This window comes from Ornithinimicrobium flavum (genome assembly GCF_004526345.1).
Taxonomy (GTDB): domain Bacteria; phylum Actinomycetota; class Actinomycetes; order Actinomycetales; family Dermatophilaceae; genus Ornithinicoccus; species Ornithinicoccus flavus.
Map to the genome: position 1 here is coordinate 1536543 of NZ_CP038213.1, position 222228 is coordinate 1758770.

Below are 222228 nucleotides of genomic sequence, written 5' to 3' on the forward strand. Positions count from 1 at the left end.
CCCTCCACGGCACCTGGCTGACCCCGGACCGGGGACGACCCCTGCTCGTCGTCGGCCCGTCCCTGGGCACCGGCGTCGCGGCGCTCTGGGACCGGTGCGCCCGCACCCTGGCCGCCGCGGCCGACGTGGACGTCCTGGGCTGGGACCTGCCGGGCCACGGTGACGGCCCGCCGCATGACGCAGAGTTCACGGTGGAGGACCTGGCCGGCGCGGTCGTCAACCTCGTCGAGACCGCCCGGCCGGGGGCCGCCTTCCGGTATGCCGGGGTGAGCGTCGGCGGGGTCGTCGGGCTCGCGCTCGCGCAGGGCGAGGCTCTCGCGGCGCGGGGACACGACCCGGCCCGCGTGCGGGGGAGCGCGGTCATCTGCTCGGCCGCCAGGCCGGGCACGCCGCAGGCCTGGCAGGAGCGGGCCGACCTGGTCCGCCGTGAGGGGATGTCGGTCATGGTCGAGGGGTCGAGACAGCGGTGGTTCGCACCGCGCTTCGTGGAGCGGGAGCCGGAGGCGGCGGGCGCTCTCCTGGACACGCTCGAGCACGCCGACCCGGCCTCCTACGCCCGGGTGTGCGAGGCCCTCGGCCAGGCCGACCTGCGCGCGAGGCTCGGGTCGATCGCCATACCCGTGCTCGTCCTCGGCGGCCGGCACGACCCCGTCTTCCCGCCCGAGCAGCAGCAGGAGCTGGCCGCGGCCGTGCCGGGCGCCCGCCTGGTCATCGTCCAGGACGCCGCCCACCTGGCCCCCGCCGAGGCGCCCGAGGAGGTGGCCTCGCTGCTGGCCGGGTGGGTGGGCGACGGCACTGATGAGGCATCTCCACAGCGGTAGTACGGGAGTACGGGTGATCCAGTACAGTCGTCCGTATGAAGACGACGATCGACATCCCTGACGCGCTGGCTGCGGAGGCGAAAGATGCTGCCCGGCGGTCGGGCGCGACCCTCCGGGAGCTCGTCCTGTCAGGCCTGAGGGCGGAGGTGGCCCGACGCCAGCGCACGGGTGTGGTCGACTTCCACTTCCCGACGGTGGCCGGAGACGGGCTCAGCGCGGACGTGGCGCCGGAGGAGGCTGTGGCGAGGTCCTACGAGTTGCCCTCGTGATCGCGGTCGACACCAACCTTCTCGTCTACGCGCACCGTGAGGACACTCCCCACCACGCCAGGGCCTCCGAGGTCCTGAGTGCCCTGGCTGTCGGCCGGGCCATCTGGGCCATCCCGTGGCCGTGCCTGCACGAGTTCCTCGCGGTGGTCACCCATCCACGGATCTACCGCCCCCCGACCTCTACCGCGGTCGCGCTGCAGGCCGTCGACGCCCTCGTCGCTCTCCCCACCGTTCATCTCCTCTCCGAGACGTCGGACCACCACGCCATCCTGACGAGGCTGGTGAGTGTGCCCGCCGTGGTCGGCCCGAAGGTCCACGACGCCCGGGTCGCCGCGATCTGTCTGGGTCACGGGGTGGACACGCTCTGGTCCGCGGACCGGGACTTCTCGTGGTTTCCCGACCTTCGTGTCGTCAACCCCCTGACGCGGTAGGGCATCGAGGGAGTGGCCGCAGACCTGGACCTCCACGGGCCGCGTTCCATGGTGTCCAGCGGCCGGGGGATCACAATCTCCTCGTGCACCCTCGGTTCACCTCGGGTCATGAGGCGCCCGGGTCGCGGAACACGCGGGCCAGCGACCGGGCGGCCAGCACGAAGGCGAAGAGGAAGAGCGTCCCGCCGAGCAGCGGGTTGAGGTCGATCGTCGGTGTGAGGGCGGGGCCGCCCCCGGCGACCAGCAGGATGACGCCGCTGAGCGTCAGCACCGAGGCCAGGACGGTGATGACGAGGTGGTTGACCACGCTGGTGATGTAGGAGCGGTCGGAGGGGTCGGCCAGCCAGCGGACCCGCAGCTGCGCCTCACCGCTCTGGACGGCGGCTGCGATCGCGTCGACCCGGCGGGGGAGCCGCTGCAGGACCGGTAGCGCGTGGACCAGGTGCTCCTCGAGGGCGGCGCGCACCTCGGGCGGGCTGAGCCGGCGCCCCAGGTAGTCCTCACCGGCCGACCGGGACGCGGTCACGAGGTCCAGATCGGGGTCCAGGGCGCGCAGGGTCCCCTCGAGGGCGCCGAGTGCCCGGAAGGCGGCCGCGATCTGGGGCGGGACGGTGAAGCCGTGCCGCACGACGAGCACGAAGAGGTCGCCGAAGACGCTGGAGGTGGGCCCGGCGCTGCCGCTCTGCACCCGGGAGATAACCGCGCCGACCTCGCGCTCCAGGGCCCGGTCGTCCAGGCCGGCCGGGGCGTCGATGACGTCGCAGAGGGCGTCGACCGCACCCAGGGAGTCGCCGCGGTCCACCGCGAAGAGCAGCCGTCCGACGGCGTCACGTGCGGTGCGGTCGAGCCGTCCGACCGACCCGTAGTCGAGCAGGGCCAGCCGTGCGGCTGCCGGGTCACGGCCGGGCGATTTCCCGGCGGAGGTCTCGCCCCCGCCCCCGCCGCGCTCGACGAGCACGTTGCCCGCGTGCAGGTCGGCGTGGAAGACGCCCGTCTGCAGCACCTGGTTGAGCACGCTCGCCAGCAGCGCCCGGGCGAGCCGCTCTCGCGTCGACGGGTCCAGGCCGGACGTCGCGTCCGGGCGGGAGAGGGGGACACCGGCGGCGCGCTCCATCACCAGCACCCGGGCCGTGGTGAGCGAGGGGTAGGTGGCGGGCACGCGCACGGCAGGCGGGCCGCCGTCCTGCTCCGCCGCGGCCTTCACCCCCGCCGCCACCGCCTCGGCGTTCGCCGCCTCGACGCGGTAGTCCAGCTCCTCGCGCAGGCTCTCCGCGAAGCCCTCCGCCAGCGAGCGGATCCCCAGGGCCCGCCCCCACGGGGTGGTGCGCTCCAGCCACGCCGACATCCGCAGGACGATGTCGAGATCCGCGCGCACCTGGGCGTCGGCCCCGGGTCGCTGGACCTTGACGACGACGGGTGATCCGTCAGCCAGCCGGGCGCGGTGGACCTGCCCCACGGAGGCGGCCGCGAGGGGCGCCTCGTCGAGCTCGGCGAAGGCCTCGCGCCAGTCCTCGCCCAGCTCCGCGCGCAGCACCTGCTCGATCCTCGCCCACGGCTCCGGCGGGGAGTCCGCCTGCAACCGGCCGAGCTCGGCCGCGAGCTCCAAACCCACGACGTCGGGGCGGGTGCCCAGCATCTGGCCCAGCTTGACGAAGGTGACCCCTCCGTCGGCGAAGGCCCGGCGCAGCTGCCGGCCCAGGAAGGCCCGGTCCTGGTGCTCGGGCAGGCGCGACCCCGCGCGCAGAAAGCTGCCCAGCCCGTGCCGGACGGCGACCGCGACGATCTGGCCGTACCTCCTGCTGCGGCGCCGCCGGGCGGGCAGGTCGCGCAGGAACGCGACCGGCGACGGGAGGCTTCCCGTCGGGGCGACAGCCTCAAGCAGGACCAGGCCACCCACACCCAGGGCGACACCCCACGCCACCAGCAGCAGGAGCACCAGGCCGACGACCGTGATGTCGGGTGACTGCTCCAGCTGGTCGGTGCCGGTGGGCAGGCCCAGCCGCTCGCTGGTGAGCTCCAGGAAGCCGCTCATCCCGCCGGTGACGACGATCGCCACCACGAGCGTCCGGAGCCAGCCGACGGGGACCCCCAGGAGCCGGCGGGTGAGCACGAAGAGCAGGGCGGTGTTGACGACGAAGCCGATGGCCGTGAGGACGGGCGTCACTGGTCTCCCTCTCGTTCTGCTTCACCGATCCTAGAGCCGGCGCCAGGTGACCAGGCCAGGTGTCGAGCAGTCGGATGAGACGTCAGCGCCCCGGCGCCAGGACGAGGAACCCGACCAGCCGCGTGGCCTCCGCGAGACGTTCGTCATACGTCACCACGCCCTGGAGGTCGTCCTCGAGCATGAGCGCGGCGGCCAGGTGCAGGGCGTCGAGGGAGCGTAGCCCGGGTGGGTCCAGGCGGGCCGCCTCCTCGAAGACGCCGGTGTCCATCCGCAACACCGTGAGCGTGTCCATCACCTGCCGCGCCAACGGCGCCTGATCCGGCCTCACCCGGCGTACGGCTCGGAAGAGCTCGGTCCGGGCGAGATCGGAGGTCACCAACGCGTCCGACCGTGCCTCGATCCATCGGCGGAGCTCGTCTGACCCCGGCTCAGGTGCGACCAGTTTCACCAGGGCGGACGTGTCCAGGTAGTAGCCCATCAGTAGCGCTGGTCCTCGCGGTCCTGGCCAAGAGCCTCTGACAGTGCGGTGCTCGGTGCGCCCTGGGGCCGGGGGAGGTCGGCCAGGGGGAGTCGGGGTGGTCGGGCTCGCCCGGCGATGACGAGAGCGGACGTGCGGCTGACACCGAGGGGGACCAGTCGTGCGACCGGACGGCCGTGATCGGTGACCACCAATGCCTCACCGGCTGCGGCCCGGGCCACCGCCGCCGAGGCGTTCTGCTTCAGCTCACGAATGCCGATCGTGCGTTCTGCCATGCCCACCTCCAGTGAATGTGCTACAGCGTAGCACTTTGGACGTGCGCGTCGTCACGGCTGGGTCACGGCCTGAAGCGCGGTCCGTGGGTGCAGGGCGTTACCGTCGCGCCATGCAGAGCGGAGGAGCATGGCAGGACCGCCCCGTCGTGCGCTGGGGCGTCCTCGCTGCCGAGTCACTCTTCTGCACTGTCGGTGTCGTCCTCACCTTCACCGGCCGCCCGGTGAGCGGCACGCTGATCGTCGTGGGTGCCATCCTCCTCACGGCTCTCCACGTCGGATATCGACAAGTGACCAGCGATGAGCGAGAAGACATCGAGGGAGCCACGCTGATCCACCTGACCCGAGTAAGGCCGGTCGTGGACGAGCGAGCCGAGGTCTTTCTCGATCCTCAGCGATGCAAGATCTGGTCGCGCGCGCTGTGTGGGTCCTGGCCCTTCCTACGCCGTGCCGCCTACGGCTTCCGGGGCACGCCGACCAAGGGTGATCAGGGGTTCAACGTCGGGCGGGACGTGCGGTGGGCCATCCACTTCACGCCACCCCCGGGGGCCAGAATGCTGGTTCGCGGTCAAGCGGTGGCCCTGCTGGACGGTTACCGAGGTCCCGCGGTCGTCGAGCAGCTTCAGCCGTCCACCGACGGGCGCCGCAAACGACGAGGCCCACGAGTCGACGAGGACCACTCTCACGCCGTGACGCGATCTCCGCCGACGCTCCTGGACCGGTCGTCCCGCGGTCAGTGACCCCGGAACGCCTCCCCCAGCCACCAGGACGCCTCGCCCCGGGTGACCTTGGCGTGGACAAGCATCGGACCGGTCCCGCCGCCGGCCACCCAGTCGCGCACCGGGCCGAGGTCATCGACCGCGGTGACGGTGACCGCCTGCATCCCGTAGCCGCGCCCGATCGCCGCGATGTCGGTCGCGGGGAACTGCACGGTGGCCAGGTCGTGGCCGTCCGGTCCGAAGTGGTGCACCTCGGCGCCGTACGCCTCGTCGTCGTAGACCACCACCAGCATGGGCAGGCCGAGGCGCGCCACCGTCTCCAGCTCGGCCGCGCCCATCAGCGCACCCCCGTCACCGAGCGCCGCCACCGGCAGCCGGTCCGGCCGCGCGAGGGCTGCGCCGATCGCGGTGGCCAGGCCCAGCCCGACCGACTGGAAGGCCTGTGTGAAGCAGAATCCTTCCTCGTCCGGGACCGACAGGAACATGCTGGGGTAGCCCATGAAGTTGCCCGAGTCGACCGCCACCACGCGCTCGGCGGGCAGTACGTCGTCGAGCGCGATCGTCAGGGTGCGCGGGTCGATCCGCCCGTCTCCGGTCCGGTCGTCGAAGGGCACGTCGCGCCACCGCAGCTGCGTGGCAAGGCGCTCGCGCACCTCGGACGCCCGGTATGCCGTGCGTCTCACCCCGAGCGCCTCAGCCACCGCCTCGGCCGTGCGCGCCACGTCGCCGACCACGCCGAAGGTCAGGTCACGGTGGGCACCGATCGCCTCCGGGGTGTCGTCGACCTGCACCACGGTCGCGCCGTCGGCGATGAGGCGCCCGTGGCGCATCGTCCACATGTTGAGGGCGCACCCCCAGCCGACGATGAGGTCGGCGTCACCGACCAGCTCGGCCGTCAACGGCGAGGAGAACCCTCCCGAGACGTCGAGCTGCCAGGGGTCGTCGGCGAAGAGACCCTTGGCGACGGCCGATGTCGCCAGCAGGGCCCCCGCCTTGTCAGCCAGTGCCCGCAGCGCGTCACGCGCCCCGGCCGACCGGCCGCCGCGCCCGGCGACGAAGACCGGCCGCTGCGCCGTGGCCAGCGCGGCCGCCAGCCGCCGCACATCCTCCGCCGACGGCGCGACCGGCTCCGGCGCTGACGGCAGGCCGACCCCGTCGAGCGCGCCGTCCGGCGCCTCCTGGCCCTGCACCGGCAGCGGCAGGTTGAGCACCACCGTCCGGCGGCCGTGCGCCGCCTCGGCCACCGCGGCCACGGTCTGAGCGACCGCCTCCTGCGCCGAGGTCACGCGGTGCGGCACCGCGCCGACCGCCCGTGCGATCGCCTCCTGGTCGACGAAGAAGTTGGACCGCCGCTCCGTCACCTCGGCCGCGACCACCACCAGCGGGGTGCGCGACTTGGCCGCCTCGGCGATGCCGGTCATCGCGTTGGTGAAGCCGCACCCCTGGTGGACGGTGAGCGCCGCAGGCCGGCCCGAGACGCGGGCATACCCGTCGGACGCGGTGGCACCACCGCCCTCGTGGCGCGTCGCGACATACCGTGCCCCGGCGGCGACCATCGCGTTGGTGACGTGGAAGTTGCCGGAGCCGACCACCCCGAAGACGTGGTCGACCCCGCAGGCGACCAGGGCCCGCCCGACCGCCTCTGAGACGAGCATGGGACGGGCCCGTCCTAGTGCTCGACGAGGGCGAGCACGCGCACGGGCGAGCCCGAGCCGTCCACGATCTTCAGCGGCGAGGCCATGACCATCGCGCCGGTCGGCGGCAGCTTGTCGAGGTTCTGCAGCTGGGCCAGGCCGTACTTGCCGGCGCCGAGGAGCAGCGCGTGGCAGGGGAACGGCGGGTCGAAGGAGTGCGCGGCGCCCGCGTCGGTCCCCACCGTCTCCACGCCGATGCCGACGAGGTCGGTCTCCTCGGCGACCCAGCGGGCGCAGTCGACCGACATGCCCGGGCTGGTCGGGCCGGTCTCGGTGTTGTTGATCATGTCCTGCTGCGTGGTGCGGCTCGACCAGCCGGTGCGGCAGAGCAACCAGCCGCCGGCCGGCAGCGGGCCGTGCTCGGCGACCCAGGCCTCGACGTGCTCGCGCTCGATGAGGAAGTCGGGGTCGGCCTCGACCCGGTCGACGACGTCGAGGACCGCGGCCGGGCGCAGGAACACCCCGACGGGCACGCTGGAGATGTCGTCCAGGTCCTGGCCGGTCACCCAGTGCTTCGGGGCGTCGAAGTGGGTGCCGGTGTGCTCGCCGGTGCGGAAGTTGTTCCAGTACCACGCCGGGCCGCGGTCGTCGTAGCGGCTGATCTCCTCGAGCTGGAAGGGCCAGGTCTGGCCGAACTGCGGCGGCAGCTCCAGGATCGGGGTGTCGGAGGACAACGGCGCGGTGAGGTCGACGACCTCGACGCTGCCCTCCCTCAGGGCGTCGGCGAGCTGGGCGAGGACGGACATGGGCACCTCCGGCGCGGGGCTGATGAGCGGGTGTGCACACCCTAGGCCGGTCGTGCGTCGGCGGTGGGACCTAGGCTCGATCCATGAGGCACGTGCGGCTTGTCTACCCCCACCAGCTGCACGCCGCCCAGCTGCAGGTCGACCGCGGCACGAGGCTCGTGGTCGTGGAGGACGACCTGCTCTACCGCCAGCTGCCCTTCCACGCCCACAAGCTCGTCCTGCACCGCGCCTCGGTCTCGCGCTTCGTGGACCGGGCGCGCGAGGCGGGGCTCGACGTCGACGTCGTGGAGTCGAGCGCCGACCGTTCCTCGGGGGCGGGGCTCGTGGAGCTGGTGGAGCGGCTGCGGCCCGAGCGGGTCACCGTGCTCGACGTCGCCGACGACTGGCTCGGTCGGCAGTGCCGCGACCAGCTGCGCGAGGGCGGGTACGAGCTGCGGCGCGAGGACGTGCTCGACACCCCGGCCTTCCTCACGACCCGGGCCCAGGTCTCGGAGCAGCTGGGTGGAGGGCCGACCCGGATGCAGCACTTCTACGCCTGGCAGCGACGCCGGCTCGACGTCCTCATGGACGGGGAGCAGCCGGTCGGCGGCCGCTGGTCCTTCGACACCGAGAACCGTCGCCGCCTGCCGAAGGACCACCCCGTCCCGGACCCGTCGCTGGGGCCGGTGCGACGGCATACCCGCGTCGCGGAGGCGGTCGAGTGGGTGGCCGAGCACTTCCCCGACGCCCCCGGCGACCCGTCCACCTTCGCCTGGCCCACCTCGCCGCGGGAGGCCGACGCGGCGCTGAGGCGCTTCCTCGACGAGCGGTTCGCCCAGTTCGGGCCCTACGAGGACGCGATCAGCGCCGAGCACCCGGTGCTCTTCCACTCCGCGCTCAGCCCGGCCATCAACTGCGGGCTCCTCGACCCCGACCAGGTCCTGGCGCGGGCGCTGGAGGCCGCCGACGACCAGGACGTCGACCTGCCCAGCCTCGAGGGTTTCGTGCGCCAGCTCATCGGGTGGCGGGAGTACATGCGCGGCACCTACCGCCTCTACGGCCGGCGCATGCGCAGCAGCAACGTGCTGGGCCACGGGCGCCCCATGCCGCAGGGCTGGTGGGACGGCACCACCGGGCTCGAGCCGGTCGACCTGGTCATCCGGCGCGTGCTGGAGCGGGGCTGGGCGCACCACATCGAGCGGCTCATGGTGCTGGGCAACGCGCTCTGCCTGCTGCGCGTCGACCCCGAGGAGGTGTGGCGCTGGTTCATGGTGATGTTCGTCGACGCCTACGACTGGGTGATGGTGCCGAACGTCTACGCGATGAGCCAGTTCGCCGCCGGGGAGGCCATCACGACCAAGCCCTACGTCTCGGGCAGCAACTACCTGCGCAAGATGTCCGACCTGCCGCCTGGGGACTGGCGTCAGGCGTGGGACGGTCTCTACTGGAGCTTCGTCGAGGACCACCGGGAGGCCTTCGAGGCCAACCCGCGCTCCTCCTTCGCGGTGCGGAGCCTCGACGGGATGGACGAGGCCAAGATCGCGGCGCACCGGGAGGCCGCCGCCCCCTGGCTCGGGCGCTGAGGGGTATGCCGTGCCGCCCGGCACGGACGACCGGCACCTGAGTCCCCGGCGGCTCCCGGTTGACGCCGGGGCCGGCTCCTGGGAAGCATGCGGGTCATGTACCTCATCGTCGTGAAGTTCCCCGTCCGGCCCGAGTCCGCCGACCGGTGGATGGACATCGTGGCCGACTACACCGCCGCCTGCCGCGCGGAGGAGGGCAATCTCTTCTTCGAGTGGTCGCGCAGCGTGGAGGACCCGTACGAGTTCGTCCTCGTCGAGGCCTTCACCGACGAGGGCGCCGCCGCCCACGTGCAGAGCCCCCACTTCCAGCAGGGCATCGACGCGATGCGCCCCCACATCACCCGCACCCCCCGGATCGTCTCCCGGCAGGTCGACGGCGACGGCTGGGACGAGATGGGCGAGCTGAAGGTGGAGTGAGCCCCGACCCCAGCACCGCGGGCGCCCCGATCCGGTCGCTGCCCACCTCCGTCACCGGTTTCGTGGGCGCCGCCAACACCGGGCCGTTCGGCACCCCTGTCGTGGTGACGAGTGCCGCCGAGTACCACGCCACCTTCGGCCCCAGCCTCGACGCAGACCGCCCGCTCGGTCACGCGGTGGACCTCTTCTTCGCGAACGGGGGCGCGCACGCCGTGGTGGTGCGGGCCGCCGGGTCGGCCCCGGAGGAGCTGGTGCCGGCGCAGGGTCCTGGCGGCGTCCACGCCTTGGACGGCAGGGGGGTCACGGTGCTCGCGGTGCCGGGGCTGACCGCGGCCCACCCCGACCAGGTGCGGGTCGCGTTGTCCTGGTGCGCCTCATACCGGGCCGTCCTGCTCCTCGACCTGCCGCCCGGTCCGTGGACCCCGGCGACCGAGGCGGCGATCGCCCAGGTGGGGGACCACCGAGAGCGGGCGGCGACGTACCACCCCTGGGTCGTCGTGGGCGGCGCGAGCGTCCCGCCGTCGGGAGCGGTCGCCGGCGTCATCGCCCGCACCGACGCGGCGCGGGGGGTGTGGAAGGCGCCGGCGGGCGTGGAGGTGCGGGGGATCGAGAGCCTCGCCGAGGCGGTGGATGCCCGGGAGGGTGACCGGCTCACCCAGCTCGGCGTCAACCCGTTGCGCGAGTTCTCCGGGCGGGGGCGGCAGGTATGGGGTGCCCGCACCCTGGCCGCGGCGCAGACGAACGACCCGGCCAGGCGCTACCTCAACGTGAGACGGCTCACCGACCATGTCCTGGCCTCGCTGGAGGCTGGGCTGCTCTTCGTGCACGACGAGCCGAGCGAGCCGGGGCTGTGGATGCGGGTCCGGCAGCTGGCCGAGGACTTCCTGCACGGGCTGTGGCGGCAGGGGGCGTTGCGGGGGGCCAAGCCGGAGGAGGCGTTCGGCGTCCGGTGCGGGCCGGGGGAGACGATGACGAACGCTGACCTGCAGGCTGAGGTGGTCGTGCTCCAGGTGTTCTTCGCGTCGATGCGGCCGGCGGAGTTCGACGTCCACACCCTGCGGCTGGAGGCGGCTATGCCGTCGGGTGGGTCGGCCCCGACGCCGCAGGTCGTGGTCGCGGGAGAGGTTGCGTTCGCCGCGGAGGGTGCGGTCACCGGGGAGGTCGACGAGCTCGCTGTGGACCTCGACCGGGTGGTCTCGCGCTACATCGGCGAGACGGAGAAGAACCTGGCCCGGCTCTTCGACCGGGCCGAGCGGTCGGGGGAGGTGCTGGTGTTCGACGAGGCGGACGCGCTCTTCGGCAAGCGGACGGAGGTGCGGGACGCGCACGACAAGTACGCGAACGATGAGGTCAGCCGCCTCGTGCAGAAGATGGCGCGGGAGCGTGGGGTACCGGTGCGGTGCGTCGGAGGCGGCCCGGTCCTCCCCGGTGACCGTGGGTCGAGGGGTGCTTGCGGGGCTTGGTGACAGGTCGATCCAGCGAGCCACCTGGCCCTTGTCGCGGCAAACTCTGGCAACACCGCGGCCATGTGGTTGACGCGGGGCCGGCGAGCTGATCACGACGACGACGCTCGGCGCACGGGCGGGCTTCATCCTGCTGTGGCTCGTCTTCTTCTCCACCCTGGTCAAGGTGGCCGTGCAGGTTGAGATGGCCCGCTACGCCATCGTGACCGGCGAGGGCGGGATGGAGGGCTATGCCAAGGTGCCCCCGCGGATCGGGGGCCAGGGCTGGCCCTTCTGGGCCTGGGCGGTCATGGCGATCGCCAAGCTCAGCTAGACCGGAGGGTTGATCGGGGGGATGGCGGCTGTGCTGTCCATCCTCATGCCGGTCCTGGGTGAGCCGCTCAGCGTCGGGTCCCTCACCCTGTGGGCGATCGTCGTCACCCTGGTCGCGATCGTGACCCTCTACTCGAACAACTACGGACTCATCGCGGATCCCCGGCTGCGCGGCGGCCGGTTCGCCTCCGTGGCCCTGTGGGTGAGCGCCATCGCGATCATGGCGCTCGGGGTCTACTCGATCGTCCAGGTCTTCAGCGACTGAGCCTCGCCGGGCCGACCGGGGGCGACCTCAGGCGACAGGGAGGCTCGGGCGTCGCAGGCCCGGCACAGGCGCAGGGCGTCCACCGGCAGGGTCTGTCGGTGGCCGCTGTCAGGCTCTGTCCTGCAGGGCCCGACCACGACGACGACGTCGCGGCGGTGACGTGAAGGAGCAGGGATGAAGAGCATGGGGAAGGTGGGCGCGCTCGCGAGCAGCGCGCTCGCACTGGTGATGGTGACCGGCTGCGGTGGGTCGGACGCGCCGGAGGCGGCCGCGCCGGCCACCGTGACGGTGACGGCGGACGACAGTGGTCTCGCCGCGCAGGTGCAGCGGGCCGAGGCGGCTGAGGCCGACGCCACCGAGCAGGCGGAGAAGGCGACGCAGGCCGAGCAGCGTGCTGCTGAGGCCGAGTCGGAGCTCGAGGCCGTCAAGACTGAGCTCGCGGCCGTGGAGGAGGAGCTGGCGGCGGCGCAGGAGGCGCTGGCGGTCTCCGAGGCTCAGGCGGCCGAGGAGATCGCGGCCGCACCGGATGAGGAGCCGGCGCAGGACGACGCCGGCGAGGACGCGACGGACGGCGGGTCGAGCGGGGCGATGACCCTGGCCCAGGAGAACGCCGTGCGCTCCGCGCGGTCCTACCTGGACTTCACCGCCTTCTCGCGCAGCGGCCTGATCGACCAGCTGGAGTTCGAGGGCTACTCGACGCAGGACGCCACCGTGGCCGTCGACAGCCTGGACGTCGACTACAACGAGCAGGCGGCCAAGGCGGCGCAGAGCTATCTGGACTTCACCGGGTTCTCGCGCACGGGCCTCATCGACCAGCTGGTCTTCGAGGGGTACACGCTGGAGCAGGCGACCTACGGGGTCGACCAGGTCGGTCTCTGACGGGCCTCGTCGGCAGGTCGTGGGCGTGCTTCCGAGGGTCAGGCGGTCCTGAGCGCCGACTCGATCGCCTCGATGACCGTCGGGTCCGTCGGCTCCGTGCGGGGGCGGAAGCGGGCGAGGGGCGTGCCGTCGGCGTCGACCACCCACTTCTCGAAGTTCCACTGCACGTCTCCGGCCTCACCGTCGGCGTCGGGCACCTGGGTCAGCTCGGCGAAGACGGGGTGACGGCCCTCGCCGTTGACGTCGACCTTGTCCATCATCGGGAAGCTCACGCCGTAGGTGGCCGAGCAGAACTGGGCGATCTCCTCGTTGGTGCCCGGCTCCTGCCCGCCGAACTGGTTGCAGGGGAAGCCGACCACGGTCAGGCCGCGCTCGGCATACTCCTCCTGCAACTGCTCCAGCCCGGCGTACTGAGGGGTGAGCCCGCAGCGGGAGGCGACGTTGGCGATGAGCAGGACCCGACCGACGTGCTCGCCGAGCGTCGTCGGGCGACCGTCGAGGGTGGTCAGAGGGATGTCATGGAGAGTCACCCGCTCACTTTAGGCACGTGACCGGGCGGCACGCGGCGGCATACAGTCACCTCATGAGCGCCCCCCAGCCCGCGGCCCGCATCATCCTCCTCACGCCGGCCGGGATGGACGACGTCACGTGGCTCGCCTCGGACGTATACCGCGAGCACGTGCAGGTGGTCTACGTCTCGGACGACGTGCCGAACACCGGGCCGGTCGAGACGCTCGCCGAGGACCTCGGGGTGCCCTGCCGCAGCGGTCACGGGCTGCTCTCCGACGGGTCGGACGCGCTGGCGGGCATCGCGGACCGGCACCGGGGCGAGACGGTGGTCGTCGTGCGCGGCGGGTCGGCCGCGGAGCCGCTGCTGATGCAGGTCGACGGAGACGGCTCGAGCGTGCGGCCGCTGCTGGACGAGGACGGCTGAGTCAGGCCGTCTGGCGCGTCCACGGCGCGCCCGGTGGGGGTGTGTCGGTGGTGTCTCGTACATTTGTCCTATGGGGGAGAGATGGGACGGGGAGGTGGCGCGGCTGACCGCGGCGCAAGTCGCTTCGGGCCGGTTCGCTGAGGCGCTGGGCTCGCGGTTGCCGGGGGAGCGGGTGGTGGGGTGCCTGCGGCAGGCGGGCCGGGAGGCGACGATCGCCGACCTGGCGGCGCGGGAGGTTGCGCTGGTGCAGGACACCGAGCTGCGCTCGGGTCTGGAGGCTGTGGCCACGGTGGCGTCGGCGTTGGAGCGGGCGCGGGTGCGGTTGGCGTGCGAGGCCGCGGCGCGGGGGTTGCACACGGCTGAGGGCATGACCCTGGCCGACTGGTTGAGCTTGCGCTGCCCCGACCTGGGCCGGCCGGTGCTGCACGACCTGGTGCGGGTGGCGCAGGCGGGGCAGGATGGTGTGCACGCGCCGCTGCTGGAGGGGGTGCTGACGGGGGGTATGCCGTTGGCGCGGGCAGCCACGCTGCACCGGGCGCTGGCCCGGGTCCGCACCGCGTTGTCCCCGACCGACTACGTATCCGCGGTGGAGCTGCTGACCGACGCGGGGTGCAACCCGGTCTTCGATGACCGGGACATCAGGAAGGTCGTGGACCAGCTGGTGCGGGTGTGCCTTCCGGAGAAGCACCACGAGGAGCGGGCACGGGCGCAGCGGCAGCTGCGGGACGTGCACGAGTCGTCGTTGGCGGACGGGTCGGTGAAGCGGATCATCTGGACCTTCGGGGACGACGCGGACTACGAGGCGGTGCGGGCGGTCCTGACCTCTCCGCTGGCCGCACCCGCGACCCAGGAAGAGGTCGAAGCCACCGGTGAGCAGGACCGGCGCACGCCGGGCCAGCGCCGGTATGACGCGTTGCTGACGGTGGTCCGTCGTGGGGTGGCCGGGTCGCAGGGTCAGCCGACGACGGCGAAGGCGACGTTGTTGGTGACGATGGACCTGGAGACGTTGCAGCGGTCGCTGGCGGAGTCCGGTGGGGTGCTGCCGGGGTGCGGGGCCACCGTCGAGGGCGGGACGGTGTCCGCGGAGGCGATCCGGAGGCTGGCCTGCGAGGCTGATCTGATCCCGGTGGTGCTGGGCGGGCCGAGCGAGATCGTGGACCAGGGGCGGCGCAAGCGGTTAGTGACCCCTGGGCAGCGGGTGAGGTTGGCGGTGCGGGACGGTGGGTGCACGATCCCGGGGTGCACTGTGCCCGCGACGTGGTGCGACGCGCACCACATCGTGCCCTGGGCCAACGGTGGCCGCTCGGACCTGGACAACTACGCGTTGTTGTGCGAGCGGCACCACACCTGGGTGCACGAGCGCAACCTCACCGCGGTCGTCACCGCCCACGGTGTCCTCTGGTTCCTGCGATGACCCCGCCCCGCACCCGGCCCACCACGGGCCGGGCCACCGGCATGCCCGCGAGCAGCGTCGATGCCTCTGCGCGGGCCGGCGTTGTTAGAGCGGCCAGTTCCCCATCCGGAGGTGTGCCGCACGTCACAGGGACATTCCTTCGCCGGGGTCTGTCGCGCGGGAGGACACTGGAGTCAGGACCTCAGGTCCGGGGTCCTACCGCACGATGAGGTGCGTCATGACGACCACATCCACCACCCGCCGTCCGGTCGACCACGCCGGCCACGACGTGCGCAACGCCTGGCTGAGCGTGCTCCTGCTCCCGATCGCCTTCGTCCTGGCCTTCCTCATCGGGGAGGGCCTCATCGGCGTCCTCGGTTATCCCGTCGGCGACACGGCCGGCACCCCGCCGTTGTGGGCCATCCTCGTGGCGACCATCCCGGCGCTGCTGGTCTTCTGCGTGCCCGCCTTCGTCTCGACCTGGTTCGCACGTCGAGCTGCCTCCCACGGCGACCGCCGCGGGTGGGTCCCGGCGATCCTGCTGGCTGTCGTCGCGCTGGGCTTCATCGCGACGAACCTGCTCGCCGGACTGGCCCAGTCTCAGATCGCGTGAAGGCTTGCTGCAGCCTGTTCCGCGGCCGACCCGCATCACCGTCGCGGTCGACAACCGCCTGTCCTGGCAGACGATCCCGCCGGGCTGGGTCGAGCAGACGGAGGCCGGCGCACGGCAGCGCTCCTTCCACGACTTCTTCAACTACGCCGGCCTGCACCGCCCCGTGCTGCTCTGCTCCACACCGGCGGTGCACGTCAGCGACGTCACCGTCCGCACCGACCTGTCCGGGTCCACCGGCACGGTCGGGTATGCCGTCACGGTCGCGGGCGGCGAGGCGCAGGTCCGCGTCGAGCTGAGGGACGCCGAGGGTCGCGTCGTCGCGTCCGGCGCGGGGAGCGAGGGTCTGCCCGCTCGACGTCGTGGACGCGTGCGAGGCGGCCGTCGGGGCGCACCGGTGGAACGTCGCTGACTTCCAGACGGGGCCCGCGTTCACCCGCGCCGACGGCAACAAGAAGGGCCTCTTCACCCGCGAGCGCCGCCCCAAGGCCGTCGCCCACCTGCTCCGGCAGCGGTGGCGAGCCCTCGACCGTCCGCTCGACGGCTGACGGGTGCCGGGACGTGGAGGAGGGCGGGCGCGTCGGCACCCGCCCTCCTCACGTGGTCGCGTCCCTGGGTCCGTCAATAGAGCATCTGCGGCACGAACAGGATGATCTGCGGGAAGATCGAGAACAGTGCGATCGCCACACCCAGCACCCCGACGTACGGCGCGGAACCCAGGAGGATCTCCTTGAGGGGCACCTGCGGCACGATCCCCTTCAGGACGTAGAGGTTGAGACCCACCGGCGGCGTGATGAGCCCCATCTCCATGTTGATCGTCATGATGATGCCGAACCAGATGGGGTCGAACCCCAGGCCCAGGATGAGCGGCAGCAGGATCGGGGTGGTCATGACAATGATCGACACGGGCGGCAGGAAGAAGCCCATGACGAGCAGGATGATGTTGATCAGCAGCAGCACGACCCACCGGTTGAGGTCGGCGTCGGTCACCGCGGCCGCGAGGTCCTGAGGCACCCTCAGGTAGCTGAGGACCGTCGCGATGACCGCCGAGAAGGCCGTGATCAGCAGGATCATGGTGCTCTGGTTGGTCGACTCGAGCAGGACGTCGAGCAGCTGGCGTCCTGTCAGACCCCGGTAGATCAGGGCCACCAGGACGAAGACGAGCAGGACACCGATGGCGGCCGCCTCGCTCGGGGTCGCGATCCCGCGGTAGAGCACGATGAGGATCATGCCGATGAGCACCGCGAAGGGCAGGGTCTTGGCCAGGCTCCCGAAGCGGTCGGCCCAGGTGTATCTCCTGCTCTCCGGGGCTGCGTGCTTCATGCCGCCCCAGCCGAGGTCCTTGCGGGGCTTGCGGTCCTCCATCGTCTGGGCGATGTAGACCCAGATGCAGAACATCACCGCGATGATGATGCCGGGCACGACGCCGGCAGCGAAGAGCTGGCCGATCGACTGCTCGGCGGCGATGCCGTAGAGGATCAGCGTCACGCTGGGCGGGATGAGGATGCCCAGCGTGCCGCCGGCGGCGACCGCACCCGTGGCGATCCGTGCCGAGTAGCCCCGGGCCGCCATCTCGGGGACGGCCACACGGCCGATCGCCGCGGACGTCGCCGGGGAGGACCCGGTGAGCGCCGCGAAGAGCGTGGACGCGGCCACCGAGCTCATCGCCAGCCCGCCCCTGATGCGGGACAGCCACGCCTCACCGGCCTCGAAGAGCTGCTTGCTGGCCTGGGACCCGCCGAAGAGGTTGCCCATGAGGACGAACAGCGGGATGGCCAGCAGGCCGAAGTCGTTGACCGAGTCGAAGACCATCTTGCCGAAGAGGTCGAACTGGCTGGGGCCGAGGAAGAGCAGGATCGAGGCGAGGGCCGTGATGGCCAGCGCGAAGGCGATCGGCATACCGGTCATGAACAGGACCATGGCGATGAGGCCGATGATCCCGCCCTGCACGAGGGAGTTCAGGTCGCTCATGTCGTGGGCCTCCGGTCGTCGTCGGGGTCGAGGGGCTCGGACCGGTGTGCGAGCCGGTCGGGGTGCAGCTCCTCGTCGAGCTCGATCTCCGACTGCACCTGCGCGAGCTCGCTCGTGCCGCGCATGAGCGAGACCTCCGACAGCGGGATCCGCCCGGCCAGGCCCATGAACCCCTCGGCGATCATCGCGAGGTACTGCAGCGCCACCGCCAGCATCCCCGCCGGCAGGATCGCGTAGGCGATCCACAGCGGGAAGCGGAAGGCGGTGGGGGAGCGGTGGTCGTAGAGGTAGGCCTCGTGCCAGGTCTGGTAGGACGTCCACATCACCACGAGGACGACCGCCAGGCAGGCGAGGGCCGTGATGATGCGCACCACGAGCTGCGGGCGCGTCGGCACCCGGTCGATCAGCAGGTCGACGCCGACGTGGGCGTGATGGCGCAGTCCGTAGGCGGCGCCGACGAAGGTGACGAACATCAGGAGGTAGACGGTCGTCTCGGTCTGCCAGACCGTGGGTTGGCGCAGGAAGTAGCGGACGAACACCGCGTGGGCGGTGACGAAGGTGGCGACGACCAGGGCCAGCGCCGACAGGTAGCCGGTCAGCTCCGAGAGCCACCCCACCGCCCGGACGACGAGCGGCGCCCGTCGCCCGGGGGTGGCTGTGCGCTCGGCCGTGGTCATCGTCCCTCGCGCAGCTTCAGCGCCAGGTCGAGCAGCTCCTGACCGCCCTCGACGTCCTGGGCGTAGGCGTCCCACTGCTCCTCGGCGAGCGGCATCCACGCCTCGTAGTCCTCGTCGCTCATCGTGACGACCTCCACGCCCGCGTCCTGGAAGATCTTCTCGACCCTGGCGTCGTCGGCGCGGGAGGCCTCGTAGGCGTACTCCTGCAGGTCCTCACCGACCTGGACGACGGCCTCCTGCTGCTCGGCGCACAGCTTGTCGAAGGACTCCTGGGAGATGATGAGCGGCTCGTACATGAACCAGAAGGTGTGCGTCGTCGGCGAGGTGTAGGAGTCGACCTGCTCCTGGAGGTTGTAGGACGCGAAGGAGCCCGTGGAGGTGACGGCGGCGTCGAGGACCCCGGTCTGCATGGCCGTGTAGATCTCCGAGCTCGGCAGCGAGGTGATGCCCGCCCCGGCCGACTCGAGCATCCGCTCGACATAGGTCCCGGCGGCCCGCATGGTCATGCCGCCCTGGACGTCGTCGGGGCGCAGGACGGGCTCGCCCTTGACGCCGATGGCGCCGGCGTTCCACACGTTCGTGAGCAGGACGACCCCGTTGTCCTTCATCGACTGCTCGACAGCCTCACCGATCTCGCCCTCGTCCCAGGCCTGGGTCTCGTCGTGGTTGCGGACCAGGCCGGGCATGAGGGTGATCGACCACTCCGGCACCCGCCCGGAGGCGTAGTCGAGGGGGAAGACCGACATGTCGATCGAGCCGGTCATCATGGCGTCGTACTGCTCGGTCGCCTTGGACAGGGTGCTGTTGGGGTAGACCGTGGCCGTGACCTGGCCGTCGGTGGCGCTGTCGATCTCGTCGGCGAAGCGCTGGGCGATGATCGAGCGGAAGTCACCGTCCTCGTCGTCCTCGCTGGTCGGCTCGGGCCACTGGTGGGACAGGCGCAGCTCCACGTCGGAGCACTCGGCGGCTGCCGCGCCCGCCCCGCCGGCCGTGGCGCCGCCGCTCGCGTCGGCGGCGTCGTCGTCCGCGGTGTTGCCGGAGCCGGGGGCGCCGCAGGCGCTCAGGCCGAGCGCGAGGGCGAGGGTGAGGGGCAGGAGGGTGGTGCGGCGGGTTGTCATCAGAGGTGCTCCTTCGCAGGTGATGGATAGCTGTTCAGAGGTATGTGGTGGGTCTCGGCCCGCAGTGCCCGGGCCGCAGGTGGTGGTCGGCGTGTCAGCGGATCCTCCGGTATCTGTCGTGGCGGGTCGCCATCCGCTCCGAGGTGGGGACGGGCAGCAGCTCGCCGAGGTGGGCACCGACGGCGCCGACCACGCGGCGGCTGAACGCCGCCGGCTCCTGGGAGGCGTCAGGTCGCTCGGCGACGATCTCGTCCACCGCGCCGAGGGTGAGCAGGTCGACGGCACGGATCCGGTGCGCCTCGGCCATGTCCGGCGCCCGCTCGGCGGTGCGGTGGACGATCGCGCTGGCGCCCTCCGGCGGGAGCGGGGCGATCCACCCGTGCTCGGCGCACACCGTCCGGTCCGCCGGCATGAGCGCCAGGGCGCCACCACCGGTGCCCTCGCCCAGGATGACGGACACCACGGGCACCTCGACGCTCGCCAGGGCCGCGAGGCACCGGGCGATCTCGCCGGCCATCCCGCCGTTCTCCGACTCGGTCGACAGGTCCGCACCCGGGGTGTCGATGACCGTGAGGAGCGGGAGGCCGAGCTCCTCGGCGAGCTGGAATCCCCGCTGGGCCACCCGCAGCGCGCGGGGACCGAAGTAGGCCTCGCGCTGGGCCTTGCGGTCTTGACCGACCAGCACGCAGGAGAAGCCGGGGAAGCGGGCCAGCCCCATGATGACGGTGAGGTCCGACTCGCCCGAGCCGGTCCCGCGCAGGGGGATGAAGATCTCGGCACCGTGGTGCAGGAGCTCGCGGAGCCCGGGCCGGTCGCGACGCCGGGTGGCCTGCACCGACGTCCAGGCAGCACGGGCGGAGAGCCCGGCGAGGTCGGGCGGGGAGCCGTGCTCACCGTCGGGAGCCTGGTCACCGGTGAGCACGCGGAGGGCGTCGATCGCGACGGGGCGCAGACCGGCGAGGGGGACGACACCGTCGATCACGCCGCGGCGGGCGAGGTTCTCGGCGACCTGGACACCCTCGGGGAACGGCTCCCCGTGGATGATCTCCCGCACCCGGGGCCCGAGGAAGCCGATGAGAGCTCCGGGCTCGGCGATCGTCAGGTGGCCCAGCGACCCCCACGAGGCAAGGACCCCGCCCGTGGTGGGATCTCGCAGGTAGACCAGGTAGGGGAGCCTCGCCCGACGGTGGGCGGCCACGGCCTGGCCGATCTTGACCATCTGCAGGAAGGCCGGTGTGCCCTCCTGCATCCGCGTGCCGCCCGAGGACGGGGACGCCAGCATCGGCAGCCCCTCGGCCGTGGCCCGCTCGAAGGCACGGGTGAGTCGCTCGCTTGCCGCCCCGCCCATCGACCCGGCCAGGAAGGAGAAGTCACCGGCGGCCACCGCCACCCGGCGGCCGTCCAGCCTCCCCTCACCGGTGAGGACCGCCTCGTCCACCCCGCTGCGCTCCCGCGCCCGCGCCAGCTGCGCGGCATACTCCGCGTCGGGGTCCGGCTGCTCCGGCTCGACGTCCCACGAGAGGAAGCTGCCCTCGTCGAGGACCTCCGTGAGGACCTCACGCGCACCGAGCCGAGGCATGTCAGCCCTCCAACCAGGAGCGGACGGCGGCTCCGTGCTCGTCGAGCAGCGGCGGGCTGGCGTGCCCGGGGGGTGGTCTCGGACCCGTCCGGGCTGAAGAAGCGCAGCGGCGGCCCGGGCAGCTCGACCGACCCGAGTGTCGGGTGATCGACCTCCACGACAAGACCCTGGGACCGGGTCTGGTCCCACTCGTAGACCTCCTGCAGGGTGCGCACCCTGCCCGCGGGCACCCCGGCCGTCGCGAGCCGGGCCAGCAGCTCCTCCCCGGGGATCGTCGCGAAGGCCTGCTCGAGCACCTCGATCACCCGGGGCCGGTGGGCGACGCGCTCACCGTTGGTCCGCATCCCCTCCGCCTCGGGGTCCAGGCCGAACTCCTCGCACAACCGGCGCCACAGGCTCTCGTTGCCGCAGGCCACCTGGACGGCGCCGTCCGCGCAGTGGAACAGCCCGTAGGGCGCGATCGAGGGGTGGTGGTTGCCCTGCGCCTGCGGGATCTCGCCGGCCACGGTCCAGCGCGTGCCCTGGAAGGCGTGCACCCCGACGATCGAGGCCAGCAGCGAGGTGCGCACGACCTGCCCCCGCCCGGTGCGCTCGCGCTGCAGGAGGGCGGCGAGCACGCCGTAGGCGCCGTACATCCCGGAGAGGAGATCGCCGATCGGCACCCCCACCCGTTGCGGGTCGTCCGGGCCCGATCCGGTCAGGGACATGAGCCCCGCCTCGCCCTGGGCGATCTGGTCGTAGCCGGCGCGGCCGCCCTCGGGTCCGTCGTGGCCGAAGCCGGAGATCGACAGCACGACCAGGCGCGGGTTGAGCTCGGCCAGGTGGTCGGGCGGGAAACCGAGCCGGTCCAGGGTGCCGGGACGGAAGTTCTCCATGAGGACGTCGGCGCGGCGGACCAGCTCGGTGAGGACGGCCCGGCCGTCGTCGGACTTGAGGTCGAGGGCGATGGACTCCTTGTTGCGGTTGCAGGACAGGAAGTAGGTCGCAACGTCGGCGCCGTCCGATCCGGGAACGAACGGCGGTCCCCAGGAGCGGGTCTCGTCACCGCCACCGGGGGTCTCCACCTTGATCACCCGTGCACCCAGGTCGGCCATCATCATGGAAGCGTGGGGTCCCGCGAGGGCCCGGGTGAGGTCGACGACGACCGTCCCGGACAGGGGACCGTGGGTGCCGCCGGTGGTGTCCGCAGGGGGCGAGGCGGCCTCAGACTGTGTCACAGATCACTCTTTCCTCGTGGCTCAGTGGCCTAGCCAATAGCCCACTGAGGGGGGTTGTCAATAGGATCGGGCCATGACGTCGTCCATCGGGCCCCCTGTCCCGGAGCGATCCGTGCCCTCCCCGGCACCCGGGCGCCTGCGTCGCCCGAGGTTGTACGAGCAGATCGTCGAGCAGCTGCTGGGACACATCCAGGACGCCGGGCTGGGCCCTGGCGACAGGCTGCCGCCGGAGCGCGAGCTCGCCCAGTCGCTGGGGGTGAGCCGGGCGTCGCTGGCCCAGGCGCTCGTCGCGCTCGAGGTCGTGGGGCAGGTCACGGTGCGTCACGGGGAGGGCGTGGTGGTCACCGGTGACGTGGCCCCGGAGCGTGCTCTGCTGGACGCCCTGCGGGACCACCGCGACACGCTCCCTGCCGTCATCGACGCCAGGTCGGCGCTGGAGACCAAGCTCGCCCAGCTGGCGGCGGAGCGCCGCACCGAGGAGGACCTGGCGGCCATCGATGCCGCGGTGGACCTCATGGAGCGGCAGCTCACGGCCGGCGAGCGCGGGCTGGAGGGTGACCGGGCCTTCCACGAGGCGGTCACCGCCGCGGCGCACTCCCCGGTCCTGGCGCGGCTCATGACCGAGATCAGCGCTCTCATCCTGGAGACGAGGATCGAGTCGCTGTCGCAGCCCGGTCGCCCGCAGAACTCGTTGGCCATGCACCGGGAGATCACCGAGGCCATCCGCAGGCAGGACCCGGTCGCAGCGGCGACCGCCATGTCCCACCACATCACCGTCGTGTCCGACGTCGCGCTCCTGCGAGACCAGGACGAGGAGGCCGTGTCATGAGCGACCGTGTCGAGCAGAAGCTCGCCCACCTGGACCAGGAGACCGACCGGCTCCTGCGGACCTGCCGCGGGTTGGCGGCGGCCGACGCCCACCGGGACACGCTGTGCGAGGGCTGGGACGCGGCGCACCTGCTCAGCCACGTGGCGCGGAACGCCGAGGCCCTGAGCAACCTGGTCCTGTGGGCCCAGGACGGCGTCGAGCGGGAGGCCTACACCTCGCCGGAGCAGCGCGAGGCCGACATCGAGGCCGGGGCGGCCCTGCCGTGGGACCGGATCGTCGAGGACGTCGAGGTCACCGCCGCGCGTTTCCGGGAGCTGGCGCAGTCGCTGACCGGCCCCGCGGGCGATGCCGAGGTGAGGACCCGGACGGGCAACGTCGTGCGGGGCCACCAGGTGATCTCGATGCGCATCAACGAGGTGGTCCTCCACCACGTCGACCTGGCCGCCGGTCACGACGTCGACGACAGCGACCCCGGGTGGCTGGGCCGCACCCTCCGGCAGGGTGCGCAGCGGTGGGACGCCCTGCCTGACGCGCCCTCCCTCACCCTGGTCCCCGAGGGGTTGGACCCCGTCCCGATCGGGGGCGGCGGGCCGGTGGTCGCCGGGACGCCGGGGGAGCTGCTCCTGTGGCTGGCCCGCGGTCGGGACACCGGGCTGCGGACCGAGGTGGAGCTGCCCACCCCGCCGCCGTGGGCCTAGAGGCCCGGGCGGCGGGGCTCAGGCGGGCAGGACGTAGCCCCACATGAGGGCGAAGTGCAGGGCGGCGGCCAGCATGACCAGCAGGTGCCACAGCTCGTGGAAGCCGAAGACCCCCGGCCACGGGTTGGGACGCTCGAGCACGTAGACGACGAAGCCGACGCTGTAGACCAGGCCGCCGCCGGCCAGCAGCGCCAGCCCGCCCAGGGGGAGCGGCTGGTCGGACAGGACCAGGGCGACGGGCAGCCACCCCAGGGCGATGAAGAGGGTGTTGGTGACGTACTTCGGCAGCTGCCGCCAGACCGAGCGCAGCACGATGCCCAGCGCCGCGATACCCCACACGGTGCCGAGCACGGCCCAGCCGAAGGGGTTGCGGTACAGGACGAGCACCATCGGCGTCACCGTGCCGGCGATGAGGAAGAAGACCGAGGTGTAGTCCAGGGTGCGCAGCACGTCGTTGACCCGCTCGCCGCGGTCGAGGCCGTGGTGCAGGGTGCTGGCGACGAAGAGGGTGATGAGGGAGGCGCCGTAGATGGAGAAGGCCACGATCCGCCACGGGTCGCCCTGGGTCGAGGCCTGCGTGACGAGCAGGGCGGTGCCGAGCACGGCCAGGACGGACCCGGCCAGATGGGAGACGGTGTTGACGCGCTCGTCCGTGACGTGGATGCTGCCGTCCCGGCTCAGTGCTGGTCCCTGCGGCGTCCGGCCGTGCTGCGTCTGCTCACCCACCCGACAAGTCTCGCATCCAACCGGCGCGGCTCAGCGCCCCCGGTCCGCCGCGCGACACGCGTTTGTCGACAATCCATGTCATCATCGCCGATATGGCACTCAACGGCGCAGGCACCCTGACCGAGCAGGTCTACGTCGGCATCCGGCGCGACATCGTGGGGGGTCGGCACCAGCCGGGCGCCCCGCTGCGCCTGGCCCCGCTGGCCAAGCAGTTCGAGGTGAGCACCGCCGTCGTGCGCGAGGCCCTCATCCGGCTGGCGGAGCGGCACCTGCTCGTGCTCGCCCCCAACCAGGGCTTCCGGGTCGTCGACATCTCCCGTCAGGACCTGCTCGACCTCACCGAGATGCGCGTCCTGCTCGAGGGGCTGGCGCTGCGCGGTTCCGTGGAGAAGGGCGACATGGACTGGGAGGCCCGGGTGGTGTCCACCCACCACGTCCTCGCCCGCACGCCTTTCATGCGTGAGGACGGCGCCGGCTCCACCGACGAGTGGGCCACGGCCCACAACGCCTTCCACGACGCCCTCGGCGCCGGGTGCGGCAACCGCCGCCTCATCGACATGACCCACATGCTGCGGGACAGCTCTGAGCTCTACCGCCAGCTGTCGGCCAAGGCCCCGACCGAGCAGTCCCGCGACGTGGCGGGGGAGCACCGCCGGCTCATGGAGCTCGCCGTCGCGCGCGAGGCCGACGAGGCCGTCGCGGCGCTGACCGACCATCTGCAGCGGACCAGCGACGTCCTGCTCGAGCACGTCCTCGTGGACTGACCCCCTACCTCGACCGACCCCCTACCTCGACCGACCCCCTACCTCGACCGACCCCCTACCTCGACCGACCCCCTACCTCGACCGACCCCCTACCTCGACCGACCCCCTACCTCGACCGACCCCATACCTCGCCCGGAGCCGCCGACCACCCCCGGTCGGCGGCTCCGTCGCGTCCCCGACAACCGTGTGCCTCATCTCACAGAGACAAGATTGTCGAAAATCTCTTGACGTGATGATGATCCTCGCCTAGCGTCCTTCCCATCGGGTCGGCACGGCCGCCGCCGGGTCCCCGCGCTCGAAGGAGAGTCCTCATGACCGAGAAGTCGGTGTACGCCACGAACCCCAAGCAGCGTCCGATCACGGCCCCCAAGCTGCACCACGCCACCTTCATGACCCTCGAGATCGACCCGATGGTCGGTGGTACGAGCTGGTCTGCGGGATGCAGCCGGTCTACTACGCCGAGCACGCCGCCTGGCTGACCAACGACGAGGCCAACCACCGCATCGCGCTGCTGCGCCTGCCCGGCACCAAGGTGCCGGTCGACAAGCCGCACACCGCCGGCCTGCACCACACCGCGTTCGAGTACGGCTCCCTCGACCAGTGGCTGGACAACTACGTCCGGCTGCGGGACCTGGGCATCACCCCCACGTCAACCTCCACCACGGCATGACGATGTCGATGTACTACGTCGACCCTGACGGCAACGGCGTGGAGATCCAGGTCGACGTCTGGGGCGACTGGCTGGTGTCCAAGGAGTGGATGTGGGCCTCCCAGGAGTTCGCCGCCGACCAGATCGGCCCGCAGTTCGACCCGGAGAAGCTGGTCGAGGCGCGTCGCTCGGGCATGTCGGTGGACGAGATCCAGAAGCGCACCTACGCCCGGGAGTTCCCGCCCGCGCAGGAGGCGGACGTCCGCTTCCCCGACGTCTGGACCTCCCGCGTCGAGGACCAGCCCGAGCTGGCCGACGGCGTGCCGGACGTCGCCCAGGGCACCCTGCCCACCCACTGACCCGCCCCGCACCCCCTACCCCTGCAGCAAGGAAGAGGACGACGATGAGACTCGCCAACCGCAACGGACGGGCGGTGCTCCTGCACGACGGGAAGGCCCTGGACGTGGAGAGCGCCTCCGGCGGCCGCTTCGGCCCCGACCCGATGAGCCCCTGGGCCGACTGGGCGGCGTTCACGGCCTGGGCCCAGGAGGCCGACCCGACCGCGGGGCAGGAGTATGACGAGTCCGAGCTGGGTGCGCCGGTGCCGGCGCCGCGGCAGATCTTCGCGATCGGGCTCAACTACAAGGACCACGCCGACGAGGCCGGCCTGGACTACCCCGACAACCTCGTGGTCTTCACCAAGTTCCAGTCCTCCCTCGCCGGCCCCACCGCCGAGGTGCCCGTGCCCGGCGACACCGTGGACTGGGAGGCCGAGCTGGTCGTCGTCGTGGGCCGGGAGATCCACGACGTCGACGAGGAAGAGGCCCTGGCGGCCGTCGCCGGCTACGCCGTGGGTCAGGACTTCAGCGAGCGCACCGTGCAGCGTCGGCCCCCGGCCCCGCAGTTCAGCCTCGGCAAGTCGTTCCCGGCGTTCGGCCCCTTCGGCCCGGCGGTCGTCACCCCGGACGAGCTCTCCGACCCCGGCGACCTGCGGATCACCTGCGTCATCGAGGGACCGACCGCCGCGGCGCAGACCGACGGCGGCGACACGTGGACGGCCCAGGACGGGACGACCAAGGACATGATCTTCTCCTCGGCGCGCATCCTGTCCGACCTGTCGCGGGTCGTGACCCTCTACCCCGGCGACGTCGTCTTCACCGGCACCCCGGCCGGCGTCGGCATGCCCCAGGGCATCGCCCTGCAGCGCGGAGACGTCGTCACGACGACCATCGAGGGCCTCGGGTCGCTGCGCAACCGATGGTCTGAGCCCACCCCACCTCCAGCCCCAGCAGATCAAGGGAGATCGCATGCACCAGACCGTCGAGGTCGACGTCGTTCTCGTCGGGTACGGCCCGGTCGGGCAGTACCTCAGCCTCCAGCTCGCCCGCCAGGGGTGGAGCGTGGCCGCCGTCGAGCGGTGGCCCAGCTTCTACCCCCTCCCGCGCGCCGTCCACCTCGACGACGAGGTCGCCCGTCTGCTCCAGCGGGCCGGGATCCGGCCCGACACCAACCCGGTCATCGACCCCTACGACGACTTCTACACCTGGCGCAACGCCGACATGGAGGACCTGCTCCGCCTCGACTGGCGGGGCAAGGGACGCTGCGGCTGGAACACCGCCAACTTCTTCCACCAGCCCGACCTGGAGCGCGAGCTGCACTCCCTGGTGCAGGCGGAGGAGAAGGTCCAGGTCTTCCACGGCTGGGAGGTCGTCGGGACGGCGGAGGACGAGTCGGGGGTGACCCTCACCGCCCGGCGGATGCAGGAGTCGGTGACGTCCGATCCCGAGGACACCCGGACCTTCCGCGGCCGGTACGTCGTGGGTGCGGACGGGGCGAACAGCTTCGTCCGCAGGCAGATGGGTGTGGAGGTGCACGACCTGGGCTTCGAGTTCGACTGGCTCATCGTCGACCTCGTGCCGGACGAGCCGATGACCTTCGACCCCCCGGCGTGGCAGTGGTGCAACCCGACCAACCCGACGACCGTGGTGCCGGGCGGTCCCGGGCGGCGCCGGTGGGAGTTCATGCGGATGCCCGAGGAGACCATCGAGCAGATGAACACCCCGGAGTATGCCTGGGGCCGCGTCGCCGAGTGGGGTCTGACCCCGGAGAACGCGAGGCTGGAGAAGCACGCCGTCTACACCTTCCGGGCCCAGTGGGCGGACTCCTGGCGCCAGGGCCGGCTGATCCTGGCCGGCGACGCGGCCCACCTCATGCCGCCCTTCGCCGGGCAGGGTATGTGCGCCGGGCTGCGTGACGGCGCCAACCTCGGCTGGCGGCTGGACCGGGTGCTCTCCGGAGCCTCGCCCGACGCGCTGCTGGACAGCTACGGCCCCGAGCGCACCAGCCACGTCCGCTACTTCATCAACTTCTCGATGGGCCTGGGCCACGTCATCTGCATCTCGGACCCGGAGGTCGCCGCCGGTCGGGACGCCGGCATGAAGGCCGCGCTCGAGGACCCCAGCCTGGCGCCGCCGCCGGAGGCGCCGCCGCACCTGGAGGGTGGGGTCCTCGGCTTCCACCCGGCGGCGGGCTACATCACGCCGCAGGGACGGGTGTCCCACGTCGCGACGACCGGCCTCTTCGACGACGTCGTGGGCTACGGCTGGACGGTGCTGAGCACCCGCCCTGAGGTCGTGCACGCCGTCAGCCCCGACATGCGGCAGTGGCTGGAGGAGAACGGCGTGACGGTGCGCACGGTGGGCGGTGAGGGCCTGGACCTGCAGGACCTCGACGGCACCTACCGCGACTGGTTCGCCGAGCTGGAGACCGAGGTCGCGGTCATCCGCCCCGACTTCTACCTCTACGACGCCGTCCCGCTCGCCGGGCTCGACCAGACCCTCCAGCGGCTGCGCGAGCAGCTCGCCGGCGGTGCCGTGGCCACGCCCGCCGCGACCCCGACGGAGGGTGAGGTCGCTGCGGCCGACGCCGTCGCCGAGGTCGCCGGGTGACACCGGCCCCTCCTGCCGGTCCGGACGTCCGGGTGGGCGTGCACGACGCGCTGTGCGCCTACCTGGACGCGGTGGACGCCGGGACCTCGACCGGCTCGAGGCGCTGATGGAGCACGCCACGGTGGTCCTGCCCACCGCCAGGCTCACGGGCGGCAGGGCCGTCCGCGAGGCCTACGCGCCGCTGCTGCGGCAGCCCGGGCCGGACGGCCGTCGGCACACCAAGCACCACCTCACCAACGTGGTGGTGAGCGGCCCCGACGCCGACGGCCTCGTCACCCTCGAGGCCTACTACCTCGTCCTGGAGGCGGGGGAGGACGGGCCGCGGACGACCAAGAGCGGCCGTTTCCGCGACCTGCTCGAGCCGGGGGAGAGCGGCTCCTGGCGGATCCGCGAGCACCACGGCCTGCCCGACCTCTGAGTCAGCCCCGGTCGGAGGACGCGGACGGTGCGGGCACCGCTGAGGTGCCCGCACCGCAGACCCGCCCCAGCGGTCAGAACCCACCGAGCTCGCGGATCATGCCGCCCATCTGCTCCTGCAGCTGCGGGCTGCCGGCGCGGCCGAGGAGGTCGAGCGCACCCTCGAGGACCAGGCCCTCGTAGGGGGAGCCGACCTTCTCCAGCGGGTTCTCCCGGCCGTCCGCCCACGGCCACGGACCCGGCCAGGGCCAGGGCCACGGCCCGGGGGGCCAGGGCCACGGGCGCGGCCACGGCCACGGCGGGCAGATGTCGATGAAGTCCGCCACCGCGACGAGCGCCTCGGTGCGGGCCGTGCGGCTGAGCTTGTCGGCGGGCGCCGCGCGCATCGCCTCCGACGCGACCGTCGCCAGCCTGGCGACCACGTCCGCAGAGGCGACCTGGGCCACCTGGTTGACGATCGTGGTCGCGACGAGCGCGTCCAGCTCCTTGACGAAGCGCGCCCTGATCAGCAGCTGCCACGGCACCTTGTCGGCACCGGGGAAGTCATCCTGCGTCCACATGTCCTGCCCCTTCCTGGCGCCCGGCCCCGTGCCGGGTCTCCAGTGGTAGGAGGTGTGGAGAGCGCAGGAGATGTCATCCCTGCGGCGGATATCTGGACGTGTCGCAGCGCAGGGCGTCCCGAGGTGGGCGGCCCGGGGGGCGCCCGAGGTCAGTCGCCGAAGCGCTCGCGCAGCGTCACCAGCTCGACCGCGTGCTCGTCCAGCGCCCGGTCCTCCTCGCTCACCGGCTCCCAGCGCGGCACCGTCACGGCCTGGCGCTCGTCGTCGAGGACGACGAAGACGGTGCGGCAGAAGGTGGTCAGCTGAAGGTCGCCGGTGGCGGGGTCGCCCGAGCGGACGTGGACGCCGACGTGCACCGCGTGCGGGCCGGTGTGCAGCAGCCGCGCCTCGACCTCGACGAGGTCGCCGATCCGCAGCGGCTGGTAGAAGCGGACACCGCCGGTGAAGATGGCGACGTTGCGGGGGTCGTGGGTCCACCGGGTCACCAGCACGTGCGCGGCCTCGTCGATCCAGCGCATGACGATGCCGCCGTGGACCTTGCCGCCCCAGTTGACGTCGGTCGGCGCGGCCAGGAAGCGGAGCACCTCGCGCGGGGCGGTCCCGGCGTCACTGTAGGTCTGGCGCTCCATCGCCGCCTGCACCTGTGCGCGCAGCTCCTTGCGCCGCTCGCCCCACTCGGCGAGGAGCTGCTCCTCCATGGAGCGGGGCTCCAGGGTGGGGACGGGCGTGGGACGCCCGTCGCCGTCGACCGCGACGAAGATCATGAGGCACCGCGTCGCCGGCTCGAGCCCGCCCGTCGTCGGAGGTCCCGAGCTGACCTGGACGGTCACGTGCATGCTGGAACGGCCGGTGAGGATGACCCGCGCCCTCGCCTCCACCAGGTCGCCGACCTCGACGGGCCGGGTGAAGCGGACGTTGCCGACGTACGCGGTCACCGTGTACCCCCCGCTCCACCGGGCGGCCGCGGCGTACCCCGCCTTGTCGATCCACTCCAGCACCCGCCCGGCGCTCACGCTGCCGGACTGGCCGGCGTCGGTGGGCGCGGCGAGGAAGCGCATCGTGATCTCGGGGTCGGGCACGAGGTCAGGGTATGCCCGGGCCGGAGGGCCGTGGGCGACACGCACGGGGGACGACACGCCCCGGAGAGAGGTCGCCGTACCGTGGGCAGATGCAGATGGCGACGACCCCGGGCGGGGTCTCGCGCCCCGGGCCGGACCGCCAGCGTGACGTGAGACGCGACGGCGGCGGGTGGCTCGCCCTGCCTGCCTTCCTCCTGGCCTCCATGGTCTACCTCGAGGTCCTCCTGAGGGCGCGGACCGGGGCGCACCTCCTGTCCGTCGGCCTGCTCCACGCCGTCCTGTTCTCGGCCGTCGCCGCGCTCCTGCTCACCCTGGTGGCGGGGCTGCTGGCCGGTCGCGCCCGGGACGTCGTGGTGGGCCTGGTGCTGACCCTCCTCACCCTGCTCTTCGCGACCCAGCTCATCTACTACGACACCTTCCAGACCTTCTACACCGTCTTCTCCGCGACGAACGCGGGGCAGGTGACGGAGTTCGCCGGGGTGATCGTCGACAAGGTGGCCGAGAACGCCGCCTGGTTGCTCCTGGCCGCCGTCCCCCTTCTCGCCTTCCTCCTCTCCCGGATCCGGGTCGGTCCTCGACCACGGCACAGCTGGCCCCGGCGAGGCGTCATCGTCGGTCTGCTGGCCGTCGTGCTCGTGGCCGCGCTGACGGGGATCCGGCTCGGGGACCGGGAGCGCAACAGCGCCTACGACATGTACTACCGGGCCCAGCACCCGGTGACCTCGGTCGAGCGGCTGGGGCTGGTCACGACCATGCGGGTCGATCTGCAGCGCAACCTCCTCGGGATCGGGGCGACGGACACGCTCCCGCCGCCACCCCCGGTCGCCGCGCCGGTGCCGCATACCCCGGGGTCGCCTCCCCCCGACCGCGCGGGTCGGGACGAGGCGGCCGTCACGACCGCGGTGCCCGAGGCGGCCGCCCCGCCCGACCTCGGGGTCAACGCCCTCGACATCGACTTCGAGGAGCTGGCTGCCGCCGATGTCGACGACGACGAGCTCCGCGCCCTGCACCAGTACTTCGGCTCCCGCCCGCCGTCGGCCAGGAATGAGCACACCGGGATGTTCGAGGGCTACAACCTCGTGCTCATCACGGCCGAGGCCTACTCCCACCTGGCGGTCGACCCCGAGCTGACGCCCACGTTGCACAAGCTCACGCAGGAGGGCTTCCGGTTCCCCGACGCCTACACCCCTATCTGGGGCGTGAGCACCTCGGACGGGGAGTATGTCGCCACCACCGGTCTGATCCCCAAGCCCGGGGTGTGGAGCATGTACCAGTCCGGCGACAACGCGATGCCCTTCGCGCTGGGCAACCAGCTGCGCCGCCTCGGCTACGCCACCTTCGCCTACCACAACCACACCTGGGACTACTACCGACGCGACGTCTCCCACCCCAACCTCGGCTACGACTACAAGGGGGTCGGCAACGGCCTGGACATCGCGACGACCTGGCCGGGGTCGGACGTGGAGATGATCGAGGTCACGATGCCGGAGGTGCTCGCGGAGGAGCCCTTCCACGCCTACTACATGACCGTGAGCGGGCACCTGCAGTACAACTTCGGCGGCAACTTCATCGCAGCCAAGAACCGCGAGCTCGTCGAGGACCTGCCCTACACCGACGCGGGCAAGGCCTACCTGGCCACCCAGATCGAGCTCGACCGGGCGCTGGAGCTGCTGCTCGAGCAGCTGGAGGAGGCCGGGGTGGCCGAGCGCACCCTCATCGTCGTCAGCTCCGACCACTACCCCTACGGCCTGACCCAGGAGGAGATCGAGGACCTCGCCGGCTCCGACGTCGACGGGGTCGAGCTCTACCGCAACAGCATCCTCATGTACGCCCCGGGTATGGAGCCCGAGACCGTCGACGAACCCGTGTCGAGCCTGGACATCCTGCCGACGGTCTCCAACCTGCTGGGGCTGGAGTTCGACTCCCGGCTGCTCATGGGACGGGACGTCTTCTCCGACGCCGAGCCGCTGGTCATCTTCAGCGACCGCAGCTTCCTCACCGACCTCGGGCACTACGACAGCATCACCCGGGAGTTCACCCCCGTCGAGGGCGTCGACGTGCCGGAGGGGTACGTGCAGGCGATCGCCGACGAGGTCGACCGGCGGTTCTCCTCCTCGGCGCTGGTGCTCGACCGTGACTACTACTCGATCGTGGCCGACCGGTGAGCTGGCCGCTGCGGGTGCCGGAGCTGAGGCACGGATCGTGACCCCTTGTGGTCGTCAGCACGACCACAACCGGTCACGGTGTGGCCGGGGGAGCGACGCTCAGGGGATGAGCCGCCCCTTGAGCAGGGAGCGGAAGTAGATCACGGGCTCGACGTAGCGGTCGAAGGCCCACAGCCAGCGGCGGGGCACGGTGAGGTCGGTCAGGCCGGTCGTCTGCTGCTGGGCACCGGTGCGGTCGAACTCGGCGAGGAAGAGGCGTCGCCGGTCGACCGTGATCGGGATGATCGTGTAGCCGTCGTACTCCCGCAACGGGTCCCCGAGCCGGTGCGCCCGGATGTTGTCGGCGAGGATCTCGACCTGCCGGCGCAGCGCGCCGCCCGAGGGCCGGGTGCGCAGGGCGGCGACGTCGCCGAGGCTCCATACCCTCGGGGCGGTGCGGGAGGCCATCGTCGCGGGGTCGACGTCCACCTGGCCGACGCCGTCCTCGGCCGCCAGCGGGGCCAGCCAGGAGGGGCCCCGGTAGTGCGGGACGACGAAGGCGTGGTCCACCCCGTCGACGAGGACGCCCCGACCGGCGCCGCCGAGGGTGACGGTGCGCGCCGCGTGGTCGACCTCGGCCACGGTCGAGCCGTGGTGGACGGTGACACCGGCCTCCGCCAGGGGGAGCTCCAGGCGGCGGTCGGCGAAGGGGAGGTCCAGCACCGAGGCGTACGGCGTCACGAGGTGCACGTCGATCTGGCCGAGCACGCCCTGCTCGCGCCAGTGGTCGAGGGCCAGGAAGAGCGGCTTGAGCGCCGTCCCACCGCAGGGGGAGGGCTCGGGCGGGACGGTGAAGACCACCCGGCCGTGCGTCATACCCCGGATCGCCGTCCACGTCCGCTCGGCCTGCGTCTTCAGGTGCGCGGTGCTCGACCAGCCGGCGGCCATCGCCGCCGCCAGGCCGGGTACGGCGTCCAGGTCCTCCTCGAGGCCGGTCGCCAGCACGAGGTCGCCGTAGCCGACCCGCTCCCCGGACTCCAGCTCCAGCTCCCGCTCGGCGGGGTGGACGGCGACGGCGGTCGTCGGGAGCCAGGTGCACCCGTCGGGCACCACCGAGTCGGCGGGGCGGGTGAGCTCGCTCATCGACGCCTGACCGCCGGCGACGTAGTTGAGCATCGGCCGGTAGCGGTGCGGGCGGTCGGGGGTGACGATCGCGACGTCCCGGGCTCCGATCCGCCGCAGCCGTGCGGCCAGGGAGATGCCGGCGTTGCCTCCGCCGACGATGACGACGTCGTGCCAGGCCATGGGTGCTCCTTCATCGACGGGGTCGTGCAGGGGTCTGACCCGACCCTAGTTGCGAGGCGGCGGGCCCGCCCGGTGGACGGGGTGAGCGGGGAGGCGGGCCGCTCGGTTAGCCTGACGCGCACCCATACGACGGACGGGGCGCAGCGGCCCCGGCCAGGACGGCAGGAGAGCGACGTGCGCATCGGCATCCTCACCGGCGGCGGTGACGTCCCCGGACTCAACCCGTGCATCAAGGCCGTGGTCAACCGCGTCCACGAACAGGGTCACCAGGTCACCGGCATCCGGCGGGGTGGGGCGGTCTGCTGAGCACGGACCTCGACGATCCGGCGTCGGTGGCCGAGAACCTCGTCGACCTCGACCCCGTGGGCGTCCGCACCGTCGACCGGACCGGCGGCACCTTCCTGCACAGCTCGCGCACCAACCCCGGGAAGGTGAAGGGCGGCGACGTCCCCGACTTCCTGGCCGGCTCGGTCAAGGGCGACGGGCCGCACGACCTGACGCCGCACGTCCTGCGGGTGATCGAGGCCGCCGGCATCGACGTGCTCATCCCCATCGGGGGCGACGACACGCTGTCCTACGGGCTGCGGATGCACCAGGAGGGCGTGCCGACGATCGCCATCCCCAAGACGATGGACAACGACGTCAACGGCACCGACTACTGCATCGGCTTCTCCACCGCGGTGACCCGGGGCGTGCAGTTCATCCACAACCTGCGCACCTCCACCGGGTCCCACGAGCGGATCGCCGTGGTCGAGCTGTTCGGACGCTACTCCGGGGAGACCTCGCTGATCACGGCCTACCTGGCCGGGGTGGACCGGGCGCTGATCCCGGAGGTGCCCTTCGACATCGACCGGGTCTGCGAGCTGCTGCTGGCCGACAAGGCCGCCAACCCCTCCAACTACGCGATGGTGACGATCTCGGAGGGGGCGACCGTCCGCGGCGGGGACATGATGCTCTCCGGCGAGGCCGACGCCTACGGCCACCGCAAGCTCGGCGGCATCGGGCAGGTCACCGGCGAGCTCATCAAGGAACGGACGGGCGAGGGCATCGTCTACCAGCAGGTCGGCTACCTCATGCGCTCGGGCAGCCCCGACTCCCTCGACCTCATGGTCGCCACCAACTACGCCGTCATGGCCGCCGACCTGGCCCTCGACGGGTCGACCGGCCGGATGGTGGCGCTGCGCAACGGCAGCTACAGCAGCGTGCCGATCTCCGTGACCGGCGAGGGGGTCAAGCGGGTCGACGTTGGCGAGCTCTACGACGCGGAGCGCTACCGGCCGATGGTGCGCCACGTGCGCGGCAAGCCGATGTTCCTCTACTGACCCCGGGGCTCACCGCCCACCCCGCGGGTATGGTGCAGCGTGCGGCCGGTGGCGCCCCCCCTGCTTGCCCCGGCCGCGGCGCCCGAGACACTGACCCCATGACCTCCGGCACCGACCTGGCCCGCGCCGTCCTCCTCGACGGCTTCCAGCGCATCGAGGAGGGCGTGCGGAATGTCCTCGAGGGGCTGCACGCCGATGACCTGGTGTGGCGGCCCGGACCGGGGGCCAACCCGGTCGGGTGGCTGCTGTGGCACCTGAGCCGCCAGCAGGACGCCCAGCTCGCCGCGATCGCGGGGGAGGAGGAGGTCTGGCTGGCCGGCGGGTGGCGGGAGCGCTTCGACCTGCCGTACGGGCCGGACGCGCACGGCTACGGCCAGGCCGTCGATGAGGTCGGCCGATTCACGATCGAGGACCCGTCCCTGCTCACCGGGTATGCCGCAGCCGTGCGCGACCTCACCGCCCGCCTGCTCGCGAGCCTGGGCGAGGAGGACTACGCGCGGGTCGTTGACGACAGCTGGGACCCGCCGGTCACCGCGGCGGTCCGGATCTACTCCGTGCTCGAGGACGCGGCCAAGCACCTCGGGCAGGCGGAGTACGTCAAGGGCCTGCTCCTGGCCGGACGGGATGCGCCGTCGCGACGCTCCCCGTGACGACCGGGCGGCGGGTCGGGGGTCACGCGCCGGTCCCGGGTCCCTGGGCCGCGTGAGCCGCTGCGTGCAGCGCCCGCACCTCGTCCGCCAGCTGGGGGACGGGCCCCGCGACATGCGCCGACGGGACGACGGTCGAGATCGGCAGCGGCGCGACCGGATCGCGCGGCACGTCGAGGTCGGCCAGCCATGCCCCGAGCTGCTCGGTGGAGGTGGCGTGGACGATCCGGCCCAGACCGACCCTGGCATGGGCGGCGGCGCACATGGGGCAGTGCTCGCCGGAGGTGTAGACCGTGGCGGACCTGCGCTCCTCCGGTGCCAGGTGCGCCGCGGCCCACCGGGCGATGGCGAGCTCCGGGTGCTGCGTGCGGTCGCCACCGCCGACGCGGTTGCGGTCCTCGTGCAGGACCCGCCCGTCCGCGGCGACGAGGAGGGAGCCGAAGGGTTCGTCCCCGGCCCGCCACCGCCTCGGCCGCCAGCTCCACGCACCGGCGCAGGTGTCGCAGGTCGACCTCGGTCACCCCAGCTTCCGCGGTCCCCCCGGCCAGGTAGGGCGCGAGGTTGCCCAGGACGAACTCCCATCCCTGCCGGTAGCCCTCCGCACCCGTCCCGTCGGCGACGTCGTGGGTCACCACGACGAGGGTGGCGGCACCCTCGGCCGTCAGCGCGACCAGACCCGCTCGCGGGGCGGGTCCGCGACCTCCCCCTCCCAGGTCCACGTCATCGCGAGTCGGTGGCCGGGATCCACCTGCGTGAAGATCCCGTGCACCCCGACCCCGGCACCGGGACTGCAGGCGCGGTAGAAGCCGCCAGGGCGAGCGTCCACCTCATACCTGCTGTCGGGCCAGTGCGGCCACCACCACCGGGCCCAGGCCTCGGCCCGCGTCCAGGCGCGCCAGAGCGCGTCCGGAGGGGCGGCGACGGTCGTCGTCACCACGAGGGGAGCGTGCACCGGGGGGGACGCTACCGCAGGCCAGCGCTCCGCGCGGCCGTGCGGGACACTGGGAGGGTGAGTGCACCACTGGCCCCGCCGGAGGGGCAGACCGACCAGCTGCTGCCCGGGTCGATCGAGCAGCACCTGGTGACCGAGGTGCCGATGTGCACCCCCACCACGACCGCGGGGGAGCTGTGGCGGGCGATGCTCGGCCGGTCCTACGCGTCGGCGGCCGACGTGGCGGTCTGCGAGGTGCTGCCCGACGGCACGCAGCGCCTGGTGGGGCTCGTGCCGCTGGCCACCGTCCTGGCCGCCGAGCCCGCGACGGCCGTCAGGAACCTCATGGACGACGACCCGCCGGTGGTCTCCCCCGGGTTGAGCCAGGAGAAGGGCGCCTGGAAGGCGGCCCGGCACGGGGAGTCGAGCCTGGCGGTGGTGGACGAGGAGGGACGGCTGCGCGGGCTCGTGCCACCCTCGCGGCTGCTGGCCGTGCTGCTCACCGAGCACGACGAGGACCTCGCCCGCCTCGGCGGCTTCCTGAGCTCGACGGCCTCGGCCCGCCACGCCCTGGACGAGCCGCTGGGGGCCCGGCTGTGGCACCGGCTGCCGTGGCTGCTCATCGGGCTCCTCGGCTCGGCGCTGGCGGCGCTGCTGGTCCGTGGCTTCGAGACCGACCTGGAGGCGGACGTCCGGCTGGCGTTCTTCATCCCCGGGATCGTCTACATGGCCGACGCCGTCGGCACGCAGACCGAGGCCCTGGTCATCCGGGGGCTGTCGGTGGGCGTACCCGTCCGCCGGGTGGTGCGGCTGGAGTCCCTCACCGGTGTCGTCGTCGGTCTGGCGCTGGGGCTCGTCGCCCTGCCCGCGGTGGGGCTGGCGATGGGGTCCTGGCCGTTGGCCCTCACGGTCGCGCTCGCGCTGCTCGCGGCCTGCACGGTGGCCACGGGGGTGGCGATGGCCCTGCCGTGGGCGATGTCGGCCCTCGGGCGGGACCCGGCCTTCGGGTCAGGACCCCTGGCCACGGTCCTGCAGGACCTGCTCTCGCTGGTGCTGTACTTCGCGATCGCCTCGGCCGTGATGCTCTGAGGCTGACTTCTCGAAGGCTAGGGTCGGGAGCAGGGACGGAAGGACGACCATGAGCGAGCAGCTGGTCCAGATCCAGGGGCTGCGCAAGCGGTTCGGCCGGGTCCAGGCCCTCGACGGGCTGGACCTCGAGGTGGGTCGGGGGGAGGTGCACGGCTTCCTCGGGCCCAACGGGTCCGGCAAGTCGACCACCCTCCGCGTGCTGCTGGGGCTGGTGCGGGCCGACAGCGGCACGGTCCGGCTCTTCGGCGGCGACCCGTGGGCCGACGCGGTGCGCCTGCACCGTCACCTGGCCTACGTGCCGGGGGAGGTGACGCTCTGGCCCGGGCTCTCCGGCGGCCAGTGCATCGACATCCTGGCCCGGGCCCACGGGCACATCGACGAGCGCCGTCGCGCCCAGCTCGTCGAGCGCTTCGACCTGGACCCGACGCGTCGCTCCCGCGACTAGTCCAAGGGCAACCGCCAGAAGGTGTCGCTGGTCGCGGCCCTCGCGGCGGACGTGGAGCTGCTCGTGCTCGACGAGCCGACGGCGGGCCTGGACCGCCTCATGGAGGAGGTCTTCCAGCAGGTGGTGCACGAGCGGCGGGCCGAGGGCACGACGGTCCTGCTGTCCAGCCACCTGATGGCCGAGGTCGAGGCACTGGCCGACCGGGTCTCGATCATCCGCGCGGGCCGGACCGTGACGAGCGGGACGCTCACCGAGCTGAGGCGGCATACCCACAGCGCCGTGCGCGCCGTCACCCTCCGTGCCCCCGCGCTCGAGCGTCTCACCGGGGTGCAGGACGTGCGGACGGCGACCGACGCGGAGGGGCGCACCGAGGTGCACGCGAGTGCCGAGCCCGACGCGGTCGGTGCGCTCGTGGGTGCGCTGCACGAGGCCGGCCCACACCCTGACGGTGACGCCGCCCAGCCTGGACGACCACTTCCTGCAGGCCTACGCCGCCCCGGAGGAGGACCGGCCATGACCGCCGGTCGTCCTCCGGCCCTCGTCGCGGACGTCGAGGGGGCCGGGACGATGACCCTCATCGCCCTGCGCACCGGGTGGAAGCCCCTGACCTCCTGGATCGTCGGTCTGGTGGGGGTGATGGTGCTCACCGGGTCCTCCATCGGGGCGCTCTACGACACGCCGGAGAAGGTCCGCGGGTATGCCGAGTCCCTCGGCGGGGACGCCATGGCGATGCTCAACGGGCGGGTCGCGGGGCTGGACACGCTCGGCGGGGTCTTCGCCAACGAGTTCGGCTTCGTCCTGTCCTTCGCCCTGCCGCTCATGGCGGTGGCGCTCACCGCCCGGGGGACACGCCGCGAGGAGGAGGCAGGTCGGGTGGACCTGCTCCTGGCGTCCCGCATCGGGCGGCGGGGCCCGCTGCTGGCCGCGGTGCTCGTCGCCACGGCCGCGGTGCTGGTCACCGGGCTGGCCTGCGGCGCGGCGATGGCGGTCTTCGGCGCGGACCCGGCCGGGTCGGTGCTCTACGGTCTCGGCATCGCCTCGCTGGGCTTCGTCTTCGTGGGTCTGACCGCGGTGGCCGCCCAGGTGGTCGAGCACAGCCGCGCGGTGTGGGGGATCGGCCTGGGCCTGGCGGTCCTCGCCTACCTCGTGCGCGGGATCGGGGCGCTGGAGCAGAACGCGCTCGTCTGGCTGTCGCCGCACGGATGGGTCGACGAGGTGCGCGCCTTCGGCGACGCCCGGGCCTGGCCGCTGCTGCTGGCGCTGGGGGCGGGCGTGGGTCTGGTCGTCGTGGCCTTCGCGCTCCTGGACCGTCGCGACGTCGGCAGCGCCCTGGTGGAGCCGCGCCGCTCCGTCGACCGGGCCTCCCGGGCGTTGCAGACCCCCCTGGGCCTGGCCGTGCGTCAGCACCGTGGGGCCGTCATCGGCTGGGCCGCGGTGGGCGGGGTGCTCATGGGGGTCTACGGGTCGCTGACCCAGGAGGTCATCGACGTCATCACCGAGAACCGCGCGCTCGCAGGCCTGATCGGGGCGGACGTGGACGCCGCGGCGGAGGTGATCCTGAGGACGGTGATGTCCACCTTCCTGCTGATGCTGGGGATGCTGGTCGCGGCGTTCGTCGTCGCCGGGGTGGGTTCGTTGCGCAAGGAGGAGGAGACCGGTCGGCTGGAGGTCGGGCTGTCCTCGCAGCGCTCCCGCTCCTCCTGGCTCGGGGTGCACCTGCTCGTCCTGCTCGCCGGCGCGCTGCTCGTGGGGGTGGCGGGGGCCGCGGCGCTCGGGGCGACCACCGCCGCCGCGCTCGGCGAGCCGGCCTGGGTGGGCGACGTGCTGCGGGGCGCGGGAGCGCAGGTGGCGCCCGTGCTGTTCTTCGCGGGCGTCTCGGTGGCGCTCCTGGGGTGGCGGCCCCGCTGGCACGCGGCGGCCTGGGGGGTGCTCGCCGTCGCGGCTGTCCTGGCCTACCTCGGGCCGGGCCTCGACCTGCCCGAGCTGCTCCTGGACGCCTCGCCCTTCCTGGCGGTGGGCCGGGACGTGGTGGGGCAGGGGGCCTCGGTGACGGGCGTGGCCGTGCTCGTCGTGCTCGGCGTGGTGCTGGCCGTCGGCGGTTTCGTCGGCTTCCGCCGGCGGGACGTGCCGGTCGGGTAGCTCGCGGACCGTCAGGAGGACCGTCCCGCAGCCACCTGCTCGGGCGCACGACCAGGGTGCGTGGCGCACCACCCAGGGCGGGCGACAGCTCCGGGCTCGACCACACCCGCTCCCGGAGGAAGGTCTCGAAGGGGGCCGACCAGTGGGTCCACAACCCGAGCTCGAGCGTGCTCTTCATCACGGCAGGGGACATGTCAGGGCACTACGTCATCCGGGACGTCACCGGTCACGGTGTCCCCGGCCTGGTCCAGGCCGCCGACGTTCCGGAGGACTACGACTCCTATCCCGTCGTCCTGCAGTGGGAGCGGGGCCTGAAGACGGGCCACGAGACCGAGACCTGCCTGGTCGTGTCGCGCTTCGCGCCGATGGACTTCACGGTCATCGGACCCGTGACGCTGACGAGTTTCTCCGGCTGAGCCTGACGGACGCTGGGCGCGGCCCGCCGACGGCGGGAAGCGGGATGAGTCACGAGGTGGCGACGTCCGCGGGCGCAGGCCGGCCCGCGGCGTCCTCCTCCCATGCGTCGTAGAGCGCCGCCTTCTGCTCCTCCGACAGGTCGAAGGCCTCGACGAAGAGAGCCAACGTGCTGGCGGAGACGAGGTGGCCGCTCAGGGCCCGGGAGACCCGGTCCTTGAGGCTGCGGGGCAGCGTGCGCCGGCTCTCGGCGACGTCTCCCCGGTCCCAGAGGGTGAGAGCCAGCACCCAGGCGACACCGGCCTGGTTCGGCAGCTGGGCCCCGGAGCGCTGGGCGTGGCGCTGCCAGCGCCGCCGGCACGTCAGGTCACCCAGCAGGAGCGCGCGGAGGGTGGCCGCCGTCCGCGGCCAGGCGACGTCGGAGGAGGCGACGTCGAGGGAGGCGACGGGCGCGGCGTCGCGACCGGGCCCGGACGGCGGGCTCGGGTGCCTGATCGTCATCGATCCTCCGTGACAGGGGTCAGGGCGCCCGCCCCCCTGCGGCGGGCACCTGACGACCATTGCACCTGTCCGGGGCCGGGGACTCCAAGCGGGTGCGGCAACCCCGTACGACTCCGTACGACGCAGGCCTGTGACCTGCGGCTGCGACGCACGGGAGACAGAGAGGTGGTGGAGTGTCGGACGCGATCCGTACGCTCAGGGACACCGGCGGAGGAGGAGATGGACCGTGGCCGACCAGCCCCCGGACAGCGTCGAGTCGTTCGCGCGAGCCCTCACCGAGGTCCGGCGGGAGGCAGGGCGCTCGATCCGGCAGGTCCACCGGCTCACCGGGATCCCCACCGCGACCCTGGGGGGTTACTTCGCCGGCCGTCACCTCCCGCCCGCCAACCGGCCGGAGGTCCTGACCCGGGTGCTCGAGGCCTGCGGAGTGCCCCCCTCCCAGCACGACGCGTGGCGTGACCGGTTGCTCGCGCTCTACGAGCAGCGGCGTCAGGTCGAGGTGACCCGCACGCCATACCCCGGTCTGCGGGCCTTCGAGCCCGGTGACGCCGACCTGTTCTTCGGGCGCGAGGAGCTGCTGGACCGCCTGCTGCGGCTGATGGAAGAGGCGGCCGGCGGCGGCTCCCCGGTCGTCGTGGTGGTCGGGCCCTCCGGCTCCGGCAAGTCCTCGCTGCTCCGCGCCGGGCTGCAGCCCGCCCTGCGGGACGTCGACTGCGCGGTGTGCCGTCCGGCCGAGGTCGGGCGGGTGCTGGTGGAGCTCGAGGAGCGCGAACCCGGGGTGGCTCCCACGGCCGTCCGGCAGGTGCTCGTGGTGGACCAGCTCGAGGAGCTGTGGACCCACACCGACCCGCGGGCGAGGGCCGAGGAGGTGCTCGACCGGCTGCAGGGGTGGGCCGCCGGCGCCGACGGGCGTGTCCTCGTCCTGGGCCTGCGTGCGGACTTCTACGGCGAGGCGATGCTGCGCCCCGGCCTGGCCGAGGCCCTGCGGGCGCGGCAGCTCCTCGTCGAGCCGCTGGACCACGCAGGCCTGAGATCCGCCATCGAGGGGCCGGCCCGCCAGGTGGGCCTCACCCTCGAGCCGGGGCTGGTCGACGTCATCCTCGCCGACGCCCGGCAGGAGACGGTGGGCTCGGTGCTGCCGCACCTCGCCCACGTCCTCGACACCATGTGGAGCACTAGCGACCGCAAGGCGCTGACGGTGGAGGACTACCGCCGGGCGGGCGGCTTCGAGGGGGCCATCCGGCAGTCGGCCGAGCAGGCCCTGGCCGGGCTGCCCCCCGAGCAGCAGGAGGTGGCCATGGGGCTGCTGCTGCGGATGGTCGCGACCGCTCCCGCCCAGGGGTGGACACGCCGCCTCGCGCCCCTGGACGAGCTGGCGCACCTCGACCCCCACGCGCCGTCCGTCCTCGACCACCTCGTGGCGCACCGGCTCGTGACCGTCCGCACCGACGACGCGACGCTCAGCCACGAGTCCCTGGTCGGGGCCTGGCCGCGGCTCACCGACGCGGTCGAGTCCCGACGGGGTGACCTGGCCCGGCGCGAGACGCTGGAGCGTGCCGCCCGCGACTGGGACACCCACGGCCGGGGGGAGGACCACCTCCTGCGCGGCTCGCGGCTCACCGCCGTCGCGGAGTGGGGCGTCGGCGCGCGCGGTCGGCTGACCCCCCTCCAGCAGGACTTCCTGGCGGCCAGCCACCGGCTCGAGGAGCGGCTCGAGGCCGAGCGACGGGCCCGCCAGCGCCGTCGCACCGCCGTGGTCGCCGTGATGACCGTGCTCCTCGTGGCCGCCCTGGTCGCCAGCGGTGTGGCCGTGCGGTCCTCGGCCGAGGCCCGCACCCAGCGCGACCAGGCGCAGTCCCGGCAGATGGCGGTGGCCGCCGCCGGGGAGCGTGAGTCCAACCCCGCCCTCTCCCAGCAGCTCGCCGTGGCCGCCCTGCGCGCCGGATCCACCCGTGAGGCCAGGTCGGCGGTGCTCGACGCCACCACCAGCCCGGTGATCCGCCCCCGGACGCACGAGGAGGTGGCCATGGAGCGGGTCGCCTACCTCCCCGACGGGGAGCACCTGGTCCTCACGGGGCCCCAGGGCGGGGTCGTGGTGGCGGCCACCACCCGCGACACCCCCTGGGAGGTGCTCGCCACAGTGCCCCTCGACGAGGGTGGCCGCGCGCCCACGGTGAGCCGGCTCGTGGCGCACCCCGACCGGCCCTGGGCGGTGACGGCCGGCTACTCCCTGGCCGAGGGGATCGACCCCCAGCCGCTGCTGGCGCTGCTGGACCTCACCGATCCGGGCGACCCGGCCGTGACCCCGCTGCCGGTGCCCGGCGTCCCGGCCGCCCTCAGCTTCGCCGACGACGGGCGGATGCTCGTCGTCGCGTTGCAGAGCGGGGAGCTGCTGCGCTACGCCGTCACGCAGGACGGGGTGGAGGGCCCCCTCGGTGAGCCCCTCGACGCGGGCGGGCTCGTGGAGGTGCTGGACACCGACGCCGACGGGCGGCTGCTCGCGGCGGCGCTGTCGGTCGGGACCGTGCGCACCTGGCACGTGGACGCGGGCACGCTGCGGCCGGCGGGGGAGCACGAGACGGGCCGCGGGCTCTTCGCGCTGGACGTGGCCGCTGACGGGTCGGCCCTCGCGGCCGTCGGGCGGTCCGGGCTCCTGCACTGGATCACGGTCGAGGGGGACGAGCTGGCCGAGGAGGGTGCCTACTACGCGTCCGACACCAACCTCTTCGACGTCCGCATCGACGAGGAGGAGGGGGTGGTGGCGACCGCCGGGTTCGAGGGGCCGGTCACGGTGTGGAGCCTGGGCGAGGAGGGGCCGCAGACGGAGTCACCGAGCCTGGTGCTGCCCGTCCCCCGACCCGTCATCGACCTCGACGTCGCCGGGGGCCGGTGGGTCTTCGGGACGCTGGGCGGCACGGCCTACACCTGGGACGAGCGTTCCTCCGCGCTGCCGCGCCTGCCCGGCAACGTCTTCGTCGTCGGCGCCTCGGCCCGGGGCGAGCGCTACCTCACTTCCGGGGGACCGCCGGACGGCGTCCTGACAGTCTGGGACGCGCGCGACCCGCACGCCCCCGTGGAGCTGCACACCCTGCGCGCGAGCGGCGAGGACGTCTCCACCGGGGCCGGGGCCATCAGCCCGGACGGGCGGCTCGTGGCGATGGGGACCGCCGGCGGCCGGGTCCTCACCTGGCGGGTCGACGGTCCGCAGGCGGAGTTGCTCGTCGAGGAGAAGGTCTCCGACGTGGCCCTCCCGCTCGTGGTCCTGGACCCGCAGGGATCCTCCGTCCTGGGGTTCGACCGGGACGGCGTGGTGAGCCGCATCGGACTCGAGGGGCCCACCCGTGGTCAGGAGCTCGACCGCACGCGGCTGGGCGGGTCCACCCTCACCGGGGCGGTCCGCCCCGACGGCCTGCTCGCCACGGGGGACGACAACGAGGGGGTGCGCCTCGCCTGGGTCGACGACCTGGATGCGCCGTTGTCCCAGCTCGAGGTGAGCCCCTCCGTGAACGTCTACGGCGTCGACTTCTCCCCGGACGGCGAGCTGCTGGCCGTCTCCGCCTCGGACAACCGGATCTACCTCTACGACGTGAGCGACCCGGCGTCGCCGGCACCGGTCGGTGACCCGCTCGCGGGTCCGACGTCGATCACCAACTCGGTGCGCTTCGCGCCGGACGGGAAGCGGCTCGCGGTGGCCGTGATCGGCGGCGAGGCGTGGATCTACACCCTGCGCGACGGACGCTGGGTGGCCACGGAGGTGCTGCGGGCCGGCCTCGCCAACCTGCAGGACGTCGTCTGGTCCGCCGACGGGTCGGTCCTGCTCGGCGGCGGGCTGTCCGGTCGCACCCGCCTGTGGCTGACGGACGTGGAGGAGGCGACGCGGTGGCTCTGCGACAACGTGGGCACCGACATCACGCCGCAGGAGTGGGCCGGCCTGCTGCCCGGAATCGACTACGCCCCGCCGTGCGCCGACGGCGCAGGGTCAGGTGCAGGCTGAGGGCGGCGTAGTAGAGCAGGTAGCCGAGCGAGAGGGCGACGAGCCACGGGCTGGGGGAGGGGTACTGCGCCAGGATCACCGCGTAGAGCACGAGCCAGGCGGTGGTGAGGGTCATTGTGAGGCCCCACGCGGTCTCGGTGCGCGAGGGGTAGACGTAGGTGACGGGCACGAAGACGAGCACCGCCAGCACGAGCAGGACCGTGGTCACCACGGTGGTCCCGGCGCCCAGCACGACGAGGTAGAAGGCGGCGACGTTCCAGTAGCTGGGGAAGCCGAGGAAGAAGTGGTCGTCGGTCTTGGCGTCGGCGCGGCTGAACTGCACGCAAGAGGCGAGCAGGGGCACCGCCGCCACGACCCCTCCCAGCCACCCGTCCGGCAGCAGGCCCGCGCTCCAGAGCAGGACCATCGGGGCGAACGCGTAGGTGAGGTAGTCGACGATGTTGTCCAGGAGCGCCCCGTCGAAGCCCGGCAGGACCTCCTTGACCCGCACGGCACGCGCCAGGAAGCCGTCCGTGCCGTCGATCACCATGGCGACCAGGAAGAGCCAGAGGACCGCGACGACCTCGCCCGCGTAGGACAGGTGCACCATGAGCAGGGCCAGCACCGACCCCAGGGCCGTGTAGGCGTGGACCCCCGCGGCGGCCAGTCGTCGCGTGGTGCCGGGGGCCGCAGGGGTCATGGCGCGTAACCCTAGCCGTCGGGACGGCGTAGGCTCGTCGCCGAACCGGTGCGCCGCGTGCGCGCCCGCCCCACACCGCATACCCCCTGATCCCGAGGAGACCCATGAGCCATCCGCACCCCGAGCTGGGCGCACCGCCCTCACTGCCCCGCAACGGCCTGAGGGTGGTGGCGCTCGGAGGCCTGGGCGAGGTGGGCCGCAACATGGCCGTGCTCGAGCACCGCGGCAAGTTGCTCGTCATCGACTGCGGCGTGCTCTTCCCCGAGGAGCACCAGCCCGGTGTCGACGTCATCCTGCCGGACTTCTCCTACCTGTCCGGCCGGATGCAGGACATCGTGGCGGTCGTGCTGACCCACGGCCACGAAGACCACATCGGCGGCGTCCCCTACCTGCTCAAGGAGCGCCCCGACATCCCGGTGGTCGGCTCGCAGCTCACGCTGGCCTTCATCACGGCCAAGCTCAAGGAGCACCGGATCAAGCCGAAGACGACACTCGTGGCCGAGGGTGACCGGCTCGACCTCGGCCCCTTCAACTGCGAGTTCGTCGCCGTCAACCACTCCATCCCGGACGGTCTGGCCGTCTTCGTCCGGACCGCCGCCGGGTCGGTGCTGCACACCGGTGACTTCAAGATGGACCAGTTCCCGCTGGACGACCGCATCACCGACCTGCGGGCCTTCGCCCGCTTCGGCGAGGAGGGCGTCGACCTGTTCATGGTCGACAGCACCAACGCCGAGGTGCCCGGCTTCACGACCGCGGAGAAGGACCTGGCCCCGGCGATCGAGACCGTCTTCCGCACGGCACCCGGGCGCATCGTCGTGTCCAGCTTCGCCAGCCACGTGCACCGCATCCAGCAGGTGCTGGACGCCGCCGTCGAGCACAAGCGCAAGGTCGCCTTCGTGGGCCGGTCGATGGTCCGCAACATGAAGATCGCCCAGGACCTCGGCTACCTCAAGGTGCCGCGGGGCCTGGTCGTGGACGCGCGCGAGCTCGACTCGCTGCCCCCCACCAAGGTCACCCTGGTCTGCACCGGCTCCCAGGGTGAGCCGATGGCCGCCCTGTCCCGGATGGCCAACCGTGACCACCAGATCCGGATCGGCGAGGGCGACACCGTGCTGCTGGCCAGCTCGCTCATCCCCGGCAACGAGAACGCCGTGTCGCGCATCATCAACGGCCTGACCCGCTGGGGCGCCAAGATCGTGCACCAGGGCAACGCCAAAGTCCACGTCTCGGGCCACGCCAGCGCCGGCGAGCTCGTCTACTGCTACAACATCATCCAGCCGCGCAACGTCATGCCCGTCCACGGCGAGTGGCGCCACCTGCGCGCCAACGCCGACCTGGCCATCGCCACCGGGATCCACCCGGACAACGTGGTGGTCGTCGACGACGGCATGGTGGTCGACCTGGTCGACGGGCGCGTCAAGGTCAGCGGCAAGGTGCGCGCGGGGTACGTCTACGTCTCCGCCGGCAGCGTCGGCGACGTGACCGAGGAGGAGCTGCGCGACCGGCTCACGCTGAGCCAGCAGGGCACCGTGACGGTGGTCGCCCTCGTCGACGCGGAGACGGGCAAGCTGGCCGAGCCGCCGGACTTCCTGGCCCGCGGCCTGGGCACCGACCCGACGATGTTCGACGCGGCGGTGCCGGCGATCGAGAAGGCCCTGGCGGACGCCGCGTCCCAGGGGATCGGCGACTACCGCGAGCTCGAGCAGCGCATCGGGCGGGCCGTCTCCCAGTGGGCGGGGCGCAAGCACCGGCGCAACCCCCTGGTCATCCCGGTCGTCATCGAGGCGTAGGGGCCCCGGCGGCCCTGACCGCACCCCCCTGCGGGACTACACTGTGTAGTACCCAGGGAGAAGGTCTCGTCATGGCGCTCCGGCCCCCCGTCCGCACCACCCGTCCTCCCCGCGCGACCCGCCCGTCGCGGCCGCCCGGGGCCGGGCCGGCGCGGCTGGGCCTGCTGGCGGCGGTCGGCACCGGCGTGCTGACCGTCGTCACCTTCGGGCTGGCGCTCACGGCCCTGCCGGACCGGGTGCCCTATCCCTTCACCGACCCGGTCATCGCCCGGCAGTGGCCGGGGGACTACCTGTGGATGTACCCCGCGATGGTCCTCCTGGTCGTCCTGGTCGCGCTCGTGGCGGCCCTGACCGAGGTCGCGCCCCCCGAGCGCCGGGTCCACGGCCGGCTGGCGTTCGCGCTGACCACGCTGGCCGCCGGGGTGCTCCTGGTCGACTACTACCTCCAGGTCACCGTCCTGCCGCTCAGCCTGGAGAAGGGCCAGCTCGACGGGTGGTCGATGCTCACGCAGTACAACCCCAACGGGGTCTTCCTCGCGCTGGAGGAGCTCGGCTACCTGCTCCTGTCGCTGGCGCTGCTCTGCCTGGTCCCCGTCCTGGCGGGTGCCTCCCGGGTCGAGCGTGCCCTGCGGGTGCTCCTCCTGGCCAGCACCGGTGCCGTCGTGCTGGCCCTCGTCGCGGTGTCGCTGCGTCTGGGCACCGACCGGGGCGACACCTTCGAGATCGCCATCATCTCGATCGTCTGGGTGACCCTTCTCGTGGCGAGCCCCCTGCTGGCCGTGCTCTTCCGGCGCCGGGCCCGCCTTCCGGGGCCGGAGGGAGCGCCCCGGGACGAGGACCCGCTCACCGTGCGCGGGCGGGACCGGCTGACTACCGTGGCCGGATGAGCGAACATCACGCAGAAGGGTCGGCCGCCGAGGTCGACGCCGCCCGCCAGGAGGCCGCCGAGCACGTCGTCGAGCGGGTAGAGAGCTGGGACGAGGGCGCCCGTCCCGAGACCGTCAAGGACGACCTGCGCGAGGGTATGTCGCAGGCCGGCGTCGAGGTCGACGACGCCAACCTCGACCGCATGGCCGGCGAGATCCACGACCGGGGGAGCACCGAGACCCCCGAGGTGGGCTGAGGCTCAGGCCCCGGCCGCCCCGGCCGCTGCCGTGGCCGGCGTGAACTCGACCGGCCCGACGACGCCCTCACGCTCGACGATGGCCCGCAGGATGCGGGCTGCGACGGCGTCCGGGTCGAGGCCGGTCCGCATCGCCGGGGCCCGGCCGGCCAGCGCACGACCGGCCAGGCCGGTCTCGGTGTGCGGCGGTCGGAGGTCGAGGACGTCGACCCCGTCGCGGCGCAGCTCACGGGCCAGCGACCCCGAGGCGGCGGCCAGGCCGGCCTTGCTCGCGCCGTAGGCGGCCATGCCGGGGAAGGCCTGCTCGGCCACCACCCCGGTGATCTGCGCGAGGAAGCCGGAGGAGGCCTGCAGCAGCGGGACCGTGCGCCGCAGCAGCCATAGCGGTCCGAGCAGGTTGGTCAGCATCAGCTGCTCGGCGACCTCGTCCGGCAGCTCGGCCAGCGGCCCGAAGGCCACCACGCCGGCCGCATTGACCAGGCCGTCCAGGCGTCCGTCGTAGTGCTCCTCGACGGTGGCGACGAGCCGGTCGCCCAGCGTCTCGTCGGTGAGGTCGCCCACGACGACCGAGCCGCCCCGGGCCAGGGGCCACAGGCGCTCCTGGTCCCGGCCGACGACGGTGACGACGGCGCCGGCGGCGTGCAGCTGCCCCACGAGTCGAGAGCCGAGCGCACCGGTCGCACCGACGACGGCCACGTGGGCGCCGGTCAGGTCGCGGGGTCCTGGCCGCCGGGCCGCGCGCCCGCCCGTCACGGGAGGTACCTCGGGAGGGGCTGCGGCCGCTGCCGGGAGAACTCCCCGCCCTCGCGCCCGCCGTACGGCCGGCCGTGGTCGGCGTACTCCTCGCGGACGTAGACGAAGGACCGGCCGCCGACCGAGACGGTCTGGCCGGTGCGCAGCGGGACCGGGCGGTCGACCGGCCTGCCGCCCACGGTGGTGGTGGCGTCAGGGACGGGCACCACCTGGTACTCGTCCCTGGCCGGGTCGCGCTCCACACGGAGCTCGCCGGGCTGCAGGCCCGGGAGCCGCAGGTCGTCGGTGGGGGCGCCGCCCACCGACGTCGCACCGCGACGCAGGTGCAGGACCTGGCGCTCGCCCCCCTGCTCCGGGGGCGTGAGGTAGTAGACCAGCCGGGGGTCGCCGCCGCCCAGCGGGTCGTGGGTGGTGCGAACCCGACGTCGGCGCGGAGGGGTGAGCGTGGGGGTGAGCGGCCAGGGCGTGGCCGGGGGGAGCAGCCCGGACAGGGCCGGTGCACCCCCGTCGCCGCGGGCCCGGAGCATCCGCAGCACCCCGCGCCGGTCGTGCACGGTGATGTGGGGGGAGCCGGTGAGGGTGCGCTCGCCGAGCCGCTGACGGACCCGGCCGAGGGAGAACAGCCGACCCCGCTCCGTCGCCACGACCACCGTCAGGCCCTCGTCCGCGAGGAGCTGGGCGACGTCCCGCACCGGGTCCGCGGCCTGCCGGACACCGAGCCCGACCGGCAACCGGTCCAGGCCGTCGAGGACGAGCGTGAGCGTCGAGCCGGTGCCGGTGAGGTGGGCGGCCAGGCGTCGGCCCGGGTCGTCGTCGGCGACGCCGGTGCCGACCTCCAGGCGGAGGTCGGCGTCCAGGTGCAGGGTCGCGGTCATGACGCTCAGGCCCGGGGCTCGGCGGGGTGCTGCTCGTCCTCGGTCGTGATGCGCAGGGTGCCGTTGAGCATCCAGGTCGCCCGTGGCGCGTCGGCCCCGGTGTCCCGGGGCACCTCGACCGCGAGGTCGACGAAGCTGTAGTTGATGGCCGCGCCCTGGCCGGTGAGGTAGGACCACATCTCCTTGGCCAGGTCGGTCCAGGTGGCGTCCCGGCCCTGGGTGTCCTGCAGGGTGCCGTGGGTGGTGGGGGCGAGCTGGTCGGTCATGATCTCTCCTGTGCTGGGTGGACAACGTTTGTCCAAGGTCTGTCCAGACTAGGGCCAGACGCGTCCGGGCGCAAGGGATGAGCCGTGCCCGGAGGTGGGTGCCCGGTGGGCACGGGTCGCCCAGCCGGGCGCCGGTCCATCTACGCTCTCCGGTATGCCGTCAGCCGGGTCGCCCTCCCCGCCCGGCCTGGGTGCACCGCGGCGCCGGGCGCACGCCCTGGAGCTCGTCCTCGACGAGGCCGGCGACCTCGACGTGCGGCAGCGGTGGGCCCGTCTCGAGGACGCCGGTGTGCCCTCCCTCGCGCGGCACGCAGGGGTGACCCACCGCCCGCACGTGACGCTGCTGAGCGGGCCGCGGCCGTCCGGGGAGGTGCTGGACATGGCCGGGGAGGGCGTCGCGCAGCGGCTGCCGGTCTCGCTGGACGTGGCCGGCCTGGGGCTCCTCGGGGCACCAGGGCGCTCGACCCTGGCGGAGCTGGTGGGCGCACCGGGCTGGCTGCGCGCCGCGCAGGAGGAGCTGCTGGGCCTGTGGCCGGGCGCCGACCCGCGCCCCTGGGTGCCGCACCTCACGCTCGCCCGGCGCCTGCCGCCCGCGTCTGTCGCCGTGGCGCTGGAGGCGCTGGAGGCGCTGGAGGCGCTGCACGACTCCACCCCGCCCGGCCCCACCCAACGCCGGCTGGTGGGTCTGCGCTGGTGGGACCCGGACCAGGGGCTGGTCGTCCCCCTCGGGCCGGCGCCCGGCGCTCAGTCGGCCAGCAGCCAGTAGAGGTCGGTGCGCAGCGTCGCGGGGTCGGTCGTGGGTGTCGGCTCCGTGACGTAGACCTCCCACAGGTCGGGCCCGGGGGTGTGCCCCTGCGCGCCGATCCACTCCCCGAGACGCCCCCAGGCGGCACCCAGGTCGTCATAGGGCCCCAGGTGCGTGGCGAAGGCGGCCCGTCCGGCCGGGAGCTCGGCGGCGAGGACCTCCCCCTCACCCGCCACCGGTGCGGGGACGGTGAAGCCCACCTCCAGGGTCAGGGTGTCCGACGGTGGGCTGAGGTAGTGACCGAAGGCCTCCGCGGGCTGGACGCCCTGGCGGGCCAGGACCTCGGCGACGAGGGTGAAGGACCGGTCGTAGAAGGTCCGGACCTGGTCCATCGGCACGGTGCCCCGGACGACCGCGCTGGGTCGTGCCTGGCAGCTGATGATCTCGGGCGTCTCCATACCCCTCGAGTCTGGCACGGGGAGGGGATGAGCACACCCCCGCGGCCGGGCCTAGGTTGGGGGCATGAGGCACGCCGTGAGCATCCCGCCCTTCACCGACGCGGGTCGGGTGGTCGACTGGGCCCGCGAGGCGGAGGCGACGCTGGGACGGGGTCTTCCTGTGGGACCACGTCCAATGGCGCCCCGGGGCGGCCCCCCACGACCCCTGGGTGCTGCTCGGGGCCGTCGCGCAGGTCACGCGCTCGGTCCGGCTGGGCACGCTGGTCACCCCGCTGTCCCGGCGCCGGCCGCACGTCGTCGCCAAGCAGCTGACCACCCTGGACCACCTGAGCGGGGGGCGGGCGGTCCTGGGCGTCGGCCTGGGCGAGCCCGTCGACCGGGACTTCGCCGACCTGGGGGAGGAGACCGACCGCAGGGTGCGCGCCTCGATGCTCGACGAGGCGCTGACCGTGATCGACGGGCTCCTGCGGGGCCCCGTCGACGTCCGCGGCGAGCACTACTCCGTCCGGGCCGACGTCCGGCCCCGACCGGTCCAGCGGCCCCGACCTCCGATCTGGGTGGCTGGTGTGGTGCCGAACCGCCGGCCCCTGGCCCGGGCCCGCCGGTGGGACGGTGTCGTGCCGATCGGGCAGGAGGCCGAGCTCACGCCGCAGGAGCTCGCCGACCACCTCGCGATCGACGGCGGGTCCGCCCCGGAGGGCTGGGACGTGGTGGTCCACACCCGGCCCGGCGTCCCGGCCGCGGAGTATGCCGACGCCGGTGCCACGTGGTCGGTCCGCTCGACCTTCCCGGTCCGGGCGGGCTGGGAGGACGAGATCGACGACCTGGTCCGCCGGGGACCGGGCTGACCGTTCCAGCGCGAGCCGCGGGCCGGGGCGGCCTACCGTGTCCCCATGAGCCAGACGCACCGCGACGACGACCACGGCAGCCACGACGACCACGACGACCAGGGCGCCGCGCTGTCCGAGGGCGGGTCCGGAGCCCTCAACGCCGACACCTCCCAGGGCGGTGCCGACAGCGTGCCCGACACCCCCGACGTCAACACCGCCGTCAGCGACGCCGTCGACATCAACGAGCCCGGCCAGGAGGGAGCGTCGGCGAGCGACGACTCCCAGCCCGACTGACCCGGCGTCACCCCCGCCGCCCCGGCGTGGCCGGGAGCGGCTCCTCGAGCAGCTCCGCCAGGCGCATCGCGTCGTGCGGGGCGTTGACCTTGACGTCGTTGTCGAAGTAGACGTAGACGTCGGCCTCCTGCCGCCAGCGCCGGATGCGGTCGGCCCAGTCGCGCAGGGCCGCCTCGCCGTACCCGCTCACATAGAGCTCGGTGTCGCCGTGGAGGCGGACGTAGGCGACCGGGCTGGTGATCGCGTCGTAGTACGGCCACAGGCCGGCCGCGTCGGCGATGACGATCCCCACGCCGTGGTGGCGCAGCAGCGCCAGCAGCTCGGGGTTGTCGGCGAACGTGGGGTGGCGCACCTCCAGCACGTGGTGCAGCGGGCGGTCGGGCTCGACGACGTCGAGGTATGCAGGCTCCCGCAGCCGGTCGTCGTGGCCGGCGGCCACCGCGGCGGCCTGCCCGTGGGTGCGGGGGAGCCGGGGCAGGAAGTCCTCGAGCTGGGCGCGGTCGTAGCGGTGGCGGGGGGCCAGCTGCCACAGGACGGGGCCGAGCTTGGGGCCCAGGGCGAGCACCCCTGAGGCGAGGAAGTTCGCGAGCGCCACCTCGACGTTGCGCAGCTTGAGCATGTGGGTGATGAAGCGGGTGCCCTTGACGGAGAAGACGAAGTCGTCCGGGGTCGCGGCCGACCACGCCCGGTAGCTGCTGGGGCGCTGCAGCGAGTAGAACGAGCCGTTGATCTCGACCGAGTCCAGGCGCTGGGCGGCATACTCCAGCTCCTGGCGCTGGGGGAGCCCCGGCGGGTAGAACACACCGCGCCACGGGGCGTAGCGCCAGCCGGAGATCCCGACGCGCACGGGACGGGGGTCGGTCATGCGACCAGTCACGCACAGCCGGGCGGGCGCTGCCACGCGAACGGACGGTGGCGGGGGGACGGAGGGCACGCGGACGGAGAGGGGTTGGTCGTCGCCGCATGACGGGAGGGGAGGGTGCGGGTCAGACTGGGGCGATGGCGCCCACCCTGATCCTGCTGCGGCACGGCAAGTCCGACTGGTCCCGGCACGTCCCGGACCGGGCACGGCCGCTCACCGACCGCGGCCGTCGGCAGGCGGCGGAGGCGGGCGTCTGGCTGGCGGCCCACGCGGGGCCGATCGACCTGGCCCTTGTGTCACCGGCCCGTCGCGCCTGCGACACCTGGGCGCTGGCCCGGGCCGAGCTCGACCCGGCCCCGCCGACCCGGACCGAGGAGGCGGTCTACACCTTCGACGGGGAGGAGCTGCTCGCGGTGGTCCGCGGCCTGGGGGAGGAGCGGTGCGTCGTGCTGGTCGGCCACAACCCCGCGTGCGAGCAGCTGCTGACCAGTCTCACCGGTGAGCTGCGGAAGATGAGGACCTCGACGCTGGCGGTGGTGGAGCTGGACAGCTGGGACTCCTCCGGCCGGCTCGTCGCCCACGGTCGCCCCCCGGGCTGACCGAACCATCCCTCAAAGCTCGATGACGAGCTTGCCGTCGTTCGCGCCCGAGTAGAGCATGGCGATCGACCCGGGGGCGGCCTCGATCCCGGTCAGCGTGTGCTCCCGGTGCACGAGGTCACCGGACCGGATGAGGTCCGCGAGCGCGGCGACGGCGTCCGGGAGGGCGTCGAGGTGGTCGAAGGCGAGGAACCCCTCGATCCGGGCCCGCTGGGTGAGGATGACGCGCTCCATCCGCGGCCCCTGCGGCCAGGGGTCCCACGAGCTGTAGGCGGCAGTGCCGCACACCATCATCGAGGCGAAGGGGTTGAGGCGTGCGACGACGGCGTCGGTGATCGGCCCCGAAGTGTTGTCGAAGTAGTGGTCGACCCCGTCCGGGGTGGCGGCGGCCAGGTCCGCCAGGAAGGTCGACGACCGGTAGTCGACCCCGGCGTCGAAGCCGAACTCCTCCACGCAGCGGGCGGCCTTCTCCGGACCGCCCGCGATCCCGACGGTGCGGCACCCCATCGAGGCCGCGAGCTGGCCGGCCACCGAGCCCACCGCACCGGCGGCGCTCGACACGACCACGGTCGACCCCGGGCGCGGACGCAGCACGGAGGTCACCCCCGCCCAGGCCGTCAGGCCCGTGAGTCCCAGCACGCCGACCGACAGCGAGCGCGGCAGGTCGGTCTCGGTGACGCGGCGCCAGATCGCGTCCGCCCCGACGACGGCCAGCTCCTGCCAGCCCAGCATCCCCATGACGACGTCGCCCTCGGCATACCCGGGGTGCCGGGACTCGACCACGTCGCCGACGGAGAACGAGCGCATGACCTCCCCCAGGCCGACCGGCCGGGAGTAGTTGGCGGCCGCGTTGACCCAGCCCCGCATCGCCGGGTCGACCGACACGTGCGTGACGCGGACCCGGACCTGGCCGTCCTGCAGCGGAGGGCTCGTGGCCTCCTGGACGGTGAAGTGCTCCGGGCCGGGGATGCCGGCGGGGCGGGTGCTCAGGACGACTTCACGGTGGGCCATGGGGGGGACCGTACCCCGGGACCGCACCGCACGCCCGTCCCTAGGATGGGTCCACACCCGCCCCAGGAGACCCCCGATGAGCACCCTGCCCCACCTCACCCGCGTCGAGGCGGTCCGGCTGTCCGCCCCCACCCGTGCCGAGCGGGGCCGCGCCCGCGGCCGCCGGCTCGCCGGCCGCATCACGGCCACGGCGCGGGGGTATGCCGACCTGTTCGCCGGCCTCGGCATCCCCGCCGTCGACCAGCGCGAGGCTGCCGCCGCGTCCCTGGAGGCCGTCCGGTCCTGGCACCCGCCGCTGTCCGAGGAGCTGGCCGGGATCGCCGCCGGCGCCGACCTCGACCTGGTGGACCTGGGCCGGGTCCTGGCCCGCACCGAGATCCTCACCCTGGCGCCGGAGGCGATCAGCGAGTGCTCGACGATCGCCCACCAGCGGCCGGGGGCCACCGTCTCGGTGCAGACGTGGGACTGGTACGCCCGGTTCACCGGCAGCTGGCACCTGCAGCGGGTGGACCCGTTGCCGGGGGAGCTGGCCCACGCCGGCCTCACCGAGTGCGGGATGCCGGGCAAGATCGGGCTCAACGCGGCCGGCGTCGCCGTCCACCTCAACATCCTGCGCAACGACGCGGACGACGCCGGCGGGGTCCCGGTGCACGCCGTGCTGGCGCGGGTGCTGGCCGAGGCCACCTCGCTCGACGAGGCGGTCGCGATGATCGACCAGGCGCCCACGTCGTCCTCCTCGGTCATCACCGTCACCACCGCCGACCGGGTGGTCATGGTCGAGATCGCGCCCGGCGGCACCAGCGTCCTGGGGACGGAGGGGGGCTGGCTGCTGCACACGAACCACTTCCTGGCGCTGGACCGGCAGGACGGCGCGCGGCTCACCCACGCGGCGTCCACCACGCACGCCCGGATGGCCGCCATCGAGGCGAGCACCGCGGGGGCGGCCGCGCCGCGTGGGGCGGCGGACCTCATACCCCTGCTCTGCTCGCCGCTGGAGGACCGCACCGTCGCCCTCCTGCCCGACGAGACCCGCCCCGAGGCCGAGCGCAACGCGACGCTCGCGACGATCCTCATGGACCCGGCGCGCCGCACCATCCGGCTCAGCCCGGGCGTGCCGCAGCACGCGGACGAGATGTCCGTCACCTACCGCGTCCGGGAGGAGGCGTGAGCGACCTGACGTGGCTGACCACCCGGGAGCTCGCCGACCTCCTGGCCCGCGGCGAGGTGAGCTCGGTCGAGGCCGTCACCGCCCACCTGGCCCGGATCGAGCAGGTCAACCCGGTCGTCAACGCGATCGTCACCCTCGACCCGGAGCGCGCCCTCGCCGAGGCCCGCGCCGCCGACGCCCGGCACGTGGCCGCCCGGCGGTCGGGGGAGGAGCTGCCGCCGCTGCACGGCGTCCCCATGACGCACAAGGACACGCACGACACGGCCGGGATGCGCACGACCATGGGCAGCCCGATCCACGCCGACCGGGTGCCGGCCGCCGACGACCTGGTGGTCGCACGCCTGAGGGCCGCGGGCGTCATCACGACCGGGAAGTCGAACGTGCCCGAGTTCGCGGCCGGCGCGCACACCTTCAACCCCGTCTTCGGCACGACCGTGAACCCCTACGACCCGACGAGGTCGGCGGCCGGGTCCTCCGGCGGCGTCGGCGGGCCGCTGCCGACGCTCATCAGCAGCGCCACGTCCCCGACCGTGCGCCCCAGAAGCGGCAGCCAGCATCCCGCACGTCGGGATGCGCCCCAGCAACGGCCGCATCCCGCACGTCCCGCCGGGCGACGCCTGGGCCTGGCTGGCGCAGAAGGGCTTCATGGGGCGCACGGTCGGGGACGTGGCGCTGCTGATGAGCGTCGGCAGCGGCCCGCACCCGGACGGTCCCTGCTCGATCCCGGAGCCGGGCAGCGTCTTCGACCTGCCCGAGCTGCGGCTGGGCGCCGAGGTCGAGCCGGACCTGCGCGGGCTGCGGGTCGGTCTCAGCCCGGACCTCGACGGCCTGCTCGAGGTCGAGCCCGCGGTGCGGGACGTGGTGCTCGCCACGGCCGAGGTCCTCGCCGACCTCAGGGCCGCGGTGGACGACTCCGCCCCCGACCTGCGCGAGGCCGACCGGGTCTTCGCGGTGCAACGGGCGCACGACTTCGTCGCGACCTTCGGGGAGCTGGTGCGAGCCGAGACGGCCCGGCCGGACGGCGGCCGGGTCAAGGACACCGTGGTGTGGAACACCCGGCTCGGCTGGGACCTCACGGTCGAGGACCTCATCGCCAAGGACCTGGCCCGGGGACGGCTGTGGCGGTCCACGCGCCGGTGGTTCGAGAGCCACGACGTGCTGGTGCTGCCCACCTCGCAGGTGCTGCCCTTCGACGCCGGGCTGGAGTTCCCCACCTCGATCAACGGCCGGCCGATGGAGACCTACCTGGACTGGATGCGCGCCGTCTGCGTCATCTCCGCCACCGGCTGCCCGGCCATCTCGGTGCCGGCCGGCTTCTCGCCGGACGGCCTGCCGGTGGGGATCCAGATCGTGGCCGCCCCGGGGCGGGACGTCGCGCTGCTGCGCGTCGCCGCCGCCTTCGAGGCGGCCACGAGGTATGCCGACCGCCACCCCGACCTGTAGGTCGGCCGGCGCCCGTCAGCCGACCGGCGTCGACTCGCGACGCCGGCTGTCCCGCCGCTCGGCGAGCACGCTGGTCACCGCGGTGACGGTGAGCACGACGACGATGAAGACCAGGGAGAAGAGCGTCGGGATGCTGGGCACCTCGACCCAGACCGTGTGCGCCCAGTGCAGGACCAGCTTGACGGCGATGAACGCCAGGATCAGGGCCAGGCCGTAACCGAGGTAGCGGAGCGTGCCCAGCGCACCCTCGAGCACGAAGTAGAGCGCACGCAGCCCCAGGAGGGCGAAGGCGTTGGTCACGAAGACCAGGTAGGGGTCACCGGTGATGCCGTAGACCGCCGGCACCGAGTCGACGGCGAAGACGATGTCGGTGCCCAGGATCGCCAGCACCACGAGCCCCAGGGGGGTGAGCGCCCGTCGGCCCTGCTCCCGGACCGTGAGCCGCGTGCCCTGGTAGCTGTCGGTCACCGGCCACAGCTTCCGTGCCAGCCGGACGGCCTTCAGCTCCTGCACGTCCACGGTGTGCTCGTCGGAGCGCGCGTCCCGGTAGACGCCCCACGCCGTGAGCAGCAGGATCGCGCCGAAGACGAGGAAGACGACGGAGAAGCGGGAGATCAGGACAGCGCCCACGGCGATGAAGATGGTGCGCAGGACCAGCGCGCCGACGATGCCGATGAGGAGCACGCGCTGCTGCAGGACCCGGGGGACGGCGAAGGCCGACAGGATGAGGATGAAGATGAAGAGGTTGTCGACCGAGAGGGACTTCTCGACGAGGTACCCCGTGTAGTACTGCAGCCCGATCTCCCCGCCGTGGGCACGCCATACCCACACGCCGAAGGCCAGGGGGAGGGCGATGTAGAACGCCGACCAGCCCAGCGCCTCCTTCATCGAGACGGCGTGCGGCCGCCGGGTGAGCAGGAAGTCCAGGGCCAGCAGGGCCAGCACGCCGGCGACGGTGAGCACCCACAGGCGTGTGTCGGCGATCGTGGTGAGCACGTCCACCGGCTGGGCGGCGCTCAGGGGCAGGGGCAGGGTGGGCAACAGCAGTCCTCGCATCCGTGCGAACGGTGCGAGGTCTCCTTCACCCCGTGCGGGGCGCGTCCCGGGCGTGACATCTGGTCACGCGCACTGACCGGCGACGACTTGGCGAAGTACTCCCCTCGTGCGGTCGAGGGTACGTAGCCGATGGTGGACACGTCAAGTGGTGGGATCGTCCTCGGGGTGCGGGGGGATGTCGTCGGCGACCACGGCGCCCCGACGACCCGGCGGGCGCTCGGCGCCGACCGTGGAGTCGCGGGCCGTCTGACGCTCGCTCTCGGCGTTGAAGGCCGCGCCGAGGACGAGCAGCAGCACCGTGACCCAGAGCCAGAACATGCTGATCGCCACCCCCGCGAGAGAGCCGTAGGTCCGCTCGTAGGTGCCGAGGTTCTGCACGTAGAGGAAGAGCCCGGCCGAGGCCGCCAGCCACAGGGCGGTGGCGACGGTGGCGCCGCCGCTGACCCACCGCCACCGGGCCCGGCCCCGCCGGGCCGGGGCGAAGCGGTAGAGCACCGCCAGGCCCAGCGCCATGAGGGCGGCGAGCCCGACCCACACCAGCGCCAGCACCGGCAGCCGAACCCACGGCGGGGCGTCGGTGAGCAGGCGGGAGAGCAGGGCGCTGCCGGTGATGACCGCCCCGAGGACGAGCGCGCCGCCCAGCACGAAGGAGAGGGCGAGCAGGCTGCGACGCACGAGACCGCGGGTCTCCTCCTCGCGGTAGGCGACGTTGAGGGCGTCGACGAGGAAGTTCGTGGCCGCCATCGCGGTCCCGAGGGCCACGGCGAGGGCGAGCACCCCGCGGAGCGTGAGCAGCTGGGTGGAGGCCGCGGTGATCGAGACCAGCTGGTCGGAGAGGATCTGGCCCAGCGCAGGGGGCATCAGCTCCGCGAGCCCGGTGAGGTGGTCCAGGGCCTGGGCCGGGGTGTTGACCGCGCCGTAGACCGACAGCGCGGTGAGCAGCACCGGCGCGATCGACAGGACCGCGAAGAAGGCGACGGCCGCGCTGTAGAGCGGGAACCTGTCGGGGCCCACGCGCCCCAGGACACGCCGCAGGATCCGCATCCAGCCGCGGCCGGGGATCTGGCTGGGGTCGGTGGAGGTCGCCCCGTAGTCCGTCTGGGTGGGGGCGTCACCGTCCGACCGGGTCATGCCCCAGTCTCACCCGGCCCGGGGACCACCGCACGCCCGGTTCAGACCCGGGGCGCATACTGAGGGGGTGATGACATCTCGATCCGGAGCTCCGCGGCGGCACCTCGCCAACAGTCCCTTCGCACCGAAGGTCGAGCCGGAGGTCGAGAACTTCGAGCTGGACGACCGCGTCTCGCACCAGACCTACGGCCTGGGTCGGGTCGTGGGCCGGGAGCGCGAGGCCGTCACCGTCGACTTCGGAAACTGCACCAAGCGCATCGTCACCCCCTACAAGGGCCTCGAGGTCCTGTAGGGCGCCCGGCCCGGCCGTCCGCGGGGGTCGGACGGCGTCGCTTCCCTCAGCGGAAGGTGACGTGCCCCGGCGCCAGGTGCCCGTGCTCGTTGAACGCGAGCAGACGGGTGCCCTGCCGGCCGACGACGACGGTGGTGAGGGACGCGTTGACGGCCACGGCGTTCCACCGTAACCACGCCCCGGGGTCCACCTCGGGAAAACCCGGATGCTGCAGGTTGGCGCAGGCGACGGCCAGCGGCCCCGCGGAGCTGACGACGACGACGCTCCGGCCGCGGCCGGCCTCCTGCGCGGCGGCGGACAGCCCGTCGGTCACGCGGGCGGTGAAGGCGCCGAACGACTCGGCGACGGTCCCGGCGGGCTCGTGCGGATCGTCGGCCATCCACCGGTGCAGGGCACGCTCGTAGGCGGCCTGGAAAGCGCGCGGGTCCTGCTGCCCCGGGTCCTCGCCGAAGGCGGTCATCACCCCGAGGTGGTCGATCTCGTCCCAGGCCCCGCAGGTGCGGACGGGCACCGTCGACCAGTCTGCGGCCTCGACCAGGGCGTGCGTGGTCTGCGCGTGGCGGCGCATCCGTCCCTGCAGCACGACGTCCGGGTGGAGACCGCGGGCCGCCAGCGCCGCTCCGGCGAGCCGGGCCTGCTCGGCCCCGTGCGGGGAGAGGTGGTCGTAGTCCGCCGCGCCGAACGAGGCCTGCCCGTGCCGGACGAGGATCACCCGGCCCACGTCAGCCCTCACCCGCCGGGACGGCCTGGGCCATGCCGTGGGCCAGCACGACATACCGCTCGGCCACCGCCTCGGCCGGCAGCGGACCCCCGGAGCGGAACCACTGGGCGACCCCGGTGCACAGGGTCACGATCGCGCGGCTCGTCTCCAGGGGCCACGGCGTCCGGAACGTCCCCGCGCCGGTGCCGTCCTGCAGGATGGCGTCGAAGACGCGCTGCTGGCGGTCCCGGCGGCCGATGTGGGCGGCGAGGTGCTCGGGGGACAGGCTGCGGATCTCGCTCCAGGCGAGGAAGGCCTGGTCCTGGCGACGGGCGTGGTAGAGCACGAGGCACTCCACCTGGGCGGCCAGCCGGTCCCGCGGGTCCGGGCCCGCGGCGGCCGCGGCCGCCCGGCTGCGCCACCACAGATCCTCCATGGCGTGCTCCATGACGGCGACGAGCAGGTCCTGCTTGGAGCGGTGGTGGTGGTAGACCCCGGGGACCGAGAGGCCCGCGCGGGCGGCGATCTCGCGCACCGACGTCCCGTGGTAGCCCTGGGCCGCGAAGCAGTCGAGGGTGGCGCGCAGGATGGGCGGCAGGTCGTCGGCGCCGTAGGCCCGCCAGTCGTCCACGCCCTCACGTCCGGAGGGCCCGCCGGTGCGGGTCCCGCCGTCACGCCTGGCGTCCTCGCCGGGGTGGGTGTCGCCGTCGGGGTGGGTGTCGCCGTCGGGTCCCACGATCGCCTCCTCCGTGCCAGGGTGAGAGGGCCGCTTGACACCGGGCCCGTCGCGGGGAAGTCTAGCCCCACCGACCGAGCGATCGCTCGGTCGCGGTGACGACGAGGGAGCGTGAGGCGATGCGGCCCTGGGAGGCGCACTACCCGCCCGGTCTCACCACGCGCGCGCCCCGGCTGCCGGCGGACCTGACCACGGCCTGGCGCGCACGGGTCGAGCGCGACCCGGACGGGCTGGCGCTCCTCCACCACGGGAGCCGGGTCACCGCTGCCGAGCTCGACGAGCGGGCCGAGGCCTTCGCCGCCCTCCTGACCAGCCGCGGCATCGGCGCCGGGGACCGGGTCGGGATCGTCCTGCAGAACGTCCCCACCGCGGTCGTCGTGCTCCTGGGCGCCTGGCGGGTCGGTGCGGTGGTGCCGCTGCTCAACCCCATGTACCACGGCGCCGAGCTGCGCACCCTGCTGCAGACCTGCGGCGCCCGCGCCCTCGTCGTCGACCCCGACCTGCTCGCGACGGTGCGCGCCGCCGCGGAGGGCACCGCCGTCGAGGTCGTCTGGGCCGACGGCGACCCCGAGCTCACCGCCCGCCGGGGCGAGCGGGTGGACGCGGTGCCCCGGACCGCCGAGGACGTCGCGCTGCTGACCTTCACCTCCGGCACCACCGGTGCGCCGAAGGCGGCGATGAACACCCACGGCAACGTGCTCACCGTCGCCGCGTGCGTCCGGGACTGGATGGGCCTCACCCCGCGGGACCGCGTGCTGTGCGTCGCGCCCGTCTTCCACATCACCGGCGCCGTCATCACCCTGGTGTCGCCGCTGCTGGCCGGCGCGGCCGTCGTCCTCGTCGGGCGCGCCACCCCCGAGAAGGTCCTGCGGGCCTTCCGCGAGGACGGCGTGACCACCACGACCGGGTCGATCACGGTCTTCAACGGGCTCGCCCGCCTGGAGGGCATCGGCCCCGACGACTTCCCCACGGTCCGCCACCTCTACTCCGGCGGGGCCCCGGTACCCCCGTCGACGGTCGAGCGTTTCCGGCGCGAGCTGGGGGTCTACATCCACAACATCTACGGCATGACCGAGACGACGTCCGCGTGCATCGGGGTCCCGCCGGGGGTCGAGGCACCGGTCCACGGGCCGACCGGGTCGCTGGCCATCGGTCTGCCCTTCCCCGGGCTGGACGTGCGCGTCGTCGATCCGCACGGGGAGGCCGTGCCCGCCGGGGAGCCGGGGGAGCTGGAGCTGCGCGGACCGCACGTGGTGCCCGGCTACTGGGCGGACGAGGAGGCCACGGCGGCCACCTTCCCCGGCGGGGCGCTACGCACCGGTGACGGCGCGGTCCTGGACGAGCAGGGCTGGGTCTACATCGTCGACCGGCTCAAGGACCAGATCAACACCTCGGGCTACAAGGTGTGGCCGCGGGAGGTCGAGGAGGTCCTCCTGCGCCACCCGGCCGTCCACGAGGCCGCGGTCGTCGGGACGCCGGACGACTACCGCGGGGAGGCGGTGACCGCGTTCGTCACCCGCGTGGCGGGGGCGACGGTGACCCCGGACGAGCTGCGCGAGCACGCCCGCGGCGAGCTGGCGGCATACAAGGTGCCCCGCCGCATCGAGCTGCTCGACGAGCTCCCCAAGACACCCACGGGCAAGATCCGCCGCCGCGACCTGCGCGACGGCCGCAACGAGGAGGAACCCCAGGTATGACGCAGCAACCGCTTTCCGGCCAGGTCGCCCTGGTCACCGGCGCCAGTCGGGGGATCGGGCTCGCGGTCGCCGCCCGCCTGGTCGAGCTCGGGGCCCGGGTGGTGGTCACGGCGCGCGGTCAGGAGACCCTGGACGCCGCGGTGGCGAGCCTGGGCGAGGCCGCGCTCGGCGTGGCCGGCAAGGCCGACGACCCGCAGCACCGCGCGCAGGTGCTCGACACGATCGCCGGCACGCACGGCCGGCTCGACATCCTGGTCAACAACGCTGGGATCAACCCCGCCTACGGCCCGCTGGAGGAGATCGACCTCGGCGTGGCCCGCAAGATCCTCGAGGTGAACGTCCTGGGCAGCCTGGCCTGGACGCAGGGCGTCCTCGGGCACGAGGGCCTGGGCTTCCGGCAGCACCGGGGCCGCATCGTCAACGTCTCCTCGGTGTCGGCGAGCGTCCCCAGCCCCGGGATCGGCTTCTACGGGGTCTCCAAGGCCGCCGTGCACCACCTCACCCGCACCTGGGCCGTCGAGCTCGGCCCGGAGATCCGGGTCAACGCGGTCTCCCCGGCGGTGATCAGGACCGACTTCTCCCGGGCCCTCTACGAGGGTCGGGAGGAGGAGGTCGCCGCCGGCTACCCGCTCGGGCGGCTGGGGGAGACGAGGGACGTCGCGGACGTCGTGGCCTTCCTCGTCGGCGAGGAGTCGCGCTGGATGACCGGGCAGGTCCTGGACGTCGACGGCGGCCTGCTCGTGGGCGGGGGCCACGCGTGAGCACCCGTCCCGACACCCTGTCGCCCGAGCTGGCCGACCTGGTCGCCCGCACCCGGGCGTTCGTCCGGGAGGTCGTCCTCCCCGCGAGCCACGCCCCGGGGAGACCCTGCTCCCCGAGGTCCGCCGCGAGCTGTCGCGGCAGGCGAAGCAGGCCGGGGTCTTCGCCCCCGTCTCCAGCGCGGCCTACGGCGGCCTGGGCCTGCCGCTGCGCGACTGGTCACCGGTCCTGCAGGAGGCCGGCTACAGCCCGATCGGTCCGGCCGTCCTCAACTGCATGGCCCCCGACGAGGGCAACATGCACATGCTGTCCCTCATCGCCACCGAGGAGCAGAAGGAGACCTTCCTCGCCCCGCTGGTGCGGGGGGGGAGCGCTCCAGCTTCGCGATGACCGAGCCCCACCCGGGCGCCGGGTCCGACCCCTCCGCGCTCGCGACCACCGCCCGGCGGGAGGGGCAGGAGTGGGTGATCGAGGGCCGCAAGCGCTTCATCAGCGGGGCCAACGAGGCAGGGATCGCCATCATCATGGCCCGCACCGAGGAGACGGTCGACGCGGACGGGCGGACCCGGCCCGCGGGGGCCACGATGTTCCTCACCCGCACCGACGTGCCCGGGTGGCGCGTGGGGGCTCAGATCCGCACCTCCGAGAAGGTCATCTCCGGCGGTCATCCCTACGTGCACCTCGAGGGCCTCCGGGTGCCGGACTCGGCGGTGCTGGGCGAGGTCGGGGAGGGCTTCCGTTACGCCCAGGTCCGCCTCGGCCCGGCACGGCTGACGCACTGCATGCGCTGGCTGGGGCTGGCCCGCCGCGCGCTCGACACCGCCCTGGACCGGGTCGGGCGCCGGGAGCTCTTCGGCTCGCCGATGAGCGAGCTCGGGCTGGCCCAGGGCCTGATCGCGGACTCGGTCATCGACATCGAGACCTCCGACGCGATCATCACCCGCACCGCCGCGCTGCTGGGAGAGCGACGAGCGGGCCGGCCAGGCGATGAGCTCGGTCGCGAAGGTGCACTGCGCCGAGGCGATCTACCGGGTCGTGGACCGCAGCATGCAGCTGTGCGGCGGCGACGGGATGAGCGAGGAGCTGCCGCTGGCGCAGTTCCTCATGGAGGTCCGGCCCTTCCGGGTCTACGACGGCTCCAGCGAGACCCACCGGTGGGCCATCTCCCGCCGGGCCTCCCGGGCCCGACGCCGGGAGGTCGAGGCGGGGGCCGCCCCGCTGGACCGGGTCACCCCCGAGGAGAACGATGGCTGAGTCCCGTCCCGACGGTGTCGACGTCGTCGCCACCCGCGAGCAGGCCGTCGGTATGGCGATGCCCCCGCTGCTGGTGCTGGACGCCGTGGGCGAGTGGCTGGACGGGCAGGGGATCGGCCCCGTCGGCGGGGCCTTGTCCTGGGAGCGGATCGGCGACGGGCAGTCCAACATCACCTACCTCGTCCGGCGGGGCGACGGCCCGGACGCCACGCGCTTCGTCGTGCGGCGCGGGCCGCGCCCGCCGCTGCCCCCCTCGGCCCACGACATGGTGCGGGAGTCCCGGGTGCAGCGGGTGCTCGGCGAGCGGGGTGTCCGCGTCCCCCGCATCCTCGGCGTCTGCGAGGACGAGTCCGTGCTCGGGGTCCCCTTCTACGTGATGGAGCACCTGGACGGCGTGGTCGTCACCGACACCGATCCACCGGCGTTGAGCTCGGCGCAGGCCCGGGGTCGCGCCAGCGAGGCGGTGGTCGACACCCTCGTGGCCCTGCACGCGGTCGACGTGGCCGACCCAGCGGTGGCCGCCCTGGGCCGCCCCGAGGGCTACCTAGCCCGGCAGGTCCGGCGGTTCGCCGGGCTGTGGCCGGAGGTCTCCACCCGGGAGCTTGACGACTTCCCGGTCGTCACGACGTGGCTGGCCGACCACGTCCCGGAGCAGGCCGGGTCCGCGGTCGTCCACGGGGACTACCGGCTCGGCAACCTCATGCTGGATGCGAGCGCCCCGGGCCGCGTGCTGGCCGTCCTCGACTGGGAGATGGCCACCCTCGGCGACCCGCTCGCCGACCTCGGCTACCTCACGGCGACCTGGAGCGACCCTGCCTGGGAGCCCACGGTCATGGACCACTCGTCGGTCACCCGGAGAGAGGGCTGGTGGAGCCGTGCCGACCTCGCCGAGGCCTACGCCCGCCGCACCGGGCAGGACCTCTCGGCGCTGGGGTGGTACCAGGCCCTGGCGATGTGGAAGTCCGCCGTCTTCTGCGAGGCCATGTACACCCGGTGGCTGCGCGGCGAGCGGGCCGGCGACACCACCTTCGCCCCCTTCCTCGAGGAGGGGGTGCCCGGCCTGCTGGCGCGCGCCCGCAGCCACGCGGGCCTGGGGGCGTGACCGGGCCCGGAACGACTTCCGCCCCGGATCCGGGTCCAGGTGCGGGCGGAGGGTCGGCGGCAGGCCCGACGACCGAGACCGTGCGACGGCGTCTGACGGCGCAGCTGCCCAGGCTGGCGGCCTCGACGCGTGCCGAGATCTTCACCCGCCTGCGCTCCTACCGGGAGGTGGACGAGGTCGCGGTGGAGGAGTCGGTGGGCCGCGCCGGTGCGCGAGGTCATCGCCGGCTCCCGCATCCTGTGGGAGGTGGGGGACGCCTTCACCAGCCGGGCCGTGACGGCCTACCAGGCCCTGCAGGTCGAGGCGGCGCTCGCCGACGCCAGCCGGCGGGCTGCGGTGGTGCGAGACCTGCTGCGCGGACGCCTGCCCGAGGACCCGGCCGCCTACGGGCTGGACCCGGAGCGGGAGTATGCCGTCGTCCGCTGCCGCGTGCCGTCCGGTGCGAGCGGGGAGCAGCTCCGCTCGCACCTGGAGCGCACCGGGGGCGGGGAGGCTGCCGGCGCGCTCGTGGTGCTGGACGACAACGAGTGCCTCGTGGCGTCCCTGGGCTGGCGCATCGCGGCCGTCCACCGGGGGGACGTCCTGGAGGCCTACCGCGCGCGGTTCCTCGACCCGGTCCGGGAGCAGGGGGCCTTCGGGGACGACATCATGGTGGCCCTGCGGGCCTGGCTCCGGCACGGTCGCAGCATCCCGCGGGCGGCGCCGGCGCCCTGCCGGTCCACGTCAACACCCTGCGCTACCGACTGGCGCGCTACACCGACCTCACGGGTTGCGACCCGGACGACCTGGTCGGTGTGCTCTGGGCGGTGGAGCTCGCCGACGTCACCCTCCCCGACGACCGGCTGTTGTAGATCCCTCCAAGATCTGGGGGGGGAGGATGGCGCCCGCTCCGTGGACCCCGTCACCAGCCGGACCTACGGTGGTCCTGGGTCGCCGACGCGACCGTCAGGCCAGGCGAAGGAGGACCGATGCAGACCTGCATCACGGGCACCGGGATGACCCGGTTCGGACGGCACGAGGAGGCGGACGTCGTCGACCTGGCGGTCGAGGCGGCCCAGGAGGCGATGACCGACGCGGGCGTGGGTCCGGAGGACATCGACTGCCTCTACCTGGGCAACTTCCTGGGGCAGTCCCTCCTGCACCAGGGGGTGCTCGCGTCCATCGTCGCCCAGCGGCTGGGCCTGCCTCCCGTGCCGGTCGCCACGGTCGAGGGGGCGTGCGCGTCCGCGGGCATCGCCCTGCGCAGCGCCTCCCTGGCGGTCCGGGCGGGTGAGGCGCGGGTCGCCCTGGCGCTGGGGGCCGAGCACCTCACGGGGGTGCCGGTGGCCGAGACCACCGGGGGCCTGGCGGAGGCGATGGTGCAGGGGACCGACGGTGCCAGCGGCCTCACCTTCCCCGGGCTCTTCGCGCTCGCCGCCGACGCCTACCTCGACACCTTCGGCTACGCACGCGACGACCTCGCGGCCGTGCCCGTCATGAACAGGGCGCACGGCGTGCACAACCCGCTGGCCATGTTCGGAAAGGCCGTCGACGCGCAGACCGTGCTGTCCTCCCGCCTCATCGCCGACCCGTTGCGGCTCTTCGACTGCTCGCCGATCTCCGACGGGGCGGCGGCCGCCGTCGTCGCGGCGGGCCCGACCGGGGGGTCGCAGCCGCCCGTCGTCATCCGCGCCGCGGCCCAGGCCTACGGGCCGCCGTCGATCGCCCAGATCCCGGACCTCACGACCTTCAGCGCCACCCGGGCCGCGGCCCGCCGGGCCTTCGAGGTCGCCGGTCTCACCCCGGGGGACGTCGACGTGGTGGAGCTGCACGACTGCTTCTTCGGTGGCCCAGGTCATCGACGCCGAGGACCTCGGGCTGACCGAGGCCGGCAAGGCGCTGCGCGAGATGGGGGAGGGCCGGTACACCCACGGGGGCGCCGGTCCGTTGCTGAACCCCTCCGGGGGCCTGCTCTCCCGCGGGCACCCCGTCGGAGCCACGGGGCTCGCGCAGGTGCACGAGATCGTGCAGCAGCTGCGCGGGCGATCCACCAACCAGGCACCCGACGCCCGGATCGGGCTGGCGCACAACCTCGGCGGTGCCGGCGCCACCGCCACCGTCACGATCCTGGAGGCCACCTCGTGAGCACCTCGAGCTGGACGGTCGCCGCCGCCACCGTGATCCGGGTGCCGGGGCCGGGGACGCCACCGCATACCGTGGTCGTCGTCGTGCAGGAGACCGCCGCGGACGGCACGACGAGCCGCAGCGTGGGGCGGCTGACCGGCGCCGGTGAGGGGGAGGGCGCCACCGCGCCGCGGATCGGCACGCCCGTGCGTCCCGCCGACGAGCAGCCGGGCCCGGCCCCGCTGTGGGTGGTGGCGTAGGTGAACATCGCGCACCTGCTGCACAGCACCGCAGCCTCCGCGGGCGACCTCGTGGCGACGCGCTACAGCACGACGGAGCAGACGTATGCCGAGCTCGCCGCCCGGGTGCGCTCCCTCGCCGCGGCGTTCCGCTCCCTCGGGCTGGCGCCGGGTGACCGGGTGGGGTTCCTGATGTGGAACCGGCCGGAGGTGGTCGAGACTTTCTTCGCGTGCTGGCACGCGGGTCTGGTCGTCGTGCCGCTCAACCCGCGGCTCACCACCGATGAGGTTGTCCACCACCTGACTGACCCCGAGGCCTCCGCCCTCGTCCACGGTCCCGAGTTCGCCGAGGTCGCCGGTGCTGCCTCGGGGCAGGTGCCGAGCCTGCGCCACGTGGTGGCCGTCGACGCCGCGCCGCACCACGGTGATGACCCTCTCCCGTCGGGGGACGGCACCTCCTCCCCGCCTCGCCACGTCACCCCCTCGCCGGACAGGGGCCGCACGTCGTCTCCGGATCCGGTCCGCCACGCCTACGACGAGCTGATCGGCGCTCACCCCGACGACTCCACGCCCGTCGCCGACGTGACCGCGGACGAGCTGGCCTGGCTCTTTTACACCTCCGGCACCACGGGTCGTCCGAAGGGGGCGATGATCACCCACGGCATCCTGGGTTTCGTCGCGCTCGGGTGGGTCGCGGACATCATGCCGCTGCGTCGCACCGACGTGACGCTGCACGCGGCACCCCTCACGCACGGCGCCGGGTTCCACATGCTGGCCGCCACCTCCCACGCCTGCACCCAGGTGATGACCCCGGAGCCGAGCCTGGACGCGGCGGCCACCCTCGACCTCATCGAGAGGGAGGGCGTGACGAACACCTGGATGGTCCCGACCCAGGTGAGCCGGCTGGTCCGCGAGCAGCAGGTGCGCCCCCGCGACCTGTCCCGGCTGCACTCGCTGCTTTACGGGGGCGCGCCCTACCACCAGGAGGCGCTGCGGGAGGCGGTCGAGCTGCTCGGCAGCAGGCTCGTACAGCTCTACGGCCAGGGGGAGACCCCGATGACGGCCACCTACCTGCCGCACGAGGACCACCACCCCGACACCGACCCGTCCCTGCTGGCCTCGGCCGGCATCGTCCGCACCGGGATGCGCGTCCGGGTCGTGGACGAGCACGACCAGGAGTGCCCCGACGGGACGGCGGGCGAGATCTGCGTCCAGGGGCCGGCGGTCGTGCCCGGCTACTGGCGGCGGCCGGAGGAGACCGCCCACGCGCTGCGCGGAGGGTGGTTGCACACCGGGGACGTCGGCTTCTTCTCCCAGGGCTACCTGCACGTCACGGACCGGATGAAGGACCTCATCATCAGCGGCGGGTCCAACGTCTACGCCAAGGAGGTCGAGGACGTCATCCTCACCCACCCCGCCGTCCGTGAGGTGGCGGTCGTCGGCCTGCCCGACCCGGACTGGGGCGAGCGCGTGACCGCCGTCGTCGTGCCCCACGACCTTGTCTCCTTCGACCCGCAGGAGCTGCGCGACTTCTGCGGGGCCCGGATGGCCGCATACAAGAAGCCCAAGGAGGTCGTCGTGCTGCCCGAGCTCCCGCTCAGCACCTATGGCAAGGTGCTCAAGCGTGAGCTGCGCCGGCAGCTCGCGACGGAGAGGACGACGACATGACGATGGACAGGATCGCCCTGGTCGGGGCCGGATCGATCGGGATCATCACCGGGGCCCTTATCACGCAGCAGGGGCGCGACGTCACGCTCTTCGACGCCAATGAGCCCAACGTGCGGGCGCTGCAGGAGCACGGGGCCCGGATCACCGGCACCCTCGAGGAGGTCGTGCCGGTCACGGCCAAGCTGCCCGGCGAGGCCGAGGGCAGGTTCGACCTCGTCATCCTCATCACCAAGCAGGTCTTCACCGAGCCCGCTTTGGAGCCCTTCTTGCCCCTGCTCGCCGACGACGGGGTCGTCCTGACGCTCCAGAACGGAACCCCCGAGGACAAGGTCGCCGAGATCGTGGGGCGGGAGCGCACCCTGGCCGGCAACATCATGTTCGCCGCGATCTGGCAGGAGCCGGGGGTGTCCATGCTGGCCCACTCGCTCGACTACGTCCGCTCCCACGCCTTCGACGTCGGGGAGCTGGACGGGAGCAGCACCGACCGCGTGCGTGAGGTGGCCGAGATCCTCTCGGCCGTCGGTCACTGCACGGTGTCGGACAACATCACCGGCACCAAGTGGTCCAAGCTGCTCACCAACGCCACCTTCAGCGGGCTGTCGGCGGCGCTTGGCGTCACCTTCGGGGAGGTGATCGACGACCCGGTCTCCCTGCGGGCCGCGGTGCACCTCATGGACGAGACGGTGCGGGCCGGGCAGGCGCACGGGATCGCCGTGGCGGACTGGGAGGGGTGGCCGGTCGAGCAACTGCGCAGCGACGGCGGCGTGACGGTGGAGGAACGGATGGCCAAGTTCGTCGACTACGTCGGCACCATGCGGGCCGGCACCGCCAGCATGCTGCAGGACATGCAGAAGGGGGTCCCCTGCGAGAAGGACTACATCCCCGGCCGGGTCATCGAGGTCGCCGAGCAGCACGGGGTGGCGACGCCCTACACCGGCTCGTCTACCGGTTGATCGCCCAGGCGGAGGATGCGGGGGTGCTCCCCGACCGCGAGGCCGGCCGCGCGGCGCTCGCTCAGCTGATGCATGAGCGGGGCGAGGGCTGACGGGGCTGATGCAGGAGCGGGGCCGGAGGGCCCTGGGAGCTTCGCTGCAGGTCAGCGGGCTTGTCGGTGGTCGCTCGTACATTTGTTCCCATGAAGCAGGGGGCCTGGGGCGGGGACGTGAAGCGGATGACTGCCGCGGACGTGCTCGCCGGTGCCCCTCTGCCGGCCGACAAGATGCCCGGGGAGGTGCTGTCGACGGGGCTGCGGATGGCGTCCCGGGGGATGGCCTTCGCCGAGCTCGCCAGCACCGATGCGGTGCGCCTGCAGGACCTCGAGGTGGAGGACTCCCTGGAGAGAGTCGGTCGGCTGGCCAGGCGGTCGCGAGGGAGCGGCTGCGACTGGCCTGCGAGGTGGCGGAGCGGGGCCTGCACCTGCAGACGGGCCACCGCCTCACCGACTGGATGGCGCTGCGGTGCCCGGACCTGACCGGGTCTGCACTGCACGACACCTGCCGGCTGGCCACCGCGAGCACCGAGGACGTGCACGCACCGCTGGTGGCCGCCGTGCTTTCGGCGGGATGCTGCTGGAGCGCGCGGCCCGGATCCACCGCGCCCTGACGCGGGTGCGCGGGGTGCTCGGGCCGGAGGATTACGACGGGGCGGTGGGTCTCCTGGCCCAGGCGGGGTGTCAGCCCCTGTTCGACGACACCGACATCGGGAAGATCATCGACAAGCTCCTCCGGGAGGTGCTCCCGGAGAAGGAGCGGGACGAGCGGGAGAAGAGACGGCACGAGGCCCGCAACCTCTACGAGTCGTCCCTCGCCGGTGGGGACCTGCGAAGGCTCATCCTCACCCTCGGGTCCGACGAGGACTACGAGACGGTGCGGGCCATCCTCATGTCCCCGCTGTCGCGGCCGGCGACCGGCGCGAGCAGGAGGCGACGGGTGAGGTCGACCGTCGCACGCCCGGGCAGCGGCGCTACGACGCGTTCCTGACGGTGCTGCGGCGCGGGGTGGCGGGCACGAAGGGGCAGCCCACCACCTCGAAGGCGACCGTCGTGGTCTCGATCGACCTGGAGGTGCTCCAGCGCCTGCTGAGCGGCGGGGCCGGTGGGGACCTTCCCGGCTGCGGAGCCACCCTGGACGGGGCGTCCGTGACCGCAGCGACCATCCGCCGCATGGCGTGCGACGCGGACATCATCCCCGTCGTGCTCGGGACCGACGGGGAGATCGTCGACCAGGGACGGGCCAAGCGGTTGGTCACGCCTGGGCAGAGGGTCCGACTGGCCCTGCGTGACCAGACCTGCACCATCCCTGGGTGCACCGTGCCGGCCACGTGGTGCGACGCGCACCACGTGGTGCCGTGGTCCCGCGGGGGCCGCTCCGACCTGTCGAACTACGCCCTCCTCTGTCCACGGCACCACACCTGGGTGCACGAGCGGGAGCTGACAGCGACGGTCACGGACCGTGGCGTCACCTGGCATCTGAGATGACCCTGCCCGCACCCGGCCCGACTCGGGCCGGGTCACAGGCATGCCGCGCTGCGCCCCACTAGCATGGGATCTCCGCACGCCCGCCCCCGCGCAGGCTGACTGCTCGTCTGCACCCCTGCAACTACGCACCTCCGCGCCACCGCCGCACGCAACGCCGCGGACGCGCCCCCCGGTGTCGTTCGCTCTCCGACCCCCGACCCTGAAAGGCCCCTCGTGGACAACGTCTGGCCGATCCTCATCATGATCGCCGTGGCGGTCCCCGTCTTCCTGCTGCTGCGGTGGATCGCGACCAAACGGGCCGTCGAGAAGGCGCGGCGCCGGCGTGATCGTGAGCGCGGGGGAAGCGATCTGCCGTGACCGCGTGCGGAACGGGCCGACCTTGAGAACGGACCGTCAGACGGCCGGCGTCGATGGCGACCCGGGCCCGGTGGGTTTCCTGGGTCTCGGGCATATGGGCCTGCCGATGGCCCATGCCCTGGCGGACGCGGGCTTCACGGTCACGGCTTGGAACCGCACCCCGGCCAGGGCGGAGGAGCTGGCGGCGGTGGCAGCGGAAGTCCGGTCGGCGGCGACACCCCGGGAGGTGGCCCACGCGGCGGCGACCGTGGTCACGATGCTGCCCGACCTCCCGCAGGTGCGCGAGCAGCTGGACGGTCCGGACGGGCTCCGGGCGGGATGGGCCCGTCGGGACGCGGGCGTCGACCCGCTCCTCGTCGTCATGGGCACGGTGAGCCCGGTGTCCCTGGTCGAGCTCGCCGAGGAGCTGGCCGACGACGGCATCCACGTCGTCGACGCACCGGTGAGCGGCGGCCCGATCGGTGCGCGGGAGCGCCGGCTGTCGATCATGGTGGGTGGGGAGGAGACCGACGTCGCGAGGCTCCGGCCGGTGCTCGCGGCGATGGGCACGACGATCCGGCACATGGGGGCGTTGGGGACCGGGCAGCTGACCAAGGCCTGCAACCAGGCGGTCGTCGGAGGCACCCTCGCCGCGCTGGGCGAGGCGGTCCGCCTGGCCCGGGCGGGGGCTGGACCTGGCGACCGTCCTCGAGGTCCTCGGAGGTGGCCTGGCCGGGTCGGAGGCGTTGCGGCAGAAGGGGGAGCGCTACCTCACCGGGGACTTCGACGGAGGCGGGGCGAGCCGGAACCAGCTCAAGGACCAGCAGATCGTCCTGGAGACGGGTGAGCATCACGGCGTGCGGCTCCCGGTGTCGGCCGTGGTCCGGGACCTCTACGCACGGCTGGTGGACCAGGATGGTGGCGACCTCGACCACTCGGCCGTCGTGCGCGTCGAGTAGGGGTCGGACCCGGTCGCGTCGACCAGGGATGGGACGTCGACCAGAGGTCCTCGGTCCCGTGCCTACTCAGCGGCGTCGGGGAGATCCTCCGGTGACCGGCGGAGATGCTGGGCACCAGGAGGGGGACCGCATACGCCAGCAGGTAGGCCGACGTGACCCACAGGACCTCGTTGACGTCGGCCCCGAAGGCGGACATCAGGGAGGGCGTGGCGACGGAGACGATGGTCGAGTCGACGAGGATCATGAAGAAGCCGATGACCAGGGCCCACAGGGCCGGCCAGGGGCTGACGGCCTGCGTGCCCGTGGTCCGGTCAAGTACGTCGCTCACCGAACGATCATCCACCTCGGTCCCCGGTCGTGCGGTATCGCCCGGTCCGGGCGCGCGGGCGATAGGTTCGGGGGTATGCAGCGCACGCTCTTCCAGGAGGACCACGACACCTTCCGCGCGTCGGTGCGGGAGTTCGTCGACCGCACCCTGGCCCCCAGGGGCGCGCAGATGCGCGCCGAGGGCCGGATGCCGCGCGAGGTATGGAGGGAGGCCGGCGCCCAGGGGCTGCTGGGTCTGTGCATCCCCGAGGAGCACGGCGGAGCGGGGGTCGAGGACTACCGCTTCAACACGGTCGTCCAGGAGGAGATCGCAGCCTTCAGCGCGGGCGTCTGCTCCAACCTGCTCCTGCACGCGGACATCGTCGCCCCATACCTCGTCAACCTCGGGACCCCGGAGCAGCAGGCGCGGTGGCTCCCCGGCGTGGCCTCGGGCGAGACGATCCTGGCGATCGGGATGACCGAGCCGTCCGGGGGGTCCGACCTCGCGGCCCTGCGCACCACCGCCGTCCGGGACGACACCACGGGGGAGTGGGTCCTCAACGGCGGCAAGACCTTCATCACCAACGGCGGGGCCTGCGACCTGGCCGTGGTCGCGGCGCGCACCAACCCCGGCCGTGGGGCTCGCGGGATCTCCCTGTTCCTCGTGCCGGCGGGAACCCCGGGGTTCACGAAGGGGGAGCAGCTGGACAAGGTGGGCCAGCACGACGCGGACACCGCCGAGCTCTTCCTCTCCGACGTCCGGCTGCCCGCCGACGCGTTGCTGGGGGAGGAGGGTTACGGCTTCATCGCCATGATGGAGCACCTGCCGCAGGAGCGTCTCGGCACCGCGATCGCCGCGGTCGCCAACACTCGCGCCGTCCTAGAGGAGACCGTCGTCTACGCCCGCGAGCGGGAGGCCTTCGGGCAGGCGATCGGGTCGATGCAGCACAACAAGTTCCGGATCGCCGAGCTGGTCACCGACCTGGAGGTCACCCAGGCCTTCGTGGACCAGTGCATCACCGCCCACGTCGGGCAGGAGCTGACCGCGGTCGACGCGGCGAAGGCCAAGTGGTGGGCGACCGACATGCAGGGCCGGGTGCTCGACGCCTGCGTGCAGCTGCACGGGGGCTACGGCTTCATGAACGAGTACCGCGTCGCGCGGGCCTGGGCCGACGCCCGCGTCCACCGCATCTGGGCCGGTTCCAACGAGATCATGAAGGAGCTCATCGGCCGGGACCTGGGCCTGTAGAGGAGAGCGATGTGACGACGAGCAGCCGGATCCGCACGTTCACCTCCGAGGGGCTGAGCTTCGAGGTGCTCGACGAGGGCCCGCTCGACGGCCCGGTCGTCGTCCTCCTGCACGGCTTCCCCCAGGACGCCACCGCCTGGGCTGAGGTCGCCGCGATCCTGTCCGACGCGGGGGTGCGCACGCTCGCCCCCCACCAGCGCGGGTACTCCCCGGGCGCCCGGCCGGACCGCGTCGCCGCCTACGGGATGCACCACCTCGTCGGGGACGTCATCGCCCTGCTCGACGCGGCGCGGGTGGATCGCGCGGTCGTGGTCGGGCACGACTGGGGGGCGGCCGTCGCCTGGTCGGTCGCCCAGCGGCACCCCGAGCGGGTGCTGGGTCTGGTGGCCCTGTCGGTCCCGCACCCCGGAGCGCTGGCGTGGGCGATGCGTCACGACGTGGACCAGCTGCGGCGCAGCTGGTACATGCTCGCCTTCCAGGCGCCGTGGACGCCCGAGCTGATGCTGGCCCGGATGATGCGGGCCGGGACCCTGCGACGCCTGGGCCTGCCGGCCGAGCACGAGCGCCGGTATGCCGCGCGCCTGGGTCGGGCGGTCGACGCACGTGGGCCGCTGAACTGGTACCGCGCGGCGATGCGCTCGCAGCTGCCCGTGGTCAGCGGCTTCGGGGTCGACGAGCTGCGGGGCGGCGGGTGGCACGTCCTGGAGGGTCCGGGGCAGGGGAGGGGAGGTGCGGCGATGAGCGCCGACCCGGTGCGGGTGCCCACGACGTTCGTGTGGGGCCGTCGTGACCCCTTCCTGGGACGCCCGGGGGCCGAACGGACCGGGCGCCTCGTCGAGGCGGACTACCGGTTCGTCGAGGTCGACGCGGGGCACTGGCTGCCGGAGAAGCAGGCGCGGGTGGTCGCCGACGAGATCCTGGCCCGGGTGGGCGAGGTGCCCGGCTGAGGGGCCTACCCTGGGGTCTTACGTCCCCGTCCACCTTCAACGACTGATGTGGTGATCCTGTGGCGCTGAGCGTCCTCGACCTCTTCTCGATCGGCATCGGGCCGTCCTCCTCCCACACGGTGGGACCGATGCGGGCCGCCGGGCGGTTCGTCGCCGGGCTGGTCCGTGAGGGGATGCTGGACCGGACCGACCGGGTCCTGGTCAACCTCTACGGGTCCCTGGGCGCCACGGGCCGGGGACATCACTCCGACCAGGCGGTCCTGCTGGGGCTGGAGGGGGAGGACCCCGAGACCGTCGACACCGCGACCGTGCCGCAGCGGGTGGAACGCATCCGCACCGAGGGTCGCCTGCTGCTCGGCGGGGTGCGGTCGATCGTCTTCGGGGCGGACGACCTGGTGCTGCACCTGCGCAAGTCGCTCCCGGCCCACCCGAACGGGATGACGTTCGAGGCAGTGGACGCAGCGGGTCAGCGGCTGCGGCTGCGCACCTACTACAGCGTCGGCGGTGGCTTCGTCGTGGACCCGGACGAGGCCGCGGCCGACGAGCTTACGCCCGACCACACCGCCCTGCCGCTGCACTTCACGACCGGTGCCGAGCTGCTCGAGCTGTGCCGCTGGGAGGGGCTGTCGATCTCCGAGGTGGTCATCCGCAACGAGGCGTCGTTTCGCCCCTGGGAGGAGACGCGCGCCGGGCTGCTGCGGGTGTGGGAAGCGATGCAGGAGTGCGTGCGCAACGGGATGGAGCGCGACGGTGTGCTGCCCGGTGGCCTGAGGGTGCCGCGTCGTGCCCCCGGGCTGCGCCGCCGGCTGCAGCAGGCCCGAGCGGGTGCGGACCCGCTGCACCCGATCGACTGGGTCAACCTGTGGGCCCTCGCCGTCAACGAGGAGAACGCCTCCGGCGGGCGGGTCGTCACCGCCCCGACCAACGGCGCGGCCGGGATCATCCCCGCGGTGCTGCACCACTACGTGACGCACGTCCCCGGGGCCGACGAGGAGGGCGTGCTGCGCTTCCTGCTCGCCGCCGGGGCGGTCGGCATCATCATCAAGGAGAACGCCTCGATCTCCGGCGCGGAGGTCGGCTGCCAGGGCGAGGTGGGATCGGCCTGCGCGATGGCCGCCGCCGGGCTCGCCGAGGCCATGGGACTGACCCCCGAGCAGGTGGAGAACGCCGCGGAGATCGGGCTGGAGCACAACCTGGGCCTCACCTGCGACCCGGTCGGCGGTCTGGTGCAGATCCCCTGCATCGAGCGCAACGCCGTCGCCGCGGCCAAGGCGGTCACGGCGGCCCGGCTGGCCGGCCATGGCGACGGCATCCACGCGGTGCCGCTCGACACGGTCATCGAGACGATGCGCCAGACGGGCGCCGACATGAAGAAGAAGTACAAGGAGACCTCGCGCGGCGGACTGGCGGTCAACGTCATCGAGTGCTGAGACGGGCGGGTCCCCACCGGCACCGACCGTGCATCGCGCACCGGGCTCCTCAGGGCTCGGTCGGCGGAGCGCTGTCCTCGTCCTCCCAGACCTGGGTGAGCACCTCGCTGCCCAGGGCCGTGGCGAAGGAACGGATCTCCGCCTCCGAGCGGTCCTGCCAGACGTTGGCGACACCGGGGCGGCGCACGAGGCGAGCGCCCGGGGGTGGGGGCTCGAGGAAGCCGTCGCGGAGCAGGACGACGCGGGATCCCTTGCGCAGACCGGCGTAGGCGCTGATTGTGATGCGGGACAGGTCGGGGTCCGGCACGAGGCGGAGGGTGAGGACGCCGCGCTCGACCCAGTCCGAGAACTCGTCCATGCCCGCAGCGCCCAGCACGAGCGCGCAGCCTCGGGTGCGCGGCCACTCCATCGGGTCGAACCCGCCGGTGCCGTCGAGGGGGCCGGCCCGGTGGCCGAGGGTGGTCGGCCAGTCGGCCCCCGGGTCGGGGAAGTCGTCCACCACGAGCAGACTGGGCATCCGCACTCCCAGCGCAGCGTCGAGCTGCTCCGGGGCGTCCGGGCCCCCGAGGACCCGCAGGTCGAGCACCCGCAGCCGCGCGTCCACCCAGGCGTCGTGCGTGTCGGTCTCCAGCAGCGCGCCGGGAGGCAGCCCCAGTCCTCCGGCGCCCACCGCCAGCCACAGCTCGTCGCGGGTGCGCCTGCGGGACGCGAGCACGGTGGGATACCCCTCACCCGCCGCCCACGCCGCCAGCCGGGCCAGCACCTGCAGGCGCACCTCCGACGGGCCCCGGATCATGGTGGCGCGAGCCATCGGGACCCCGTCGGTGAGCGCGTCGAGCACGGGCCAGCCCGTCCCGATCCGGGGCTCCCGGCGCAGGGTGCGGGAGCGCAGCTCGCCGATGCTCGGTCGGGGCTCCACCTCCGGCTCCACGGGCTCCCCTGCACCGCAGCCACCCCCACCACCGCTTCCGCCGCCGCCACGACCGCCGCCAACCCCACGACCACTGCCATCGCCCTTGCCCACCATCCTCCGCAGTCTGGCACCCGTCACCCACAGACCTCCCGAGGCCATCAGCTGCACCGGCTCGCCGTGACCGAACGGTGGCTCCCCGGCCCGGGCTGAGGGACGCCGGCTCCCGACCGGCCTACAGTGCGGGGTATGCCGTCCCCGAGACCTCAAGGCACCGCCCTGGGCTGGGGTATCGCCGTCGGGCTCGGGGTGCTGGCGGCGACCGCTACGCTGCTGGCCAACCTGCTCCTCGTGCGGGAGTTCGCCGACGCGCCACGCCCGGACGACCTCCTCTTCGAGCTCCTGCCCTACGTGTCGCCGGCCCGGTGGCTGACCGTGGTGGCGCTGGTCGGCGGCTTCGGGGTCTTCCTCGTGGACCTGGTCCGCCACGACGGCCTGCGGAGCAGCAGGCTGCCCGCCGCCGGTGCGGTCTTCGCCCTCATGTACCTGGCGCGGGCCGTGCTCACCGTGCTGACGCCGCTGGCGCCGGCGCACGGGGACGGGGCCTTCGTCATGGAACCGCAGCAGTACGGCATGTTCCCCTCCGGTCACGTCGGGGCCATGACGCTGCTGCTGCTCCTGAGCCCGCCGGAGCGGCCCTGGGTGCGGCGCGCCCAGGCGGTCCTGCTGGTCCTCATGGTCCTGGGACTGCTGCTCGCCCGCGGCCACTACTCCATCGACATCGTCGGGGGGATGCTGCTGTCCTACGTCACCGTGTCCGCCTGGCGTTCCTGGACGGTGCTGCGACCGTTGTCCCGGCGCACCGGGTCATGATCCGGGTCCCCGGGGTCGGCCGGTCGTAGGCTGTCGCCACCCGGGGCATGACCCGGGTGGACACTCCGGGGTGAGGCGGCAAGGAGGCCGGATGTACTGGACCGGACGCAGGCTGGCCCGTGGTCGTCGGGACGGTCGGCTGGTGCAGGACCTCCCTGCGCTGCGCTCGGTCATGCCGGCCCTGATGCGGACCCGTCTCGAGGGCACGATCTACTACGCCCAGCATCTGGACGTCGAGCACCTCATGGACTGGCTGGACCGGATCAACGGGGGCCGGCCGGAGGCGGAGCGGATCCGGTTCTTCCACGTCTTCCTCACCGCCTTCGCCCGTCTCTACCGGGTGCGGCCGGAGCTCAACCGGTTCGTCAGCGGCGGGCGCACCTACGAGCACCACGACATCACCTTCTCCTTCACCGTCAAGCAGGCCCTGACCGACGAGGCGCAGGAGGTGCAGAGCAGCATCGTCTTCTCAGGGACCGAGACGGTCGACGAGGTGCGGGGGATCGTCGAGCGCGAGCTGGGGCGCGCCCGGAACAGCGACGACAGCGCCAGCGACCACCTGGTCGCCACGCTCGGCCGGCTCCCCGCGCCCGTGCTCGCCGGGGTGGCCAGGGTCGTCTGGGCGCTGGACGGCGTCAACCTCCTGCCGCGCTTCCTGCAGGAGGCCATCCCCGTCTACGCGAGCGCCTACCTGGTCAACCTGGGGTCGCTCGGCGCCGAGGCTCCCTTCCATCACCTCTACCAGCACGGCACGACCAGCGTCTTCTGTGCGGTCGGCACCATCCGACCGCAACCCGTGGTCGACGACTCCGGCGAGATCACGGTCCGCCGCCGTGTCGACGTCGTCTACACGGTGGACGAGCGGGTGACCGACGGCTTCTACCTGGTGCGCTCCTCCGAGGTCCTGCAGCAGATGATGGACGACCCGCAGGCGCTCCTCAGACGGCCCCCCGAGGGGCCCGAGCAGGTATGAGGCGGCTCAGCCAGCCAGGGCCCGGGCCCGGGTCAGCACGCCCCGCAGCTCCTCGGCGGCGAGGACCACGTCCGGCGGCAGCACCCGGCCGGCCAGCTCGGGTCCCGCGGCAGCGCCGGCGCGCCCGCCGAGCACCAGCGTGGTCTCGGCGGCGATGAGGTCCAGGGGCACCGCGGACGCACGCATCCGGCGGGGGTCGTCACCGGAGACCACGACCAGCTCCGGACGGCTGACCCGCACGGCGCGCAACAGGTCGTGCAGGGGGGTGTTGGCGCCGAAGAAGCGGATCTGCCACCCCTGGTCCCACAGCAGCAGCCCCAGGGCCAGCAGCGGCAGGTCGTGCAGCTCGCGCGGAGGGCAGGCGAGCCAGGCCTGGGGGCCGCTGGTCGCCGGGGGCCGACGCAGCGAGTCGAGGTAGGAGCGGACCATCTGGGTGGCGAGGTGCTCCTGGGCGACGGTTACCTCGCCGCACTCCCAGCCGGCGCCGATCTCCCGCATGACGGGCAGCACGAGGTCACCGACGAGCGAGGAGAGCCCCGCGTGCTCCCGATGCTGCTCCAGCAGCTGCCAGGCCCGGGCCTCGTCGAAGTCGAGCAGGGCCCGGAAGAGCCTGGTCCGGGCGAGGGGCGGGGCGTGCATCTCCCGATCCTGCCACGTCCGGCCCCAGGACCTAGGACGCCAGCGCGCGGTCCAACCCCTGCGTGAGGCGCTCGACGGTGCCGTCCACGTCGCCGAGCTTGTCCAGGCCGAACAGGCCCAGGCGGAAGGTGCGCCAGTCCTCCGGCTCGCCGCACATGAGCGGCACCCCGCCGGCGACCTGGAGCCCCGCCTCGACGAACTTCGCCCCGGAGGCCAGACCCGGGTCGTCGGTGTGCACGACGACGACCGTGGGTGCGGCATACCCCGGCGCGGAGACCGAGGTGAAGCCGCGCTCGGCCAGCAATGCGCGCACCTTGTCGCCGAGCGCGAACTGCGCCTCGCGCAGCTGCGGCAGCCCCCGCCCCGTCGCCTCGAGCATGACCTCGAGGTTGCCCGCGAGCGTGTCGGTCGGCATCGTCGTGTGGTAGGCGTGCTTGCCGGCGACGTAGCCCTCGGTGATGCCCATCCACTTCTTGAGGTCCATGGAGAAGCTGGTGGTCGTGCTGTCCTGGACCGCGGCGCGGGCCCGGTCGTCGAGCAGCACGTAGGCCGCACCGGGGCTGCCGCTCCACCCCTTCTGCGGGGCCGTGATGAGCACGTCGACACCGAGGTCGCGCATGTCCACCCAGACGGCCCCGGAGGCGATGCAGTCCAGGACGAAGAGGCCACCGACCTCCCTGGTGGCCGCGGCGACCTGCCGCAGGTAGTCGTCGGGCAGGAGGATCCCCGCGGCGGTCTCCACGTGGGCGGCGAGGACGACCTCGGGCCGCTGCTCGGCGATGGCGGCGACGACCTCCTCGACGGGGGCGGGTGCCCAGGGGGAGGGGTGCTCGTCGTTCGTAGGGCGGGCGGTGAGCACCGTGACGTCATCGGTGATCGCCCCGGTCTCGAAGATCTGGGACCACCGGTAGGAGAAGAAGCCATTGCGCACGACCAGGGCCCGCCTGCCGGTGACCAGCTGCCGGGCCACGGACTCCATACCGAAGGTCCCGCCGCCGGGCACGACCGCGAGGGTGTCGGCGGCGTAGGTGGTGGTGAGCACCTCGTGCAGCTGCTGCATCACGCCGACGAAGCGCCGTGACATGTGGTTCAGCGACAGGTCGGTGAAGACGACGGAGTACTCGAGCAGTCCGTCCGGGTCGACGTCGGGCCGGGGGAGAGTCATGGGCCCACCGTAGCCTCCGGTCTGCGACGATGGCGTATGGCGATCCCCACCGCAGAGCTCCACGTCCACCTCGAGGGCACGCTCGAGCCCGGGCTGATCTACACCCTGGCCGAGCGCAACGGGGTCCGGCTGCCCTACGCCGACCTCGAGGACCTCCGCTCCCGCTACGACTTCACCGGGCTGCAGCACTTCCTGGACCTCTACTACGCCAACATGGCGGTGCTGCGGACCGAGCAGGACTTCGCCGACCTCACCCGCGCCTACCTCGCGCGGGCCGCACGCGGCGGCGTGCGCCACGCCGAGGTCTTCCTCGACCTGCAGGCGCACACCGGTCGGGGGGTGCCGGCCCCGGTGGTGCTGGGCGGGGTGAGCGAGGCGCTGTCGGCGGGGCAGGAGGAGTATGGCGTCACCACCGGGCTGATCCTCACCTTCCTGCGGCACCTGCCGGGGGAGCAGGCCACGGCAGCGCTGCGCGAGGCCCTGGCCACGGGGGTGCCGCTGCTGGGGGTGGGCCTGTGCTCGGCCGAGACCGGGTCCGCCGCGCCCTTCCGGGAGGCCTTCGAGCTGGCCGCGGCGCACGGGCTGCACCGGGTCGCCCACGCCGGGGAGGAGGGACCGGCCGCCAACGTCACCGAGGTGCTCGACGTGCTCGGGGTGGAGCGGGTCGACCACGGGATCCGCGCGCTCGAGGACGACGCGGTCGTGGAGCGTCTCGCGGCCGAGGGGATCCCGCTGACGATGTGCCCGCTGTCCAACGTGCGCCTGCAGGTGATCGACTCGCTGGAGCGCTACCCGGTGCGCGAGCTGCTGTCGCGCGGAGTGGTGGTGACGGTCAACAGCGACGACCCCGCCTACTTCGGCGGGTACGTCGACGACGTCTACCGCGAGCTCACGTCCGCCCTCGGGCTGAGCACCGAGGAGGTCGCCACCCTGGCGCGCAACAGCGTCCGGGCCGCGTTCGTGGGGGACGCCCGGCCGCGAGCTGGAGGCGGAGGTCGAGGCCTGGCTGCGGGGCGAGGCCCGGTGAGCGGTCCGCAGCGGGATGGGTCGCCGGAGCAGCCGTCGGACCGGACACAGGACCGGCTGCAGGAACGGACGCAGGAGAGCGACGACGAGCGCTGGCTGGTCGTCGACGGGCGACGCTGGCGTCGTCAGGACCCGGCCCTCCCGGCCGAGGTGGCGCGCCGGCTGCTGTCGCACCTGGGTCGGGGCCGTTCGGCGGTGAGGGCGCACAAGGCCGCGGGTCAGGATCCGGCGCCCGCCCGGCGCCGGGTGGACCTGGCCAAGCACGGGCTGGGGGAGCGCGGCACACCGTGGTGGGAGCAGACCGGGGCGCAGCGACGCGCCCGGTGGGAGGACGCGCTCGCCCGGCTGGATCAGCTGGACGGTCCGGACGCCGACGCCGACGCCGACGCCGACGCCGACGCCGACGCCGACGCTGACGAAGCCGAGCGCTAGGACGCCCGGCTGCCCCGGCGCCACCAGCCACCGCCGTAGAGCGCCCACACCACCAGCAGCGGCTGGAAGAAGAGCCGCACCAGCCGCTTGCGGTCGGTGTCCAGCCCGAAGGCGTCGGTCCCCTCGACGTACTGCGCGACGTTCCCGGGGAAGATGACGACGAAAAAGGCAGCCAGCAGACCGCCGAGAAGCCTCTTGTGCCGCGGGAGGGCGATGAAGGAGGCCCCCAGCGCGATCTCCACGACCCCTGAGCCCACGACCGTCAGGTCCTCGTCCAGCGGGAACCACTCGGGCACCTGCGCCTGGAACTCCTCGCGCTGACTGGTGAGGTGCAGCACCCCCGCTCCGACCATGGCTGTTCCGAGAGCAAGACGGGCGAGCGTGCGCAGCGCGGACATGGGCCGAGTCTAGGAGGGGGGCTGCGCTACCCTGCCACCGCGGGCTGCGGGAACCGTCGACAGGACGCGCACCCGGGGTGATGGCGGTCGGACGAAGAAGGGTGGGGCCATGGAGAGCGAGCGGGAGGTCCACCTCGACCCCCGGCTCCCCGACCGGCTGCTGCCGATGGTGCGGCAGCGGCTGATGGTGACCTTGCGCCCCTCCGAGATCGTGCTGGGCATGTTCTCGGTCGCCCGGTTCCGCCGGGCGGTCTCCGTGCTGGTGGTGACCGACCTGCGACTGCTCACGCTGGGGGAGTCGGCTGAGGGTATGACGATCGTCGACGAGCTGCTGCGGGCGGACGTGACGGACGTCAGGATCGAACGCAAGAGGGCGTTCAGCACCGGTGAGGTCACCGCGACGACGAGCGGGGGAGCCGTGGGACTGGGCATGCTCAACTACGACGACTCGACCTTCCTCCGGCTGGAGGAGGTGCTCGCCGCGCGGGCCGACGGCACGGCCCCGCCGATCCCGGTGCCGGGGTCGGCGACGGCGTCGGGCGCGGAGGTCGTCGACGAGCCCCGCACGGTCCTCGGCATGCCACGCCCACCGTCCGGTCACCCGCTCGTGGTGCACCTCACCGCGCTGGCCGACCTGCACGGGCGGGGCGCCCTCACCGACGAGGAGTTCGCCCTGGCCAAGGCGCGGCTGCTGGCCGACCCCGAGGGCCCGCACTCCTGACCCACGCCCCCGAATGCCTCCGGCGTCACAGACCCCAGCGCGACGGGCCCCGGCGCCACGGTCCACGGCACCGACGAGGTCAGAGGAGCAGGACGTTCCACACGCCGAGGGCGAGCACCAGGACCAGGTCGACCGCGAGCACGGAGCGGGTCACGCGATGCAGCGACAGGGGCGGGTCCGCCCCGGCGCCCGCCCCGACCCCCGCAACACCCCCGGTACCGGCGGGCACGCTGCGCACGGCCAGGAGCACCCTGGCCGGGGAGGCCATGGTCAGCAGTCCGGCCGCGGCGTTCTGGACCCCGACGAACGCCACCACGGACACGCCCAGACCCTCGGCCACCGCCCCCTGGGCCGCGGCGAACATGGCGTTCGCGCCCGCACCGGACCCGGTGAGGAAGCCGCCGAAGGCGCCCACGGCAGGCCCGAGGAACAGGCCCAGCGACCCGGTGGCCTCGACGGCCCGGCCCAGCGGCTCGGTCAGGCCCCCCAGGACCATGAGGACCCCGAGCAGGAGGAAGGCCGCGGTCGGCAGGGCCGTCTGCCGGCCCAGGTGCGCGACCTCGTGGACCAGCCCCCGCGCCGCCGCCCCGTCGACGTCGAGCCGGCGCACGGCCACCACCCCGGCGACGACGAGCCAGACGGCGGGGGAGGCGAGGACGGCCCCGGCCCCGGAGAGGTCGAGGACGGAGACCGCCACCGTGCTCAGCAGGATCCCGACCAGCAGCACGGTGTAGGGCACGAGGGCTCGACGGACCTCGCGCGGCAGGGTCACCGTGGTGCCGTGGGCGCGGCGCCAGGCGAGGTGGGCCAGGACCGCCAGCAACCCGCCGAGGGCGCCGGAGGGCGCCATACCGACCAGGACGCTGGAGCCGAGGATGCCCGCGCCCAGGACGAGCCCGGAGGCGACGCCCGCAAGGACCGCCCCGGGGGTTCGGCCACCGGGGACCATCAGCACCGCGGCGACGCCCACCCCGACGGTCACCACCAGGTTGGGCCACGCGGTCGCGAGCCCCATCGCGTCCGCGCTCTCCCCGACGAGCCGGCCGGCCACGATGGTCCCGGGGCCCAACGCCCCCCACGGGACGGCGCACAGCCCCAGCAGCCCGAGCACCGCGGACCGGTGCGCGCTGAAGCCGGCGGCGGCCAGCAGGGGGACGCCGACCAGGACCCCGACCCCGAAGCCGGTGACCGACTCCGCGAACGGCGTGACCCCGTGCACGACCAGCAGGGCCGTGGCGACGGGGCCTCCGGTGAGCCGGCCCAGCCATCCCGCCAGGACGTCCTGGGCGCCGGAGACCCCCAGCACCCGGGCCAGGGCGATCCCCGCCACGATGATGACGAGGACCTCGACCGCGGTGGGCAGCCACGCGACCAGCCCGGGCAGCACCTCCTCGGCGCGCTCGTCGAGGACCGTGAGGACGAGCAGGCCGGCGAGGACGATCCCCGCCGTCGCCGCCCGCAGCGCCGGCACCCGGAGCGCGAGCAGGACGGAGACGACGAGGAGGGGAAGGGCGGCCAGCGCCGCCTCGGCCGCCCAGGTCACGAGCCGGTATGCGGTGGGAAGGCTCCGCGCATCGGCGCCGCGGCGCGGCGCACGGCCTGCTCCGGTGTCTCGCCCGGCCGCAGGTAGCTCTCACCCTCGGCAGCCACGCCGGGGCCACCCGCGTCTCGCCGTCGTGCGGCCTCCGCGGCGGCCAGGTCCTCCAGGGTGTCGTACCGGCCGTCGAGAAGGCCCAGCGCCAGCGCCTCCTCGCACGCGACGACATGACGGCCGTCGACGAGCCGTTCCGCCTCGTCGGCACCCACCAGCTGGTGCAGCCGCCAGCGGGTGAGGTCGTCCAGGGTCATCCCGTGGGTGCCGAAGGGGAAGACGAGCGACGGGGCGCCGATCGCGACCCGGCGGTCGCAGGCGAGCATGATCTCCACCCCGCCGCCCGCGCGCCACCCTCCACGACGGCCACGACCTCCCGACCGGTGGTGTGCAGCGACAGAAGGCACTCCACCACCCCGGAGACGAAGTCGTCAGCATGCTCCGGCGACTCCCGAGCCCAGCGCAGCGCTCCCAGGTCGGCCCCGGAGCAGAAGTAGCCGCCCGCTCCGACCACGTAGAGCGGCTCGCCCTCGGACGGCGCACCAGCCCCGGGCGGCGATGCACCCGCACGGCCCCGCTCGTCGGCCGACCGCAGGAGCGAGCCGAGCGCGCGCCACATCGGCAGGGTCAGCGCGTTGCGGCGCTCGGGGCGGTCCAGGACGATCGTCTCGCCCAGGGACGTCTGCTCGATGCGCACCACGCGGACATCCTGCCCCACGCATCAGGCCTCGCCCGGGGAGGGCCGGCGTCGGCTCAGGGCGTCGGACGGCCGGACGGGGTGCCTGGGACGGCGACGGGGATCGCGTGCACGCCCCCGTCGACCCGCAGCACGAGCACCTGACCGTCGCCACCCCCGGCCCCCGTGGTCGGGGCGGGGAGGGCCTCCAGCGCCGCGACGACCTCGGCGGCGGACGGGCCGGCGGACCCGTCCAGCGGTGCCCACTGCTGCAGCTCGCTCCCCGTCCGACCGCCCACGGCGGCCAGCTCGGAGCGGGACAGCGCACCGACGAGCAGGACACGGCGGCGCGCGGGCGAGGTGGCGGGGTGGACCGTGATCTGCTCGGACTCCTCGCGGTCGGCCCGGAAGATCGTCCAGTGGTAGGCCGACAGCAGCGAGGTGGTGAGCAGGATCCCCAGCGGGAAGCGGATGCGGCGCAGCGTCTCCACGCCCGCCTCGCCCGCCAGCACGTCGGTCAGCACGAGGTAGACCAGCACGAGGAGCGAGACCACGGCGGCGATCCCCATGACGCCGAAGAGCACGAGCAGGTAGGTGCGGCGGGTCACCGACCGCAGCTCACCGGCCGGGTCGGCTCCCCGGGCGCCCTGCGCGAGCCGCCAGTGCCACAGCCACAGCGGGATCCCCACCGCCAGCAGCACCAGGGCAGCCAGCAGGGTGTTGACCGCGCTGCCCTCGACGACCAGGTCACCACCCGCGGCGATCGCCTCGACGACCGTGACGAGCACCATGACCAGGCCGCCGGCGGCGGCGAGCAGGCCGACGGCGGACATGAGGTACTCGTAGACGCGCCGGACCTCGGTGCGTTCGCCCGCACGCCCGGCCTCCAGGACGGCCTGGTGGTACCACCAGACCACCAGCCCCGCGACGGCCGCGCCGAAGGTGGCGGGGGCGGCGGCGAAGTGCTCGGTCGCCTCGCTCGTGCGGGGGTCGCCCACCAGCCAGACGAGCACCTGGTGCAGCACGACGCTGAGCGAGGTCACCGCCAGCAGCAGGCCACCGCCGACGCCCGCGAGCAGGACCAGCGTCAGCCACCCGGTCGTGCGCGGCCCCCGGACGAGGTCGAGGAGCCAGTGGACGGTCCAGGCCGCCGCCCCCACGAGCAGCAGGGCGCCGGCGCGCAGCAGGGGATCGGCGTCGCTGCCGACGATCGACTCGCCCTGCAGCCCGGTCAGCAGCCGGAAGGAGGCCCCGACCAGCGCGGCCAGCCCGTAGGTGGCCACCGCCAGGCCGACGAGGGCGGACAGCAGGTCCCGCAGCCGCAGATGCTCCCGCGGCGTGCCCTGGCGGCCCCACCACAGGTGCCCGCCCCACACCACCGTCCAGACGACGGCCAGGGCGACGGGGCTCCCGGTGAGCTCCCGGACGCCCGTCAGCGCCCAGAGGGTCTGGGTCCAGCCCACGACGGCGGTGACCAGCGCGACGAGGCCGGCCAGGGTCAGGTAGGCCGCCCAGCCCAGCGAGGCGAGCTCGCGCCGGTCGGCGGCCGCCCGCCGCCACGTCCACCACGCCAGACCGAGCCACAGCGGCAGGGCGATGAGGGTGAAGGTGAGCTGGAGCGCGAGGGTGCTCTCGTCCCGCGCCACGACGTCCCCGCCGACGAGACGGTCCAGGCCGCGGCCGAGCAGGCCGGTGACCCCCGAGGCCGCGGCGACCAGCAGGCCGAGCAGCAGGAGGTACTGGAAGAAGCGGCGCACCGACTGGCCGGAGCTGCCGGGCGCGGCGTGCGGGTCGGCCTCGTGACGGCGGCGGACGAGCACGACCACGCCCACGACCGCTGCGACAAGGGCCAGCGGGAGGAGCAGGCCGACGATCATGGACGCCACCCCTCGCCGCAGCCGTACATGGGCCAGGGTGCTCCGGTGATGGCCCAGTCGACGGAGCCGTCGGACCGGGCCAGGCGGAAGGTCTCCTCCTGGGTCCACTCACCCTGGAAGGGACCGTCACCGCCGCGGACGAAGTCGAGGCGGACCGTGGCACGGTCGCCGTCGGTCCTGCTGTCCCGCAGCACGACCCGGTTGGCAGGCTCGGCGAAGGCCTGCTCCAGGTCCTCGACGGTGCACCCGGAGTCGGCGGCGAGGTGGGCGGCGGCCGCGTCCACGTCACCGTCGTACACGGCCGCGACGTAGTCCTGCACCACCGCCTCGGGGGAGCCCGGCGGCAGGTCGGCCCGGTCGCGGGTCGCCGAGACGACCCCGGCCACGACGGCCAGCAGCACGAGGACGCCCACCACGACGGCCAGCACCTTCCCGGCCCGACTGTTCATACCGCCATCGTCCCACCTCAGCGGGCGTGCGTGGGGGAGATCACGGGGGTGACGTGCGTCATCCCCGCGGGTGCTCAGCGGCGGCCGCGACCCCCGCCGGAGGAGGTGGAGAAGGCGACGACCGACCCGCCGGAGCTGGCTGCCGCGCGCCGACCGCCGGAGCGCGACTGCCCCTGGCCCCCGGCCTGACCACGGCGGTCCGCACCGGCCTGGGACCGGCCCCGACCCTGCCCGCCAGCGCCCTGACGACCGGTGCGCTGGCCCGACCCCCCGCGCGAGGAGGAGGGGGCGCCGGAGGACTGGCCCCGGCCGCGCCCCCCACCGCCGCCGGAGCCGCCGCGGCCCGGACGGGACGAGCCCTGGGGCGGGACCTCGACGGCATACCCGCCCGGCACGAGCGTGCGCTCACCGGGAGCCAGGTCGCTCAGCAGCGGGTGACGACGGTCGACGCGCGTGGTGACCGGCTTGATGCCGGCCGCGCGGGTCAGGGACCGGACGTCGCGGACCTGGTCGTCGGTCATGAGCGTGACCACGGTGCCCTCGTTGCCGGCGCGCGCGGTGCGGCCGGAGCGGTGCAGGTAGGCCTTGTGCTCGACCGGCGGGTCGGCGTGGACGACCAGGGCGACGTCATCGACGTGGATGCCGCGGGCGGCGATGTCGGTCGCGACCAGGGTGGGGGCCTGGCCGGAGGAGAAGGCGTCCAGGTTGCGGACGCGGGCGTTCTGGCTGAGGTTGCCGTGCAGGTCCACCGCGGGGACGCCGGCCGCGTTGAGCTGCTTGGCCAGCTTCTTGGCGCCGTGCTTGGTACGGGTGAACATGATGACCTTGCCGGGGGCGGCCCCCAGGTCGGTGAGCACGTGCACGCGCTCGGCGGCGTCGACGTGCAGCACGTGGTGGGTCATCGCGGAGACCGGCGACTGGGCGGAGTCGGCATGGTGGGTCACCGGGGCGTCCAGGTAGCGCTTGACGAGCACGTCGATGGCGCCGTCGAGGGTGGCCGAGAAGAGCATGCGCTGACCGCGACGGGGGGTGCGGTCCAGGAGGCGCTTGACGGCGGGCAGGAAGCCCAGGTCGGACATGTGGTCCGCCTCGTCGAGCACGGTGACCTGGATGTGGCCCAGGTCGACGTGGCCCTGACCGATGAGGTCCTCGAGGCGGCCCGGCGTGGCGACGAGGACGTCGACGCCGGCCTGCAGGGCGCGGACCTGAGGGTTCTGGCCGACGCCGCCGAAGATGGTGAGGGTGGACAGGCCGGCCACCTGGGCCAGCGGGGCCAGCGACTCCTCGATCTGACGGGCCAGCTCCCGGGTGGGGGCCAGCACGAGGGCCCGGGGGGCACGGCCCCGGCGCGCGGTGGCGGCCCGGTCGGCCATGAGGCGCGTCGTGAGCGGCAGCAGGAAGGCGTAGGTCTTGCCGGAGCCGGTGCGGCCGCGGCCCAGGACGTCCCGGCCCGCGAGCGAGTCGGGGAGGGTGGCGGCCTGGATGGGGGTGGGGCTGGTGATCCCGCGCTCGTTCAGCGCCGAGAGCAGGGAAGCGGGCACGCCGAGGTCGGCGAAGCTGGAGGTCACAGAGAGAGTCTTTCGAGACGTATGCGGCGTCTCACCCGGCGCGCAGGCCCGGGGGCGGCGCGACCTTAGCCGGCCCGTTGGGGGCCGGCATGATCAAGCGCCCCGAGGTGAGACGGTGCGAGGGCGCTGGGACCATCGTACCTGCTCAGGGTCTCGTGGGCCTATTCGGACGCGCCGGGTCCGACCGCGGCGACGGGTGCGGCGGCCGGCACGCCCGACCCGTCCCGCTTGTCACCGGTCTCGGGCAGCTCGACCGGGACCCCGCTGCTCGCGGCGGCCCGCGGGGGTGCCGCGCCGGCCCACCCGAGCATCAGGGCGCCCTCGCCCCGCAGGAAGCGGTGGCACCGGACACCACCGGTCGCGCGACCCTTGGCGGGGTAGGCCCACAGGTCGGTGACCTTGACCGATCCCGGCTCCGAGCCGGGCAGGGCCCCGGCCGGCCCGGCGACCGTGACGACGGCGTTCTCGACGGCGGGGTCGACGGCGGTGAAGGACACGACGCTCGCCCCGGGCGAGAGCTTCATCCCGGCGACGCCACCGCCCGACCGCCCCTGGGGGCGGACGACCGCGGCGGGGAAGTGCAGCAGCTGGGCGTCGGAGGAGATGAGGACCAGCGACTCCTCCCCGGTGCCCAGCTCGACCGCACCGACGACGGTGTCCCCGTCCTTGAGCCCGACCACCTCGAACACCTCCCGGTTGGACGGGTAGTCGGGGTTGACCCGCTTGACCACCCCCTGGGCCGTGCCCAGCGCCAGCCCCGCGCCGTCGCCGGTGAGGGTGCACAGGGTCAGCGCCTTCTCCCCCGGCGGTAGGTCGAGGTAGGCCGACAGGGGGGCGCCGCCGGAGAGGTCGGGGGAGTCGGCGGTGGGCGGAAGGGTGGGCAGCTCGACGACCGAGAGGCGGTGCACCCGCCCCGCGCTGGTGACCACGCCCACGTGCCCGCGGGCGGTGGTGAGGACGCTGGACAGGAGCACGTCGTGCTTCTTGCGGCGCCCACCGGTGCCGAGCTCCTCGCCGCTCGTCGTGCGGGCCAGCAGCCCGGTGGAGGAGAGCAGCACCCGGCACGGGTCGTCCGCCACCTCGAGGTCGGCGCCCGCGGCCGACCGGCCGGCGGCCAGGGTGGCGGCGGACGACATACCCTGCGCCCCGGAGGACTCGAGCAGGACGGTGCGGCGCTGGGTGCCGTGCTCCCGAGCGACCTCGGCCAGCTCGTCGGAGACCACGGTGAGGAGCAGCTGCCGGTCGGCGAGGATCGCCTGCAGCCGCTCGATCTCACGCTGCAGCTCGTCGCGCTCGGTCTCCAGCTCGAGGCGGGAGAACTTCGTGAGCCGGCGCAGCTGCAGGTCCAGGATGTGGTTGGCCTGGATCTCGGAGAGGTCGAAGACCTGCATCAGGCGGGTGCGGGCGGTGGCGACGTCCTCGGCGGCGCGGATGAGCTGGATGACCTCGTCGATGTCGAGGATCGCGACGAGCAGGCCCTCGACCAGGTGGAGGCGGTCCTGCTTCCTGCCCAGCCGGTGCTCGGTGCGCCGGCGCACGACGTCGGTGCGGAAGTCGACGTAGACCTGGAGCAGCTCGCGCAGGCCCAGCGTGCGGGGCTGCCCCTCGACCAGGGCCACGTTGTTGATGCCGAAGGACTCCTCCATCGGGGTCAGCCGGTAGAGCTCCTCGAGCACCGCCTCGGGGTTGAAGCCGGTCTTGATCTCGATGACCAGCTGCATGCCCTTGGTGCGGTCGGTCAGGTCGATGATGTCGGAGATGCCCTGCAGCTTCTTGGACTGCACCAGCTGCTTGACCTTCTCGATCACCTTCTCCGGGCCGACGAGGTAGGGCAGCTCGGTGACGACGATGCCCTTCTTGCGGGCCGTGACGTTCTCGATCCGTGCGCTGGCGCGGGTGCGGAAGGAGCCGCGTCCGGACTCGTAGGCCTCCCGGATGCCGTCGAGCCCCACGATCCGCCCACCCAGTGGCAGGTCGGGGCCGGGCACGAAGCGCATGAGGGCGTCCAGGTCGGCCTCGGGGTGGGCGATGAGGTGCCGGGCGGCACCGACGACCTCCACGAGGTTGTGCGGCGGCATGTTGGTCGCCATCCCGACCGCGATGCCGGTCGCCCCGTTGACGAGCAGGTTGGGGTAGGCGGCCGGTAGCACCTCGGGCTGGAGGAGCTGGTCGTCGTAGTTGGGGACGAAGTCGACGGTGCTCTCGTCCAGGCTCGCCGTCATGAGCAACGCGGCCGAGGCCATCCGGGCCTCGGTGTAGCGGCTGGCGGCGGGGCCGTCGTCGAGGGAGCCGAAGTTGCCGTGCCCGTCCACCAGCGGGAGCCGCATGGTGAACGGCTGCGCCATGCGCACCATCGCGTCGTAGATCGCGGTGTCCCCGTGCGGGTGGTACTTACCCATGACCTCGCCCACCACGCGCGAACACTTGACGTGACCACGGTCGGGGCGCAGCCCCAGCTCGGTCATGGCGTAGAGGATCCGGCGCTGGACCGGCTTGAGCCCGTCGCGGGCGTCCGGGAGGGCGCGGGAGTAGATGACCGAGTAGGCGTACTCCAGGAACGCGCCCTCCATCTCCTCCTGGACGTCGACCTCGACGATCTTCTCCTCGACATCGAAGAGGTCCTCGCTCTGCGGGCGCGTGCGGCGGCGGGCCATGGGTCGGTCGTGCTCCTGTGCTGGGGTCCTCGAGGGCGTGCGGTCCGCCTCAGGGTATGCGGTGCGCCCCGGCAGGCCGCGCAGGCGCGGCCCGTCCCGGGCCGCCGGTCCCTTGCGCGACAAGGTAGAGGGGAGTACCTTGTGACGCATGGCAGCGTCCCAGGCGGTGACCCAGCTCCGCAGAGGAGTGCTGGAGCACTGCGTCCTGGCGCTGCTGCAGGACGAGGAGCGCTACGGCTACGACCTCGTCACCGAGCTCGCGCAGGCCGGCCTGCTCGCGAGCGAGGGCACCATCTACCCGTTGCTCAGCCGGCTGCGTAAGGAGGAGCTCGTGCGCACCTCCTGGCGGGAGTCACCGAGCGGGCCGCCCCGCCGGTACTACTCGCTCACGCCCCAGGGTCGGACGGCGCTCGCCGAGTTCACCCGGTCCTGGACCGACTTCGCGCGTGCCGTCGACCGCATGCTCACCCGGAAGGGGTCAGGATCATGAGAACAGCCCTGGAGCACCCGTTGGTGCTGGACTACCTGAACCGGCTGCACGCCGAGACCGTGCGGCTGCCCGTCCCCGAGGGGCGGGAGCTGGAGGCGCAGATCCGCGAGCACCTCGTGGCGGCCCTGCCGCCTGAGCCCGCCGAGAGCGAGGTGCGCGACGTCCTCGACCGGCTCGGCGACCCCGTCGACCTCGTGGACGCGGCCGGTGGCGCGGGACCAGGTGAGGGGCCGACGTTCCACGCGGAGCGACCCGACGCCTGGCGCGAGGTCGGCGCGCTGGTCGGCCTGGTCGGCGGGACCCTGCTCTTCTGGCTGCCGCTGGTCAACGTCGTGCTGTGGGTCGGGGGCCTCGTGCTGCTCGTCCTGTCCCGCCGCTGGAGCGTGACCGACAAGGTGTGGGGTGCGTTGGTGCTGGGCCTCGCGCCCTGGATCGCGATCGTCGCGGGCGCGTTGGCGTTCGTCACGACCGGTGAGGTGTGCCAGACCGACGCCGCCGGCAACACCGCGTGCAGCGATGGCGGCGACGGGGGTCTCACGGCCCTGAACGTCGCCGCCATCGCCCTGACCGTGGGCTTCGTCGGGCTCTACCTGTGGACCCTCGTCCGGCTCGTGCGCCGGGCGGCGAGGTCAGGGTCTGCGGGCCGTTCCGGGCTCGCGGACCCTGACCTCGCCTGAGGGCCGCGGTCAGCCGTCACGCAGGTCCGACACCGTCGTCATCGTGTAGCCGTTCGCCCGCAGGATGCTCACGATCTGGGGCAGGGCGTCCGCGGTGCGGAAGCCCCCGAGGTGGGCCAGCACGATCGTCCCCGAGGGGGGCAGGGGGCTGGTGGTCCGGGCCACGATCTGCGCGGTCGTCGTGTCCGGGTCCCAGTCGATGGTGTCGCGGCCCCAGTAGACCGTGATGGGGTAGCCGACCGCCGCGGCCTGGTCGCGGACCCAGGCGTTGTGGGAGCCGTACGGCGGCCGCCACAGCGGGCGGATCTCCATACCGGCCAGGCGCTGGAGCACGGGCTGCGCGTTCGCGATCTCGCTGCGCACGAAGGCCTGGGTCATCGGCACGGCGCAGGGGGCGGCGCTGGGCGAGCCTCCACCACCGTTGACCAGGTCGCAGTGGTGGACCGTGTGGTTCCCGACCTCGAAGAGCTCGGGGTGGGCGGCGATCCTGGCCATCACCCGACGTCCCTCGGTCGTGTCCGCCATGATGCTCGTCGGGAAGAAGGTCGTGCACACCTGGTGCTCGACGAGGAAGTCGACGATGCCCGTCGCCCCCGCCAGGTTGCCGCCCATGTCCAGGGTGAAGGCCATCTTCTTGCTGGTCGTGCCGGGCACGGTGCTGAGCACCTGCTGGGACCCGCCGAGGAGGGTCGGGCCGGCCCAGCAGACCCCGCGCTCGCGCTGGGCCGCCCGGGCCACGTCGATGGACAGCACGCCGGTGCCACCCAGCAGGTAGGCCGTGGTCGGGGTGATCCGGTCCAGCTCGCCGGAGCCCGGCAGGCTGCTCGTGCGGGCCAGGAGGATCGGGCCGCGGGTGATGCGGGAGGCAGGAACGCCGGCCAGGGCGTCGGGGTAGTCGGTGCCGGTGGCGATGGTCACGCCGGGGCGGTCCGGGCCGAAGACCCGCTGCGACACGGCGAGCGCGGTGGCGTAGCGGTCCGCGCCGGAGATCCGTTCGGTCGTGGCGATCGTTCGCAGCTGGGCTGCGGCGGCATCGGAGACCGCGCTGGTGCCACCGACGAGCATGATCCGCGACGGGTCCAGCCGGTCGATCTCGGCCAGCACGGCGGAGGGCACGGAGCTGGTGTCGCTGAGCAGCACCGGGGCGTTCTGCACCACGGCCGCGGCGCCGCCGGACAGGGCGTCCGGCCAGTTCCGCCCCGTGGAGACGTAGACGGTGTCCGCGCCACCGGGGAAGGCGCTCCTGCTCACGGCGACGGAGGTGCCGAAGCGGTCCGTCCCGGAGACCCGGGTGACCGTGCCGGTGGTGTAGGAGCGCAGGGCGGCCAGCACCGTGTCACCGACGACGGCGGAGCCGCCGACGACGACGATGCGGCCCGGGCGCAGCCGGGTCAGCTCCGTGGCGGTCGCGGACGGGATGCCGGTCTGGCGCACGAAGAGCACGGGGGCACCACCGCGGGCGGCGGCCGGGCCGGCGCTCAGGGCGTCGGCGAAGGAGCCGCCGGCCGCGACGTAGACGACCGGCACACCGGCGGCCGTGAACTCGCGCGAGATCGCGGTCGCGGTCGCGTACCGGTCCGACCCCGCGAGCCGTTCCACGGTGAAGTCGAGGTCACCGTCCTGGATGGTCGGGGCCTGGGGGACCGGTGCGGCCGCCGTCACCGTGGGGGAGGCGGTCGCCCCGAGGCCGGGCGCCAGGCTCACGCCCAGCGCACAGACCAGGGCGGTCAGGACGGGTCGGACCTTCATGGCACGCTCCTTCGCTCTCGCGGGGCACCCCTGCGGACCCCGCTACCTGGATGTCGTCGCGGCCGGGCAGAAGGTTCAGATCCCGGTGGCAGAGATCCCGGCTCGCTATCGTCGGTCCCGTGACGAGGTACGCGGCCCTGCTGCGGGGAATCATGCCGAGCAACCCGGCGATGGCCAACGATCGGCTGCGCGGGGTCCTGCACGACCTCGGTATGGAGCAGGTCGCCTCCGTCCTGGCCAGCGGCAACCTCGTCTTCACCGCGCCGGAGCAGGACGTGCCGACCTTGGAGGCCACGGTGCAGCAGGCGCTGCACGAGACGCTGGGCATCCCCGGCGGGACGATCATCCGGTCCCTGGAGGAGCTGCGGGCCCTGCTGGACAGCGACCCCTTCCCGGGCCTCACCCACGGGCGGGGGACCTACCTCACCGCCACCTTCGTCAAGGACGGCGCCGCACCACCGACCGATCTGTCGGAGTGGGCCGACCCCGCCTCCGGCGTGGTGGGCTTCGACGCCGAGGCCCGCGCCTTCCTCGCGGTCACCGACAACTCCGTCGAGGGACGGACCACGGAGTTCATGGCCTGGCTGGACCGGACCTACGGGCGGGACATCACGACCCGGACCTGGCTCACCGTGCAGCGGATCGTCCGCCGCCTCGAGAACCCCTGACCCGCAGGAGCGCGCTGCGGCCGGTGTGGTTGGGTGAGCGGCATGAGCAGCGGTGACGTGCGCCTCCTCGACGCTGGCCAGGTGCGGGACCACCTCGACCCGACCGAGCTGGTCGCCGCCCTGCGGACGGCCTTCTCCGACCCCGGCACCACGGTGGTGCCGGACCGGGTCACGATGCCGCTGGACGAGAGCGTCGGCACCTCGCTCCTGCTCAAGCCGGCGTGGCGCCGCGACGGGCTGCTCGGGGTCAAAGTCACGACCCACCACCCGGACAACGGACGTCGCGGCCTCCCGGCCATCCACGCGCTCTACGCCGTCCACGACGCCGCCACGGGTGCCCCGCTGGCGGTCCTGGACGGCACGGAGCTCACCCGGTGGCGCACCGCCGCCGCCAGCGCGCTGGCCGCCGACCTGCTGGCGCCCCGGCGCGTCCGCGAGCACCTGCTCGTCGGGAGCGGCAACGTCAGCGCGGCCCTGCCGGCCTGCTACGCCACGGTCCGGGACGTGGCACTGACCCGCGTCTGGGCCCGGCGGCACGAGCAGGCGGAGTCGCTCGCGCGTCAGCTGCGCGAGGAGGGCGTGGCCGCCGAGGCCGTCGCCCCCGGGGTCGAGGCCCTCCGGGAGGCGGTCCGCCGGGCCGACGTCGTCTCGTGCGCGACCTCCGCCACCAGCCCGCTCGTCCTGGGCGAGGACGTCGGTCCCGGCACGCACGTGGACCTCATCGGCTCCTTCACGCCCGGCATGGTGGAGGCGGACGAGGCGCTCGTCACCCGGGCGCGGGTCTTCGTCGACATCGAGGCGGCGGTGCACGAGTCCGGTGACCTGGCCGGACCCGTCGCCCGCGGGGCGCTGCGCGCGTCCGACATCCTGGGGACCCTGGCCGACCTGGCCTCGGGCCGCCGCCCGGGCAGGGAGCACGACGACGAGGTCACGGTCTTCAAGTCCGTGGGCACCTCCCTGGAGGACCTCGTCGCCGCCGAGGTGGTCCTGCGTCGCGCCGGCGGAGGGGACGATGAGCCTGCCTGACGTGGCCGAGCGCTACCTGGAGCTGCTCGCCGAGGACCGGCCCGTCGAGGACCTCGAGGGTCTGCTGCGCCGCGAGCTCGACGCGGGGGCCGACGAGGGTGCGCTCGTGCGCGTCCACGACCTGGCGCTGCGGGTCCACTCCCTGCGGCAGACCGGGCGCCGTCGGGAGTCCGAGCTGGTGGCCCTCCACGAGACCGTCTCCGACCTGGCGGCGCTCAAGGACCTCGACGACGTCCTGGAGGCCATCGTGCGCCGGGCCCGCACCCTGCTCGGGGCCGACGTGTCCTACCTCTCGCTCAACGACGACGACGCCGGGCACACCTACATGCGGGTCACGCAGGGCATCCACTCCGAGCAGTTCCGCCACGTCCGGCTCGACTTCGGGGAGGGCCTGGGCGGCCTGGTCGCCCAGACCGCCCGGCCCTACGCCACGGCCGACTACTTCAACGACGCCCGGTTCTTCCACACCCGCAAGGTCGACACCGCAGTGCGGGGCGAGGAGCTCAACGCCATCGTGGCCGTGCCCCTCCTGCTCGGCCGGACCGTCATCGGGGTGCTCTACGCCGCCAACCACGACCACCGGGGCTTCGGGCGCGAGGACATCAACCTGCTAAGCAGCTTCGCCGGTCACGCGGCCCTGGCGATCGACAACGCGCGCCGTACGCAGGAGAGCGCCGCCGCCGTGGCGGACCTGCAGGAAGCGGGGGAGCTGCTGCGCCGCTCCGCCGAGCAGTCGCAGCGGGCCGCCGACGCGCACGACCGGCTCGCCCACGTGGTGCTGCAGGGCGGGGACCTCAGCGACGTGGCGAAGGAGCTGGGGGAGGTGCTGGGGGAGCCGGTCCTCGTCCTGGACGCCCAGGGCGCGACCCTGGCCACCAGCGACCCCGCGTGGGAGCCCGGCCCGGCCGGCGCCGATCTCGTCGCCCAGGCGCTGCGGGACAACCGCACCCACGTCGGCGACGGGCTCAGCGTGTCACCGGTGTGGGCCGGAGGGGCGCCGATGGCGGCGGTCCTCATGGACTCCGAGGTGGACAACCTGAACCGGCGCATCCTGGAGCGCGCGGCCGGCACCGCCGCGCTCATCATGGCCGTCCAGCGCAACGTGGCCGAGACCGAGTCCCGGATGCGCGGCGACCTTCTCGTGGACCTGCTCCTGGGGCGCGCCGGACGGGGTCGTTGGCGGCGCGCGCCAGCGTGCTCGGCGTCGACCTCGCCCGGCCGCACGCGGTGGTCGTGGCCGCCGGGGCGGACCCGGTGGCGGTCCAGTGGGCCAAGGACCACGCCGCCGCAGGTGGGGGCCTGTGCGCCGAGGTCGGGGACCGCGTGGTCCTGGTGCTGCCCGGGCAGGACGCCGTCGGGGCCGGCCGGTATGTCGTCGACCGCGCGGGCGGTGCCCCCCCGAACTCCGGGGCGAGCCAGGGACGCACCCGCCGGACCGTCGGACGGGCGCCCCTCACCGCCGGTGTCGCCGGCCCCGTCACCGGAGTGGAGGGGGTCCGGTCCGCGTACGACGAGGCGACCAGCTGCCTGGAGGCGCTGCTGTCGCTCGGCCGCAGGGGCGAGGTGGCCGACGCCCCCTCGCTCGGGTTCGTCGGCCTGCTCCTCGGTGGCGGTGCCCCCTCGGACTACGTGACCAGGCACCTCGGCCCCGTCCTGGACTACGACCGCGAGCGTCGCACGGCGCTGCTGGAGACGCTGGCCGCCTGGCTGGCCGAGGACCGCCACCTGGGTCGGACGGGCGAGCGCCTGCACGTGCATCCCAACACCGTCACCCAGCGGCTGGACCGGATCGGGCAACTCCTGGGGAACGGCTGGCAAGGTCCTGACCGCCTGCTCGAGCTGGCCCTGGCGGTCCGGCTGCGCCAGGTGCTGCGGGACTGACCCGACCTAGGCTTCGAGCATGCCCGATATCACCTGGTCCCCGACGCCGGAGAGCCTCGAGGCCGCCCGCCTCACCGGCTTCCTGCGCCGGATGGAGCAGCAGCACGGCCTGGAGCTGCCCGACTACCCCACCGCGCACGCCTGGTCGGTCCGGGAGCTGCCGGCGTTCTGGGACGGGGTGCGGGAGTTCTTCGACGTCGTCGGAGACGGCCTCCAGGACGCGCGGGCCGACGGGAGGGTGCTCGTCGAGGACCGGATGCCGGGTGCGGTGTGGTATCCCGACGCGCGGCTGAACCTCGCCGAGAACGCCCTGCGTCACGCCGCCGACCCCGCCCTGGCCGACGAGCCGGCCGTCGTGCACGTGGGCGAGGACGACACCCTCACGACCACCACCTGGGCGCAGCTGGAGCGCCAGGTCGCCTCCCTGGCCTCCCACCTGCGCCGCCTCGGCGTCGGTCCTGGCGACCGGGTGGTCGCCAGCCTGCCGAACGTGCCGGTCACCATCGTCGCCATGCTCGCGACGGCGAGCGTCGGGGCCGTCTGGGCGGTGGCCAGCCCCGACCTGTCTCCGGCGGCCACCGTCGACCGGCTCGCCCAGCTGGAGCCGGTCGTGCTCATCGGGTGCGACGGCTACGTCTTCAACGGGCGCCGGGTGGAGCTCGGCGAGCACCTGGCGGCCGTCGAGGCCGGCCTGCCCTCGGTGCGGCATACCCTGCTGGCCCGTCTCCTGGACCCCGAGGCCGACCCTGGGGACCGCACGGCCCTGGGAGCCGGGCTCAGCCGGCTCACGGCCGAGGTGGAGGCCGACCATGCCCGTGTCCCCTTCGACCACCCCCTGTGGGTCCTGTTCTCCTCCGGCACCACCGGGCGGCCCAAGGGCCTGGTCCACGGCCACGGCGGCATCACGCTGGAGGCGCTGAAGATGGTCGGGCTGCAGCAGGACGTCGGCCCGGGGGACCGCTACTTCGTCGCCGCCAACACCTCCTGGGTGGTGTGGAACCTGCTGGTCAACACCCTGGTGGCGGGTGCCTCGGTGGTGACCTACGCCGGGTCGCCCGTCCTGCGGGGACCCGGCCGCCTGTTCGAGATCCTGGAGCTGACGGGGGCGACCGCGTTCGGCACCGGCGCCGCGTACCTGCAGATGGTGCAGGGCGCCGGCCTGCGACCGGGGGAGGACCGGGATCTCCACCGCCTGCGCTCGGTGCTGTCCACCGGGTCGCCGCTCCCGGCCTCGACGTGGCGCTGGTTCCACGAGGCGGCCGCACCTGCCGCCCACCTGGGCAGCGACTCCGGCGGGACGGACATCTGCTCGATCTTCCTCGGCTCCAACCCGCTGCAGCCCGTCCACCTCGGCGAGCTGCAGGGGCCCGCCCTGGGCGTGGACGTGCAGGCCTGGGACGAGCAGGGCCGGCGCGTCGTCGGGGAGGTGGGCGAGATGGTCATCACCCGTCCGATGCCGTCGATGCCCGTCCGTCTGTGGGAGGACCCGGACGGCTCGCGCTACCGGGACGCCTACTTCGACACCTGGCCCGGCGTGTGGCGCCACGGGGACTGGGTCACCGAGACCACGCGTGGCGGCTTCGTCGTCCACGGACGCTCGGACGCCACCCTCAACCGGCAGGGGGTGCGCCTCGGGACCGCCGACATCTACGCGGCGCTGGAGGAGGTCCCGGAGGTGCGGGACTCGCTGTGCATCGGTGCCGAGCAGCCCGACGGCGACTACTGGATGCCCCTCTTCGTCGTCCTGACCGACGGGGAGACGCTGGACGACGGTCTCGAGCGCCGGATCCGGGAGGCTATCCGTCGGCGCTGCTCCGCCCGGCACCTGCCGGACGAGATCGTCCAGGCACCCCAGATCCCCGTCACCCACTCCGGCAAACGGGTCGAGGTGCCCGTCAAGCGACTGTTCAGCGGCGTGGCCCCGAGCAGCGCCGTGAACGTGCAGTCGGTGGCCAACCCGGAGGCGATGGAGTGGTTCGTCGACCACGCCCGACGCCGCCGGGAGGCTCAGGCCTCCGGGGGGTAGTCGAAGAAGCCGCGGCCGGTCTTGACCCCGAGGTCGCCGCGCGCGATGTACTCCTCCAGCACCCGCAGCTGCCGGTCGTCCAGGGTGGGGTCCTCGGCCAGGTAGTGCCGCTCGATGTCGCGCACCACGTCGAGGCCCACGCGGTCCATCAGGCCGAAGGGACCGAAGCCGGTGCCGAAGGTGAGCTGCCAGATGGCGTCGATGTCACCCGGGGTCGACACCCCGTCCGCGACGACCCGCAGGGACTCGCGCTTGATGGCCGCCCAGATCCGGTTGAAGATGAACCCGGTCGACCTGGCGTGCGCGACGAAGGTGGGGAGCCCGTGCCGGGGGAGGCGCTCCACGAGCAGGTCGATGATCGCCGGGTCGGTCGACCCGGAGCTCATGAGCTCGACCGCGTTGAGCTCGGGGGGTTGGTAGAAGTGGGTGTTGAGCAGACGCTCGGGGCAGGACACCGCGTCGGCGAAGTCGGCCGTGGCGTAGGAGCTGGAGTTGGAGGCGAGGATGGCGTCCGGCTCGGCCGCCGCGTCCAGCTGGGCGAAGACCTCCCGCTTGAGCTCCAGCCGCTCCGGCACCGCCTCGACGACCAACCAGGCGCTCCGGAGGGCACCGGCGAGGTCGTCCAGGAGGTGGACCGTACCGACGGCACCGCCCTCGATGCCGGCGGCCACCTCGGGCAGCGTCGCGTCCAGGTAGCGACGCGCGGACTCGCGCACCGACGCGTCCGGCTCGTGGACCTGGACCGTGCCGCCGCGGTCGGCCATCATCAGGGCGATCCGGCGGCCGAGCGTGCCCGCCCCGATCACCGCGACCGGTCGGGTATCGACCTGCTCCGGCGACGGTAGGGCACGGGTCTCACTCCTCCCCGTCGGCGGCGCCCGGGTTCATCGGTGCGCCGTCGGCCCCGGTGGAGCACGAGGTCGGAGAAGGTGCCCCACACCCCACGGCGGAAGAGCAGCACGATGAGGATAAAGATCGATCCGGTGATGATGCCGATGCCGTCGAAGCCGGAGGTGGCGAGGTAGTCCTCGAGCAGGACGATGATCGCCGCCCCGATGATCCCGCCCCAGAGGGTGCCGATGCCACCGAGGACGGTGATGAGGACCACCTTGCCGGAGGTCTGCCAGGCGACCTCCTGCAGGGACACGAAGCCGTGGCTGATGGCGAACAGGCCACCGGCCAGGCCCGCCAGCCCCGCGGAGATGACGAAGACGGCGACGCGGTAGCGCTCCACGTCGTAGCCGAGGGCCCGGGCGCGTGCCGGGTTGTCACGGGTGGCGACGAGCACCCGCCCGAAGGGCGAGTGGACGACCCGCCAGGCGAACCACATACCGGCCACGATGATGGGGAGCGCCGCGTAGTAGAAGTAGAACGCCTCGTCCTCGACCGCCTCGATGCCGAAGAAGTTGACCGGGACGCTCTGCAGGCCGTTCTCACCGCCGGTGAGGCCCCGCCACTGGTTGACGATGAAGAAGAGCATCTGGGCGAAGGCCAGGGTGACCATCGCGAAGTAGATGCCGCTGCGCTTGGCCGACAGCAGCCCGATCGGCAGGGCCAGCGCCATGGCGAAGAGCGCCCCGACCAGGGCGGCGACGGGGAAGGGCAGGCCGAGCTCGATCGAGACCAGTCCGGCGACGTAGGCCGAGCCGCCCCAGAACGCCGCGTGGCCGAAGGACAGGAGCCCGGCGTAGCCGAGGAGCAGGTCGAGCGCCACGGCGAACAGGGCCCAGCAGATGATGTCGATGGCGACGGGGGGGTAGACGAACCAGGGGAGGGCCACGGCGACGACCAGGCCCAGGCCCAGCAGGCCCCAGCGTCGGGCGGAGCGGCCGAGGAAGCCGGCGGGCTGGTCGGGAGAACGCTCCACGGTGGTGTCCGCGGTGTCGACGGGGGTGCTCACGCGTGCTCCTCCTTTCCGAACAGGCCGGCCGGTCGCAGGAGGATGACCAGGGCCATGAGGATGAAGATGACGATCTGGGACAGGGCCGGCGCGTAGGCCTGGCCGAAGACCTCGACGAGTCCGACCAGGAAGCCGGCCACGACGGCGCCGAGGATCGAGCCGAGGCCGCCGATGACCACGACCGCGAAGAGGATGATGATGAAGCTGGAGCCCATGTCCGCCGTGATGGCGCGGAAGGGGGCGGCGAGCACGCCGGCCAGGCCGGCCAGGGCGATGCCGAAGCCGAAGACCGGGGTGACCCACTTGTTGACGTCCACGCCCAGGGCCCGGGTCAGCTCCGCCTTCTCGGTCGAGGCCCGCACGATCATGCCGATCTTGGTGCGGGTCAGCAGCAACCAGACGGCCAGACAGACCAGGACCGAGAAGACGAGCACGAAGACCTGGAAGGTCGGGAGTCGGATCTCACCCACCTGCAGCTGCCCCGACAGCATCTCCGGTCGGGTGTAGGGCAGGCCGGAGACGCCGTACTGGCGCTTGACCAGGTCGACCAGCAGCAGGGTCAGGCCGAAGGTCAGCAGGAAGTTGTAGAGGGGGTCCAGGGCGATCAACCGGCTGATGAACACCCGCTCCAGGAGCACCCCGAAGATGAAGAGCAGGACCGGCACGACGATCAGCGCGAGCCAGAAGTTCACCCCGAGCGTGTCCAGGAGCACCGCCGCGGTGACGGCGCCGAGCATGTAGACGGCGCCGTGGGCGAAGTTCACGACGCCGAGGACGCCGAAGATGACGGCCAGGCCCAGCGCGGCGAGGGCGTAGAAGCTCCCGGCCGCCAGGCCCTGGACCGTGTACTGCAGGATCTCGTTCATGCCTCTCCTCGGGCGGGGGGAGCCGGGCGCCGCAGCGCCCGGCTCCCCGTTCTCTCAGCGGGTCTCGGGTGTGGACCCGAGATCAGTCGCCCATCTCGCAGGTGGACTGCTCCAGCGGCATGAAGGCGTCCTCGGCCGGGATGGTCGCGATGATCTCCTGGTAGTCCCAGTCCTCCTCGACGTCACCGGGGGCCTTGACCTGGGCCAGGTAGACGTCGTGGATGACGCGGTGGTCCTCGGCCCGGACCTTGCCGTTGCGCAGGAAGAAGTCGTCGATCTCCTTGCCCTCCAGGTGCGCCACGATGGTGTCGGCGTCGTCGGTGCCCTCCTCCTGGATCGCCTCCAGGTAGTTCATCGCCGCGGAGTAGTTGCCGGCGTTGGCGAAGGACGGGCGGACACCCGTCTCCTCCATGAAGCGGTCGGCCCACTCGCGGTTCTCGTCGTCGAAGTTCCAGTACCACGCGTCGGCGAACTGCACGCCCTCCATCTCCTCGACACCCAGGGAGTGGATGTCGGTGATGAACATGAGGCCCACCGCGAGGCCGATGCCCTGGTCCTTCAGGCCCGCCTCGTTGTACTGCTTGACGAGGTTGATGAGGTCACCGCCGGCCTGCATGGTGCCGATGATGTCGGGATCCTCGGCGGCCGCACGGGTGAGGAAGGTGGAGAAGTTGTCATTGGGGAACGGGGTGGCGATGCTGCCGCCGACCGTTCCGCCGGCGGCCTCGATCGCCGCGGTGAAGTTCTTGTTCATGTCCTGGCCGAAGGCGTAGTCAGGGTAGATGATCTGCCAGTCCGTGCCGCCGCCCTCGGTGACCGCGGTGCCGGTGGTCTGGGCCAGCTGGTAGGTGTCGTAGGCCCAGTGGAAGGTGTACTTGTTGCACTGCGCGTTGGTGAGCTCGGTGGTGCCGCCGCTGATGTTGATGTAGAGCTTCTTCTTCTCGGCGGCCTGGGTGGCGACGGCGAGCGCCGCCGAGGAGGTCGGCACGTCGAGGATGATGTCGGCCATCTCCCGGTCGTAGAGCGCCTGGGCCTGGGTGTTGGCGACGTCGGGCTTGTTCTGGTGGTCGGCCGAGGTCACCTCGATGGTGTCGACGACGGCCTCGTCGCCGTACTTCTCCTGGAAGTCGGCCACGGCCATCTCGACGGCCTTCACCGAGTTCGGGCCGGACACGTCCTTGTAGACGCCGCTGGCGTCGTTGAGGACGGCCAGCACGACCTTGTCGTCGGTGAACTCGCCGTCGGCGCCGCCCGGGCCGCCGCTCCCGCAGGCGGACAGGGTGAGGGCGCCGGCTGCTGCTGCAGCCGTCATGACCAGTCGCTTCGTGCTCATCGTGGTGCTCTCCTTTGAGTGGTGCGGGATATGTGTCGAGGAAGGGGCAGGGGGTGCGGGGTGCCGCGTGCCGGCAGGGGTGTGCGGTCACATGCCGAGGTACTCGAGGAGCTCGCCCTGGCGGGCGGTGAACTCCTCGTTGTCCAGGCTGGTGGCGACGTGGCCCTCGGCCAGGACGTAGTGGCGGTCGGCGACGGTGGCCGCGAACTTGACGTTCTGCTCCACGAGGAGCACCGTCGTGCCGCGCTGCTTGACCTCCAGCACGATGTCGCGGATCCGCTGCACGATGACCGGGGCCAGACCCTCGCTCGGCTCGTCCAGCAGCAGGACCGAGGCCCCGGTGCGCAGCACGCGGGCGACGGCCAGCATCTGCTGCTCACCGCCGGACAGGGTCGTGCCGGGGGCGCGCCGACGGTCGGCCAGCACCGGGAAGGCCTCGTAGACCTGCTTGAGCGACCACGCGGTCTCGGCGTGGGTGATCGGCGGGAGGGTGAGGTTCTCCTCCACGTTGAGCGTGGCGTAGATGCCGCGGTCGTCCTGGACCCAGCCCAGGCCCCTGCGGGCCCGCTGGTGCGCGGGCAGCTTGGTGACGTCCTGCCCGTCGAGGGTGATGGTGCCCCGGATGTCGCGGTGGAGCCCCATGATGCAGCGCAGCAGGGTGGTCTTCCCGGCACCGTTGCGCCCGACCAGGGTGACGACCTCGCCCTGACCGACCGTGACGTCCACCCCGTGCAGGGCCTGGGCGTCCCCGTAGAAGGCCTGCAGCCCGGAGATCTCAAGCATGGGTGTCCTCCCCGAGGTAGGCGGTGATGACCCGCTCGTCGCCCCGCACCTCGTCGTAGGTGCCGCGGGCCAGCACCTCGCCGGCCATGAGGACCGTGACGTGGTGCGCCAGGCTGCCGACGACGTGCATGTTGTGGTCGACGAAGACGACCGAGCGCCCCTCCGCGATCCGGCGCACGAGCTCGATTGTGCGGTCGACGTCCTCACGTCCCATCCCGGCGGTCGGCTCGTCCAGCAGCAGCACCTGCGGGTCCATCGCGAGCACGATCGCCATCTCCAGGGCCCGCTTCTGCCCGTAGGCCAGCTCGCCCGCCGGGCGGGTCTGCAGGGAGGTCAGGCCGACCTGGTCGACGATCCGGTCCACCTGGTCGGCGTAGCGCCGCAGCGTGCGGTCCGAGCTCCAGAACCGCATACCCCCGCCCTCCATGCCCTGCAGGGCCAGCTCGACGTGCTCGCGCGGGGTGAGGTTGTCGAAGAGGCTCGTGATCTGGAAGGACCGGGCCACGCCCAGGTGCGCGATCTGCTCCGGCTCCTTGCCGGTGATGTCCTTGCCGTGCACCTCGATCGTGCCGCTCGTGGGCTTGAGGTAGCCGGTCAAGAGGTTGAACAGGGTCGTCTTGCCGGCGCCGTTCGGGCCGACGAGCGCGTGCACCTCACCCTCGACGACGTCGAGGTCGACGTTCTTCACGGCCTTGAAGCCGCGGAAGTCCTTCGTGAGGCCACGTGCCGACAGCGCGACGGAGGAGGTGGCTTCGGTCATGGCGGGAACGTTAGGTGGCGGGCCGTCCGCGATCTATGTCGTGTCGTCACATAAACTGCGCGAACCCAGTGTGCCCCCAGGACATGGACAGCGACGAGGGGGCGGCCCACGATCGAGCCAGGCATCCCGGGGCAGCCGCTGGCGACCCTGGGCACCATCCCGACATCTCGTAAGGAGTCCCATGGCGACACGGACAGTGCTGGTCACCGGCGGAGGCAGCGGCATCGGCGAGGCGATCGCCCGGCGGTCCGCCCAGGACGGCCACCGGGTCGTGGTGGCGGACCGGGACGGTGAGGCGGCGGAGCGGGTGGCTGCGGCGGTGGGGGGTAGCACGTGGGTGGTGGACCTGTCGGACACGGCGGCGTTGGAGGAGGTGCGGCTGGAGTGTGACGTGCTGGTGAACAACGCGGGGGTGCAGCGGGTGGCGCCGGTGGAGGAGTTCGACCCAGAGACTTCCGGTTGATCCACCGGTTGATGCTGGAGGCGCCGTTCCTGCTGGTGCGGGCGGCGTTGCCGCACATGTATGCGCAGGGGTGGGGGCGGGTGGTGAACGTGAGCTCGGCGCACGGGTTGCGGGCCTCGGCGTTCAAGTCGGCGTACGTGTCGGCCAAGCACGGGTTGGAGGGGTTGTCGAAGGTGGTGGCGCTGGAGGGTGCGGGGCGGGGGGTGACGAGCAACTGTGTGAACCCGGGGTATGTGCGGACGCCGTTGGTGGAGGCGCAGGTGGCGGATCAGGCGCGGGCGCACGGGATCGGGGCGGAGGAGGTGCTGGAGAAGATCATGCTGACGAAGGCGGCGGTGCGGCGGTTGATCGAGCCGGAGGAGGTCGCGGGTCTGGTGGCGTTCCTGGTCTCGGAGGAGGCGGGGATGGTCACGGGGGCGTCCTACACGATGGACGGCGGGTGGACCGCCCAGTGAGGTGAGTGCGGCGCCGGCGGCGTGAGACGATCGGCGATCGTGCCGACCCTGCCGCCGACCCCACCGAGCGGGAGCTCCATGTACCGACGCCTGCTGTGGCCGGTGCTGGCACCGTCGGTCCTGTTCGGCGTGGCCGCCGGCGCGACCGTCCCCGTGTCGGTCCTGGCCGCGATGGACCTGGGTGCCTCGGCCGCGCTGGCGTCCTTTCTCGTCGCCGTGGTGGGGGCCATCTCGCTGGCGACGACGGTGCCCGCCGGTCGGCTCATCGACCGGGTGGGGGACCGCCGGGCGATGCTCCTGGCCACTGCGGCGGCGGCCGTGCTCACCGCCGTGACCGTGGCGTCCCTGGTCTGGGCCGGGCCGGGCGCGCTGGTCCTGTTCATGCTCTCGACCTTCCTGCGGGCGCCGGCGGTCAACGTGTGGTCGCTGGCGCGGCAGGCCTACGTCGCCGAGCGAGTCGCCACCCGCGAGGTCGGGCGGGCCATGACCGCGCTGGGCGGCACGATGCGGATCGGGGCCCTGGTGGGCCCCCTGCTGGGCGGTCTGCTCATGCTCGCGCTGCCGCTGTGGTCGGTCTACGTGCTCTCGACGCTCTGCAGCCTGCTTGCGCTGGCGATCCTCTACAGCCCCCGCCTCGGGGGGCGCCACGAGGAGGGGTACGACACACCGGGTCGGCGCACGGTCCACGCCACCCCCGACGGCCCGGCCCTGGACGGGTCGCCGGGCGGGCTGGACGTGCGGTGGGACGCCGTCCTGCTGGCGGGGGTGGCGATCAGCACCCTGGCGGTCGCGCGCGTGGCGCAGCCGGTGCTCATCCAGCTGTGGGGCGTGCAGATCGGGCTGGGGGCCGCCCAGATCTCGCTGGCCGTGGCGGTGGGAGCCGCGGTCGAGATCCTGCTCATGTTCCCCGCCGGCGTGCTCAAGGACCGGCTGGGCCGCTCACCGGTGCTGGTCACCTGCCTGGTCGTCTACGGCGGCGGCTTCCTGCTCCTGCCCCTGGCCGGCAGCTGGTGGGGGGTGGTCGGTGCGGTGGCGGTGATGGCCGTCGGCAACGGGCTGGGGGCCGGCATCAACATGACGATCGGGGCCGACCTCAGCCCACCGGTCGGCAGGGGCCGGTTCCTGGGCATCTGGGCGATCTTCTCCAACGTCGGGGTGCTGGGTGGCCCCGGGCTGGTGTCCGTGCTCCTGCTCCTGGCCACCACCCAGGCCGCCGTCCTGGCGGTCGGGGGCCTGGCGCTGGGCGGGGCGGCCTGGATGGCGCTCTGGCGCGGCGGATCGCCCTGCCCTCCCGGCTCTGAGGCCTACGACTGCCGCGCCCCACCCCCCAGCCAGACCATGGCCGCGGCCACCATCGCCCGCACGCCCGTGTCCAGCATCGGCTGCAGCACCGGAGCGAAGTGGGGGCTGTGGTTGGACGGGAACTCCTGCTCGGCGCTGCCCCTGGCCTCGGCCTCCGCCCAGGCCGTGGCGTCGAAGGCGCCGAAGCCCCAGTAGCAGTAGGGGACGCCCCAGGCGTTGGCCAGCTCGGAGAAGTCCTCCGAGCCCATCTCCGGCTCGAAGGGGCGCACCTGCGCCTCGCCCAGCTCGGTGACCAGGGCGGCCCGGACCAGCTCGGTCGTGGCCGGGGTGTTGTCGGTGACGGGCAGGTGGTCGAAGGTCTCGACCTCGGCTCCGGGGCGCCCCAGGCCAGCGCCTCGGCCCGGGCCGTGCGTCCGATCAGCTCCAGGCACTGCCGGGCGACCTGGTCGTCGTAGGTCCGCACGGTGCCCTCGATGACGGCGGAGGCCGGGATGATGTTGGTCTTGGTGCCCGCCTGGATGCGCCCGACCGTCACCACGGCCGTCGCCTGCGGGGAGATCTGCCGCGACACGACGGTCTGCAGCCGCATCACCAGCGAGGCGGCCATGACGACGGGGTCGATCCCCAGGTGCGGCGCCGATCCGTGCGCACCCTTGCCGTGCAGCGTGACCCGGAAGTCGTCGCAGCTGGCCATGATCGGGCCGGGGGCGAGGAGCACGCTGCCCGCCGGGCCGGGGAGGACGTGCTGGGCCAGCGCGACGTCGGGCCGGGGCAGCCGGTCGACGAGACCGTCGGCCACCATCGCCTCGGCCCCGTTGAACTGCTCCTCCGCCGGCTGGAAGACCGCCACCACCGTGCCGTCCCAGGCCTCCCGCTCCGCCAGCAGCAGCCGCAGCGCCCCCAGCAGGGTCGCGACGTGCGTGTCGTGGCCGCAGGCGTGCATCACCGGGACCGTCTCCCCGTCGGCCCGGGTCGCCCGCACCGTCGCGGCGTAGTCCAGCCCGGTGTCCTCCAGCACCGGCAGCCCGTCCATGTCGGCGCGCAGCAGGACCGACGGGCCCTCGCCGTTCCGGACCACGACCCCGACCCCGGTCCCCCCGATCCCGGGAACGACCTCGAGGTCGTCCCCGCCCGGCATACCGCGCACCTCCTGCACGACCCGCTCGGCCGTCCGGTGCTCGGCCATCGACAGCTCGGGGTGGGCGTGCAGGTGACGGTAGAGGTCCTCGAGCCAGGGGCGGAGGGGCGGCAGCGCGGCCAGGACCTGCTGGGTGGGGGTGCGGGTCGTCATGGACCCGAGGGTATGCCGTGGCAGGCTGTGCTCCCATGACCGCACCCTCCGCAGGTGGGCGCCCCCGGGTGATCCACACCGGGCAGGCCCTGGTGGACCTCGTCGTCGAGGTGCCGCAGCTGCCTCCCCGAGGCGGCAACGTGAACGCGCGCACCACCACCCGCCACGCCGGCGGGTCGGTCACCATCCTCGTCGCGGCGGCCCGGCAGGGCGCCGTCACGGTGCAGGCCGGCGCGGTCGGGACCGGCCCCAACGGCGACCTGGTGCGCGAGGTGCTGGCGGCGGAGGGGGTCACGGTCAGCTCCCCGCCCGTGCCCGACCTGGACACGGCCGTGTGCGTCGTCCTGGTCGAGCCGACGGCGGAGCGCACCTTCATCACCACGCGTGCCGCCGAGCGGCGGATCAGCGTGGCGTCGCTGGCGACCTCGGCCCCGGTGGCCGGCGACGTGGTGTGCGTGACCGGCTACTCGCTCTTCGAGCCCACCGTGGGCCCGCTGCTGGAGTGGCTCGAGGCCCTGCACGACGGCGTCCGTGTGGTCCTGGACCCCGGGGCCGCCTTCGCCGGCTTCGCGGCCGGCCTGCGCGAACGGGTGCTGGCCCGCACCTCCGTCTGGACCTCCAACGCCCAGGAGGCCGCCGAGCTCACGGGCGCCGGGACCGTGGAGGAGTCCTGCCACCAGGTCGCCTCGCTGCTCGGACCCGACGCCGTGACCGTGGTCCGGGACGGTCCGCAGGGGTGCTTCGTCCGCGTCGACGGCACTGTCACCTATGTGCCCGGTTTCCCGCAGACCCCGCTCGACACCAACGGCGCCGGGGACACCCACACCGGGGTGCTGTGCGCGGGGCTCGTCGAGGGCCAGGACTGGGTCGAGGTGTGCCGCCGCGCCAACGCCGCGGGGGCGATCAAGGTCACCCGCAGGGGCCCCACGACGTCGCCCACGGCGGCCGAGGTCGACCAGTTCCTGCGGGCACGGTCCTCGATCACGTGAGGGCCGCGGGGCCCGGCCGGTCGGGTCAGGACCGCAGCAGCCGACCGGCCCCGGCGACGGCGAGCACGATGCCCACCGCGAGCACCACGACCGAGACGAGGGCCACGACCGCGCTGCCCGGGGCCAGGGCGTGCGCCACCGGGCCGGCGAGGACCACGAGCACGACGGAGAGCGCCAGCAGGACCTCGGGGGAGTGCTCGAACGGGTGGGCGACCTGGGAGGCCAGCGGGCGGGGCTCCCGGTGCGGGTGGACCCGCGGGTCGCGCGAGGTGAGGGTCGTCATGCTCTGCCCTGCCTTTCGGTGGGGACGGCGCCCCCTGCGCGCCGTCCACTACCCCCATGATGTTCCGGCGCGTCCGATCCGTTGCCAGGTCGGACCGATCGTGACCCGATCGTGACCTGGAGGACCGGTCCGCGCGCGGGTCAGCCCGACCAGGGTGTGCCGAACCGAGCCCCGTGGACGACCTCGTCGAAGGGTCGGCGACCCCGCCGCAGCGAGCGGGAGCGACGGTGCGGCACGGCATACCCGAGCGAGACCACCCCCACCAGACGCCGGCCCTCCGGGACCCCGAAGGCCGCCCGCACGGCGGCGTGCCGGGTCGGGGGGACCCCGAAGAAGAGGGCGCCCAGTCCCTCGTCGACGGCGGTGAGCAGGATGAGGAGCGCGGCCATCCCGGTGTCGACGTCCCAGTAGGGGATCGGCCAGTGCGCCGGGGAGCGGTCGGTGCGGCCCTTGTCCGGCTCGGCGTAGCGGTCGAGGTACCGGTCCGGGTCCGACAGGCACAGGATGAGGACGGGCGCCGTCCGGACCCCCCGCAGCCAGCTGTCCATCTGCTCCTCGGGCACCTCGCCCGCGGTCGTGGTCCAGAAGCGCTCCCGGTCGGCCGGGTCGTCCAGCACCAGGAAGTCCCAGCCCTGCGAGAAGCCGGCGCTCGGCGCCCGGAGCGCGTGCGCCAGGGCCCGCCGCACCACCCTCGGGGGGCACCGGGCGCCCGGGGTCGTAGGCCCGCACATCCGTCGCCGACCGACCACCTCGCGCAGCTCCATACTCCGATCCTGGCAGGCGGCGGCCACGGGGCTGGTGCCAGACTGGGGCCATGACGGACTCGGCGGAGCTGCCCCCCGGATACCCGCAGGAGTGGGAGGCGGACATCGTCCTGGCCGATGGCATGATCGCCCACGTCCGGCCGATCCTGCCCACGGACGCCGAGGCCCTGCAGGAGTTCCACGCCGGGCAGTCCGAGGAGTCCATCTACCTGCGCTTCTTCGCGCCGATCAAGCAGCTGTCCGCCAAGGACGTGCACCGGTTCACCCACATCGACTACAGCGACCGGGTGGCCCTGGTCGTGCTCATCCGGGGCAGGCTGTCGGGGATCGGACGCTATGACCGGATCGAGCCCGGAGGGCCGGTCGCCGAGGTCGCCTTCAACGTCTCCGACCACGAGCAGGGCCGGGGGATCGGCTCGGTGTTGCTGGAGCACCTCGCCGACATCGCCCGGGAGGACGGCGTCACCCGGTTCATCGCCGACGTCCTGCCGCAGAACCGCAAGATGATCTCGGTCTTCCGCGACGCGGGCTACGAGGTGGCCCACGAGTTCGACGACGGCGTCATCGCGGTGTCCTTCGACATCGAGCCGACCGACGCCTCGCGGGCGGTGCGGATGAGCCGCGAGCACCGTGCTGAGTCCCGCTCGATGCGGCGGGTCATGCACCCGAGGTCGGTGGCCGTCATCGGGGTCAGCCGGCGCACCGGCACCATCGGCCGGCCTTCTTCGAGGACCTCGTCGACGCCGGGTTCACCGGCCCGGTCCACGCCGTCAACAACCGGGCCGAGCCGGGCACGCAGATCCACGGGCACCCGACGATCCGGTCGGTCCGTGACATCGAGGGCGGCGTCGAACTGGCGGTCATCGCCGTGCCGGCGGCCGACGTCCTGGAGACCCTGGAGGAGTGCGCCGACGCCGGGGTGCGCGCCGTCGTCGTGCCGTCCGAGGGTTTCGCGGAGGTGGGCCCGGAGGGTGCCGCCTTGCAGCACCAGCTCCTGCTCTCGGCGCGACGCTTCGGGATGCGCGTGCTGGGCCCCAACAGCTTCGGCCTCATCAACACCGACCCCGAGGTCCGGCTCAACGCCTCGCTCGCCGCCGAGGACCAGGTCCCGCCGCACGGGTCGCTCGGGCTCTTCGCGCAGTCCGGGGGGCTGGGCATCGCGGTGCTCGCCTCGGCCAGGCGCCGGGGGCTGGGGATCTCCACCTTCGCCTCCGCGGGCAACCGGGTCGACATCTCCGGCAACGACCTCATGCAGTACTGGATGGACGACGCGGCCACCTCCGCCGTCGGGCTCTACCTGGAGTCGATGGGCAACCCGCGCAAGTTCTCCCGCATCGCCCGGGAGCTGTCGCGGGCCAAGCCGGTCATCGTGGTCAAGTCCGGCGTGGGTAAGTACGCCACCCCCCGCGGCCACCGGGTCCGCACCACCAAGGAGCGCCCGGAGACCTTCGCCGAGATGCTGCGCCAGTCGGGTGTGATCAGGGTCGACAACGCCCACCAGCTCTTCGACGTCGCCCAGCTCGTCCTCAACCAGCCGCTGCCGCGCGGCAACCGGGTCGCGATCGTCACCAACAACGACGCCCTGGGGTCGCTGGCCGCCGACGCGGCCACCGCGGGCGGGCTGCACGTGGCCCACGGCCCGGTCGCCGTGCCCTCCGAGGCGGTGACCGCGACCATCCGCGAGGCGGTCGACGCCGCGCTGGCCGACGAGCGGGTCGACGCCCTCGTCGTGGCCCTCATCCCGCCGCTGGCCCAGATCGACCCCCAGGTCGTGGCGGCCGTGGGGGAGGCGGTCTCCCGCAGCGACAAGCCCTGCGTGGCCACCTACCTGGGGATGCGGGGGGTCACCGCGGGGGCGTGTGTGCCGCCTACCCCATGCCCGAGGACGGGGTGCGGGCGCTGGCGGCGGTCGTCGGCTACGCCGACTGGCTCGGCCGGGACCGGGGCGAGCGCGTCCGGCCGGAGGGGATCAGCCGCAAGGACGCGGCGGCGGTGGTCGACGCGGCGCTGACCCGGTCCACGCGCGGCGTCGACCTGTCCCCCGAGGAGGTGCGGACCCTGCTGGGCGCCTACGGGATCGAGGTCTGGCCCACCGTCGCGGTCCACTCCGACGAGGAGGCCGTCGACGCCTACAAGGAGCTCAAGGGCACGGTCGTGCTCAAGGCGACCTCGCCGCTGCTGCAGCACCAGCCCGGCCAGGGCTGGATCCGCACCGGACTGCGCCACCCCAAGGCGGTCGGCGCGGCCTACCGCGACCTCGACGCCATGCTGCGCCCCCTGGGGGCCGAGGGCATCGCGATGCAGCGCATGGGGCCGGCCGGGGCGGTGGCCGTCGAGATCAACGCCGCCGAGGACCCTCTCTTCGGCCCCGTCGTCGGCTTCGGCGTCGCGGGCTGCCCATCGACCTGCTGGGCGACGAGGTGCACCGCTTCCCGCCGCTCACCGACGTCGACATCGAGCAGATGGTGTCCTCGATCAAGGCGGCACCGCTGCTGGACGGCTACCGCGGGGCGATGCCCGTGGACCACGCGGCCCTGCACGACCTCATCGCCCGGGTGTCCGTGCTCGCCGACGACCACCCGGAGCTCGCGCACGTCCGGCTGAACCCCGTCATGGCTCACCAGGAGGGCATCGAGGTCCTCGGCGCGAGCATCCGGGTGGCGCCCGCGCCGACGCGGGCCGACGCCGAGCGGCGCGTCCTGCCCACGGACGTCTGAGACGATGGGGCGCATGGTCCGTCGTCTGAGGTCTCCGCTGCCCGACCCCCTGGTCGCCGACATCGAGGCGGCCGGCTACCTGCCGGCCGTCGTGCACGACGTCGTGCTGACCGCCGTGGGTCGCGACAGCGTCGTCAGCCACCTGGTGCACGCCGAGACGACCTTCGACGAGACGGCCGTCCGCAACCACCTCACCGTCCTGGTCCTCACCGACCGCCGCCTGGTCATCGCCCACGCCGACGACCACGAGGGCCCGGAACGGCAGCGGATGGCAACCGCCACCAGCGAGACCGTCCCCCTGCGTCAGGTGCAGGGCGTCATGCTCACGCACGTCGTGCCGGACCCCGAGCAGTACGACGGCAGCCTCGAGGGCCGCGCCGTCACCCTCACCCTCGGATGGGGCGCGGTCTCCCGGGTCGACCTCCTGCCCGCGATGTGCGAGGACCCCGAGTGCGAGGGTGACCACGGCTACGAGGGCACGGTCGCCCGGGACGACATCTCGCTGCGGGTGTCGGCGGACACCGACGGGGTCGCGCGCCTGGAGCAGGCGCTCTCCTTCGCCATGGAGCTGTCGGCCCGCCTGGGTCGGTGAGCGGGTGAGCGCCCCGGGGTATGCCGCCCCCGCCCGTTACCTGTCGCCGGCGCCGGGGCAGGGCCTGGCCTCGGTGCTGCCCGCGGCGCTGCTCAGCCTCGGGGCCGACCTGCCGGAGGGCGTCGAGGCCCCTGGTTGGGCGCTGCCCGCCACCCGGAGGGTCGTCGTGGTGCTCGTCGACGGGCTGGGGGCCCGGCAGCTGGAGCGGCGCAGCGGGCACGCGCGGACGTTGCGGACGATGGCCGGCCCGCTGGAGGAGGAGACCTTCCGCTGCGGCTTCCCCTCGACCACCGCGACCAGCCTCACCAGCCTCGGCACCGGTCGTCGGGCCGGGGACCACGGCATCGTCGGCTGGCAGACCTGCTGGCGGGGCGGGCTGTTCAACCACCTGGCCTGGCGCGGCGGCCCCGATCCTGGTGCGCACCAGCCGCTGCCGACCCTCCTGCAGGAGGCGGGGCGTCGGGACATCACGGTGACGACGGTGTCACGGCCGCTCTTCGACGGGTCGGGCTTCACCCGGGCAGCGCTGCGCGGCGGCGGCTTCGTGGGCGCCGACGGCCCCGCGGAGCGTGCGGCCGGGGTGCTCGGGGCGCTGGCCCAGGCGGGTCGCCGCGGCCGGGCGCTGGTCTACGCCTACTGGGACGAGGTCGACAAGGCCGGGCACGTGCACGGCCCCGACTCGTTGGCCTGGGGCGAGGCCGTGGAGGCCGTGGACACCTTCGTCGGGGACCTGCTCGAGCGCGTGCCCGCGGGGACGACAGTCGTCGTGACGTCCGACCACGGCATGATCGACGCACCGCACGCGCTGCGGCGCGACCTCGCCCACGACGAGACCCTGGCCCGGGGCGTGCGGGTGCTCGCCGGGGAGCCGCGGGCGCCACAGCTGTGGTGCGAGCCGGGTGCGGTCGCGGAGGTGGTGGCGACCTGGCGGGAGGAGCTGGGGGAGGACGCCGTCGTCCTGACCCGTGAGGAGGCGATCGGGCTGGGATGGTTCGGTCCGGTCCGGGAGGGGTATGCCGAGCGGATCGGTGAGGTGGTCGTGGCCATGCTCGGCCGGGCCACGGTCCTCGACTCGCGCGTCCTGCGGCCGGAGGTGCTCCGTCTGGTCGGCCACCACGGGTCGATCACGGACGCGGAGACGGCGATCCCGCTGCTGGTGGCGCAGACCTGAGCCGGGCCAGCCGGCGCCAGCGCACGGGGTCGTGGACCCCGACCCGTTCCAGGTGGGTGAGCAGCGTCGCCAGGGCCAGGATGCAGCCGACCATCTCCAGCGACTCCTCGATCCACTCCCACACCGGCATGAGCAGTCGGACGGGATGGTCGATGGGGAGGCCGCGGACCGCGATACCGGAGAGCAGCTCCATCCCCACGGCCCCGGCGCCGTAGACGACGAGGGCCACCAGCAGACCGAGCTGCGCGGGGCGGGGGAGCGGCCGGAGGAGCACGGTCAGCGCGGCGAGAGCCACCAGGGCGATGGCGACCCCGGGCAGGAGCCACTCGTGGGTGACCAGCGTGCCGGTGCTCATGCCCAGGAGCGCCGGCAGCGTCTCGTGGACCGAGATCATCTCGTCGATGCTCAGGAGGGCCACCGCCGTGGCCAGCGAGGCCCAGGCGAGCCGGTCCCGCCGGGTGCCCGCGGCGACCGCGGCCACGACGGCGAGCCCGACGACCAGCTGGAGAAGGCCGACGTTGAACCAGGTGGCGACCGAGGCCTCGGCGTTCATGTCCAGCCAGCGGGTGGAGGTCTTGCCGAAGCGGTCCTCCAGACGTTTCTGGTCCAGGTGCAGGCCCAGGTGGGGGATCCCCAGGAGGACGACGACGAGGCCGAGCCACCAGCTCGCGCGCAGGGCTGATCGGCTCCAGGGCATGGCGGGCAGTCTAGGCGGGCTGCTGACGCTGCTCCCCGCCTGCCTCGGCGGCCGCTACCGCCTGCCCCGCCCGCACCCTCGCCCGCCCCACCCTCGCCGCCGGGTCGGGCGCCCGTAGACTGCGCGGGTGGCCGAGCTCGTCTTCTTCACCGGGACCATGGACTGCGGCAAGTCGACCCTCGCGCTGCAGATGGACCACACCCACTCGGCCCGGGGCCGGCAGGGCCTGCTCTTCACCCAGCACGACCGTTCGGGGGAGGCCGTGCTGTCCTCCCGGCTGGGCCTGACCAAGCCGGCGCTGGAGGTCACCGAGGACCTCGACTTGTGGGAGATGGTCGTCGGGCAGGTCACCAACGGGCGCCGGGTCGACTACCTCATCTGCGACGAGGCCCAGTTCTACTCCCCGGCGCAGGTGGAGCAGCTGGCCCGCCTGGTCGACGAGATGGGCGTGGACGTCTTCGCCTTCGGGATCACCGCGGACTTCCGGACCGAGCTCTTCCCCGGGTCGCGGCGGCTCATCGAGCTCGCCGACCGCACCCAGCAGCTGCAGGTCGAGGCGTTGTGCTGGTGCGGCCGGTCGGCGACGGTGAACGCCCGGGTCGTCGACGGGGTCATGGTCGTCGAGGGGGAGCAGGTCGTCGTGGGGGACGTGCAGGGGGAGGAGACGGGCGACGACGGCGAGGGTGTCCCCGTCGTGGAGTACGAGACCCTGTGCCGTCGGCACTACATGCGCCGGATGAACTCTGCCGCCGCCCGTGCGGCCTCGCTCTCCCCGGACACGCTGCCCTTCGACCTCGACCTGTGCCCCCTGCCGGCGCCGGTCACCCCCGGTCGCGAGAGCCGAACATGATGTCGTCCCAGCTGGGCACGCTGGTGCGTCCCTTGCGCGGCGGCGCGGCCGGCTTCGGGGGGGCCGGCTCCTTGGTGACTGTCGAGGACCCCGCGTCCGCCTGAGGCTCGGCTCCGTCGGCCTCGTCGTCGTCGTTGTCGTCGTCCCGGTCGTCCGCGTCGTCCGAGTCGTCCCGGTCGTCCGGGCCGAGCTCCTCCGCGTCCTCCTCGCCCTCGAGCTCGGGGGCCGGCTCGTCGCCTGGCCCCTCGTCCGCGAGCTCGGAAGTCGGCTCGTCGCTGTCAGGTCCGTCGTCCTCGAGCTCGTCGTCCGTGCCGAAGAACTCGTCGAAGCTGACCTCGCCCGGCTCCAGGGTGCGGGCGTAGGCGCCGTCGGGCTCCGGGTCCGGCTCGACGGGGGCCGGGTCCTCGACGGCGAACTTCGGCATGCGCAGCCGCCTGCGCTGACGCCGGCCCGCGGACCGGGCGTCGTCCTCGCCGGCGACCCCCGGGTCGCCGGCGGACCCGGTCTCGGGCTCCCGGTCGGCGTCGGCGGACTCCTCGTCGTGCTCCTCGGCCGCCCGGGGATGCGCGGCCGGCGGGTCACCCATCGTGTCCGGGTCGTAGTGCAGGTCCTCCAGCGGCAGCACCTCGTCGGGCATGGACCGCTGCCCCGGCACGTGGGCCGGGTCGTGCGGACCCAGCTCCTTGCGGGGGCGGCGGTTGCGACGCTGACGCCGCTCGCGCATGCTGGCCATCAGGTCGGCGGCAGCCTCGTCCTCGCTGTGCGAGGCCCCCAGGACGGGGTGCCCGGCGAGACCGCCCGGCAGCGCCTGCTCGTCCTCCGAGAGCCAGCGGGCCTCGTCGTCCAGCGCGTCGATGGCACGGGTCGCCACGTCGTAGTGCCAGGCGGCCCGGCGCTCCCGTCCCCCGGCGCTGAAGATGACCAGGACGGTCCAGGGCCCGTGCGCCTCGTGCCGCGCCGCGTCCCAGCTGATGTCCCCGAGCTCGACCCCGCGCGCCTGCAGGCGCTCACGGACCCGCCGGTCCAGGGTGTGGGTCCCGTCGGTCCGCCCCTGGGCCCTGACGTGCGCGCGCTGGGCCAGGCTGGCGACGTGCTCCCGCTCGGCGAGCACCGGACCCTCGAAGCGCCGCACGCGCTCCAGCTCCCACCCGGTCAGGCCGGCGACCTCCTCGGCCGTCTGCCCCGCCCGGATCATCGACTGCACGTCCCGCGGGCTCGCCGAGGAGGCTCCCGGCCTCCCGCTCGGGCCCGGGCGGGGACGCGGCCGCAGGGCCGACCGGAGGCGGTCGTCGACGGGGACGGCAAACTTCGTGCCGTCCTCCGCGGACACCACCAGACGGCCACCCTCGTCGAGCTCGACGAACTGGAGCTGCTGCATGGTGCACCACTGTGCCACCCGCGCCGGGCGCGTGCCGGGAGGGCACGCCGCCGACGGTAGGCTGACCGGGCCATGTTGCACCCCCCAGCCGACGTCCGCCTCGTGCTGGACATCGTCGGCATCTTCGTCTTTGCGCTGTCCGGGGGACTGGTCGGGGTCCGGGCCCGGCTGGACATGTTCGGCGTCGCCGTGCTCGCCTGGGCCACCGGCCTCGGGGGAGGCATCCTGCGGGACGTGCTCATCGGTGACGTCCCGCCGCCGGGGATCAGCAACCCCTGGTTCATCGTCACCGTCCTCGCGGCCGGACTGGTGACCTTCCTCTTCCACAGCCTCCTCGTCGACCTCAGCCGCACCCGCCCGCGCCTGCGGCTGGCCCGGATCGGTCAGGCGGTCAAGGTCCTCGACGCCGTCGGCCTGGCCACCTTCGCGGTGTCCGGGTCGCTCAAGGCCGTCAACCTGGGCGCGCCCCCGCTGGCCTGCGTCTTCGTCGGGACCATCACCGCCGTCGGTGGCGGGATGATCCGCGACGTGCTGGTCGGCCAGGTGCCGGAGGTCCTCCAGCGCGAGGTGTATGCCGTGCCCGCCGTGCTGGGCGCGGCCGCCATCGTCGTGGCCTCCGAGCTGGAGGTCCTCACCATGCCCGTCGTCTGGCTCGCGGTCGTCGCCACCTTCGCCATCCGGATCGCCGCCATCGTCTTCGACCTGCAGGTCCCTCGACCACCGAAGTTCCCCACCCCCCACGGAGGACGCCCATGAGCCAGCCCACCATCGACCCCACCGAGCCGACCCCGGCCGAGCCGACCCCCACCGACGTCGGCCCCGCCCGGCCCGCGGAGGGTCAGATCCCGGACGGTCCGGTCGAGCCGACGAGCGCGGCCGAGGACGAGGTCATCGCCGAGCTCGAGGAGAGCCTGGGGGAGGCCGAGCGCCACGACCTGCACCCCTACCAGGCGATCGTCCTGACCAGCTTCGGCGGGCCCGAGGCCCCCGAGGAGGTCATGCCCTTCCTCCGGCGGGTCACCGCCGGCCGGGGCATCCCCGACGAGCGGCTGGAGGAGGTGGCGGGTCACTACCTGCACTTCGGCGGCAGGAGCCCGATCAACGACCAGAACCGCGCCCTCATCGCCGCGCTCCGCGAGGAGCTCGACCGGCGCGGACTGCCCGTCCCGGTGCTCTTCGGCAACCGCAACTCCGAGCCCTTCCTCACCGACGCCCTCCGGGAGGCGCACGAGGGGGGGATGACGCGGGTGCTGGCGATCACCACCAGCGCCTACTCCTGCTATTCCTCGTGCCGTCAGTACCGCGAGGACATCGCGGCGGCGCTCGACACCCTGGCCGGGAGGATCGCACGCTGCACGTCGACAAGGTGCGGCAGTACTGGAACCACCCGGGCTTCTCCCGCGCCAACGCCCGCATCGTCACCGAGGGCGCCCGGGCGCTGCTGGACCGGACGGGACAGGCCCCGCACCTGGTCTTCGTCACGCACTCGCTGCCGGACGCCATGGACGACACCTCCGGGCCCGGTGACGACGAGGGCAACCTCTACTCCCGGCAACACGCCGAGCTCGCCGCCGCGATCACCGCCGAGGCCTCCGCGACGCTCGGGACCACCCTGGAGCACGACCTCACCTACTGCTCGCGCTCCGGCCCGCCGAGCCAGCCGTGGCTGGAGCCCGACGTCGGGGACCACCTGCGGGTGCTCGCCGAGCGCGGGGTGCGGCACGTCGTGCTGGCCCCGATCGGCTTCGTCTCCGACCACATGGAGGTCGTCTTCGACCTCGACACCGAGGCGGTCGAGGTCGCCGAGGAGGTCGGGATCGAGCTGCTGCGCGTCCCCACCGTGGGGACGGACACCGAGTTCGTCCTCGGGCTGGTCGACCTGGCCCTCGAGCGTGCGGCCGAGGCCCGGGGCGAGCAGGTGGCGCAGCCGACGTGGCCGGGGACGGAGCCCCGCCCCTCGGTGTGCCGGCCCGGCTGCTGCCCCAACCTGCGGGTGAGCAAGCCGGCCGCCTGCGGGATGGACTGAGGTGCCCGACCCGCTCGCCGTGCCGGCGCAGGAGCGCGCGGAGCTGGAGGAGCTGGCCGTCCCGTGTCGCCCTGGCGATCGAGGCCGGGGTGATGGTGCGCGACGAGCGGCCGGCGCACCTGGGCGTGCACCGCACCAAGAGCACCGACCTGGACGTCGTGACGGTGATGGACACCCGCTCCGAGGAGCTGCTGCGCGCCCGGCTCGCCGACGCGCGGTCGGACGACGCCGTGCTGGGTGAGGAGGTCGGCCTGTCCGGCGGCACCTCGGGGCTGTCCTGGGTGCTGGACCCCATCGACGGCACCGTCAACTACCTCTACGACCTGCCCGCGTATGCCGTCTCGGTCGCCGTGGTCGTCGGCGACCCCACCGTCCCCGGCGCGTGGTCACCCGTCGCCGGCGCCGTCATGAACCCGCGCACCGACGAGGTCTTCCACGCCCGCGCCGGAGGCGGTGCCCACCTGCTCACGGCCGAGGACTCGCGGCCGCTGCGGGTGGCCACCGGCGAGGACCTGGACGGGGCGCTCCTGGCGACCGGCTTCTCCTACGACCGCGAGGTCCGGGTGGGTCAGGCGGCCGTCATCGCGGACCTGCTCCCGCGGGTGCGGGACGTGCGCCGGATGGGGGCGGCCGCGCTGGACCTGTGCCACGTGGCCGCGGGTCGCGTCGACGGCTACTGGGAGCGTGGCTGCCACGCCTGGGACGTCGCCGCGGGCATGCTCGTGGTCACCGAGGCCGGTGGCCTGGTGAGCGGGCTCGGTCTCGACGAGCCGGCCTCGGAGGACATGGTGGTGGCCGCGGGGTCACGGCTGCACCCGGTCCTGCGCGAGGAGCTGCAGCGTCTGGTCCAGGGCCGCCCTCGCACGACGCCCCCGTCGTAGTGCACAATGCCCGCTGCGAACGTTCCGCCCGGTCCCGGGCACAAAACAGGGTGCTGCGGCGTTCTGGGCAGAAGACACGCACGAGAGGGATGAGATGGCGACTGACTACGACGCCCCACGCAAGACCGACGACGAGCTCAACGAGGATTCGATCGAGGAGCTGAAGGCTCGTCGCAACGACAAGGCCTCCGGCAGCGTCGACGTCGACGAGACCGAGCAGGCCGAGGGCTTCGAGCTGCCCGGGGCCGACCTGTCCAACGTCGAGCTGTCGGTGCACGTGCTGCCCCGGCAGCAGGACGAGTTCACCTGCTCACGGTGCTTCCTGGTGCACCACCGCAGCCAGCTGGCCAAGGAGGTCGGCGGCGCTCCGGTCTGCACCGAGTGCGCAGCCTGACGCCGGAGGGCGGCGTGCGGCCCGGCCCGGGATACCCTCGGTGATCGTGAGCCTCCCGACGTTGTCCGTCGCCCTGCGACGCATCGACCCCGACCTCCCGGTGCCGGCCCCGGCCCACCCCGGTGATGCCGGGGTCGACCTGTGCGCGCGGCAGGACGTGGAGCTCGCCCCCGGGGCCCGGGCGCTCGTCCCCACCGGGGTCGCCGTGGCGATCCCGCAGGGGTACGCCGGTTTCGTCCACCCCAGGTCCGGGCTGGCGGCCCGCCACGGCCTCACCGTGGTGAACGCGCCGGGCACGGTGGACGCCGGCTACCGGGGCGAGATCCTGGTCAACCTGCTCAACACCGACCCGCAGCGCAGCGTGCGTCTGGCCCGGGGGGAGCGGATCGCCCAGCTCGTCCTGCAGCCCGTCCTGCTCCCCGTCTTCACCGAGGTGGACGACCTGGACCCCTCCCCACGCGGAGACGGAGGCCACGGCTCGACCGGGACCGGCAGCCTCCCCGCGCCCCCGGCACCCTCCCGACCCCACCCCCTGAAGGACTGACCCGATCGTGGCACTGTTCGGCCGTAAGAAGCACAAGGACCTCACCGACGAGGAGCTCCTGGCCCTCGACGAGGACCAGGACGTCGCCGTCCGGCCGGAGCCGGAGGAGGGGGAGCCCGGCGTCGACCGCCCGTGGGTCCGCGCGGAGGACGGCCCCTACGACGTCTCGGAGTGGCGTGACGTCGACGGCAGGCTCGACCTGGGCGCGCTCCGGCTGCCGGTCGCCAAGGGGATGCAGCTGCGGCTCGACCTGGAGCAGGGGAGCGGGCGCGTCATCGGTGCGACCCTGGGCTTCGGCGCCTCGCAGGCCCAGGTCCAGGTCTTCGCGGCTCCCCGGACCGTGGGCCTGTGGGACGAGCTGCGCCAGGAGATCGCCCGCGGCCTGGTCGACGCCGGCGGGGCCGCCGAGACCGTCGACGGTCTGCTGGGCAAGGAGCTGCGCGCCCGGATGCCCGGGCAGGCGCCCGACGGGCGGGTGGCCTTCCAGCCCGCCCGCTTCCTGGGTGTCGACGGGCCCCGGTGGTTCCTCCGGGTCGTCGTCAACGGTGCGGCCGCGACCGACGACCAGCAGCTGAGGGGGATCCTGCAGGTGGTCCGGCGCATCGTCGTGCGCCGCGGCGACGAGCCGCGGCCCCCGCGCGAGATCCTCACGCTCACCCCGCCGAAGGGCTTCGAGGAGGCCCTCGCCAAGGAGGCCGCGGCCCGCAAGGCACAGGCCCAGCAGGCCCAGCAGGCGGCCGTGCGGCGGGTCGCCGCGAAGGCTCCGTCCCTCAGCTCCGGCGACGCGACCGCCATCGCCGGCATCGCGCCCCAGGCCCAGGGTGCGGAGGGCCGCATACCCGCCCCCGCCCCCGCGCCCCAGCCGCCGGCCAGCGACGCCCCCAAGGCACCCACCAACCCGGACTTCACGTGAGCGAGCCCGAGGCCGAGGCCGCCACCACCGAGGCGGCGACCACCGAGGCCACGGTCGAGGAGGTCATCCGGCGTCGCATCGGTGACGCGCTCGGAGGGTGGTACGGCTCCCTCGAGACCGCGCTGCCCACCGTCGCCTTCGTCGTCACCTGGCTGGTGCTCGACGACGTCCGGACCGCCGTGATCGCCTCGGCGGCGCTGCTGACGGTGCTGGCGCTCGTGCGGCTGCTCGTGGTCAAGGGATCGATGCGGTTCCTCGTCTCGGCCGTGATCGCCACCGCGCTGGCGGCCTTCTTCGCCCTGCGCTCCGGTCAGGCCGAGGACGCCTTCCTGCCCGGCATCCTGACCAGCGCCGCGTATGCCGTGGGCGCGGTCGTCTCGATCCTGGTCCGGTGGCCGCTGGTCGGTTTCATCGTCGCCATCGGCGACCCCGACTACGCGGAGCGGCCCACGGCGTGGCGCCGGGACAAGGGGCTGCTGCGCGTCTGCATCAGGCTCACCTGGGTCCTGGTCGCGCTGTTCGTGCTGCGCGTGGCGATCATGCTGCCGCTCTACCTCGCGGGTGAGGTCGCGTGGCTGGGCGTGGCGAAGATCGCCCTGGGCTGGCCGGCGTACCTGCTCGCGATCGTCGTCATGGCGATGATGCTCGCGACCGGCCGGACGCGCCAGACACCGGACGGTGAGTCGGACGACGTGACCGAGCGGATGGCGCAGGCGCACGCCGAGCGGGAGCGTCGTGACTGACCCCCTGGCCGTCGGGGACGTCGTCGAGGTCGAGATCGGCCCGGTGGCGCACGGCGGCCACTGCATCGCCCGCCACGGCGAGCAGCAGCAGGTGCTCTTCGTGCGGCACACCCTCCCGGGGGAACGGGTGCGGGCACGGGTGACCGAGGTCGGGCCGCAGGGTCGCTACCTGCGGGCCGACGCCGTGGAGGTCCTCACGGCCTCCCCGGACCGGGTCGTGCCTCCCTGCCCCTACGCCGGGCCCGGACGGTGCGGGGGGTGCGACTGGCAGCACGTCGACCTGGCCGCCCAGCGTCGGCTCAAGACGGCCGTGGTCATCGAGCAGCTGCAGCGGCTCGCCGGGCTGTCCGGCGAGCAGATCGAGCCCCTGGGTGCGGGGTGCGAGCCGGTCCCGGGGGACGAAGCAGGCCTGCGGTGGCGCACCCGGGTCGAGTTCGCCGTCGCCCGGGGCGCGGGGAGGTCGGTGGGGCTCCGCGCCCACCGCTCCCACGACGTGGTGCCGCTCCAGGACTGCCTCATCGCGACCAGCGAGGTGGTCGCGACCGGCGTGCTGCAGGAGGTACCCCCGTCGGGCGTGGTCGCCGTGGACGTCGTCGCTCCCTCCGTGGGGGGGCCCGTGGTCGTGCCGCTGGCCCTGGACGACTCCGGCCGAGGGCGACGACGACCGCAGCGGCGTGGGTCCTCCCGACGGGGCGTGCGGCAGATGCCCCGTCCCGTGGGGCCGGTGCCGGAGGTGGAGGAACGGGTGGTGCTGGCGGACGGGAGCCGGCACGACTACACCGTCTCGGCGCGCGGCTTCTGGCAGGTGCACCCGGGGGCCGCGGCCACCTTCACCCAGCAGGTCCTGGATTGGCTCCGTCCGGCGCCGGGGGAGCGGGCGCTGGACCTCTACAGCGGGGTCGGGCTCTTCGCGGTCCCGCTGGCCGAGGCCGTCGGGGCGGGCGGCGCGGTCCTGGCGGTCGAGGCCGACGAGGAGGCGACGCGGTCCGCGAGGGCGCATCTGGCGCCATACCCCTGGGCCGAGGCGGTCGCGGAGCCGACCGAGACGGCCCTGGACCGCCTGGTCACCGTCGGGGAGCGGGTCGACGTCGTCGTGCTGGACCCGCCCCGCTCCGGGGCCGGGGCGGCCGTGGTGCGCTCGGTCGCGGCGCTCGGGGCCCGAGCGGTCGTCTACGTCGCCTGCGACCCGGCCGCTCTCGCGCGCGACGTGGCCACGGCGCGGGAGGCCGGGCTCGAGCTCGTGGCGGTGCGGGTGCTGGACGCCTTCCCCATGACGCACCACGTCGAGTGCCTGGCGCTGCTGCGGCCACGCGGGACCGACGGCTGAGACCCGACCCTGACGGACGGCTGAGGCCCGACCCTGACGGACGGCTGACGCCGCGCAGGCGCGCCATCCCCCCTCGGGGAACCTCGTTCAGGTGGCCGGGAAGGCCGCCGCGTCCAGGGCGTCCACGAGGTCGCCCAACCCCTCCACGTCCTCCCATCCCACGTTGCCCAGGAGCACCAGAGTGGTGTCGGTCGCGGGCCGGCAGCGCGCGATCGCGCAGACCCCCGGGTCGCCCCCGGCCTTGCCGAAGACCCCGTCGTCCCGGACGAGCACGCCGCAGCCCGCCGAGGTGTCCTCGTCCACCCGCACCCGGGGGGTGAGGACGTCGGTCGGCCGCACGCCACGCCATACCCCACCGCGGTGCACGCCCCGCAGGAAGCGCTCGACGTCGCCGACGGTGACGAAGGCGCCGCCGTCCCCGCCGCCGACCGCCGGGATCGAGAAGATGTTGGTGCGCCACGGTGCACCCGGGGTCAGGGGCCGCCGGTGTCCCGTCGCCACGTCGGGGTGGGCCTCGTCCAGCGCGAGGTAGCCGCTGCGGGTCATCCCGGCCGGCTCGAGTACGCGCCTGGTCATGGCCTCCGCGAAGGGCAGGCCGGACACGTGGGCGAGCAGGATGCCGAGCAGGACGTAGCCGGCGTTGCTGTAGTGGAAGGCCGTGCCCGGCGGGCAGACGGGCGGCAGGTCGGCGAAGAGCGGCAGGATGTCGAGGTCGTCGCGCACGCGGTAGCTCGGCAGCTCGGTCCAGATCGTCGCGTAGTCCTCGACGAAGCCGGGGAGGTCCTCGTCCTCCTCCGCGTAGTCGGCCAGGCCGGCGGTGTGCGTGATGAGGTGCTCGACGGTGACGTCGGGCCTGAGCGTGGAGGGTCTCGAGGCCTCCGGGAGGACATCGACGACCCGGTCCTGCAGGGCGACCTCGCCCCGACCGACCGCGTCGAGGACCCCCACGGCGGTGAACGCCTTGCTGAGCGACGCCGTGCCGAAGCGGGTGCCCACGTGCACGGGGGTGCCCTGGGCCCGGTCGGCCAACCCGTGGCAGGACTCCAGCAGCACCTGCTCACCCTTCGTGACGCGGACGACCCCCGAGAACCCCTCGTCGGCCTCGAGACCCGCCACCTGGTTCCGCACCGTCCGCCACCGCGCATCGCTCATGGGGCCATCATGCTGCGGGGGTCCGACAGGTCCACGGGTTTGCGCAGGCGACCGGCTGCGGGGCAGCGCGTGTCGAACTGCTCAGTTCGAACGCGTGTGCTAACATTGATGCAGTTGGTGGGACGGGGGCCCCAGGCCGGGGAGGGCTGCGGCGAGGTCCGCCTGAGGGGTTGGCGAGGGGTAGGGGAGGAGCCGCGATGGACAGCATCCCGTTCGAGTCCGCCGAGGGTCCGCCCCGGTGGGCCGGGGAGGCGACCTCGTCCGGCGGCCGGCCGGAGGCGCCACCCGGAGGACGTGGGTCGCAGGCTGCGGACTGTCGTGCCCTGGGGGAGGCGCTGGCCCAGGTGTGCCGCGCCCAGGCCGCGGTCGTCGACGCCGCGGTCGACCTGGTCGTGGAGGTGCGGGCCAGGGTCCTCGAGCGCAGGGGTCTGACAGGTTCCGAGCCCGGTGGCGCGACGGCGCGCAGCCTGCTGGCCGAGATCCGGCGCTGCGCCGTGAGCGAGGTGCAGGTCAGGGCGGGGTATGCCGTGGGCGAGGCGCGCACGCTCGTGGCCCTTGCTCTGGGGTCCGAGCGGTTACGCGCCGTGGTCACCGGCGCGATGCGTCGCGGGGAGTGTTCGTGGCCCCTCGTGCGTCGCCTCTGGGAGAGCGGCACGCACCTCACCGACGACCAGCGCCACCTGGTGGCCGTCGCCCTCCTCGGGACCGATGAGGGCGTCGCCGTCCCCGAGAGGCTGGACCCCGACGGGCAGCTCGTCCTGGGGCGGGCGTGGTCGCACGACGAGTTCACCGCCGCCTGCGAACGGGAGGTGTCCGCCTGCGAGGGGGTGGACGTGGCGGCCGAGCGGGAGCGTCGCCGCAGGGCCTACGCCGGTCGCGGGGCGTCAATGCGTCTCAACGACGACGGCACCGGCACCCTCTCGGTCCGTGGGCCACTGAGCACGATGGCCGCGGTCTACCAGCGGGTGGACAGGGGCGCCCGCAACGCCCGGGCCCTGGGCGACGAGAGGACCCTGTCCAACCTGCGCTGCGACCTTGTCTCCGCACTCCTTGTCTACGGATCGGTCGAGCTGCCGTCCCAGAAGTCATCGGACGCAACAAAGGTCACGCCACCGGGAGAGGCAGACGCACCGTCGCCAGCCGAGACAGAGACACCACCGCCAGCTGACACAGAGGCACCAGCGCGGGACGGCAACACCTCCTCGGCGCTGCCCGTCGACGAGATCCTCGCTCCCGAGGACATGGACCGCCTGGTCCGTGTGGTCAACGCCCTCCCACCCGTGGCGCTGCAGGTGATCGTGCCGCTGGACGTCCTCAGCCCCGTCGTGGAGCGTTGTCCCCGCTGCGGAGAGGGCGCCGGGGAGGGGGAAGAGGCTCGACCGCGACGGTCAGACGCCCCTGAAGAAGCTCCACCGCAGGCCCCCGGCGTCTCAACCGTGAAAGACCCGGCACCAGCCCCAGCGAATGACCCGGGGCCGGCACCACCCGGCGACCCGGGGGCGGGGGAGGACTCTGTCCCCGAGTGGATGGAGGTCCTCGCAACCTGGCTCCCGGAGGGCCCTGGTCGGGGTCAGGTGGGGGAGGTGCTGGGGCCCGTCCCGTTCTCCATCTCACCGGGTCTCGCGCGGGAGCTGGCCCTGACCCCGGGAGCCACCGTCCACCGGTTGGTGACCGACCCGGTGGACGGCCGGTGCGTGGAGCGTTCGGCGAAGGGCTACCGCCCGGACGCCGACATGCGCCGCCAGATCCACGCCGCAGATGTCTACTCCCGCGCCCCGGGGTCGCGCTCCCACGCGGCCGCCTGCGAGCTGGACCACGTCACGCCCTGGGGCTGGGCCGGCGGACCGACGACGGAGGCCAACCTGGCCATGCTCGACCTCCCGGCCCACCGGTCCAAGACCGAGGGTTACCTCGAGCTGACCATCAACCAGCGCCGCGACCTGACGTTCACCACCCTCCTCGGGCAGGTCGTCACGACGAGGGTGCACGACTACGGCCAGTACCTCCGGCGGCTCGCTCCCGACGACCTCGCCACGCGGCGCGACCGCGCCAACAGGTTGGTCTACGCCGCCTACGCCGCGGACCCACATCGCGGTGAGCCACCGTCCGGGCTGCGGCGACCACCCGACGACGACGCCTGGCTCACCCTCACGCACACCGTCCTCGGGCGCCGCCGCGTGGGAGTGGCACCGGACGCTCCCACCGTGGAGGACCTGCTGGGTGCTGCTGACGGGACAGCCGACGACGGCGATGACGACTCCTGACAGCCTCTTCGCCAGGCCGCCAGGCCGCCTGGCCGCCGGGTCGACGTGCGTCACCGAGCCGGGATCCGAGCCGGGCACCGGGTCGGGCGGGGGCGCGCCGCATACGGCAGGATGGGAACAGGCCACGGCGCGCCCGGCTTGATCGGCTGCTCGTCGTGAGATATCTTGACGTCAAGATAAATAGCCAGCGAGCGAAGGAGCGAGACGTTGAGCACGAACCCCAACAGCTTCGGTGCACAGGGCACCCTGGAGGTCGGAGACGCCAGCTACCAGATCTACCGGATCGGGGGGATCGAGGGGAGTGCGTCCCTGCCCTACTCGCTCAAGGTGCTGCTGGAGAACCTCCTGCGCACCGAGGACGGCGTCAACATCACCAGCGAGCACATCAACGCCCTGGCGCAGTGGGACGAGAACGCCGAGCCGCACACCGAGATCCAGTTCACCCCCGCGCGCGTCATCATGCAGGACTTCACCGGCGTCCCCTGCATCGTCGACCTGGCCACCATGCGGGAGGCCATGGCCGACCTCGGCGGCGACCCGACGAAGATCAACCCGCTGGCCCCTGCCGAGCTGGTCATCGACCACTCCGTCATCATCGACGTCTTCGGCCGCTCCGACGCCTTCGAGCGCAACGTGGAGATCGAGTACGAGCGCAACGGCGAGCGCTACCAGTTCCTGCGCTGGGGACAGACCGCCTTCGAGGACTTCAAGGTGGTGCCCCCGGGGACCGGCATCGTCCACCAGGTCAACATCGAGCACCTCGCCCGCGTCACCATGACCCGTGAGCTCGACGGGGTCCTGCAGGCCTACCCCGACACCTGTGTCGGCACCGACTCCCACACCACGATGGTCAACGGACTGGGGGTCCTCGGCTGGGGTGTGGGTGGCATCGAGGCCGAGGCGGCGATGCTCGGTCAGCCGGTCTCCATGCTCATCCCCCGCGTCGTCGGCTTCAAGCTCTCCGGCTCGATCCCGCCCGGTGCGACCGCGACCGACGTGGTGCTGACGATCACCGAGATGCTGCGCGAGCACGGCGTCGTCGGCAAGTTCGTGGAGTTCTACGGCGACGGTGTCTCCCAGGTGCCGCTGGCCAACCGCGCGACGATCGGCAACATGAGCCCCGAGTTCGGCTCGACCGCCGCCATGTTCCCGATCGACGAGGTCACCCTCGACTACCTGCGCCTCACCGGTCGCTCCGACGAGCAGGTCGCCCTCGTGGAGGCCTACGCGAAGGAGCAGGGGATGTGGCTGGAGCCGTCCGGCAACGCCGAGGCGCGCTTCAGCGAGTACCTCGAGCTGGACCTGTCCACGGTCGTCCCGTCCATCGCCGGCCCGAAGCGCCCGCAGGACCGCATCGCGCTGTCCTCGGCCAAGAAGCAGTTCCGTGCCGACCTGAAGAACTACGTGGTCAACGGTCACGGCATCGAGAAGAGCTCGGTCGACCGGGAGCTGGCAGACAGCTTCCCGGCCTCCGACCCGCCGTCGCACGACGCCCACGAGCAGTCCGAGGCGGCCGGCCGTCCCGAGCACTCGGCCCTGCTCAACGGCGACCGGGCCACCAATCCGGTGTCGGTGAGCATCGACGGCCAGCAGGCCGAGGTGGACCACGGGCACGTGGCCATCGCGTCCATCACCTCCTGCACCAACACCTCGAACCCCTCGGTGATGATGGCTGCCGCGATGCTGGCGAAGAACGCCGTCGAGAAGGGGCTGCAGGTCGCCCCCTGGGTCAAGACCTCGATGGCCCCCGGCTCCAAGGTGGTCACCGGTTACTACGACAAGGCCGGCATGTGGCCCTACCTCGAGGAGCTCGGTTTCCACCTGGTCGGCTACGGCTGCACCACCTGCATCGGCAACTCCGGGCCGATCATCGAGGAGGTCTCCGAGGCCGTCAACGAGGGCGACCTCGCCGTCACCTCCGTGCTGTCGGGCAACCGCAACTTCGAGGGTCGGATCAACCCGGACGTGAAGATGAACTACCTGGCCTCCCCGCCGCTGGTCATCGCCTACGCCCTGGCCGGCACCATGGACTTCGACTTCGAGAACGAGCCGCTGGGCCAGGGCTCGGACGGCACCGACGTCTTCCTCAAGGACATCTGGCCCGCGCCGGAGGACGTCGAGCGTACGATCGCCTCCTCGATCAACAGCGACATGTTCACCGAGGACTACGCCGACGTCTTCGCCGGTGACGAGCGCTGGCAGTCCCTCCCGACCCCCGCCGGCGACACCTTCGAGTGGGCGCAGGAGTCGACCTACGTCCGCAAGCCCCCCTACTTCGAGGGCATGGCGGCCCAGCCCGACCCGGTCGCGGACATCGAGGGCGCCCGCGTGCTGGCCAAGCTCGGTGACTCGGTCACGACCGACCACATCAGCCCGGCCGGCTCGATCAAGGCCGACAGCCCCGCCGGCACCTACCTCGCCGAGCACGGGGTCGAGCGCAAGGACTTCAACTCCTACGGCTCGCGCCGCGGCAACCACGAGGTGATGATCCGCGGCACCTTCGCCAACATCCGGCTGCGCAACCAGCTCCTGGACGGCGTCGAGGGCGGCTTCACCCGGGACTTCACCCAGGACGGTGCCCCGCAGACCACGATCTTCGAGGCCTCGCAGTCGTATGCCGAGGCCGGGGTGCCGCTGGTGGTGCTCGCGGGCAAGGAGTACGGCTCGGGGTCCTCGCGCGACTGGGCGGCCAAGGGCACCCGGCTCCTGGGCGTCAAGGCGGTCATCGCCGAGTCCTACGAGCGCATCCACCGGTCCAACCTCATCGGCATGGGCGTGCTGCCGCTGCAGTACCCCCAGGGCGAGAACGCCGAGAGTCTCGGCCTGGACGGCACCGAGACCTTCGCCATCACCGGCGTCACCGAGCTCAACGAGGGCCGGGTCCCGAAGACGGTGAAGGTCACCGCCACCAAGGACGGGGGTGAGCAGGTGGAGTTCGACGCGGTCCTGCGCATCGACACTCCCGGCGAGGCGGAGTACTACCGCAACGACGGCATCCTCCAGTACGTCCTGCGGTCCCTCGTCGAGGCCTGACACGTCGGCCTCCCGCGCACAGGACGCCCCGTCGGACCTCGGTCCGGCGGGGCGTGGTGCGTTCGGAGCGTGGTGCGTCCGGAGGTGCCGAGGGGGGATGGAATGCCTCGGCCCCCGCGTCGGTTAGACTAGGTGACACGTCATACATATGGAGGATGAACCGATGACTGCACCCGCGACCCGCCCCGACCGCCTCGCCGCCGACACGGCCATGGGCCCGGTGACCCTGGACGTGGCCGACCTGGAGGGGATGACCGCGTTCTACCGCGACGTCATCACCCTGCAGGTGATCGCCGAGGAGGGGCCGGTGGTCACGCTCGGGCGCGGCTCGACGCCCATCGTGCTGCTGCGCCACAGCCCGCAGCTGCGGCATGCGGCACCGGGCTCGGCCGGTCTGTTCCACACCGCGATCCTGTTCCCGACGCAGGCCGAGCTCGCCGCCGTGCTGGCCTCGGTCGCCCAGAAGGCCCCCCGGCAGTTCACCGGCAGCGCCGACCACCTCGTCAGCCAGGCGTTCTACCTGGACGACCCGGAGGGCAACGGCATCGAGCTGTACTGGGACCGCGACCGGACCCAGTGGAGCTGGGTCCACGGCCGGGTCGAGATGGCCACTCTCTACCTGGACCCGCAGGACTTCCTGCGCGAGCACCTGGACCCGGGGATGCTGGAGACCGCCGGTGAGGGCGACGCTGTCGTGGGTCACGTCCACCTGTCGGTGGGCGACACCCGCACCGCCCGGGAGTTCTACGTCGACCGGCTCGGTTTCGACACGACCGCCGAGCTGGGCAACCAGGCCCTGTTCGTGAGCGCGGGTGGCTACCACCACCACATGGCGATGAACGTCTGGAACAGCCGGGGGGCCGGTCGCCGGTTCCCGACGCTGGGTCTGGGCCAGGTCGAGATCGAGCTGCCCACCGGCGACGACGTCGGCGAGCTCACCGAGCGGATGCGTCACTTCGGCGTGCGGTCCGCCGACGACGGTCGCACCGTCACCTTCCAGGACCCGTGGGCCAACACCATCAAGGTCCTCGTCGCAGGATCCTGAGGACGACCCGTGGCACGACGACCAGGTGACGGGCAGGGACGAGCATGACCGACTACGGGCACGACATCCGGCTGGGCATCTTCCCGACCCCGCAGGCCGACCGGGTGCGTGAGGTGGTGGACCTCGCGGTCGTCGCCGACACGAGCGGGATCGACCTGGTCAGCATCCAGGACCATCCCTACCAGCCGGCCCACGCGGACAGCACCACGCTGCTCACCTGGATCGCGGCGCGCACCAGCCGCGTCGAGGTCGCCCACAACGTCGCCAACCTGCCCCTGCGCGACCCCGTCAGCCTCGCCAAGTGGGTCGCCACACTCGACCGGCTCTCCGGCGGGCGGGTGCACCTGGGCCTGGGGACGGGTGCGTTCTGGGACGGGATCGTCGCCGCGGGCGGGCCGCGTCGCTCCCCCCGGGAGGCCGTGGACGCTCTCGTCGAGGCGATCGACATCGTCCGGCAGGTATGGCGCGGCGAGCGTGCGGTCCGCTCGGCGGGGGAGCACTACGCCGTCAAGGGCCTGCGTGCCGGACCTGTCCCGCTCGGGGACCCGCAGATCTGGATCGGGGCCTACGGGCCGCGGATGCAGCGGGTCACGGGACGGCTCGCGGACGGCTGGCTGCCGAGCATGGGCTACCTCCCGCCGGACCGGCTGCCCGAGGCCAACGCCCGGATCGACGAGGCTGCCGAGAAGGCGGGGCGTGCGCCGGGGGACGTGGTCCGGCTCTACAACGTCGCCGGGCTGCGGGGGAGCGCCGCGGACCAGGCGGAGCAGCTGGCCGGGCTCGCCCTCGAGCACGGCATGTCCACCTTCGTCCTGGCGACCGACGACGCCGACGCCGTGCGGCGTCTCGGTCTGGAGGTGGGTCCGGCCCTGCGCGACCTCGTCGCCCGCGAGCGGGCGCAGCGCCCGACCGCCCTTCCGGCCACTCCGGACGACGGCATCCGGCTGACCGGTGAGCTGGCGTGGGACGAGGCCTCGCGACCGCGCACCCCGGAGCCCGCCGCCCCGGCCGAGTACACGCCGGAGCAGCTGGCCGCCCCCCGGCACCTCGTCGACGTCCACGACCACCTGCGGGCCGAGCTGGGGCGCGTGCGCGAGGTCGTCGACCAGGTGGTGGCCGGCCACCTGGACGTCGGGCAGGCACGCTCGGTCCTCAACACCATGGCGATGCGGCAGAACACCTGGACCCTGGGGGCCTTCTGCCAGGCGTACTGCCGGGTCGTCACCGGACACCACACCCTGGAGGACCGCTCGGTGTTCCCCCACCTGCGCCGCGCCGAGCCGGGGGTGGGGCCGGTGCTCGACCGGCTCGAGGAGGAGCACGAGGTCATCGCCGACGTGCTGGACCGCCTGGGCCGGGCCCTGGTGTCACTGGCGGCCGAGGACGGCTACGGGCAGAAGGGCCGGGCGGCGCTGGCCGAGCTGTCCACGAGCGTCGACCTGCTCACCGACACGCTGCTCTCCCACCTGTCCTACGAGGAGCGCGAGCTCGGCGGACCGCTCGCGCGGCACGGCTTCGGCTGAGGGCCCGGGCCCGGGCCCGGGCACCTGCCGTCCCGGTCCCTCAGCTCATGTCCTCGCGGGCCAGGCGGCGGACCGGCTTGCCCTCCTGGCGGGCCACCTGCGCGGCATGGTCGGGGACGGGGTGCAGCAGGGAGCGGTCGGTGCGCTGGTAGCCGGTCGAGGCGGGGCGCTCGGGCATCTCCAGCGTGACCGGCTCCACCTTGCGGTAGGGGACCGAGCCGAGCAGGTGGGCGATCATGTTGAGCCGGGCCGAGCGCTTGTCGTCGGACTCCACGACGTTCCACCGGGCCTCCAGGATGTCGGTGTGCACGAACATCTCGTCCTTGGCCCGGCTGTAGTCCTCCCACCGCGTCAGGCTCTCCAGGTCGGTGGGGGAGAGCTTCCAGCGCCGCATCGGGTCGGCCAGGCGGGAGCGGAAGCGGGCTACCTGCTCCGCGTCGGAGACGGAGAACCAGTACTTGCGCAGCATGATGCCGTCCTCGATGAGCATGCGCTCGAAGGTCGGGCACTGGGCCAGGAAGCGTCGGTGCTCCTCGGGCGTGCAGTAGCCCATGACCCGCTCCACGCCGCCGCGGTTGTACCAGGACCGGTCAAAGAGCCGGATCTCACCGGCGGCGGGTAGGTGCTCGATGTAGCGCTGGAAGTACCACTGGGTATTCTGCCGCTCCGTGGGCGTCGGCAGCGCCACGATCTGCGCCACCCGGGGGGAGAGGTACTCCGTGACGCGCTTGATGGCCCCGCCCTTGCCGGCCGCGTCCCGGCCCTCGAAGACGACGACGAGACGCCGGCCCTCCGCCCGGATCCACTCCTGCATCTCCACCAGCTCCTGCTGCAGCCGCATGAGCTCGGTCTCGTAGACCTCACGGTCCAGCCTGGGGGCCTTGTTCCCGGACTTCTTCGTCGTCTTGCCCATGCGGCCATGGTGTCACGTCGGTGCACAGTCGTACACTTGTTCGCATGAGGAGCGGACCGCCGGGCTGGCCCGACAGGGTGCCTCCGGCCGGCGTGCCCGGATGGGAGCAGGCCGCGGTGGCCTGGTTGCTCGACCAGTGCCCCGCCGACTACCGCGCCTACAGCGCCTGGCGCAAGCACCCGGCCGCCCTGGCCTGGATGGCCACCCGGCACCTGGAGGCTGAGCTGGAGGCCATGCGCGGGGCCTGGCGGGACGTCCGTCCCGAGCTCGGGCCGGTCCTGCCGCCCGGCTCGCTCGGGGACGTCCTGGAGTCGCTGGCCCGGGAGGGGCTGCGGCTGCGGGCCAACCACCGGGCGGCCGGGCTGCTGCTCGAGGCGCTCCGCCTCCGGGCGCCGGTCCGCTGACCGTCCAGGCGGGTCGCGGCGCACGGCCAGGGTTCCCGCAGGGTCCGCGCCGTAGACTGCCGGGGACCATCGACGTCGCTGACGGAGGAAGACCCCGTGCCCCTGCTGCGGACCATCAACGGACCGACCGACCTCAAACGGCTGAGCTCCAGGCAGGCCGTCGCGCTGGCCGGCGAGATCCGGGACTACCTCATCTCCTCGGTGTCGCAGACCGGCGGGCACCTCGGGCCCAACCTCGGCGTCGTCGAGCTGACCATCGCCCTGCACCGGGTCTTCGACTCTCCGCGCGACACCCTCCTGTTCGACACCGGGCACATCTCCTACGTGCACAAGCTGCTCACCGGACGGCACGACTTCTCCACCCTGCGCAAGGAGGGCGGCCTCTCGGGCTACCCCAGCCGCACCGAGTCCGACCACGACGTCATCGAGAACTCCCACGCCTCCACCTCCCTGTCATGGGCGATCGGCATCGCGACCGCCCGCCAGCTGCGCGGCGACGCCGGCCGGCACACCGTGGCCGTCATCGGTGACGGCGCGCTCACCGGCGGTATGGCGTGGGAGGCGCTCAACAACATCGCCCAGCACCGCGACCTGCCGCTGGTCATCGTCATCAACGACAACGAACGCTCCTACGCCCAGACCCGGGGCGGTATGGCCGACTACCTGGCCCAGCTGCGCGCCACCCAGGAGTACGAGGAGGTGCTGTCCTGGGGCAAGCGGCAGCTCAACCGCACGCCACTGGTCGGTCGGCAGGTCTACGAGACCCTGCACGGCATGAAGAAGGGGCTGAAGGACATCGTCAGCCCCCAGGGCATGTTCGAGGACCTGGGTCTGAAGTACATCGGCCCCGTCGACGGGCACGACATCCACGCCGTGGAGACCGCCCTGCGTCGGGCCCACGACTTCGGCGGGGTGGTCCTCGTGCACGCCATCACCGAGAAGGGCCACGGCTACGACCCGGCCACGGCCGACGAGAACGACCGCTTCCACGCCGTCGGGGTCATCAACCCCGAGACCGGTCTCCCGCTGGAGCTGTCGGGCCGGTCCTGGACCGACGAGTTCAGCGACGAGCTGGTCCGGCTGGGCCGCGAGCGTCAGGACGTGGTCGCCCTGACTGCCTCGATGCTCATCCCGGTCGGGCTCCAGCCGTTCGCCGAGCGCTACCCCGAGCGGGTCTTCGACGTGGGCATCGCCGAGCAGCACGCGGTCTCGATGGCGGCCGGGCTGTCCTTCGCCGGTCTGCACCCCGTCGTCTGCATCTACGCGACCTTCCTCAACCGGGCCTTCGACCAGCTGCTCATGGACTGCGCCCTGCACCGGCAGGGGGTGACCTTCGTGCTGGACCGCGCCGGGATCACCGGCACGGACGGGGCGAGCCACAACGGTATGTGGGATCTGACGCTGCTCTCCATGGTGCCGGGGATCCACGTGGCGGCGCCCCGGGACGGCCACCAGGTGGGCGTGCAGCTGCGCGAGGCGGTGCAGATCGAACAGGCTCCCAGCGTCGTGCGCTTCCCGAAGGGCAGCGTCGGCGCCCCGGTCGAGGCCGTGCGCCGCCACGGCAGCGTCGACGTCCTGCGCGACGTCGAGCCGGCGCAGGACGAGGCCGGCGGGTCCGACGTCGACCTGCTCCTCGTGGGGGTCGGCGCGATGGCCGCCACGGCACTCGAGGTGGCCGACAAGCTCTTCGCCGAGGGGCGCCGGGTCCTCGTGGTCGACCCGCGGTGGGTCCTGCCGGTCAGCGACGACCTCGTCGACCTGGCCCGGCGGGTCGGGCGCGTGGCCGTCGTCGAGGACTCCCTGGTCGGCGGGATCGCCGGCCGGGTGGAGGAGAGGCTGGCGGCGGCGGGGCTGCAGGTCCCCGTCCATGCGTACGGCATACCGCACGAGTTCCTCGACCACGGGTCGCGTGCCCAGGTCCTCGAGCGCATCGGCCTGACCGCCGACCCCATCGCCGGCTCGTTGTCCGGGCTGCTCGCGACGGTGTGAGCTGGCCCCGGGTCGCCCTCGTCCTGAACCCCGTCGCGCGAGGGTCCGACCGCGCGCGGCAGGTGGTGGAGAGGCAGTGCGCCGTCGCCGGGCTGGGGCCCCCTCTCGTGCTGCCCACCACGGTGGAGGACCCGGGGGAGGGGCAGGCCCGGCAGGCGCTGGACGCCGGGGTGCAGCGCGTGGTGGTGGCCGGAGGTGACGGCACGGTGCGCCTCGTGGCCGGGGCCCTCGCCGGTCCCCCTGCCGGGGGAGCCGCGACAGCCGGAGCCGGCCTGGGCACCCCGTCCGAACGGCCCGTCTTCGGGGTGGTCCCCGTCGGCACCGCCAACCTCTACGCCCGCACCCTCGGCCTTCCGCGGCGGGACCTGACCGCGGCGGTACGGCTGGCGGTCACCGGACCCGGCCGCCCGATGGACCTGGGCACGGTGAGCCTGGTGTCCGGCGGCGGCACCACGACCAGGCAGCCCTTCCTGGTGGTCGTGGGTCTGGGTCACGACGCCCACGTCGTCGCCGACCTCGACCCGGCGCTGAAGCGCAGGCTGCGGGCCCTGGCCTACTTCGCCCCCGGCCTGCGCCGGCTCTCCAGCGCGGGCCGGCCGGTCACGCTCCGCCTCGACCATCACCTCGAGCGGACGGAGTCGGTCTGGAGCATCCTGGCGGTCAACGCCGCCCGGCTGCCCCTGGGTGCCCGGGTGGTCCCCGGCGCGCGTCCCGACGACGGCCTCCTGCACGTGGTGCTCGTCGCCCCGCGGCACCTGCTCGACTGGGTGCACGTGGCCCGCACCGGGCTCGGCGGACGGTCCGGACCTCACCCGGCCCTGCGCCACGAGAGCGGGCAGGAGCTCACCGTGCGCCCCGCGGAGCCGGCCCTGGTCCAGGTGGACGGTGACCTGCTGGCCGATATCGTGAGGGCCCGGATCTCGATCGAGCCCGGCGCCCTGCTGGTCGCCGCGCCCTGACCTGCACGGAAGGAGCAGCATGGAGGTTCCTGCCGCTGCCCGCATCACCGCCCTGTCCGACGGCTGGCTCACCCGGCCCTCGACGAGCGCCCGCCTGCTGGACGCGCTGCGGGCCGTCCCGGCGGGACAGCTGGACGCGGTCCTGCTGACGGTCGACGTGGACCGGATGCTCGCCTCGCTGCGGGGCTGGCGCATCGGCCACCGGCAGAAGGCCGTCGACCTGCTGCTGCGGGAGCGGGTCGAGGAGCTGTCCACCCAGGCCATCGCCGAGATCGTCTCCGCCCTGCACACCGGCCCCACCCCCCGGTCCTCCCAGGAGGCCGTCGTCGAGGTGATGACCACCAAGGTCGACACCGAGTTCCACGACCTCAAGTACCGGCTGAACTCCACGAAGGACCACCACGACCTGGAGCACCTGGTCTTCGAGGACCTCGAGGAGGACCTGCAGGAGCGGCTGCTGGAGCACATCGCCGACGAGGCCGACTACGCAGGCAGCTCGGACCTGCGGGTCCTCTGCGACATCGACGACACCGTCAAGTGCGTCATCCACGACGACCGCTATCCCCGGGGCGTCGTCTACCCGGGAGTGGTCACCCTCCTGCACGCCCTCGACAAGGGCGGCGCCGACGAGCCCGACCGCCCTGGTGACCTCACCTTCGTGACCGCCCGGCCCGGTGGCCCGCGAGGGCTCGTGGAGCAGTACACCCGCAACAAGCTCGGCGGTCTGGGGCTGCCGCAGCACTCGGTGATGGGGGGCTCCTTCCTCAACCTGCACACCAAGAACGCCATCGCCGAGCGCAAGCTGCAGAACATGGACCGGGACCGGCTGCTCTTCCCGGAGTGCCGGATGGTGTTCATCGGGGACAGCGGCCAGGCCGACGGCGCGGTCGGTGCCGAGATGCACCAGCGTGACCCCCGGCACATCGTGGGCACCCTCCTGCACAACGTCACCGACCTGGACGCCGCGCAGCGCGCCGAGTGGGCCGACCGGGGCGTCCACGTCTTCGACACCTACGCCGGGGCGGCGGCGCACGCGGTGCGCCTGGGCCTCATCCGGGTGGACCAGGCCAGGGAGGTGGCCGCCGCCGTGCGCAGCGGCCTGGAGCTCCTCGACCTCAGCGGCGAGCAGCGGGAACGGCTGGCGCGCGACCTGGCCGCCGACGAGGCCGCCATCGAGCAGCTGGCCTCATAGCGCGGCGGCGACCGCCCGCGCGAAGAGCTCATCACCGTCGGCGGCGCACCCCCGGGCGGCGAACCACGTCGCGACGTTCCGGCAGTCGCGGTGCAGCAGCTCCGGCCCGCTCGGGTTGGCCACGACGTCGACGACCTGCGGCAGGTCGATGGCGACGACCACGTCCTCGTGCAGGAGCAGGTTGTAGGGGGACAGGTCCCCGTGGGCCAGGCCGAGCTCGGCGAGCGAGACGACGAGGTCGCTCACCTGCTCCCAGCAGTGGGCCAGCAGGTCCGGCTCCGGCCGGGTCCCGGCCAGGCGCGGTGCCGCCTCCCCGGAGGGGGAGCCGATGTACTCCAGCAGCAGCTCGCTGCCCTGCACGGAGACCGGGTAGGGGACCGGCAGGCCGGCGGACCAGGCCGTGCACAGGGCGCGCCACTCCGCCCACGCCCACCGGCCGGCGGCGAGCTCGCGCCCGTAGGCGCTCCTGCGGGCCAGGGCCCGCTGGTCACGGCTGCGCCGCACGCCACGGCCCTCGAGGTAGACGGCGGACCGGTGGAAGGAGCGGTGGTCCTCGTCGCGGTAGCGCTTGGCGGCCATGAGGGCCGTCTCGCCGGAGCCGTCCGTCGCGGCCCGCTCGAGCAGGAGGACGTCGGCCTCCTTGCCGGTCTTGAGGACGCCGAGGTCGGTGTCGACGGCGCCGGCGTCGAGGACGACCCAGTCCGGGAGCGGCTCGGGCCCGCGGCTGCTGCGGTCCACGCTCCAGTAGGTGGTGGGTCGACGACCGTCGCCGGGCTCCTCCGGCGCGTCGACGGGTCGGTAGTCGAAGGTGAAGAAGGGGTCGAGCTCAGGCTCGTGGGGGGACCTCGTGGCCGAGGTGGGCATGCTGGCTCCTGGGGGGAGGAAGGGTGTTCGTCGAAGCGGGGTGGGTCATCCGCATCAGGTCCTCCTCTCCTCAGGGCACGGGTATGCCGTGCCTCGGACACGATCCTCCCGGACCGGGCGAGGGCCGCGCAAGGGGTTTACCGGCCCGTCCCGGGCCGGGACCCTCAGGACGGGCTGAGCTCCCGGTCCGCCTGCTCCTCCCGGGGGATCTCCTCCTCCAGCGGGGTGAGCAGGACCTTGGCGCCCACGGCGAAGGCGGCGAGGGCGGCCAGCGTCACGACCAGGCCCACGACGCCGTTGCCGGTGACGGCGAAGGCGACGTACCCCAGGCCCGCCATGACCGCCGCGCTGATCGCGTAGGGCAGCTGGGTGGTCACGTGGGTGATGACGTTGGCCCCCGACCCGGTGCTGGACAGGATCGTGGTGTCACTGATCGGGGAGCAGTGGTCGCCCCACACCGCGCCGGCCAGGACCGCGCCGAAGGAGGCCAGGAGGAGCTCGGGACCGCCCTCGACGCTGTTCATGATCTGACCCGCGATGGGCAGGAGCAGGCCGAAGGAACCCCACGAGGTGCCCGTCGAGAAGGCCATCGCCCCGGCGAGGACGAACATCAGCGGGATCAGCCAGGAGGGCGGGATCGAGGCGGCCTCGACCAGCGAGCCGAGGTACTCCCCGGTGCCGAGCTGGCCGATGAGGTCGCCGAGCATCCAGGCCAGGAGCAGGATCGACACCGCCGGCATCATCGACCTGATGCCCTCCCAGAACCCCTTGCCCAGGGTGGCGGCGTCGAAGCGGGGGTTGCTGGTGGTGTAGCGCAGGTAGTAGTAGAGCGCGGCGGTCAGCCCGATGAGCCCGCCCCAGAGCAGCGCCACGCTGACGTCGGTGTTGGCGAAGATGTCGATGAGGCTCCAGCTGCCCTCGCCGCCGCGGTAGCCGGTCCACACGATGCCGGCGAGGACCCCGAGGACGAGCAGGGCGAAGGGGATGATCAGGGCGCGCTTGGCACCGGGCCGGTGCACCGGCAGGTCCTCCGCGAGCTCGCCGGGGATGGTCTCGCCCAGCCGGAAGGTCTGACCCTCCGCGATCGCCCGGCGCTCCTCCGTGCGCATCGGGCCGATCTCCACGTGCAGCAGGACGACCACCCACACCATGAGGACGGCGACGATGGCGTAGTAGTTCATGGCGGCGGCGCCGAGGAAAGCGCCGACGTCGCTGACCTCGAGGGTGGAGGCGGCCACGAGCGGGGCCATGATGCCGATGATGCTCGCCCCCCAGCTCGAGAACGGCGCGAGCACGGCGACGGGGGCGGAGGTGCTGTCCACGACGTAGGCGAGCTTGGCGCGGGAGACGTTGTGCTTGTCGGTCACCGGGCGTGAGACCTGCCCCACCGCCAGGGCGTTGAAGTAGTCGTCGATGAAGATGACGATGCCCAGCACGGCGGGGAGCACCTTGGCCCCGCGCCGCGTGCGGATCCGCTGCACCGCCCAGTCCGAGAAGGCCTTGGTCCCGCCGGACATCATGATGAGCGCCGCGATGATCCCCAGGAGCAGGGTGAAGACGAGGATGAAGACGTAGTAGGTGTTGACGGCGCCCTCGTCCCAGAAGATGCGCGCGAAGGCCTCCCAGACGAGCCGGAGCGTCTCCAGGGGGTTCCAGCCGGCGACCAGCAGGGCGCTGAGGACCACGCCGGTGCCGAGGCTGAGCAGCACCTTCCTGGTCAGCAGCACCAGGGCGATCGCGGCCACCGGCGGCAACAGGGTCAGGATGGGCAGGTCGTCGACCATGACGAGACCTCCTCGGTGGGGTAGCAGATCACCTTAGCGGGTGACCCTGCTGCCCGGGAGGACGCCGAAGGCCCACCCGGAGCGTGTCCGGGCGGGCCTTGATCCGGCGCGAGCGGCTGAGGCTCAGCGCAGGATGCCGTCGCCGACGACCCGGCTCCACCACTTGCCGAGGCCGAAGGTGTCCCCGGCACGGGTCGCTGCGACGGTGATGAGGGCCGCGGCCTCGATCCAGTGGGAGGTGGTAATGGGGTTGGTGGCCCCCTCCGATCCCAGCGGGAAGCTCGCGAGGTACATCATGAAGACGAGCAGGGTGCCCGTGATGGCGGCCAGCTTGACACCGGCACCGGCCACCATGGCCACGCCGATCCCCAGCAGGCCGGCCATGAAGAGCCAGTCCAGGAAGGGTGAGGCGTCGGACATGGCCCGGAACATCCCGCCGAAGGGGCCGGAGGCGTTCGAGAGGAACCCGAAGGTCGGGCTGCCGCCGTTGATCCAGGCCCGCTCCCCGGGGGTGGAGTAGCCCAGGCCCAGGAGCTTGTCGAAGAAGGCCCAGAGGAAGATCCAGCCGGTGAAGATGCGCAGGAAGGCCAGGGCGCCCCGGGCGAACGGGGAGCGGACGATGTCCTCCTGCATCGTCACGCCGGCGGGTGCGACGTCGGTCCTGTCACGAGTGGTGCGGATGGTGTCAGCCATGGCCCCGATCCTTTCGTCGTGCGGGGTGGTGGGCGATTACTATCTTACGTAGTAAGAGGCGCGGGCGCAAGTGCCTGCCCCGGCATGGAAGAGTGGGCGGGTGCCGATCGAGACGACCCGCATGCTCTCCCTCCTCCAGCAGGTGGCCGAGGAGGTCATCAACCCCCGCTTCCGGGCGCTGGCCGCGGACGAGATCTCCTCCAAGACCAGACCGGACGACCTGGTCACCGTCGCGGACCGGGAGGCGGAGGTGATGCTGACGCGGGAGCTGCGCATGGCCTACCCCGACGCCCTGGTCCTCGGGGAGGAGGCCTTCGCGACCGAGCCGGGGCTGGTCGAGGACTTCCGTGCCGCCGAGCACGCCTTCACCGTCGACCCCGTGGACGGGACCCGCAACTTCGTGCACGGCTCGCCCGACCACGCGGTGATGGTGGCGGAGGTCCGCGCCGGGACGACGGTGCGCTCCTGGATCTGGCAGCCGCAGCACCTCACCGGGTTCGTCGCCGAGCTCGGGTCGGGCGCCTACCGCGTCGACGCGCACGGGGGCACCGCGAGCCCGGAACGCCTCCCGATGCTGCAGCCGGCGGTCGACCCGGCGGCCTGGCGGGTGCGGACCTCGGCCCGCAGGTGGGTCGGGGACCGTCTCGGGGACGCTCCGCCCATGGACCTGACCTGGGTGAGCTGCGGGATCGACTACCCCAAGCTCGTGACGGGGGAGTGCGACGCCCTCGTCTACCGGGGGACCCAGCCCTGGGACCACGTGCCGGGGTCGCTCCTGCTCACCGAGGTCGGAGGGTTCGTGGGCGACCTCGGGGCGGTCACCTACGGGCCGCGCAGCAGGCCGGACGGGATCGTGGCGGGCGCCTCCCGCGAGATCGTGCAGGTCCTGGCGCCCTCCGTGGCGGCCCGACGACGCTGAGGCCTCACCCCCGGCCGGGGTCGGGCTCGGGGCGGGGGTCCGGGGCGGGGCCCTGCCGGAGGGTACGGCCCGGGTCGCGCTCGGGGTGGAGGGCCGGGTCGATCCGGCTGACCCGTCGGCCGCGCAGGTCGACCGCACGGCCCTGCCCGCGGTCGTGCCGCGTCGCGCCGGTGCCGTGCAGACGGTGCTCGTCGTCGGGGTTGATGTGCGAGATCGGGGGAGCCTCGGCGAAGACGGGCCCCTCCCGGTGCTCGTCCTGGTGCCCCCACACGTTGAAGATCGCGTTCAGCAGCACGGCGGTGATGGCCGCGGCCGTGATGCCGGAGTGGAAGATCGTGCCGAACCACTCGGGGAAGGCGTCCCAGAACTGCGGCACCGCGATCGGGATCAGGCCCATCCCGATCGCCAGGGCGACGATGACCAGGTTGGAGTTGCCCTCGTAGTCCACCGCGGCCAGCGTGCGGATGCCGCTGGCGGCCACCGTGCCGAAGAGCGCGATGCCGGCACCGCCGAGGACCGACGTCGGGACGACGGCGACGAAGGCGCCCAGGACGGGCACCAGACCCAGGACGACGAGGATGACCCCTCCGGCGGCCACCACGAAACGGCTGCGGATCCCGGTGATCGCGACCAGGCCGACGTTCTGGGCGAACGCGCTGAGCGGGAAACCGTTGAAGACCCCGGCGACGGCGCTGGACAGCATGTCCGCCCGCAGGCCGCCGGTCACCGTCTCCCGGTCGGCCGGCTTGTCGATGACCTCGCCGATCGCCAGGACGTCCGCCGTGGTCTCGGTCATGATCACCAGCAGGACGATGACCATGGCGATGATCGCGCCGACCTCGAAGGTGGGCGTGCCGAAGTGGAAGGGCGTCGTGAGCTGGAACCAGCCGGCGTCGGTCAGCCGGGTCACGTCGACCATCCCGAACGGGATGGCCAGCAGCGTGCCCAGCAGCAGGCCGAGCAGGATGGCGATCCGGGACAGGAAGCCGGGCAGGAAGCGGTAGATGAGGACGATGATGAGGATGGTCGCGGCGGCCATGCCGATGTTGCGCACCGAGCCGTAGTCCTCGGCGCCGACCCCGCCGGCCGCCCAGTTGATCCCCACCGGCAGCAGGGACAGGCCGATGACCGTGATGACGGTGCCGGTGACCACCTCGGGGAAGAAGCGCAGCAGCTGGGTGAACAGCGGGGAGATCAGGAAGCAGATGACCCCGGCGACGATGACGGCCCCGGAGATCGCCCGCAGGCCCTCCGGGCCGCCCCCGGCGGCGGTGCCGATGGCGATCATGGAGGTGACGGCCACGAACGAGGTGCCCTGCACGATCGGCTGCCTGGCCCCGATCCTCCACACCCCGATGCTCTGCAGGAGGGTGGCCAGCCCGGCCAGGAAGAGCGCTGCCGACACCAGGTAGGTGAGGTCGGCACCGCTCAGGCCGAGCGCCCCGCCCACGATGAGGGGGACGGCGACCACCCCGGCATACATGGACAGGACGTGCTGGAAGCCGTAGAGGAAGAGCTGGGTGGCGGGCAGCACCTCGTCGACGGGGTGCTTGCCCCCCTCGACGGTCACCCGGTCGGCCATGGCTGCGCTCCTTCGCGTCGTTCCCCCACCGGCGCGAACGTAGACCGGCCCCGGCCCGCTGTCAAGGTCGACGGCGGCCGGGTCAGGGGGCAGCATGGGCCCATGACCGCAGCGCCGACGCCTCCTCCGCTGGACCTGCTCGTCCTCGCTCCCCGGGCGGTGCTGCCCGGTTCCGACGAGGAGCGTTCGGTCCGGCTGAGGGTGAACGGCGGCAGGATCTGCCTGCTCGAGGACCTGGCGGAGGGGGAGCCGGACGAGGGGAGGCTCCCGACCGCGGCACGCACGCTTCGGCTGGCCCCCGACGAGGTGCTGCTGCCCGGCCTGGTGGACACCCACGTCCACGTCAACGAGCCCGGGCGGACCGAGTGGGAGGGGTTCGCGAGCGCCACCCGCGCGGCGGCGGCCGGCGGGGTCACGACTCTCCTGGACATGCCGCTCAACTCCGTCCCCTCGACGGTGACGCTCCAGGCCCTGCGGCTGAAGCAGGAGGTGGCCCGCGACCAGGTGGCGGTGGACGTCGGCTTCTGGGGCGGCGCCGTCCCCGACCACCTCGACGACCTCCCCGCGCTGCACGAGGCGGGTGTCTTCGGCTTCAAGTGCTTCCTCGCCGACTCCGGGGTGGCGGAGTTCCCGCACCTGGAGCCCGAGGTCTTCGCCGACGCCATGGCGCGGACGGCACGCCTGGACGCGCTGATGATCGTCCACGCCGAGGACGCCGACGCCCTGGAGCGCTCGGCCCCGCCGACCGGCGCGACCCTGGGCTACGACGACTTCCTCGCCTCCCGGCCCACGGACGCCGAGACCCTGGCCGTCCAGCTCGTCCTGGACCAGGCCCGGCGCAGCGGAGGCCGCGCGCACGTGCTGCACCTGTCCGCCGCGGACGCCCTCACCCAGCTGCGACGGGCGCGGGCCGAGGGGGTCGACGTGAGCGTCGAGACCTGCCCGCACTACCTCACCCTCACCGCCGAGGACGTCCCTGCCGGCGGGACGCAGTTCAAGTGCTGCCCCCCGATCCGGGAGAGCGCGAACCGGGACCGGCTCTGGCGGGGCCTGGAGGACGGCGACATCGACATGGTCGTCTCCGACCACTCTCCCTCGACCGCCGACCTCAAACGGCTGGACACCGGCGACTTCGGGACCGCCTGGGGCGGCATCGCCTCCGTCCAGCTGGGCCTGCCCGCCGTGTGGGACGAGGCCCGCCGGCGCGGCATACCCCTGGCCCGGGTGGTCCGCTGGATGGCCACCAACCCGGCCGACCGGGTGGGTCTGGCCACGAAGGGCCGGCTCGCCGTGGGCGCCGACGCCGACCTGGTCGTCTTCGCGCCCGAGGAGGCGTGGGACGTGGACGTCACGCGGCTCAAGCACAAGAACCCCGTCTCGGCGTACGCCGACCGGCACCTGGTGGGGCGGGTCCGGCAGACCTACCTGCGCGGGGAGCGCGTGCAGGACGACCGCCCGCCCGCCGGGCGGCTGCTCGAGCGTCCCCGTTGAGACTCGTCCATGGTGCGGGTAGCGTGACCAGCCGTGGCGGCCCGGGAGCAGCAGCCACGGTGAGGAGTCGAGGATGACCACCACGTCGCACGCGCGCGAGCACCTGACCGACGGTGCGCAGGAGCCGGGCCTGACGGTCAACGGCGAGCCCGCCGGTCTGGGTGGTGCCACCCCGCACACCTCGGTCCTGGACTGGCTCCGGGACCGGGGCCTGACCGGCGCCAAGGAGGGCTGCGCCGAGGGGGAGTGCGGGGCCTGCGCCGTCCTCGTGGCGCGCCCGGGCGCGGACGAGGAGCACCCGACCGAGTGGGTCGCGCTCAACTCCTGCCTGGTCCCCGTGGCCGCCCTGGACGGCCAGGAGATCCGCACGGCCGAGGGTCTGGGCCGCCCCGACGCGCTCCACCCGGTGCAGCGCGAGATGGCCGAGCGCGGCGGCTCGCAGTGCGGCTACTGCACCCCGGGGTTCGTCTGCTCGATGGCCGCCGAGTTCTACCGTCCCGGCCGGTGCCCGCACGAGGGCTCGGCCGAGCAGGGGGCGGGCGAGCACGAGATCGGGCCCAACGGCTTCGACCTCTCCGCCCTGTCGGGCAACCTGTGCCGGTGCACCGGCTACCGGCCGATCCGGGACGCCGCCTACGCCCTGGGCCGGCCCGCCGCCGACGACGCGATCGCCGACCGTCGGGCCCGGCCCGCGCCCCCGGTCCGAGCCACCCGGCTGCGTGCGGACGGCGCCGAGTTCGTCCGCCCCGCCAGCCTCGTCGAGGCGCTCGAGCTGCTGGCGGGCTCCGAGGAGGCGCTGCCCGTCGCCGGGTGCACCGACGTGGGTGTCGAGGTGAACCTCCGGGGGAGCCGTCCGCCCCTGCTCGTGGCCGTCGACCGGCTGCCGGAGCTGCGGGGCTGGAGGTGGGGGCGGACGAGATCCGGATCGGGGCCGGGCTGACGCTCACGGAGGTCGAGCGCGGCCTGGCCGGCCGGGTGCCGCTGCTGGCCCAACTCTTCCCGCAGTTCGCCTCCCGCCTGATCCGCAACGGCGCCACGCTCGGGGGCAACCTGGGCACCGCCTCGCCCATCGGTGACGCCCCGCCCGTGCTGCTCGCGCTCGAGGCGTTGCTGGTGCTGGCCGGGCCCGCTGGGGAGCGGGTCGTTCCCCTGGCCGACTACTTCACGGGCTACCGGGAGACCGTCCGGGACCGGGGCGAGCTCGTCCGGGAGGTTCGGGTGCCCCTCCCGCTGGCCGGCACCACCGCGTTCACCAAGATCGCCAAGCGCCGCTTCGACGACATCTCCAGCGTCGCCGTCGCCTTCGCCCTGGACGTCGTCGACGGTCGGGTCACCAGGGCCCGCATCGGCCTCGGCGGGGTGGCCGCCACCCCCGTCCGGGCGTGGTCCACGGAGTCCGCCCTGCAGGACCGCCCGTGGACGGCGGCGACGGTCGCGGAGGCGGCCGAGGTGCTGCGCGGCGAGGGCACCCCGATGTCGGACCACCGGGCCAGCGACCGCTACCGGAGGGCGATGCTGGGGCAGTCGCTGCTGAGCCTCCACGCGACCACCGCGGGGCAGGCATGATGAGCGAGCTGTCCGCACGCCCCCGGCACGCCGTGGTCGGCCGCAGCCTGAGCCACGAGTCCGCCGCCCTCCACGTCACCGGGCAGGCGCTCTACACCGACGACCTCACCCCCCGCACCAAGGACGTCCTGCACGCCTGGCCGGTCCAGGCCCCCCACGCCCACGCCCTGGTCACCGACCTGAGGGTGGAGCCCGCCTACGCGGTGCCCGGGGTGGTCCGGGTCCTCACCGGGGCCGACGTGCCCGGGGTCAACGACGCCGGCGTCAAGGGCGACGAGCCGCTCTTCCCGACCGAGGTCTGCTTCACCGGGCACGCCGTGTGCTGGGTGCTCGGCGAGACGCTCGAGGCCGCGCGGCGGGGGGCGACCGCTGTCGAGGTCGACTACGAGCCGCTGCCCTCGGTGGTCACGCTGGCCGAGGCGATCGCCGCCGAGAGCTTCCAGGGTGCGCAACCCACCGTCGCGCGCGGGGACGTCGAGACGGGGCTGGAGCGGGCGGCCCACGTCTTCCACGGCGAGCTCGACCTGGCCGGGCAGGAGCACTTCTACCTGGAGACGCAGGCCTGCCTGGCCACGGTGGAGGACGACGGGCGCATCTTCGTCCAGTCCAGCACCCAGCATCCCAGCGAGACGCAGGAGATCGTCGCGCACGTGCTCGGCCTGTCCAGCCACGAGGTCACCGTGCAGTGCCTGCGGATGGGCGGCGGCTTCGGCGGCAAGGAGATGCAGCCGCACGGGTATGCCGCGATCGCCGCCCTGGGCGCGCGCCTCACCGGCCGCCCGGTCCGGCTCCGGCTCAACCGGACCCAGGACCTCACCATGACCGGCAAACGGCACGGCTTCCACGCCACCTGGCGGGTCGGCTTCGCCGAGGACGGGCGGCTCGAGGCCCTGGAAGCCACGCTGACCTCCGACGGAGGCTGGAGCCTGGACCTGTCCGAGCCGGTGCTGGCCAGGGCCCTGTGCCACGTCGACAACAACTACTGGATCCCGGACATCCGGGTGACCGGCCGGGTCGCGCGCACCCACAAGACCTCCCAGACCGCCTTCCGCGGGTTCGGCGGGCCGCAGGGCATGCTGGTCATCGAGGACATCCTGGGCCGGTGCGCGCCGCTGCTCGGGATCGAGCCCCACGAGCTGCGCCGGCGCAACTTCTACGCCGACGGGCAGCACACGCCCTACGGTCAGGTGATCACCCAGGCCGGGCGGGTGCACCAGGCCTGGGACCAGGTGACCGGAGCGGGCGAGCTGGAGCGGCGACGTGCGGAGGTCGCGCGCTTCAACGCCGAGCACAAGCACACCAAACGTGCCCTGGCCATCACGCCGGTGAAGTTCGGGATCTCCTTCAACCTCACCGCCTTCAACCAGGCGGGTGCCCTCGTGCACGTCTACAAGGACGGCTCGGTGCTCGTGAACCACGGCGGCACCGAGATGGGCCAGGGGCTGCACACCAAGATGCTGCAGGTGGCCGCCACCAGCCTCGGCGTCCCCCTGGGGAAGGTGCGTCTGGCGCACACCCGCACCGACAAGGTCCCCAACACCTCGGCGACGGCCGCCTCCTCCGGGGCCGACCTCAACGGCGGCGCGATCAAGGACGCCTGCGAGCAGATCCTCGCTCGGTTGGCCCAGGTCGCCGCGCAGCGGCTGGGCGTGCCCGCCCCCGACGTGCGCTTCGCCGACGGGACCGTGTCGGGGCTGGGCACGGCCCAGGCGCTGCCGTGGGAGGAGGTGGTCCACTCGGCCTACTTCGCCAGGGTCCAGCTCTTCGCCGCCGGCTACTACCGCACCGAGGGCCTGCACTGGGACTCCAGCGTGATGCGGGGCAGCCCGTTCAAGTACTTCGCCCACGGGGTCGCCGCGGCCGAGGTCGAGGTCGACGGCTTCACCGGCGCTTACCGGACCCTGCGGGTGGACATCGTCCACGACGTCGGCGACAGTCTGTCCCCGCTGATCGACATCGGGCAGATCGAGGGCGCCTACGTCCAGGGCGCCGGGTGGCTCACGCTGGAGGACCTGCGCTGGGACGAGAGCGACGGCGAGCACCGCGGGCGGCTGCTCACGCAGAGCGCCAGCACCTACAAGCTGCCCAGCTTCTCCGAGATGCCCCTGGACCTGCGCGTCAGCCTGCTCGAGCGCGCGCACGAGGAGGGGGCGGTCTACGGGTCCAAGGCCGTCGGTGAGCCGCCGCTCATGCTGGCCTTCGCCACGCGTGAGGCGCTGCGCCAGGCGTGCGCGGCGTTCGGCCCCCCGGGCACGAGCGTCGACCTTCCCAGCCCCGCCACGCCGGAGGCGGTCTACTGGGCCCTGGAGGAGGCCCGTGCGGCCCCCGGCGGCATCCCGGACGGGGACGTCGACCCCGGGGCCGGACCTCCTCCGCCGGAGCCCGACCCGGACGCGCCCGAGCGCAGGCCGGAGTCCGAGGCCGCCCTGCACGAGCTGTCCGAGGCCTGATGCGCTGGCTGGCGGCGGTGGAGCACCTGCGGTCCCGCAGGGAGCCTGGGGTGCTCGTCACCCTGACCTCGGTGCGGGGTCACGCACCTCGCGAGGCCGGGGCCAAGATGGTCGTGGGTCGGGACCGCACCTGGGACACCGTGGGTGGCGGCAACCTCGAGGCCGAGGCGGTGGAGCGGGCCCGGGCGATGATGACCGAGGGCAGGGCCGCACCGGAGTCCTTCGGCTCCGCGCTGTCGGACCGGGCGGCCGGCCGGCACGGTGTGCAGTGCTGCGGCGGGGAGGTCACCCTGCTGCTGGAGCCGCTGCCCGTGGTGCCGGCGGTGGCGATCTTCGGCGTGGGGCACGTCGGCCACGAGCTCGCGCGCATCCTGGCCCGCCACGACCTCGACCTCCACCTCGTCGACACCCGGGAGGCCCAGCTCGACGAGGACAGGCTCGCCCCCCTGGCCGACGCCGACGCCCGGGTCCACCCGCACCGGGTGCCCGTGCTGCCCGAGATGGTGGTGCCGAGCCTCCCACCCGGCACCCACGTGCTCGTCATGACGCACGACCACGCCGAGGACGCCGCGATCGTCGACACGGCGCTGCGCCGCCCGGACCTGGCCACCGTCGGTCTCATCGGCTCGCGTGCCAAGTGGGTGCGGCTGCGCGCACGTCTGCTGGAGGCCGGCCTCGGCGAGGACGACCTGGCCCGTGTCGTCACCCCCGTCGGCCTGCCGGCGGTGCCCGGCAAGGACCCGGCCAGCATCGCGGTGGGCGTCGCCGCCGACCTGCTCGTGCGCATCGGCGCCAGGGCCGGTGCCCACCGGTGACCCTCTACCGCGGCACCTTCCTCGACACCCCGGACGACCCCTTCGCCGGGGGTCGGCTGCGGGCCCTGGTCGACGGCGCCCTCGCCGTCGACGACGAGGGCCGCATCGTCGAGCGGGGCGGCTGGGGGCAGGTCCGAGCAACCCGTCCCGACGAGGAGGTGGTCGACCTCACCGAGGGGCTGGTGATCCCCGGCCTGGTCGACACGCACGTCCACCTCCCCCAGGTGCGGATCATCGGCGCGCTGGGCCTGCCGCTGCTCGACTGGCTGGACCGGGCGGCCCTGCCCGAGGAGGCCCGCCTGGCCGATCCCGGGTACGCCACCGGGGTGGTCTCGGACTTCGTGTCCGGCCTGGTCGCGGCAGGCACCACGACCGCCATGGTCTTCGGCTCGCACTTCGCCGGCGCGGTGGACGCCTTGTTCGCGGAGGCCGACCGGGCCGGGCTGCGGGTGACCAGCGGACTGGTCGTCAGCGACCGGCTGCTGCGGGCCGACCTGTTCACCTCCCCGGAGCAGGCCTACACCGAGGGGCTGTCGCTCGCCTCGCGCTGGCACGGACCCGCCGGAGCCGGTATGCCGTCATCCCTCGCTTCTCCCTGTCCTGCACCGACGAGCTGCTCGCCTCCTGCGCCGCGCTCCAGCAGGAGGTCGACGGCGTGTGGTTCACCTCCCACCTCAACGAGAACGTCGTCGAGATCGACACGGTCGCGACCCTCTTCGTCGCGGCGGAGCACTACCTGCAGACCTACGCCGCGCACGGCCTGGTCGGTCGGCGCAGCGTCTTCGCGCACAACGTGCACCCCACCCACGACGAGCTCGTCGACCTCGCCGCCGCCGGCGCCGGCGTCGCGCACTGCCCGACCAGCAACGCCGCGCTCGGCAGCGGGCTGTTCCCCCTGCGCACCCACGTCGAGCACGGCGTGCGGGTGGCGCTCGGGTCCGACGTCGGGGCCGGCACCGGTTTCTCCCTGCTCAAGGAGGGCCTGCAGGCCTACTTCATGCAGCAGCTCCTGGCCGGGGAGGGGCTGCCCCTGGGGTCGGCCCACCTGCTGCACCTGGCGACCGCGGCCGGCGCCGACGTCCTGGGCCTGGGCGACACCGTCGGACAGCTCTCGGTCGGCCACGACTTCGACGCCGTCTGGGTGCGACCACCGACCGGGTCGACGCTCGACGTCGCCCTGCGGCACGCACGCTCCGAGGAGGACGCCCTGGCCAAGGTCTTCGCCCTCGGCACCCCACCGACGTCCGCGCCACCTGGGTGGGCGGGTGTCCGGTCAAGGCCGACCCCACCCGTCTTCCCGATCCGTACACTGCGGCACTGTGAGTCCTGACCCCGCCACCGGCAGCCGCGTCCTGGACGAGGAGGCGCTGGCCCGCATCCACGCCTACCTGGCCCCGACCGACGTCCGGCTCGCCGCCGACCACCCGGGCCCGTCCTCGCGTCGCCAGCCGGTCCACACCGTCTACGTACCCGCCGACCAGCCCGCGGCCGCCCGATCCGTCGCCCCGGCCTGGGGGGCCGCCGCCCTGGAGCTCACGCAGACCGCCGGGGGCCTGGAGCAGGTCTGCCAGGACCTCGGGCTCGACGAGGAGCTGGTCGCGCAGGTCGCACCCCGGGCCGAGCGCAAGCTGAGGGCCGAGCCGGTGGAGGACCTGCGCATCGACTTCGAGGACGGCTACCACCACCGCGACGACGCCTCGCACGACGCGGACGTCGTCCGGGCGGTGCACCGGCGCAGGGCCGACGAGCAGGACGGGACGGCCACGCAGTGCTGGGGGGTGCGCTTCCCCTGCTTCGAGGCCGACACGCGCGCCCGGGGCCTGCGCACGCTGGACCTGACCGTGGGCGAGCTGATCCGTACCGGGGGCCTGCCGGACGGTCTGCGGCTGACCTTCCCCAAGGTGAGCACCGCCACCCAGGTCGAGGCGCTGGTGATGGCGCTGGAGGAGATCGAGCGCGGCCACGGCCTGCCGCCGGGCCGGCTGACCTTCGAGATCCAGGTCGAGGTGCCGCAGCTGATCGTGGGGGCGGACGGCACGGTCGAGCTCGCCAGGGCGGTGCGGGCCGGCCAGGGTCGGGTCACCGGCCTGCACTACGGGACCTACGACTACTCGGCGGCCCTGCAGGTGGCCGCCGCCCACCAGGCGCTGGACCACCCGGTCGCGGACCAGGCCAAGGCGGTGATGCAGCTCGTCGTCGCCGGCACGGACGTGGAGCTGTCGGACGGGTCCACCAACGTCACCCCCACCGGGGACCCCGCCCAGCGTGCGGCCGCCTGGCGACTGCACCACCGGTTGGTCTCGCGGTCCCTGCGGCAGGGGATCTTCCAGGGCTGGGACATGCACCCGGGTCACCTCGTCACCCGGTACGTCGCCACCTACGCCTTCTACCGCTCCGGGCTCGGCCCCGCCCTGGACCGGGTCGGTCGCTACGCCCGACAGGTCGGTGGCGAGGTGATGGACGAGCCGGCGACGGTGCGGGCGCTGGCCGGTTTCCTGCGCCGCGGGCTGGCCTGCGGCGCCGTCGACGAGGACGAGGTGCGGGCCGCGACCGGTCTCGACGGCCCGACCGTCACCGAGCTGGCCCGGCCCCGTTCCGACACCGCGGCCCTGGTCGCCCCCCGCGACGGCACCACCGAAGGAGACACACCGTCATGACCTACTACGTCCCGCGCGGCGGGCTGCCCGGCCAGGACGAGCTGACGACCGACCGCGCCGTGGTGACCGACGCCTACGCCGTGATCCCGCGGCGGACGCTCAGCGACATCACGGCCAGCCTCCTGCCGGGGTGGGAGGGGATGCGTATGTGGGTGCTCGCCCGTCCGCTCACCGGGATGGCCGAGACCTTCTCCCAGTACGTCGTCGAGGTGCAGCCCGGAGGCGGCAGCGAGCAGCCGGAGACCGACCCCGGGGCGCAGGGCGTGCTCTTCGTCGTCGCCGGGCAGCTCACCGTCCACGTGCGGGAGCTGGAGCACGTGCTGGGGGAGGGCGGCTACGCCTACCTCGCACCGGGGGAGCGTTGGTCGGTCCGGGCGTCCGGGGACCAGCCGGCGGTCTTCCACTGGATCCGCAAGCGCTACCAGCCCGCACCCGGTGTCGAGACCCCCGGGTCCTTCGTCAGCTCCGACCGGGACGTCGAGCCGACCCCGATGCCCGGCACGGACGGGCGCTGGGCGACCACCCGCTTCGTGGACCCCGCGGACCTGCGTCACGACATGCACGTCACGGTCGTGACCTTCCAACCCGGTGGCGTCATCCCGTTCCCCGAGACGCACGTCATGGAGCACGGGCTCTACGTCCTGGAGGGCAAGGGGGTCTACCTGCTCAACCAGGACTGGGTGGAGGTCCAGGCCGGTGACTTCATGTGGCTGCGGGCCTTCTGCCCGCAGGCCTGCTACGCCGGGGGACCGGGGCCGTTCCGCTACCTGCTCTACAAGGACGTCAACCGGCACGCCGCCCTGGGCCTCCTCTTCGGCGGCTGACGGCATACCCGAGGTCAGCAGAAACCGGCGATCCCCGTCCAGGCGGCCTCGGCCGCCGTTGACCCCTCGCGCGCGAAGGCGGCCTCGATGAGCCCGTAGGGACGGTCGGCGGCGTGGAAGACGATGCCCGGGTTGTCCACGCCGAAGGGGGCCAGGTCGGACAGGAAATGGTGGTTGTTCGGGCAGGAGAAGCGGATCTCCTCGACCTCCGGATGGCTCTCCAGGACCGCGTCGGCCATCTGGTAGAGGGTCTGCTGCAGCGCCTTCGAGTACTCGGCGCCGAAGGCCCGCATGATCGTGGCCTTGATCCCCGCGTAGCTGGCGTTCCAGTCGACGCCGTCGGTGCTGCCGTAGCGCCAGCGGGTGGTGACGTCGGTCGCCAGGATGCGGTCGTCGGTCTCCGGGAGCGTCGTGTAGCGGTCCTTCGGGTAGCCCGCGAAGCCGGACGCGGTGGTCTTCAGGACGCTCAGGCCGTAGAGCCCGCTGATCATCGTGTCGGACCCCCCGTCCCGCACGAGGACGGCGGTGCGGGTCTCGGGGGAGGAGCGGTAGAAGGTGTGGTCGTGGTCCTCGATCCGGGCCCAGCCGACCTGCTCGGCGGCCCACCGGCCACCGGTCACCCAGTCGAACTCCCCGGTGAAGTGGTCGGCCAGGCGCAGCAGGAAGGCCTCGGGGGACCCGATCCCGTCCCGGGCGAAGGCGAAGATAGTGTTCTTCTGGGTGTCGGTGGTCACGACGTGGCTGTTGTCGCCCTCGTAGTGCGCGGCCTCGAAGTCGCCCCGCAGCTGCGAGGTGACGGTGAGGTCCTCGATCGCGTGCCGGTCGGTGTCGCGGGTGACACGCACGACGTGGTTCTCGGCCTTGCCGTACTGGTTGAGAGTCAGCTCGGTGGTCATGGGGACTCCTTCGTCGGACGGGTATCGGAGCGCGGGAGGGTCAGCTCCCGCGGTAGGTGGAGTACGCGAACGGGCTGAGCAGCAGCGGCACGTGGTAGTGCGCCTGGGCCTCGTCGATCCGGACCTCGACCTGCACCTGCGGGTAGAAGGTCTCCTGCCCCCGGGCGGCGAACCACTCGCCGGTGCCGAAGGTGATCCGGTAGGTGCCCGAGGGGAGCCGCTCGGGACCCAGCTCACCGACCCGGCCGTCCGCGTCGGTGACAGCCCGGGCCAGGACCTCACCCCCGCCGTCGGCGAGGGCCACGGGGACCCCGGCCGCGGGGGTGCCGGCGGTGGCGTCCAGGACGTGGGCGGTGACGAAGCTGCGGTGCGAGGTCACGTGAGGGCTCCTTCCAGCCGGAGCAGGGCGATCTGGCCGAGCTGGTCGGCGACCTCACGCTCCTCGGTGTGCGGGTCGTTGGCGGTGCGGCGCCGGCACTCGGCCAGGATCTTCGTGGCGTCCCGGCCTGCGGCGCGGATGAGGAAGACGCGGTCGAAGCGTGCCTCGTAGGCCTCGTTGGCCGCCCGGAGCTCGCGCTGGACGGCGTCGGTCAGGTCCAGGCCCCGCTGCTCGCCGCGGGACAGCGCGGCCTCCCTGGCCGTCCCTCGTGCCCGCTCACCGATGCGCGGGTGGTGGGCCAGCGCCGCGTCCACCTCCGAGGGGGTCAGCGGGTCGTCCTCCAGCACCTGCCGGGCGCGGCGGACGGCCTCCTCGACCGTGGCGTAGGGGCGACCCGCCACCACGGCGTCCACCCATCGGGGCACGTCCAGACAGGGGCGCACGAGGGCCGCGGCCTGGTCCGGATCTGCGTCGTTGAGGTCGGAGAGCGTCATGGCCACCCCATCCTGCCGCCTCCGGCCGCCCTGTCAAGGGTTGGTGCCGCCTCCGTTGCGCTCGGGCCGCTCGTCCAGGGCCGCGCGCACGGCGAGCTCGCGGGCGAGCACCGTGACCTGCTGCTCCATCTGCCGCATCCGGCGGTAGGAGGCGGCGACATACCCGAGGAAGACCACCGTCAACCCGTAGAGGAGCAGGTCGGCACCGCGCCCGACGCCGAGGAACTGCGCCACCTGGGTCAGCAGGCGCGGGAAGAGGATCGCGGCGGCGGCGAGCACGACGAAGGCGACCAGCATGAGGCGGCGGACCGCCTGGTGTCGGGCCCCCGCCGTCGACCGGGTGAGCATCGTGGTGACCACGACGATCGCCACGAGCAGGACGATCTTGATGAGCGGTTGGTCGAGCACGTCAGCGCCTCACTTCAGGATCGTGTCGATGAGGATGTTGACGGAGTTGACCAGGGACTGGCCCTTGGCCTTGCTGTAGTCGGTGTAGATGACGTGCACCGGGTGCTCGGCCCACGGCAGGCCCGAGCGCCCCAGCTGCAGCACGATCTCTGTGGCGTGCGCCATCCGGTTCTGCTGGAGCGCCAGGTGCCCGGCGGCGTCCCGGCGGAGCACCCGCAGCCCGTTGTGGGCGTCGGTGAGCTTCATCCCCGTCTGCTGGTTGGTGAGCCACACGGCCGCCTTGAGGACCACCTTCTTCAGCGCGCCGGGCCGGGTGCGGTCGTCCAGGAACCGGGAGCCGAAGACGATGGCCAGGTCGTCGTTCCGCGCCCGACGCACCATGTCGGCGGCGTCGGCGACCCGGTGCTGACCGTCGGCGTCGAAGGTGACGAGGTATGCGGCGTCGGTGGCCCGCAGCACGTAGTCCACCCCGGTCTGCAGCGCGGCGCCCTGGCCCAGGTTGACCGGATGCCGGACGACCGCCGCCCCGGCCTCCCGCGCGATGTCCGCGGACGCGTCGGTGGAGGCGTCGTCGACGCACACCACGTGCGGGAAGACCTGCATGGCCTCCCGCAGCACGTCCCCCAGCACCTGTGCCTCGTTATGGACGGGGACGACCAGCCAGGCGTCCTCGAGGCGGGGCGTTAGGCTCATGCCGTGCATTCTCCCGCATCGCGCATCGTCGACTCCGCCGACGTCTCGCCGGACGCCGTCATCGGCGACGGCAGCTCGGTCTGGCACCTCGCCCAGGTGAGGGAGGGAGCCGTGCTCGGCGCGGGCTGCGTGGTCGGTCGGGGGGCCTACATCGGGACCGGGGTCGAGCTGGGCGACCACTGCAAGATCCAGAACTACGCCCTCGTCTACGAGCCGGCGCGGCTCGGCCACGGCGTCTTCGTCGGCCCGGCCGCCGTGCTCACCAACGACACCTTCCCCCGCGCGGTGAACCCCGACGGCTCGCTCAAGAGCGCGGCGGACTGGGAGGCGGTCGGGGTGCGCATCGGGGACGGTGCCTCGATCGGTGCCCGCGCCGTCTGCGTGGCCCCCGTGACCGTCGGTGAGTGGGCGACCGTCGCCGCCGGGGCCGTCGTGACCAAGGACGTCCCCGCCTTCGCCCTCGTCGTCGGGGTGCCCGCCCGCCGGGTGGCCTGGGTGGGGCACGCGGGCCGGCCGCTCGAGCCGACCGGCACCCCCGGCCTGTGGCGCTGCCCGGTGACCGGCGCCACCTACCGTGAGCACGGCGAGAGCCTGCGACCCGACCGCACCGACACCGGCACGACCGGCACTCCCACCACCGACACGCCCACGACCGACACCGAGGAGACCCCGACCCATGACTGAGCTGGAGATGATTCCTGCTGCCCGGCCGTTGATCGGGGAGGAGGAGCGTGCTGCGGTGGACCGGGTGCTGCGCTCGGGGATGGTGGCGCAGGGTCCGGAGGTCGCGGCGTTCGAGGAGGAGTTCGCGGCGCAGCTGGTGGGTGGGCGGACGTGCGTGGCGGTGAACTCGGGGACCTCGGGGTTGCACCTGGGGCTGCTGGCGTCCGGGATCGGGGCGGGGGACGAGGTGATCGTGCCGTCGTTCACGTTCGCGGCGACGGCCAACGCGGTGGCGCTGACGGGGGCGACGCCGGTGTTCGCGGACATCAGCCCGGACACCTTCACCCTGGACCCGGAGGCGGTGGCGGCGGCGGTGACGGACCGCACGGCCGCGGTGATGCCGGTGCACCTGTACGGTCACCCGGCGGACCTCGAGCCGTTGCTGGAGGTGGCGGCCGAGCACGGGCTGCAGCTCTTCGAGGACGCGGCGCAGGCGCACGGGGCGACCTACCGCGGGGCCCCGGTGGGGTCCTTCGGGTCCTTCGGCATGTTCAGCCTCTACCCGACGAAGAACATGACCTCCGGTGAGGGTGGGATGGTCTCGTGCGCGGACGAGGAGATCGCCCGGGGGGTGCGGCTGCTGCGCAACCAGGGGATGGAGAGGCAGTACGCCAACGAGGTCATCGGGCTGAACAACCGGATGACCGACATCCACGCCGCGATCGGGCGGGTGCAGCTGAGCAAGGTCGGGGGCTGGACGGCGCAGCGGCAGGCGAACGCCGCGTGGTTGGACGGTGCGCTGGCCGGTGTGGCCGGCGTGGTGACCCCGGTCGTGCGGGAGGGGTGCACGCACGTTTACCACCAGTACACGGTCCGGATCGAGGGTGCGTCGGCGGCCGAGCGTGACGCGGTGGTGTCCGCGTTGCGGGAGGAGCACAAGGTGGGGTCCGGGGTGTACTACCCGACGCCGAACCACGAGCTGGTCTCGCTGGCACGGTTCGCACCGGCGCACGAGCTGCCGGTGACCGCGAGGGCTGCGGCCGAGGTGATCAGCCTGCCGGTGCACCCCTCGCTGTCGCAGGGTGACCTGGAGCGGGTCGCCGCGGCGGTCCACGCGGTGGTCGGGGCGGGCGCCTGATGGGCGGGGTGATCCCGGAGGGTCGTCCGGTCCGGATGGGGCTGATCGGGCTGGGCTCGATGGGGCGGCACCACGCGCGGGTCATCCGGGGGGTGGAGGGGATGGACCTGGTCGCGGTGGCGGACCCGTTCGGTGACAAGCACGGGGTGGCCGGCGGGCTGGAGGTGCTGCCGGACGTGGCGGCGTTGATCGGTGAGGGGATCGACGCGGCGATGGTGGCGGTGCCGACCTACCTGCACGAGGAGGTGGCGCTGGCGCTGGCGGAGGCCGGGGTGCACACGATGGTGGAGAAGCCGATCGCGGCGACCGCGGCCTCGGGGGAGACGGTGGCGCAGGCGTTCGAGGCGGCCGGGCTGGTGGGGGCGGTGGGGTATGTCGAGCGGTGCAACCCCGCGCTGCTGGAGATGCGTCGGCGGATCGCCGAGGGTGAGCTGGGCGAGGTCTTCCAGATCACGACGTCACGGCAGGGCCCGTTCCCGGGGCGGATCGCGGACGTGGGCGTGGTCAAGGACCTGGCCACGCACGACATCGACCTGACGGCGTGGATCGCGGGCTCGCCTTACGCGCAGGTCGCGGCGCAGGTGACGCACCGCTCGGGCCGGGAGCACGAGGACATGGTCGTCGCGACCGGGCGCCTGGCCAACGGGGTGATCGTCTCGCACACGGTGAACTGGCTGTCGCCGATGAAGGTGCGTCAGACGGTGGCCACGGGCGAGAAGGGTGCGTTCGTCGCCAACACGCTGACCGGTGACCTGACCTATGTGCGCAACGGTGACGTCCGCAGCGAGTGGGAGCGGTCCAGCCACTTCCGGGGCGTGTCCGAGGGCGACTCGACCCGCTTCGCCCTCGCCCGGCGCGAGCCGCTGCTGGTCGAGCAGGAGGCCTTCCGGGACGCCCTGTGGGGGAGGCCCTCCGACGTGGTCTCCATGGCCGAGGGCGTCCACACCCTGCGCGTGGTCGAGGCCGTCCTCGCCTCCGCCGCGACGGGCCAGACCGTCACCCTGTGACCCGCCCCCCTTCCCCACCGGCCGCCTCGCGTGGTTGCCCCATGACCCACCGACCGCCTCATCTGGTTGCCCCATGACCCACCGACCGCCTCATCTGGTTGCCCCATGACCGACCGAGCGCGCCGTGTGGTGCTCGCGACCCGGATCTTCGCGCCGGAGGCGGCGGCGGCCACCTTCCGGCTGGGTGCGTTGGTGCGGGCGCTGGCCGACCGCGCCGAGGTCGCCGTGCTGACCACGACCCCGCCCCCCTCCCTGCGGGGCGACGCCGTCCCTGACCCGGACGGGGTCAGGGTCTCCCGGTGGCCGGTGCTCAGGGACGCCACCGGCTACGTCCGCGGCTACCTCCCCTACCTGTCCTTCGACCTTCCCCTCACGCTGCGGCTGATGACCTCGAGGCGTCCGGACGTCGTCGTCGTCGAGCCGCCACCGACCACGGGAGCCGTGGTGCGGGCGGTGCTGGCCCTCCGCGCCGCGGCGGGTCCCCGCGTCCCCTACGTCTACTACGCGGCCGACGTCTGGTCCGACGCCACCGCCTCGATGGGTGCCCCGGCACCGGTCGTCTCCGTGATGCGGGCGGTCGAGGCCTTCGCCCTCCGCGGAGCGCGCGACGTGATCGCGGTCTCCGACGGAGTCGCCGAGCGCGTCCGCGCCCTCGTCGGTGCGGGCCGGGTGACGCCCCGGGTCACGGTCGTGCCCAACGGCATCGACACCGACGTCTTCGCGCCCGACGGCCCTCCGCACCCGGGGCGCCGTCGACGCCATACCTCGTGTATGCGGGCACCGCCTCGGAGTGGCAGGGCGCCGAGGTCTTCGCCGAGGCGATGCGGGAGGTCGTGCGGGAGGAGCCCGACGCGCGCCTGGTCTTCCTCGGGCAGGGGTCGAGCTGGCCTGCGCTGCAACGCATCCAGGCCCAGCTGCCGACCGGCGCGATCGAGCTGCGCCCCCTCGTGCCCCCCGCGGAGGCCGCGGCCTGGCTCCGGGGGGCGGCCGCCGCCCTGGTGAGCGTGCGACCGGGGGTGGGGTACGACTTCGCCTATCCCACCAAGGTCATCGCCGCGCTGGCCACCGGGACGCCCGTCGTCTTCGCCGGACCCGGCCCGGCGGCGCAGGACGTGCAGGAGCACGACCTGGGGGCGGCGGTCCCGCACGAGGTCGGGGCTGTCGCCGAGGCCATGCTCGCCGCGGTGCGTGCTGGCCGCGGGGACGCCGCGGTGATCGATCACCGGGCCGCTTGGGTCCGGGAGCACCGGAGCCTCGCCGCGACCGGCGACCGGGCTGCGGACGTGGTCCTCGCTCCGTAGGTTGAGGGGGACGGAGGGAGCGTCATGACCGAGAGGACGGAACGGGAGGAGGACGGCGCCCGACGCGCCGAGGACGGCTCGACGTGGGGCCGGCCGGGGGCGCGGCCGGGAGCTCCGAGGGCCGAGGACCAGCTGGCCGACCAGGGGGTGCGCCGCCGCCCACCGGCGGCGACCACGGCCCGCGCGGTGCAGACCTGGGTGGACCAGGCCATCAGCCAGGCTCAGCGGCAGGGAGCCTTCGACAACCTGGCCGGGGCGGGGCGTCCCCTGCCGGACGTGGACGTGCGCTCCGATCCGGACTGGTGGGTCAAGGGGCTCATCGAGCGGGAGCGGCTCGACCTGTCCGGCGCGCTGCCCGGCCCCATGCAGCTGCGCCGGGAGAAGGCGGCCTTCCCGGGCAGCCTGCTCGACCTGCCGGACGAGGACGCCGTCCGGAGCCACCTGGAGGACTTCAACGAGCGGGTGCTCGCCGACCGCCGGCGCCCCCACGCGGGCGCCGGGTCACCGCCGGTCGTCGGGCGCGTCGACGTGGAGGAGATGGTCGAGGTATGGCGTGCGGCGCGGGCCGCCCTGCCCCCGACGCCTCCGGAGGTGCCGCCCACCGGGCAGGTGGAGCCGCCCGCCCCACGCCGTCCGTGGTGGCGTCGCAGCTGAGCGAGGACCGCGAGGGCTCGTCGAGGGCCCGGGAGGATGCCCCTCAGCCGCCGAGGACCTCCCGCAGCACCCGGACCGAGCCCCGACCGTCGTGCAGCTCCCGGACCCACGCCGTGCCGCTCCGGGCCAGCTGCCGGTGGGTCTCCGGGTCCCCCAGCACGCCCTCCATCACCTCCGCGAAGGTCGTCGGGTCGGCCTCGAGCAGCGGCAGGTCCGACCCGGCGAGGTCGCGGGCCCGGGCCCGGACCGCCGGGGTGGCGTGGCCCACGACGAGCCGGCCGGCCGCCATCGCCTCCACGGCGAGCACCCCGACGTTGCCCAGCGCGAGCTGGTCCACCACCACGTCGGCCGCGGCGACGGCGGCCGGCATCCGCGCGTGCGGGACGCCCTCCAGACGCCGGTAGACGACCCGGCCCTGCTCGTGGAGCCGCCGCAGCACAGGCTCGACGACCTCGGTGGCCTTGAGTCGGGGGTTCGTCGGGGCGTGGAGCACCACCGGCACGGGCCGCTCCAGCGCGGCGGGGGCGTCGGCAAAGGCGGCCACGTCCACCGTGACCGGGAGCAGCCGCGCCCCGGGCACCGCCTCCAGCATGTCGAGCGTGGTGACGAGCACCGGCCCCGGGAACGCCTCGACCACCTCCCGGGTGCGGTCCACGAGGGCCTGGAGCCGGTGCCACCGCTCGTCCCACACGCCCCGGAACGGCGAGGCGGGGTCCCGCTCGGCGTGCTCGTGCAGGTCGCGCAGCTCCGAGCCGTGCACGACCAGGGCGACACGTGCGCCGACCGCCTCCAACGCCGGCAGGTCGTCCAGGACGGTGCGCCGGAAGACGTCGTCCAGGACCGCCCGCCCGGTCTCGGACAGGACCCCTGTGACCCCGGCCCCGCCTCCCGTGCCGAGGACCCGGTCGCGGTGGAGCGGCATACCTCGTGCCTGCACCCGTCTGCTCAGGTGCACGTCGGTCGCGTAGGCGAGCGTCGCGGCGCCCGTGGCGACCCGCTCGGCCGACAGGGCGAGCGCCTCGACGTCCGGCTGCTGCCGGGCCGCACGCGCCCAGGCCTGAGCCTGGCCCGCCGTGTTGAGCGGACCGAGCAGCCAGCGGTGCGGACCGTCCCCGGCGAACCAGGGCTGCCGGCGGAGCTCCCGCTCGGCCACGGCGCGCAGGGCCCGCTCCGGCAGGGCGCGGGCCGGCGCGGGAAGAGCCTGGTAGGCGCGGTAGGACAGCCCTCGCGCGCCGCGGAGCGGAGCCATGGGCACCAACCTAGGTCAACTACGCTGGGGCGACCCCGCGTGCCGTCGGACCCGTCCAGAGGAAGGAGCGTCGTGAAAGCCCTGTGGGCCACCGTGCGCGACCTGCTCACCGTCCTGCCCGCCGGGACCCGCCGCTTCATCCTCACCTTTGCCGCGCTCCAGAGCCTGCTCGCGACCCTCGACGTGGCGGCCATCGGCCTGCTGGCGCTCGTGCTGGCCCCGATGCTCACCGGCGCCGAGCTCACCATCCCCGTCCTGGGCATCGTGGTCTCGACGCCCACGCAGTTCCGCAACGTGCTCCTGCTCGTCGGCGGCCTCATCATCACCAAGTCGGTGCTGGCCGTGGCGCTGCAGTGGTGGGCCACCCGCCGCTTCGCCCGCTTCGAGCAGAACCTCGGGGCCCGGTTGCTCGAGTCCACCTTCTCCGCCCCCTGGACCGAGCGGCTGAGCCGCAACTCCACCGACCTGGTCCGCTCCACGGACGTCGGCGTCGCCTCGACCGTCTCCGGGGTCCTCATCCCGTTCTGCCAGCTCTCCGGCGAGCTGTTCACCTTCCTGGCGGTGCTGCTCGTGCTCGTCGTGGCCCAGCCGGTCCTGGCCGGGGCGACGATCGTCTACTTCTTCCTCGTCGGCTACCTGCTCTACACCGTCGTCCTGCGCCGCGCCGTGAGGGCCGGGCAGGAGAACCGCAGCGCCTCCACCCAGGCCGTGCGGCTGGTCAGCGAGATGGTGCACTCGCTCAAGGAGATCACGCTGCGGGACAAGCAGGACGAGGTGGCCGAGGTCGTCCTGGAGGTCCGCACGCGGGCCTCCCGGGCCCGGGCGGACCAGGCCTTCCTCGGGGCGATCCCGCGCTACGTGCTGGAGGCCGCGCTCATCGGAGGGCTGGGCATCGGGGCCGGCGTGGGCTACCTGCAGGACGGGGTGCCGGGGGCGCTGGCCGCGATCGCCCTCTTCGGCGTCGCCGGCTTCCGGATCGTCCCGAGCCTGACGCGCTTCCAGACGATCATGGCCCAGACCGGGGCGAACCTGCCCTTCGCCCGGCAGGTGCTCGACGAGATCCACCGCGGGGCCCGGTATGCCGAGCAGCGGCGCAGCGGGGGCGGTCGCCCCCTCCCGCCGGACGCCCGCAGCCTGGTCCTGGACCGGGTCACCTTCACCTACCCCGGGTCGGCCCGCCCCGCGGTCCGCGACATCAGCCTGGAGCTGCCGTTCGGCCAGACGCTGGCCCTCGTCGGCGCCTCCGGCTCCGGCAAGTCGACGCTGGTCGACATCCTCCTGGGCCTCATGCAGCCGGACTCCGGCGAGATCCGCGTGGGGGACCAGCCGCTGACCGAGGTCCTGCGCGACTGGCGGCGACGGGTCGGCTACGTCCCCCAGGACGTCGCCCTCTTCGACGCGTCCGTCGCCCGCAACGTGGCTCTCACCTGGCGGGACGACGCGATCGACGAGGACCGGGTCCGCCGGGCGCTGGCCCGCGCCCAGCTGCTCGACGTCGTCGAGGCCCGCCCGGACGGCATCCACGGGCCGGTGGGGGAGCGCGGCCTGGCCCTGTCGGGCGGGCAGCGCCAGCGCCTGGGCGTGGCCCGGGCTCTCTACACCGACCCGCTCGTGCTGGTCATGGACGAGGCGACCTCGGCGCTCGACACCAGCACCGAGGCCGCCGTCACCGGCGCCATCCGCGACCTGGCCGGGGAGGTCAGCGTCATCGTCGTGGCCCACCGGCTGGCCACGATCCGGCACAGCGAGCAGGTCTGCTTCCTCCGGGACGGCGAGCTCGTCGCCCGCGGCACCTTCGAGGAGGTGGTGGCGGCCGAGCCCGACTTCGCCGTGCAGGCCGCGCTGGCCGGGCTGGTCGCCCCGGCCGCACCGGGGGCGCGGATGACTGACCCCCTGGAGCGGATCGCGCCGCAGCACGTCCCCGCGCTCCCGCCCGTCGGCGGCCGCCCCGCCCGGGTGGTGAGCCTGGTCTACAACGACGCGAGCACCGACTCGCGCGTGCAGAAGACGACGGCCACGCTCCGGGCGGCCGGGGCCGAGGCGCACATCGTCGCCTCCGAGCGGCTTCTCGCCGGCTTCCCCGCCGGCCGGGGGACCGTGGGGGACGGGCTGGTCGTGCACCGGGTCGCCGATCTCGACCTGACCCGGCTGCTGCCGCGCACGACCCGGGCCTGGCGCGCTTTGCGGCGCAAGCCCTCCTCGGTCGGGCCCGCGCCGACGACCACCCCCTCACCGGTCCCGGCGCCCGCCCCGGTCGTTCCCCCCCATCGGGAGCACCGCGGCTCGCGCGCTCCGCGGCGACCGGGCCGCCGCCCGAGCGCTGGCCGCCGACGTCTGGATGCGGACCTACCAGACGGCTCGGCTGACGACCTGGTGGCTCGGGGCGGTGCGGCAGACCCGGGCGCTGGCCCCCGACGTCGTGCACGCCAACGACGCCAACGCCCTCGTCCCCGCCCTGCTCGGCACGCTCGGCACCCCGGCCCGGGTCGTCTACGACTCGCACGAGCTGTGGCGGCACCGCAACATCCGCCCCGACCGGCTGCTCGCCCCCGCGGTCGAGGCGATCATCGAGTCCGTCGGGGTCCGGCTGACCGCCGGGGTGGTGACCGTCTCCCCGTCGATCGCGCGCTGGCTGCAGGAGCGCTACTCCCTGGAGCGGGTACCGACCCTGGTGCGCAACATCCCGCCGGCGCGCCCGACCCCCGCCCGGGAGCAGGGGCGGCTGCGCGAGCTCGCCGGGCTCGGGCCCGGGGCGAGGGTCGTCAGCTACACCGGGGGGATCACCACCGGCCGCGGCCTGGAGGAGACCGTCGACGCGCTGGCCCTGCTGGGCCCCGACGTGCACCTCGTGCTGCTGGGGTACGGCGACCCCCGCTACGTCGCCGGGTTGCTGGACCGGGTGGAGCGGACCGGGGTCGCCGACCGGGTCCACCTCGTGGGGTCGGTCCCCTCCGCGCAGGTGCCCTCGACGCTGGCCGACGCGGACGTCGCGGTGGTCTTCGTCCGCCCGATCTGCCTGTCCTACCGCTTCTCGCTGCCCAACAAGCTCTTCGAGTCCATCCACGCCGGGCTGCCGATCGTCGCCGCCGACCTCCCCGACACGGCGCAGGTCGTGACCGAGCACGGCGTGGGCGAGGTCTTCGACGCACGCACCCCGGCCGACCTCGCGGCGGCGATCGAGCAGGTCCTCGCCGACCCGGAGCGCTACCGGCGGGCCAGCGCGCGAGCCGCGCAGGAGCTGACCTGGGAGGCCGAGGCGGCCCGGTTGCTCGACCTCTACTCCACCGTGCTGACGGGCGTGGGGCAGGACCGTGGCTGACCCCCGGCCCAGCCTGCTCGTCCTGAGCTTCAGCCCGCTGCGCTCGGACGCGCGGGTGCTCCGCCAGGTGCAGCTCCTCGCGGAGCGGTATGCCGTCACCACGCTCGGCTACGGCGAGGCCCCCGACGGGGTGGTCGAGCACCTGCGCCTGCCCGACGACGTGGTCAGCTGGCACAAGGACCGCCGGCTGCTGCTGAGTCGCCGGTTCGAGACGGCATACCGGACCTCGCCGGTGGTGCAGGCGGCGGCGCGGCTTCTCGAGGGCCGTCGCGCCCGCTTCGACGTCGTCCTCGCCGACGACATCGACACGGTGCCCCTGGCCCTCGACCTGGCCCCGCGCGGCGGGGTCCACGCCGACCTGCACGAGTACCACCCCCGCCAGAACGAGGAGCTGCTGCGCTGGCGGCTGTTCGTGGCCCCCTACTACCGGTGGCTGGTCCGCACGTACGGCACCCGTGCCGACTCCGTGACGACGGTCGCGGAGGGGATCGCCCGGGAGTACCGCCTCCGGTTCGGGCTGCGCGCCGGGGTGGTCGTCAACGCGCCGCACTTCGTCGACCTGGAGCCCGCACCGGTGCACGAGCCGCTGCGCCTGGTGCACTCCGGCAACGCCCAGCGGCACCGTCTCGACGTGCTCCTCGAGGCGATGGAGCTGGTGACGGCGCCGATGACGCTGGACCTCTACCTCATGCCGAACGACCCGGCCTACCTGGCCGAGCTGCAGGCACGGTATGCCGCCTCCGACCGGGTCCGTCTCCACCCGCCGGTCGCCCCGGCCGACCTGCCCGCCACCCTCAACGCCCACGACGTGGGCGTCTACGTCCTGCCGCCGGTGTCCTTCAACCACCTGTGGGCGCTGCCGAACAAGATCTTCGACTTCGTCCAGGGCCGCCTCGCCCTCGTCGTCGGGCCCAGCCCGGAGATGGCCGGGCTGGTGCGCCGGCACGGTCTGGGGGTCGTCACCGACGACTTCTCGGCGGCCGCCCTCGCACGTGCGCTCGACCGCCTCACCCCGGCGGACGTGGCCGCGGGGAAGACGGCCTCGCACGCCGCCGCGCACGAGCTGTCCGCGGAGCAGCAGGTGCGCGGCTGGGCGCGGGCGGTCGACGCCCTCGCGGCCAGGGTCAACGGCTGAGCCGCCGACCCCGGCCGGGGGCGGGGCTCACACCCCGGTGACCTGCCAGCCGCCCCCGTAGCTGGCCGGGCGGAAGCCCAGGGCGAGGTTGATCGCGAGCATGTGCCCGTTCTCGTCGGCGTTCCACGTGTGGAGCCGTTGCACCCCGGCGCGTGCTCCGCGATCCGGTGCAGGTTCTCCGCCTTGACGAGCATGCCGAGCCGGTGGCCGCGGTGGCCGGCGTGCACCAGCGTGTCCTCCTGGTAGCCGACGGCGGGCTTGTCACCCGGCAGGTCCACGCAGGTGTAGGCGACGAGCTCGCCGCTAACGACGTGCTCGGCCACGGTCATCACGCGGGTGCGGCCCAGCGCCTCCCCGATGCGGTCGACCTCCGCGACCCGGTCGGCGTCCCACACCTCCGGCTCGAGCTCGAGGTCGGCGGACGGGGCGTCGGTGCTCATCCGCCCCATGAGCGCGGCCAGGCCGCTGCGCAGCTCGGGGGGCGTCGCTCCGACCCACCCCAGGGTCCGGTAGGCCGTGCCCGCGGCCGCGCGGGCGGCCGGCAGCTCACCGGTGGCGAGCTCGACCCCACGGGCCGTCTCGACGAGGCTGTGACGCTCGACCTGCTCCAGGCTCAGGCCCAGGTCGAGGAGCGCCGCGGCATACCGGTCCCGGGGCAGGGTGCCCACCCCCGTGCGCGGGGCGAGCTGCTCGCCCTCGGGGTCCGGCGCGTGGTCGGACCACACCTGGACCGTGCTGCGGCCCTCCTCCCGCACCACCGGCAGCACCTGCGCCCAGAGGGCGGCCACGACGTCCCCGGGGTCGTGCTCCGGGTCCAGGACGAAGGACAGGTAGGCCACGGAGGTGTTGTCCCGCAGCGGCATCCGCGCCCACAGGCCGCCCACCGCCCGGTCGCCGTCCCGGGCCAACAGCATCACCTTGCGGTGGTAGGCCTGCTCGACGAAGACGGTCCCGAGCTCGGCGGGGGTGTCGGCCAGGTCGTCGTCCCCGTAGAGCGCGAGCATCGTGCGGCGGCTGAGGTCGGCGAAGTCGGCAAGGTCCGCCGCCGGCGGAGACGCGCCCGGGGTATGGCGGACGGTGCTGACCGAGAGTTCCATGCCCCCCAGTGTGGGCAGGACCGCCCGCGGGCACAACGGGTTTGTCAGGTGCCACACTGGCCCGATGAGGAGCAGGGGCGGGTGGGTGCGCGCCCTCGCGGTGGCGGGGATCGCCGCGCTCGCGGGGGTCGGGGTGCTGGTCGGGGCGCTGGCCTACCAGCTCAACGGTGGCTGGCCGCTGCCGCGCACCGACCCGGACGACCCGCGGGTGGACGCCGCGCACGCCCGGTGGGCCCCGGCGTGGGAGGAGCGGCACGCGGGCATGGTCGGCGACCTGGAGGCGGCCGGTCTGGTCGTGCTGTCGGTGAACGAGCTGAACAGCTGCCGCGAGGGGGAGACGAGCTGGAAGCGGCGCGACCCCTTCGGGCTGCGGTGCAGCCTCACCTGGCAGGCCGTCCTCGGGGCGCCCGCGGGTGACCCGACCGGCCCGGTGAGCGCCGTGCACGAGGTCGCGCAGGCGCACAGCGACCCGGACGCCGGTCCGGATGGGCTGGCTACCCTGCTCTCCAGCCTGGAGTCATTCGAGGAGGGCGACACCCAGGTCGCGCAGGTGGCGTACGACGGCACCCTGGTCGTCGACGGCGAGGGCGGGACCACGCGCCTGGAGGCCTTCGCCACCCGGGCACCGCGGGACTCCTTCGCGGACGCTCCCGACGGCTCGTACGGCGACGTGGTCCGGGCGGCGGGCGGGCCACCGGACCACGAGCTGGCGCGGCTCCAGCGGGAGTGGACGGAGCCTGCCGTGCCGGTCGGGGAGGCGCGGTGGCTGGTCCGACTGACCGACCGCGTCGACTACTTCAGCCGCTGACCGGCCGGCCCTCCAGGGCGTCCAGGACGGCGGCGGAGGCGTGCCCGTCGCCGTAGGGAGCGGCGTCGGTGGGCGTCGGGGCGGCCGGGAGGCCGCCTCGCGCAGCGCCGGACCGGGCTCGACGAGCACGTTCCACCCAAGCTCGACGGTCTCGACCCACTCGGTCTCGGTGCGGACGGTCGTGCACGGGGTGCGCAGGGCGAAGGCCTCCTTCTGCAGGCCGCCGGAGTCGGTGATCACACCCCGGGCCCGGCTGACCGCGCCGACCAGGGACGGGTAGGGCAGCGGGTCGTGCGTGGTGAGCGAGCCGCCGTCCAGGTCGAGGCCGTGCTCCGCGGCCCGCGCGCGCAGGCGGGGGTGGGCCAGCAGCACGACCGGGTGGTCGACCTCCTGCAGCGCGCGCACGATGCCGGCCAGGCGGTCCGGGTCGTCGGTGTTCTCGGCCCGGTGGACCGTCGCGACCGAGAAGGTGCCCGGCTCCATACCCAGCTCGGCCAGCACGGCGTCGGGATCGGCCAGCTCGTCGCGGACCCGGTGCAGCACGTCGATCATCACGTCCCCCACGAGCACCGCGCGGTCGGCCAGCCCCTCGGCGGCCAGGTGGCCCATCGCGACCTGCGTGGGGGCCAGGAGCAGGTCGGCCGCGTGGTCGGTGAGCACCCGGTTGTGCTCCTCGGGCATCCGGCGGTTGAAGGAGCGCAGCCCCGCCTCGAGGTGGGCCACCGGCAGGTGCAGCTTCACCGCGGCCAGCGCCCCGGCCAGGGTGGAGTTCGTGTCGCCGTAGACCAGGACCCGGTCCGGCCTCCGGTCCCGCAGCACCTGCTCCATCCCCGTCAGGATGGCGCCGGTCTGCGCACCGTGGCCGCCGGACCCGACCCCCAGGTGGACATCCGGGTCGGGGATGCCCAGGTCGGCGAAGAAGACGTCGGACAGCATCGGGTCGTAGTGCTGCCCGGTGTGCACGATGACGTGCTCCACCCCGCGCCGCTCGCACTCCGCCGCGACGGGGGCGAGCTTGACGAACTGCGGACGCGCACCGACCACCGAGAGGACCACCACGTCGCACAGGGTAGCGGCGGCCTAGATTGGGGCCATGCGCGTGTTGGCCGTGAGCACCTGGATGCCGACGACGTCGAGCCGCTCGACCGGGTCGTTCGTCGTCCGCGACGCCCGGGCGATCGCCGACCTCGGCCACGACGTCGCCCTGGTCCACCTCGTCCCGCCGGCCCAGCTGGGGCAGGACCCACGGCGGGAGGAGTTGGCCGGGCTGCCTGTCACCCGGGTCCCCATGTCGACCACCGACCCGCTCCAGGTCGCCCGGGCCGCCCGTGCGCTCGGAGAGCTCTCCCGCGGTGCCGACCTGGTCCACACCATGGCTTTCTCCACCCTGCTGCCGTGGGCGGTGACGAGGCCGCGAGTGCCCTGGGTGCACACCGAGCACTGGTCCGGCCTGACCGCCCCCGGCACCCTGCCGGGACCCTGGCGGGCCGCCCTGCCGTTCCTCCGACCGCTGCTGGCGCGGCCCGACCTGGCGACCGCCGTGGTGGACCACCTCGCGCGCCCGGTGCGGGCCGTCCGGGGGAGCAGGCCCACGCTCGTCGTCCCCTGCATCGTGCCGCCCCTGGCCCGGGTCCCCCCGCGCCCCGGCCCGGGCAGCACGCTGCGGCTGGTCTCGGTCGGCGGTCTCATCGAGCGCAAGGACCCGCTGACCGCCGTCGACACCGTGGCCGAGCTGCGCCGGCGCGGCCGCCCCACGACGCTGCGCCTGGTGGGGGAGGGGCCGCTGCGCGACGCGGTCGCCCGGCGGGCGCAGGAGCGGGGGGTGTCCGACGGGGTGGAGCTGGTGGGCACCCTCGACCGGGACGGGGTGCTCGCCGAGCTGGCGGCCGCCGACCTCTTCCTCGGCCGACCCTCGGGGACAACTTCTTCGTGTCCTGCGCCGAGGCCGTGGTCTCGGGCCGGCCCGTGGTCGTCGGTGCCACCGGGGGGCAGGGGGAGTACCTCGACCCGCGCGTCGGCGTCACGGTGGACGTGCAGACGCCCGGTGCCTACGCGGACGCCGTCGAGCAGGTGCTCCTCACCGCGGCGACCTGAGCGCCGAGGAGATCGCCGCCACGGTCGGCGACCGGTTCTCGGCGCGGGCGGTCGCGGAGGGGTACGACCGGGCCTACCGCCTCGCCGCCGAGATCCGTGGGCGTCGGCGGTGACCCGCGTCGAGGTGGTCATCGCCTGCCACACCCCGACCAGGCCGGTCGGGCAGGCCGTGGCCAGCGTGCTGGACGACAACGGTCCCCACGCCGGGGTCACCGTGGTCTGCCACGGCGTGGACCCGCAGCGGATCGAGGGCGTCATCGCCCCGCGGCACCGGGAGCGGGTGCGCCTCCTCGAGCACCACGACGGCATCCGCAGCCCCGCGGGGCCCTTCAACGCCGGGATGCGTGAGGCTCGGGGGAGTTCGTCTCGCTGCTGGGCAGCGACGACCGCCTGCTCCCGGGGGCGGTCGAATCCTGGCTGCGGCTTGCCGACGCCGTCCCGGAGGCCAGGAGGTGGACTGCGTCATGTCCCGCCTCGCCCTGGGCGACCCCGACCGGATCGTGCCCACGCCGCCGGTCCGGCCGTGGCTGCGCCCCGGTCAGGTGGCCGACCTGGTGCGCGACCGGCTCAGCTACCGCAGCGCCCCGCTCGGCCTGGTGCGGACGGCGACCCGCGAGCGGCTGGGTGCCGAGCTGGTGGAGGGGCTGCCCGTCGGGGACGACGTGCCCTACGTCACGCGGCTGTGGGCGGAGACCCGGGTCGTCGTGGACCGCTCCGGCCCGGCCTACCTCGTGGGGGAGGACGCCACGGACCGGGTGACCCTCGAGCCCCGTCCGGTCGCGACCGAGCTCGCCTTCGTCGAGCACCTGGTGGGGAGCCGGTGGTTCCTGGCCTATCCCGACCGGGTCCGGGCGGCCGTCGCGACCAAGCTGCTTCGGATCCACGTCTTCGGCGCGGTGCTCCACCGCCCGGACCCGCTCTGGTGGACCGCGCAGGAGCGGACCGACCTGGCCGGGGTCGTGCGGTCCGTCCTGGCCGTCGCGCACACGGCCGCAGACCCCCTCTCGCTCGCCGACCACGACCTGCTGGAGGCCTGCCTCGACCCCAGCACCCCCGCGGAGCGCCTGGGCGCGCTGGCCAGGGCCCGGCGCCGGCACGGACGGCCCAGGACCCTGCTCCCGCGCCATCCCTCCCTGGTGCTGCACCCCGAGGCCCCCGGTCCCTTCATGACCGCCTCGCTCGCGGCCTGCGGGCTCAGGGGACGACGCGGCGCAGCCAGCTGACCAGGTGGTCCTCGACCTCCTCGCGGTTGGTCTCGTTGAGGATCTCGTGGCGCGCGCCGGGCCAGACCTGGGTCGTCACGTCCTGCAGACCGACCCGACGGAAGAGGTCGGCCACCTCCTGCACGGCCTTCGCCCCGCCCACCGGGTCGACCTCTCCGGACACCAGGAGGACCGGCAGGGTCCGCGGCATGGACGCTGCGGTCGACTCCTCGCTGACCCACAGCAGACCGCCGAGCAGGTCGCGGTAGAACCCCGCGGTCGCGTGGCCGCCGGACAGCTCGTCCGCCACGTAGGCGTCCACCTGCGCCTCGTCGCGCGAGAGCCAGTCGAACGGCGTCCGGTGCGGGCGGAAGGGCCGGTTGTAGGGGCCCAGGACCAGCGCCTCCATCAGCCGCGACCGGGCCCGGGGGCCGCGCAGCCGACACTCCGCCCGGGCGATCCGCAGCCCCAGCCGACCCGTGGCGCCAGGGTCCCCGGCCGTGCCCGACAGGATCAGCCCGGCCAGCCGGTCGCCGTAGCGGGCGGCGTAGGCCCGCGCCAGGAAGCTGCCCATGCTGTGACCCAGCAGCACGACCCGGGCACCGGGGTGCTCGAGGGCCAGGTGGTCGGTGAGGGCGATCAGGTCGTCGACGACGGTGGCGAAGCCGCGTTCGTCGCCGAGTGGCCCAGGTCGCCCGGGGCCGCCAGCGGTCCGGCCGTGACCCCGGTGGTCGGCCGCGTAGACGCATACCCCTCCTCCGCCAGCCGCTCGCCGAGGTGCGCGTAGCGGGCCGCGTGCTCGACCATCCCGTGCGCGAGCTGACCACCGCCCGGGGCGGTCCCTCGGGCAGCCAGCGGGGAGACGTGGAGGGAGGTGCCGTCGGGAGTGTCGAGGCGGAAGGTCGAGCGATCATGCGTTCAGGGTATGGGGTGCCACGTCACCTATCCTGGGCACGCACGAGCCGCCCCGCTGCGGGCGCCACCGGAACAGGACGGGACCACCCTCATGAAGATCGCCGTTGTCGCGCTGGGCAAGATCGGGCTGCCGCTGGCGGTGCAGTTCGCCGATGCCGACCCCTCGCACGAGGTCGTCGGCGTCGACGTGAACCCCGCGGTGGTGGAGGCGGTCAACGCCGGGCGAGCCCTTCCCCGGCGAGGCGCACCTGGCCGACAAGCTCGCCGAGCTCGTGCCCGCCGGGCGGCTGCGCGCGAGCACCGACTACGCCGAGGCCATCCCGGGCGCCGACGCGGTCGTCCTGGTCGTGCCGCTGTTCGTCGACGAGGCCACCGGCGCCCCGGACTTCGGCTGGATGGACGAGGCGACCCGGTCCCTGGCCGCGCACCTGACCCCCGGCACCCTCGTCTCCTACGAGACCACGCTGCCGGTCGGCACGACCCGCACCCGGTGGAAGCCGATGATCGAGCAGATCAGCGGGCTGCACGAGGGCAGCGACTTTCATCTCGTCTTCTCCCCGGAACGGGTGCTGACCGGGCGGGTCTTCGCCGACCTGCGCCGCTACCCCAAGCTCGTCGGCGGGCTGACCGAGGCGGGCACCGCCCCGCGCGGTCGCCTTCTACGAGGCGGTGCTGGACTTCGACAACCGGGACGACCTGCCCCGCCCGAACGGCGTGTGGGACCTGGGCAGCGCCGAGGCCGCGGAGATGGCCAAGCTGGCCGAGACGACCTACCGGGACGTCAACATCGGGCTGGCCAACCAGTTCGCCCGCTTCGCCGACAGCGTGGGCATCGACGTGCACCGCGTCATCGAGGCCTGCAACTCCCAGCCCTACTCCCACATCCACACCCCCGGCATCGCCGTGGGCGGGCACTGCATCCCCGTCTACCCCCGGCTCTACCTGTCCACCGACCCCGACGCGACCGTGGTGTCCCAGGCGCGGGCCGCCAACGCCGCCATGCCCGAGTACGCCGTGTCCCGCGCCCAGGACCTGCTCGGCACCCTGGAGGGGCTGCGCGTCGTCGTGCTCGGGGCGTCCTACCGCGGCCGGGTCAAGGAGACCGCCTTCTCCGGCGTCTTCGCCACCGTGGCGGCGCTGCGCGAGCGCGGCGCCCACGTGCTCGTGCACGACCCGATGTACACCGATGCCGAGCTGACCGCCCTGGGCTGGGAGCCCTACCACCTGGGCGAGCAGGCCGACGTCGCGATCGTGCAGGCCGACCACCCCGAGTACGCCACCCTGTCCGCCACCGACCTGCCCGGCCTCCGGGCTCTCCTGGACGGCCGCCGCGTCACCGACCCCTCCCGCTTCGCCGGCGTCCCCCGGCTCACCGTCGGCGGGGGCGAGCCCACCACCGCATGAGCTGGTCGTCGGTCCTCCCCGGCACCCTGGCACTCGCCCTGATGTGGGTGGTGCCGGGGTATGCCGTGCTGCGCCTGCTCGGGGCCGCGCGGGCTGCTCGCGCTGGGCGCGGGCCGGCGGTGACGAGCGGGCTGGCGGGCGCCCTGGCGGTCGGGTACGAGCTGGTCGGCCTCCCGTGGACGTTCTGGAGCTTCCTCGGCGGGATGCTGGTCGCGGTGGCGGTGGCCGCCGGGGTCGGCAGGCTGCTGCGCACCACGTCCGACCCCTCCGGGGTCACCGTGGCCGGCGAGCGTCGACTGGGCGCCGCCGAGCGTGGCTGGCTGGCCGTCACGTGGGTCCTCGGCGGCGGGGTGCTGGGGGCGGCCATGATGACCGGGATGGGGCGGGCCGACCAGCCGCCGCAGGCCTGGGACGCGGTCTTCCACCTCAACGCGCTGTGGTTCGTGCGGGAGACGGGCAACTCCTCCTCCTTCGGCGGGCTGGCGCCGATGTACGCCGACAACCTGGCCCCGTTCTACCCCGCCGTGTGGCACGGGATCGTCGCGGTCGCCCCCGGCTTCCCCGGGGTCACCGAGGCCGCGAACGCGTCCTCGGTCGTGATCGGCTCGGTGATCTGGATCGCCGGCCTGGTCGCCCTCGCCCGCGTGGTGTGGCCGGCGCGGGCGCTGCCCACGGTGATGGTGCCGGTCCTCGCCGCCAGCTTCGTCACCTTCCCTGCGGTGGCGGTCTCGATGCTCGCGGTCTGGCCGTTCGCCCTGTCGGTGGCGTGCCTGCCGGGCACGATCGCGCTGCTCGTGGCCACCCTGCGCGGGGTCCTCTCCTGGCGCATGCACCTGGCGCTGGCGACCGGGCTCACCTGGGCGGTCGCCGGGGTGGTGCTCGCCCACGCCTCCGGCCTGTTCAGCCTGGTGCTGCTGGCCCTGCCACTGGTGAGCGTGCTCGTCGGGCGGCAGCTGCGCCGCACCGCGCGGCTCGGGCGGCCCTGGCTGGCGCTGGGGGCCGGGACGGCCCTGGTCGTGGCCGTGCTCGGCACCCTCGTCTTCCTGCTCAACTTCCCGCCCGTCCGCTCGATCATGGACTACGAGCGGGGCGGTCAGGACAGCTACCTGCCCGGGCTCGGGTCGTTGTCCATCGACCACCCGCTCATCTACGTCTACAAGGTCACGAGCGTCAACCTGGCGGTCACCCTCCTCGTGTGGCTGGGGGTCGCCCTCACGCTGCGCTGGAGGCACGCCCGCTGGCTCGTGGTCTCCCTGGTGGCCGCCGTGGCCCTGACGTTGCTGGCGGCCGGGCCGCCGGAGAACCCGGCGCGCATCCTGGCCGGCTTCTGGTACACCCAGGCCTCGCGCATCAACCAGCTCGCGATCGTCCCCGCCGTGCTGCTGGCGGCCGGGGCGGCGGGCTGGCTCTCCCGCACGGTGGCCGCCCGGCTGGGGGTGCGGCTGGAGGCCGCGGCCGCGCTGGTCGTCGTGGCCGTGGTGGTGCTGACCTCCGGCCTGCGCTGGACCTCCCAGGTGCAGGTCATGGCGTCCACCTACACGACCTACCCGATCGCCTGGGGGACGATCCTGGAGCCCGAGGAGATCGAGATGATCGACCGGGCGGGGGACGTCCTGCCCCCCGACGCGGTCGTCCTGGGGGAGGCGGTCGCCGGGTCGCCCTACCTGCTCCACCGGGCCGGGGTCGAGGTCGTCTTCCCCCAGCTCAGCCCCATCCCGGGCAGCCCGGAGCGCACCCTGCTCCAGCAGCGGTTCTCCGACTGGGAGACCGACCCCTCGGTGTGCCAGGCGGTCCGGGACCTGGGCGTCACCCACGTGTATGCCGACTCCCTCACCTTCGAGGACGAGCTCAACGCCAAGTGGGAGGAGACCACGCAGGGTCTCTACCTCATCGAGCCGGCCGAGGGGGAGGGCTGGACCAAGGTGGACGAGGGCGGCCACGCCTCGCTGTGGGAGTTCACCGCGTGCGAGGAGTGACCGCCCTCCGGGGCGTCCGGCGGACCGTCAGGTCCGGTCGTTGGTCTCCTTGACCGACTGGGCGGAGTCCTGCGCCGAGGCCTTGACCTGCTCGGTCTGGCTCGAGGCCTCGTCCTTGACGCTGTCGACCCCCTCCTGGGCGGTCGTCCTCAGCTCCTCCGCCGCCTGCTCAGCCTGCGGCCTCACGTTCTCGACGACCTCCTGCGCGGCGGCCTTCACCTCCTCGACCAGGGGCTGACCGTGCTCCTGGGCCTGCTCCTTGGCCGTGACCGCGAGCTCACGCTCCTTCTCGGTGCCGGGCAGCAGGGAGCCCAGGAGCCAGCCGGCGCCCAGGGCGATCAGGCCGGCGGCCAGCGGGTTGCCCTGCGCCTGGCGGCGGACCGTCGACGGGGCGTTCGCCACCGCGTCCCGGGCGGAGGCCGCCGCGTCGCCGACGGCGCCCCCGGCGTCCTCGGCGGCCCACTGGGCGCGCATCCCCATACCGGGGCTGGTGTCGTAGGGGTCGTTGTCGCTGCCCATGATCTTCTCCTTCAGAGAGCGGCCCGCGTCCTTGACGCTGCCGGTGACCTTCTCGGCCTGGCGCTTGGCGACGTTCGACGGGCTCACGGCCTCGCCGAGGGCGTTGACGTCGCGGCTGAGGCTGGCCCGGGTCTGCGCGATCTGGGCGCGCAGCACCTCGGGGTCGTCGGTGGTGCGGGGCACGTCGGGGTTGGTGGTCATCGGTGGTCCTCGTTTCCCTTGAGCGCGTCCGGGACCTGCTTGGCGGTCTCGACGGTGCGCGGCATTCCTTCTACGTCCTTGAGCCGGTTGCGGCCGACGACGGCCAGCACCGCGGCGATGACTGCCCAGAGCAGGGCCACCACGAGGGCGGACCATCCCAGACCCATGAGGTGTCCGAGGGCCCACCACAGGGCGATGGAGGCGAAGAGCAGCACGAAGTGGGCGGCGACGCCGGCCCCGCCGAGCATCCCGGCCCCGGCCCCGGCCCGGCTGGCGCTCTGCTTCAGCTCGGCCTTGGCCAGGGCGACCTCCTGCGACATCAGCGTGGACAGGTCCGCGCTGATGTCGGAGATCAGGGCGCCGACGGAGTCGATCTCACCCTTGTCGTAGGTGTCGTGGGCGCCCTGGATCTGCTCCGCGGGAGGCACCCCGTGCCGGTCTCCCGGCGTGGGGTCGGGTGCCACGTGGGCGCCGGAGCCTGGGTGGGTCACAGGCGGTCACCGTCCCGGTGCTCGAGCAGTTCCTCGCCCGTGGGCAGCGGCTCGGCGACGGCGTCGACGTCCGTGCCCTGACCCGGCGTCCCGTAGGCCTGGGGCTGCGTCCCGTCCGACGGGTCGTCCCAGGCCGTGGTCTCGGGGTAGCCGCCCGTGGTCCCGGCCGCGTAGCCGCCCGTGGTCCCGGCGTAGCCGCCGCCCGCGGCCGTGGTGGTGGGGTCACCGGTGCTCGTCCCGGTCGGGTACCCGGTGCCCGCCGGGTACGGGTCGTAGGCCGCGCCCGAACCGGCCGTGCCGTACGCCGGCCGTAGCCCTGCTGCCCCGACCCGGCTCCGCTGTCGGCGGCCTCGTCGCGCAGGCCGCGGGTGAGTCGACCGCCGACCAGACCGACCAGGCCGCAGACGGCCAGGAAGGTCCCCGGGTTGCGGCGGCGTAGCGCTTCACGTCGTCGAGCAGGTCGGCGGGCTCCCGGCCCTCGAGCCACCCGGCGACGCCGTCGACCCGGTCAGCGGCCTGCTGGACCAGACCGGCGGCCATCGAGGAGCCCTCGGTGCCACGCGCCATGTCGCTGAACTGCTCGGCCAGGCCGTGCAGGCCCTGGGCCGCCCGGTGCTGCTGACCGCGAGCCTGCTCGGTCACGTCGCCCCGGACCTGCGAGAACAGCTGCTGGGCCTGGCCCTTGGCCTCCTGGGCCACGTGCTTGACCTCCTGGCCGGCGGTCTGGGCCACCTGGCCCGCGCCGGCCTTGGCGTCCTGGCCGACCGAGGCGGCCTCCTGCTTGGCCACGTCCGTGGTGGACGAGCCGGTCGACGAGAGATCCGTGGTGGAGGAGCCCCCGACGGGCTCGAAGGTCGGCGGGGCGGCCGTGAGCGGCGCGGCCTCTCCGGGCTCGGCGGGTGAGCCGGGGGTCATCGGGTCCGGGTCGGTCCCGGGTGCGTGCTGGTCGAACGGACGATCACTCATGCGTCTTCTCCCTCTCTGGGTGACGGACGGGACGCCGGTCAGGCGTCTGGCGCCACGTCCACCACCGTGGCAGGCAGAGGGAGGCGTCTCCTGCCGAACCGGCACCCTCACCCTTCAGGGTGGTGGGGGCCCGAACCGCGCCGGCCCACGTCAGGCCCACTGCCCCCGGCTGGTGAGGACGTCCCGGAGCAGGTCGGCCCGGTCGGTGACGATCCCGTCCACGCCGAGGTCGAGCAGACGGTGCATCTCGGCGGGGTCGTTGACCGTCCACACGTGCACGAAGGCGCCGACCTCGTGGGCGGCGGCCAGGGTGGCGGGGGTGACGACCTCGACCCCGGCGTGCCGGACCGGCACCTGCAGCCCGTCGACCCCGGCCATCACCCGCGACACCACCGTGGTCCGCAGCAGCGCAGGAAGGGCCGCGGCGGCCCGGAACCGCGCGGCCGTCGTCTGACCGGCCGAGGTCACCACGGGACGGGTGAGCCGCATGAGGACCTCACGGCGGCGCTGGTCGGAGAAGGAGGCGACGCAGACGCGGTCGTGGGCCCGGGTGCGCTCCAGCGCCCGGGCCAGGGGGAGGATCGCCCCGGGGGACTTGACGTCGATGTTCAGCCGCAGGTCGGGCCAGGTGCCGAGGAGCTCCTCCAGGAGGGGCACCGACTCCCGGCTGCGTCCGATCCGGGCCCGGGAGACCTCGCGCCAGGACAGGTCGGTGATCCGCCCGACCCGGTCGGTGAGCCGGTCGAGGGTGTCGTCGTGGAAGGCCACGACGGTGCCGTCGCGGGTGGCGTGCACGTCGGTCTCGACGAAGCGGTAGCCCAGCCCGACCGCAGCCTCGAACGCCACCATCGTGTTCTCGAGACCCTCGGGGGAGAAGCCGCGGTGGGCCATCGCGATCGGCCCCGGGTGGTCGAGGTATGCGGTGCGCACGGGGCCAGCGTAGACGCCGGGCGCCGCCCGGTCCCCGTCAGCGCGCCGGTCCGGCCAGACCGGCGTGGAAGGCGTGGACGACGGCCTGCAGCCGGTCCCGCGCGGGAAGCTTCTGCAGGATCCGGGCCACGTGGGTCTTGACGGTCGCGACCTCGACGACGAGGTGCTCGGCGATCTCGGCGTTCGACATGCCGGTGCACATGAGCGCCAGCACCTCGGCCTCCCGCTCGGTGAGCCGCTCCAGCCCGGGGCTGGGCGCCCGGGCCCCGTGGTGCTGCACGAAGTCGCCGATCACCCGGTCGAGCACGGCGGGGGCCAGGACCGTCTCGCCGTCGACGCAGGACCGGGCGGCACCGATGAGCTCGGCGGCGTCGGCCGTCTTGAGCAGGAAGCCGTGGGCACCGGCGTCCATCGCGCGGGCGACGTAGTCGTCCAGGTCGAACATGGTCAGCACCAGGATCCGCACCTCGGGCAGCCGCTGCCGGATCCGGGCGGTGGCCGAGATGCCGTCGGACCGCGGCATCTGCAGGTCCATGAAGACGACGTCCGGCCGGCAGGAGAGCGCGACCCGCACGGCCTCCTCCCCGTCGGAGGCCTCGCCGACGACCTCGATGTCCGGTGCGCTGGACAGGACCATCGCCAGCCCGGCCCGCATCGTGGCGTGGTCGTCGACCACCATCACCCGGATCGTCACGGAGCCACCTCCTCGGGGCCGACCCTAGCGGGGGCGGGCAGGTGGGCGCTCACCACGAACCCACCCTCGGGTGCAGGACCCACGTGCAGCGTCCCGGACACCAGCTGGACCCGCTCGCGCAGGCCCACCGTGCCGTAGTGCGCCGGGGCCTGCGGCGGCACCGGGCCCGGGCCGTCGTCCTGCACCACGAGACGCGTCCCCCCGGGACCGGAGTCGAGCTGCAGCCGCACCGCGGCCCCCGGTGCGTGGACCAGGGCGTTGGTGAGGGCCTCCTGGGCCAGGCGGTAGATCACCGGGAGGTGCGCCAGGGGCGGGGTGCCCGTGACGTCCAGCTCGACGCGCGCCCCGGCGCCGCGGACCCGGTCGACGAGGGCCTCGACGTCGTCGAGCGTGCGGGCCGGATGCGTGTCGACCACCCCACGGGTGAGCTCGTCGACGCTGCTGAGCTCGCGCAGCGCATCCTCGCTGGTGGCGTGGACGGCGACCAGCGCCTGGGCGCGCTGCTCCGCCGAGGTGGCGACGTCGAGCACGTTGAGCTGCATGGCGATGACGCCGACGCTGTGCGAGACGGTGTCGTGCAGCTCGCGCGCCAGCCGGAGGCGCTCTCCGCGACGGCGCGGCGGACCTGGGCGTCGGCCATCCTGGCCTGCCGTTCCTCCTCCTCCCGTGCCAGGGCGGCCCGGTGGCGGGTCACCGCGGAAACCACCCCGCCGATCAGCGCGATGAGGACGACGGCCGCGCTGGCCGCGACCCCGATCGCGGGCTCGGCGTAGCGGGACGCGACGACGGTGACCGCGAGCAGCGCGGCGGCGGGCAGCCCGAGCCGTCGGGGGGCGGCTGCCGCGGAGCGCCAGAGGACGCCCCCGACCCCGCGCACCATCCAGGCGCCGGACATCACGGGGGCGCCCAGCAGGGCGCCGCCGGCGAAGACCACGCCCTGGGCGACGGCCGTGGGGACGGGCGCGGCCGCCCGCCCGAGGAAGAGCGCGGCGGCCAGCAGGGTGGCGCCCACCACCAGGGGGGACGCGCCACCGGGCCGGGAGGGGAGGTTGATGGCGCACTCCAGCCCTGCCAGGGCCACGATGACCAGCGTCTCGACGACGTCCCGGCGCGGGGGCGTCCCAGGACGAGCGGGCCGGACCGTCCGGGGACCGGGTGCGGGCCGGGCAGCCCCGCGCCGTCCGGCGGCAGCTCGTGCTGACCGGGTGCGCCGTCGGTGCCCTCCGCGGCCCGCAGGATGCCGAGGAGTCGGCGCAGCTCGCTCGTGGCCAGCTGGGTGCGTGCCCTGATCGCGGGCACCGCCCGGGCCACGTCCTCGTCGGAGCGGTCGCCCTCGAGCAGGCGGCCGCTGCGCTCGTGCACCTCCGAGAGCGCTTCCAGGAGCACCCGACGGATGTCGAGCGCGAGCCGGCGCCGTTCCTCGCGCACGGCGGCCTCGACGACCGTCCCCAGCGGGACCGCGCGCTCGCGCTCGGCGCGCAACCGCCGTTGCCGCGCGGCCCGGCGCGAGTCCCGGACGTGCAGGACGACCACGCCACCGACCCCGTAGACGTAGACCAGGGCCAGGGCGAGCAGGGGCGTGGACGTCTCGTGCGGGACCAGGACGGCGGTCGCGACCGCCAGCACCGCGGCGACCGCGAGGACGAGCCCCTCGCGCAGCAGCGCCTGCCGGCTCCACGGGTCCATCGCCATGGGCGCCATCCCATCGTGCGCGAGCTCGGCGGGGCGACGCTCGCGAGGTGGACCTGCGTCGGTCATGAGGATGATCTTGGCGCAGGCGGCGCCGCCGCGGGGGAAGGTCAGCGCAGGTTGAGCAGACCGGTGTCGGAGGGGCGGGGGAGGGCTCGCCCACCTCACCGAAGGGCCGGGCACCCTTCTCGGAGGAGGCCGTGCGGGCGCTGCTGCGCCACTCGCTGGGAAAGCTGGCCCGGGCGGCGACACGGCTGAGGGAGACGTCGTCCAGAGGGCACGGTGAGGCGACCACGACGACGTTGCCGAAGCGCCTGCCCTTGGCGACCTCGCGGAGCAGGAGGAGGCCGACGTGGGGGAGCCGGGTGCGCAGGGTGGCGGTCAGCCGGGACACCCAGCGCAGACCCGGCTCGTCGGAGGCGTTGACGAGGAGGAGCCCGTCCGGTGACAGCACCCGGGCCACCTGCGCCGCCCAGCGGGTGCCCGCGAGCTCTCCCGGCAGCTGACCCTGGTCGTAGGCGTCGACGACGACGACGTCGGCCGAGCCGTCGCGCAGGGCGGGCAGCCCCTCTGCCCGGTGACCGGCCGGACCCGGATCCGGTGACCGCGCGGCAGGGGCAGCTCGCGGCGCACCAGCTCGGTCAGCGCGACGTCCGGCTCCAGCACGATCTGTGGGCTGCCGGGGTGGGTGCGGTGCAGCCACCGGGCGAGGGTCATCCCCGCGCCACCGACGTGGGTAACGGCCAGAGGGGCGGGGTCGGGCCGCAGTGCCTGCAGCACGAGGGCGAACTGCTCGACGTACTCGAAGACGAGCAGCAGTGGGTCGTCCGGGTCGACGTAGGACTGGGGGAAGCCGTCGCGGACCACGGTGGCCCCGCCCCGTTCGTCCCAGACGACCGACACCTCAGATGTCGCGGAAGGTCTGGATCTGCGCGCCCAGCGCGTTGAGCCGGGTGGCGAGGTCCTCGTAGCCGCGGTTGATGACGTAGACGTTGCGCAGCACCGACACCCCGGGCGCCGCGAGCATCGCCAGCAGGATGACCACACCGGGGCGCAGGGCGGGCGGGCACATGATCTCGCCGGCGCGCCACTTGGTCGGGCCCTCGATCATCACCCGGTGGGGGTCCATCAGGTGCACCTTGGCCCCGAGGGTGGTGAGCTCGGTGAGGTAGATGGCGCGGTTCTCGTAGACCCAGTCGTGGATGAGCGTCGAGCCCTGGGCGCAGGCGGCGATGATCGCGAAGAAGGGCAGGTTGTCGATGTTGAGGCCGGGGAAGGGCAGCGGGTGGATCTTGTCCAGCGGAGCCTTGAGGGGCCCTGGCTTGGTGGTGAGGTCCACCAGCCGGGTGTGGCCGTTCGCGCTGGTGTACTCCTCGCTGAGGTGGCACTCGAACCCCATGGTGTCCAGCACGGCCAGCTCGATCTCCATGAACTCGATGGGGACGCGCCGGACCGTGATCTCGCTGCCGGTGACCACCGCGGCCGCGAGAAGGCTCATGGCCTCGATCGGGTCCTCGGAGGGGGAGTACTCGATGTCCTGGTCGATGTGCTCGACGCCGGTGACGGTGAGGGTGGTGGTGCCGAGGCCCTCGATCTGCACGCCGAGCTGCTGAAGGAAGACGCACAGGTCCTGGACCATGTAGTTGGACGAGGCGTTGCGGATGACCGTCGTCCCGGGGTGGCGGGCGGCGGCCAGCAGGACGTTCTCGGTGACGGTGTCCCCGCGCTCGGTGAGCACGATGGGGCGCGTCGGGCGCTTCGCCGGGTCGACCGACACGTGGTAGGACCCGGTGGTGGCCGTGACGTCCAGCCCGAAGTGCCGCAGCGCGATGAGGTGCGGCTCCACGGTGCGCGTGCCGAGGTCGCAGCCACCCGCGTAGGGGAGCTCGAAGAAGCCGAACTCGTGCATGAGCGGGCCGAGGAACATGATGATCGTGCGGGTGCGGCGGGCGGCCGTCTCGTCCATCGAGCCCAGGTCGATGGTCTCCGGCGGGGTGATCTCCAGGTCGGAGGAGTCGGGGAGCCAACGGATCTTGAAGCCGATGCTGGTCAGCACCTCGGTGATGCGGTTGACCTCCTCGATCCGGGCGAGGTTGCGCAGCGTGGTCCTTCCCTTGTTGAGCAGGGAGGCGCACAGCAGCGCCACGGCGGCGTTCTTGGAGGTGCGGACGTCGATCTCGCCGGACAGCTTCACGCCACCGGTGATCCGGAGGTTCTGCGGGACGCCGGAGGAGACCTGGACGATCTCGGAGTCCAGCTTCTCCCCGATCCGGGCGATCATCTCCAGCGAGAGGTTCTGCTTGCCCTGCTCGATGCGGGCCACGGCGCTCTGGCTGGTGCCGAGGAGCTCGGCCAGCTCGGCCTGGGTGAGGTCCTTGTGACGCCGGGCGTCACGGATCAGTCCGCCGATGCGGGACAGGTAGCTCTCGGTCATGGACGCCCACTCTAGATCACATATATGAGATACGGACGAGTGATGTCAGCCGGGCGGGTCGAGGCTGGCGACGAGCAGGGGGACCACCAGCTCTCGCTGCCAGGCCCGGGCCCCGAGCTCGGCGCAGGCCGCGTCGACACCGGCCACCGACCGGTCCTGCGGGGGCCGCCACAGGACCCGGCGGACGGTGTCGGGGCTCATGAGGTTCTCGACCGGGACGTCCACGCGTGCGGACAGCCCGGCCAGCGCCTCGCGCACCTGGACCAGGCGTTCGGCAGCCTCCGGGTCGCGGTCGGCCCAGGCCCGCGGCGGCGGCGGGGCGTCCCGGCGGGCGGGGGCGGGGAGCTCGTCCTCCGGGAGCTCGACGGCCGTCCTGATCGCGGTCAGCCAGGTGCGCTGGTGGCGCAGGAGCCCCTGCTCGGCGCGCCGCTGCCGGCTGCGGGACCGCTCGGGCCGGGCCGACGGCAGGGCGGAGGCCTGCCGGGGGAGCCGGTGCGCCAGGTCGACCAGGGTCGCGTCGGGCAGGACCCGCACGGTCGAGACGTCCCGCTCCCGGGCGATGGCGTCGCGCGCGAGCCACAGCTCCCGCAGCGCCGCCAGCTGACGGGCCGACCGCAGTCGGTGCAGGCCGGAGGTGCGGCGCCACGCATCCGGGTCGTCCGGCCCGGGCGGGCCGGTGAACGTGGTCAGGGCCTCGAACTCCTGACGGGCCCACTCGGCCTTGCCCTGCTCGAGCAGGTCACGCTCCATGCGGTCCCGCAGGGCAACGAGGAGCTCGACGTCGAGGGCGGCGTAGAGCAGCCACGGCTCGGGCAGCGGCCGGGTGGACCAGTCGACGGCCGAGTGCTCCTTGGCCAGCGTGATCCCGAGGTAGTACTCGAGCACCGCAGACAGGCCGACCCGGGGCAGGCCGGCGAGCCGGGCGCCGAGCTCGGTGTCGAAGAGCCGCCGGGGGCGCATCCCGACGTCGGCCAGGCAGGGGATGTCCTGGGTGGCGGCGTGCAGGACCCACTCGGCGTCCGCGAGCGCCGCGTCCAGGTCGGTGAGGTCGTCGAACGGGATCGGGTCGACCAGCCAGGTGCCGGAGCCCGCACGGCGCAGTTGGATGAGGTAGGCGCGCTGGCCGTAGCGGTAGCCCGAGGCCCGCTCGGCGTCGACGGCCACGGGTCCGGTGCCGGCGGCGAGGGCCGCGACGCAGGCCGCGAGCCCCTCCGGGGTGTCGACGACGTCGGGCACCCCGTCCGCGGGGGCGGTGAGGCGTTCGTAGTCGTTGATCGGGTCGTCGTCGGGGTGGTCCTCCGACCCCTCCGGCGCCGGCTCCGACGTCACGCTCACCACCGGACGCCGGTCAGCGCGACGACACCCTCCGGCAGCGGGGGCAGGCCGGCGAGGGTGCAGAGCAGGTCGCCCCAGGCGCCGAGGTTGAGCGCGAGCTCGTGCGGCTCGGACCCCTGCGTGAGGACGGGGGTCCACGAGGCCCGGATCTCCAGCTCCACCGACGGCTCCCGCTCGGACAGGGCGCCGAAGCTCTCCGAGGTGACGCAGGTGACGGTCCCCGCCGGGGCGGCATACCCCAGCCCGGCGCCCTCGAGCGCGTCCGTGAGCCAGGACCAGCCGGCCTGACCCGCGAGCGGGTCGTGCCCAACCTCGGGCTCCATGAGCGCCTTGGCGTAGGTCACCGCGCGCCACGTGCCCTCCCAGGGCTCGGGGCCGGACGGGTCGTGCAGCAGGACGAAGCGGCCGGTCGCGATGGCGTCGTCGTCCTCGGAGAGGTGCGACGGCACGACCTCCCCGGAGAGCGCCACGGCGTGCGGGGCCAGCCTGGTGGGGGCGGGCACCTCCTCGAGGACCAGCTCGGGCCGGACCAGGGCACCGCGCAGCCCCTCGATCGCACGGGCGAAGAGCGTCGCCTCGGGCGCCGTGGACCCGCCCGCCGGCCGCTGCCGGGAACGAGTCTCACTGATTCGGCTCACCACGCCTCCCACAGTAGGGCCCCCGTCGCGCCTTCTGCAGCAGCGCAACGCCGACCGGACGCGGTCACTCCTCGCGCAGGAGCGACCACGCCTCGTCGTCCCACCAGGTCCCGTCCGGGGCGAGCACGGCCGAGCGCTCGGTGCCCTCGTGGGTGAAGCCGAGCCGGGCGAGCAGGCGGGAGGACGCCACGGCCGGGGCGAAGACGCGGGTGGTGATCCGGCGCAGCCGGCCAGGGCCCAGCGCCAGCCCGACCATCGCCCGCACCGCCTCCGTCGCCAGCCCGCGGCCCTGCACCTCGGGGTGCACCGCATACCCGAGCCATCCCTCCACCTCCCGCGTCCGGGCCGGGGCCACGGCCGAGCACGGCCGCACCGTGAGACGCACGTCGCCGACGAGCCGACCCTCCACCTCCACGCCCCCGGCCACCACCCTCGCCTCCGTGAGCCATCCGCTCACGAGCGCCGCGGCACCGGGGAGGTCCAGCGGGGGATGCCCCAGGTATGCGGCCACCTCCGGGTGCCGCCGGTACGCGTGCACCGCGGCCACGTCCGACGTGCCCACCGCGCGCAGCAGCAGGCGCCCGGCCCGAACGGGGAGGGCGGCGCGCACCCGGTCGGCGGCGGCTGCCGCGTCGTCGTCGCTCACCCGGCCAGTCTTCCAGCGCGCCCGTGCGTGGGACACTCGCCCCGTGACCTCCCCGACCGTGCCCAGCCCGTCCAGCCCGTCCAGCCCGTCCGACAGCGTCCTGGTCCGTGCCGCCCGGCAGCAACCGGTGCCCCACACCCCCGTCTGGTTCATGCGCCAGGCCGGAAGGTCGCTGCCCGAGTACCGCGCCCTCCGCGCCGACGTGGGGATGCTGGAGTCGTGTCGCACCCCTGAGCTGGTCACCGAGATCACCCTGCAGCCGGTCCGCCGCCACGGGGTGGACGCGGCCATCTTCTTCAGCGACATCGTCGTGCCCCTCATGGCCGTCGGTCTCGACCTCGACATCGTCGCCGGCGTCGGGCCGGTGATCGCCGAGCCGGTGCGCACCCGCGCCGACCTGGACCGGCTGCCCGAGCTCACGGCGGACGCCATACCCGACATCACCGAGTCCGTGCGACGGCTCGTGGCCGCGCTCGGGCCGACCCCGCTCATCGGCTTCGCCGGCGCCCCGTTCACCCTCGCCTCCTACCTGGTGGAGGGCGGGCCGAGCAAGAACCACGAGCGCACCAAGGCGCTCATGCACGGCGACCCGGAGCTCTGGTCCGACCTGTGCGCACGGCTCGCGCAGATCTCCGCCACCTTCCTGCGTGTGCAGGTCGAGGCCGGCGCCGGCGCCGTGCAGCTCTTCGACAGCTGGGCCGGGCACCTCTCGCGCGCCGACTACCTGCGGCACGTGGAGCCGCACAGCCGTGCGGTCCTGTCCGAGGTGGCCGGGCTGGGGGTGCCGCGGATCCACTTCGGCGTGGGGACGGGCGAGCTCCTGGCGCCGATGGCGGACGCGGGTGCGGAGGTCATCGGCGTGGACTACCGGGTCAGCCTCACCGACGCGGTCGAGCGCACGGGGGGGCGGTACGCCGTGCAGGGCAACCTCGACCCGGCCCTGCTGTTCGCGCCGTGGGAGGCGCTGGAACGGCGCGTGCGCGAGATCGTGGAGGAGGGCCGGTCCGCCCCGGGGCACATCTTCAACCTGGGTCACGGCGTGCTGCCGGCCACCGACCCCGAGGTGCTGACGCGGGTGGTCTCGCTGGTGCACGAGGTCTCCGCGCGGCCGGAGTGACGGGGCCCGCGTCCGACGCGGGTGACGGCGCGGCCGGTCAGCGGTCGCGCAGGTAGCCGTCCGGGGTGACGGGGAGGGCGCGCTTGTGGGCGGTGCGGCGGTACCAGCCCAGGATGGTCGCCTCGTCCTCGGGGGTGACCTGCCGGCCCTCGAGGTAGTCGTCGACGGCCTCGTAGCGGACGCCGAGCGCCTCCTCGTCGGCCCGCAACGGCTTGTCGCTCTCCAGGTCGGCCGTGGGCACCTTGGCCACGAGCTCGGGCGGGGCGCCGAGGTGCCGGCAGATCTCCCGGACCCGCCGCTTGGGAAGGCCGAAGAGGGGGGTGAGGTCGGCCGCGCCGTCGCCGAACTTGGTGAAGAAGCCGACGACCGCCTCGGCCGCCTGGTCGGTGCCGATCACGGCCAGGCTCCGCGTCCCGGCCACGGCGAACTGCGCCACCATCCGGTGCCGGGCCTTGACGTTGCCCTGGTGGTAGTCGTCGACCTCGTCGCTGACGTGCAGACCGGCGGCGAGGAGGGCCTGCCACTGCGCGTCCACCCCTGGCCGGATGTCCACGGTCAGCACCTCGTCGGCGCCGATGAAGTCGACCGCCCGCCGGGCGTCGTCCTCGTCGGCCTGCTCACCGTAGGGCAGTCGCATCGCGACGAAGGTGGCCTGCCCGCCGGAGGCCCGGACCCGCTCGCAGGCCAGCTGGGCGAGCCGCCCCCCGGTCGTCGAGTCCACGCCACCGCTGATCCCGAGGACGTAGCCCTTCAGGCCGGTGTCCCGCAGGTAGGTCGCGAGGAAGTTGATCCGTCGCTCGGCCTCGGCGGCGGCGTCGAAGGTGTCGGGGTCGACGACCTCAAGAGCGGTCCGGATCTCCTGCTGCAGCTGCGTGTCGGTCACCGTCCGAGCCTAGCGACGCGGCGGGGCGGACGGCGCGACGCCGCCTCCACCACAGCAGCGGCAGGACGAGGAGCGTCGCGAGCAGCAGGAAGGGCAGCACGGCGCCGAGCGCCGTGAGCAGCACGGTCACCGAGCCGGTGAAGGCCTCCCACCCCTGGCGGAGACCGGGGAGGAACCCGCGGGTGCTGGTCTGCGCGACCTCGGCGCCCTCCTCCGCCAGGTGGAGGGTGATGGTCGAGCGTGAGACGTCCTCCTCGAGGACCTTCATCCGTGCCTTCAGCGCGTCGAGGTCGGCCTCGCGGGCGGCCAGCTCCCGCTCCAGGTTCGCGATGTCCGAGACGCTGCCGGCCTCCGCGACCAGCTCACGGAGCCGCTGCGCGCCGGCCTCGAGGGTGGCCACGCGGGCCTCGACGTCGCGGTACTCCGCCTTGACGTCCTCGGCGCTGCTGCGGCTGCCGGTCACCTCGCCCAGCTCGCCCAGGCTGGTGACCACGGAGTCCAGGCCCTGGGAGGGGACGCGCAGCACGATCGAGGCGTAGCCGGGCCGCTCGTCGTCCCCCGGGACGACCTCCTCCGACTCGACCCACCCCCCGGCCCCGGTCGCGGTGGCCCGGGCCCGCGTGACCGCCTGCGAGACGTCACCCACCTGGACCTCCAGCTCCACCCGGCGCACCATCATCGGTCCCTCGCCGTCGGGAACGTCGGCAACGGTGCCGACGTCCGACCCCACGGCCGCCTGCTCCGCCGCCGCGTCCCCGGCCTCGCCCTCCGCCGCGTCCCCGCCGCTGTCGTCGCCCGAGCCCCGGTCCGCGGCCGGGGCCGCCAGGTCCGGGGCACCTCCGTCCAGGGCGTCGTCCGAGGTGCTCGCCGAGCACCCCGCCAGCACCAGCACCAGGCCCAGCAGCACGGCGATCAGTCGTCCGGTCATGACTCCTCCTCGGGTCTGCCCCTGCGACGGGGCCGGGCGGCGGACGGTTCCTCCCCCCCAGGTCACGATCGTGTCACGGGACGCTGGTGGCGGGGCCGGCTCGCGCGGATGAGAAGGTGGTCGGTATGCCGCCCCGCCCGACCACCTACCTCGTCGTCGGGGGAGGCATCAGCGGGCTGGCGGCGGCCGAGGAGATCACCCGCCGGGACCCGGCCGCGCGGGTCACCCTCCTCGAAGTCGCCGACCGGGTCGGGGGCAAGCTGCGGGGCGAGCCCGTCGCCGGCCGGACCCTCGACGTGGGGGCGGAGGCCTTCCTCATGCGACGCCCGGAGGCGAGCGACCTGGTGGGTCGGGCCGGGCTGGCCGGTGACCTCGTCCACCCCAGCGGCGCACCGGCGCAGGTGTGGAGCCGGGGCACCGTCCACCCGCTGCCTCGCCGCACGCTCATGGGCGTGCCCGCCGATCCGGGGTCCCTGCGCGGCCTGCTGACGCCGGCGGAGGTCGACCGCGTCCGCGCCGAGCTGACGCCCCGCCTGGAGGCGGAGGACTGCGACGTCGCCTCCCTCGTCTCCGACCGGCTGGGAGCGGCGGTGACCGAGCGGCTCGTGGAGCCGCTCCTCGGCGGTGTCTACGCCGGTCACGCGCGACTCCTGTCCGCCCGAGCGGCGCTGCCCAGCTGTTCGAGGTGGCGCGCAGCGGGGGCTCGCTGCTGGCGGCCGTCGACGCCCTGCTCCCCGCGCCCCACGACGGCACGCAGACCCGTTCGGCCGCCCCGGTCTTCGGGACCGTGCGCGGCGGCCTGCACCGCCTCCCGGCCGCCCTGGAGCAGGTCCTGCGCGACCGCGGCGTCACCGTCCTCACCTCGACCGTGGTCCGCGAGCTGCACGCGCTGGACGAGGGAGGCTACGAGGTGGTGACCGGCCCGCGGCCCCGACCCACGGCATACCGGGCCGACGCGGTGGTGCTGGCCCTGCCGCCCGCGCCGACCGCCCGGCTCATGCGCGACCTCGCTCCGGAGGCCGCCCGGGCGCTGGCCGGGGTGGAGACCGCCTCGATGGCGGTCGTCACGCTCGCCCTGCCCACCCGGGAGCTGGGGGAGCTTCCCGGCTCCGGCTTCCTCGTGCCGCCCGTGGACCGCGCCTTCGTGAAGGCCGCGACGTTCAGCGCGACCAAGTGGGAGTGGGTGCGCGAGGCCGGACGGGGGGCCGGTCCCGCGGGGGAGGACCTGACCTTCCTGCGCGCCTCGGTCGGGCGCCACCGGGAGGAGGCCACGCTGCAGCGGCCCGACGAGGAGCTGGTGCGCGGCGCGCTGACCGACGTCGGTCGGGCCCTGGGCCGCGTGCTCCCCGTCCCCGTCGACGCGCACGTCCAGCGGTGGGGTGGGGGGCTGCCGCAGTATGCGGTGGGCCACCACCACCGCGTCGCCGAGGTCCGCGCCGCTGTCGCGAGCCTGCCGGGCCTGGCCGTCTGCGGCGCCACCTACGACGGGGTGGGGATCCCCGCCTGCATCGCCTCGGCCCGCGCGGCCGCCACCCAGGTCACCGAAGGAGAATGAGGACCATGAGCGACTACACCGAGCCCACCGCGGAGCAGGTCGAGCAGATCAACACGCAGATCCGCTACGCCGCCTACTCCGTCTTCCGCGCCGCCGCCCCCCTGCCCCAGGACCGCTCCGGGCTGGCCCGGCAGGTGCGCGAGCTCTTCGCCGAGCTGACCGAGCAGGGGCTGGTCGTCCGGGGGGTCTACGACGTCTCCGGGCTCCGCGCCGACGCCGACCTGCTCATCTGGTGGCATGCCGCCGACGTGGAGACCGTGCAGCGGGCCTACCAGAGGTTCCGGCAGACCCACCTGGGCCAGCACCTGGAGCCGGTGTGGAGCAACGTCGGGCTGCACCGTCCGGCCGAGTTCAACCGGGGCCACGTGCCGGCGTTCCTCTCCGGGCACGCCGCCAAGGCCTACCTGTGCGTCTACCCCTTCGTGCGCTCCTACGACTGGTACGTCCTCGACGACGCGGAGCGGCGTCGCATGCTCCGTGAGCACGGGGAGGCGGCCCGGGACTACAAGGACGTCCTGGCCAACACCATCTCCTCCTTCGCCCTGGGGGACTACGAGTGGCTGCTGGCCTTCGAGGCCGACGAGCTGCACCGCATCGTCGACCTCATGCGCGACCTGCGGGCCACCGACGCGCGGCTGCACGTGCGCGAGGAGGTCCCCTTCTTCACCGGCCCGCGGGTGGAGCTCGACGCCCTGGTGGCCAGCCTGCCCTGAGCAGGACGCGACCGGATCTCCCGGCGCGCCCCGCCCAGGAACCTCCCCGTCAGGCCTGGGAGTCCCCGGCGGGCTGCAGCGTCATGGCGATGGAGTTCATGCAGTAGCGCAGGTCGGTGGGGGTGTCGTACCCCTCGCCCTCGAAGACGTGCCCCAGGTGGGAGCCGCACGACCCGCAGCGCACCTCGGTGCGGGTGCGTCCCAGCGAGTCGTCCTGGAGGTACTGCACGCGGTCCTCGGCCAGCGGCGCGTAGAAGCTGGGCCAGCCGCAGTGGGAGTCGAACTTGGTCTCGCTGCGGAAGAGCTCCGCGCCGCAGGCCCGGCAGCTGTAGACGCCCTCGGTCCTGGTGTCGGTGTACTCGCCGACGAAGGGTCGCTCCGTGCCGGCCTCCCGGAGCACGTGGTACTCCTCCGGGGTGAGGCGGGCCTTCCACTCCTCCTCGGAGCGGGCTGCGGGGTAGGCGGAGGTGTCGGCCGCGGCGGCCGCACGGGCAGGGGTGTCGTGGTGGGACTGCATACCGAAGTGAACCACGCAGGGCCCGCAGACCTTCCCGTCCGGTGGCTAGATTGGCCCGTATGCCCGACGCCCTCACCCTCACCGCTCCCGGCCCCGACGGACAGGAGCGGTCGGTGCGCCTCAGCAGCCCCGACAAGGTGGTCTGGCCGGCCACCCACCGGGGCGGTGCGATCACCAAGGCGGGGCTGGCGGCCTACCTGGAGGCGGTGGCAGAGCCCATGCTCCGCGGGCTGGCCGACCGGCCCGTGACGCTCCAGCGGGTCCGGGGTGGGATCGAGGGGGAGGAGTTCTACTCGAAGAACCCGCCGAAGGGGGTTCCGGAGTGGTCCCGCACGACACCGGTGACCTACCCCAGCGGCCGCAGCCACGACCAGCTCGTCGTCGACGACCTCGCGACGCTGCTGTGGACGGCCCAGATGGGCACGGTGACGTGGCACCCCTGGCCGGTCCGCACGGGGGACAACGACCACCCCGACGAGGTGCGGATCGACCTGGACCCCCAGCCCGGCCGCGCCTACCGCGACGTGGTGGAAGCCGCACGGGGTCTGCGCGAGGTGATGGAGCAGGTGGGTCTCACCCCCTTCGTCAAGACCACCGGCAGCCGGGGCGTGCACGTCTTCGCCCCTGTCGTGCCCAGCCTGGAGTTCCTCGACGTGCGGCACGCCGTGATCGGGATCGCCCGCGAGCTGGAGCGGCGCCTGCCCGACCTCGTGACGACGGCGTGGTGGAAGGAGGAGAGGGGGGAGCGGGTCTTCGTGGACTTCAACCAGGCCACGCGGGACCGCACCCTGGCGGCGGCCTGGAGCCCGCGGATCCTGCCGGGAGCTCCGGTGTCGGTGCCGGTCACCTGGGAGCAGCTGGGGGAGGTCACGCCGGCCGACCTCACCGTGCATACCGTGCCGGACTGGCTGGCCGAGCACGGCGACCCCTGGCGCGCCATGCACGACCAGCCGGGGGACATCGGGGCGGCGCACGCCCTCTGGGAGGCTGACCTGGAGCGCGGCCTGGGTGAGCTCAACTTCCCGCCGGACCACCCCAAGATGCCGGGCGAGCCGCCGCGGGTCCAGCCCAGCAAGAAGGTGGCCGAGCACTGGGACGAGGAGGGCAACCGGGTGGGGTAGGGCGGTCGCGGATGGCGTGGTGACGTGGCGGTTCCCGGTGACACATCGGTTGCCCCAGGAACGTCGGTGTCACCGCGTCGCGGGGACGGGGGCCGGCCGGCGCAGCAGGAGAGGGTGCGACCACCACCACGGCTCCCCACCTGGCCCCCACCACCACGGCTCACCACGTGACCACCACGGCTCACCAAGGGAGGGGCCGCCCGTCGCGCGTCCTCACCCGCACGGGGGGAGGCGGGCATGCCAGCCCGTGCGCCACCGCCTCGAGAAGTTGGCGCACGAAGAACTGGGGGCGGCGGTAGAGCGTCCACGGCGACACCTGCACCACGCGGACCCCCCGGGCCACCATCGCGGAGTCGCGCTCCACCGTGCGGGCCCACCTGTCACCGAACTCCCTGTCCGGGCCCTGGTGGTAGGTGCGGGAGTGGACCTGGATGGCCGTGCCGGCGGCGGCCAGGTAGCCGTCGGGGATCGCGATGAGGTCTCCATCCGGGGTCTCGAGACGGCAGTTGGTGTAGAGCTCCGCCAATCCGGGGGTGGCCGCGACGATCCTGCGCAGGGTCGCCTCGGGCCGGGACCACGCGCCGTCGCGAAAGGCGGCAAGGCCCTGCCGGAGCCCCCCGACCAGGGCTACTGGACGCTGCCAGAGCTCGGCCTCGAGGGCTTCCGGCGCACCCAGCCCTCGCTGCAGCGTGGCGATGGCGAGGTCCTCCGCCTGTTCGCCGACGAGCCCCTCGTACTGCGCGGCATCGACGAGGGCTCGGACGGCCGGGACCAGGGCGACCGGTGGTGCCGGCCCCCGACGCGGCAGGGGACGATGGGTGCGGACGGTCCTCGCCAGGTCGGTGCTGCGGGCCCGGGCGGTCTGAGGCACGAGGAAGGTGGCCACGCCGGGGTCCCGGGCGTGCAGGCCGTGCTCCTGCAGCGCCAGACGGCCGGTGAGGAAGGCCCTCGGTCCCGCCCACAGGGCTGCGGCCACCAGGAGGTCGGACCGGTCCAGGGCACCCCGGTGGGGGACGAGGACTCCCGGGAGGGGTGACTGCCACCGCGTCGCCCTGGCGTGCCGGATCTGACCGACGGTGAACCCCGCCGCGCGCAGCTGGCCCACGGTCGCCAGGCCGCGCTGCGCCGGGAGCTGCGGGAAGGCCGGGGGTGTGCTCATGGCTCCGAGCGTGCCGGATCTGCCGGCGACGCGGAGGTGGCCTGTGGACAAGCGCACGTCCGGGCATGAGGACGAGACGATGCCGGCCCGACGCGGTGACACATGGGTCGTCCTGGGCACATCGGTGCCACCGCATCGCCCTGACGCGGCGTCCGCGACGAGCGCGAGGTCCGACCTGCCGGTCCCGACGTGCCGGTCCGGGGGTGCGGCGCTGCACGCTGTGGTTGAGTGGCCCCGTGGACCTGCCCGTTCTGCCCCCGGTCAGCCCGATGCTGGCCAAACCGGCCTCCGGCCTGCCGGAGGGCTGGCTCTACGACCCGAAGTGGGACGGTTTCCGCTCGATCGTCTTCCGGGACGGGGACGAGGTCGAGCTGGGGTCGCGCAACGAGAAGCCGATGACCCGCTACTTCCCCGAGCTCGTGGCCGCCGTCCGGGCCGAGCTGCCCGAGCGCTGCGTGGTCGACGGGGAGATCGTCGTCGCCAGGGCCGACGGCGAGCGCCTGGACTTCGAGCTGCTGAGCCAGCGGATCCACCCGGCCGACTCGCGCGTCCGGATGCTCGCGGAGACCACGCCGGCCGCCTTCGTCGCCTTCGACCTGCTCGCGCTGGGGGACGAGGACCTCAGGTCGCGGCCGTTCCGCGAGCGCCGGGCCCGGCTCGAGGAGATCCTCCCCGAGCGCTCGGCCGGATCGATCCACCTGTCGCCCCTCACCGCCGACCCCGAGGTCGCCATGCGCTGGTTCACGCAGTTCGAGGGTGCGGGTCTGGACGGCGTCATCGGCAAGGATCCGGAGGCGCCCTACCAGCCGGGTAAGCGGGTGCTCACCAAGCTCAAGCACACGCGCACGGCCGACTGCGTGGTCGCGGGCTACCGCACCCACAAGTCGAGCGACCGGGCGATCGGCTCGCTGCTGCTCGGCCTGTATGACGCGGACGGTCGCCTCGCGCACGTGGGTGTCTCCTCGTCCTTCCCGATGAAACGGCGCCACGAGCTCTTCGAGGAGCTGCAGCCGTGGGTCACCGGGCTCGACGGGCACCCCTGGGACTGGGCCCGTCACCTGGAGGGCGAACGCACCCCCAGCAAGAGCGCGGGGTCCCGCTGGGCCGCCGGCAAGGACCTGTCCTTCACCCCGCTGCGACCGGAGCGGGTGGTGGAGGTCCGCTACGACTACCTGGAGGGCGACCGCTTCCGCCATACCGTCCAGTTCGTGCGCTGGCGCGAGGACCGGGAGCCGGCCAGCTGCACCTACGACCAGCTCGAGACGCCCGTCGACTTCCGGCTCAGCGACGTCCTGGGCGCGCCGGTCACGGGGGAGGAGCGGGGGGTGGAGCGGTCATGAGGTCCTGGGCGCGGGACGCGGGTCCGAGGCAGCCCGCCGCCACCTCGACGGTCACCCGGTCCGCTGGCCGGGCGGTCGCGGTCGGGGCGGGGGTCGCGGCCGGTGCCGCGCTCGGCGGGGCGGTGTCGATGGGTACGGCCACGTACTTCGCCCACCGGATCATCACCCCGGAGCACGAGAAGAAGGACGACACCACGATCCTGGCGGTGGACGAGGAGGCCGGCACCGTCACCCTCCGGGCGACACCATGGACGGTGGCGCCCGGCCGCTACGGGCTCTGGCTCGACGACGGCCGTGGTCATGCCCGGCTGGGGGACGTGGTCGCGACCTCGGAGGACGTGGAGCGGCTGGTCGCCACCGCACCGTCGCCGACCGGGGCCAAGGAGCCACGTCCGGCGCGCCGGGGCACGGTCACCCGCCGGGTGCTCGGCGTGGACGCCGGGGAGCTGGCTCCCGGCCCGGCCCGCTGGAACAAGTACTTCTACCGCGGCACGCCGGAGTCGGCCCTCGGCCTGGAGCAGGAGGACGTGGTCGTCACCTCCGACGTCGGCGACCTGCCCACCTGGCGCGTGCCGGCGGCCCCCGAGCGCGACACGGGTGACTGGGCGATCCTCGTGCACGGCCGCAGCGCCATGCGCGAGGAGACCCTGCGCGCCGTCCCCGTCCTGCACCAACTGGGCTTGACGTGCCTGATCCCGATGTACCGCAACGACATCGGCGCGCCCCCGTCCTCCGACGGGCGCTACTCCCTGGGCCTGTCGGAGTGGCGTGACGTCGACGCGGCCATGCGCTACGCCCTGGCCCACGGGGCGCGCCGGCTGGTGCTGGTGGGATGGTCGATGGGCGGGGCGATCGTGCTGCAGGCCCTCAACCGGTCCGACGTCGCGCACCGGGTGCACCGGGTGGTGCTCAACGGGCCGGTCATCGACTGGGGGCACGTGCTGGCCCACCAGGCCGACCTGCACCTCATACCCCGGCCCATCGACCACCTGGCCCGCGCGGTGATGCGGAGCCCCCTGTCCCAGCACCTGCTCCGCATCGCCGAGCCCGTCGACGTGGCCGCCACCAACTGGGTGGACCGCGCCGACGAGGTCAGCCACCGCATCTTCATCATCCACTCGGCCACGGACGAGACCGTGCCCTACGGCCCGTCCCAGGACCTGGCCCGGCGACGCCCGGGCGTGGTGCACACCTTCGTGTGGCCGCGGGCCCGGCACTGCCAGGAGTGGAACACCAACCCCTCCCTCTGGGAGGACCTTGTCGCCAGCTTCCTCCGCTGACCTGCGGGTCCGCCGGGCCGGTGGCAGGATGGGCCGATGGCCAAGAAGAAGACGACGACGTCAGCCACCCCGTTCATCGATGCGCTCCGGGTCGGCGAGGGGTTCGTCCTCGCCGACGCGGACACCCGCTCCACCCCCGCCTTCACGGGTGACAAGGTCCAGGGCAAGGAGGCCCTAGTCGCGGCGGACGACGAGCTCGACACCCTCCAGGAGCAGCTCTTCGCGATGAGCCGCACCGGTGACACCCGCCGTCGGTTGCTGCTGGTCATCCAGGGCATGGACACCTCCGGCAAGGGCGGGATCATGCGGCACGTGGTCGGCTCCGTCGACCCGCAGGGCGTCTCGATCACGGCCTTCAAGAAGCCCACGGCGGAGGAGCGGAAGCACCCGTTCCTCTGGCGCATCCGCAAGGCCCTGCCCGAGCCGGGCATCATCGGCGTCTTCGACCGCTCCCACTACGAGGACGTGCTGGTGGTCCGGGTGCACGACCTGGTGCCGCCGCAGCAGTGGGCCCGTCGCTACAGCACCATCAACGACTTCGAGAAGGACCTGGTCGACGACGAGGTGACCGTCATCAAGGTGATGATGCACATCTCGCCGCAGGAGCAGAAGGAGCGGCTGGCCGAGCGGCTGGCCCGACCGGACAAGCACTGGAAGTTCAACCCCGGCGACCTCGACGAGCGGCAGCACTGGGCGGCCTACCAGGAGGCCTACCAGGTCGCCCTGGACCGGTGCAGCCCGGCGCACGCGCCCTGGTTCGTCGTCCCGGCCGACCGCAAGTGGTACGCCCGGCTGGCGGTGCAGCAGCTGCTGCTGGAGCACCTGCGCGCCCTGGACCTGACCTGGCCGACGGCCGACTTCGACGTGGCGGAGCAGACCGCCCGGCTGGAGCAGATGCGGTGAGCCGCCACCGGCGACCGGGACCCGGTCGGTGCTGAGGGCCTAGCCCTTCAGCTCCGGCTGGGGCGTCGCCTGCAGCACCACGACCGCCCGTGCCGGCATCTCGTGGGTCTTGCCGGTGTACCACGGCACGTCGTCGTCCAGGTCGTCCCCGCTGGTGTCGACCACGACCCTCCAGGTCGTCGTGTCGATCCCGTCCGGAACGGTGAACGGCACGGCGTCGTGGTGGCCGTTGAAGAGCAGCAGGAAGTGGTCGTCGGTGACCGCGCGCCCCTGGTCGTCCCGCTCGGTGATCGCCTCGCCGTTGAGGAAGAGGGTGAAGGCCTGCTCGCGCAGGTGCCACTCGTGCTCGGCCATGAGGTTGCCGTCGGGCGTGTACCAGAGGATGTCCCCGAGGTCGCTGGTGCCGCCATGCCCGGCGTCGCCCTCGAAGAACCGCCGGCGGCGGAAGGCCGGGTGCTCACGCCGGAGTGCGATGAGGGAGGAGGTGAAGTCCAGCAGGTCCTCCTTGCCCGGGTCGAGGTCCCAGTCCATCCAGGCCAGCTCGTTGTCCTGGGCGTAGACGTTGTTGTTGCCGTGCTGGCTGCGTCCCATCTCGTCCCCGTGGGCCAGCATCGGGACGCCCTGGCTGAGCATGAGGGTGGCCAGGAAGTTCTTGTGCTGCCGGTGCCGGAGGGCGCGGACCTCCGGGTCGTCCGTCGGGCCCTCGACCCCGCAGTTCCACGAGCGGTTGTGCTCCTCGCCGTCCTTGCCACCCTCCCCGTTGGCCTCGTTGTGCTTCTGGTTGTAGGAGACCAGGTCGCTCATGGTGAAGCCGTCGTGCGCCGTGATGAAGTTGATGGAGGCGATGGGCCGGCGGCCGCTGTGGGCGTAGAGGTCGGAGGACCCGGTCAGGCGTGAGGCGAACTCACCCATGGTGGCCGGGGCGCCCCGCCAGAAGTCGCGGACGGTGTCGCGGTACTTGCCGTTCCACTCCGTCCACAGCGGAGGGAAGTTGCCGACCTGGTAACCCCCGTCACCGAGGTCCCACGGCTCGGCGATGAGCTTGACCTGGGAGATGATCGGGTCCTGCTGGATGATGTCGAAGAAGGCGGACAGCTTGTCCACCTCGTGGAACTGACGGGCCAGGGTGGCGGCGAGGTCGAAGCGGAAGCCGTCGACGTGCATCTCGGTCACCCAGTAGCGCAGCGAGTCCATGATGAGCTGCAGCACGTGCGGGTTGCGCATGAGCAGGCTGTTGCCGGTGCCGGTCGTGTCGTAGTAGTGCGCCTTGTCGGTGTCGACGAGCCGGTAGTAGCTGGCGTTGTCGATGCCGCGGAAGGACAGGGTGGGGCCGAGGTGGTTGCCCTCGGCGGTGTGGTTGTAGACCACGTCGAGGATGACCTCGATGCCCGCCTCATGCAGCGTCCTGACCATCGCCTTGAACTCGGTGACCTGCTCTCCGAGCTCCCCGGTGGCGGAGTAGGCGTTGTGCGGGGCGAGGAACCCGATCGTGTTGTAGCCCCAGTAGTTGGACAGGCCCTTGTCCTGCAGGTGCGGGTCGTTGACGAACTGGTGCACGGGCAGCAGCTCGATCGCGGTCACCCCCAGCCGGGTGAGGTGCTCCACGACCGCGGGGTGGGCGATCCCCGCATACGTGCCCCGGATCTCCTCGGGGACCTCGGGGTGGTTGGCGGTCATGCCCTTGACGTGCGCCTCGTAGATGACGCTGTCGTGGTAGGCGTGGCCCGGCGGGCGGTCGTGGCCCCAGTCGAAGTACGGGTTGGTGACCACGGAGAGCATCGTGTGGGCGGCCGAGTCGTCCTCGTTGAACGAGGCGGGGTCGCCGAAGTCGTAGGCGAAGAGCGCCTGGTCGCCCTTGATCTGGCCGGTGATCGCCTTCGCGTACGGGTCCAGCAGGAGCTTGTGCGGGTTGAACCGGTGGCCCTCGTCCGGGGCGTAGGGGCCGTGGACGCGGTAGCCGTAGCGTTGCCCCGGCTGGCAGCCGGGAAGGAAGCCGTGCCACACGTAGGCGTCGACCTCGGTGAGCGGCATGCGCTCCTCCACCCCGTCGTCGTCGAAGAGGCAGAGCTCGACCGCCGTGGCGTTCTCGGAGAAGATCGCGAAGTTGGTGCCGCGACCGTCGTAGGTGGCGCCGAGGGGATAGGCGGTGCCGGGCCAAAGATCCATGGGGTTCAGGTGCTTTCGTTCGTCGGGCAGGAGGCTCGATCACGTCGTCGCCCAAAGGATGAGTCTACGGCGCGGGTCCGGTATGCCGTGCCGCCGGCGGGCGGCACGTCGCCGCCGCCGGGGTCTGGTCGCCCGCTAGCGTGGGCACCCGTGGCGACGCCTTCCTCGAGCCGGCCGACGGTGCGTCAGCGGCTGCGGCGGCTCATCGCACCGGTCCCGGGTGCGGTGCCGCTGGTCCGGCTCGTGGCCGAGACCTTCACCGTCGCCTTCCGCTACCGGGCGACCGGTCTGGCGGCCGAGGCCGCCTTCTTCACCCTGCTGTCGCTGCCGCCGCTGCTGCTGGCGCTGGTCGCCGGGGCCGGTTTCGCCTCGGAGTGGCTGGGCCCGGCGACGCTGCTGCGCATGTCCACGGCGATCCGGTCCTGGTCGCTGAGCTTCCTCACCCCGGAGACGGTCAACGAGGTCATCATGCCGACCTTCCGGGAGACGCTCGAGGTGGGCCGGGCCGACCTGCTCTCCGTCGGATTCCTCCTTGCCCTCTGGTCCGGCTCCAGGGCCCTGCACATCTTCATCGACGCCATCTCGATCATGTACGGCCAGGGGGGTGACCGCGGACCGGTCAAGGCCCGCATCGTCTCCCTCACGGCATACCTGGTCTCCGTCGTGGCGATGGGCCTGGTCCTCCCGCTGCTCATCATCGGACCTGGTTACCTGCTGCGCTGGCTGCCGGACGAGCTCGACCTGCTCATGGGCCTCTACTGGCCCCTGGTGGGCATCCTGGGGATCGTCAGCCTGACCGGCCTGTTCCACTTCGCGACGCCGCAACGCTCGCCCTACTTCCGCGACCTGCCGGGTGCCCTTCTCACCGTCGCCCTGTGGGTGCTGAGCTCGGTCCTCATCCGCCGCTGGGCGGAGGACGCCGCCGGCGGCTGGTCGGTCTTCGGCCCGCTGACCGCACCGATCATCCTGCTGGTCTATCTCTACTTCCTGTCCTTCGCCGTGCTCGTGGGCGCCTCCCTCAACGCCGCCGTGAGAAGGCTGTGGCCCCCGCCGGAGTACCGCGGGCCCACGGCGCGGGTCCACGAGTGGTGGGGTGAGCGCCGGGCGACCCGGGAGGCGCGCTCGCAGGAGAGGGCCGCACGGCACGCGGCGCGGGCCCGGACCGACGAGGAGGAGGAACGGCACCTGGAGGACATGGACGGCATCCCAGGACCCCGTTGACCTGCGGCGCAGCACGTGTCCGGACACGCCGCGCCAGGTCGAATTTGGCCCTGCCGGGTCCGTCGGCTAATGTCTTCTTTCGCGCCGCTGATCACAGCGGAGCGACCTGCGGATGTAGCTCAGTTGGTAGAGCGCAACCTTGCCAAGGTTGAGGTCGCCGGTTCGAGGCCGGTCATCCGCTCGGAGGCAGAACCACCTTGATGCCTCATGGTGGCGTGGCCGAGAGGCGAGGCAACGGCCTGCAAAGCCGTCTACACGGGTTCAAATCCCGTCGCCACCTCGCAGTCTCGATCAGGCTTCCAGCCACGGGCGATTGGCGCAGTGGTAGCGCGCTTCCTTGACACGGAAGAGGTCACTGGTTCAAACCCAGTATCGCCCACCATATAGTCGCAGGTCAGAGGCCCTTTCGAGGGCCTCTGCTTGTGTCCGAGGAACAAGCGAGGAACATCGGGCGGGCCTTCCGGGCACGCATGGGGCTGTCATTCGGTCCGGCGCCACCCGCCAACCGGTCGGGCGTCGATGAACCGCTCGATCGAGTCCAGCTTGATCCGCAGCGTCCTGCGCCCGAGCCGGACGGCGTCGAGGTGCCCGTCGGCGATGTAGCGGCGCACAGTCTTGGTCGAGACCGCGAGGACGTCGGCCGCCTCGGTCAGCGACACGAGCTTGCGGGTGAGGGTGGCAGCCATAGTCGTCTCCTGGTCGGTGGCGGCTCGTCTGGCCGCTCTCATCCCCAAGGCCACAGAGCAGGCCGCGAGTGGCCACCAGCGCGTGTCGGGCAGCGCCGCGGTCGCGTCAGCCCGTAGGCATTAGGTCGGCGTAGCTGGTGGCACCCGGGCGCGGCACGTGGACTGACTGGCCGTCGTAGTGTCGTTACCGGATCGTGACTTCTAGGTGCTTCCTGGGAGTGACCGGCGGCGTGTACGTTCTGCGCGTTGCTTCACGTCGGGTGGGGCCTTCGAGAAGCGCGGGGACGGCCATGGGTGGTCGGGGTGGGGCTGGCCTGGGTTGGACCGGGGTGCCGGAGGCGTGGCGAGCCTGGGTGCGATGGCTGACCGGGGCGCTGGTGATGGTGCTGGCGGTGACGATCGGTGGGCCGGCGTCGGTGGCCGCGCCGCAGGAGGAGGCCACGAGCACGACCAGTCCCCTAGACGAGCAGCCCGCGGAGACCAACTCCACTGCTGAGGGAGAGAACCTGCCGGTCCCGGCCGTGGGCAAGGATGACGTGGTCTCGGCGTCGGTGGCGGCACGGGTCAGCGGGAAACCCGTCACGGTGGAGTCGTTGACCGATGAGTTCTCCACCACCGCGGTCAACCCGGACGGCTCGTACACCACCCAGATGTCGGCCCGGGCAGCAGCGGTTCCGCGGCGCCGAGGGTGAGTGGGTGGAGGTCGACCTGGATCTGCAGCTCCGCGCCGACGGGTCGGTCGGGCCGGAGGCGCACCCGTTGGGGATCCGACTGCCTGGGGACGCTGGCCCGGGCGGGAAGCTGGTCGACGCCGTCAGCGTGACCCACCCTGGGGGAGGTCGTCAGGTGACATGGCGGCTGCCGGTCAAGGGCAAGCCGGTTCTGGAGGAGACCACTGCCCGGTACGTCGACGCGTGGCCGGGGATTGACGTGGTCGTCGATGCCCGCCGGTCGGGGTTCGAGCAGACGTTCGTCGTCACTAACCCCGCCGCCGTGGACGGGTTGCCGGGCGGGGACAAGGTGTCCTGGTCCGTCCCCTTATTGACCAAGGGCCTGACCGCCCGCGCAGGTGAGGAAGGCACGGTCGAATTCGTTGACGCCAAAGGCACCGTGGTCTCTACGATCGTGGCCCCGGTCGCCTTCGACGCCGAGATGGATGACCGCTCGGGCCTGCCGGCTAACACCACCGTGGTCGACCTGGAGGTGGTCCCCACCGCAGGGAAGGGGCAGGCCGAGCTGGTCGTGTCGGTCGACCGGAAGTGGCTGGCCGACCCGGCCCGTGTCTTCCCGGTCACCGTGGACCCGACCTACGCCCTCTTGAGCGTTGCCCCGTCGATGGACACCTACGTGCTGAAGTCGGCTACGTACCAGACGTACGCGAGCGATGACGAGCTGCTGGTCGGCACCTACAACGGCGGGGGTGACATCGCCCGGTCGTTCCTGAACTTCCCCACCTCAGCGATCGTGGGCAAGCAGGTCATGAGTGCGAACCTGTCGCTGTACGAGCACTGGTCCTGGTCCTGTACCGCCAGCGCGGTCGGGGCGCACGCGACCACCGAGACGGTGTCCTCGAGTGTGACGTGGCCGACGTGAACCACCCCGGGTTCAGTGGAGAGTCGTGTGTGCTTCGGCGGCGGTCGCCGTCGAAGGGTTGCGGGCAGCGTAGTAGGCGTTCTCGTACGCTGCGGGTGCGAGGTAGTCGCACCAGGTGTGCGGGCGGGTCGTGTTGTACCAGTCGACCCAGCGCAGGACCTCGAGCTCGACGTGCTCGAGCGTGCGCCGCGGCCCCTGGCGGCGGATCAGCTCGGTCTTGAAGACCCGGTTGAGCGCCTCGGCGGCGGCGTTGTCGTAGGATTATCCGGCTATTCGGGGCCTTGGTGGTGGCGCGGTCGGACGTGTTGTGCTGTTGGTCACGCGGGGGTGCGGCGTGTCGCTGCTTGCTCGATGTGGTGTTGAGCCTGCTGATCAGGCGTAGGTGTCGTTCGGTCTCGGCGTCCCAGCCTCGGTCGGTGGCGTCCTGAGCGAGGACGGCGGCGTCGTCGCGCTGGGCGGTCAGGACGGGGATGTGCTCGATGGTGGTCCGGTAGGCGGGGCAGTGCTCGCACAGGTTGGCGTAGGCGCAGGGCCCTGCGCCGGGGCGCGAAGGCAGTAGCCGCCGGCCAGGGCGGTCTTGATGGTCGCGGTGGTGCGCCAGTCGTCGCCGTGGTCCGGCTCGTCGGTGCCGCGGTCGGGCGTGGGTAGGGGGCCGAGGCGCGACTTGGCCAAGCTCAGGGCGCGTTCGTACTCGGCGCGGACGGTGCTGTCGAAGAGGCGGGCGTAGCGCAGGCTCATCTCGGCGCTGACGTGGCCGAGGATGACCATGAGTGCTTGCAGGGAGACGCCGGCGTTGACCAGGGCGGTGGCGTAGGTGTGCCGCAGCTGGTGAGGGGTGATGTGTCCGAGCCCGGCGGCGCCGGCGGCCCGGTCGAGCTCGGCGCGCAGCCGGTTCTGGCTGAGCCGGTGGCCGTGGGCGGTGAACAGGAAGTCGGCGGGGCGTCCGGTGCGTGGGTGCGGGATCGGGCGGCCAGGGCTGCGGGTGGTGCTGATGCGGTCGATCAGGGTGAGGGTCTCGGTGTCGATCGGGACCATCCGCTCGGTGTCCAGCTTGCCGAGGGGACCTTGAGCCAGGAGCCGGCGCCGGGGACGTCGATGACGGCGTCGAGCTCGAGGTCGAGCAGCTCGCCGATGCGCAGGCCACAGGCGCGTTGCAGCAGCAACGCGTCGGCGGCCAGCCGGTGGGGTGAGTCGGTGAGTGCCTGGGTCAGGGCCTGGTCCGCGGCCGGTGGCAGGAACCGGGGCAGGGGCTGGGGCAGGCGCGGGTTGTCGGAGGCGTAGAGCAGCTTGCGCGGTGGTGCTTCGGGCCAGTCCCACTCGGTGATGTCGGAGCAGAAGTTGGCCACTGCCAGGATCCGTCGTGCTTGCTCGGGCACGGACAGGACGCTGCCGGACTTGGTGTTCTCGCCGGGTGAGCGCGACCAGCCACGGTTCGATGTGCCTGACTCGGTCCAGGCCCGCGGGGGTGAGGTCGGGGTCGAGGGTGGTGACGAAGGTGCCGAAGTGGGCGAGCCTGGTAGCCAGGAGGAGACGGTGGCCGTTTTGCAGGTCACGACTTGCGGTCTAGGTAGCGCACCAGGATCGAGTGCATCGGCTCGGGCACGCCGCCCAGGCGTCGGGCGAACGGCCAACGCTGCTCCCACGGCGCAGGCGGCGCGGGGAGCACGCCGTGGTGGATGTAGGTTCTCGCGCGATCTGTCGGGGGAGTGGTTCGTTGAACTGCGGCGACGTAGGTCAACGTACTGTGGCCGGTCTCACTTTCTTGTCCAGATCCCCAGCTTGTACCTGCCCACCGGATGGTCGGCCTGCTGAATGACCGCCCCGGAAGTCCGGAGACTCCCGCGCTCGGGATTGCTGCGGCTGAATGCGTTCTGGCTTGGCCGAGTTGGCTTGCGGCTATTCGCCGGGCAGCTCGTTCAATCGGGCTGATTTCGGGATAGCTAGGGCGGCGGTGGCACCTGCCGCGGTCGCGAGAATGATGGCGGGCACGAGTGGCCACAATCCGATCAGGCCTGCTCCGGAGGGACTGCCCAGGCTGTACAGCAGGCTGCTCGCGCAGGAGATGCCTATCAGCAAGGCAAGAACCGTCCCAAGAGCCATCGGGGCGCTCACGGAGAGCAGCACGGCTGTTCGGAGAGTACGCGTCGGCGTTCCCATCGCCTGCACGACCGCAGTGCTGGTGGACCTCCTCACGATCCCAGTGAGCGCGGAGGCGAACAATGCTGCTGCGGCGGTGAGGAAGGTGCCGGTAGCCCCCCACAACATGAGGCTGTAGTACTCGCGCAGCTGTCCGTCGTAGCCCTCTTGTGACGTGGCTCGGGTCGCGACCTGCGAGGTGGGGTCCGTCGTGAGCGCGGCGGTGCGAACCTGCGTGAGAGCCGCGGGGTCGGTGGTCCGAACCAGTACGAGGGTGGGCCGAAAATCGGATACATCCAGTCCTGCCCGCGCGGAGTCGATGATCAGGTGTGGTCTGTCTGTCGCGGCGGTCGCGGTGCGCAGTTCTGGTGAGGCGTCCGGTACGGGAAGGGATTCTGTTTCGTCCGGGTCTGGCGCTGCGGTCAGCGACCGCAGGGTTGCCGGGGCCAGTCCGGTGACCTGCAGGGACGGGTCCTGCAATGCGGCTTCCGCTGCGGGCGTGGTCCAGGCAGCCGAGGAGTCGTCGCAGTTGATCTCGGCCAACTCAGCTGCGGTGGCGATCTGGCGGCAGTCTCCGATCCACGCTGTCAATGGGTGCTGACCAGTCTGGACGGTACCTTCGATCACGGAGGCTGCGGCTTGGACTCCTGTGATCTGGCGGAGATCATCGACGAGAGCGGACACCTGGTCGGTGGACAGGGCCCGGGCCTCGATGGTGACTGTTCCCGGGGGTTGCTGGATGACGGGGTAGGGAAGTGCGGCCACGGCGGTGGGGTTGAGCATGACGAACACTGTGGCGACGAAGACGGCCAGGGAGGCGGCCACGACGCCTCTGGCGGTACTCCAGGGGGCGGCCTCCAGCCACCCGCCGGAGAGAACCAGGGCGGGTCGGCGCGAGGAGAGCATCCACCGGCCAGTCCTGCGGCCTAACCACGGGAGCACCAGCACCAGACCCGTTCCGCCGAGCGCCATGAGCAACAGGGTCTGCCGCGTGCCGGAGAAGATTCCGGCCCAGCCCAGCGTCAATGCACTGGCGAGGAGCAGGAACCCGACCGCGGCGGGCCATCCCGTTGGTATCTGCTCTCGAGCGGTGACCGTTGAGATGAGCGGTTGGCGTACTGCCGAGCGGGCAGTGCGCAGCCCAATCCCGGTGACGATCAGAGGTAAGCCCGCGGCGATCAGCAACACGAGGAGCCATGCCGGGGTTAGGTCACTGGAAAATGGTGCAGGTTCACCGACCAGGAGGCCCGCCAACGCCGGCCGCAACCCGAGGAAGGCCGCTCCGCCCAGGAGGATCCCGAGGATGCTAGCCATCAGCGTCTCACCAGCGACGATACGGCGGATGACCGCGGCGGGGGCGCCGGCGATGACGAGGTTGGCCATGCGCCTGCGGTGTGCCTGGGTCAACGCTGAGGTGGCCGTGTAGGCGAGCAAGAGCGGCGGCACCAGCAGTGCCACACCGGCCAGGGACAGCAGAAGGGTCAGCGTCGTGGACGAGGCGGGTGCCGCCTCGTGAGAGAGCTCCGTGATGGGGACAGCCACCGGGTCGAGTTGCTGCTCTGTGGCACCGCGGACTGCCATCAGGTGGTTTGGCCCTCGGAGGGAGTCAGCGGAGATCTCGCCGACGACCTCGCCATACCGTTCCGAGACCTCCGGGTGCTGCGCCAGCGCATCCTGCAATGCAGGTGAGATGAGCGTTTCGCCTGGCGCGGGAAACCGGGGGATCCCGGCGGGGGGAGCCACACCCTCGCCGTGCGTGGCCACGTTGACCACGGTCACCCGCTGACCAGCCACGTAGTCCACCACCGGGTGGACATATACGTAGTCGGCAGTTGTCTCTGGGTCGGCCTGTGCCGTCCAGTCCCGTGGAAACTGCGTCCACGCCAACCGGTCCTCTTGGCTCTGAAAAGCTGCCGGGACGCTGGCCATCGCCAGCAGCACCACGGCAGCCAATGCGGCCGTGGCCACCAGGACCGCGGTTAACGCCCACTGCACGGGCCCGGCGCCCCGCCACAGGCGGCTCACGAGCCAGAACGTCACGGTCTGAGACTCTCGGTAGCCAGCGTGCCATCGTGCAGGTGCAGCTGGCGGTCGGCACGTCGGGCCACACCCTCCTCGTGGGTTACGAGAACCAAGGAGGCGCCGGTTTGCCGGGTGGAGCGGCACAACAGGTCCAGCACGTCCTGAGACGTGCGCGAGTCCAGCGAACCGGTCGGCTCGTCTGCCAACACAACCAGCGGCTCGGTCACCAGGGCTCGGGCCACTGCCACCCGCTGTCGCTGACCTCCAGAGAGCTGATGCGGATAGCGGCTGACCATCTCGCTCAATCCCACCTCACCGAGCATGGCTCGAGCCTGCTCCGTCGCACGGTGACGGTGTGCACCTCCCAGCAGCAGTGGCAACGCCACGTTGTCACCGGCAGTCAACTCAGCAACGAGTTGACCGAACTGGAAGATGAGGCCGACGTTCTCGCGGCGAAACGTCGTGCGCGCATCCGCGGCCAACTGATAGACCGGGGTGCCCTCAACGATCACCTCGCCCTCGGACGGCGGAAGTAGTCCAGCAAGGGTCAGAAGCAGCGTCGACTTCCCAGATCCGCTGGCCCCTCTGACGCTGACGATCTCCCCCGGGCGAATGTCCAGGTCGAGCCCGCACAGGACGGGAGTCTCGTCATACCCTGCGTGCACTCCGCTGCACCGGACCGCAATCCCGTCAGTTGGGCTCTTGCTCAGGCTCAGACGTCCACCTCACGAAGGTAGATGTACGCGTTGGTGCCGTTGCGCCATGGGAAAGTGAAGTACTCTCGCTCACCCTGTGGGCAGGCATACCGGCTGTAGTCCGTGGCCGTGGAGATGTTGTAGGAGGCGTAAACCTGGGCGCATTGGCCGTCATTGTCAGTGTCGATGACGTTCCCGTTGACCCGGATCTGAGTACCGGCGCTATTCCTGCACTCCCGCACCTGGGCTTCACCACCCGATGTTTCGATGGTGTAGTACCTGCCACACTGTCCAGGGCCGGGCGGCGGCGGGACCGCAGTCGGCTCAACGGTGGACGAGCTCTCCACTGGTTGCGCCGAGGCCGTGACGGCCGCTGGTCCGACCGCGAGGACCGCGCTGGAGAGCACGAGAAGGGTGGTCCGAAGGTGTTTCGTAGGCGACAAGGAGCCATCCGATCCTGAATGGTGAGCCATGTGCAGTTCCCCTGCGTTGGCTGCTGAGAGCCTCACCACCGCCCCCAGGCCAGACGACAACCCAACCAACAGGACACATCCTGCTCCTGTCCGGGACAGTCCGTCAATGGCTGTCGCTTGCAGTTTCGTGCTTGGCTCCCGCCCGGTCGGAGGCAGGGTCGTCCGGGTGGGTGGTTGCGGCCGTGGCCAGGGCGGTCGCGTCATCAGGCTCGGGCGGTTCCGCGGGTGCCTCGCGCGGGTCCTGCCCGCCGCGGGTGCGGCGTCACCTCGGCTGGGGTTGTTCCCCGCAGACGAGCGGGCACACCCAGGGTGGGGGGGGGTCGTCGCCAGCCACGCGGTGCTGGCGAACGGCTGCGCCCCGCACCCGGGACAGACACCCACCAGGCGCACGTGGTGGGTGAGGCAGATCGTGGGTAGGCGGGTCAGCCACCACCGCGGCCAGGCGCCCGCGGTGTCGTTCAGGCAGTGCGGGCAGAACCGGAACGCCGGGGGCGGGCAGGCGACCGATCCGGTAGGTGGTCGCGTAGCGCAGCACCTCCGCCTCAAGGTACTCGGTGGGCGACCGGACGTGCCCCTCGCAGGTGAACGCATGGTGAGGGCCCAGTTAAGCGGTGAGGGCCTGAGCGTGGGCGCGCAGGTGCTGCTCGATCCGGGGCGGGGACGCGGCGACCTGCCGGATACCCAGGGCCGTCAGGGTCGCCGAGGTGTCATCCCGTAGCGGTGCGCGATCCGCCATAGCCAGGACGCGGGGCGCTCACCGGGCGCTGGCGGGACGGCGATGGGCCAACGGGTGATGTCGTAGCCACCGGCCACGCCCCGCAACGACCTGTGGGGACGGGGCAGATGTGGCTGTGCCGGGACGGGGGTGGGACGAGGTCGTGCAGGCGGCGTGGACCGGAGGCGTCGGGTTGTGCCCGTCGGGGACCTCCCGCGGCCAGAGGCAGGGGCGGGTCAGCTGGTGCTGGCCAGGGTCTGGGCGGCATTGTCGGTGGTGACGGTCTCGATGAGGTCGGCGGTGATGGTCTCGGTGCTGGTGGCGATGGCCAGGTAGCAGGCTCGGTCGAGCAGGTTGGTCAGGGAGCCGATGCAGCCTTGGGTGCGCCGGTGCAGGAGCTGGGCGTGGTCGGTGAGCATGCCGGGGTGGGCGTCGGCGAGCAGGACGTGCTGTTCGAGGGCGGCCAGCAGCGCGGTCCAGGCGCGGGCCCCGGGCGTGGTGGTGATGGTGAACGGGGCGACCTCGCAGCGGGTGGCGCGCCGGGAGGTCTGGGCGTAGGCGGCGTGTTCGCCGAGCAGGCCTTCGTCGAAGAACTTCTTCTCCCGCAGGCGCACTCCCACGTAGAGGAAGGTCACCGGCATCTCGTTGGCCAGGCCCTTGAGGTGGTTGGAGACTTCCTGGCCGTGGCGGTGCTTGAAGTCGATGAAGTGCAGGTCGTCGATGACGATGACCTGGGTCTGGCAGGAGGTCACGCAGTCCACCGCCAGCGCTCCGAGCTCGCCGCGGGTGGCGCGGGTGGCGGCCGGGTGGCCGTAGAAGCGCAGCAGCTTGGTGTTCATCCCTTTCAGGGTGGTGCCCGCGCTCAGCGGCAGGTAGGCCACTGGCAGGCGCTGGTGCCCTTCGGGGGTGCGTGGGCCGTGGCGGCGGATGACCTTGCGGTGGAAGTCGCGGGCGTAGCGGGTGGCGATGGTGGTCTTGCCCAGCGCTGGGGCGGCGTCGATGACCACGGCCCCGCGCAGCTTGTCGGCATCGCGCCGGCCTGAGGCCATGACCTGGTCGATGATGCTGTAGGCGCGGGACAGTTGGACGGTCTGCACGGTGGGCGGGTTGGCGTTCCACACGGACCGGGCGTCGTTGTAGTCCTCCAGCTCCTCTTCGCTCAGCCGGGTCATGTCGGTGCGGGAGAGCCGCTCCAGCGGGGTGCGGGGTGCGGCGTGCACGAACGCGTCCCAGCCCTGTTTGGTCGCCAGGTTGTAGCGGGCCGGCTCGTTCTCGCGCAGCCAGGCCGCCCACCGGTTGCCGGTTGCGGTGCTCACTCCTCGAACACCTCGAAGGCCTCCTGGTCGGGATGCTCGGCGTAGTACTGCTCGAAGACATCCAGGTCATCGGCCACCTGCGGGCCGGCGCTGCGCCGCTCCAGGTGTGCCAACAGGTCGACCACGCCCGGTGTCGAGGCCGCATCCGCCGCCGACTGCGCTGTCGTCGTGCTCGGGTTGCTGGTGGGTTGCGCGGCCAGGCGGCGGGCGAGGTTCTGCTCGCGGCGGCTGGTGAGCGCGCCCTTGCTGTACCGCGCCAGCAGATCGGCCAGGGCTGCGCCGGGGTCGACGTGCCGGTCGGTGTCCAGGCTCAGGCGACGGGTGTAGTCGGCGGCCTCGGCGCTGAACGGGCCGTCCAGGCCGGCAGCGTGCTCCCAGGTCAGGTCGTGCCAGGTCTGGGTGTCGGGGTCGCGGAAGTACACGGTGCGGACGTCGTCGTGGTCGACCATGATCGGCCACCGGCCCGCATGGGCACCGCCGTAGGGTGACTTGGTGCCGCGGTGCAGGTTCAGCCCGGGCCCGTCGTAGCGGCGCCCGTCGACCTCCACGCCGTAGTGCTGGATGGTGCGCCAGGCGACGTCGAGGAACTCCATGCGCAGGTCCTGGCTCGCCGGCAGCCGCAGCACACCAGCGGCCGCCATCCCGCGGGCGAACATCTCGGCCGGCGAGAGTTCCACGTGGGGTAGCCGCGGGTCGCACAGGCCCTGGTGGGGGGTGTGGTGGTAGATCCCGACCCACTCGCGGATGATCGCCTCAAGCTCGGTCACGTAGTAGAACGCTTCGTTCTCCACGTCTTTGCCGCGGGAGTAGATGTCCGGTCCCTTGTAGGCGGTCAGGTGCTCGAGGAGCTGCTGGCGCAAGGTGCGGAAGAACCGCTCGATAGTCGGCTTGTCCGTCGGCTTGTGTGGTATCGCGGGCTGGATGTTGATCCCGAGGCGGTGGCACACGGCCTTGGTGTGCTGCGAGAGGTAGACCTTGCCGTGGTCGACCACGATCGTGTCCGGTAAGGCACCGATGGCCAGCGTGATCGAGCTTGTCAAGGGGTCTGTGTAAGTGAGTTGGGTCACATTGGGGTTACAGGTAGTTGTTGATGCGGTCGGGGTAGACGAGGGCGAGCTCGCCGAGGGCGGCCTTCCAGCCGGTGACGAGGGAGCCTTCGACGAGGCGGGGGACGGACTTGCGGTCCTTGCCCTTGGTGGCCTGCTTGGCGCGTTCTCGGGCGCGTTTGTCCTCGATGTTCATGATGGACAGCCAGAGGAGCTTGATGACGGCGTCGTCGCTGGGGAAGTGGCCGCGGTTCTTGATGATCTTGCGCAGCTGGTAGTTCAGGGACTCGATGGAGTTGGTGGTGTAGATGACCTTGCGCAGCGCTGGCCCGAAGGCCAGGAACGGGATGAAGCGGTCCCAGGCGTTCTCCCAGGTCGCCACGGCCGCGGGGTACTTCTTGCCCAGGTTGGAGTCGGCGAACGTAGCCAGGGCCATGAGGGCTGCGTCCTCGTCGGCAGCGGTGTAGATCGGCTTGAGCATCGCCGCGACGGCCTTGCGGTCGGCGTAGGAGACGAACCGCATCGAGGCGCGGATCAGGTGCACCACGCAGGTCTGGACCATCGCTCGCGGCCAGGTGGCCTCGATGGCCTCGGGGAAGCCGGTCAGACCGTCGCAGCAGACGATGAGGACGTCCTTGACGCCTCGGTTGGCCAGCTGGGCGCACACGCCGGCCCAGAACTTCGCGCCCTCGTTGGCCTGGACCCAGATGCCCAGGACGTGCTTGACGCCGTCCATGTCGACACCGATCGCGATGTGCGCGGCGCGGTTGGTCACGTGCGCGCCGTCGCGGACCTTGACCACGAGCGCGTCGAGGTAGATCACCGGGTAGAACGCCTCCAGCGGGCGGGACTGCCAGGTCTTGACCTCCTCGAGCACGGCGTCGGTGACGTTGCTGATCGTCTGGTGGGACAGCTCGGTGCCCAGCGTCGCGGCGAGGTGGTGCTGGATGTCGCGGACCGTCATCCCGCCGGCGTACAGGGAGATGATCATGTCCTCCAGCCCGCCCAGGCGCCGGGCGCCCTTGGGCACCAGCGCCGAGGCGAACGTGGAGCTGCGGTCCCGCGGCTGGTCCAGGCGGATGTCGCCGATCTCGGTGGACACCGTCTTCGGGGTCGTGCCGTTGCGGGAGTTGCCCGAGCCTCGCCCGGCCGGGTCGTGCCTGGCGTACCCGAGGTGGTCGGTCAGCTCGGCCGACATGCCCCGCTCCAGGACCGTCTTGATCATCTCCGGCAGGAACCCGCCGGACCCTGTCAGCGCGACGCCGCGCTCGTCGGCCGCCGCGAGCAGCTGGTCCACCAGCTCGTCGTCGAACAGCTCCCGGCGCAGCTGGCGCGCCTCGGCCCTCTCATCCTGCGCGAGGCCCTCCACGTGCTCGGTGGCCTTCTCATCCGTCATGCTCATCAGTCCATCTCCTTCAAGTTGAGGACCCCTCCCTTACACAGACCATTTGACACCCCCGTGGACACCGACAGTCACCACCGGCTGAGCAACAACCACCTCGTGGAGAGCCCGGTGCGGTGAGAGTCGCACGCCGGGTTCGGCGGGCGGTCCGGGGAAACGGAGCGACAGCAATGCCGCCACCGCGCCCCGGACCGACCCAACTGGCGGCACACGAGGAAGGGCGACAAGTACGTCACCGTCATCATCGACCTCACCCCGGTCCGCGACGGCACCGGCCCCTCCCGCCTCCTGGCCATGCTCGATGGACGCTCGACGAAGGCGTTCAAGGACTGGCTAGCGCAGCGGGACCGGGCCTGGCGCGACGGGATCGAGGTCGTGGCGATGGACGGGTTTGCCGGGTTCAAGACCGCAACGACCGAGGAGCTGCCGGACGCGGTCTCGGTGATGGACCCCTTCCATGTCGTCCGCCTCGCCGGCGATGCGTTGAACGAGTGCCGGCGCCGCGTCCAGCGGGAGCTGCACGGTCACCGCGGCCGCAAGGGCGACCCGCTGTACACCGCGGCAGACCCTGCACACCGGCGCCGACCTGCTCACCGAGCGCCAGTAGGAGCGCCTCGACAAGATCTTCGCCAGGCGACCGGCACGTGCAGGTCGAGCTCACCTGGGGCATCTACCAGCGGCTCATCGCGGCCTACCGCGACCCGGTGCGCACCAGCGGCGCCGCGGAGGCCCGTTCCGTCATCGACGCCCTCACCGACGGCGTCCCCGCCCCCCTCGTGGAACTGCGCAAGCTCAGACGCACCCTGGCCAAGCGCGCCGAAGACGTCCTGGCCTACTTCGAGCGGCCCCGCGCCAGCAACGGACCCACCGAGGCCGTGAACGGTCGCCGAACATCTACGCGGCCTGGCCCTCGGGTTCCGCAACCTCAGCAACTACATCGCCCGAGCCCTGCTCGAGGCCGGCGGATTCAGGCCCCGACTACACCCTGGATTGTGAAGAGCCCGATAACGCCGCCATGGATTCCTTCTTCGCCCTGCTCCGGAAGAATGTCCTGGACCGCCGCCGCTGGGCCACCCGCCAGGACCTACGCGTCAGCATCGTCACCTGGCTCGAGCGCACCTACCACCGGCAGACGCCAAGATGACTCGGTCGGTTGACGCCCATCGAGTACGAGGCCACCATGGCCCACGGCCGCCCCCAGGCGGCCTGACCCAACCTGTCACCTGTCCGTGCAGCAGTCCTAGGCGATCAACGGTCCTCATCGAGCTCCACCGTCGCATCGCCCGGAGGCCTCGCCCCGCCCTTCACCAGGCTTGACGGCCGAACGCCAGCTTCGACCCACCTGATCCGTACGCGCCGCGTACGCCCTGGAAGCCGACATTCTCGGCTTGGCTGAATACACACACCTCTTTCATCCTGGCCCGCTCCGTGGCCACTCGCCAGCTGGCTGCGGCCTTGGGGTGCGTGACGATGACGCTGCACAAGCTGTCGGCGGGGTCGGGGTATGAGTACCTCACCCGCCAGGTCGCGGCGGGGGACGACACCGGGATCGGTCGCCGCGGTCTGGAGGACTACTACGCGGCCAAGGGTGAGTCGCCCGGTCGCTGGGCCGGGTCCGGCCTGGTCGGGATCGACGGGCTCGAGTCCGGCGACCGCGTCACCTCGGAGCAGATGGCGAACCTGTTCGGCGCCGGCCGCCACCCGTTGACAGGTGTGGCGCTGGGCGCGCCCTACCGGGTCTACGACAGCGACGCAGGAGGGTTCGACGCGGAAGTCGCCCGCCGGCTGGACGCACGTGCTGACGACTCGACCGAGCCGGCGGAGCAGCTGGAGCAGGTCGCCGCAGCGCGCAGCGAGGTGGCACGGGAGTACTTCGTCCGCGAGCAGGGGAGGGAGCCGCGTGATGCCCGGGAGCTGGCTTCGGCGGTGGCTCGGTACTCGCGGCCGCAGCGGACCGCCGTGGCCGGGTATGACCTGACGTTCAGCCCGGTGAAGTCGGTGTCGACACTGTGGGCCATCGCCCCGCCAGAGATCTCCAGGACGGTCGCGGACGCGCACGACGCCGCGGTGCAGGACGCGCTGGCCTTCCTCGAGCGGCAGGTGCTGTACACGCGAGAGGGTAAGAACGGGGCACGCCAGGTCGAGACCAGGGGCCTGATCGCGGCGGCCTTCACCCACCGGGACTCTCGCGACGGCGACCCCGACCTGCATACCCACGTCGCAGTCGCCAACAAGGTGCAGACGCTCGAGGGCAAGTGGCTCTCGATCTACGGGCGGGTGCTGCACCAGCACGTCGTCGCCGCGTCGGAGATCTACAACACTGCCGTCGAGGCTCACCTGCGTGCTGCCCTGGGTCTGCGTTTCGCCGAGCGGCCGGGCGGGACCTGCGGGAAGCGGCCGGTCCGGGAGGTCGAGGGGGTCGACCGCGCGCTGTGCGAGCTGTGGTCCCGGCGCCGTGGTGACATCACCGCCCGGCAGGACGTGCTGTCGGGGGAGTTCCAGGAGGCGCACGGGCGGCCGCCGACACCGGTGGAGCAGATCGCCCTGGCCCAGCGGGCCAACCTGGAGACCCGGACGGCCAAGCACGAGCCGCGATCCCTGACGGCCCAGCGCGAGACGTGGTGGGCGGAGGCGGCCGGGGTCCTCGGGATGGAGGGGATCGAGCAGATGGTGACGACCGTGCTGGGCCAGGCAGGGCGCCCGACGCAGGAGGTCACCGACGAGTGGGTCGGCGAGGCGGCGCAGAGGGTGGTCGCCGAGGTCGAGGCGCGGCGGGCCACGTGGCAGGTCTGGCACCTGCAGGCCGAGGCCCAACGTCAGGTCCGTGGCCTGGACCTGCACCCGAGCATGGTCGCCGGCGTCGTGGGGCGGGTCGTCGACGCGGCGACGGTGGCGCGCTCGGTCAACCTCACCCCGGACCTGGATCCC

General features: G+C 73.1%; 210 protein-coding genes, 3 tRNA genes and 26 pseudogenes (2 of these 239 running past the window's edge). 143 read left to right on the forward strand and 96 right to left on the reverse strand.

The window, feature by feature from the left end; translation table 11 throughout:
• The 3 genes in view from E3Z34_RS07105 to E3Z34_RS07115 are tightly spaced (at most 35 nt apart) and all read left to right on the forward strand, a layout consistent with a single transcriptional unit that may run on beyond the window.
• Positions 1–821: the 3' portion of an alpha/beta fold hydrolase gene (locus E3Z34_RS07105; protein ID WP_134773045.1), read on the forward strand. Its footprint begins 13 nt before the window's first position; 821 of the gene's 834 nt are visible here — the last part of the coding sequence; its start codon lies beyond the left edge, outside the window; its stop codon occupies positions 819–821.
• A gap of 35 nt (positions 822–856) precedes the next feature.
• Positions 857–1090, forward strand: coding sequence for a hypothetical protein (locus tag E3Z34_RS07110; protein ID WP_134773046.1), 234 nt, complete (start codon positions 857–859; stop codon positions 1088–1090).
• Complete coding sequence (locus E3Z34_RS07115; protein WP_134773047.1) at positions 1087–1521, forward strand: type II toxin-antitoxin system VapC family toxin; 435 nt, start codon at positions 1087–1089, stop codon at positions 1519–1521. The genes E3Z34_RS07110 and E3Z34_RS07115 overlap by 4 nt, the downstream gene beginning before the upstream one ends.
• A 106-nt stretch (positions 1522–1627) precedes the next feature.
• On the opposite strand, the gene E3Z34_RS07120 is transcribed toward E3Z34_RS07115, so the two are convergent.
• The 3 genes from E3Z34_RS07120 to E3Z34_RS07130 form a co-directional block, all read right to left on the reverse strand.
• Positions 1628–3685, reverse strand: coding sequence for an ABC1 kinase family protein (locus E3Z34_RS07120; protein ID WP_134773048.1), 2058 nt, complete (start codon positions 3683–3685; stop codon positions 1628–1630).
• Positions 3686–3767: 82 nt separating this feature from the next.
• Entirely contained in the window at positions 3768–4163 is a 396-nt protein-coding gene (locus E3Z34_RS07125; protein ID WP_134773049.1) for a type II toxin-antitoxin system VapC family toxin, read from the reverse strand.
• On the reverse strand, positions 4163–4438 hold the full coding sequence (locus E3Z34_RS07130) for a type II toxin-antitoxin system prevent-host-death family antitoxin (protein WP_134773050.1): 276 nt from the start codon (positions 4436–4438) through the stop codon (positions 4163–4165). The genes E3Z34_RS07125 and E3Z34_RS07130 overlap by 1 nt, the downstream gene beginning before the upstream one ends.
• A gap of 110 nt (positions 4439–4548) precedes the next feature.
• Between E3Z34_RS07130 and E3Z34_RS07135 the strand changes: the two genes are divergently transcribed.
• Positions 4549–5175: a hypothetical protein gene (locus E3Z34_RS07135; RefSeq protein WP_134773051.1), complete on the forward strand. Its 627-nt coding sequence runs from the start codon at positions 4549–4551 to the stop codon at positions 5173–5175.
• On the opposite strand, the gene E3Z34_RS07140 is transcribed toward E3Z34_RS07135, so the two are convergent.
• Both E3Z34_RS07140 and E3Z34_RS07145 read right to left on the reverse strand, forming a co-directional pair.
• Positions 5169–6809, reverse strand: a complete 1641-nt coding sequence (locus tag E3Z34_RS07140) for a thiamine pyrophosphate-binding protein (RefSeq protein ID WP_134773052.1) — start codon at positions 6807–6809, stop codon at positions 5169–5171. The genes E3Z34_RS07135 and E3Z34_RS07140 overlap by 7 nt on opposite strands.
• A gap of 14 nt (positions 6810–6823) precedes the next feature.
• A complete protein-coding gene (locus E3Z34_RS07145) occupies positions 6824–7594 on the reverse strand; it encodes a cyclase family protein (protein WP_134773053.1) in 771 nt (256 codons plus the stop codon).
• 83 nt (positions 7595–7677) lie between these two features.
• Between E3Z34_RS07145 and E3Z34_RS07150 the strand changes: the two genes are divergently transcribed.
• The 6 genes from E3Z34_RS07150 to E3Z34_RS18190 all read left to right on the forward strand — a co-directional run bounded on the left by E3Z34_RS07150 (position 7678) and on the right by E3Z34_RS18190 (position 12492).
• Complete coding sequence (locus E3Z34_RS07150) at positions 7678–9156, forward strand: cryptochrome/photolyase family protein (protein ID WP_134773054.1); 1479 nt, start codon at positions 7678–7680, stop codon at positions 9154–9156.
• A gap of 96 nt (positions 9157–9252) precedes the next feature.
• Entirely contained in the window at positions 9253–9573 is a 321-nt protein-coding gene (locus E3Z34_RS07155) for a putative quinol monooxygenase (protein ID WP_134773055.1), read from the forward strand.
• On the forward strand, positions 9570–11039 hold the full coding sequence (locus tag E3Z34_RS07160) for a phage tail sheath family protein (RefSeq protein WP_158288630.1): 1470 nt from the start codon (positions 9570–9572) through the stop codon (positions 11037–11039). The genes E3Z34_RS07155 and E3Z34_RS07160 overlap by 4 nt, the downstream gene beginning before the upstream one ends.
• Positions 11040–11169: 130 nt before the next feature.
• Complete coding sequence (locus E3Z34_RS18180; protein ID WP_238695462.1) at positions 11170–11349, forward strand: hypothetical protein; 180 nt, start codon at positions 11170–11172, stop codon at positions 11347–11349.
• A 30-nt stretch (positions 11350–11379) separates the two neighbouring features.
• The gene (locus E3Z34_RS18185) at positions 11380–11613 is read left to right on the forward strand and encodes a hypothetical protein (protein WP_202977044.1); all 234 of its coding nucleotides are present in this window, start codon (positions 11380–11382) and stop codon (positions 11611–11613) included.
• A gap of 174 nt (positions 11614–11787) precedes the next feature.
• Positions 11788–12492 carry an Ltp family lipoprotein gene (locus E3Z34_RS18190; protein ID WP_202977045.1) on the forward strand — a complete coding sequence of 235 codons (705 nt, stop codon included), beginning with the start codon at positions 11788–11790 and terminating at the stop codon, positions 12490–12492.
• 38 nt (positions 12493–12530) lie between these two features.
• Here E3Z34_RS18190 and E3Z34_RS07175 read toward each other — a convergent pair whose 3' ends face one another.
• Positions 12531–13022, reverse strand: a complete 492-nt coding sequence (locus E3Z34_RS07175; RefSeq protein WP_134773057.1) for a glutathione peroxidase — start codon at positions 13020–13022, stop codon at positions 12531–12533.
• A gap of 53 nt (positions 13023–13075) precedes the next feature.
• On the opposite strand from E3Z34_RS07175, the gene E3Z34_RS07180 reads away from it, so the two are divergent.
• The 5 genes from E3Z34_RS07180 (at position 13076) to E3Z34_RS07200 (ending at position 15977) form a co-directional block, all read left to right on the forward strand.
• Positions 13076–13426, forward strand: coding sequence for a hypothetical protein (locus E3Z34_RS07180; protein WP_134773058.1), 351 nt, complete (start codon positions 13076–13078; stop codon positions 13424–13426).
• 70 nt (positions 13427–13496) lie between these two features.
• Entirely contained in the window at positions 13497–14840 is a 1344-nt protein-coding gene (locus E3Z34_RS07185) for an HNH endonuclease signature motif containing protein (RefSeq protein ID WP_238695401.1), read from the forward strand.
• A gap of 217 nt (positions 14841–15057) precedes the next feature.
• Positions 15058–15432, forward strand: coding sequence for a hypothetical protein (locus E3Z34_RS07190; RefSeq protein ID WP_134773059.1), 375 nt, complete (start codon positions 15058–15060; stop codon positions 15430–15432).
• Between the two features lie 4 nt (positions 15433–15436).
• On the forward strand, positions 15437–15841 hold the full coding sequence (locus tag E3Z34_RS07195; RefSeq protein ID WP_134773060.1) for a hypothetical protein: 405 nt from the start codon (positions 15437–15439) through the stop codon (positions 15839–15841).
• A complete protein-coding gene (locus E3Z34_RS07200) occupies positions 15792–15977 on the forward strand; it encodes a glycoside hydrolase family 2 TIM barrel-domain containing protein (RefSeq protein ID WP_134773061.1) in 186 nt (61 codons plus the stop codon). Before E3Z34_RS07195 ends, E3Z34_RS07200 begins: the two co-directional genes overlap by 50 nt.
• A gap of 73 nt (positions 15978–16050) precedes the next feature.
• Here E3Z34_RS07200 and E3Z34_RS07205 read toward each other — a convergent pair whose 3' ends face one another.
• The 5 genes and pseudogenes from E3Z34_RS07205 to E3Z34_RS07225 form a co-directional block, all read right to left on the reverse strand.
• Positions 16051–17400, reverse strand: a complete 1350-nt coding sequence (locus E3Z34_RS07205; protein ID WP_238695402.1) for a TRAP transporter large permease — start codon at positions 17398–17400, stop codon at positions 16051–16053.
• Positions 17397–18077: a TRAP transporter small permease subunit gene (locus E3Z34_RS07210; protein WP_134773062.1), complete on the reverse strand. Its 681-nt coding sequence runs from the start codon at positions 18075–18077 to the stop codon at positions 17397–17399. Before E3Z34_RS07210 ends, E3Z34_RS07205 begins: the two co-directional genes overlap by 4 nt.
• Complete coding sequence (gene dctP / locus E3Z34_RS07215; RefSeq protein WP_134773063.1) at positions 18074–19195, reverse strand: TRAP transporter substrate-binding protein DctP; 1122 nt, start codon at positions 19193–19195, stop codon at positions 18074–18076. The genes E3Z34_RS07210 and dctP overlap by 4 nt, the downstream gene beginning before the upstream one ends.
• Positions 19196–19289: 94 nt before the next feature.
• Positions 19290–20774, reverse strand: a complete 1485-nt coding sequence (locus tag E3Z34_RS07220) for a carboxyl transferase domain-containing protein (protein WP_134773064.1) — start codon at positions 20772–20774, stop codon at positions 19290–19292.
• 1 nt (position 20775) lies between these two features.
• Positions 20776–21931 (reverse strand): annotated as a pseudogene (locus tag E3Z34_RS07225) (CaiB/BaiF CoA transferase family protein).
• Positions 21932–22064: 133 nt separating this feature from the next.
• On the opposite strand from E3Z34_RS07225, the gene E3Z34_RS07230 reads away from it, so the two are divergent.
• Together E3Z34_RS07230 and E3Z34_RS07235 are read left to right on the forward strand one after the other, a co-directional pair.
• Positions 22065–22820 (forward strand): FadR/GntR family transcriptional regulator, encoded by a 756-nt coding sequence (locus E3Z34_RS07230; RefSeq protein WP_134773065.1) that lies wholly within the window; start codon positions 22065–22067, stop codon positions 22818–22820.
• Complete coding sequence (locus E3Z34_RS07235; protein ID WP_134773066.1) at positions 22817–23518, forward strand: maleylpyruvate isomerase family mycothiol-dependent enzyme; 702 nt, start codon at positions 22817–22819, stop codon at positions 23516–23518. Before E3Z34_RS07230 ends, E3Z34_RS07235 begins: the two co-directional genes overlap by 4 nt.
• An 18-nt stretch (positions 23519–23536) precedes the next feature.
• On the opposite strand, the gene trhA is transcribed toward E3Z34_RS07235, so the two are convergent.
• Positions 23537–24244: a PAQR family membrane homeostasis protein TrhA gene (trhA, locus tag E3Z34_RS07240; RefSeq protein WP_134773067.1), complete on the reverse strand. Its 708-nt coding sequence runs from the start codon at positions 24242–24244 to the stop codon at positions 23537–23539.
• A gap of 92 nt (positions 24245–24336) precedes the next feature.
• Here trhA and E3Z34_RS07245 point away from each other — a divergent pair, with 92 nt between their 5' ends.
• The 7 genes and pseudogenes from E3Z34_RS07245 (at position 24337) to E3Z34_RS07275 (ending at position 29023) form a co-directional block, all read left to right on the forward strand.
• The gene (locus E3Z34_RS07245; protein ID WP_134773068.1) at positions 24337–25008 is read left to right on the forward strand and encodes a GntR family transcriptional regulator; all 672 of its coding nucleotides are present in this window, start codon (positions 24337–24339) and stop codon (positions 25006–25008) included.
• 311 nt (positions 25009–25319) lie between these two features.
• Positions 25320–25487, forward strand: coding sequence for a hypothetical protein (locus tag E3Z34_RS17645; protein WP_158288631.1), 168 nt, complete (start codon positions 25320–25322; stop codon positions 25485–25487).
• Positions 25448–25678, forward strand: a complete 231-nt coding sequence (locus E3Z34_RS07250; protein WP_134773069.1) for a VOC family protein — start codon at positions 25448–25450, stop codon at positions 25676–25678. The genes E3Z34_RS17645 and E3Z34_RS07250 overlap by 40 nt, the downstream gene beginning before the upstream one ends.
• The gene (locus tag E3Z34_RS07255; protein WP_134773070.1) at positions 25675–26016 is read left to right on the forward strand and encodes a hypothetical protein; all 342 of its coding nucleotides are present in this window, start codon (positions 25675–25677) and stop codon (positions 26014–26016) included. The genes E3Z34_RS07250 and E3Z34_RS07255 overlap by 4 nt, the downstream gene beginning before the upstream one ends.
• A 143-nt stretch (positions 26017–26159) precedes the next feature.
• Positions 26160–26855 (forward strand): annotated as a pseudogene (locus E3Z34_RS07260) (fumarylacetoacetate hydrolase family protein); the annotation flags it as partial.
• 109 nt (positions 26856–26964) lie between these two features.
• Positions 26965–28605, forward strand: a complete 1641-nt coding sequence (gene mhpA / locus E3Z34_RS07265) for a bifunctional 3-(3-hydroxy-phenyl)propionate/3-hydroxycinnamic acid hydroxylase MhpA (RefSeq protein ID WP_134773071.1) — start codon at positions 26965–26967, stop codon at positions 28603–28605.
• A gap of 106 nt (positions 28606–28711) precedes the next feature.
• Positions 28712–29023 carry a nuclear transport factor 2 family protein gene (locus E3Z34_RS07275; RefSeq protein ID WP_134773072.1) on the forward strand — a complete coding sequence of 104 codons (312 nt, stop codon included), beginning with the start codon at positions 28712–28714 and terminating at the stop codon, positions 29021–29023.
• 73 nt (positions 29024–29096) lie between these two features.
• Here E3Z34_RS07275 and E3Z34_RS07280 read toward each other — a convergent pair whose 3' ends face one another.
• The gene (locus E3Z34_RS07280; protein WP_134773073.1) at positions 29097–29582 is read right to left on the reverse strand and encodes a hypothetical protein; all 486 of its coding nucleotides are present in this window, start codon (positions 29580–29582) and stop codon (positions 29097–29099) included.
• A gap of 149 nt (positions 29583–29731) precedes the next feature.
• Positions 29732–30640 carry a hotdog domain-containing protein gene (locus tag E3Z34_RS07285; RefSeq protein ID WP_134774803.1) on the reverse strand — a complete coding sequence of 303 codons (909 nt, stop codon included), beginning with the start codon at positions 30638–30640 and terminating at the stop codon, positions 29732–29734.
• Positions 30641–30750: 110 nt separating this feature from the next.
• On the opposite strand from E3Z34_RS07285, the gene E3Z34_RS07290 reads away from it, so the two are divergent.
• Positions 30751–32826 (forward strand): LTA synthase family protein, encoded by a 2076-nt coding sequence (locus E3Z34_RS07290; protein WP_158288632.1) that lies wholly within the window; start codon positions 30751–30753, stop codon positions 32824–32826.
• A gap of 99 nt (positions 32827–32925) precedes the next feature.
• On the opposite strand, the gene E3Z34_RS07295 is transcribed toward E3Z34_RS07290, so the two are convergent.
• Positions 32926–34110, reverse strand: a complete 1185-nt coding sequence (locus E3Z34_RS07295; protein WP_134773075.1) for an NAD(P)/FAD-dependent oxidoreductase — start codon at positions 34108–34110, stop codon at positions 32926–32928.
• A 237-nt stretch (positions 34111–34347) separates the two neighbouring features.
• Here E3Z34_RS07295 and E3Z34_RS07300 point away from each other — a divergent pair.
• Both E3Z34_RS07300 and E3Z34_RS07305 read left to right on the forward strand, forming a co-directional pair.
• Positions 34348–35432 (forward strand): annotated as a pseudogene (locus tag E3Z34_RS07300) (6-phosphofructokinase).
• A gap of 98 nt (positions 35433–35530) precedes the next feature.
• Positions 35531–36082, forward strand: a complete 552-nt coding sequence (locus tag E3Z34_RS07305) for a mycothiol transferase (protein WP_134773076.1) — start codon at positions 35531–35533, stop codon at positions 36080–36082.
• A 22-nt stretch (positions 36083–36104) separates the two neighbouring features.
• On the opposite strand, the gene E3Z34_RS20415 is transcribed toward E3Z34_RS07305, so the two are convergent.
• The 3 genes and pseudogenes from E3Z34_RS20415 to E3Z34_RS17650 form a co-directional block, all read right to left on the reverse strand.
• Positions 36105–36344: a hypothetical protein gene (locus E3Z34_RS20415; protein WP_476703874.1), complete on the reverse strand. Its 240-nt coding sequence runs from the start codon at positions 36342–36344 to the stop codon at positions 36105–36107.
• A gap of 12 nt (positions 36345–36356) precedes the next feature.
• Positions 36357–36485, reverse strand: a pseudogene (locus E3Z34_RS20420) (nucleoside deaminase); the annotation flags it as partial.
• A 255-nt stretch (positions 36486–36740) separates the two neighbouring features.
• Positions 36741–37031, reverse strand: a complete 291-nt coding sequence (locus E3Z34_RS17650; RefSeq protein ID WP_158288633.1) for an SRPBCC family protein — start codon at positions 37029–37031, stop codon at positions 36741–36743.
• Between the two features lie 57 nt (positions 37032–37088).
• Between E3Z34_RS17650 and E3Z34_RS07320 the strand changes: the two genes are divergently transcribed.
• The 4 genes and pseudogenes from E3Z34_RS07320 (at position 37089) to E3Z34_RS07335 (ending at position 41099) form a co-directional block, all read left to right on the forward strand.
• Entirely contained in the window at positions 37089–38099 is a 1011-nt protein-coding gene (locus tag E3Z34_RS07320) for a magnesium transporter (protein ID WP_202977046.1), read from the forward strand.
• Between the two features lie 49 nt (positions 38100–38148).
• Positions 38149–39061: pseudogene (locus E3Z34_RS20425) on the forward strand (ABC transporter ATP-binding protein).
• Positions 39062–39273: 212 nt separating this feature from the next.
• Positions 39274–40683, forward strand: a complete 1410-nt coding sequence (locus E3Z34_RS07330) for an ABC transporter permease (RefSeq protein ID WP_476703878.1) — start codon at positions 39274–39276, stop codon at positions 40681–40683.
• 56 nt (positions 40684–40739) lie between these two features.
• Positions 40740–41099, forward strand: coding sequence for a hypothetical protein (locus tag E3Z34_RS07335; protein ID WP_134773078.1), 360 nt, complete (start codon positions 40740–40742; stop codon positions 41097–41099).
• 49 nt (positions 41100–41148) lie between these two features.
• On the opposite strand, the gene E3Z34_RS07340 is transcribed toward E3Z34_RS07335, so the two are convergent.
• Complete coding sequence (locus E3Z34_RS07340; RefSeq protein ID WP_134773079.1) at positions 41149–41598, reverse strand: hypothetical protein; 450 nt, start codon at positions 41596–41598, stop codon at positions 41149–41151.
• A 226-nt stretch (positions 41599–41824) separates the two neighbouring features.
• On the opposite strand from E3Z34_RS07340, the gene E3Z34_RS07345 reads away from it, so the two are divergent.
• Positions 41825–45592: an nSTAND1 domain-containing NTPase gene (locus E3Z34_RS07345; RefSeq protein WP_134773080.1), complete on the forward strand. Its 3768-nt coding sequence runs from the start codon at positions 41825–41827 to the stop codon at positions 45590–45592.
• Here the strand turns inward: E3Z34_RS07345 and E3Z34_RS07350 are convergent.
• Positions 45507–46271, reverse strand: coding sequence for a CDP-alcohol phosphatidyltransferase family protein (locus E3Z34_RS07350; RefSeq protein WP_134773081.1), 765 nt, complete (start codon positions 46269–46271; stop codon positions 45507–45509). The two genes, E3Z34_RS07345 and E3Z34_RS07350, sit on opposite strands and share 86 nt — an antisense overlap.
• Before the next feature lie 104 nt (positions 46272–46375).
• On the opposite strand from E3Z34_RS07350, the gene E3Z34_RS07355 reads away from it, so the two are divergent.
• The 3 genes from E3Z34_RS07355 (at position 46376) to E3Z34_RS07365 (ending at position 49184) form a co-directional block, all read left to right on the forward strand.
• Positions 46376–48061: a ribonuclease J gene (locus E3Z34_RS07355; protein ID WP_134773082.1), complete on the forward strand. Its 1686-nt coding sequence runs from the start codon at positions 46376–46378 to the stop codon at positions 48059–48061.
• A 71-nt stretch (positions 48062–48132) separates the two neighbouring features.
• Entirely contained in the window at positions 48133–48948 is an 816-nt protein-coding gene (locus E3Z34_RS07360) for a hypothetical protein (protein WP_194092439.1), read from the forward strand.
• Entirely contained in the window at positions 48945–49184 is a 240-nt protein-coding gene (locus E3Z34_RS07365) for a hypothetical protein (RefSeq protein ID WP_134773083.1), read from the forward strand. Before E3Z34_RS07360 ends, E3Z34_RS07365 begins: the two co-directional genes overlap by 4 nt.
• 3 nt (positions 49185–49187) lie before the next feature.
• Here E3Z34_RS07365 and E3Z34_RS07370 read toward each other — a convergent pair whose 3' ends face one another.
• The 3 genes from E3Z34_RS07370 to E3Z34_RS07380 are packed head-to-tail and all read right to left on the reverse strand — an operon-like array spanning position 49188 to position 51078.
• The gene (locus E3Z34_RS07370) at positions 49188–49937 is read right to left on the reverse strand and encodes an SDR family NAD(P)-dependent oxidoreductase (RefSeq protein WP_202977047.1); all 750 of its coding nucleotides are present in this window, start codon (positions 49935–49937) and stop codon (positions 49188–49190) included.
• Positions 49934–50812: an FHA domain-containing protein gene (locus tag E3Z34_RS07375; protein WP_134773084.1), complete on the reverse strand. Its 879-nt coding sequence runs from the start codon at positions 50810–50812 to the stop codon at positions 49934–49936. The genes E3Z34_RS07370 and E3Z34_RS07375 overlap by 4 nt, the downstream gene beginning before the upstream one ends.
• A 5-nt stretch (positions 50813–50817) precedes the next feature.
• Complete coding sequence (locus E3Z34_RS07380; RefSeq protein ID WP_202977048.1) at positions 50818–51078, reverse strand: hypothetical protein; 261 nt, start codon at positions 51076–51078, stop codon at positions 50818–50820.
• A 154-nt stretch (positions 51079–51232) separates the two neighbouring features.
• Here E3Z34_RS07380 and E3Z34_RS07385 point away from each other — a divergent pair, with 154 nt between their 5' ends.
• Positions 51233–51844 (forward strand): 2'-5' RNA ligase family protein, encoded by a 612-nt coding sequence (locus E3Z34_RS07385; RefSeq protein ID WP_134773085.1) that lies wholly within the window; start codon positions 51233–51235, stop codon positions 51842–51844.
• Here E3Z34_RS07385 and E3Z34_RS07390 read toward each other — a convergent pair.
• On the reverse strand, positions 51823–52281 hold the full coding sequence (locus E3Z34_RS07390; RefSeq protein ID WP_134773086.1) for a GyrI-like domain-containing protein: 459 nt from the start codon (positions 52279–52281) through the stop codon (positions 51823–51825). The two genes, E3Z34_RS07385 and E3Z34_RS07390, sit on opposite strands and share 22 nt — an antisense overlap.
• 158 nt (positions 52282–52439) lie before the next feature.
• Between E3Z34_RS07390 and E3Z34_RS07395 the strand changes: the two genes are divergently transcribed.
• Together E3Z34_RS07395 and E3Z34_RS17655 are read left to right on the forward strand one after the other, a co-directional pair.
• A complete protein-coding gene (locus E3Z34_RS07395; RefSeq protein WP_134773087.1) occupies positions 52440–53129 on the forward strand; it encodes an LLM class flavin-dependent oxidoreductase in 690 nt (229 codons plus the stop codon).
• Positions 53130–53174: 45 nt separating this feature from the next.
• Positions 53175–53405 (forward strand): hypothetical protein, encoded by a 231-nt coding sequence (locus E3Z34_RS17655; RefSeq protein ID WP_158288634.1) that lies wholly within the window; start codon positions 53175–53177, stop codon positions 53403–53405.
• 7 nt (positions 53406–53412) lie between these two features.
• Here the strand turns inward: E3Z34_RS17655 and E3Z34_RS07405 are convergent, their stop codons facing one another.
• Positions 53413–54270, reverse strand: a complete 858-nt coding sequence (locus tag E3Z34_RS07405; protein WP_134773088.1) for a DUF72 domain-containing protein — start codon at positions 54268–54270, stop codon at positions 53413–53415.
• Positions 54271–54404: 134 nt separating this feature from the next.
• Between E3Z34_RS07405 and E3Z34_RS07410 the strand changes: the two genes are divergently transcribed.
• Positions 54405–54866, forward strand: a complete 462-nt coding sequence (locus E3Z34_RS07410) for a SixA phosphatase family protein (protein WP_158288635.1) — start codon at positions 54405–54407, stop codon at positions 54864–54866.
• A gap of 12 nt (positions 54867–54878) precedes the next feature.
• Here E3Z34_RS07410 and E3Z34_RS07415 read toward each other — a convergent pair whose 3' ends face one another.
• Positions 54879–55877 (reverse strand): NADP-dependent oxidoreductase, encoded by a 999-nt coding sequence (locus tag E3Z34_RS07415; RefSeq protein WP_134773090.1) that lies wholly within the window; start codon positions 55875–55877, stop codon positions 54879–54881.
• Positions 55878–55953: 76 nt separating this feature from the next.
• Here E3Z34_RS07415 and E3Z34_RS07420 point away from each other — a divergent pair, with 76 nt between their 5' ends.
• The 3 genes and pseudogenes from E3Z34_RS07420 (at position 55954) to E3Z34_RS19435 (ending at position 58488) form a co-directional block, all read left to right on the forward strand.
• A complete protein-coding gene (locus E3Z34_RS07420; protein ID WP_134773091.1) occupies positions 55954–57045 on the forward strand; it encodes a C45 family autoproteolytic acyltransferase/hydrolase in 1092 nt (363 codons plus the stop codon).
• Between the two features lie 56 nt (positions 57046–57101).
• Positions 57102–57473, forward strand: a pseudogene (locus E3Z34_RS19430) (amidase family protein); the annotation flags it as partial.
• A 142-nt stretch (positions 57474–57615) separates the two neighbouring features.
• Positions 57616–58488, forward strand: a complete 873-nt coding sequence (locus E3Z34_RS19435; protein ID WP_275106677.1) for an amidase — start codon at positions 57616–57618, stop codon at positions 58486–58488.
• Positions 58489–58503: 15 nt separating this feature from the next.
• Here E3Z34_RS19435 and E3Z34_RS07430 read toward each other — a convergent pair whose 3' ends face one another.
• Entirely contained in the window at positions 58504–59529 is a 1026-nt protein-coding gene (locus tag E3Z34_RS07430) for a TerC/Alx family metal homeostasis membrane protein (protein ID WP_134774808.1), read from the reverse strand.
• 156 nt (positions 59530–59685) lie between these two features.
• Entirely contained in the window at positions 59686–60675 is a 990-nt protein-coding gene (locus E3Z34_RS07435; RefSeq protein ID WP_134773092.1) for a YihY/virulence factor BrkB family protein, read from the reverse strand.
• A 70-nt stretch (positions 60676–60745) separates the two neighbouring features.
• Here E3Z34_RS07435 and E3Z34_RS07440 point away from each other — a divergent pair, with 70 nt between their 5' ends.
• Positions 60746–60967, forward strand: coding sequence for a hypothetical protein (locus tag E3Z34_RS07440; RefSeq protein ID WP_134774809.1), 222 nt, complete (start codon positions 60746–60748; stop codon positions 60965–60967).
• 46 nt (positions 60968–61013) lie between these two features.
• On the opposite strand, the gene E3Z34_RS07445 is transcribed toward E3Z34_RS07440, so the two are convergent.
• Together E3Z34_RS07445 and E3Z34_RS07450 are read right to left on the reverse strand one after the other, a co-directional pair.
• Positions 61014–61700 (reverse strand): histidine phosphatase family protein, encoded by a 687-nt coding sequence (locus E3Z34_RS07445; RefSeq protein WP_158288636.1) that lies wholly within the window; start codon positions 61698–61700, stop codon positions 61014–61016.
• Positions 61690–62403 carry a TetR/AcrR family transcriptional regulator gene (locus tag E3Z34_RS07450; protein ID WP_202977049.1) on the reverse strand — a complete coding sequence of 238 codons (714 nt, stop codon included), beginning with the start codon at positions 62401–62403 and terminating at the stop codon, positions 61690–61692. Before E3Z34_RS07450 ends, E3Z34_RS07445 begins: the two co-directional genes overlap by 11 nt.
• 119 nt (positions 62404–62522) lie before the next feature.
• Between E3Z34_RS07450 and E3Z34_RS07455 the strand changes: the two genes are divergently transcribed.
• The 19 genes and pseudogenes from E3Z34_RS07455 to E3Z34_RS07525 all read left to right on the forward strand — a co-directional run bounded on the left by E3Z34_RS07455 (position 62523) and on the right by E3Z34_RS07525 (position 78928).
• Entirely contained in the window at positions 62523–64100 is a 1578-nt protein-coding gene (locus tag E3Z34_RS07455; protein ID WP_134773094.1) for a class I adenylate-forming enzyme family protein, read from the forward strand.
• Positions 64097–64861, forward strand: coding sequence for an SDR family oxidoreductase (locus E3Z34_RS07460; protein ID WP_134773095.1), 765 nt, complete (start codon positions 64097–64099; stop codon positions 64859–64861). The genes E3Z34_RS07455 and E3Z34_RS07460 overlap by 4 nt, the downstream gene beginning before the upstream one ends.
• A 130-nt stretch (positions 64862–64991) precedes the next feature.
• Positions 64992–65249 carry an acyl-CoA dehydrogenase family protein gene (locus E3Z34_RS18195; protein WP_238695463.1) on the forward strand — a complete coding sequence of 86 codons (258 nt, stop codon included), beginning with the start codon at positions 64992–64994 and terminating at the stop codon, positions 65247–65249.
• Positions 65246–65776, forward strand: a pseudogene (locus tag E3Z34_RS20175) (acyl-CoA dehydrogenase); the annotation flags it as partial. The gene E3Z34_RS18195 and the pseudogene E3Z34_RS20175, both read left to right, overlap by 4 nt.
• Before the next feature lie 70 nt (positions 65777–65846).
• Positions 65847–66113 (forward strand): acyl-CoA dehydrogenase family protein, encoded by a 267-nt coding sequence (locus E3Z34_RS19440; protein WP_202977050.1) that lies wholly within the window; start codon positions 65847–65849, stop codon positions 66111–66113.
• Positions 66106–67215, forward strand: a complete 1110-nt coding sequence (locus E3Z34_RS07470; protein ID WP_134773096.1) for a phosphotransferase family protein — start codon at positions 66106–66108, stop codon at positions 67213–67215. Before E3Z34_RS19440 ends, E3Z34_RS07470 begins: the two co-directional genes overlap by 8 nt.
• Before the next feature lie 527 nt (positions 67216–67742).
• Positions 67743–68066 carry a helix-turn-helix domain-containing protein gene (locus E3Z34_RS20180; RefSeq protein ID WP_158288637.1) on the forward strand — a complete coding sequence of 108 codons (324 nt, stop codon included), beginning with the start codon at positions 67743–67745 and terminating at the stop codon, positions 68064–68066.
• 144 nt (positions 68067–68210) lie between these two features.
• A pseudogene (locus tag E3Z34_RS20185) lies at positions 68211–68969 on the forward strand (thiolase family protein); the annotation flags it as partial.
• Positions 68970–69039: 70 nt separating this feature from the next.
• Positions 69040–69339 (forward strand): thiolase C-terminal domain-containing protein, encoded by a 300-nt coding sequence (locus tag E3Z34_RS20190; RefSeq protein WP_420818991.1) that lies wholly within the window; start codon positions 69040–69042, stop codon positions 69337–69339.
• 239 nt (positions 69340–69578) lie between these two features.
• Complete coding sequence (locus E3Z34_RS07485; protein ID WP_134773099.1) at positions 69579–71225, forward strand: AMP-binding protein; 1647 nt, start codon at positions 69579–69581, stop codon at positions 71223–71225.
• A complete protein-coding gene (locus E3Z34_RS07490) occupies positions 71222–72178 on the forward strand; it encodes a ketopantoate reductase family protein (RefSeq protein ID WP_134773100.1) in 957 nt (318 codons plus the stop codon). The genes E3Z34_RS07485 and E3Z34_RS07490 overlap by 4 nt, the downstream gene beginning before the upstream one ends.
• A 182-nt stretch (positions 72179–72360) precedes the next feature.
• Positions 72361–72696, forward strand: a complete 336-nt coding sequence (locus E3Z34_RS07495; RefSeq protein ID WP_134773101.1) for a hypothetical protein — start codon at positions 72361–72363, stop codon at positions 72694–72696.
• Between the two features lie 198 nt (positions 72697–72894).
• Positions 72895–73701 (forward strand): HNH endonuclease signature motif containing protein, encoded by an 807-nt coding sequence (locus E3Z34_RS20195; protein WP_202977051.1) that lies wholly within the window; start codon positions 72895–72897, stop codon positions 73699–73701.
• A gap of 213 nt (positions 73702–73914) precedes the next feature.
• Positions 73915–74058, forward strand: coding sequence for a hypothetical protein (locus E3Z34_RS17665; protein ID WP_158288638.1), 144 nt, complete (start codon positions 73915–73917; stop codon positions 74056–74058).
• 106 nt (positions 74059–74164) lie between these two features.
• Positions 74165–74884 carry an NAD(P)-dependent oxidoreductase gene (locus E3Z34_RS07505; protein ID WP_202977052.1) on the forward strand — a complete coding sequence of 240 codons (720 nt, stop codon included), beginning with the start codon at positions 74165–74167 and terminating at the stop codon, positions 74882–74884.
• Entirely contained in the window at positions 74784–74996 is a 213-nt protein-coding gene (locus E3Z34_RS18210) for an NAD-binding protein (protein ID WP_202977053.1), read from the forward strand. Before E3Z34_RS07505 ends, E3Z34_RS18210 begins: the two co-directional genes overlap by 101 nt.
• A 403-nt stretch (positions 74997–75399) precedes the next feature.
• On the forward strand, positions 75400–76551 hold the full coding sequence (locus E3Z34_RS07515; protein WP_134773103.1) for an acyl-CoA dehydrogenase family protein: 1152 nt from the start codon (positions 75400–75402) through the stop codon (positions 76549–76551).
• Between the two features lie 11 nt (positions 76552–76562).
• Positions 76563–77498, forward strand: coding sequence for an alpha/beta fold hydrolase (locus E3Z34_RS07520; protein WP_238695406.1), 936 nt, complete (start codon positions 76563–76565; stop codon positions 77496–77498).
• 59 nt (positions 77499–77557) lie between these two features.
• Positions 77558–78928, forward strand: coding sequence for an L-serine ammonia-lyase (locus E3Z34_RS07525; protein WP_134773104.1), 1371 nt, complete (start codon positions 77558–77560; stop codon positions 78926–78928).
• A 49-nt stretch (positions 78929–78977) separates the two neighbouring features.
• On the opposite strand, the gene E3Z34_RS07530 is transcribed toward E3Z34_RS07525, so the two are convergent.
• Complete coding sequence (locus E3Z34_RS07530) at positions 78978–79847, reverse strand: hypothetical protein (RefSeq protein ID WP_134773105.1); 870 nt, start codon at positions 79845–79847, stop codon at positions 78978–78980.
• Positions 79848–80087: 240 nt separating this feature from the next.
• On the opposite strand from E3Z34_RS07530, the gene E3Z34_RS07535 reads away from it, so the two are divergent.
• Positions 80088–80711: a phosphatase PAP2 family protein gene (locus E3Z34_RS07535; protein WP_134773106.1), complete on the forward strand. Its 624-nt coding sequence runs from the start codon at positions 80088–80090 to the stop codon at positions 80709–80711.
• A gap of 91 nt (positions 80712–80802) precedes the next feature.
• Positions 80803–81684, forward strand: coding sequence for a 2-oxo acid dehydrogenase subunit E2 (locus tag E3Z34_RS07540; protein WP_134773107.1), 882 nt, complete (start codon positions 80803–80805; stop codon positions 81682–81684).
• A 6-nt stretch (positions 81685–81690) separates the two neighbouring features.
• On the opposite strand, the gene E3Z34_RS07545 is transcribed toward E3Z34_RS07540, so the two are convergent.
• Positions 81691–82323 (reverse strand): cobalamin B12-binding domain-containing protein, encoded by a 633-nt coding sequence (locus E3Z34_RS07545; protein ID WP_134773108.1) that lies wholly within the window; start codon positions 82321–82323, stop codon positions 81691–81693.
• A gap of 31 nt (positions 82324–82354) precedes the next feature.
• Entirely contained in the window at positions 82355–83488 is a 1134-nt protein-coding gene (locus E3Z34_RS07550) for a pyridoxal-phosphate-dependent aminotransferase family protein (RefSeq protein WP_134773109.1), read from the reverse strand.
• A gap of 36 nt (positions 83489–83524) precedes the next feature.
• On the opposite strand from E3Z34_RS07550, the gene add reads away from it, so the two are divergent.
• A complete protein-coding gene (add, locus tag E3Z34_RS07555; RefSeq protein WP_134773110.1) occupies positions 83525–84946 on the forward strand; it encodes an adenosine deaminase in 1422 nt (473 codons plus the stop codon).
• Here add and E3Z34_RS07560 read toward each other — a convergent pair.
• Positions 84943–85344, reverse strand: coding sequence for a DoxX family protein (locus tag E3Z34_RS07560; RefSeq protein WP_134773111.1), 402 nt, complete (start codon positions 85342–85344; stop codon positions 84943–84945). The two genes, add and E3Z34_RS07560, sit on opposite strands and share 4 nt — an antisense overlap.
• A gap of 109 nt (positions 85345–85453) precedes the next feature.
• Here E3Z34_RS07560 and E3Z34_RS07565 point away from each other — a divergent pair, with 109 nt between their 5' ends.
• Positions 85454–86065 (forward strand): SHOCT domain-containing protein, encoded by a 612-nt coding sequence (locus E3Z34_RS07565; RefSeq protein ID WP_134773112.1) that lies wholly within the window; start codon positions 85454–85456, stop codon positions 86063–86065.
• A 79-nt stretch (positions 86066–86144) separates the two neighbouring features.
• Here E3Z34_RS07565 and E3Z34_RS07570 read toward each other — a convergent pair whose 3' ends face one another.
• The 7 genes from E3Z34_RS07570 to E3Z34_RS07600 form a co-directional block, all read right to left on the reverse strand.
• Positions 86145–87608 (reverse strand): L-lactate permease, encoded by a 1464-nt coding sequence (locus E3Z34_RS07570; RefSeq protein ID WP_134773113.1) that lies wholly within the window; start codon positions 87606–87608, stop codon positions 86145–86147.
• Positions 87605–87982, reverse strand: coding sequence for a Clp protease/crotonase-like domain-containing protein (locus E3Z34_RS07575; RefSeq protein WP_134773114.1), 378 nt, complete (start codon positions 87980–87982; stop codon positions 87605–87607). The genes E3Z34_RS07570 and E3Z34_RS07575 overlap by 4 nt, the downstream gene beginning before the upstream one ends.
• Positions 87910–88356: an enoyl-CoA hydratase/isomerase family protein gene (locus tag E3Z34_RS07580; protein WP_134773115.1), complete on the reverse strand. Its 447-nt coding sequence runs from the start codon at positions 88354–88356 to the stop codon at positions 87910–87912. The genes E3Z34_RS07575 and E3Z34_RS07580 overlap by 73 nt, the downstream gene beginning before the upstream one ends.
• A 53-nt stretch (positions 88357–88409) precedes the next feature.
• The gene (locus E3Z34_RS07585) at positions 88410–90209 is read right to left on the reverse strand and encodes a DUF5671 domain-containing protein (RefSeq protein WP_134773116.1); all 1800 of its coding nucleotides are present in this window, start codon (positions 90207–90209) and stop codon (positions 88410–88412) included.
• The gene (locus E3Z34_RS07590; RefSeq protein WP_134773117.1) at positions 90206–90658 is read right to left on the reverse strand and encodes a hypothetical protein; all 453 of its coding nucleotides are present in this window, start codon (positions 90656–90658) and stop codon (positions 90206–90208) included. Before E3Z34_RS07590 ends, E3Z34_RS07585 begins: the two co-directional genes overlap by 4 nt.
• Positions 90659–90732: 74 nt before the next feature.
• The gene (locus tag E3Z34_RS07595; protein WP_134773118.1) at positions 90733–92226 is read right to left on the reverse strand and encodes a DEAD/DEAH box helicase; all 1494 of its coding nucleotides are present in this window, start codon (positions 92224–92226) and stop codon (positions 90733–90735) included.
• A gap of 161 nt (positions 92227–92387) precedes the next feature.
• On the reverse strand, positions 92388–94880 hold the full coding sequence (locus E3Z34_RS07600) for a DNA gyrase/topoisomerase IV subunit A (protein ID WP_134773119.1): 2493 nt from the start codon (positions 94878–94880) through the stop codon (positions 92388–92390).
• A 148-nt stretch (positions 94881–95028) separates the two neighbouring features.
• On the opposite strand from E3Z34_RS07600, the gene E3Z34_RS07605 reads away from it, so the two are divergent.
• Positions 95029–95370 (forward strand): PadR family transcriptional regulator, encoded by a 342-nt coding sequence (locus E3Z34_RS07605; RefSeq protein ID WP_134773120.1) that lies wholly within the window; start codon positions 95029–95031, stop codon positions 95368–95370.
• Complete coding sequence (locus E3Z34_RS07610; protein WP_134773121.1) at positions 95367–96047, forward strand: DUF1700 domain-containing protein; 681 nt, start codon at positions 95367–95369, stop codon at positions 96045–96047. The genes E3Z34_RS07605 and E3Z34_RS07610 overlap by 4 nt, the downstream gene beginning before the upstream one ends.
• A gap of 9 nt (positions 96048–96056) precedes the next feature.
• On the opposite strand, the gene E3Z34_RS07615 is transcribed toward E3Z34_RS07610, so the two are convergent.
• Positions 96057–97796 (reverse strand): cell wall-binding repeat-containing protein, encoded by a 1740-nt coding sequence (locus tag E3Z34_RS07615; protein ID WP_134773122.1) that lies wholly within the window; start codon positions 97794–97796, stop codon positions 96057–96059.
• 119 nt (positions 97797–97915) lie between these two features.
• Between E3Z34_RS07615 and E3Z34_RS07620 the strand changes: the two genes are divergently transcribed.
• The 6 genes and pseudogenes from E3Z34_RS07620 (at position 97916) to E3Z34_RS07635 (ending at position 103397) form a co-directional block, all read left to right on the forward strand.
• A complete protein-coding gene (locus tag E3Z34_RS07620) occupies positions 97916–98464 on the forward strand; it encodes a DUF1697 domain-containing protein (protein ID WP_134773123.1) in 549 nt (182 codons plus the stop codon).
• 42 nt (positions 98465–98506) lie between these two features.
• Positions 98507–99490: a bifunctional Delta(1)-pyrroline-2-carboxylate/Delta(1)-piperideine-2-carboxylate reductase gene (gene lhpI / locus E3Z34_RS07625; protein ID WP_134773124.1), complete on the forward strand. Its 984-nt coding sequence runs from the start codon at positions 98507–98509 to the stop codon at positions 99488–99490.
• Positions 99477–100082: pseudogene (locus E3Z34_RS20200) on the forward strand (GAF domain-containing protein); the annotation flags it as partial. The gene lhpI and the pseudogene E3Z34_RS20200, both read left to right, overlap by 14 nt.
• A 641-nt stretch (positions 100083–100723) precedes the next feature.
• Positions 100724–100963, forward strand: a pseudogene (locus E3Z34_RS20205) (hypothetical protein); the annotation flags it as partial.
• 156 nt (positions 100964–101119) lie between these two features.
• Positions 101120–101371 (forward strand): PucR family transcriptional regulator, encoded by a 252-nt coding sequence (locus tag E3Z34_RS18755; RefSeq protein ID WP_238695407.1) that lies wholly within the window; start codon positions 101120–101122, stop codon positions 101369–101371.
• 19 nt (positions 101372–101390) lie between these two features.
• On the forward strand, positions 101391–103397 hold the full coding sequence (locus E3Z34_RS07635; protein WP_134773126.1) for an acetoacetate--CoA ligase: 2007 nt from the start codon (positions 101391–101393) through the stop codon (positions 103395–103397).
• Here the strand turns inward: E3Z34_RS07635 and E3Z34_RS07640 are convergent.
• From E3Z34_RS07640 to E3Z34_RS07665, 6 genes are all read right to left on the reverse strand, one after another.
• Positions 103379–104203 (reverse strand): 3-hydroxyacyl-CoA dehydrogenase family protein, encoded by an 825-nt coding sequence (locus E3Z34_RS07640; protein WP_238695408.1) that lies wholly within the window; start codon positions 104201–104203, stop codon positions 103379–103381. The genes E3Z34_RS07635 and E3Z34_RS07640 overlap by 19 nt on opposite strands.
• Positions 104200–105297 (reverse strand): branched-chain amino acid ABC transporter permease, encoded by a 1098-nt coding sequence (locus E3Z34_RS07645; protein ID WP_134773127.1) that lies wholly within the window; start codon positions 105295–105297, stop codon positions 104200–104202. The genes E3Z34_RS07640 and E3Z34_RS07645 overlap by 4 nt, the downstream gene beginning before the upstream one ends.
• Positions 105294–106163, reverse strand: a complete 870-nt coding sequence (locus tag E3Z34_RS07650; protein WP_134773128.1) for a branched-chain amino acid ABC transporter permease — start codon at positions 106161–106163, stop codon at positions 105294–105296. Before E3Z34_RS07650 ends, E3Z34_RS07645 begins: the two co-directional genes overlap by 4 nt.
• A gap of 82 nt (positions 106164–106245) precedes the next feature.
• Positions 106246–107496 (reverse strand): ABC transporter substrate-binding protein, encoded by a 1251-nt coding sequence (locus E3Z34_RS07655; RefSeq protein ID WP_134773129.1) that lies wholly within the window; start codon positions 107494–107496, stop codon positions 106246–106248.
• Between the two features lie 87 nt (positions 107497–107583).
• Positions 107584–108279 (reverse strand): ABC transporter ATP-binding protein, encoded by a 696-nt coding sequence (locus tag E3Z34_RS07660; protein WP_134773130.1) that lies wholly within the window; start codon positions 108277–108279, stop codon positions 107584–107586.
• Complete coding sequence (locus tag E3Z34_RS07665) at positions 108272–109039, reverse strand: ABC transporter ATP-binding protein (RefSeq protein WP_134773131.1); 768 nt, start codon at positions 109037–109039, stop codon at positions 108272–108274. Before E3Z34_RS07665 ends, E3Z34_RS07660 begins: the two co-directional genes overlap by 8 nt.
• 181 nt (positions 109040–109220) lie before the next feature.
• Here E3Z34_RS07665 and E3Z34_RS07670 point away from each other — a divergent pair.
• Positions 109221–109957 (forward strand): annotated as a pseudogene (locus E3Z34_RS07670) (3-hydroxybutyrate dehydrogenase).
• 78 nt (positions 109958–110035) lie between these two features.
• Positions 110036–111454, forward strand: a complete 1419-nt coding sequence (locus E3Z34_RS07675; RefSeq protein WP_338043790.1) for an MFS transporter — start codon at positions 110036–110038, stop codon at positions 111452–111454.
• A gap of 241 nt (positions 111455–111695) precedes the next feature.
• On the opposite strand, the pseudogene E3Z34_RS07680 reads toward E3Z34_RS07675, so the two are convergent.
• Positions 111696–112550, reverse strand: a pseudogene (locus E3Z34_RS07680) (amidohydrolase); the annotation flags it as partial.
• A 35-nt stretch (positions 112551–112585) separates the two neighbouring features.
• On the opposite strand from E3Z34_RS07680, the gene E3Z34_RS07685 reads away from it, so the two are divergent.
• On the forward strand, positions 112586–113539 hold the full coding sequence (locus E3Z34_RS07685) for a PfkB family carbohydrate kinase (RefSeq protein ID WP_134773132.1): 954 nt from the start codon (positions 112586–112588) through the stop codon (positions 113537–113539).
• Between the two features lie 25 nt (positions 113540–113564).
• On the opposite strand, the gene E3Z34_RS07690 is transcribed toward E3Z34_RS07685, so the two are convergent.
• A complete protein-coding gene (locus E3Z34_RS07690) occupies positions 113565–113822 on the reverse strand; it encodes a hypothetical protein (protein WP_134773133.1) in 258 nt (85 codons plus the stop codon).
• 140 nt (positions 113823–113962) lie between these two features.
• The gene (locus tag E3Z34_RS07695; protein ID WP_134773134.1) at positions 113963–114586 is read right to left on the reverse strand and encodes a nitroreductase family protein; all 624 of its coding nucleotides are present in this window, start codon (positions 114584–114586) and stop codon (positions 113963–113965) included.
• A gap of 122 nt (positions 114587–114708) precedes the next feature.
• Between E3Z34_RS07695 and E3Z34_RS19700 the strand changes: the two are divergent.
• Positions 114709–115077: pseudogene (locus tag E3Z34_RS19700) on the forward strand (N-acetyltransferase family protein); the annotation flags it as partial.
• Positions 115078–115115: 38 nt separating this feature from the next.
• On the opposite strand, the gene E3Z34_RS19705 reads toward E3Z34_RS19700, so the two are convergent.
• Positions 115116–115391 carry a hypothetical protein gene (locus E3Z34_RS19705; protein WP_338043791.1) on the reverse strand — a complete coding sequence of 92 codons (276 nt, stop codon included), beginning with the start codon at positions 115389–115391 and terminating at the stop codon, positions 115116–115118.
• Between E3Z34_RS19705 and E3Z34_RS19710 the strand changes: the two are divergent.
• The 5 genes and pseudogenes from E3Z34_RS19710 to E3Z34_RS07710 form a co-directional block, all read left to right on the forward strand.
• A pseudogene (locus tag E3Z34_RS19710) lies at positions 115383–115580 on the forward strand (CoA-binding protein); the annotation flags it as partial. The gene E3Z34_RS19705 and the pseudogene E3Z34_RS19710 sit on opposite strands and share 9 nt — an antisense overlap.
• Before the next feature lie 24 nt (positions 115581–115604).
• Positions 115605–116597, forward strand: a complete 993-nt coding sequence (locus E3Z34_RS19715; RefSeq protein ID WP_338043805.1) for a hypothetical protein — start codon at positions 115605–115607, stop codon at positions 116595–116597.
• A 38-nt stretch (positions 116598–116635) separates the two neighbouring features.
• Positions 116636–117186: pseudogene (locus E3Z34_RS19720) on the forward strand (acetate--CoA ligase family protein); the annotation flags it as partial.
• A gap of 130 nt (positions 117187–117316) precedes the next feature.
• Complete coding sequence (locus E3Z34_RS07705; RefSeq protein ID WP_134773135.1) at positions 117317–117895, forward strand: DUF5998 family protein; 579 nt, start codon at positions 117317–117319, stop codon at positions 117893–117895.
• A 4-nt stretch (positions 117896–117899) separates the two neighbouring features.
• Positions 117900–119066 (forward strand): alkaline phosphatase family protein, encoded by a 1167-nt coding sequence (locus E3Z34_RS07710; protein WP_134773136.1) that lies wholly within the window; start codon positions 117900–117902, stop codon positions 119064–119066.
• Here E3Z34_RS07710 and E3Z34_RS07715 read toward each other — a convergent pair.
• Positions 119020–119763: a hypothetical protein gene (locus tag E3Z34_RS07715; protein ID WP_134773137.1), complete on the reverse strand. Its 744-nt coding sequence runs from the start codon at positions 119761–119763 to the stop codon at positions 119020–119022. The two genes, E3Z34_RS07710 and E3Z34_RS07715, sit on opposite strands and share 47 nt — an antisense overlap.
• Positions 119764–119890: 127 nt before the next feature.
• Between E3Z34_RS07715 and E3Z34_RS07720 the strand changes: the two genes are divergently transcribed.
• Positions 119891–120613 carry a thymidine kinase gene (locus E3Z34_RS07720; RefSeq protein WP_134773138.1) on the forward strand — a complete coding sequence of 241 codons (723 nt, stop codon included), beginning with the start codon at positions 119891–119893 and terminating at the stop codon, positions 120611–120613.
• Here the strand turns inward: E3Z34_RS07720 and sepH are convergent.
• The gene (gene sepH, locus E3Z34_RS07725; protein ID WP_134773139.1) at positions 120585–121991 is read right to left on the reverse strand and encodes a septation protein SepH; all 1407 of its coding nucleotides are present in this window, start codon (positions 121989–121991) and stop codon (positions 120585–120587) included. The genes E3Z34_RS07720 and sepH overlap by 29 nt on opposite strands.
• A 72-nt stretch (positions 121992–122063) precedes the next feature.
• Between sepH and E3Z34_RS07730 the strand changes: the two genes are divergently transcribed.
• The 9 genes and pseudogenes from E3Z34_RS07730 to E3Z34_RS07765 all read left to right on the forward strand — a co-directional run bounded on the left by E3Z34_RS07730 (position 122064) and on the right by E3Z34_RS07765 (position 128819).
• On the forward strand, positions 122064–122747 hold the full coding sequence (locus tag E3Z34_RS07730) for a trimeric intracellular cation channel family protein (protein WP_134773140.1): 684 nt from the start codon (positions 122064–122066) through the stop codon (positions 122745–122747).
• Between the two features lie 242 nt (positions 122748–122989).
• Positions 122990–123262: pseudogene (locus E3Z34_RS19725) on the forward strand (ferrochelatase); the annotation flags it as partial.
• A gap of 95 nt (positions 123263–123357) precedes the next feature.
• Entirely contained in the window at positions 123358–124017 is a 660-nt protein-coding gene (locus E3Z34_RS19730; protein WP_338043792.1) for a ferrochelatase, read from the forward strand.
• Positions 124018–124109: 92 nt separating this feature from the next.
• Positions 124110–124898: an inositol monophosphatase family protein gene (locus E3Z34_RS07740; protein ID WP_134774813.1), complete on the forward strand. Its 789-nt coding sequence runs from the start codon at positions 124110–124112 to the stop codon at positions 124896–124898.
• 94 nt (positions 124899–124992) lie between these two features.
• Positions 124993–125292, forward strand: a complete 300-nt coding sequence (locus tag E3Z34_RS07745) for a DUF4193 domain-containing protein (RefSeq protein WP_134773141.1) — start codon at positions 124993–124995, stop codon at positions 125290–125292.
• A 46-nt stretch (positions 125293–125338) separates the two neighbouring features.
• Entirely contained in the window at positions 125339–125836 is a 498-nt protein-coding gene (dut, locus tag E3Z34_RS07750; protein ID WP_134773142.1) for a dUTP diphosphatase, read from the forward strand.
• A gap of 7 nt (positions 125837–125843) precedes the next feature.
• Complete coding sequence (locus tag E3Z34_RS07755; RefSeq protein ID WP_158288640.1) at positions 125844–126749, forward strand: DUF3710 domain-containing protein; 906 nt, start codon at positions 125844–125846, stop codon at positions 126747–126749.
• Positions 126746–127492: a DUF3159 domain-containing protein gene (locus tag E3Z34_RS07760; protein ID WP_134773144.1), complete on the forward strand. Its 747-nt coding sequence runs from the start codon at positions 126746–126748 to the stop codon at positions 127490–127492. Before E3Z34_RS07755 ends, E3Z34_RS07760 begins: the two co-directional genes overlap by 4 nt.
• Positions 127485–128819: a class I SAM-dependent RNA methyltransferase gene (locus E3Z34_RS07765; RefSeq protein WP_134773145.1), complete on the forward strand. Its 1335-nt coding sequence runs from the start codon at positions 127485–127487 to the stop codon at positions 128817–128819. The genes E3Z34_RS07760 and E3Z34_RS07765 overlap by 8 nt, the downstream gene beginning before the upstream one ends.
• An 87-nt stretch (positions 128820–128906) precedes the next feature.
• On the opposite strand, the gene E3Z34_RS07770 is transcribed toward E3Z34_RS07765, so the two are convergent.
• Positions 128907–129971 (reverse strand): serine hydrolase domain-containing protein, encoded by a 1065-nt coding sequence (locus E3Z34_RS07770; protein WP_134773146.1) that lies wholly within the window; start codon positions 129969–129971, stop codon positions 128907–128909.
• A 197-nt stretch (positions 129972–130168) separates the two neighbouring features.
• Here E3Z34_RS07770 and E3Z34_RS07775 point away from each other — a divergent pair, with 197 nt between their 5' ends.
• The 4 genes from E3Z34_RS07775 to E3Z34_RS07790 all read left to right on the forward strand — a co-directional run bounded on the left by E3Z34_RS07775 (position 130169) and on the right by E3Z34_RS07790 (position 137836).
• The gene (locus E3Z34_RS07775) at positions 130169–132235 is read left to right on the forward strand and encodes an HNH endonuclease signature motif containing protein (protein WP_134773147.1); all 2067 of its coding nucleotides are present in this window, start codon (positions 130169–130171) and stop codon (positions 132233–132235) included.
• 207 nt (positions 132236–132442) lie between these two features.
• Complete coding sequence (locus tag E3Z34_RS07780) at positions 132443–135268, forward strand: aconitate hydratase (RefSeq protein ID WP_134773148.1); 2826 nt, start codon at positions 132443–132445, stop codon at positions 135266–135268.
• A 163-nt stretch (positions 135269–135431) separates the two neighbouring features.
• Positions 135432–136313 (forward strand): VOC family protein, encoded by an 882-nt coding sequence (locus E3Z34_RS07785; RefSeq protein ID WP_238695409.1) that lies wholly within the window; start codon positions 135432–135434, stop codon positions 136311–136313.
• A gap of 44 nt (positions 136314–136357) precedes the next feature.
• On the forward strand, positions 136358–137836 hold the full coding sequence (locus tag E3Z34_RS07790) for an LLM class flavin-dependent oxidoreductase (protein ID WP_134773150.1): 1479 nt from the start codon (positions 136358–136360) through the stop codon (positions 137834–137836).
• A gap of 40 nt (positions 137837–137876) precedes the next feature.
• Here E3Z34_RS07790 and ppk2 read toward each other — a convergent pair whose 3' ends face one another.
• Positions 137877–138749, reverse strand: coding sequence for a polyphosphate kinase 2 (ppk2, locus tag E3Z34_RS07795; protein WP_134773151.1), 873 nt, complete (start codon positions 138747–138749; stop codon positions 137877–137879).
• A gap of 44 nt (positions 138750–138793) precedes the next feature.
• Between ppk2 and E3Z34_RS07800 the strand changes: the two genes are divergently transcribed.
• The 4 genes from E3Z34_RS07800 (at position 138794) to E3Z34_RS07815 (ending at position 143293) form a co-directional block, all read left to right on the forward strand.
• Complete coding sequence (locus E3Z34_RS07800; protein WP_134773152.1) at positions 138794–139153, forward strand: hypothetical protein; 360 nt, start codon at positions 138794–138796, stop codon at positions 139151–139153.
• A gap of 96 nt (positions 139154–139249) precedes the next feature.
• The gene (gene dxs / locus E3Z34_RS07805; protein ID WP_134773153.1) at positions 139250–141142 is read left to right on the forward strand and encodes a 1-deoxy-D-xylulose-5-phosphate synthase; all 1893 of its coding nucleotides are present in this window, start codon (positions 139250–139252) and stop codon (positions 141140–141142) included.
• A complete protein-coding gene (locus tag E3Z34_RS07810; protein WP_134773154.1) occupies positions 141139–142101 on the forward strand; it encodes a diacylglycerol/lipid kinase family protein in 963 nt (320 codons plus the stop codon). The genes dxs and E3Z34_RS07810 overlap by 4 nt, the downstream gene beginning before the upstream one ends.
• A gap of 19 nt (positions 142102–142120) precedes the next feature.
• Positions 142121–143293, forward strand: a complete 1173-nt coding sequence (locus E3Z34_RS07815) for a phosphatase domain-containing protein (RefSeq protein WP_134773155.1) — start codon at positions 142121–142123, stop codon at positions 143291–143293.
• Here the strand turns inward: E3Z34_RS07815 and E3Z34_RS07820 are convergent.
• The 3 genes from E3Z34_RS07820 to E3Z34_RS07830 all read right to left on the reverse strand — a co-directional run bounded on the left by E3Z34_RS07820 (position 143288) and on the right by E3Z34_RS07830 (position 146634).
• On the reverse strand, positions 143288–144157 hold the full coding sequence (locus E3Z34_RS07820) for a serine protein kinase RIO (protein WP_134773156.1): 870 nt from the start codon (positions 144155–144157) through the stop codon (positions 143288–143290). The genes E3Z34_RS07815 and E3Z34_RS07820 overlap by 6 nt on opposite strands.
• 164 nt (positions 144158–144321) lie before the next feature.
• Positions 144322–145941 (reverse strand): Na+/H+ antiporter NhaC family protein, encoded by a 1620-nt coding sequence (locus E3Z34_RS07825; RefSeq protein WP_134773157.1) that lies wholly within the window; start codon positions 145939–145941, stop codon positions 144322–144324.
• Between the two features lie 123 nt (positions 145942–146064).
• Positions 146065–146634, reverse strand: coding sequence for a DoxX family protein (locus E3Z34_RS07830; RefSeq protein WP_202977055.1), 570 nt, complete (start codon positions 146632–146634; stop codon positions 146065–146067).
• A gap of 100 nt (positions 146635–146734) precedes the next feature.
• On the opposite strand from E3Z34_RS07830, the gene E3Z34_RS07835 reads away from it, so the two are divergent.
• Complete coding sequence (locus E3Z34_RS07835) at positions 146735–147553, forward strand: inositol monophosphatase family protein (protein ID WP_338043795.1); 819 nt, start codon at positions 146735–146737, stop codon at positions 147551–147553.
• Positions 147554–147557: 4 nt separating this feature from the next.
• On the opposite strand, the gene E3Z34_RS07840 is transcribed toward E3Z34_RS07835, so the two are convergent.
• Positions 147558–149135 (reverse strand): nucleobase:cation symporter-2 family protein, encoded by a 1578-nt coding sequence (locus E3Z34_RS07840; RefSeq protein ID WP_134773158.1) that lies wholly within the window; start codon positions 149133–149135, stop codon positions 147558–147560.
• Between the two features lie 102 nt (positions 149136–149237).
• Here E3Z34_RS07840 and allB point away from each other — a divergent pair, with 102 nt between their 5' ends.
• From allB to E3Z34_RS07875, 8 genes and pseudogenes are all read left to right on the forward strand, one after another.
• A complete protein-coding gene (allB, locus tag E3Z34_RS07845; protein ID WP_134773159.1) occupies positions 149238–150626 on the forward strand; it encodes an allantoinase AllB in 1389 nt (462 codons plus the stop codon).
• A gap of 192 nt (positions 150627–150818) precedes the next feature.
• Positions 150819–152192, forward strand: a pseudogene (locus E3Z34_RS07850) (xanthine dehydrogenase small subunit); the annotation flags it as partial.
• Entirely contained in the window at positions 152192–154642 is a 2451-nt protein-coding gene (gene xdhB / locus E3Z34_RS07855) for a xanthine dehydrogenase molybdopterin binding subunit (RefSeq protein ID WP_134773160.1), read from the forward strand. The pseudogene E3Z34_RS07850 and the gene xdhB, both read left to right, overlap by 1 nt.
• Before the next feature lie 50 nt (positions 154643–154692).
• A complete protein-coding gene (gene xdhC, locus E3Z34_RS07860; RefSeq protein ID WP_420818982.1) occupies positions 154693–155457 on the forward strand; it encodes a xanthine dehydrogenase accessory protein XdhC in 765 nt (254 codons plus the stop codon).
• 224 nt (positions 155458–155681) lie between these two features.
• Positions 155682–155876 (forward strand): annotated as a pseudogene (locus E3Z34_RS19735) (guanine deaminase); the annotation flags it as partial.
• Between the two features lie 194 nt (positions 155877–156070).
• Positions 156071–156787: an amidohydrolase family protein gene (locus E3Z34_RS19740; protein ID WP_338043806.1), complete on the forward strand. Its 717-nt coding sequence runs from the start codon at positions 156071–156073 to the stop codon at positions 156785–156787.
• Positions 156777–158114: a DUF6986 family protein gene (locus tag E3Z34_RS07870; RefSeq protein ID WP_134773162.1), complete on the forward strand. Its 1338-nt coding sequence runs from the start codon at positions 156777–156779 to the stop codon at positions 158112–158114. The genes E3Z34_RS19740 and E3Z34_RS07870 overlap by 11 nt, the downstream gene beginning before the upstream one ends.
• A complete protein-coding gene (locus E3Z34_RS07875; protein ID WP_134773163.1) occupies positions 158111–158938 on the forward strand; it encodes a bifunctional allantoicase/(S)-ureidoglycine aminohydrolase in 828 nt (275 codons plus the stop codon). Before E3Z34_RS07870 ends, E3Z34_RS07875 begins: the two co-directional genes overlap by 4 nt.
• Before the next feature lie 14 nt (positions 158939–158952).
• On the opposite strand, the gene pucL is transcribed toward E3Z34_RS07875, so the two are convergent.
• The 5 genes from pucL to E3Z34_RS07900 are packed head-to-tail and all read right to left on the reverse strand — an operon-like array spanning position 158953 to position 161808.
• Positions 158953–159834 (reverse strand): factor-independent urate hydroxylase, encoded by an 882-nt coding sequence (gene pucL, locus E3Z34_RS07880; protein ID WP_134773164.1) that lies wholly within the window; start codon positions 159832–159834, stop codon positions 158953–158955.
• A 40-nt stretch (positions 159835–159874) separates the two neighbouring features.
• Positions 159875–160213 (reverse strand): hydroxyisourate hydrolase, encoded by a 339-nt coding sequence (uraH, locus tag E3Z34_RS07885; RefSeq protein WP_134773165.1) that lies wholly within the window; start codon positions 160211–160213, stop codon positions 159875–159877.
• Positions 160210–160707: a 2-oxo-4-hydroxy-4-carboxy-5-ureidoimidazoline decarboxylase gene (uraD, locus tag E3Z34_RS07890; protein WP_134773166.1), complete on the reverse strand. Its 498-nt coding sequence runs from the start codon at positions 160705–160707 to the stop codon at positions 160210–160212. Before uraD ends, uraH begins: the two co-directional genes overlap by 4 nt.
• A 33-nt stretch (positions 160708–160740) precedes the next feature.
• Positions 160741–161115 carry a DUF2304 domain-containing protein gene (locus E3Z34_RS07895; RefSeq protein ID WP_134773167.1) on the reverse strand — a complete coding sequence of 125 codons (375 nt, stop codon included), beginning with the start codon at positions 161113–161115 and terminating at the stop codon, positions 160741–160743.
• 9 nt (positions 161116–161124) lie between these two features.
• Positions 161125–161808, reverse strand: a complete 684-nt coding sequence (locus E3Z34_RS07900) for a glycosyltransferase family 2 protein (protein ID WP_238695410.1) — start codon at positions 161806–161808, stop codon at positions 161125–161127.
• A gap of 3 nt (positions 161809–161811) precedes the next feature.
• On the opposite strand from E3Z34_RS07900, the gene E3Z34_RS07905 reads away from it, so the two are divergent.
• The 6 genes and pseudogenes from E3Z34_RS07905 (at position 161812) to E3Z34_RS07925 (ending at position 166571) form a co-directional block, all read left to right on the forward strand.
• On the forward strand, positions 161812–162492 hold the full coding sequence (locus tag E3Z34_RS07905) for an acyltransferase (protein ID WP_134773169.1): 681 nt from the start codon (positions 161812–161814) through the stop codon (positions 162490–162492).
• Positions 162485–163609, forward strand: a complete 1125-nt coding sequence (locus tag E3Z34_RS07910; protein ID WP_134773170.1) for a DegT/DnrJ/EryC1/StrS family aminotransferase — start codon at positions 162485–162487, stop codon at positions 163607–163609. The genes E3Z34_RS07905 and E3Z34_RS07910 overlap by 8 nt, the downstream gene beginning before the upstream one ends.
• Positions 163609–164616: a Gfo/Idh/MocA family protein gene (locus E3Z34_RS07915; protein ID WP_134773171.1), complete on the forward strand. Its 1008-nt coding sequence runs from the start codon at positions 163609–163611 to the stop codon at positions 164614–164616. The genes E3Z34_RS07910 and E3Z34_RS07915 overlap by 1 nt, the downstream gene beginning before the upstream one ends.
• Positions 164617–164721: 105 nt before the next feature.
• Positions 164722–165270, forward strand: a pseudogene (locus tag E3Z34_RS18760) (glycosyltransferase); the annotation flags it as partial.
• A 113-nt stretch (positions 165271–165383) separates the two neighbouring features.
• Positions 165384–165917: a glycosyltransferase gene (locus E3Z34_RS18765; protein ID WP_238695411.1), complete on the forward strand. Its 534-nt coding sequence runs from the start codon at positions 165384–165386 to the stop codon at positions 165915–165917.
• Between the two features lie 24 nt (positions 165918–165941).
• Positions 165942–166571: a DnaJ family domain-containing protein gene (locus E3Z34_RS07925; protein WP_134773172.1), complete on the forward strand. Its 630-nt coding sequence runs from the start codon at positions 165942–165944 to the stop codon at positions 166569–166571.
• Positions 166572–166614: 43 nt separating this feature from the next.
• On the opposite strand, the gene E3Z34_RS07930 is transcribed toward E3Z34_RS07925, so the two are convergent.
• Positions 166615–167820, reverse strand: a complete 1206-nt coding sequence (locus tag E3Z34_RS07930; protein ID WP_134773173.1) for a glycosyltransferase — start codon at positions 167818–167820, stop codon at positions 166615–166617.
• A gap of 1008 nt (positions 167821–168828) precedes the next feature.
• On the opposite strand from E3Z34_RS07930, the pseudogene E3Z34_RS20210 reads away from it, so the two are divergent.
• The 4 genes and pseudogenes from E3Z34_RS20210 to E3Z34_RS18220 form a co-directional block, all read left to right on the forward strand.
• Positions 168829–169398: pseudogene (locus tag E3Z34_RS20210) on the forward strand (ATP-binding cassette domain-containing protein); the annotation flags it as partial.
• A gap of 760 nt (positions 169399–170158) precedes the next feature.
• Positions 170159–171139, forward strand: a complete 981-nt coding sequence (locus E3Z34_RS20215) for a glycosyltransferase (protein WP_420818992.1) — start codon at positions 170159–170161, stop codon at positions 171137–171139.
• The gene (locus E3Z34_RS17975) at positions 171132–172274 is read left to right on the forward strand and encodes a glycosyltransferase (protein ID WP_194092441.1); all 1143 of its coding nucleotides are present in this window, start codon (positions 171132–171134) and stop codon (positions 172272–172274) included. The genes E3Z34_RS20215 and E3Z34_RS17975 overlap by 8 nt, the downstream gene beginning before the upstream one ends.
• 1161 nt (positions 172275–173435) lie before the next feature.
• Positions 173436–174179, forward strand: coding sequence for a hypothetical protein (locus tag E3Z34_RS18220; RefSeq protein WP_202977056.1), 744 nt, complete (start codon positions 173436–173438; stop codon positions 174177–174179).
• On the opposite strand, the pseudogene wecB reads toward E3Z34_RS18220, so the two are convergent.
• Both wecB and E3Z34_RS07955 read right to left on the reverse strand, forming a co-directional pair.
• Positions 174169–175238: pseudogene (gene wecB / locus E3Z34_RS07950) on the reverse strand (non-hydrolyzing UDP-N-acetylglucosamine 2-epimerase). The gene E3Z34_RS18220 and the pseudogene wecB sit on opposite strands and share 11 nt — an antisense overlap.
• A 21-nt stretch (positions 175239–175259) precedes the next feature.
• On the reverse strand, positions 175260–175868 hold the full coding sequence (locus E3Z34_RS07955) for a hypothetical protein (protein WP_134773176.1): 609 nt from the start codon (positions 175866–175868) through the stop codon (positions 175260–175262).
• 34 nt (positions 175869–175902) lie between these two features.
• Between E3Z34_RS07955 and E3Z34_RS20220 the strand changes: the two are divergent.
• The 3 genes and pseudogenes from E3Z34_RS20220 to E3Z34_RS07960 form a co-directional block, all read left to right on the forward strand.
• Positions 175903–176022: pseudogene (locus E3Z34_RS20220) on the forward strand (hypothetical protein); the annotation flags it as partial.
• Between the two features lie 86 nt (positions 176023–176108).
• Positions 176109–176273 (forward strand): hypothetical protein, encoded by a 165-nt coding sequence (locus E3Z34_RS17675; RefSeq protein WP_158288641.1) that lies wholly within the window; start codon positions 176109–176111, stop codon positions 176271–176273.
• 464 nt (positions 176274–176737) lie between these two features.
• Positions 176738–177496, forward strand: a complete 759-nt coding sequence (locus E3Z34_RS07960; protein ID WP_134773177.1) for a glycosyl transferase — start codon at positions 176738–176740, stop codon at positions 177494–177496.
• On the opposite strand, the pseudogene E3Z34_RS07965 reads toward E3Z34_RS07960, so the two are convergent.
• Positions 177468–178205 (reverse strand): annotated as a pseudogene (locus tag E3Z34_RS07965) (alpha/beta fold hydrolase); the annotation flags it as partial. The gene E3Z34_RS07960 and the pseudogene E3Z34_RS07965 overlap by 29 nt on opposite strands.
• A gap of 276 nt (positions 178206–178481) precedes the next feature.
• Here E3Z34_RS07965 and E3Z34_RS07970 point away from each other — a divergent pair.
• Positions 178482–179794: pseudogene (locus E3Z34_RS07970) on the forward strand (nucleotide sugar dehydrogenase).
• Complete coding sequence (locus tag E3Z34_RS07975; protein WP_134773178.1) at positions 179791–181770, forward strand: DUF6541 family protein; 1980 nt, start codon at positions 179791–179793, stop codon at positions 181768–181770. The pseudogene E3Z34_RS07970 and the gene E3Z34_RS07975 overlap by 4 nt, the downstream one beginning before the upstream one ends.
• 27 nt (positions 181771–181797) lie before the next feature.
• On the opposite strand, the gene E3Z34_RS07980 is transcribed toward E3Z34_RS07975, so the two are convergent.
• The 6 genes from E3Z34_RS07980 to E3Z34_RS18775 all read right to left on the reverse strand — a co-directional run bounded on the left by E3Z34_RS07980 (position 181798) and on the right by E3Z34_RS18775 (position 186164).
• Positions 181798–182490: a DUF3618 domain-containing protein gene (locus E3Z34_RS07980; RefSeq protein WP_134773179.1), complete on the reverse strand. Its 693-nt coding sequence runs from the start codon at positions 182488–182490 to the stop codon at positions 181798–181800.
• Complete coding sequence (locus E3Z34_RS07985) at positions 182487–182900, reverse strand: phage holin family protein (protein WP_238695465.1); 414 nt, start codon at positions 182898–182900, stop codon at positions 182487–182489. Before E3Z34_RS07985 ends, E3Z34_RS07980 begins: the two co-directional genes overlap by 4 nt.
• 303 nt (positions 182901–183203) lie before the next feature.
• Positions 183204–183947 carry a hypothetical protein gene (locus tag E3Z34_RS07990; RefSeq protein ID WP_134773180.1) on the reverse strand — a complete coding sequence of 248 codons (744 nt, stop codon included), beginning with the start codon at positions 183945–183947 and terminating at the stop codon, positions 183204–183206.
• 150 nt (positions 183948–184097) lie between these two features.
• On the reverse strand, positions 184098–184877 hold the full coding sequence (locus E3Z34_RS07995; RefSeq protein ID WP_134773181.1) for a glycerophosphodiester phosphodiesterase family protein: 780 nt from the start codon (positions 184875–184877) through the stop codon (positions 184098–184100).
• Positions 184878–184914: 37 nt separating this feature from the next.
• The gene (locus E3Z34_RS08000) at positions 184915–185571 is read right to left on the reverse strand and encodes a response regulator (protein ID WP_134773182.1); all 657 of its coding nucleotides are present in this window, start codon (positions 185569–185571) and stop codon (positions 184915–184917) included.
• Complete coding sequence (locus tag E3Z34_RS18775; RefSeq protein WP_238695467.1) at positions 185568–186164, reverse strand: sensor histidine kinase; 597 nt, start codon at positions 186162–186164, stop codon at positions 185568–185570. The genes E3Z34_RS08000 and E3Z34_RS18775 overlap by 4 nt, the downstream gene beginning before the upstream one ends.
• On the opposite strand from E3Z34_RS18775, the gene E3Z34_RS18780 reads away from it, so the two are divergent.
• Positions 186147–186344 (forward strand): hypothetical protein, encoded by a 198-nt coding sequence (locus E3Z34_RS18780; RefSeq protein WP_238695546.1) that lies wholly within the window; start codon positions 186147–186149, stop codon positions 186342–186344. The genes E3Z34_RS18775 and E3Z34_RS18780 overlap by 18 nt on opposite strands.
• Before the next feature lie 121 nt (positions 186345–186465).
• On the opposite strand, the gene E3Z34_RS18785 is transcribed toward E3Z34_RS18780, so the two are convergent.
• The 6 genes from E3Z34_RS18785 to E3Z34_RS08030 form a co-directional block, all read right to left on the reverse strand.
• The gene (locus E3Z34_RS18785) at positions 186466–187329 is read right to left on the reverse strand and encodes a sensor histidine kinase (RefSeq protein ID WP_238695413.1); all 864 of its coding nucleotides are present in this window, start codon (positions 187327–187329) and stop codon (positions 186466–186468) included.
• 312 nt (positions 187330–187641) lie between these two features.
• Complete coding sequence (locus E3Z34_RS08010; RefSeq protein ID WP_194092442.1) at positions 187642–188163, reverse strand: spermidine synthase; 522 nt, start codon at positions 188161–188163, stop codon at positions 187642–187644.
• A gap of 1 nt (position 188164) precedes the next feature.
• Positions 188165–189694 (reverse strand): helix-turn-helix domain-containing protein, encoded by a 1530-nt coding sequence (locus E3Z34_RS08015; RefSeq protein WP_134773184.1) that lies wholly within the window; start codon positions 189692–189694, stop codon positions 188165–188167.
• A 45-nt stretch (positions 189695–189739) separates the two neighbouring features.
• On the reverse strand, positions 189740–191023 hold the full coding sequence (locus tag E3Z34_RS08020) for an HRDC domain-containing protein (protein WP_134773185.1): 1284 nt from the start codon (positions 191021–191023) through the stop codon (positions 189740–189742).
• 2 nt (positions 191024–191025) lie between these two features.
• Complete coding sequence (locus E3Z34_RS08025; RefSeq protein ID WP_134773186.1) at positions 191026–191670, reverse strand: DUF3000 domain-containing protein; 645 nt, start codon at positions 191668–191670, stop codon at positions 191026–191028.
• Between the two features lie 61 nt (positions 191671–191731).
• The gene (locus E3Z34_RS08030; protein ID WP_158288642.1) at positions 191732–192313 is read right to left on the reverse strand and encodes a GNAT family N-acetyltransferase; all 582 of its coding nucleotides are present in this window, start codon (positions 192311–192313) and stop codon (positions 191732–191734) included.
• A gap of 43 nt (positions 192314–192356) precedes the next feature.
• On the opposite strand from E3Z34_RS08030, the gene hemE reads away from it, so the two are divergent.
• The gene (gene hemE, locus E3Z34_RS08035; protein WP_238695414.1) at positions 192357–193430 is read left to right on the forward strand and encodes a uroporphyrinogen decarboxylase; all 1074 of its coding nucleotides are present in this window, start codon (positions 192357–192359) and stop codon (positions 193428–193430) included.
• A gap of 37 nt (positions 193431–193467) precedes the next feature.
• Here hemE and nadE read toward each other — a convergent pair whose 3' ends face one another.
• Complete coding sequence (gene nadE, locus E3Z34_RS08040) at positions 193468–194313, reverse strand: ammonia-dependent NAD(+) synthetase (protein WP_134773188.1); 846 nt, start codon at positions 194311–194313, stop codon at positions 193468–193470.
• Positions 194270–195241, reverse strand: coding sequence for a DUF4349 domain-containing protein (locus tag E3Z34_RS08045; protein ID WP_134773189.1), 972 nt, complete (start codon positions 195239–195241; stop codon positions 194270–194272). Before E3Z34_RS08045 ends, nadE begins: the two co-directional genes overlap by 44 nt.
• Positions 195242–195366: 125 nt before the next feature.
• On the opposite strand from E3Z34_RS08045, the gene E3Z34_RS19745 reads away from it, so the two are divergent.
• The 3 genes from E3Z34_RS19745 to hemQ are packed head-to-tail and all read left to right on the forward strand — an operon-like array spanning position 195367 to position 197509.
• Positions 195367–196158, forward strand: coding sequence for an FAD-dependent oxidoreductase (locus E3Z34_RS19745; protein ID WP_338043797.1), 792 nt, complete (start codon positions 195367–195369; stop codon positions 196156–196158).
• Complete coding sequence (locus tag E3Z34_RS19450; protein ID WP_338043807.1) at positions 196041–196796, forward strand: protoporphyrinogen/coproporphyrinogen oxidase; 756 nt, start codon at positions 196041–196043, stop codon at positions 196794–196796. The genes E3Z34_RS19745 and E3Z34_RS19450 overlap by 118 nt, the downstream gene beginning before the upstream one ends.
• A gap of 5 nt (positions 196797–196801) precedes the next feature.
• Positions 196802–197509 carry a hydrogen peroxide-dependent heme synthase gene (gene hemQ, locus E3Z34_RS08055; RefSeq protein ID WP_134773190.1) on the forward strand — a complete coding sequence of 236 codons (708 nt, stop codon included), beginning with the start codon at positions 196802–196804 and terminating at the stop codon, positions 197507–197509.
• A gap of 49 nt (positions 197510–197558) precedes the next feature.
• On the opposite strand, the gene msrB is transcribed toward hemQ, so the two are convergent.
• Positions 197559–198026 (reverse strand): peptide-methionine (R)-S-oxide reductase MsrB, encoded by a 468-nt coding sequence (gene msrB / locus E3Z34_RS08060; protein ID WP_134773191.1) that lies wholly within the window; start codon positions 198024–198026, stop codon positions 197559–197561.
• Positions 198027–198085: 59 nt separating this feature from the next.
• Between msrB and ligD the strand changes: the two genes are divergently transcribed.
• Entirely contained in the window at positions 198086–199147 is a 1062-nt protein-coding gene (gene ligD, locus E3Z34_RS08065; RefSeq protein ID WP_134773192.1) for a non-homologous end-joining DNA ligase, read from the forward strand.
• Between the two features lie 181 nt (positions 199148–199328).
• Here ligD and E3Z34_RS19455 read toward each other — a convergent pair whose 3' ends face one another.
• A complete protein-coding gene (locus tag E3Z34_RS19455) occupies positions 199329–200306 on the reverse strand; it encodes a hypothetical protein (RefSeq protein WP_134773194.1) in 978 nt (325 codons plus the stop codon).
• Positions 200307–200542: 236 nt separating this feature from the next.
• On the opposite strand from E3Z34_RS19455, the gene E3Z34_RS08080 reads away from it, so the two are divergent.
• Genes E3Z34_RS08080 through E3Z34_RS08090 form a run of 3 tightly spaced genes read left to right on the forward strand, consistent with a single transcriptional unit; the run spans position 200543 to position 203829 of the window.
• Positions 200543–201646: an ATP-dependent DNA ligase gene (locus E3Z34_RS08080; RefSeq protein WP_134773195.1), complete on the forward strand. Its 1104-nt coding sequence runs from the start codon at positions 200543–200545 to the stop codon at positions 201644–201646.
• Positions 201643–202926 (forward strand): alpha/beta hydrolase family protein, encoded by a 1284-nt coding sequence (locus E3Z34_RS08085; RefSeq protein WP_134773196.1) that lies wholly within the window; start codon positions 201643–201645, stop codon positions 202924–202926. The genes E3Z34_RS08080 and E3Z34_RS08085 overlap by 4 nt, the downstream gene beginning before the upstream one ends.
• A gap of 36 nt (positions 202927–202962) precedes the next feature.
• Positions 202963–203829 carry a PPK2 family polyphosphate kinase gene (locus E3Z34_RS08090; protein WP_134773197.1) on the forward strand — a complete coding sequence of 289 codons (867 nt, stop codon included), beginning with the start codon at positions 202963–202965 and terminating at the stop codon, positions 203827–203829.
• A gap of 39 nt (positions 203830–203868) precedes the next feature.
• Here E3Z34_RS08090 and glgX read toward each other — a convergent pair whose 3' ends face one another.
• On the reverse strand, positions 203869–205995 hold the full coding sequence (gene glgX / locus E3Z34_RS08095; RefSeq protein WP_134773198.1) for a glycogen debranching protein GlgX: 2127 nt from the start codon (positions 205993–205995) through the stop codon (positions 203869–203871).
• Positions 205996–206145: 150 nt separating this feature from the next.
• Between glgX and E3Z34_RS08100 the strand changes: the two genes are divergently transcribed.
• From E3Z34_RS08100 to E3Z34_RS08115, 4 genes are all read left to right on the forward strand, one after another.
• The gene (locus E3Z34_RS08100) at positions 206146–207216 is read left to right on the forward strand and encodes a YihY/virulence factor BrkB family protein (protein ID WP_158288643.1); all 1071 of its coding nucleotides are present in this window, start codon (positions 206146–206148) and stop codon (positions 207214–207216) included.
• Between the two features lie 108 nt (positions 207217–207324).
• A tRNA-Gly gene (locus E3Z34_RS08105) sits at positions 207325–207397 on the forward strand.
• A 28-nt stretch (positions 207398–207425) separates the two neighbouring features.
• Positions 207426–207496, forward strand: a tRNA-Cys gene (locus E3Z34_RS08110).
• Between the two features lie 27 nt (positions 207497–207523).
• Positions 207524–207598 (forward strand) — tRNA-Val (locus E3Z34_RS08115).
• 97 nt (positions 207599–207695) lie between these two features.
• On the opposite strand, the gene E3Z34_RS08120 is transcribed toward E3Z34_RS08115, so the two are convergent.
• Positions 207696–207902, reverse strand: a complete 207-nt coding sequence (locus E3Z34_RS08120; protein ID WP_134773200.1) for a helix-turn-helix domain-containing protein — start codon at positions 207900–207902, stop codon at positions 207696–207698.
• Positions 207903–208255: 353 nt separating this feature from the next.
• Here E3Z34_RS08120 and E3Z34_RS08125 point away from each other — a divergent pair, with 353 nt between their 5' ends.
• Together E3Z34_RS08125 and E3Z34_RS08130 are read left to right on the forward strand one after the other, a co-directional pair.
• Positions 208256–208594, forward strand: a complete 339-nt coding sequence (locus tag E3Z34_RS08125; RefSeq protein ID WP_134773201.1) for a hypothetical protein — start codon at positions 208256–208258, stop codon at positions 208592–208594.
• Between the two features lie 154 nt (positions 208595–208748).
• Positions 208749–209495, forward strand: a complete 747-nt coding sequence (locus tag E3Z34_RS08130) for a DNRLRE domain-containing protein (protein WP_158288644.1) — start codon at positions 208749–208751, stop codon at positions 209493–209495.
• A gap of 12 nt (positions 209496–209507) precedes the next feature.
• Here E3Z34_RS08130 and E3Z34_RS20225 read toward each other — a convergent pair whose 3' ends face one another.
• The 9 genes from E3Z34_RS20225 to E3Z34_RS08180 form a co-directional block, all read right to left on the reverse strand.
• Positions 209508–209705: an integrase core domain-containing protein gene (locus E3Z34_RS20225; RefSeq protein ID WP_420818993.1), complete on the reverse strand. Its 198-nt coding sequence runs from the start codon at positions 209703–209705 to the stop codon at positions 209508–209510.
• A gap of 249 nt (positions 209706–209954) precedes the next feature.
• Positions 209955–210530: a tyrosine-type recombinase/integrase gene (locus E3Z34_RS18800; RefSeq protein ID WP_238695415.1), complete on the reverse strand. Its 576-nt coding sequence runs from the start codon at positions 210528–210530 to the stop codon at positions 209955–209957.
• Positions 210497–210871, reverse strand: coding sequence for a hypothetical protein (locus E3Z34_RS08150; RefSeq protein WP_134773203.1), 375 nt, complete (start codon positions 210869–210871; stop codon positions 210497–210499). Before E3Z34_RS08150 ends, E3Z34_RS18800 begins: the two co-directional genes overlap by 34 nt.
• A 520-nt stretch (positions 210872–211391) precedes the next feature.
• A complete protein-coding gene (locus E3Z34_RS08155) occupies positions 211392–213671 on the reverse strand; it encodes an ABC transporter permease family protein (RefSeq protein ID WP_134773204.1) in 2280 nt (759 codons plus the stop codon).
• Positions 213668–214318 (reverse strand): ABC transporter ATP-binding protein, encoded by a 651-nt coding sequence (locus E3Z34_RS08160; protein ID WP_202977057.1) that lies wholly within the window; start codon positions 214316–214318, stop codon positions 213668–213670. Before E3Z34_RS08160 ends, E3Z34_RS08155 begins: the two co-directional genes overlap by 4 nt.
• A gap of 47 nt (positions 214319–214365) precedes the next feature.
• Positions 214366–214755, reverse strand: a complete 390-nt coding sequence (locus tag E3Z34_RS08165; protein ID WP_134773206.1) for a hypothetical protein — start codon at positions 214753–214755, stop codon at positions 214366–214368.
• Between the two features lie 1017 nt (positions 214756–215772).
• Positions 215773–216852 (reverse strand): AAA family ATPase, encoded by a 1080-nt coding sequence (locus tag E3Z34_RS08170; protein WP_134773207.1) that lies wholly within the window; start codon positions 216850–216852, stop codon positions 215773–215775.
• Entirely contained in the window at positions 216849–217892 is a 1044-nt protein-coding gene (locus tag E3Z34_RS08175) for an integrase core domain-containing protein (RefSeq protein WP_158288645.1), read from the reverse strand. The genes E3Z34_RS08170 and E3Z34_RS08175 overlap by 4 nt, the downstream gene beginning before the upstream one ends.
• A gap of 34 nt (positions 217893–217926) precedes the next feature.
• The gene (locus E3Z34_RS08180) at positions 217927–219294 is read right to left on the reverse strand and encodes an IS256 family transposase (RefSeq protein ID WP_420818994.1); all 1368 of its coding nucleotides are present in this window, start codon (positions 219292–219294) and stop codon (positions 217927–217929) included.
• Positions 219295–219489: 195 nt separating this feature from the next.
• Between E3Z34_RS08180 and E3Z34_RS08185 the strand changes: the two are divergent.
• From E3Z34_RS08185 to mobF, 3 genes and pseudogenes are all read left to right on the forward strand, one after another.
• Positions 219490–220296 (forward strand): annotated as a pseudogene (locus E3Z34_RS08185) (ISL3 family transposase); the annotation flags it as partial.
• Positions 220297–220303: 7 nt separating this feature from the next.
• Positions 220304–220510 (forward strand): annotated as a pseudogene (locus E3Z34_RS08190) (IS3-like element ISAar45 family transposase); the annotation flags it as partial.
• A 260-nt stretch (positions 220511–220770) separates the two neighbouring features.
• Positions 220771–222228 carry the 5' portion of a MobF family relaxase gene (gene mobF / locus E3Z34_RS08195; RefSeq protein ID WP_134773210.1) on the forward strand. Its footprint extends 2355 nt past the window's final position, so 1458 of the gene's 3813 nt are visible here — the first part of the coding sequence; the start codon lies at positions 220771–220773; its stop codon lies beyond the right edge, outside the window.

What these genes read in the sequence shown, in the direction of transcription:
- E3Z34_RS07110 (WP_134773046.1), top strand. Translation starts at nt 857, where the DNA reads ATGAAGACGACGATCGACATCCCTGACGCGCTGGCTGCGGAGGCGAAA.
- E3Z34_RS07125 (WP_134773049.1), bottom strand. Translation starts at nt 4,163, where the DNA reads ATGGGCTACTACCTGGACACGTCCGCCCTGGTGAAACTGGTCGCACCT.
- E3Z34_RS07130 (WP_134773050.1), bottom strand. Translation starts at nt 4,438, where the DNA reads ATGGCAGAACGCACGATCGGCATTCGTGAGCTGAAGCAGAACGCCTCG.
- E3Z34_RS07135 (WP_134773051.1), top strand. Translation starts at nt 4,549, where the DNA reads ATGCAGAGCGGAGGAGCATGGCAGGACCGCCCCGTCGTGCGCTGGGGC.
- E3Z34_RS07140 (WP_134773052.1), bottom strand. Translation starts at nt 6,809, where the DNA reads ATGCTCGTCTCAGAGGCGGTCGGGCGGGCCCTGGTCGCCTGCGGGGTC.
- E3Z34_RS07145 (WP_134773053.1), bottom strand. Translation starts at nt 7,594, where the DNA reads ATGTCCGTCCTCGCCCAGCTCGCCGACGCCCTGAGGGAGGGCAGCGTC.
- E3Z34_RS07150 (WP_134773054.1), top strand. Translation starts at nt 7,678, where the DNA reads ATGAGGCACGTGCGGCTTGTCTACCCCCACCAGCTGCACGCCGCCCAG.
- E3Z34_RS07155 (WP_134773055.1), top strand. Translation starts at nt 9,253, where the DNA reads ATGTACCTCATCGTCGTGAAGTTCCCCGTCCGGCCCGAGTCCGCCGAC.
- E3Z34_RS18190 (WP_202977045.1), top strand. Translation starts at nt 11,788, where the DNA reads ATGAAGAGCATGGGGAAGGTGGGCGCGCTCGCGAGCAGCGCGCTCGCA.
- E3Z34_RS07180 (WP_134773058.1), top strand. Translation starts at nt 13,076, where the DNA reads ATGAGCGCCCCCCAGCCCGCGGCCCGCATCATCCTCCTCACGCCGGCC.
- E3Z34_RS07185 (WP_238695401.1), top strand. Translation starts at nt 13,497, where the DNA reads ATGGGGGAGAGATGGGACGGGGAGGTGGCGCGGCTGACCGCGGCGCAA.
- E3Z34_RS07190 (WP_134773059.1), top strand. Translation starts at nt 15,058, where the DNA reads ATGACGACCACATCCACCACCCGCCGTCCGGTCGACCACGCCGGCCAC.
- E3Z34_RS07205 (WP_238695402.1), bottom strand. Translation starts at nt 17,400, where the DNA reads ATGAGCGACCTGAACTCCCTCGTGCAGGGCGGGATCATCGGCCTCATC.
- E3Z34_RS07210 (WP_134773062.1), bottom strand. Translation starts at nt 18,077, where the DNA reads ATGACCACGGCCGAGCGCACAGCCACCCCCGGGCGACGGGCGCCGCTC.
- dctP (WP_134773063.1), bottom strand. Translation starts at nt 19,195, where the DNA reads ATGACAACCCGCCGCACCACCCTCCTGCCCCTCACCCTCGCCCTCGCG.
- E3Z34_RS07220 (WP_134773064.1), bottom strand. Translation starts at nt 20,774, where the DNA reads ATGCCTCGGCTCGGTGCGCGTGAGGTCCTCACGGAGGTCCTCGACGAG.
- E3Z34_RS07230 (WP_134773065.1), top strand. Translation starts at nt 22,065, where the DNA reads ATGACGTCGTCCATCGGGCCCCCTGTCCCGGAGCGATCCGTGCCCTCC.
- E3Z34_RS07235 (WP_134773066.1), top strand. Translation starts at nt 22,817, where the DNA reads ATGAGCGACCGTGTCGAGCAGAAGCTCGCCCACCTGGACCAGGAGACC.
- E3Z34_RS07245 (WP_134773068.1), top strand. Translation starts at nt 24,337, where the DNA reads ATGGCACTCAACGGCGCAGGCACCCTGACCGAGCAGGTCTACGTCGGC.
- E3Z34_RS17645 (WP_158288631.1), top strand. Translation starts at nt 25,320, where the DNA reads ATGACCGAGAAGTCGGTGTACGCCACGAACCCCAAGCAGCGTCCGATC.
- E3Z34_RS07250 (WP_134773069.1), top strand. Translation starts at nt 25,448, where the DNA reads ATGCAGCCGGTCTACTACGCCGAGCACGCCGCCTGGCTGACCAACGAC.
- E3Z34_RS07255 (WP_134773070.1), top strand. Translation starts at nt 25,675, where the DNA reads ATGACGATGTCGATGTACTACGTCGACCCTGACGGCAACGGCGTGGAG.
- mhpA (WP_134773071.1), top strand. Translation starts at nt 26,965, where the DNA reads ATGCACCAGACCGTCGAGGTCGACGTCGTTCTCGTCGGGTACGGCCCG.
- E3Z34_RS07275 (WP_134773072.1), top strand. Translation starts at nt 28,712, where the DNA reads ATGGAGCACGCCACGGTGGTCCTGCCCACCGCCAGGCTCACGGGCGGC.
- E3Z34_RS07280 (WP_134773073.1), bottom strand. Translation starts at nt 29,582, where the DNA reads ATGTGGACGCAGGATGACTTCCCCGGTGCCGACAAGGTGCCGTGGCAG.
- E3Z34_RS07285 (WP_134774803.1), bottom strand. Translation starts at nt 30,640, where the DNA reads ATGCGCTTCCTCGCCGCGCCCACCGACGCCGGCCAGTCCGGCAGCGTG.
- E3Z34_RS07290 (WP_158288632.1), top strand. Translation starts at nt 30,751, where the DNA reads ATGCAGATGGCGACGACCCCGGGCGGGGTCTCGCGCCCCGGGCCGGAC.
- E3Z34_RS07295 (WP_134773075.1), bottom strand. Translation starts at nt 34,110, where the DNA reads ATGGCCTGGCACGACGTCGTCATCGTCGGCGGAGGCAACGCCGGCATC.
- E3Z34_RS07305 (WP_134773076.1), top strand. Translation starts at nt 35,531, where the DNA reads ATGACCTCCGGCACCGACCTGGCCCGCGCCGTCCTCCTCGACGGCTTC.
- E3Z34_RS20415 (WP_476703874.1), bottom strand. Translation starts at nt 36,344, where the DNA reads ATGTGCGCCGCCGCCCATGCCAGGGTCGGTCTGGGCCGGATCGTCCAC.
- E3Z34_RS07330 (WP_476703878.1), top strand. Translation starts at nt 39,274, where the DNA reads ATGCTCAACGGGCGGGTCGCGGGGCTGGACACGCTCGGCGGGGTCTTC.
- E3Z34_RS07340 (WP_134773079.1), bottom strand. Translation starts at nt 41,598, where the DNA reads ATGACGATCAGGCACCCGAGCCCGCCGTCCGGGCCCGGTCGCGACGCC.
- E3Z34_RS07350 (WP_134773081.1), bottom strand. Translation starts at nt 46,271, where the DNA reads ATGACCCCTGCGGCCCCCGGCACCACGCGACGACTGGCCGCCGCGGGG.
- E3Z34_RS07355 (WP_134773082.1), top strand. Translation starts at nt 46,376, where the DNA reads ATGAGCCATCCGCACCCCGAGCTGGGCGCACCGCCCTCACTGCCCCGC.
- E3Z34_RS07360 (WP_194092439.1), top strand. Translation starts at nt 48,133, where the DNA reads ATGGCGCTCCGGCCCCCCGTCCGCACCACCCGTCCTCCCCGCGCGACC.
- E3Z34_RS07365 (WP_134773083.1), top strand. Translation starts at nt 48,945, where the DNA reads ATGAGCGAACATCACGCAGAAGGGTCGGCCGCCGAGGTCGACGCCGCC.
- E3Z34_RS07375 (WP_134773084.1), bottom strand. Translation starts at nt 50,812, where the DNA reads ATGACCGCGACCCTGCACCTGGACGCCGACCTCCGCCTGGAGGTCGGC.
- E3Z34_RS07380 (WP_202977048.1), bottom strand. Translation starts at nt 51,078, where the DNA reads ATGACCGACCAGCTCGCCCCCACCACCCACGGCACCCTGCAGGACACC.
- E3Z34_RS07385 (WP_134773085.1), top strand. Translation starts at nt 51,233, where the DNA reads ATGCCGTCAGCCGGGTCGCCCTCCCCGCCCGGCCTGGGTGCACCGCGG.
- E3Z34_RS07390 (WP_134773086.1), bottom strand. Translation starts at nt 52,281, where the DNA reads ATGGAGACGCCCGAGATCATCAGCTGCCAGGCACGACCCAGCGCGGTC.
- E3Z34_RS17655 (WP_158288634.1), top strand. Translation starts at nt 53,175, where the DNA reads ATGAGCCAGACGCACCGCGACGACGACCACGGCAGCCACGACGACCAC.
- E3Z34_RS07405 (WP_134773088.1), bottom strand. Translation starts at nt 54,270, where the DNA reads ATGACCGACCCCCGTCCCGTGCGCGTCGGGATCTCCGGCTGGCGCTAC.
- E3Z34_RS07410 (WP_158288635.1), top strand. Translation starts at nt 54,405, where the DNA reads ATGGCGCCCACCCTGATCCTGCTGCGGCACGGCAAGTCCGACTGGTCC.
- E3Z34_RS07415 (WP_134773090.1), bottom strand. Translation starts at nt 55,877, where the DNA reads ATGGCCCACCGTGAAGTCGTCCTGAGCACCCGCCCCGCCGGCATCCCC.
- E3Z34_RS07420 (WP_134773091.1), top strand. Translation starts at nt 55,954, where the DNA reads ATGAGCACCCTGCCCCACCTCACCCGCGTCGAGGCGGTCCGGCTGTCC.
- E3Z34_RS19435 (WP_275106677.1), top strand. Translation starts at nt 57,616, where the DNA reads ATGCGCCCCAGCAACGGCCGCATCCCGCACGTCCCGCCGGGCGACGCC.
- E3Z34_RS07435 (WP_134773092.1), bottom strand. Translation starts at nt 60,675, where the DNA reads ATGACCCGGTCGGACGGTGACGCCCCCACCCAGACGGACTACGGGGCG.
- E3Z34_RS07440 (WP_134774809.1), top strand. Translation starts at nt 60,746, where the DNA reads ATGACATCTCGATCCGGAGCTCCGCGGCGGCACCTCGCCAACAGTCCC.
- E3Z34_RS07455 (WP_134773094.1), top strand. Translation starts at nt 62,523, where the DNA reads ATGCGGCCCTGGGAGGCGCACTACCCGCCCGGTCTCACCACGCGCGCG.
- E3Z34_RS07460 (WP_134773095.1), top strand. Translation starts at nt 64,097, where the DNA reads ATGACGCAGCAACCGCTTTCCGGCCAGGTCGCCCTGGTCACCGGCGCC.
- E3Z34_RS19440 (WP_202977050.1), top strand. Translation starts at nt 65,847, where the DNA reads ATGAGCTCGGTCGCGAAGGTGCACTGCGCCGAGGCGATCTACCGGGTC.
- E3Z34_RS07470 (WP_134773096.1), top strand. Translation starts at nt 66,106, where the DNA reads ATGGCTGAGTCCCGTCCCGACGGTGTCGACGTCGTCGCCACCCGCGAG.
- E3Z34_RS07490 (WP_134773100.1), top strand. Translation starts at nt 71,222, where the DNA reads ATGACGATGGACAGGATCGCCCTGGTCGGGGCCGGATCGATCGGGATC.
- E3Z34_RS07495 (WP_134773101.1), top strand. Translation starts at nt 72,361, where the DNA reads ATGAAGCAGGGGGCCTGGGGCGGGGACGTGAAGCGGATGACTGCCGCG.
- E3Z34_RS07505 (WP_202977052.1), top strand. Translation starts at nt 74,165, where the DNA reads ATGGCCCATGCCCTGGCGGACGCGGGCTTCACGGTCACGGCTTGGAAC.
- E3Z34_RS07515 (WP_134773103.1), top strand. Translation starts at nt 75,400, where the DNA reads ATGCAGCGCACGCTCTTCCAGGAGGACCACGACACCTTCCGCGCGTCG.
- E3Z34_RS07535 (WP_134773106.1), top strand. Translation starts at nt 80,088, where the DNA reads ATGCCGTCCCCGAGACCTCAAGGCACCGCCCTGGGCTGGGGTATCGCC.
- E3Z34_RS07540 (WP_134773107.1), top strand. Translation starts at nt 80,803, where the DNA reads ATGTACTGGACCGGACGCAGGCTGGCCCGTGGTCGTCGGGACGGTCGG.
- E3Z34_RS07545 (WP_134773108.1), bottom strand. Translation starts at nt 82,323, where the DNA reads ATGCACGCCCCGCCCCTCGCCCGGACCAGGCTCTTCCGGGCCCTGCTC.
- E3Z34_RS07550 (WP_134773109.1), bottom strand. Translation starts at nt 83,488, where the DNA reads ATGACTCTCCCCCGGCCCGACGTCGACCCGGACGGACTGCTCGAGTAC.
- add (WP_134773110.1), top strand. Translation starts at nt 83,525, where the DNA reads ATGGCGATCCCCACCGCAGAGCTCCACGTCCACCTCGAGGGCACGCTC.
- E3Z34_RS07560 (WP_134773111.1), bottom strand. Translation starts at nt 85,344, where the DNA reads ATGTCCGCGCTGCGCACGCTCGCCCGTCTTGCTCTCGGAACAGCCATG.
- E3Z34_RS07565 (WP_134773112.1), top strand. Translation starts at nt 85,454, where the DNA reads ATGGAGAGCGAGCGGGAGGTCCACCTCGACCCCCGGCTCCCCGACCGG.
- E3Z34_RS07575 (WP_134773114.1), bottom strand. Translation starts at nt 87,982, where the DNA reads ATGCTCGCCTGCGACCGCCGGGTCGCGATCGGCGCCCCGTCGCTCGTC.
- E3Z34_RS07585 (WP_134773116.1), bottom strand. Translation starts at nt 90,209, where the DNA reads ATGATCGTCGGCCTGCTCCTCCCGCTGGCCCTTGTCGCAGCGGTCGTG.
- E3Z34_RS07590 (WP_134773117.1), bottom strand. Translation starts at nt 90,658, where the DNA reads ATGAACAGTCGGGCCGGGAAGGTGCTGGCCGTCGTGGTGGGCGTCCTC.
- E3Z34_RS07600 (WP_134773119.1), bottom strand. Translation starts at nt 94,880, where the DNA reads ATGGCCCGCCGCCGCACGCGCCCGCAGAGCGAGGACCTCTTCGATGTC.
- E3Z34_RS07605 (WP_134773120.1), top strand. Translation starts at nt 95,029, where the DNA reads ATGGCAGCGTCCCAGGCGGTGACCCAGCTCCGCAGAGGAGTGCTGGAG.
- E3Z34_RS07610 (WP_134773121.1), top strand. Translation starts at nt 95,367, where the DNA reads ATGAGAACAGCCCTGGAGCACCCGTTGGTGCTGGACTACCTGAACCGG.
- E3Z34_RS07615 (WP_134773122.1), bottom strand. Translation starts at nt 97,796, where the DNA reads ATGAAGGTCCGACCCGTCCTGACCGCCCTGGTCTGTGCGCTGGGCGTG.
- lhpI (WP_134773124.1), top strand. Translation starts at nt 98,507, where the DNA reads ATGAGCAGCGGTGACGTGCGCCTCCTCGACGCTGGCCAGGTGCGGGAC.
- E3Z34_RS07635 (WP_134773126.1), top strand. Translation starts at nt 101,391, where the DNA reads ATGCCCGATATCACCTGGTCCCCGACGCCGGAGAGCCTCGAGGCCGCC.
- E3Z34_RS07650 (WP_134773128.1), bottom strand. Translation starts at nt 106,163, where the DNA reads ATGAACGAGATCCTGCAGTACACGGTCCAGGGCCTGGCGGCCGGGAGC.
- E3Z34_RS07655 (WP_134773129.1), bottom strand. Translation starts at nt 107,496, where the DNA reads ATGAGCACGAAGCGACTGGTCATGACGGCTGCAGCAGCAGCCGGCGCC.
- E3Z34_RS07660 (WP_134773130.1), bottom strand. Translation starts at nt 108,279, where the DNA reads ATGCTTGAGATCTCCGGGCTGCAGGCCTTCTACGGGGACGCCCAGGCC.
- E3Z34_RS07665 (WP_134773131.1), bottom strand. Translation starts at nt 109,039, where the DNA reads ATGACCGAAGCCACCTCCTCCGTCGCGCTGTCGGCACGTGGCCTCACG.
- E3Z34_RS07675 (WP_338043790.1), top strand. Translation starts at nt 110,036, where the DNA reads ATGTACCGACGCCTGCTGTGGCCGGTGCTGGCACCGTCGGTCCTGTTC.
- E3Z34_RS07685 (WP_134773132.1), top strand. Translation starts at nt 112,586, where the DNA reads ATGACCGCACCCTCCGCAGGTGGGCGCCCCCGGGTGATCCACACCGGG.
- E3Z34_RS07690 (WP_134773133.1), bottom strand. Translation starts at nt 113,822, where the DNA reads ATGACGACCCTCACCTCGCGCGACCCGCGGGTCCACCCGCACCGGGAG.
- E3Z34_RS07695 (WP_134773134.1), bottom strand. Translation starts at nt 114,586, where the DNA reads ATGGAGCTGCGCGAGGTGGTCGGTCGGCGACGGATGTGCGGGCCTACG.
- E3Z34_RS19715 (WP_338043805.1), top strand. Translation starts at nt 115,605, where the DNA reads ATGCGCGTGCTGGGCCCCAACAGCTTCGGCCTCATCAACACCGACCCC.
- E3Z34_RS07705 (WP_134773135.1), top strand. Translation starts at nt 117,317, where the DNA reads ATGGTCCGTCGTCTGAGGTCTCCGCTGCCCGACCCCCTGGTCGCCGAC.
- E3Z34_RS07715 (WP_134773137.1), bottom strand. Translation starts at nt 119,763, where the DNA reads ATGCCCTGGAGCCGATCAGCCCTGCGCGCGAGCTGGTGGCTCGGCCTC.
- sepH (WP_134773139.1), bottom strand. Translation starts at nt 121,991, where the DNA reads ATGCAGCAGCTCCAGTTCGTCGAGCTCGACGAGGGTGGCCGTCTGGTG.
- E3Z34_RS07730 (WP_134773140.1), top strand. Translation starts at nt 122,064, where the DNA reads ATGTTGCACCCCCCAGCCGACGTCCGCCTCGTGCTGGACATCGTCGGC.
- E3Z34_RS07740 (WP_134774813.1), top strand. Translation starts at nt 124,110, where the DNA reads ATGGTGCGCGACGAGCGGCCGGCGCACCTGGGCGTGCACCGCACCAAG.
- E3Z34_RS07745 (WP_134773141.1), top strand. Translation starts at nt 124,993, where the DNA reads ATGGCGACTGACTACGACGCCCCACGCAAGACCGACGACGAGCTCAAC.
- E3Z34_RS07770 (WP_134773146.1), bottom strand. Translation starts at nt 129,971, where the DNA reads ATGAGCGATGCGCGGTGGCGGACGGTGCGGAACCAGGTGGCGGGTCTC.
- E3Z34_RS07775 (WP_134773147.1), top strand. Translation starts at nt 130,169, where the DNA reads ATGGACAGCATCCCGTTCGAGTCCGCCGAGGGTCCGCCCCGGTGGGCC.
- E3Z34_RS07785 (WP_238695409.1), top strand. Translation starts at nt 135,432, where the DNA reads ATGACTGCACCCGCGACCCGCCCCGACCGCCTCGCCGCCGACACGGCC.
- E3Z34_RS07790 (WP_134773150.1), top strand. Translation starts at nt 136,358, where the DNA reads ATGACCGACTACGGGCACGACATCCGGCTGGGCATCTTCCCGACCCCG.
- ppk2 (WP_134773151.1), bottom strand. Translation starts at nt 138,749, where the DNA reads ATGGGCAAGACGACGAAGAAGTCCGGGAACAAGGCCCCCAGGCTGGAC.
- E3Z34_RS07800 (WP_134773152.1), top strand. Translation starts at nt 138,794, where the DNA reads ATGAGGAGCGGACCGCCGGGCTGGCCCGACAGGGTGCCTCCGGCCGGC.
- E3Z34_RS07815 (WP_134773155.1), top strand. Translation starts at nt 142,121, where the DNA reads ATGGAGGTTCCTGCCGCTGCCCGCATCACCGCCCTGTCCGACGGCTGG.
- E3Z34_RS07820 (WP_134773156.1), bottom strand. Translation starts at nt 144,157, where the DNA reads ATGCCCACCTCGGCCACGAGGTCCCCCCACGAGCCTGAGCTCGACCCC.
- E3Z34_RS07825 (WP_134773157.1), bottom strand. Translation starts at nt 145,941, where the DNA reads ATGGTCGACGACCTGCCCATCCTGACCCTGTTGCCGCCGGTGGCCGCG.
- E3Z34_RS07830 (WP_202977055.1), bottom strand. Translation starts at nt 146,634, where the DNA reads ATGGCTGACACCATCCGCACCACTCGTGACAGGACCGACGTCGCACCC.
- E3Z34_RS07840 (WP_134773158.1), bottom strand. Translation starts at nt 149,135, where the DNA reads ATGGCCGACCGGGTGACCGTCGAGGGGGGCAAGCACCCCGTCGACGAG.
- allB (WP_134773159.1), top strand. Translation starts at nt 149,238, where the DNA reads ATGACCGCAGCGCCGACGCCTCCTCCGCTGGACCTGCTCGTCCTCGCT.
- xdhB (WP_134773160.1), top strand. Translation starts at nt 152,192, where the DNA reads ATGAGCGAGCTGTCCGCACGCCCCCGGCACGCCGTGGTCGGCCGCAGC.
- E3Z34_RS07875 (WP_134773163.1), top strand. Translation starts at nt 158,111, where the DNA reads ATGACCTACTACGTCCCGCGCGGCGGGCTGCCCGGCCAGGACGAGCTG.
- pucL (WP_134773164.1), bottom strand. Translation starts at nt 159,834, where the DNA reads ATGACCACCGAGCTGACTCTCAACCAGTACGGCAAGGCCGAGAACCAC.
- uraD (WP_134773166.1), bottom strand. Translation starts at nt 160,707, where the DNA reads ATGACGCTCTCCGACCTCAACGACGCAGATCCGGACCAGGCCGCGGCC.
- E3Z34_RS07900 (WP_238695410.1), bottom strand. Translation starts at nt 161,808, where the DNA reads ATGAGCCTAACGCCCCGCCTCGAGGACGCCTGGCTGGTCGTCCCCGTC.
- E3Z34_RS07910 (WP_134773170.1), top strand. Translation starts at nt 162,485, where the DNA reads ATGACTGAGCTGGAGATGATTCCTGCTGCCCGGCCGTTGATCGGGGAG.
- E3Z34_RS07915 (WP_134773171.1), top strand. Translation starts at nt 163,609, where the DNA reads ATGGGCGGGGTGATCCCGGAGGGTCGTCCGGTCCGGATGGGGCTGATC.
- E3Z34_RS07925 (WP_134773172.1), top strand. Translation starts at nt 165,942, where the DNA reads ATGACCGAGAGGACGGAACGGGAGGAGGACGGCGCCCGACGCGCCGAG.
- E3Z34_RS07930 (WP_134773173.1), bottom strand. Translation starts at nt 167,820, where the DNA reads ATGGCTCCGCTCCGCGGCGCGCGAGGGCTGTCCTACCGCGCCTACCAG.
- E3Z34_RS20215 (WP_420818992.1), top strand. Translation starts at nt 170,159, where the DNA reads ATGCGGACCTACCAGACGGCTCGGCTGACGACCTGGTGGCTCGGGGCG.
- E3Z34_RS18220 (WP_202977056.1), top strand. Translation starts at nt 173,436, where the DNA reads ATGAGGAGCAGGGGCGGGTGGGTGCGCGCCCTCGCGGTGGCGGGGATC.
- E3Z34_RS07955 (WP_134773176.1), bottom strand. Translation starts at nt 175,868, where the DNA reads ATGAGACCGCCGACCGAGACCAGCCGCAGCGTGCTGCCCGGGCCGGGG.
- E3Z34_RS07960 (WP_134773177.1), top strand. Translation starts at nt 176,738, where the DNA reads ATGTCCCGCCTCGCCCTGGGCGACCCCGACCGGATCGTGCCCACGCCG.
- E3Z34_RS07975 (WP_134773178.1), top strand. Translation starts at nt 179,791, where the DNA reads ATGAGCTGGTCGTCGGTCCTCCCCGGCACCCTGGCACTCGCCCTGATG.
- E3Z34_RS07980 (WP_134773179.1), bottom strand. Translation starts at nt 182,490, where the DNA reads ATGACCACCAACCCCGACGTGCCCCGCACCACCGACGACCCCGAGGTG.
- E3Z34_RS07990 (WP_134773180.1), bottom strand. Translation starts at nt 183,947, where the DNA reads ATGAGTGATCGTCCGTTCGACCAGCACGCACCCGGGACCGACCCGGAC.
- E3Z34_RS18785 (WP_238695413.1), bottom strand. Translation starts at nt 187,329, where the DNA reads ATGACCGACGCAGGTCCACCTCGCGAGCGTCGCCCCGCCGAGCTCGCG.
- E3Z34_RS08015 (WP_134773184.1), bottom strand. Translation starts at nt 189,694, where the DNA reads ATGACCGAGAGCTACCTGTCCCGCATCGGCGGACTGATCCGTGACGCC.
- E3Z34_RS08045 (WP_134773189.1), bottom strand. Translation starts at nt 195,241, where the DNA reads ATGACCGGACGACTGATCGCCGTGCTGCTGGGCCTGGTGCTGGTGCTG.
- E3Z34_RS19745 (WP_338043797.1), top strand. Translation starts at nt 195,367, where the DNA reads ATGCCGCCCCGCCCGACCACCTACCTCGTCGTCGGGGGAGGCATCAGC.
- hemQ (WP_134773190.1), top strand. Translation starts at nt 196,802, where the DNA reads ATGAGCGACTACACCGAGCCCACCGCGGAGCAGGTCGAGCAGATCAAC.
- msrB (WP_134773191.1), bottom strand. Translation starts at nt 198,026, where the DNA reads ATGCAGTCCCACCACGACACCCCTGCCCGTGCGGCCGCCGCGGCCGAC.
- ligD (WP_134773192.1), top strand. Translation starts at nt 198,086, where the DNA reads ATGCCCGACGCCCTCACCCTCACCGCTCCCGGCCCCGACGGACAGGAG.
- E3Z34_RS19455 (WP_134773194.1), bottom strand. Translation starts at nt 200,306, where the DNA reads ATGAGCACACCCCCGGCCTTCCCGCAGCTCCCGGCGCAGCGCGGCCTG.
- E3Z34_RS08085 (WP_134773196.1), top strand. Translation starts at nt 201,643, where the DNA reads ATGAGGTCCTGGGCGCGGGACGCGGGTCCGAGGCAGCCCGCCGCCACC.
- E3Z34_RS08090 (WP_134773197.1), top strand. Translation starts at nt 202,963, where the DNA reads ATGGCCAAGAAGAAGACGACGACGTCAGCCACCCCGTTCATCGATGCG.
- glgX (WP_134773198.1), bottom strand. Translation starts at nt 205,995, where the DNA reads ATGGATCTTTGGCCCGGCACCGCCTATCCCCTCGGCGCCACCTACGAC.
- E3Z34_RS08120 (WP_134773200.1), bottom strand. Translation starts at nt 207,902, where the DNA reads ATGGCTGCCACCCTCACCCGCAAGCTCGTGTCGCTGACCGAGGCGGCC.
- E3Z34_RS18800 (WP_238695415.1), bottom strand. Translation starts at nt 210,530, where the DNA reads ATGGTCCCGATCGACACCGAGACCCTCACCCTGATCGACCGCATCAGC.
- E3Z34_RS08180 (WP_420818994.1), bottom strand. Translation starts at nt 219,294, where the DNA reads ATGACGGATGAGAAGGCCACCGAGCACGTGGAGGGCCTCGCGCAGGAT.